At 63.4% G+C, this 230,686-nt stretch carries 193 protein-coding genes and 1 tRNA gene (2 of these 194 cut by a window edge); 101 read left to right on the top strand and 93 right to left on the bottom strand.

Annotated elements, in window-relative coordinates:
• The 3 genes from G4Y73_RS07985 to G4Y73_RS07975 form a co-directional block, all read left to right on the top strand.
• A protein-coding gene (locus tag G4Y73_RS07985; RefSeq protein ID WP_164231021.1) for an NAD kinase crosses the window boundary here: on the top strand, window positions 1-524 show its 3' portion. It extends 235 nt beyond the left edge of the window; 524 of the gene's 759 nt are visible here — the last part of the coding sequence; its start codon lies off the left edge, out of view; its stop codon occupies window positions 522-524.
• A gap of 208 nt (window positions 525-732) precedes the next feature.
• Window positions 733-1,686 (top strand): 5'-nucleotidase, encoded by a 954-nt coding sequence (locus G4Y73_RS07980; RefSeq protein ID WP_205596517.1) that lies wholly within the window; start codon window positions 733-735, stop codon window positions 1,684-1,686.
• A 123-nt stretch (window positions 1,687-1,809) separates the two neighbouring features.
• A complete protein-coding gene (locus G4Y73_RS07975; protein WP_164231019.1) occupies window positions 1,810-5,124 on the top strand; it encodes an amidohydrolase family protein in 3,315 nt (1,104 codons plus the stop codon).
• A gap of 46 nt (window positions 5,125-5,170) precedes the next feature.
• Here G4Y73_RS07975 and G4Y73_RS07970 read toward each other — a convergent pair whose 3' ends face one another.
• The 5 genes from G4Y73_RS07970 to corA form a co-directional block, all read right to left on the bottom strand.
• A complete protein-coding gene (locus G4Y73_RS07970) occupies window positions 5,171-5,656 on the bottom strand; it encodes a hypothetical protein (RefSeq protein ID WP_164231018.1) in 486 nt (161 codons plus the stop codon).
• Between the two features lie 44 nt (window positions 5,657-5,700).
• Window positions 5,701-7,062, bottom strand: coding sequence for a 30S ribosomal protein S12 methylthiotransferase RimO (gene rimO / locus G4Y73_RS07965; protein WP_164231017.1), 1,362 nt, complete (start codon window positions 7,060-7,062; stop codon window positions 5,701-5,703).
• Window positions 7,063-7,590: 528 nt separating this feature from the next.
• Complete coding sequence (locus G4Y73_RS07960) at window positions 7,591-8,361, bottom strand: cobalamin-binding protein (RefSeq protein ID WP_164231016.1); 771 nt, start codon at window positions 8,359-8,361, stop codon at window positions 7,591-7,593.
• A gap of 192 nt (window positions 8,362-8,553) precedes the next feature.
• A complete protein-coding gene (locus G4Y73_RS07955) occupies window positions 8,554-9,849 on the bottom strand; it encodes an MFS transporter (RefSeq protein ID WP_164231253.1) in 1,296 nt (431 codons plus the stop codon).
• 812 nt (window positions 9,850-10,661) lie between these two features.
• Window positions 10,662-11,801, bottom strand: coding sequence for a magnesium/cobalt transporter CorA (gene corA / locus G4Y73_RS07950; RefSeq protein ID WP_164231015.1), 1,140 nt, complete (start codon window positions 11,799-11,801; stop codon window positions 10,662-10,664).
• 53 nt (window positions 11,802-11,854) lie between these two features.
• Between corA and G4Y73_RS07945 the strand changes: the two genes are divergently transcribed.
• Window positions 11,855-12,667, top strand: coding sequence for an SDR family NAD(P)-dependent oxidoreductase (locus G4Y73_RS07945; protein WP_164231014.1), 813 nt, complete (start codon window positions 11,855-11,857; stop codon window positions 12,665-12,667).
• Window position 12,668: 1 nt separating this feature from the next.
• On the opposite strand, the gene G4Y73_RS14270 is transcribed toward G4Y73_RS07945, so the two are convergent.
• The 3 genes from G4Y73_RS14270 to tdh all read right to left on the bottom strand — a co-directional run bounded on the left by G4Y73_RS14270 (window position 12,669) and on the right by tdh (window position 15,519).
• A complete protein-coding gene (locus G4Y73_RS14270) occupies window positions 12,669-13,151 on the bottom strand; it encodes a potassium channel family protein (protein WP_164231013.1) in 483 nt (160 codons plus the stop codon).
• A 5-nt stretch (window positions 13,152-13,156) separates the two neighbouring features.
• Entirely contained in the window at window positions 13,157-14,350 is a 1,194-nt protein-coding gene (gene kbl, locus G4Y73_RS07935; RefSeq protein ID WP_164231012.1) for a glycine C-acetyltransferase, read from the bottom strand.
• 125 nt (window positions 14,351-14,475) lie between these two features.
• Window positions 14,476-15,519 (bottom strand): L-threonine 3-dehydrogenase, encoded by a 1,044-nt coding sequence (tdh, locus tag G4Y73_RS07930; protein ID WP_164231252.1) that lies wholly within the window; start codon window positions 15,517-15,519, stop codon window positions 14,476-14,478.
• 116 nt (window positions 15,520-15,635) lie between these two features.
• Between tdh and G4Y73_RS07925 the strand changes: the two genes are divergently transcribed.
• Window positions 15,636-17,225, top strand: a complete 1,590-nt coding sequence (locus G4Y73_RS07925; protein WP_164231011.1) for a sensor domain-containing diguanylate cyclase — start codon at window positions 15,636-15,638, stop codon at window positions 17,223-17,225.
• Here G4Y73_RS07925 and pspF read toward each other — a convergent pair.
• Window positions 17,222-18,226, bottom strand: coding sequence for a phage shock protein operon transcriptional activator (gene pspF, locus G4Y73_RS07920; protein WP_164231010.1), 1,005 nt, complete (start codon window positions 18,224-18,226; stop codon window positions 17,222-17,224). The genes G4Y73_RS07925 and pspF overlap by 4 nt on opposite strands.
• Window positions 18,227-18,460: 234 nt before the next feature.
• Between pspF and radA the strand changes: the two genes are divergently transcribed.
• The 8 genes from radA to G4Y73_RS07880 all read left to right on the top strand — a co-directional run bounded on the left by radA (window position 18,461) and on the right by G4Y73_RS07880 (window position 26,722).
• The gene (gene radA / locus G4Y73_RS07915) at window positions 18,461-19,834 is read left to right on the top strand and encodes a DNA repair protein RadA (protein WP_164231009.1); all 1,374 of its coding nucleotides are present in this window, start codon (window positions 18,461-18,463) and stop codon (window positions 19,832-19,834) included.
• Window positions 19,835-20,002: 168 nt separating this feature from the next.
• The gene (locus tag G4Y73_RS07910; RefSeq protein ID WP_164231008.1) at window positions 20,003-20,584 is read left to right on the top strand and encodes a YdbL family protein; all 582 of its coding nucleotides are present in this window, start codon (window positions 20,003-20,005) and stop codon (window positions 20,582-20,584) included.
• A 90-nt stretch (window positions 20,585-20,674) separates the two neighbouring features.
• Window positions 20,675-22,000, top strand: coding sequence for a 23S rRNA (uracil(1939)-C(5))-methyltransferase RlmD (gene rlmD, locus G4Y73_RS07905; protein WP_164231007.1), 1,326 nt, complete (start codon window positions 20,675-20,677; stop codon window positions 21,998-22,000).
• Window positions 21,997-23,013: a beta-N-acetylhexosaminidase gene (nagZ, locus tag G4Y73_RS07900; protein WP_205596516.1), complete on the top strand. Its 1,017-nt coding sequence runs from the start codon at window positions 21,997-21,999 to the stop codon at window positions 23,011-23,013. Before rlmD ends, nagZ begins: the two co-directional genes overlap by 4 nt.
• A 27-nt stretch (window positions 23,014-23,040) precedes the next feature.
• Window positions 23,041-24,351, top strand: a complete 1,311-nt coding sequence (locus tag G4Y73_RS07895; RefSeq protein ID WP_164231006.1) for a mechanosensitive ion channel family protein — start codon at window positions 23,041-23,043, stop codon at window positions 24,349-24,351.
• Complete coding sequence (locus G4Y73_RS07890; protein WP_164231005.1) at window positions 24,344-24,898, top strand: phosphoribosyltransferase family protein; 555 nt, start codon at window positions 24,344-24,346, stop codon at window positions 24,896-24,898. Before G4Y73_RS07895 ends, G4Y73_RS07890 begins: the two co-directional genes overlap by 8 nt.
• The gene (locus G4Y73_RS07885; protein WP_164231004.1) at window positions 24,895-25,620 is read left to right on the top strand and encodes an S-methyl-5'-thioinosine phosphorylase; all 726 of its coding nucleotides are present in this window, start codon (window positions 24,895-24,897) and stop codon (window positions 25,618-25,620) included. Before G4Y73_RS07890 ends, G4Y73_RS07885 begins: the two co-directional genes overlap by 4 nt.
• 223 nt (window positions 25,621-25,843) lie before the next feature.
• Window positions 25,844-26,722 (top strand): hypothetical protein, encoded by an 879-nt coding sequence (locus tag G4Y73_RS07880; protein ID WP_164231003.1) that lies wholly within the window; start codon window positions 25,844-25,846, stop codon window positions 26,720-26,722.
• A 16-nt stretch (window positions 26,723-26,738) separates the two neighbouring features.
• Here the strand turns inward: G4Y73_RS07880 and dnaE are convergent, their stop codons facing one another.
• From dnaE to G4Y73_RS07865, 3 genes are read right to left on the bottom strand one after another with little or no spacing between them, the layout of a single operon-like run.
• Entirely contained in the window at window positions 26,739-30,236 is a 3,498-nt protein-coding gene (gene dnaE / locus G4Y73_RS07875; protein ID WP_164231002.1) for a DNA polymerase III subunit alpha, read from the bottom strand.
• Between the two features lie 19 nt (window positions 30,237-30,255).
• Window positions 30,256-31,905 carry a Na+/H+ antiporter NhaC family protein gene (locus tag G4Y73_RS07870; protein ID WP_164231001.1) on the bottom strand — a complete coding sequence of 550 codons (1,650 nt, stop codon included), beginning with the start codon at window positions 31,903-31,905 and terminating at the stop codon, window positions 30,256-30,258.
• Entirely contained in the window at window positions 31,902-34,586 is a 2,685-nt protein-coding gene (locus G4Y73_RS07865; protein WP_164231000.1) for a DUF349 domain-containing protein, read from the bottom strand. Before G4Y73_RS07865 ends, G4Y73_RS07870 begins: the two co-directional genes overlap by 4 nt.
• A gap of 142 nt (window positions 34,587-34,728) precedes the next feature.
• Here G4Y73_RS07865 and G4Y73_RS07860 point away from each other — a divergent pair, with 142 nt between their 5' ends.
• Window positions 34,729-36,507, top strand: coding sequence for an ATP-binding protein (locus G4Y73_RS07860; RefSeq protein WP_164230999.1), 1,779 nt, complete (start codon window positions 34,729-34,731; stop codon window positions 36,505-36,507).
• Here the strand turns inward: G4Y73_RS07860 and G4Y73_RS07855 are convergent.
• The gene (locus G4Y73_RS07855; protein WP_164230998.1) at window positions 36,442-37,647 is read right to left on the bottom strand and encodes a TraB/GumN family protein; all 1,206 of its coding nucleotides are present in this window, start codon (window positions 37,645-37,647) and stop codon (window positions 36,442-36,444) included. The genes G4Y73_RS07860 and G4Y73_RS07855 overlap by 66 nt on opposite strands.
• Before the next feature lie 118 nt (window positions 37,648-37,765).
• On the opposite strand from G4Y73_RS07855, the gene G4Y73_RS07850 reads away from it, so the two are divergent.
• Genes G4Y73_RS07850 through G4Y73_RS07835 form a run of 4 tightly spaced genes read left to right on the top strand, consistent with a single transcriptional unit; the run spans window position 37,766 to window position 41,884 of the window.
• Window positions 37,766-38,476, top strand: a complete 711-nt coding sequence (locus tag G4Y73_RS07850; RefSeq protein WP_164230997.1) for a C39 family peptidase — start codon at window positions 37,766-37,768, stop codon at window positions 38,474-38,476.
• Window positions 38,464-39,930, top strand: coding sequence for a RimK family protein (locus G4Y73_RS07845; RefSeq protein ID WP_164230996.1), 1,467 nt, complete (start codon window positions 38,464-38,466; stop codon window positions 39,928-39,930). Before G4Y73_RS07850 ends, G4Y73_RS07845 begins: the two co-directional genes overlap by 13 nt.
• On the top strand, window positions 39,930-41,171 hold the full coding sequence (locus tag G4Y73_RS07840; protein WP_205596515.1) for a glutamate-cysteine ligase family protein: 1,242 nt from the start codon (window positions 39,930-39,932) through the stop codon (window positions 41,169-41,171). Before G4Y73_RS07845 ends, G4Y73_RS07840 begins: the two co-directional genes overlap by 1 nt.
• Window positions 41,138-41,884, top strand: a complete 747-nt coding sequence (locus tag G4Y73_RS07835; RefSeq protein ID WP_164230995.1) for an N-formylglutamate amidohydrolase — start codon at window positions 41,138-41,140, stop codon at window positions 41,882-41,884. Before G4Y73_RS07840 ends, G4Y73_RS07835 begins: the two co-directional genes overlap by 34 nt.
• A 20-nt stretch (window positions 41,885-41,904) precedes the next feature.
• Here the strand turns inward: G4Y73_RS07835 and G4Y73_RS07830 are convergent, their stop codons facing one another.
• From G4Y73_RS07830 to G4Y73_RS07820, 3 genes are read right to left on the bottom strand one after another with little or no spacing between them, the layout of a single operon-like run.
• Window positions 41,905-42,792, bottom strand: a complete 888-nt coding sequence (locus G4Y73_RS07830) for a carbon-nitrogen hydrolase (RefSeq protein ID WP_164230994.1) — start codon at window positions 42,790-42,792, stop codon at window positions 41,905-41,907.
• Entirely contained in the window at window positions 42,789-43,778 is a 990-nt protein-coding gene (locus tag G4Y73_RS07825; RefSeq protein ID WP_164230993.1) for an agmatine deiminase family protein, read from the bottom strand. Before G4Y73_RS07825 ends, G4Y73_RS07830 begins: the two co-directional genes overlap by 4 nt.
• A gap of 15 nt (window positions 43,779-43,793) precedes the next feature.
• The gene (locus G4Y73_RS07820; RefSeq protein ID WP_164230992.1) at window positions 43,794-44,117 is read right to left on the bottom strand and encodes a hypothetical protein; all 324 of its coding nucleotides are present in this window, start codon (window positions 44,115-44,117) and stop codon (window positions 43,794-43,796) included.
• Window positions 44,118-44,241: 124 nt separating this feature from the next.
• Between G4Y73_RS07820 and G4Y73_RS07815 the strand changes: the two genes are divergently transcribed.
• Complete coding sequence (locus G4Y73_RS07815) at window positions 44,242-44,910, top strand: SDR family oxidoreductase (RefSeq protein ID WP_164230991.1); 669 nt, start codon at window positions 44,242-44,244, stop codon at window positions 44,908-44,910.
• A 195-nt stretch (window positions 44,911-45,105) separates the two neighbouring features.
• Here the strand turns inward: G4Y73_RS07815 and rsgA are convergent, their stop codons facing one another.
• On the bottom strand, window positions 45,106-45,972 hold the full coding sequence (gene rsgA, locus G4Y73_RS07810) for a ribosome small subunit-dependent GTPase A (protein WP_164230990.1): 867 nt from the start codon (window positions 45,970-45,972) through the stop codon (window positions 45,106-45,108).
• 56 nt (window positions 45,973-46,028) lie between these two features.
• On the opposite strand from rsgA, the gene orn reads away from it, so the two are divergent.
• The gene (gene orn / locus G4Y73_RS07805) at window positions 46,029-46,577 is read left to right on the top strand and encodes an oligoribonuclease (RefSeq protein ID WP_164230989.1); all 549 of its coding nucleotides are present in this window, start codon (window positions 46,029-46,031) and stop codon (window positions 46,575-46,577) included.
• Window positions 46,578-46,769: 192 nt separating this feature from the next.
• Here orn and ppsA read toward each other — a convergent pair whose 3' ends face one another.
• Window positions 46,770-49,133: a phosphoenolpyruvate synthase gene (gene ppsA / locus G4Y73_RS07800; protein WP_164230988.1), complete on the bottom strand. Its 2,364-nt coding sequence runs from the start codon at window positions 49,131-49,133 to the stop codon at window positions 46,770-46,772.
• Between the two features lie 57 nt (window positions 49,134-49,190).
• Between ppsA and G4Y73_RS07795 the strand changes: the two genes are divergently transcribed.
• The 11 genes from G4Y73_RS07795 (at window position 49,191) to G4Y73_RS07745 (ending at window position 62,060) form a co-directional block, all read left to right on the top strand.
• A complete protein-coding gene (locus G4Y73_RS07795; RefSeq protein WP_164230987.1) occupies window positions 49,191-50,009 on the top strand; it encodes a pyruvate, water dikinase regulatory protein in 819 nt (272 codons plus the stop codon).
• 73 nt (window positions 50,010-50,082) lie between these two features.
• Entirely contained in the window at window positions 50,083-50,577 is a 495-nt protein-coding gene (locus tag G4Y73_RS07790) for a DUF1249 domain-containing protein (protein ID WP_164230986.1), read from the top strand.
• A 134-nt stretch (window positions 50,578-50,711) separates the two neighbouring features.
• Complete coding sequence (carA, locus tag G4Y73_RS07785) at window positions 50,712-51,842, top strand: glutamine-hydrolyzing carbamoyl-phosphate synthase small subunit (RefSeq protein ID WP_164230985.1); 1,131 nt, start codon at window positions 50,712-50,714, stop codon at window positions 51,840-51,842.
• Complete coding sequence (locus G4Y73_RS07780; RefSeq protein WP_164230984.1) at window positions 51,839-52,213, top strand: GxxExxY protein; 375 nt, start codon at window positions 51,839-51,841, stop codon at window positions 52,211-52,213. The genes carA and G4Y73_RS07780 overlap by 4 nt, the downstream gene beginning before the upstream one ends.
• Window positions 52,214-52,257: 44 nt before the next feature.
• Window positions 52,258-55,479 carry a carbamoyl-phosphate synthase large subunit gene (gene carB, locus G4Y73_RS07775; RefSeq protein ID WP_164230983.1) on the top strand — a complete coding sequence of 1,074 codons (3,222 nt, stop codon included), beginning with the start codon at window positions 52,258-52,260 and terminating at the stop codon, window positions 55,477-55,479.
• Between the two features lie 9 nt (window positions 55,480-55,488).
• Window positions 55,489-55,971: a transcription elongation factor GreA gene (gene greA, locus G4Y73_RS07770; RefSeq protein WP_164230982.1), complete on the top strand. Its 483-nt coding sequence runs from the start codon at window positions 55,489-55,491 to the stop codon at window positions 55,969-55,971.
• Window positions 55,972-56,029: 58 nt separating this feature from the next.
• On the top strand, window positions 56,030-56,866 hold the full coding sequence (locus tag G4Y73_RS07765; RefSeq protein WP_164230981.1) for a hypothetical protein: 837 nt from the start codon (window positions 56,030-56,032) through the stop codon (window positions 56,864-56,866).
• Window positions 56,863-58,578 (top strand): single-stranded-DNA-specific exonuclease RecJ, encoded by a 1,716-nt coding sequence (gene recJ, locus G4Y73_RS07760; RefSeq protein ID WP_164230980.1) that lies wholly within the window; start codon window positions 56,863-56,865, stop codon window positions 58,576-58,578. The genes G4Y73_RS07765 and recJ overlap by 4 nt, the downstream gene beginning before the upstream one ends.
• 60 nt (window positions 58,579-58,638) lie before the next feature.
• Window positions 58,639-59,737 (top strand): peptide chain release factor 2 gene (gene prfB, locus G4Y73_RS07755; RefSeq protein ID WP_164230979.1). Its coding sequence is split into 2 segments (ribosomal slippage): window positions 58,639-58,710 and window positions 58,712-59,737, totalling 1,098 coding nucleotides; the frame shifts between segments, so codons are not numbered across the junction.
• A gap of 166 nt (window positions 59,738-59,903) precedes the next feature.
• Complete coding sequence (gene lysS, locus G4Y73_RS07750; protein WP_164230978.1) at window positions 59,904-61,439, top strand: lysine--tRNA ligase; 1,536 nt, start codon at window positions 59,904-59,906, stop codon at window positions 61,437-61,439.
• Between the two features lie 126 nt (window positions 61,440-61,565).
• The gene (locus tag G4Y73_RS07745) at window positions 61,566-62,060 is read left to right on the top strand and encodes a lipocalin family protein (RefSeq protein ID WP_205596512.1); all 495 of its coding nucleotides are present in this window, start codon (window positions 61,566-61,568) and stop codon (window positions 62,058-62,060) included.
• A gap of 30 nt (window positions 62,061-62,090) precedes the next feature.
• On the opposite strand, the gene G4Y73_RS07740 is transcribed toward G4Y73_RS07745, so the two are convergent.
• The 3 genes from G4Y73_RS07740 to G4Y73_RS07730 all read right to left on the bottom strand — a co-directional run bounded on the left by G4Y73_RS07740 (window position 62,091) and on the right by G4Y73_RS07730 (window position 65,061).
• Window positions 62,091-63,536 carry a B-box zinc finger protein gene (locus G4Y73_RS07740; RefSeq protein ID WP_164230977.1) on the bottom strand — a complete coding sequence of 482 codons (1,446 nt, stop codon included), beginning with the start codon at window positions 63,534-63,536 and terminating at the stop codon, window positions 62,091-62,093.
• 111 nt (window positions 63,537-63,647) lie between these two features.
• Window positions 63,648-64,364, bottom strand: coding sequence for a UDP-2,3-diacylglucosamine diphosphatase (locus G4Y73_RS07735; protein ID WP_240451252.1), 717 nt, complete (start codon window positions 64,362-64,364; stop codon window positions 63,648-63,650).
• A 67-nt stretch (window positions 64,365-64,431) separates the two neighbouring features.
• Complete coding sequence (locus G4Y73_RS07730; RefSeq protein ID WP_346426836.1) at window positions 64,432-65,061, bottom strand: peptidylprolyl isomerase; 630 nt, start codon at window positions 65,059-65,061, stop codon at window positions 64,432-64,434.
• A gap of 38 nt (window positions 65,062-65,099) precedes the next feature.
• Between G4Y73_RS07730 and mtnA the strand changes: the two genes are divergently transcribed.
• From mtnA to G4Y73_RS14265, 3 genes are all read left to right on the top strand, one after another.
• Window positions 65,100-66,131, top strand: coding sequence for an S-methyl-5-thioribose-1-phosphate isomerase (gene mtnA, locus G4Y73_RS07725; RefSeq protein ID WP_164230976.1), 1,032 nt, complete (start codon window positions 65,100-65,102; stop codon window positions 66,129-66,131).
• Window positions 66,132-66,278: 147 nt separating this feature from the next.
• On the top strand, window positions 66,279-68,840 hold the full coding sequence (gene gyrA, locus G4Y73_RS07720) for a DNA gyrase subunit A (RefSeq protein WP_164230975.1): 2,562 nt from the start codon (window positions 66,279-66,281) through the stop codon (window positions 68,838-68,840).
• Window positions 68,841-68,977: 137 nt separating this feature from the next.
• Window positions 68,978-72,265 carry a S41 family peptidase gene (locus tag G4Y73_RS14265; protein WP_164230974.1) on the top strand — a complete coding sequence of 1,096 codons (3,288 nt, stop codon included), beginning with the start codon at window positions 68,978-68,980 and terminating at the stop codon, window positions 72,263-72,265.
• 106 nt (window positions 72,266-72,371) lie between these two features.
• Here G4Y73_RS14265 and gcvP read toward each other — a convergent pair whose 3' ends face one another.
• Genes gcvP through G4Y73_RS07695 form a run of 4 tightly spaced genes read right to left on the bottom strand, consistent with a single transcriptional unit; the run spans window position 72,372 to window position 77,531 of the window.
• Window positions 72,372-75,284, bottom strand: coding sequence for an aminomethyl-transferring glycine dehydrogenase (gcvP, locus tag G4Y73_RS07710; protein ID WP_164230973.1), 2,913 nt, complete (start codon window positions 75,282-75,284; stop codon window positions 72,372-72,374).
• A complete protein-coding gene (cyoE, locus tag G4Y73_RS07705) occupies window positions 75,281-76,195 on the bottom strand; it encodes a heme o synthase (protein ID WP_164230972.1) in 915 nt (304 codons plus the stop codon). The genes gcvP and cyoE overlap by 4 nt, the downstream gene beginning before the upstream one ends.
• Before the next feature lie 32 nt (window positions 76,196-76,227).
• A complete protein-coding gene (locus G4Y73_RS07700; protein WP_164230971.1) occupies window positions 76,228-76,809 on the bottom strand; it encodes a hypothetical protein in 582 nt (193 codons plus the stop codon).
• A complete protein-coding gene (locus G4Y73_RS07695) occupies window positions 76,806-77,531 on the bottom strand; it encodes an SURF1 family protein (protein WP_164230970.1) in 726 nt (241 codons plus the stop codon). The genes G4Y73_RS07700 and G4Y73_RS07695 overlap by 4 nt, the downstream gene beginning before the upstream one ends.
• A 46-nt stretch (window positions 77,532-77,577) precedes the next feature.
• On the opposite strand from G4Y73_RS07695, the gene G4Y73_RS07690 reads away from it, so the two are divergent.
• Window positions 77,578-77,808 (top strand): twin transmembrane helix small protein, encoded by a 231-nt coding sequence (locus tag G4Y73_RS07690; protein WP_205596511.1) that lies wholly within the window; start codon window positions 77,578-77,580, stop codon window positions 77,806-77,808.
• Between the two features lie 3 nt (window positions 77,809-77,811).
• On the opposite strand, the gene G4Y73_RS07685 is transcribed toward G4Y73_RS07690, so the two are convergent.
• The 11 genes from G4Y73_RS07685 to G4Y73_RS07635 all read right to left on the bottom strand — a co-directional run bounded on the left by G4Y73_RS07685 (window position 77,812) and on the right by G4Y73_RS07635 (window position 91,749).
• Entirely contained in the window at window positions 77,812-78,303 is a 492-nt protein-coding gene (locus G4Y73_RS07685) for a peroxiredoxin (protein ID WP_164230968.1), read from the bottom strand.
• A 2-nt stretch (window positions 78,304-78,305) separates the two neighbouring features.
• On the bottom strand, window positions 78,306-78,671 hold the full coding sequence (locus G4Y73_RS07680; protein ID WP_164230967.1) for a response regulator: 366 nt from the start codon (window positions 78,669-78,671) through the stop codon (window positions 78,306-78,308).
• Window positions 78,672-78,746: 75 nt separating this feature from the next.
• Entirely contained in the window at window positions 78,747-79,751 is a 1,005-nt protein-coding gene (locus tag G4Y73_RS07675; RefSeq protein ID WP_164230966.1) for an oxidoreductase, read from the bottom strand.
• Window positions 79,752-79,874: 123 nt separating this feature from the next.
• Entirely contained in the window at window positions 79,875-81,302 is a 1,428-nt protein-coding gene (gene lpdA / locus G4Y73_RS07670; protein ID WP_164230965.1) for a dihydrolipoyl dehydrogenase, read from the bottom strand.
• Window positions 81,303-81,499: 197 nt separating this feature from the next.
• Window positions 81,500-82,741, bottom strand: a complete 1,242-nt coding sequence (odhB, locus tag G4Y73_RS07665; protein ID WP_164230964.1) for a 2-oxoglutarate dehydrogenase complex dihydrolipoyllysine-residue succinyltransferase — start codon at window positions 82,739-82,741, stop codon at window positions 81,500-81,502.
• 7 nt (window positions 82,742-82,748) lie between these two features.
• On the bottom strand, window positions 82,749-85,559 hold the full coding sequence (locus G4Y73_RS07660; RefSeq protein WP_164230963.1) for a 2-oxoglutarate dehydrogenase E1 component: 2,811 nt from the start codon (window positions 85,557-85,559) through the stop codon (window positions 82,749-82,751).
• 88 nt (window positions 85,560-85,647) lie between these two features.
• A complete protein-coding gene (gene purB / locus G4Y73_RS07655) occupies window positions 85,648-87,027 on the bottom strand; it encodes an adenylosuccinate lyase (protein ID WP_164230962.1) in 1,380 nt (459 codons plus the stop codon).
• Between the two features lie 54 nt (window positions 87,028-87,081).
• Window positions 87,082-88,251 carry a homoserine O-acetyltransferase gene (locus G4Y73_RS07650; RefSeq protein WP_164230961.1) on the bottom strand — a complete coding sequence of 390 codons (1,170 nt, stop codon included), beginning with the start codon at window positions 88,249-88,251 and terminating at the stop codon, window positions 87,082-87,084.
• An 83-nt stretch (window positions 88,252-88,334) separates the two neighbouring features.
• Window positions 88,335-89,462, bottom strand: a complete 1,128-nt coding sequence (locus tag G4Y73_RS07645; protein ID WP_164230960.1) for an FAD/NAD(P)-binding oxidoreductase — start codon at window positions 89,460-89,462, stop codon at window positions 88,335-88,337.
• A 1-nt stretch (window position 89,463) separates the two neighbouring features.
• Window positions 89,464-90,774, bottom strand: a complete 1,311-nt coding sequence (locus G4Y73_RS07640; protein ID WP_164230959.1) for an amidohydrolase — start codon at window positions 90,772-90,774, stop codon at window positions 89,464-89,466.
• 69 nt (window positions 90,775-90,843) lie between these two features.
• The gene (locus G4Y73_RS07635; RefSeq protein ID WP_164230958.1) at window positions 90,844-91,749 is read right to left on the bottom strand and encodes an acyltransferase; all 906 of its coding nucleotides are present in this window, start codon (window positions 91,747-91,749) and stop codon (window positions 90,844-90,846) included.
• A 103-nt stretch (window positions 91,750-91,852) separates the two neighbouring features.
• On the opposite strand from G4Y73_RS07635, the gene G4Y73_RS07630 reads away from it, so the two are divergent.
• Window positions 91,853-93,229, top strand: a complete 1,377-nt coding sequence (locus G4Y73_RS07630; RefSeq protein WP_164230957.1) for a class II fumarate hydratase — start codon at window positions 91,853-91,855, stop codon at window positions 93,227-93,229.
• Window positions 93,226-93,723: a transcription elongation factor GreB gene (gene greB / locus G4Y73_RS07625; RefSeq protein WP_346426835.1), complete on the top strand. Its 498-nt coding sequence runs from the start codon at window positions 93,226-93,228 to the stop codon at window positions 93,721-93,723. The genes G4Y73_RS07630 and greB overlap by 4 nt, the downstream gene beginning before the upstream one ends.
• A gap of 58 nt (window positions 93,724-93,781) precedes the next feature.
• Here the strand turns inward: greB and G4Y73_RS07620 are convergent.
• The 3 genes from G4Y73_RS07620 to G4Y73_RS07610 form a co-directional block, all read right to left on the bottom strand.
• Window positions 93,782-93,858: transfer RNA gene (locus G4Y73_RS07620), tRNA-Asn, on the bottom strand.
• A 79-nt stretch (window positions 93,859-93,937) separates the two neighbouring features.
• A complete protein-coding gene (locus G4Y73_RS07615; protein ID WP_164230956.1) occupies window positions 93,938-96,220 on the bottom strand; it encodes a diguanylate cyclase in 2,283 nt (760 codons plus the stop codon).
• 158 nt (window positions 96,221-96,378) lie between these two features.
• Complete coding sequence (locus G4Y73_RS07610) at window positions 96,379-99,282, bottom strand: ligand-binding sensor domain-containing diguanylate cyclase (RefSeq protein ID WP_164230955.1); 2,904 nt, start codon at window positions 99,280-99,282, stop codon at window positions 96,379-96,381.
• Window positions 99,283-99,559: 277 nt separating this feature from the next.
• On the opposite strand from G4Y73_RS07610, the gene ndk reads away from it, so the two are divergent.
• The 9 genes from ndk to moeB all read left to right on the top strand — a co-directional run bounded on the left by ndk (window position 99,560) and on the right by moeB (window position 108,622).
• Window positions 99,560-99,979 (top strand): nucleoside-diphosphate kinase, encoded by a 420-nt coding sequence (gene ndk, locus G4Y73_RS07605; RefSeq protein ID WP_164230954.1) that lies wholly within the window; start codon window positions 99,560-99,562, stop codon window positions 99,977-99,979.
• Window positions 99,980-100,023: 44 nt separating this feature from the next.
• Window positions 100,024-101,118 (top strand): 23S rRNA (adenine(2503)-C(2))-methyltransferase RlmN, encoded by a 1,095-nt coding sequence (gene rlmN, locus G4Y73_RS07600; RefSeq protein WP_346426834.1) that lies wholly within the window; start codon window positions 100,024-100,026, stop codon window positions 101,116-101,118.
• Window positions 101,118-101,912 carry a type IV pilus biogenesis/stability protein PilW gene (pilW, locus tag G4Y73_RS07595; RefSeq protein WP_164230952.1) on the top strand — a complete coding sequence of 265 codons (795 nt, stop codon included), beginning with the start codon at window positions 101,118-101,120 and terminating at the stop codon, window positions 101,910-101,912. The genes rlmN and pilW overlap by 1 nt, the downstream gene beginning before the upstream one ends.
• A gap of 43 nt (window positions 101,913-101,955) precedes the next feature.
• A complete protein-coding gene (locus G4Y73_RS07590) occupies window positions 101,956-102,864 on the top strand; it encodes a RodZ domain-containing protein (RefSeq protein WP_164230951.1) in 909 nt (302 codons plus the stop codon).
• A gap of 76 nt (window positions 102,865-102,940) precedes the next feature.
• Window positions 102,941-104,224, top strand: a complete 1,284-nt coding sequence (gene hisS / locus G4Y73_RS07585; protein WP_164230950.1) for a histidine--tRNA ligase — start codon at window positions 102,941-102,943, stop codon at window positions 104,222-104,224.
• A gap of 57 nt (window positions 104,225-104,281) precedes the next feature.
• A complete protein-coding gene (locus tag G4Y73_RS07580) occupies window positions 104,282-104,932 on the top strand; it encodes a tetratricopeptide repeat protein (protein WP_164230949.1) in 651 nt (216 codons plus the stop codon).
• Window positions 104,929-106,101, top strand: coding sequence for an outer membrane protein assembly factor BamB (gene bamB, locus G4Y73_RS07575; RefSeq protein WP_164230948.1), 1,173 nt, complete (start codon window positions 104,929-104,931; stop codon window positions 106,099-106,101). Before G4Y73_RS07580 ends, bamB begins: the two co-directional genes overlap by 4 nt.
• Window positions 106,102-107,508: a ribosome biogenesis GTPase Der gene (gene der, locus G4Y73_RS07570; protein WP_164230947.1), complete on the top strand. Its 1,407-nt coding sequence runs from the start codon at window positions 106,102-106,104 to the stop codon at window positions 107,506-107,508.
• Window positions 107,480-108,622: a molybdopterin-synthase adenylyltransferase MoeB gene (gene moeB / locus G4Y73_RS07565; RefSeq protein ID WP_205596509.1), complete on the top strand. Its 1,143-nt coding sequence runs from the start codon at window positions 107,480-107,482 to the stop codon at window positions 108,620-108,622. Before der ends, moeB begins: the two co-directional genes overlap by 29 nt.
• On the opposite strand, the gene G4Y73_RS07560 is transcribed toward moeB, so the two are convergent.
• Window positions 108,619-109,098 carry a glutathione peroxidase gene (locus G4Y73_RS07560; protein ID WP_164230946.1) on the bottom strand — a complete coding sequence of 160 codons (480 nt, stop codon included), beginning with the start codon at window positions 109,096-109,098 and terminating at the stop codon, window positions 108,619-108,621. The genes moeB and G4Y73_RS07560 overlap by 4 nt on opposite strands.
• Before the next feature lie 56 nt (window positions 109,099-109,154).
• Between G4Y73_RS07560 and folD the strand changes: the two genes are divergently transcribed.
• Genes folD through G4Y73_RS07530 form a run of 6 tightly spaced genes read left to right on the top strand, consistent with a single transcriptional unit; the run spans window position 109,155 to window position 114,824 of the window.
• The gene (gene folD / locus G4Y73_RS07555; RefSeq protein WP_164230945.1) at window positions 109,155-110,024 is read left to right on the top strand and encodes a bifunctional methylenetetrahydrofolate dehydrogenase/methenyltetrahydrofolate cyclohydrolase FolD; all 870 of its coding nucleotides are present in this window, start codon (window positions 109,155-109,157) and stop codon (window positions 110,022-110,024) included.
• On the top strand, window positions 110,021-110,875 hold the full coding sequence (locus tag G4Y73_RS07550) for a TRAP transporter TatT component family protein (protein ID WP_164230944.1): 855 nt from the start codon (window positions 110,021-110,023) through the stop codon (window positions 110,873-110,875). The genes folD and G4Y73_RS07550 overlap by 4 nt, the downstream gene beginning before the upstream one ends.
• On the top strand, window positions 110,875-111,882 hold the full coding sequence (gene dctP / locus G4Y73_RS07545; RefSeq protein WP_164230943.1) for a TRAP transporter substrate-binding protein DctP: 1,008 nt from the start codon (window positions 110,875-110,877) through the stop codon (window positions 111,880-111,882). Before G4Y73_RS07550 ends, dctP begins: the two co-directional genes overlap by 1 nt.
• The gene (locus G4Y73_RS07540; RefSeq protein ID WP_164230942.1) at window positions 111,872-112,393 is read left to right on the top strand and encodes a TRAP transporter small permease; all 522 of its coding nucleotides are present in this window, start codon (window positions 111,872-111,874) and stop codon (window positions 112,391-112,393) included. Before dctP ends, G4Y73_RS07540 begins: the two co-directional genes overlap by 11 nt.
• Window positions 112,390-113,664: a TRAP transporter large permease subunit gene (locus tag G4Y73_RS07535; RefSeq protein WP_164230941.1), complete on the top strand. Its 1,275-nt coding sequence runs from the start codon at window positions 112,390-112,392 to the stop codon at window positions 113,662-113,664. The genes G4Y73_RS07540 and G4Y73_RS07535 overlap by 4 nt, the downstream gene beginning before the upstream one ends.
• Before the next feature lie 2 nt (window positions 113,665-113,666).
• Entirely contained in the window at window positions 113,667-114,824 is a 1,158-nt protein-coding gene (locus G4Y73_RS07530; protein WP_164230940.1) for a LysM domain-containing protein, read from the top strand.
• A gap of 23 nt (window positions 114,825-114,847) precedes the next feature.
• On the opposite strand, the gene G4Y73_RS07525 is transcribed toward G4Y73_RS07530, so the two are convergent.
• From G4Y73_RS07525 to G4Y73_RS07505, 5 genes are all read right to left on the bottom strand, one after another.
• On the bottom strand, window positions 114,848-116,551 hold the full coding sequence (locus G4Y73_RS07525; protein ID WP_164230939.1) for a serine/threonine-protein kinase: 1,704 nt from the start codon (window positions 116,549-116,551) through the stop codon (window positions 114,848-114,850).
• Between the two features lie 28 nt (window positions 116,552-116,579).
• A complete protein-coding gene (locus G4Y73_RS07520; RefSeq protein WP_240451140.1) occupies window positions 116,580-117,128 on the bottom strand; it encodes a CPBP family intramembrane glutamic endopeptidase in 549 nt (182 codons plus the stop codon).
• A gap of 23 nt (window positions 117,129-117,151) precedes the next feature.
• Entirely contained in the window at window positions 117,152-118,636 is a 1,485-nt protein-coding gene (locus tag G4Y73_RS07515; protein WP_164230938.1) for an acetyl-CoA C-acetyltransferase, read from the bottom strand.
• Complete coding sequence (locus tag G4Y73_RS07510) at window positions 118,633-120,642, bottom strand: 3-hydroxyacyl-CoA dehydrogenase NAD-binding domain-containing protein (protein ID WP_164230937.1); 2,010 nt, start codon at window positions 120,640-120,642, stop codon at window positions 118,633-118,635. The genes G4Y73_RS07515 and G4Y73_RS07510 overlap by 4 nt, the downstream gene beginning before the upstream one ends.
• 81 nt (window positions 120,643-120,723) lie before the next feature.
• Window positions 120,724-121,314 (bottom strand): Maf family nucleotide pyrophosphatase, encoded by a 591-nt coding sequence (locus tag G4Y73_RS07505; RefSeq protein WP_164230936.1) that lies wholly within the window; start codon window positions 121,312-121,314, stop codon window positions 120,724-120,726.
• A 50-nt stretch (window positions 121,315-121,364) separates the two neighbouring features.
• On the opposite strand from G4Y73_RS07505, the gene G4Y73_RS07500 reads away from it, so the two are divergent.
• The 15 genes from G4Y73_RS07500 to G4Y73_RS07430 all read left to right on the top strand — a co-directional run bounded on the left by G4Y73_RS07500 (window position 121,365) and on the right by G4Y73_RS07430 (window position 133,737).
• Entirely contained in the window at window positions 121,365-121,886 is a 522-nt protein-coding gene (locus tag G4Y73_RS07500) for a YceD family protein (RefSeq protein ID WP_164230935.1), read from the top strand.
• 1 nt (window position 121,887) lies between these two features.
• Complete coding sequence (rpmF, locus tag G4Y73_RS07495; RefSeq protein ID WP_164230934.1) at window positions 121,888-122,100, top strand: 50S ribosomal protein L32; 213 nt, start codon at window positions 121,888-121,890, stop codon at window positions 122,098-122,100.
• A 17-nt stretch (window positions 122,101-122,117) separates the two neighbouring features.
• A complete protein-coding gene (gene plsX, locus G4Y73_RS07490) occupies window positions 122,118-123,116 on the top strand; it encodes a phosphate acyltransferase PlsX (protein WP_164230933.1) in 999 nt (332 codons plus the stop codon).
• Between the two features lie 22 nt (window positions 123,117-123,138).
• Entirely contained in the window at window positions 123,139-124,107 is a 969-nt protein-coding gene (locus G4Y73_RS07485; protein WP_346426844.1) for a beta-ketoacyl-ACP synthase III, read from the top strand.
• A 57-nt stretch (window positions 124,108-124,164) separates the two neighbouring features.
• On the top strand, window positions 124,165-125,109 hold the full coding sequence (gene fabD / locus G4Y73_RS07480) for an ACP S-malonyltransferase (protein WP_164230931.1): 945 nt from the start codon (window positions 124,165-124,167) through the stop codon (window positions 125,107-125,109).
• Window positions 125,109-125,858, top strand: coding sequence for a 3-oxoacyl-ACP reductase FabG (gene fabG, locus G4Y73_RS07475; protein ID WP_164230930.1), 750 nt, complete (start codon window positions 125,109-125,111; stop codon window positions 125,856-125,858). The genes fabD and fabG overlap by 1 nt, the downstream gene beginning before the upstream one ends.
• A 165-nt stretch (window positions 125,859-126,023) precedes the next feature.
• Window positions 126,024-126,263: an acyl carrier protein gene (gene acpP, locus G4Y73_RS07470; RefSeq protein WP_116649382.1), complete on the top strand. Its 240-nt coding sequence runs from the start codon at window positions 126,024-126,026 to the stop codon at window positions 126,261-126,263.
• A gap of 47 nt (window positions 126,264-126,310) precedes the next feature.
• Window positions 126,311-127,558 carry a beta-ketoacyl-ACP synthase II gene (gene fabF, locus G4Y73_RS07465; protein WP_164230929.1) on the top strand — a complete coding sequence of 416 codons (1,248 nt, stop codon included), beginning with the start codon at window positions 126,311-126,313 and terminating at the stop codon, window positions 127,556-127,558.
• A complete protein-coding gene (locus tag G4Y73_RS07460) occupies window positions 127,555-128,898 on the top strand; it encodes an aminodeoxychorismate synthase component I (RefSeq protein WP_164230928.1) in 1,344 nt (447 codons plus the stop codon). The genes fabF and G4Y73_RS07460 overlap by 4 nt, the downstream gene beginning before the upstream one ends.
• Window positions 128,891-129,712, top strand: a complete 822-nt coding sequence (pabC, locus tag G4Y73_RS07455; RefSeq protein WP_164230927.1) for an aminodeoxychorismate lyase — start codon at window positions 128,891-128,893, stop codon at window positions 129,710-129,712. Before G4Y73_RS07460 ends, pabC begins: the two co-directional genes overlap by 8 nt.
• Window positions 129,697-130,698, top strand: coding sequence for an endolytic transglycosylase MltG (mltG, locus tag G4Y73_RS07450; RefSeq protein ID WP_164230926.1), 1,002 nt, complete (start codon window positions 129,697-129,699; stop codon window positions 130,696-130,698). The genes pabC and mltG overlap by 16 nt, the downstream gene beginning before the upstream one ends.
• Window positions 130,695-131,318 (top strand): dTMP kinase, encoded by a 624-nt coding sequence (tmk, locus tag G4Y73_RS07445; protein ID WP_346426833.1) that lies wholly within the window; start codon window positions 130,695-130,697, stop codon window positions 131,316-131,318. Before mltG ends, tmk begins: the two co-directional genes overlap by 4 nt.
• Complete coding sequence (gene holB / locus G4Y73_RS07440) at window positions 131,318-132,274, top strand: DNA polymerase III subunit delta' (protein ID WP_164230925.1); 957 nt, start codon at window positions 131,318-131,320, stop codon at window positions 132,272-132,274. Before tmk ends, holB begins: the two co-directional genes overlap by 1 nt.
• 4 nt (window positions 132,275-132,278) lie before the next feature.
• Complete coding sequence (locus tag G4Y73_RS07435) at window positions 132,279-132,617, top strand: PilZ domain-containing protein (protein ID WP_164230924.1); 339 nt, start codon at window positions 132,279-132,281, stop codon at window positions 132,615-132,617.
• Window positions 132,618-132,669: 52 nt separating this feature from the next.
• Window positions 132,670-133,737 carry a DNA polymerase IV gene (locus tag G4Y73_RS07430; protein ID WP_164230923.1) on the top strand — a complete coding sequence of 356 codons (1,068 nt, stop codon included), beginning with the start codon at window positions 132,670-132,672 and terminating at the stop codon, window positions 133,735-133,737.
• Between the two features lie 4 nt (window positions 133,738-133,741).
• On the opposite strand, the gene G4Y73_RS07425 is transcribed toward G4Y73_RS07430, so the two are convergent.
• The gene (locus G4Y73_RS07425) at window positions 133,742-135,430 is read right to left on the bottom strand and encodes an AMP-binding protein (RefSeq protein WP_164230922.1); all 1,689 of its coding nucleotides are present in this window, start codon (window positions 135,428-135,430) and stop codon (window positions 133,742-133,744) included.
• Window positions 135,431-135,580: 150 nt separating this feature from the next.
• Here G4Y73_RS07425 and G4Y73_RS07420 point away from each other — a divergent pair, with 150 nt between their 5' ends.
• Both G4Y73_RS07420 and G4Y73_RS07415 read left to right on the top strand, forming a co-directional pair.
• The gene (locus G4Y73_RS07420) at window positions 135,581-137,503 is read left to right on the top strand and encodes a CBS domain-containing protein (protein WP_164230921.1); all 1,923 of its coding nucleotides are present in this window, start codon (window positions 135,581-135,583) and stop codon (window positions 137,501-137,503) included.
• The gene (locus tag G4Y73_RS07415; protein ID WP_164230920.1) at window positions 137,500-137,940 is read left to right on the top strand and encodes a nuclear transport factor 2 family protein; all 441 of its coding nucleotides are present in this window, start codon (window positions 137,500-137,502) and stop codon (window positions 137,938-137,940) included. The genes G4Y73_RS07420 and G4Y73_RS07415 overlap by 4 nt, the downstream gene beginning before the upstream one ends.
• A gap of 119 nt (window positions 137,941-138,059) precedes the next feature.
• Here G4Y73_RS07415 and G4Y73_RS07410 read toward each other — a convergent pair whose 3' ends face one another.
• The 6 genes from G4Y73_RS07410 to G4Y73_RS07390 are packed head-to-tail and all read right to left on the bottom strand — an operon-like array spanning window position 138,060 to window position 142,690.
• Window positions 138,060-138,920: a cytochrome c oxidase subunit 3 gene (locus G4Y73_RS07410; RefSeq protein WP_164230919.1), complete on the bottom strand. Its 861-nt coding sequence runs from the start codon at window positions 138,918-138,920 to the stop codon at window positions 138,060-138,062.
• 26 nt (window positions 138,921-138,946) lie between these two features.
• The gene (locus G4Y73_RS07405) at window positions 138,947-139,510 is read right to left on the bottom strand and encodes a cytochrome c oxidase assembly protein (RefSeq protein WP_164230918.1); all 564 of its coding nucleotides are present in this window, start codon (window positions 139,508-139,510) and stop codon (window positions 138,947-138,949) included.
• A 5-nt stretch (window positions 139,511-139,515) separates the two neighbouring features.
• Complete coding sequence (locus G4Y73_RS14195) at window positions 139,516-139,644, bottom strand: hypothetical protein (RefSeq protein WP_276207523.1); 129 nt, start codon at window positions 139,642-139,644, stop codon at window positions 139,516-139,518.
• An 8-nt stretch (window positions 139,645-139,652) separates the two neighbouring features.
• Window positions 139,653-141,266 carry a cytochrome c oxidase subunit I gene (gene ctaD, locus G4Y73_RS07400; protein ID WP_164230917.1) on the bottom strand — a complete coding sequence of 538 codons (1,614 nt, stop codon included), beginning with the start codon at window positions 141,264-141,266 and terminating at the stop codon, window positions 139,653-139,655.
• A 31-nt stretch (window positions 141,267-141,297) separates the two neighbouring features.
• Complete coding sequence (gene coxB / locus G4Y73_RS07395; RefSeq protein WP_164230916.1) at window positions 141,298-142,176, bottom strand: cytochrome c oxidase subunit II; 879 nt, start codon at window positions 142,174-142,176, stop codon at window positions 141,298-141,300.
• A 7-nt stretch (window positions 142,177-142,183) separates the two neighbouring features.
• On the bottom strand, window positions 142,184-142,690 hold the full coding sequence (locus tag G4Y73_RS07390; protein ID WP_164230915.1) for a DUF2244 domain-containing protein: 507 nt from the start codon (window positions 142,688-142,690) through the stop codon (window positions 142,184-142,186).
• Between the two features lie 157 nt (window positions 142,691-142,847).
• Between G4Y73_RS07390 and putA the strand changes: the two genes are divergently transcribed.
• The 6 genes from putA (at window position 142,848) to G4Y73_RS07360 (ending at window position 151,295) form a co-directional block, all read left to right on the top strand.
• Window positions 142,848-146,003, top strand: coding sequence for a bifunctional proline dehydrogenase/L-glutamate gamma-semialdehyde dehydrogenase PutA (gene putA, locus G4Y73_RS07385; protein ID WP_164230914.1), 3,156 nt, complete (start codon window positions 142,848-142,850; stop codon window positions 146,001-146,003).
• 28 nt (window positions 146,004-146,031) lie between these two features.
• Window positions 146,032-147,576, top strand: coding sequence for an AAA family ATPase (locus tag G4Y73_RS07380; RefSeq protein ID WP_164230913.1), 1,545 nt, complete (start codon window positions 146,032-146,034; stop codon window positions 147,574-147,576).
• 6 nt (window positions 147,577-147,582) lie between these two features.
• Window positions 147,583-148,557, top strand: a complete 975-nt coding sequence (locus G4Y73_RS07375) for a general secretion pathway protein GspB (RefSeq protein WP_164230912.1) — start codon at window positions 147,583-147,585, stop codon at window positions 148,555-148,557.
• Entirely contained in the window at window positions 148,554-149,255 is a 702-nt protein-coding gene (locus G4Y73_RS07370) for a rhomboid family intramembrane serine protease (protein ID WP_164230911.1), read from the top strand. The genes G4Y73_RS07375 and G4Y73_RS07370 overlap by 4 nt, the downstream gene beginning before the upstream one ends.
• On the top strand, window positions 149,256-149,579 hold the full coding sequence (locus tag G4Y73_RS07365; protein WP_164230910.1) for a DUF1820 family protein: 324 nt from the start codon (window positions 149,256-149,258) through the stop codon (window positions 149,577-149,579).
• A 138-nt stretch (window positions 149,580-149,717) separates the two neighbouring features.
• The gene (locus G4Y73_RS07360; RefSeq protein ID WP_164230909.1) at window positions 149,718-151,295 is read left to right on the top strand and encodes an AbgT family transporter; all 1,578 of its coding nucleotides are present in this window, start codon (window positions 149,718-149,720) and stop codon (window positions 151,293-151,295) included.
• On the opposite strand, the gene G4Y73_RS14260 is transcribed toward G4Y73_RS07360, so the two are convergent.
• Complete coding sequence (locus G4Y73_RS14260; RefSeq protein ID WP_164230908.1) at window positions 151,292-152,446, bottom strand: peptidoglycan DD-metalloendopeptidase family protein; 1,155 nt, start codon at window positions 152,444-152,446, stop codon at window positions 151,292-151,294. The genes G4Y73_RS07360 and G4Y73_RS14260 overlap by 4 nt on opposite strands.
• Before the next feature lie 6 nt (window positions 152,447-152,452).
• A complete protein-coding gene (gene gpmI, locus G4Y73_RS07350; RefSeq protein ID WP_164230907.1) occupies window positions 152,453-153,982 on the bottom strand; it encodes a 2,3-bisphosphoglycerate-independent phosphoglycerate mutase in 1,530 nt (509 codons plus the stop codon).
• Window positions 153,983-154,106: 124 nt separating this feature from the next.
• Here gpmI and G4Y73_RS07345 point away from each other — a divergent pair, with 124 nt between their 5' ends.
• From G4Y73_RS07345 to G4Y73_RS07315, 7 genes are all read left to right on the top strand, one after another.
• Window positions 154,107-154,592, top strand: a complete 486-nt coding sequence (locus G4Y73_RS07345) for a rhodanese-like domain-containing protein (protein ID WP_164230906.1) — start codon at window positions 154,107-154,109, stop codon at window positions 154,590-154,592.
• Window positions 154,593-154,624: 32 nt separating this feature from the next.
• Window positions 154,625-155,164: a protein-export chaperone SecB gene (secB, locus tag G4Y73_RS07340; protein ID WP_164230905.1), complete on the top strand. Its 540-nt coding sequence runs from the start codon at window positions 154,625-154,627 to the stop codon at window positions 155,162-155,164.
• A 12-nt stretch (window positions 155,165-155,176) separates the two neighbouring features.
• Window positions 155,177-156,178: an NAD(P)H-dependent glycerol-3-phosphate dehydrogenase gene (locus G4Y73_RS07335; RefSeq protein ID WP_164230904.1), complete on the top strand. Its 1,002-nt coding sequence runs from the start codon at window positions 155,177-155,179 to the stop codon at window positions 156,176-156,178.
• 290 nt (window positions 156,179-156,468) lie between these two features.
• Window positions 156,469-158,613, top strand: coding sequence for an adenosylcobalamin-dependent ribonucleoside-diphosphate reductase (locus G4Y73_RS07330; protein WP_164230903.1), 2,145 nt, complete (start codon window positions 156,469-156,471; stop codon window positions 158,611-158,613).
• Window positions 158,614-158,637: 24 nt separating this feature from the next.
• Window positions 158,638-159,408, top strand: a complete 771-nt coding sequence (locus G4Y73_RS07325; RefSeq protein ID WP_164230902.1) for an NrdJb — start codon at window positions 158,638-158,640, stop codon at window positions 159,406-159,408.
• Window positions 159,409-159,538: 130 nt separating this feature from the next.
• Window positions 159,539-160,474 (top strand): universal stress protein, encoded by a 936-nt coding sequence (locus G4Y73_RS07320; RefSeq protein WP_164230901.1) that lies wholly within the window; start codon window positions 159,539-159,541, stop codon window positions 160,472-160,474.
• A gap of 10 nt (window positions 160,475-160,484) precedes the next feature.
• Window positions 160,485-168,971, top strand: coding sequence for a glucoamylase family protein (locus tag G4Y73_RS07315; RefSeq protein ID WP_164230900.1), 8,487 nt, complete (start codon window positions 160,485-160,487; stop codon window positions 168,969-168,971).
• A 162-nt stretch (window positions 168,972-169,133) separates the two neighbouring features.
• Here the strand turns inward: G4Y73_RS07315 and G4Y73_RS07310 are convergent, their stop codons facing one another.
• The 3 genes from G4Y73_RS07310 to G4Y73_RS07300 all read right to left on the bottom strand — a co-directional run bounded on the left by G4Y73_RS07310 (window position 169,134) and on the right by G4Y73_RS07300 (window position 175,220).
• A complete protein-coding gene (locus G4Y73_RS07310) occupies window positions 169,134-169,832 on the bottom strand; it encodes a Crp/Fnr family transcriptional regulator (RefSeq protein WP_164230899.1) in 699 nt (232 codons plus the stop codon).
• Between the two features lie 237 nt (window positions 169,833-170,069).
• Window positions 170,070-171,314: an EAL domain-containing protein gene (locus tag G4Y73_RS07305; protein ID WP_164230898.1), complete on the bottom strand. Its 1,245-nt coding sequence runs from the start codon at window positions 171,312-171,314 to the stop codon at window positions 170,070-170,072.
• A 102-nt stretch (window positions 171,315-171,416) separates the two neighbouring features.
• Window positions 171,417-175,220, bottom strand: a complete 3,804-nt coding sequence (locus G4Y73_RS07300) for an EAL domain-containing protein (protein WP_164230897.1) — start codon at window positions 175,218-175,220, stop codon at window positions 171,417-171,419.
• A gap of 306 nt (window positions 175,221-175,526) precedes the next feature.
• On the opposite strand from G4Y73_RS07300, the gene G4Y73_RS07295 reads away from it, so the two are divergent.
• Genes G4Y73_RS07295 through G4Y73_RS07285 form a run of 3 tightly spaced genes read left to right on the top strand, consistent with a single transcriptional unit; the run spans window position 175,527 to window position 176,667 of the window.
• Entirely contained in the window at window positions 175,527-175,973 is a 447-nt protein-coding gene (locus G4Y73_RS07295; protein WP_164230896.1) for an Hsp20/alpha crystallin family protein, read from the top strand.
• Between the two features lie 42 nt (window positions 175,974-176,015).
• Window positions 176,016-176,216 carry a dodecin family protein gene (locus tag G4Y73_RS07290; protein WP_164230895.1) on the top strand — a complete coding sequence of 67 codons (201 nt, stop codon included), beginning with the start codon at window positions 176,016-176,018 and terminating at the stop codon, window positions 176,214-176,216.
• A gap of 16 nt (window positions 176,217-176,232) precedes the next feature.
• Window positions 176,233-176,667, top strand: a complete 435-nt coding sequence (locus G4Y73_RS07285; RefSeq protein WP_164230894.1) for a host attachment protein — start codon at window positions 176,233-176,235, stop codon at window positions 176,665-176,667.
• Between the two features lie 10 nt (window positions 176,668-176,677).
• Here the strand turns inward: G4Y73_RS07285 and G4Y73_RS07280 are convergent, their stop codons facing one another.
• The 9 genes from G4Y73_RS07280 to G4Y73_RS07240 form a co-directional block, all read right to left on the bottom strand.
• A complete protein-coding gene (locus G4Y73_RS07280) occupies window positions 176,678-177,106 on the bottom strand; it encodes a DUF3775 domain-containing protein (protein ID WP_346426832.1) in 429 nt (142 codons plus the stop codon).
• Between the two features lie 223 nt (window positions 177,107-177,329).
• The gene (locus G4Y73_RS07275; protein ID WP_240451139.1) at window positions 177,330-178,034 is read right to left on the bottom strand and encodes a Crp/Fnr family transcriptional regulator; all 705 of its coding nucleotides are present in this window, start codon (window positions 178,032-178,034) and stop codon (window positions 177,330-177,332) included.
• 122 nt (window positions 178,035-178,156) lie between these two features.
• Window positions 178,157-178,546, bottom strand: a complete 390-nt coding sequence (locus tag G4Y73_RS07270) for a response regulator (protein ID WP_164230892.1) — start codon at window positions 178,544-178,546, stop codon at window positions 178,157-178,159.
• A 109-nt stretch (window positions 178,547-178,655) separates the two neighbouring features.
• Window positions 178,656-179,261 (bottom strand): response regulator, encoded by a 606-nt coding sequence (locus G4Y73_RS14255; protein WP_164230891.1) that lies wholly within the window; start codon window positions 179,259-179,261, stop codon window positions 178,656-178,658.
• Between the two features lie 25 nt (window positions 179,262-179,286).
• Window positions 179,287-180,843, bottom strand: a complete 1,557-nt coding sequence (locus G4Y73_RS07260; RefSeq protein WP_164230890.1) for a PAS domain-containing sensor histidine kinase — start codon at window positions 180,841-180,843, stop codon at window positions 179,287-179,289.
• A 118-nt stretch (window positions 180,844-180,961) separates the two neighbouring features.
• Complete coding sequence (locus G4Y73_RS07255; protein ID WP_164230889.1) at window positions 180,962-181,837, bottom strand: hypothetical protein; 876 nt, start codon at window positions 181,835-181,837, stop codon at window positions 180,962-180,964.
• 72 nt (window positions 181,838-181,909) lie between these two features.
• Window positions 181,910-182,725: a DUF3014 domain-containing protein gene (locus tag G4Y73_RS14180; RefSeq protein ID WP_164230888.1), complete on the bottom strand. Its 816-nt coding sequence runs from the start codon at window positions 182,723-182,725 to the stop codon at window positions 181,910-181,912.
• 103 nt (window positions 182,726-182,828) lie between these two features.
• Window positions 182,829-183,491 carry a Crp/Fnr family transcriptional regulator gene (locus G4Y73_RS07245; protein ID WP_164230887.1) on the bottom strand — a complete coding sequence of 221 codons (663 nt, stop codon included), beginning with the start codon at window positions 183,489-183,491 and terminating at the stop codon, window positions 182,829-182,831.
• Window positions 183,492-183,586: 95 nt separating this feature from the next.
• Entirely contained in the window at window positions 183,587-184,384 is a 798-nt protein-coding gene (locus G4Y73_RS07240) for a class I SAM-dependent methyltransferase (protein ID WP_164230886.1), read from the bottom strand.
• 225 nt (window positions 184,385-184,609) lie between these two features.
• Between G4Y73_RS07240 and deoC the strand changes: the two genes are divergently transcribed.
• The 5 genes from deoC to G4Y73_RS07215 all read left to right on the top strand — a co-directional run bounded on the left by deoC (window position 184,610) and on the right by G4Y73_RS07215 (window position 190,641).
• Window positions 184,610-185,383, top strand: coding sequence for a deoxyribose-phosphate aldolase (gene deoC / locus G4Y73_RS07235; RefSeq protein WP_164230885.1), 774 nt, complete (start codon window positions 184,610-184,612; stop codon window positions 185,381-185,383).
• A complete protein-coding gene (gene deoA, locus G4Y73_RS07230; RefSeq protein ID WP_205596507.1) occupies window positions 185,383-186,714 on the top strand; it encodes a thymidine phosphorylase in 1,332 nt (443 codons plus the stop codon). Before deoC ends, deoA begins: the two co-directional genes overlap by 1 nt.
• 1 nt (window position 186,715) lies before the next feature.
• Window positions 186,716-187,954 carry a phosphopentomutase gene (locus tag G4Y73_RS07225; protein WP_164230884.1) on the top strand — a complete coding sequence of 413 codons (1,239 nt, stop codon included), beginning with the start codon at window positions 186,716-186,718 and terminating at the stop codon, window positions 187,952-187,954.
• The gene (locus tag G4Y73_RS07220) at window positions 187,951-188,358 is read left to right on the top strand and encodes a cytidine deaminase (RefSeq protein WP_164230883.1); all 408 of its coding nucleotides are present in this window, start codon (window positions 187,951-187,953) and stop codon (window positions 188,356-188,358) included. Before G4Y73_RS07225 ends, G4Y73_RS07220 begins: the two co-directional genes overlap by 4 nt.
• 141 nt (window positions 188,359-188,499) lie before the next feature.
• A complete protein-coding gene (locus G4Y73_RS07215; RefSeq protein ID WP_164230882.1) occupies window positions 188,500-190,641 on the top strand; it encodes an EAL domain-containing protein in 2,142 nt (713 codons plus the stop codon).
• Window positions 190,642-190,712: 71 nt separating this feature from the next.
• Here G4Y73_RS07215 and G4Y73_RS07210 read toward each other — a convergent pair whose 3' ends face one another.
• The 8 genes from G4Y73_RS07210 to G4Y73_RS07175 all read right to left on the bottom strand — a co-directional run bounded on the left by G4Y73_RS07210 (window position 190,713) and on the right by G4Y73_RS07175 (window position 200,763).
• Window positions 190,713-192,392 (bottom strand): hypothetical protein, encoded by a 1,680-nt coding sequence (locus tag G4Y73_RS07210; RefSeq protein WP_164230881.1) that lies wholly within the window; start codon window positions 192,390-192,392, stop codon window positions 190,713-190,715.
• A 136-nt stretch (window positions 192,393-192,528) separates the two neighbouring features.
• Complete coding sequence (locus tag G4Y73_RS07205; protein WP_164230880.1) at window positions 192,529-195,672, bottom strand: TonB-dependent receptor; 3,144 nt, start codon at window positions 195,670-195,672, stop codon at window positions 192,529-192,531.
• Between the two features lie 25 nt (window positions 195,673-195,697).
• Window positions 195,698-196,870 carry a tetratricopeptide repeat protein gene (locus G4Y73_RS07200; RefSeq protein ID WP_164230878.1) on the bottom strand — a complete coding sequence of 391 codons (1,173 nt, stop codon included), beginning with the start codon at window positions 196,868-196,870 and terminating at the stop codon, window positions 195,698-195,700.
• Window positions 196,871-196,897: 27 nt separating this feature from the next.
• Complete coding sequence (locus tag G4Y73_RS07195; RefSeq protein ID WP_164230876.1) at window positions 196,898-197,530, bottom strand: energy transducer TonB; 633 nt, start codon at window positions 197,528-197,530, stop codon at window positions 196,898-196,900.
• 23 nt (window positions 197,531-197,553) lie between these two features.
• Window positions 197,554-197,964, bottom strand: a complete 411-nt coding sequence (locus G4Y73_RS07190) for a biopolymer transporter ExbD (RefSeq protein ID WP_164230874.1) — start codon at window positions 197,962-197,964, stop codon at window positions 197,554-197,556.
• Window positions 197,961-198,569 (bottom strand): MotA/TolQ/ExbB proton channel family protein, encoded by a 609-nt coding sequence (locus tag G4Y73_RS07185; RefSeq protein WP_164230872.1) that lies wholly within the window; start codon window positions 198,567-198,569, stop codon window positions 197,961-197,963. Before G4Y73_RS07185 ends, G4Y73_RS07190 begins: the two co-directional genes overlap by 4 nt.
• Window positions 198,569-199,978, bottom strand: a complete 1,410-nt coding sequence (locus tag G4Y73_RS07180; RefSeq protein ID WP_164230870.1) for a MotA/TolQ/ExbB proton channel family protein — start codon at window positions 199,976-199,978, stop codon at window positions 198,569-198,571. Before G4Y73_RS07180 ends, G4Y73_RS07185 begins: the two co-directional genes overlap by 1 nt.
• On the bottom strand, window positions 199,975-200,763 hold the full coding sequence (locus G4Y73_RS07175) for a DUF3450 family protein (RefSeq protein WP_164230868.1): 789 nt from the start codon (window positions 200,761-200,763) through the stop codon (window positions 199,975-199,977). Before G4Y73_RS07175 ends, G4Y73_RS07180 begins: the two co-directional genes overlap by 4 nt.
• A gap of 178 nt (window positions 200,764-200,941) precedes the next feature.
• Here G4Y73_RS07175 and G4Y73_RS07170 point away from each other — a divergent pair, with 178 nt between their 5' ends.
• Window positions 200,942-201,589, top strand: a complete 648-nt coding sequence (locus G4Y73_RS07170) for a thiopurine S-methyltransferase (protein WP_164230865.1) — start codon at window positions 200,942-200,944, stop codon at window positions 201,587-201,589.
• On the opposite strand, the gene G4Y73_RS07165 is transcribed toward G4Y73_RS07170, so the two are convergent.
• The 3 genes from G4Y73_RS07165 to G4Y73_RS07155 are packed head-to-tail and all read right to left on the bottom strand — an operon-like array spanning window position 201,586 to window position 205,855.
• Window positions 201,586-203,556 carry an alpha/beta fold hydrolase gene (locus tag G4Y73_RS07165; RefSeq protein ID WP_164230863.1) on the bottom strand — a complete coding sequence of 657 codons (1,971 nt, stop codon included), beginning with the start codon at window positions 203,554-203,556 and terminating at the stop codon, window positions 201,586-201,588. The two genes, G4Y73_RS07170 and G4Y73_RS07165, sit on opposite strands and share 4 nt — an antisense overlap.
• A gap of 33 nt (window positions 203,557-203,589) precedes the next feature.
• On the bottom strand, window positions 203,590-205,071 hold the full coding sequence (locus tag G4Y73_RS07160; protein WP_164230861.1) for a M20/M25/M40 family metallo-hydrolase: 1,482 nt from the start codon (window positions 205,069-205,071) through the stop codon (window positions 203,590-203,592).
• A gap of 34 nt (window positions 205,072-205,105) precedes the next feature.
• Window positions 205,106-205,855 carry a hypothetical protein gene (locus G4Y73_RS07155; RefSeq protein ID WP_164230859.1) on the bottom strand — a complete coding sequence of 250 codons (750 nt, stop codon included), beginning with the start codon at window positions 205,853-205,855 and terminating at the stop codon, window positions 205,106-205,108.
• Between the two features lie 271 nt (window positions 205,856-206,126).
• Between G4Y73_RS07155 and G4Y73_RS07150 the strand changes: the two genes are divergently transcribed.
• Both G4Y73_RS07150 and G4Y73_RS07145 read left to right on the top strand, forming a co-directional pair.
• Window positions 206,127-207,419 carry a DEAD/DEAH box helicase gene (locus G4Y73_RS07150; protein WP_164230857.1) on the top strand — a complete coding sequence of 431 codons (1,293 nt, stop codon included), beginning with the start codon at window positions 206,127-206,129 and terminating at the stop codon, window positions 207,417-207,419.
• Between the two features lie 163 nt (window positions 207,420-207,582).
• The gene (locus G4Y73_RS07145) at window positions 207,583-208,356 is read left to right on the top strand and encodes a ferredoxin--NADP reductase (RefSeq protein WP_164230855.1); all 774 of its coding nucleotides are present in this window, start codon (window positions 207,583-207,585) and stop codon (window positions 208,354-208,356) included.
• Here the strand turns inward: G4Y73_RS07145 and G4Y73_RS07140 are convergent.
• The 4 genes from G4Y73_RS07140 to G4Y73_RS07125 form a co-directional block, all read right to left on the bottom strand.
• Window positions 208,353-211,190: an endonuclease gene (locus G4Y73_RS07140; protein ID WP_164230853.1), complete on the bottom strand. Its 2,838-nt coding sequence runs from the start codon at window positions 211,188-211,190 to the stop codon at window positions 208,353-208,355. The genes G4Y73_RS07145 and G4Y73_RS07140 overlap by 4 nt on opposite strands.
• Window positions 211,191-211,427: 237 nt before the next feature.
• On the bottom strand, window positions 211,428-211,961 hold the full coding sequence (locus G4Y73_RS07135) for an SRPBCC family protein (protein ID WP_164230851.1): 534 nt from the start codon (window positions 211,959-211,961) through the stop codon (window positions 211,428-211,430).
• Complete coding sequence (locus G4Y73_RS07130; RefSeq protein WP_164230849.1) at window positions 211,958-212,323, bottom strand: metalloregulator ArsR/SmtB family transcription factor; 366 nt, start codon at window positions 212,321-212,323, stop codon at window positions 211,958-211,960. Before G4Y73_RS07130 ends, G4Y73_RS07135 begins: the two co-directional genes overlap by 4 nt.
• A gap of 52 nt (window positions 212,324-212,375) precedes the next feature.
• Complete coding sequence (locus tag G4Y73_RS07125) at window positions 212,376-213,005, bottom strand: glutathione S-transferase family protein (protein ID WP_164230847.1); 630 nt, start codon at window positions 213,003-213,005, stop codon at window positions 212,376-212,378.
• 222 nt (window positions 213,006-213,227) lie between these two features.
• Here G4Y73_RS07125 and G4Y73_RS07120 point away from each other — a divergent pair, with 222 nt between their 5' ends.
• From G4Y73_RS07120 to G4Y73_RS07110, 3 genes are all read left to right on the top strand, one after another.
• Window positions 213,228-213,506, top strand: coding sequence for a metal-sensitive transcriptional regulator (locus tag G4Y73_RS07120; RefSeq protein ID WP_164230845.1), 279 nt, complete (start codon window positions 213,228-213,230; stop codon window positions 213,504-213,506).
• Window positions 213,507-213,557: 51 nt separating this feature from the next.
• Complete coding sequence (locus G4Y73_RS07115; protein WP_240451138.1) at window positions 213,558-215,882, top strand: copper-translocating P-type ATPase; 2,325 nt, start codon at window positions 213,558-213,560, stop codon at window positions 215,880-215,882.
• A 127-nt stretch (window positions 215,883-216,009) separates the two neighbouring features.
• The gene (locus G4Y73_RS07110; protein WP_164230843.1) at window positions 216,010-216,774 is read left to right on the top strand and encodes a methyltransferase domain-containing protein; all 765 of its coding nucleotides are present in this window, start codon (window positions 216,010-216,012) and stop codon (window positions 216,772-216,774) included.
• Between the two features lie 86 nt (window positions 216,775-216,860).
• On the opposite strand, the gene G4Y73_RS07105 is transcribed toward G4Y73_RS07110, so the two are convergent.
• A complete protein-coding gene (locus G4Y73_RS07105; protein ID WP_164230841.1) occupies window positions 216,861-217,067 on the bottom strand; it encodes a hypothetical protein in 207 nt (68 codons plus the stop codon).
• A 136-nt stretch (window positions 217,068-217,203) separates the two neighbouring features.
• Between G4Y73_RS07105 and G4Y73_RS07100 the strand changes: the two genes are divergently transcribed.
• The 3 genes from G4Y73_RS07100 (at window position 217,204) to acs (ending at window position 219,894) form a co-directional block, all read left to right on the top strand.
• On the top strand, window positions 217,204-217,368 hold the full coding sequence (locus G4Y73_RS07100; protein WP_164230839.1) for a DUF1328 family protein: 165 nt from the start codon (window positions 217,204-217,206) through the stop codon (window positions 217,366-217,368).
• A gap of 53 nt (window positions 217,369-217,421) precedes the next feature.
• Window positions 217,422-217,853 (top strand): YccF domain-containing protein, encoded by a 432-nt coding sequence (locus G4Y73_RS07095; RefSeq protein ID WP_164230837.1) that lies wholly within the window; start codon window positions 217,422-217,424, stop codon window positions 217,851-217,853.
• Between the two features lie 79 nt (window positions 217,854-217,932).
• Window positions 217,933-219,894: an acetate--CoA ligase gene (acs, locus tag G4Y73_RS07090; RefSeq protein WP_164230835.1), complete on the top strand. Its 1,962-nt coding sequence runs from the start codon at window positions 217,933-217,935 to the stop codon at window positions 219,892-219,894.
• Between the two features lie 55 nt (window positions 219,895-219,949).
• Here the strand turns inward: acs and mtgA are convergent, their stop codons facing one another.
• From mtgA to G4Y73_RS07055, 7 genes are all read right to left on the bottom strand, one after another.
• Window positions 219,950-220,651: a monofunctional biosynthetic peptidoglycan transglycosylase gene (gene mtgA, locus G4Y73_RS07085; RefSeq protein WP_164230833.1), complete on the bottom strand. Its 702-nt coding sequence runs from the start codon at window positions 220,649-220,651 to the stop codon at window positions 219,950-219,952.
• 399 nt (window positions 220,652-221,050) lie between these two features.
• Window positions 221,051-221,311, bottom strand: a complete 261-nt coding sequence (locus tag G4Y73_RS07080) for a succinate dehydrogenase assembly factor 2 (RefSeq protein ID WP_164230831.1) — start codon at window positions 221,309-221,311, stop codon at window positions 221,051-221,053.
• Window positions 221,312-221,327: 16 nt separating this feature from the next.
• The gene (locus G4Y73_RS07075) at window positions 221,328-222,113 is read right to left on the bottom strand and encodes a succinate dehydrogenase iron-sulfur subunit (RefSeq protein ID WP_164230829.1); all 786 of its coding nucleotides are present in this window, start codon (window positions 222,111-222,113) and stop codon (window positions 221,328-221,330) included.
• A 2-nt stretch (window positions 222,114-222,115) separates the two neighbouring features.
• On the bottom strand, window positions 222,116-223,906 hold the full coding sequence (gene sdhA, locus G4Y73_RS07070; RefSeq protein WP_164230827.1) for a succinate dehydrogenase flavoprotein subunit: 1,791 nt from the start codon (window positions 223,904-223,906) through the stop codon (window positions 222,116-222,118).
• A 2-nt stretch (window positions 223,907-223,908) separates the two neighbouring features.
• Window positions 223,909-224,292: a succinate dehydrogenase, hydrophobic membrane anchor protein gene (gene sdhD / locus G4Y73_RS07065; protein WP_164230825.1), complete on the bottom strand. Its 384-nt coding sequence runs from the start codon at window positions 224,290-224,292 to the stop codon at window positions 223,909-223,911.
• Entirely contained in the window at window positions 224,289-224,666 is a 378-nt protein-coding gene (gene sdhC / locus G4Y73_RS07060; RefSeq protein ID WP_164230823.1) for a succinate dehydrogenase, cytochrome b556 subunit, read from the bottom strand. The genes sdhD and sdhC overlap by 4 nt, the downstream gene beginning before the upstream one ends.
• 29 nt (window positions 224,667-224,695) lie before the next feature.
• Entirely contained in the window at window positions 224,696-224,908 is a 213-nt protein-coding gene (locus tag G4Y73_RS07055; protein ID WP_164230821.1) for a DUF1674 domain-containing protein, read from the bottom strand.
• Window positions 224,909-224,934: 26 nt separating this feature from the next.
• Here G4Y73_RS07055 and G4Y73_RS07050 point away from each other — a divergent pair, with 26 nt between their 5' ends.
• Both G4Y73_RS07050 and G4Y73_RS07045 read left to right on the top strand, forming a co-directional pair.
• Window positions 224,935-225,732, top strand: a complete 798-nt coding sequence (locus tag G4Y73_RS07050) for a folate-binding protein YgfZ (protein WP_164230819.1) — start codon at window positions 224,935-224,937, stop codon at window positions 225,730-225,732.
• A gap of 53 nt (window positions 225,733-225,785) precedes the next feature.
• Window positions 225,786-227,057 (top strand): PhnD/SsuA/transferrin family substrate-binding protein, encoded by a 1,272-nt coding sequence (locus G4Y73_RS07045; RefSeq protein ID WP_164230817.1) that lies wholly within the window; start codon window positions 225,786-225,788, stop codon window positions 227,055-227,057.
• A gap of 16 nt (window positions 227,058-227,073) precedes the next feature.
• Here the strand turns inward: G4Y73_RS07045 and G4Y73_RS07040 are convergent, their stop codons facing one another.
• The 4 genes from G4Y73_RS07040 to G4Y73_RS07025 form a co-directional block, all read right to left on the bottom strand.
• Window positions 227,074-227,892, bottom strand: a complete 819-nt coding sequence (locus G4Y73_RS07040; RefSeq protein WP_164230815.1) for a class I SAM-dependent methyltransferase — start codon at window positions 227,890-227,892, stop codon at window positions 227,074-227,076.
• 26 nt (window positions 227,893-227,918) lie between these two features.
• On the bottom strand, window positions 227,919-228,479 hold the full coding sequence (gene pgsA, locus G4Y73_RS07035) for a CDP-diacylglycerol--glycerol-3-phosphate 3-phosphatidyltransferase (RefSeq protein ID WP_164230813.1): 561 nt from the start codon (window positions 228,477-228,479) through the stop codon (window positions 227,919-227,921).
• 61 nt (window positions 228,480-228,540) lie between these two features.
• Window positions 228,541-230,352 carry an excinuclease ABC subunit UvrC gene (gene uvrC, locus G4Y73_RS07030; RefSeq protein WP_164230811.1) on the bottom strand — a complete coding sequence of 604 codons (1,812 nt, stop codon included), beginning with the start codon at window positions 230,350-230,352 and terminating at the stop codon, window positions 228,541-228,543.
• Window positions 230,349-230,686, bottom strand: the 3' portion of a protein-coding gene (locus G4Y73_RS07025; RefSeq protein ID WP_164230809.1) for a low molecular weight protein-tyrosine-phosphatase. The gene runs 130 nt beyond the window's last position; only the last 338 of its 468 coding nucleotides appear in the window; the start codon falls outside the window, past its right edge; its stop codon occupies window positions 230,349-230,351. The genes uvrC and G4Y73_RS07025 overlap by 4 nt, the downstream gene beginning before the upstream one ends.

Below are 230,686 nucleotides of genomic sequence, written 5' to 3'. Positions count from 1 at the left end.
CCGAGCGTATTGCCGGAGCGCGTGAAGTCGTCCTCAATCCGCTCGAGATGGTCGCCACGAACGAGCAGGGCGAGTCACATCGTGCCGTGGCCATCAACGAAGTCGCATTGCTGCGCCAGACCAACCAGGCCGCACATATCCGCATCCTGGTCAACGGCCGCGAACGCGTCGAACGGCTGGTTGCCGACGGCGTGCTGCTGGCCACCGCCGCCGGATCGACCGCCTACAATCTCTCCGCGCACGGCCCGATCCTGCCATTGGGTACCGAAGCCGTGGTGCTCACGCCCATCTCCCCCTTTCGCCCGCGCCGCTGGCAAGGCGCGATCCTGCCCGCCACGGCCGAGGTCCGCCTGGAAGTGCTGCAACCCGAACGCCGCCCGGTCAGCGCCACCGCCGACTACGACGAGTTTCGCCACGTCACCCACGTCGATGTCCGCCAGCAGCGCCATATCACCCACCGGCTCCTGTTCGACCCCGAGCATTCGCTGGAAGAGCGCATCCTCTCCGAGCAGTTTTTCCAGTAAAGCGTTGGCTGGTTTGCTTGCTTAGCCCCGCTTTGTCATCCCGGCCCTGAGCCGGGATCTCGCACGTAGAGGATCAGCACGGCCAGCCTGATTGCAATCTGACAGTTGCGAGATCCCGGATAAGCGCTGCGCGCTTTCCGGGATGACAGAACAACCAGCCAACCAGCCAACCAGCCAACCAAACACCCCGCCCGTTATAATGCCTCCCATGCCCGAGAACGCGAACACGACGCCCGAAGCCAACCAGCCCGGCCCCCTGATCATCGGGATCTCTTCGCGAGCCCTGTTCGACCTTGATGCCTCGCACCGGGTGTTCGAGAAGGAGGGTCTGGCGCGCTACATGGCGTATCAGCGCGAGCACGAGAATGAGATTCTGGGCAAGGGCGTGGCCTTTCACCTGGCCGAAAAGCTGCTGGGGCTCAACGACGACGGCATGGACCACCCCGGCGTGGAGGTGGTGCTGATGTCGCGCAACAGTGCCGACTCCGGTCTCCGCATCTTCAACTCGATCGAACACTACGGGCTGGACATCCAGCGCGCGGTGTTCACCAACGGCGCCAGTCCGGCCGACTATATCGAGCCCTCCGGCGCCCAGCTTTTTCTTTCGGCCAACGACGACGATGTCCGGCGCGTGCTGATGGCCGGCTACGCCGCTGCCACCATCCTGCCGTCGGCGATTCGCGAGAACCGCTCGAGTCAGCTCCGCCTGGCGTTCGACGGCGACGCGGTGATCTTTTCCGACGAGGCCGAGCGGATCTACAAGGAACACGGCCTGGAGGCCTTCTCCGACAGCGAAAAGCGCGCTGCCATGAACCCGCTGGCCGCCGGTCCGTTCAAGCCGGTGCTCGAGGGCATTCAGCGCATCCAGTCGGCCTATCCGATGGAGGAGAATCCGATTCGCACGGCGCTGATTACGGCCCGATCGGCCCCGGCCCACAAGCGTGTGATCATGACCCTGCGCGCCTGGGGCATCCGCGTCGACGAGGCGATGTTCCTGGGCGGGCGCGAAAAGGCGCCGTACCTGCGTTCCTTCGGTGCCGACATCTTCTTCGACGATCAGACGGTACACTGCTCCCTGGCCAGTCGCGAAGTGGCCACCGGCCACGTGCCGCACGGCGTCGCCAACGAGCCGTCATCGGATGTAAGCGAAGGAAAGGAATGAAGGAACCACAGAAGACACTGAAAGCACGGAAGAGAATGTTTTGAGATCGATTCTTCCGTGTATTCGCTGCTTTCCGTGGTTGAATTATTTCTGATTGATCTCTTGAAACCAAGGAAGCCATACATGCTCCAGAAATTGATACTGACACTGCTCCTGTTGACCCTGGCATTGCCGCTTGCGGCGCAGGAAAACGGGGACAGTGACGAAGCCGAGGAAGGTCCTTACGCCGACTGGTCGGTGACCGAACCGCCGGGCGACTGGGAGACGATTACCATCGATACCGACGAGGTGACCTGGTCGGACGTCGACGTCCATCCCGACGGTGAAACGCTGGTTTTCCACATGCTCGGCGACATCTACACCGTCCCCATCGGCGGCGGCGAAGCGAGCGCGCTGACCAGCGACCTGGCCTGGAATTTCCAGCCGCGCTACAGCCCGGACGGGGAAAAGATCGCTTTCATTTCCGACCGTGACGGCGCCGAGAACGTCTGGATCATGGATGCTGACGGCTCCAACCTGTCGCAGGTCACGGACGAAACCGAGCATCTGCTGCACAACCCGGCCTGGTCGCCGGACGGCGACTACATCGCCGCCCGCAAGGGTTATGTCTCGCAGCGGTCCATCCCGGCCGGTTCGATCTGGATGTACCACCGCGGCGGCGGCAAGGGCGTGGTGCTGGTCGATCGCCTGCACGGCGAAGATTCGCAGAAGAACATTGCCGAGCCGGAGTTTTCGAACGACGGACGCTACGTCTACTTCAGCCAGGACATGACGCCCGGCTCGACCTGGGAATACAACAAGGACGCCAACCAGGGCATCTTCGCGATTCGACGCCTGGACCGCGAAACCGGTGAAACCGAAACCGTCGTCTCCGGACCCGGCGGTGCGATCCGGCCGGTACTCTCGCCTGACGGCGAGCAGCTTGCCTTCGTGCGCCGCAATCCCACCGAGCTGACCTCGCGCCTGATGGTCAAGGATCTGGAGTCGGGTATCGAGCGCACCCTGTTCACCCAGCTCGAGCGCGACAAGCAGGAAACCTCCGGCGACATGGGCAACTTCCCGGGCTTTTCCTGGACGCCGGACGGCGAGTCGATCGTGGTCTGGACCGGTGGCAAGTTCCATCGTATCGGTAACGACGGCTCGCACGAGCAGATCGATGTGCGTGTGGTAGCCGAAAAGCAGATTCATCCGGCGCTCAAGCGCTCGGTCGAAGTCTCGCCGGATACCTTCCCGGTGCGCATGGCGCGCTGGACGCAACGCAGCCCGGATGGCCGCTATGCGGTTTACCAGGCCCTGGGCTATCTTTGGCTGCACGATTTCGAGGGCGATACCCGGCGCCGCCTGACCGATCAGGACGAACACTGGGAGTTTTACCCGCGCTTTTCACCCGATAGCCGTTCGGTGGTCTACACCACCTGGCATGACGAGGACCTGGGTACGGTGCGAATCACTCCGGTTGGACGGGGTCGTACCCGCACCCTGACCGACGAGCCGGGTCACTACATCGAGCCGTCGTTTTCCTCCAACGGCGAGCAGGTGGTGTTCGTGCGCACAACCGGCGGCTACCTGACTTCGCCAGCCTGGTCCGAGCGCACCGGTCTTTACGTCGCCGACGCCGACGACGGCGGCATGCGGCGGGTGCACGAAACCGGCAGCAATCCGCAGTTCTCGCCCGACGGCGAGCGCGTGCTGTTTTCGCAGGGCAGCGGCGATGGATTGACGCTCAGCAGTGTCAACCTGGACGGCAACGATCCGCGCGAACATCTGCAGGGCAAGTGGATCACCGAGTACCAGGTTTCACCCGATGGGCGCTGGGTCGCCTTTACCGAGCACTACAACGCCTACGTCGCACCGTTCTTTCCCGCTGGCGGCAAGATCACCCTGGGCGGCGATGCGACGGCGTTCCCCGTCCGCCAGGTCTCGGCGCGGGCCGGCGACCACCTGCATTTCGATGCTGACAGCTCGGCCATCGGCTGGTCGCACGGGGCCACGCTCTACCGGCGCGAATTGAGCGACGCCTTCGCCTTCCTCGAAGGGGCGCCCGAGGAATTGCCCGAACCGGAAACCGAGGGCCTTGAGTTGGGCTTCGAGGTCGAGTCCGATCGTCACGACGGGCGCATCGCCCTGGTCGGTGCGCGCGTCGTGACCATGCGCAATGCGGCCGAAGAGCAGGAAGTGATCGAAGACGGCGTGGTGCTGGTCGAAGGCCATCGCATCCGCGCGGTGGGCGCCCGTGACGAGATCGATATCCCGTCGGGCTTCGAGACCATCAATGTTGCCGGAAAGACCATTCTGCCCGGACTGCTCGATGCCCATGCCCATGGCCCGATGAGCTCGCGCCAGCTCACGCCGCAGCAGAACTGGGCGCAGATGGCCAATCTGGCCTTCGGCGTGACCTCGATTCACGATCCCTCCAACGACAATGCCGCCATCTTTTCGATGGCCGAGTTGCAGCGGGCCGGCAAGGTGCTGGCGCCCCGCATCTGGTCGACCGGCCGGATTCTCTACGGCGCGCTCGCGCCGGGGGCGACTGCCAAGGTCGGTTCTTACGAGGACGCTGAATTCCACGTCCGTCGTCAGAAGGAACTGGGCGCGATCTCGGTCAAGAGCTACAACTATCTCCGACGCGACCAGCGCCAGCAAGTGCTCGAAGCCGGGCGCAATCTCGATGTGATGGTGGTGCCCGAGGGCGGCATGCGACTGGAGCAGAACCTCAACCACATCGTCGACGGTCATACCGGCCTGGAACACAGCCTGTCGATCAAGACCGCCTATGACGACATTCGCCAGCTCTGGAGCCAGACCGAAGTGGTCTATTCACCCACCTTCGTCGTTGCCTACGGCGGCCTGATGGGCGAGGAATACTTCTACGATCGCTATGAGGTCTGGAAGAACGAACGCCTGCTGAATTTCGTGCCGAAGTTCATCGTCTACCCGCGCTCGATCCGCCGCCCGACCGCGCCGGATGAGCACTACAACCACGTTTTCGTGGCCGAACAGGCCAAGGACTTCAACGAACTGGGTATTCCGGTGGTGATCGGCGCACACGGCCAGCTAGCAGGCCTGGGCGCGCACTGGGAGATGTGGGCGATGGTGCAGGGCGGCTTCTCGCCCTGGGAAGCCCTGCGCGGCGCGACCATCGACGGTGCCGAGTACTTCGGCATGGAAAACGACATCGGTTCAATCGAGTCGGGCAAGCTGGCCGACCTGATCGTTGTTGACGGCGATGTGCTCGCCGACATCGAGCAGAGCCAGAACGTGGTCTACACCATGCTCAATGGCCGTCTTTACGAGGCGTCCACGATGAATCAGGTCGCCCCCGAGCAGGTCGAGCGCGATGCGTTGTTCTTCGAGCAGGAAGGTGGCGATGCCTGGATGCCGGAGACGATGGACTACATCGAGAGTCTCGGCCGGCAGCACGGCTGGCATCATCACTGATGCCGGACGACCCCGCCGGCCGCGCGGCCGGCGGGGTATGTAACGGCTACTGGCGGTTGCGGCGTTCCTGCCGCATTTCCTGAGCGCGCTGGATAATTTCCTCGCCGGTCATGCCGTCGAGGGACTTGTACAGCGCCGACATGCCCCCGCCCCAGGCAGACGAGTCGTAGGTGCCAAGGTAACGCAGTGCTGCATCGAGCTGCTGATACTGCGAGGATGTGGTGTCCATGGCAATCAGCTCGAGGCTTTCCTGGAAGGCCTGCGGCGAGGAACCGTCGACCACCATCGTGAGCCCGTAACCTTCCTCTTCCGCTTCCCCTTCCATGCGGGGAATCTTCTTCTCGGGATCGACCTGATCGCGCCGCGGCAGTTCCGCGGGCTCCTCGCGCTCGGCGCTGCGCCGAATCTCGCGGTCGCTGTCGGTCGACTGCTCCTGCGCCGCTTCGGTCTCGGCTTCCACTGCAGGCTCTTCGCTCTGACCGCAGGCAACGGCCAGGACGAGTACGCTGAGTATGCTGAAGGTCTTTTTCACTGCTTTCTCCATGATTGGGTCTGTCAAAAATCGATGCACGGGCTTTAGATGGCCTTGAGCCGGCTCAGTTCCGACTCATCGACCATTTCGCCGTACAGGTCGTGCTGGTCGGCGCGCGTGATGTGGACCATGACGGCATCCCCCGGGCCCACGGACCCGGCATTGGTGATGACCACCTGGCCGTCGATCTCGGGCGCGTCGCCGTAGCTGCGACCGATGGCGGTCGATCCTTCGATCGCGTCGATCAGCACCGGTTCGACGCTGTCGATGCGCCGTCTCAGGCGTTGCGCGCTGATGGCGGACTGATGCTGCATGAAGCGATGCCAGCGTTCTTGGGCCACTTCGGCGGGTACGGCATCGGGCAGTTCGTTGGCCCGCGCGCCGGCCACGGGTGAGTAGGTGAAGCAGCCGACGCGGTCGAGCTGGGCCTCATCGAGCCAGTCGAGCAGTTCCTGGAAGTCATTTTCGGTCTCGCCCGGAAAGCCGACGATGAAGGTCGAGCGGATGACCAGTTCGGGGCATTCCCGTCGCCAGCGGTGGACGCGCTCGAGCGTGTTTTCGGCCGCGGCCGGGCGTTTCATGGCCTTGAGCACACGATGGCTGGCATGCTGGAACGGGATGTCGAGGTAGGGCAGGATGCGCCCGGCGTTCATCAGTCCAATGAGCTTGTCGACGTGCGGGTAGGGGTAGACGTAGTGCAGCCGCACCCAGATGCCGAGCTCGCCCAGTGCGTCGCACAGGTCGTAGATTCGGCTTTCGTATTCGCGCCCGTGCCAGTAGTCGGTCTGGTATTTCAGGTCGACGCCATAGGCGCTGGTGTCCTGGCTGATCACGAGCAGTTCCTGTACGCCCCGGTCGGCCAGTTGCTCGGCCTCGCGCATGATCATTCCCAGGGGCCGGCTGACCAGTCGGCCACGCATCGACGGGATAATGCAAAAACTGCACTTGTGGTTGCAACCCTCTGAAATCTTTAGATATGCGTAGTGCTGTGGCGTGAGTTTCAGGCCGCCGGGGGGCACCAGGTCGAAGCGCGGATCGTGGGGGCGCGGCAGGTGCTGGTTGACCGTGGTCACCACCGCTTCGGCCTGGTGTGGTCCGGTCACGCCGAGCACCTTGGGATGAATCCGGGTGATGTCTTCGGGTTTTGCACCCATGCAACCCGTGACCAATACCTTGCCGTTGGCCTCCAGCGCCTCACCGATGCTCTCCAGTGACTCGGCCTTGGCCGAGTCGATGAAGCCGCAGGTGTTGACCACCACCAGGTCGGCCTGCTGGTAGTCGGCCGCGATATCGTAGCCTTCGCTCTTCAGGCGCGAGACGATCTCCTCGGAATCGACCAGGGCCTTGGGGCAGCCCAGGGAGACCAGGCCCACGCTCGGGCGGTGTTCAGCATCGGGTTGGTTCATGGCGGCGTATTCTACCCGGTTGTTGGGGCGGCACCGGGTGGTGCCGTGCAAAATGCCGCGGGAAGCGCTTGCGGCGCTATGGGCTCGTCTGGCCGTGGGGGCGTTTGGGTGCCAGCGAGATTATGAAGGCTGCACGCTGGTGGCCTGTTGCTTTCAATCCTGGTTTTTTGGAGCGGCAGGCGCGGATAATTGGGAGATTTCCGCCGAGTGCTTCCCGCGGCATTTTGCACGACACCACCCGGTGCTGACATGTTGGAGGAGGCTGATTGGATGGGCAATGCGCTGGCCGAAGCCCGCCATGAAGCCACTCCAAACCTGCCAAGGTGACGAGTGGGGGTGGCAATTCGCGGGAGCGGGGCGCGGATACCGGCACAAACCCCTCCGCACTTTCAGCATGGGCCCACGCTGACCAAGGTCAACTGCGCTTGAATTCGATGGTGCCTGATAAGGTCGGCACGAAAAAGCCCCTGGGCTAGCAGTTGATCGGGCGGCGTTCGCCCCGCTCCCGCGAATTGCCACCGCCGCTCGTCACCCCGCCCCCACACCCTGAACGACACGGCGCAGAAGTTCGATACCGTCGAGCAACCGCGGCCCCGGCCGCCCCAACCACGCTTCACTGATCGCAAAGATCCGGTCATGGGCAATCGCAGGAACCGCCTCCCAGCCTTCACGGCGGCGCACGATATGCGGGCGATATTTCGCCTCGTCCACCCCGCACCAACTCATGACGATGGCTTGGGGAGCGGCGTCCCGAACCATTTCGGTACTCACTTCCAGGCTTTCGGCCGGCTGGTCGGCCCACGGGTTGACCGCACCGGCAAGCGCGAGCATTTCGTTGACCCAGGAATCCCGTCCGGGGACGATCACGGGTTTGGGCCACCATTCGACCAGGATGGGGACCGGACTGCCGGGCGGGGGTTGCCGGTTCAGCGCCTGCTCGAACCGCCCGGCCCATTCTGCGGCCGCGGAATCGGCATTGATGGCCTCGCCGATACGCCGGATATCTTCAGCCACGTCCGCCAGGCGGTGCGGCCGGGTGACCAGCAGGGGCAGCCCGGCTTTTTCCATGCGTTCCAGGCAGCGTTCGTGTCCGGGCACGGTCAGCGAGGTGATGACCAGGTCCGGCTCGAGGGCGAGGATCTTCTCCACGTCCACGTCGAGATCCGGCCCGATCCGCGGCAGGCGCTCGACCACCTCGGGCGGGTAATCGGAATGATCGTCGACCCCCACCAGCCAGTCGACCCGGCCCAGGGTGCAGACGATCTCGGTATTCGAGCAGGTGTGGCTGATAATACGCATTGGTCTACGATCGGGCTTTGCGGGTGGCACGGTCTCACGCAGAGTCGCAGAGACGCAGAGGACGCAGGGAAAAAGAGAAAGACCGGTTGATGGAGGAATGATAAAACAACTTGTTCTGATCTTTTCCAACTTTCGATCTGTTTTTCTCTGCGAACTCCGCGTTCTCTGCGTCTCTGCGTGAGGCCCAATGAATCACGACTTAACCGAAGTCCGCTCTTGCCAAGTATCTGCTGCGCGATGTCCTCTGGCCTCGTTGATCGGCCAGGCCGCCACGATCGCCGCGGCAAATAGCACCAGACAGAATACGATGGCGGTGGCCAGACCCAGCCAGGCCTGGAGCAGCCCCAGGCCCAGGATGCCGAAGATGGCGGCGAGCTTGCCGGCGGTACCCCAGAAGCCGAAGAACTCGGCGGCCTTGCCGCGCGGCGTGAGCGTGCCGACCAGGGTGCGACCGGCCGATTGCGACGAGCCCAGGCTCAGTCCCGCGAGCAGGCCGGCGAACAGGAAAACGTGCTGGGCCTGCCAGTTAAGCTCGAACCACTCCCCGGCCAGCCTGGCGACGGTGGGTGTCTGCCATATGGCGGTAATGGCGATCAGCCACAGGAACAGCGTCAGCAGGTAGGTCAGCCGGGCACCCAGGCGCTGCTGCAGCAGGCCGAAGATGACTGCGCCGAGTGCGGCGGTAACCTGGACGGTGACGAACATGGCGATCCGGATCGACTCGTCCCAGCCGATCACCTGGGCACCGTAGATAAAGGCGAAGCTGATGATGATGTAGATACCGGCCATCTTGAAGAAGATCGAGATCAGCAGCCAGCGCAGGTCGGGGAAGTGCGCCACGTGGGCGAAGGTATTGGCCAGGCGCCGAAAGCCGGCCTTGACCGCGCTGTCGCCGGGTCCGAGTTCCCTTTGCCGGCCCCGATCGCGCACCCACAGGAAGGTTGGAATGGCGGTCAGGAGAAAGAACACGGCGGCGAAGGGTCCGACCCAGCGCACATTGTCGTAGTTGGCGAGGCTGACCTCGCCCAGAAAGAGCAGGGCGAAAGCGGTCGAGACCAGGCCGCCGACATAGCCCAGTGCCCAGCCCAGGCCCGATATCCATCCCAGGTCCTTGCGCGGGCCGAGGCCGGGCAGGAAGCTGGCGATAAAGCCCTCGCCAATGGCGTAGGCGAAGTTCGAGACGATGATCAGGATCATCGCGGTCGTGATCCAGCCCGGTTCGACCAACCACAGCAGCGCGGTTGCCGCTACGGTCAGCAGATAGCTGGTGAAGAGGAAGGCCTTGCGCCGCCGGCCGTGGTCCATGATGGCGCCACAGATTGGATTGGCCACGACTACCAGGGCGTAGGAGATGGCCAGGGCGATGCTCCACAGCAGGTTTCCCAGGCGGTAGTCGGGCGCATCGCCGACGATCACACGCGTAAACAGGTCGCCGAAGACCACCGTGATGATCAACAGCGTGTAGGCCTGGTTGGCGAAGTCGAACATCGCCCAGCCGAAGATTTCCTTCGCTGGTGCGCGTTTTCGGGTGACCACTTGTTTCGGGTTCCTGCGGAACTGGAGTTGAGGGTAACGCAGTGGGGGCTGGCGCGCCTGCCTGCTTCGCAGGGTGGTTCGTCAACTCGCTGCCGCTGGCTTATGCGTTGCTACCGCCGGGTTGGCGGGCCTCGACAAGTCAAAGGCGGTTTCGCCCGGCGCGCTTCGCGCGCACTTGCGGCGAGGTACTTTTTTGTCGCGCCAAAAAAGTACCCAAAAAATGCGCTTAAAAGATGACGGTTACGTCTCTGAAATATCTAAGCGGAGTGGCTTCACAGACTGTGACTGGGGCTTTGCTTGGGACCGGCTGCGGAACATGCTGGCTTGCGATGACGCCTGCTAAGGCCCGCATCTGGCACTCCGACTTCGAGTGGCGTCCTACCCTTGGACTCTGTACCACCCTCAATCGAAGCCGACCCCGATCGAGGTCGTGCTGTGTGGGTGCGGGCTACGCCCAGACTCTATCGAAAACGTCATGTTTCACGACCGAGCCATCGCGAAGGCAAAAGCGGTATCTCCGTTAAGCCCTTGGGCCAACTGGTCCTGCGGACCAACCGCGTCTTTTAAGCGCACTTTTGGGTACTTTTGTTGCAACCGACAAAAGTACCTCGCCCAAAGAGCTTGCGAAGCAAGCCGGGCGAAACGCCTTTGACTTGTCGAGGTTCGCACAGCGACCAGTGGCGTTAGCCAATCGAGCGCCTGTGCAGCAGGCTGGCGAAACCGCCTGTGACTTGTCGAGGCCCCCGGTGGCAGCAACACAACACCTAGAGGAAGCGGCGGCGGAACCAGATATAGAGCCCGAGGCCGATGACGCCCATCAGTCCCAGCAGTCCGAAATAACCCCACTCCCAGTCCAGTTCGGGCATGTACTCGAAGTTCATACCGTATATGCCGGCCATGAAGGTCAGGGGAATGAAAATGCTGGCCATGACCGTCAGGGTCTGCATGGCCTTGTTGCTGCTCTGAGCGCTGAGTGACATGTGCAGCTCGATCAGGCTGGCGGACAGCTCACGGGTGGCGTCGACCATGTCCTGCAGCTGGATCGTCCGATCGTGGACATCCTGCAGGTAGATGCGCAGTTCCTGGCGAAATACCGTTTCCTCACGTAGCAGGCGCGAGAGCAGGTCGCGTTGGCGCCAGCACAAGCGGCCGAGCGCGATCAGGGCGCGGCGCTGGTCGTGGATGGCGGGCAGGATATCCTCGCCGCGGCCGTCGAGGACCTCGTCCTCGGTCTGGTCGATGCGTGCGGCAACGGCTTCCAGCACCGGAAACAGACTGTCGATGGCTACGTCGAGCAGGGCATAGCCCAGGTAGTCGAGCGGGTCGGTGCGCAGTCGGCTTTCGGGGCGCCCGAGTCGATCGTGAATGGGTGCAAACAGCGCGCTCTGTCGCGCCCGAAAGCTCAACAGCCAGCCGTCCCCCAGCGCCAGTCCCAGCGTGTCGAGCCCGGGCTGGCCGCTTTCGGGGTCGAGCTGGGGGACCTGGGTGACGATCAGGTGGGTGCCGTCGGCGCTGTCGGTCTTGGTCTGCGGCTCGCGGTTGACCAGGTCGGCGAGCATCATCGGATGCAGCGCGAATTCCTGGCCGATGGCCTTGAGCAGTTCGTCGCTGCCGAACCCGGTGACATCGACCCAGATGCGTTCACACTGTGTCCGTGCGCGGCGCAGGCTTGCCAGATCGGGGTTGCGCAGGGTTTCGACTTCGCTGCCGCGAAAACAGACCACCGTCATCCGGGTCGGCATGGCGTCGGGATCGATGAACAGGGTGCCGGGTACCGTGCCGGGTGGGCGGCGGGCACCGGCAAGGGTCAGACCCAGCAGGTGGTGGGCCGGCAGCTGGACGAGCTGACGCACGAATCGCTTGCCCAGGTCCTGGAGGTGGTTGAGCTGGTCCGTGAGGCTCATGGCACGATCTCCCTGAACTTGTTTTGGTAAACGTCCTCGCCGAGAATGCCGCCATGGACGAATCGACACAAAAGCATCATACCGCGCTGATCACCGGCGCAGCTTCGGGGCTGGGCGAGGCCATGGCACGGCGATTCGCAGCTGGCGGATGGCAGGTCATCATTGCCGACCGCAATATCGATGTGGCCCGCCGGGTCGCCGAATCACTGGGTGAGGGTAACGAGGCGGTGGCCCTGGACGTAACCGAGCCAGAACAATGGCAGGCGCTGGTCGAGCATGTGCGCGAAACGCGCGGCCGACTCGATTTGCTGGTCAATAACGCCGGGGTAGCGGTCGGCGGTTCGCTCGAGGACACGCCGGCCGAAGACTGGCGCTGGGTAATCGATATCGACCTGATGGGGGTGGTCTGGGGCTGCAAGGCCTTCGCGCCGATGCTGCGCGAACAGGGTCACGGCCATGTCGTCAACGTGTCGTCATTTGCGGGCCTGGCTGGCGCTCCCCAGATCAACGCCTACGGCACGGCCAAGGCCGGGGTGATTGCGATGTCCGAGATGCTGCGAACTGAACTGGCGCCGGCCGGCGTGCATGTTTCCGTTCTGTGTCCGGCGTTCGTGCGGACCAACCTGACCCAAACCATGCGCGCGCCCGACGGCTACCACAAGCGTGTTGAGCGTTGGATGGACACTTCGGGCGTCACTGTGGAGGACGTTGCCGAAACGGTGTTTGGCGCTGTCGGCAAGCGGCGATTCATGCTGTTGACCCACGGCAACACGCGCTGGCTCTGGTGGATCAAGCGCTGGTTCCCCGAGCTGTACCATCGAATGATCATGCGCAGTGTGCGCAAGGCGATGCGGCACCGAGCCTGAATCAAAGTCCGTTGTCTGCTTCACCCCAGGTGCGGGCCATGATCAGGTAGACAAACGACGCCGACCAGGTAATCAGCATGAATCCCACCAGGGCCTCGGTGCCGGCGAGGAAACGCACCGGCCCGACGGCGAACAGGTCGCCCCAGCCCACGGTGGTGTAAGTGGTTGCCGAAAAGTAGACGCAATCGAGAAAACTCAGCGAGTCGTAACCCACGATGGCGCCGAGTTCCGAATACGACAGAAGGCCCCAGTAGGCCAGGCCGAACAGCCAGATTTCGGCGATGTGGGCCAGCAGCAGGGCGAACATGACCAGCAGCAGGGTGGGGCGGTGGTGATGGTGCCTGCCTCCCCGGTTACTCAGGCGTTTGCCTGCTCCCCAGCGATTGAGCGCCGCAATGACTTCGAAGTGAAAGAATATTGCCAGCATGACCACCACGAGCGTGGTCAGGGCGACGGTCCATTCCGCGCTGCCGATCTCACTCACGTCGACTAGCCGATCACACCCAGGCGTTTGCCGACGCGGGTGAAGGCCTCGACGGCCTGCTCGAGATGTTCACGCGTGTGCGCCGCCGAGATCTGCGTGCGAATGCGCGCCTGGCCCTTGGGGACGACCGGGTAGAAGAAACCGATCACGTAGATCCCCTCCTTGAGCAGTTCGTCAGCCATTTTCTGCGCCAGCGGCGCGTCGTGCAGCATCACCGGTACGATCGGGTGTTCGCCCGGCAGCAGTTCGAAGCCGGCATCATGCATGGCCTGGCGGAAAAAGCGTGTGTTCTCGGCCACGCGATCGCGCAACTCGCTCGACCCGGTCAGCATCTCGAATACCTTGATGCTGGCGGCGACCAAATGCGGCGCGAGTGAATTCGAGAACAGGTAGGGCCGCGAGCGCTGCCTGAGCATGTCGACGACTGGCTGGCTGGCCACGGTAAAGCCGCCCATGCCGCCACCCAGGGCCTTGCCCAGGGTCGAGGTAAAGATATCGACCTTGTCCATCACGCCGTGGTGTTCGGCCGAGCCGCGGCCGGTGGGGCCGAAGAAGCCGGTGGCGTGACAGTCATCGACCATTACCAGGGCGTCGTACTTCTCGGCCAGGGCGGTGATCTCGTCGAGCTTTGCGACGTAGCCGTCCATGGAGAACACGCCGTCGGTGGCGATCAGGCGGGTCCGCTTGTCCTGGGTCTCTTTCAGGATGTCTTCGAGCGCATCCATGTCCGAATTGGGGTAGCGATGGCGTTCGGCCTTGCACAGGCGAACGCCGTCGATGATCGAGGCGTGGTTGAGCTGATCGGAGATCAGCGCGTCCTCCGGCCCCAGCAGCGGTTCGAACAGCCCGCCGTTGGCATCGAAGCAGGCCGCATACAGAATGGCATCGTCCTTGCCGAAGAAGTCCGCGATGGTCTTCTCCAGTTGTTTGTGCAGATCCTGCGTGCCGCAGATGAAACGCACCGAAGCCAGGCCAAAGCCGTGATCGTCCAGTGCCGCCTTGGCCGCCGCGATGATCTCGGCGTTGTCGGCCAGGCCGAGATAGTTGTTGGCGCAGAAGTTGAGTACCTTGCCGCCCTCGAGCGTCTCGATCTCGACGCGCTGCGGCGTCGTGATCTGCCGCTCGCGCTTGTACAGCCCGTCGGCTTCGATCTGCGCCAGTTCGTCTCGCAGTCTCTTGAGAGTCGCTTCGTCGCTCATGGTTGTTAGCTCGCTTGAGGTTTTTGGGAACCGCAGATTACGCAGATTAACGCAGATTTATAGAACAATTTTCTCAAGAATCAATCTGCGCAAATCTGCGAAATCTGCGGTTTCAAAAGCTCAGCCTATCGTTCCGCAGCCACCTTGCCGGTCCAGTCGCAGACGACCTTGCCGCACTGGCCCGAGGCCATCAGTTCGAAACCGGTTTCGAAGTCGTCGATGGCAATCTGGTGAGTCAGCACCTTGTGTAGCGGAAAGCCAGTGAGCACCATCTGCGTCATCTTGTACCAGGTTTCGTACATGCGCCGGCCGTAGATGCCGTGCACTTCCAGGCCCTTGAAGATGACCTGGTCCCAGTTGACGCCGGTGTCCTTCGGCAGCAGGCCGAGCAGGGCGACCTTGCCGCCGTTGTACATCAGCGTCAGCAGGTCGCGGAAAGCGTGCGGGTTGCCCGACATTTCCATGCCGATGTCGAAGCCGTCGATATCGAGTTCTTCGCGAATGTCGCGCAGGTTTTCCTGCGTGACGTTGATAGTCCGGGTGGCGCCCATGTCGCGCGCGAGTTGCAGGCGATAGTCGTTGACGTCGCTGACGACGATATGGCGTGCGCCGACATGCTTGGCGATTCCCGCGGCGATGATGCCGATCGGACCGGCACCCGTGATCAGCACGTCTTCGCCGACCAGATCGAACTGCAGCGCGCAGTGCGCGGCGTTGCCGAAGGGGTCGAAGAAGGCGGCCAGCTCCGAGGGAATCTGATCGGGTATCGGCCACAGGTTGGTGGCCGGCACCACGACGTACTCGGCAAAGCCGCCGTCGCGGTTGACGCCGATGCCTTCGGTATGCGGGCAAAGGTGCGGCTTGCCGGCGCGGCAATTTCGGCAGACTCCGCAGACCACATGGCCTTCGGCGGACACGCGCTGGCCTTCTTCATAGCCGCGCACGCTTGAGCCCAGCGCGACGATGCGGCCGACGAACTCGTGGCCCAGGATCAGGGGCGGACGGATGGTGCGTTGCGACCACTCGTCCCACTGATAGATGTGCAGGTCGGTGCCGCAGATCGCGGTCTTCTCGAGCTTGATCAGAACGTCGTTCGGGCCGGGCGAGGGAACTGGAACCTCGCGCAGTTCCAGACCGGGAGCAGGCTCGGGCTTGACCAGCGCGCGCATCGTGCTCGTCATGGGAAACTCCGCGTGAAATGAAGTCGCCCATTATAAGGGACGGGGACTTCCGGTTTTGCGGTGGTGGTTCGCGTGCGGGCGGTCGATCCGCGTATTATTGGGGCATGAGGGATAGTTTGCTGCAACTGGGACTGGGCGGCGTTATCGGGTTACTGATCGGGCTGGTTGTCGCCGCCGCGATCATACGCCGGCAATTTCATCGCCGATTGCGTGAAGCGCTCGAGAGTGCGCGCGATGCCCGCGAGCGCCTGGCCCAGTCGGAATCACGCTATCGCCTGCTGGCCGAGAATGCCACCGATGTGATCTGGACGCTGAAAGTGCCGGAGCTGTCCTACACCTACATCAGCCCGGCCGTCGCGCGCCTGCGCGGAATTTCGGTCGAGCAGGCCATGGGCGAGACCTTTCCACAATCGGTCGTGCCCGAGCAACGCGAGTGGGTTCGCCGCCTGATCGAGAATCGTATTCGTGCCTACAAGGGTGGGCGTTTCGATCCGACCGAGCCTTACCGGGTGGAGCTGCGCCAGCGCACCGCGGCAGGGGAAGAAGTGGTGGTCGAAGTGATGGCGACCCTGGTGATCGACGAGGCTGGCGAGGTCACGGCAATCCAGGGGATTTCGCGCGATGTCACCGCCCGGATACGGGCCGAGCGAGAGCTCAAGTCGCGTGAGGTCATCCTGGCCAGCCTGGCCCGGGGTGCACGCCTGCTTTTCACGGCCCGTGACAAGGACGAAGTGATGGTCCGGGCCCTGGGTGTGCTGGGTGAAGCGGTCAGTGCTGACCGAATCTACGTCTTCGAAAATCGCACCGAGGATGATACCGGCCGGCTTGTCGCCGACATGCGCTTCGAGTGGTGCCGCGCCGGCATCCGGGCCGAGATCGACAACCCCGACATGCAGGGGATGCCCTACGACGAGGCCATACCGGATTGGCAGCCCCTGCTCGAGTCCGGGCAGGTCGTCCACGGTGTGGTCAAGGAACTGCCGCAGGCCGAGCGTGAATTACTGGAAGCCCAGGACATCGTCTCCATCCTGGTTGTGCCGATCTTCATGGACGGCCGTTTCTGGGGCCTGATCGGCTTCGACGACTGCACGACGGCGCGCGCCTGGGGGCAGGCCGAGATCGACGCCCTGCAGGTGGCCGCCGGCGTGATCGGCGGCGCAATCCGGGCGCTGCGTACCGAAGAGGAACTGCGCCGGCTCATCTCGACCGATTCCCTGACCGGGCTGAGTTCCCGCAGGAGTTTTCTGCGGCGGGCGCGCGACCTGTTCCAGGAGGCGAGACGCAGTGGCAGCGGCCTGGCGCTGATGATCATGGACCTCGACCACTTCAAGTCGGTCAACGACACCTGGGGACACCCGGTCGGTGACGAGGCCCTCAAGGTTTTTGCCCGCATCTGCCGAGCAACCCTGCGCGAAGATGACCTGATCGGCCGCACCGGCGGCGAGGAGTTTGCCGTCGTACTGCGCGACATCGATGCGGTCCCGGCGGGTCGGCTGGCAGAGTCCTTGCGACGGCGCGTCGAGCAGACCCCGGTCGAATTGCCCGACGGAAGCATGAATCTCACCGTCAGCATCGGCCTGGTCGGTCTGGAGGAAGAGGTCGACAGTTTCGGTGAATTGCTCAAGCGCGCCGACGACGCACTCTACCGGGCCAAGCGGGGTGGGCGAAATCGGGTGATGTCCGGGCCGGCTTAGTCGGACTTCTTGCCGCTCAGGCCGTGTTTTCTCAGTACGCCCCGGAACTGGTCGTAGCTGAGCTTGAGCCAGCTGGCCGCCTTGCCCTGGTGCCCGCCGTTGACGGTCAGTGCGTGGCGTGCCAGCCGGCGTTCCGTGGCATCGAGAAAGGCGCGCAGGTCGATTGGTTCAGTCGGCAGCCGGAGTTCGCCGTCCTGCGTGTCGCTTCCCGTTTCGCCTGGACGCCAGGGTGACTCGAACGGGTCGAACTGTATCTCGGCGATGGGCTGGTCCGGCTCGGGATGGCGATAGACGCCTCGCTCGACGGCGTTCTTGAGTTCGCGCACGTTGCCCGGCCAGTGCCAGGTCAGCAGCGCCTCGGCGGCTTCGCGACTGAAACCGGGAAACAGCTCCCAGCCGATATCACGTGCCATGCGGATGGCGAAATGCTCGGCCAGGGGCAGGATATCCTCGCGCCGCTCGCGCAGGGGCGGCAGGGTGATCACGTCAAAGGCCAGGCGATCGAGCAGGTCGGCGCGGAAGCGGCCTTGCCGGGCCAGGGTCGGCAGATCGACGTTGCTGGCGCCGACAACGCGCACGTCGACTTCAATGGTCTTGGACGAACCCAGGCGCTCGAACCGGCCGTACTCGATCACGCGCAGGATCTTTTCCTGCACGGCCAGGGAGGTGCTGGCCAGTTCGTCGAGAAAAAGGGTGCCGCCATCGGCCTGCTCGAAGCGGCCGGTGCGTTGCCGGGCCGCATCGGTAAAGGCGCCCGCTTCGTGGCCGAATAGTTCGGATTCGAGCAGGGGCTCGCTGATGGCCGCGCAGTTGAGCCGCACCAGCGGCTGATCCCAGCGTGGAGAAAGAAAGTGCAGGCGCTCGGCGACGACTTCCTTGCCGGTACCGCGTTCGCCCACGATCAGCACCGGCCGGTTCAACTCGGCCGCGCGCGAGACGTCTTCAAGCACGCCGAGAAAGGCGGGCGATTCACCGATAATTGGCTGCTCAGTTCGGTTCATCGGGCTGTCAGCATGCCGGTGTGATTCCCTTGCGCGGGTTGCAGGATGACACCAAAATCCGAAATCCGAAGCACCAAATCCGAAACAGACACCTGAAGCAGCGATTTGCTGAAGTGTTTTGTTTCGTGCTTGGGATTTCGAATTTGTTTCGTATTTTCGAGTTTCGTATTTCGAATTTCTGATTCGAATGTAGGCACGGACTCTCTCGGCTCCGATGTCTGTCAGAATATTGCCATGGCCAAGGCGAAGTCAGTTTATACCTGCCGCGAGTGCGGCGCGAGTTTTCCCAAGTGGTCCGGCCAGTGCCCGGACTGCCAGGCGTGGAATTCCCTCGAGGAGGGGGTCGTCGAGACGGCGGCATCACGCGGACCGAAAGGGCGCGGCAACTGGTCGGGTACGGCCTCGGCGAAGGTGAGCAACCTGGCCGAGGTGCGGGCCGAGGCGGCCAGCGACAGGCTCTCTTCGGGTCTGAGCGAGCTCGATCGCGTGCTCGGCGGCGGGCTCGTTCCGGGCTCGGTCGTGCTGCTCGGCGGTGATCCGGGCATCGGCAAGTCGACCCTGCTGTTGCAGGCGCAGGATGCCCTGTCCGAAGCACGTGGAAGCCTGTATGTCACCGGCGAGGAATCGGCCGCGCAGGTCGCAATGCGGGCGCGTCGACTCGGGCTTGACCCCGGCCGGCTTGACTGCCTGACCGAGACTAGCCTGGAAGTGATCCTGGCCACGGCAGCCGAGCGCAAGCCGGACTTCATGGTGGTCGATTCCATCCAGACCCTCTGGACCGAGTCGCTGCAGTCGGCGCCCGGTGCGGTCGCCCAGGTACGCGAATGTGCTGCCCGGCTGGTGCAGTTCGCCAAACAGACCGGCTGTGCCGTGGTGCTGGTCGGGCACGTCACCAAGGAAGGCGCGCTGGCCGGGCCGCGTGTCCTCGAACACATGGTTGATGCCGTGCTGTACTTCGAGTCCGACTCCGGTAGCCGTTATCGCCTGATTCGCGCGGTCAAGAACCGGTTCGGTGCGGCCAACGAACTGGGTGTGTTCGCCATGACCGACAAGGGCCTGAAAGCCGTCGGCAACCCTTCGGCCATCTTCCTGTCAGGCCAGGAAGAGCCGGCGCCGGGCAGTTGTGTGCTGGTCACGCGCGAGGGGACGCGGCCGCTGATGGTGGAAGTGCAGGCTCTGGTGGCCCCTTCGAGCCTGTCCAACCCGCGGCGTGTGGCCGTAGGCATCGATCCCAATCGCCTGGCCATGTTGCTGGCGGTGATGAACCGCCACGCCGGCATCCAGATTGGCGATCAGGACGTGTTTGTCAACGTGGCCGGCGGCATGCGCATCTCCGAGACCGCCAGCGACCTGGCTATCGCGCTGGCGCTCAAGTCCTCGCTGCGCGAAAAGCCACTACCGAAGGGCCTGGTCGCCTTCGGCGAGGTCGGCCTGGCGGGCGAGCTGAGGCCGGTCTACAACGGCGAAGAGCGCCTGCGCGAAGCGGCCGGGCAGGGCTTTGACCGGGCCCTCGTGCCCGAAGCCAACCTCAAGGGCGTCAAGGTCAAGATCACTGCCCGCGGCTGCCGCAGGCTGGTCGATGCGCTGGCTGCGGCCGATGAGATGTAGGCGGGGCAAACGTGATATTCACCGCTTTCGCGTGTTCTGTTTGACAACCGTCTGTTCCAGGATTGCCGTGCCGCATTTGGGCCGCCGTTCCGCCGGAATGATTCGATTCAGGCATAATTCAGGCTCTGCGTGAGAGATTGTCAGCCATTCCCAGCCGGAGTACAGCTCATGAACCGCTTTGTCTCCCTGACGGCCCTTGCCACGGTATTCACCCTGGCGGCCTGCGTCACCATCAATGTCTACTTTCCCGAGGCGGCGGCGGAGCGTGCGGCCGATCGGTTCATCCGCGATGTGCTGGGCGAGGATGCACCCGCAGCGCCTTCCAACGGCTCCCAGGCAGCACGGAGTTCGCGCTGGCACGCGCTCTCGCCCGTGGCATCGGCGCACGCACAGGCCCCCGATATCGATATCGATACGCCGCAGATCCAGGACATCAAGCAACGCATGAGCGAGCGCCACCGCGAACAGCTGACCACCTGGTACGAAGCCGGTGCCATCGGGTTTTCCAACAATGGTCTGGTCGAGATCCGCGACCGCTCGGCCGTGGGCCTGTCCGAACGGCGTAACCTCGAGCGTGTGGTCGGCGAGGAGAACTCCGACCGCAACGCCGTCTATCGCGAGATTGCCATTGCCAACGGCCACCCCGAGTGGGAACCGGAAATCCGCGATACTTTCGCCCGGCGCTGGATCGCCAATGCAAAGCCCGGCTGGTATTACCAGACCGCCGATGGTGAATGGACGCAAAAATAGAACCGTTCGCTTGTTGGCTGGTTAGCTGGTTTGCTGGTTAACCCGTCAACAAGTCAACCAGCCAACCAGCTAACCAGCCAACGAGTTTTCATGGGTAGAAGACGCCGGCGCTTGCCGACGGAGCCGATCACGATAGAGATCGACGATCTTTCGCACGACGGGCGCGGGGTTGGGCGGCATGAAGACAAGGCCGTGTTCGTGCACGGCGCGCTGCCGGGCGAGCGAGTCTCGGCAAAGATCATCGGGCGCAACCGGCGCTTCGATGAAGCGCTCTGCGAGGAAGTGCTGGAAGGCTCTCCCCAGCGGGTCGAGCCCGACTGTCCCTGGTTCGATCGTTGCGGAGGATGCGCGCTGCAGCATCTCGATCACGCTGCCCAGGTCGAGTGGAAGCACAAGCGCCTGGTCGATAACCTCGAACGCATCGGCGGGGTCAGCCCCGGCGAGTGGTGGGATCCGATTTCGGCCAAGCCCTGGTACTACCGCCGCCGCAGTCGCCTGAGCGCCCGGCTGGTGCGGGGCAAGGGGCGCGTGCTGGTGGGGTTCCGCGAGCCGCAGGGGCGTTTTGTCGCGGACGTGGGCGACTGCCGCGTGCTGCACCCGGATTTCAGTGACCGCCTCCAGAGCCTCTCCGACCTGCTCGGTGAGTTGTCGGTGGCCGACGCGGTACCGCAGATCGAGACCGCCAGTGGCGACGAGGCTTCGGCCATCGTCATTCGCCACCTGCGCGAATTGACCACGGAAGACCTTGTGGCGCTAAAGCGCTGGTCGGATGACAACGGCATTGCGGTCTACCTGCAGCCCAAGGGACCGGATACCGTCCACCGTCTCTGGCCGGAGCAGCACGAACTGACCTATCGCCTGGATGAATTCGACCTCGAGATGGCCTTTCATCCCCAGCATTTCATCCAGGTCAATGCCGCCATCAACCGGGCGCTGGTCAATCGGGCGGTTGATCTGCTGGACCCGGCTTCCGATGAGCGCGTGCTCGACCTGTTCTGCGGCCTGGGCAATTTCACGCTGCCGCTGGCCACGCGCGCCGGGCAGGTTACGGGCATCGAGGGTGCGTCCGAACTGATCGAGGCGGCCCAGGCCAACGCGCGCCGCAACGGCATCGACAATATCGAACTGGAAGTCGCCGACCTGACCGAGGATGTCTCGGCGCGGCCCTGGTATCGGGCCGGTTTCGACAGCGTGCTGATCGATCCGCCGCGCAGCGGCGCCTTCGAAATCCTGCCGATGATCGCCGGTTCGGGTGCAAAACGCGTCGTTTACGTTTCCTGCAATCCCGGCACCCTGGCGCGGGATGCCGGTGAGCTCGTGAGCCATCACGGCTTCCGACTCGCGGGCGCTGGCATCGCCGACATGTTCCCGCACACCGCCCACGTTGAATCCATCGCCCTGTTCGAGCGCGCATGATGGTTGAATTGCCCCTGGGGCCTTTGATCGTAGGTATCGATGGCACTGCACTTGATGCAGCGACGGCCGAGATGCTCAGGCAACCGGCCGTCGGCGGCGTCATTCTGTTCACGCGTAATTATCAATCGCCAGAGCAGCTCCGTGCCCTGAGCGAAGAGATTCGTGCGTTGCGTTCACCGCGCCTGCTGCTGGCGGTCGACCAGGAAGGCGGGCGGGTTCAGCGCTTCCGTGAAGGTTTCACGCCGCTTCCGCCGCTGGCCCTGCTGGGTCGGTGGTACGCCTCGCATCCTGACAGGGCCCGCGATCTGGCCTATCGTCACGGTCGGGTCATGGCCGCCGAAGTGCTCGGTCACGGCCTCGATCTCAGCTTTGCACCGGTGCTCGATCTGGATCGCGGCAGCAGCGTGATCGGCGATCGCAGCATGGCATCGGACCCGGCCGATGTTGCCGACCTGGGCGCCCACTACATCGCGGGCATGAAGGATGCGGGCATGCGATGTTGCGGCAAGCATTTCCCGGGTCACGGGTCGGTCGAGGCGGACTCCCACGACGAAGTGGTCGTCGATGATCGCGACCTCGAGGCACTGGCGGACGATCTCGCGCCATTTGCGGAATTGGCCGGTGAGCTCGACAGCGTTATGATGGCGCACGTTTGTTACCCGGCACGCGATTGTGAGCCCGCAGGCTACTCGCGCGCCTGGGTGATCGAGACCTTGAGGGAACGCCTGGGATTCCGGGGCGTGGTCATTTCCGACGACCTGGACATGGCCGGCGCCAGCCCGGCCGGCAGCCTGGCAGAACGCGTCTCCAGATCGCTGGCTGCCGGCTGTGACGCGGTCCTGGTCTGTCGGCCCGAGTCGGCACGCGGTTTGATCGACAGCGAAAGCGGCTGGACTTCGCCCGAGACCGGTACCCTGGAGCGCCTTTATGGCCGGGCGATGGCCGATCTGGAAGAGCAGGCGCTGGTGCCCGAGTTTCGGGCCTGGCGGGATTCGTTGCGGGCATTGAGCTAGTTGCGGGCTTTTGGCTAAAGGAGAGAAATGCAGGACTTGATCGACAATCTCAGCGGTATGGTCGGCATTCCCGGCTGGGCCATCAAGGCTTTTGCCATCGTCCTGGCGGCGCTGCTGCTGGAGCTGGTCTACCGCATCTTCGTCAATCACCTGGATCGACTGACCGAGAAAAGCACACACCTGTGGGACGACGCGGTGGTCTATGCCGGCAAGCGCCCCGTCTCCTTGCTGATCTGGTGGCAGGGCGTGATCATGGCGGCGCGCGTGATTGCGCCGCATACCGAGGTGATTACCTTCGATGCTTCGCTGCTCAATGCGATCCAGCAGCTCGGCCTGGTGGTGGCGGCCACCTGGTTCTTCTACCGCCTGACGAGCGGTTTCGAGAAGGCCTTCGTCGAGGAGCGGCGCAAGCGCGACGAATACGTCGACCTGACCACGACCACGGTGCTGGGTCGCATCGTCCGTATTGCCTTCGTGATTACCGGCATCCTGACGGGATTGAGCATTCTCAATATTCCGATTTCCGGCTTGCTGGCCGCCGGGGGTGTCGGCGGCATCGCCGTGGGTCTGGCTGCACGCGACCTGCTGGCCAACTTCTTCGGCGGCTTTACGGTTTTCATGGACCGGCCGTTTTCGGTCGGCGATTGGGTGCGTTCCCCCGACCGCGAGATCGAAGGTACGGTCGAGCATATCGACTGGCGCGTTACCCGCATTCGCAAGTTCGACAAGCGCCCGATGTACGTGCCCAATGCCACGTTTACCACGGTGACGCTGGAGAACCCCTCGCGCATGACCCATCGCCGCATTGCCGAGCACATCGGCGTGCGCTACGACGATTTCAGCGTTGTTCGGAAGGTGGTCGAGGCGATCCGCGAGTACATCATGAACCACGATGCGCTCGATACGACGCAGACGACGATGGTGCACTTCGATCGATTCGGGGCAAGCTCGCTCGACATCATGATCTATTGCTTCACCAAGACGGTGGTCTGGACCGAGTATCACCAGGTGCGCGAGGACGTGCTGCTGAGCATCGGTGAGATCATCGAGTCGCACGGGGCCGAAGTCGCCTTCCCGACCCGAACGCTCAAGATCGACATGACCGAGCAACTGGCCGACGAGGTGCGGGAAGCGATCCCGGCCGATTCCGCGGCCCTTCAAGGGTCCGATCCAGAAGCATCGAGTTCGACCAGCGACGCACGCACGGCGTCATCGCGGGCACGCCGGGATAAGAAGACCAGCAAACAGGTCAAGACCGACGCCAGTCGTGACAAGCGTGAACCCCGCGGTGGCGATGTCGGCGGAGACAGCGGAGACGGTGGAGAAGGCAATGCCTGATGCGGTGGACCGCAATCCGAACTGGCCGGCCGGGGCCGAATGCCTGTTCGCGCCCGAAACGGTGGCGCAGGCACTCGATGCCCAGGCCGATCGCATCAAGCACCTGGTCGGGTCCGACAGCGTACTTTCGGTCATCGCCTTGATGAAGGGCGGCATGTATCCGGCGATTGAATTGACGCGTCGGCTTCGTTTCGCCCTGCGCGTTGACTACGTTCACGCCACCCGCTATCGGGAGGCTACAAGCGGCGGGGCAATCCATTGGCAGCACTGGCCCGATGATCTGGTGCCGGACGGCCACGTCGTGCTCGTCGATGACATTTTCGACGAGGGCTATACCATGCAAGCGGTGGTAGAGCGCTTGCGAGCCCAGGGTGTGGGTCGGATCACCACGGCCGTGCTGGCGCGCAAGCAGCACGACCGCGGTCTCGATCGGGACTGGGTGGACGACCATGCCCTGGAAGTGCCCGATCGCTACGTTTTCGGCTGCGGCATGGACTATCAGGGGCTGTGGCGGCAACTGGATGCCATCTGGGCGTTGCCGGCATGAGCCTGGCGATTATTGGTGGCACCGGCGCACTGGACTTGTTCGATGTGCTCGAGCACCGACGCGTTGAATCACCTTATGGAGCCGCTTCGGCAACGCTGGCTCGGATAGATCTCGACAATGGCGGAGCCTGGTTCCTGGCCCGGCACGGCCGGCCGCACCGCATTCCTCCGCACCGGATCAATTATCGCGCCAACATCGATGCGCTGCACCGACTCGGCGTGGCGCAGATCGTCGCCATCAACGCCGTGGGCAGCATGGATCCGGACCACGCCGCTGGCGCGTTGGTCGTTCCCGATCAGCTCATCGACTACACCTGGGGCAGGCGGCATACCTTCAGCGATGACGACATCACTCCGCTGCAACATGTGGAGTTCGCGCAGCCCTTTTCGGAGTCGCTGCGCCGCGCCTTGCTTGAGTCTGCGACCGCCGTGGGACAGTCATGCGTGGACGGCGGCTGCATGGCCGTTACCCAGGGGCCGAGGCTGGAAACGGCCGCCGAGATCCGCCGCCTGGGCCGGGATGGCTGCAATCTGGTGGGCATGACGGCGATGCCCGAGGCCGCTCTGGCGCGCGAGGCGGGTATGGACTACGCCAGCCTGTGCGTGGTCGCCAATGCCGCTGCCGGCCTGGAAGACGAACCCATCTCGGAGGCTGCCATCCACCGGGTGCTGGCCGATGCGATGCAGAACGTCCGCCAGGTACTCCATGCCCTTCACACATAGCACTTAACACTTCACGCTTGATACCTGACGCTCCACATTCAAGGGTTGCTACTTCACATTTATCCCCCCAAAACAGTGAACCACTTCTCCCTGATTTCCCTTGGGTTTATACGGGTGGCGCAGTATCCTGAAGAGCATATCCGTCGCCCACACCAGTCGCTCGTTCATGCCGCAATTTTTCACCTTGTCAGTGCTCGAAGTTGGCCACAGGGAGCGAACCGTGATGCGGTCGCTACTGAACCTGGCTGGAGTCGGTTCGAGTGGCACCGCCTGGCGGGTGATAGAAACGGACGGCGGCGATGTCACGGTCATTGATGTTGATTGCGAAGCGGGCGAGTCGCGCTGGCATGAACTGGCTTCCGACGGTGCCGATGTCGTAGCGCTGAGTGCGCGATCCGATTTTTCAGCCGAGTTCGTCCTGCGCAAGCCGCTCAGGCCAAGAGAGTTCCTGGACTTGCTCGAAAACTGGGTGGCGCGTCGTCGCAGCGTACTTGAGGAAGTTCTCCCGGAACCGCCGGCCGAAGTCGTGCTGGAATCCGAACCGGTCAAATGGCTCGGCATGGAGACGCCCAACGATCCCGATCGGGCCACCCTGGCCGAACATCTGCGCCGACGAACCTGGCGGGAGCCGGTGATACTCCAGGCCGAAGGCTGGCCGAGACTGGTAATCGATCCCGGTTCGGGCAGTTGGTACTACGAGGGATCGATGGCGGATATGGCGCCGGAACGCCTGGCCGAGTCCCTGCCGGCCAGCGCTGGCCGTCCGGTTTCCAGTCGTGAGCTGGCGGAACGATCCGCCCACGTCGGTCGCCGCAGGCTCAGCGAGTTGAAGTGGTTTGCGGGGCTGGGTCAGTCACGCGGACGTCTGCACCCTGATCTTCTGGGTCCGGTGCAGTTCATGCTCACCCAGGCGCCGGCCGAGGCCATGGCCAATGAGCGTTTCGCGGGCCTGGCGCGCATTCTCATTCGCGCGCCGCTGGGCCTGGAAGAACTGCACGCGCGTTCGGGTGAAGCGCAGGAAAGCATTGCCGCTTTCCTCAACGCCTGCTACACGACCGGCCGACTGCTGGTCAACCGGTCGGCGCGAGCCGCCGGCTTCTGAGTCTCCCCGGTACTTCCTAGTAGCGCAATCGAACCTTCCCGATACCGCGTACGCCGTCAATGGCTGCGAGCAGTTCGGTCGAGGGATTCACTTTCCAGTTCGCGCCGAGGTGCAGCACCGCCTGGGCCGAATGATTGCGGTAGCGAATCACCACCGGCGTGCGGCCCTGGCGGTAGGGTTGCAGGGCGGCGGCCAGGTCGTATTCGAGTGATTCCGGCGGCTGACTGATTTCGATCTCGACGCGGCGTGCGAACTGCGAGCGGGCTTCGTCGACGCTCATCACCTCCTCGGCCACCATGCGGTAGCCGCCGCGGAAGCGATCGACTTCCACTCGCCCCTGAACGACCACGATCTCGTCGGCGATCAGGCGATCCGAAACCTGCTGGTAGAGTCGGTCGAACACGGCCACTTCCAGCCGGGCCGAGCCGTCGTCGATGGCCACGAAGGCACCCTTGCCGGGGCGTTTGCGGATGGCCACGATGAGGCCGGCCAGGGTCATCGGCTTGCCCCGTTTGCCGCCATTGCTGGCACCACCATCCGATCCGAGCAACTGGCCGATGCGGTCGAGCGTCGTAGTGGTGGTATCGGCCAGCTCCTCGCGCAGTTCATCCATCGGGTGTCCGGACAGGTACAGGCCCAGGGTTTCCTTTTCGGCGCGCAGGCGCTGGCGACTGGTCCAGTCACGCACGTCCGGCAGTGCGCGCTCGGTAGCCGGCTGATCGGCGTGGGCTTCGGAGGAAGCGCCACCGAACAGGCTGACCTGACCGGCCTCGCGATCGCTCTGGTAGCGTTCGGCCTCGGCGACCAGGTCGGGCAGGGCCTGCATCAGCGCCGCGCGGTTGGCGTGGAGGCTGTCGGTGGCGCCGGAACGGATCAGGGTTTCGAGTGTGCGCCGGTTCAGGCGCGACAGGTCGACCTCGCGGCAGAATTGTGCCGGTGAGTCGAAGCGCCCCAGCCGTTCGCGAACCTCGACCAGGTTTTCCACTGCGGCGCGGCCCACGCCCTTGAGTGCGCCCAGACCGTAGCGAATGGCCCCCTCATCGACTTCGAAGCGATAGGCCGAGCGATTGACGTCCGGCGGCAGGATGTCCAGCCCCATCAGCCGGCAGTCCTCGATCAGGTTGGAGATCTTGTCGGTCTTGTCGAGATCGGCCGACAGGACGGCGGCCATGAATTCTGCCGGGTAATGGGCCTTCAGCCAGGCCGTGTGGTAGGCCACCAGGGCGTAGGCGACCGAGTGCGACTTGTTGAAGCCGTAACGGGCAAAAGTCTCCATCAGGTTGAAGATCGACTCGGCCTGATGCTTGTCGATATCATTGCCGGCCGCGCCCTTGACGAAGATGGCGCGCTGGCGCTCCATCTCCTCGACTTTCTTCTTGCCCATGGCGCGGCGCAGCAGGTCGGCCTCACCCAGGCTGTAGCCGGCCAGGTCCTGGGCGATCTGCATGACCTGCTCCTGGTAAAGGATCACGCCGTAGGTGGGTTTGAGAATGGGTTCGGCCTTCGGATGCGGATAGCGTACCGGCGCCTTGCCGTGCTTGCGGTCGATGTATTCGTCGACCATGCCGGCATCGAGCGGTCCGGGACGGTACAGGGCCACGGCCGCGACGATGTCGTCGAAGCTGTCGGGCCTGAGTTTTCGCAACAGCTCCTTCATGCCGGGCGATTCGAGCTGGAAGACGGCCGTGGTGTGCGCCGCGCGCAACAGTTCGAAGGCCTGTTCGTCGTCGAGTGGCACGTCGTCGAGGTCCAGCGCGGGTTCCCCCGAGTCCGCGCGTGCGGCGTTGACGGCTTTCATGGCCCAGTCGATGATGGTCAGGTTCCTGAGACCCAGGAAGTCGAACTTGACCAATCCGATCGACTCGACATCGTTCTTGTCGAACTGGGTCAGCACCGAATGGCCGTCCGGTTCGGTGTAGAGCGGGGTGTAGTCGGTCAGCGGGCCCGGGGCAATGACCAGTCCACCGGCGTGCTTGCCGGCGTTGCGTGCCAGGCCTTCGAGTGAGCGTGCCAGGTCGAGCACCGAGCGGGTGTCGTCTTCCTTCTCGTAGCGCGCCTTGAGTTCGGGCTCCTCTTCGAGCGCCTTGTCGAGCGTCATCTCGAGCTGGTTGGGAATCAGTTTGGCAATCGAATCGACGAAGCCGTAGTTGTAGCCCAGCACGCGGCCACAGTCACGCACCACGGCCTTGGCGGCCATGGTGCCGTAGGTGATGATCTGCGAGACCCGATCGCGGCCGTAGCGTTCGGCCACGTACTCGATCACGCGGTCGCGGCCCTCGACGCAAAAGTCGATATCGAAGTCGGGCATGGACACCCGCTCCGGGTTGAGAAAACGCTCGAACAAAAGCTCGTAACGCATTGGATCCAGGTCAGTAATACCCAGACTCCAGCCGACGACGGAGCCGGCGCCGGAACCGCGGCCCGGACCGACCGGCACACCGTTGTTGCGCGCCCAGGCGATAAAGTCGGCGACGATCAGGAAGTAGCCGGAAAAGCCCATCGAGGTGATGACCTCGAGTTCGCGTTCAAGCCGCCGGAGGTAATCTTCCCGATCGAGGTCCTCGGCCAGGCCGTGGCGCTCGAGGCGTTTCTCCAGACCCTCGGCGGCCTTGCGCCGGAGAAAATCATCCTCGGTCTCGCCTTCGGGTACCGGGAAGGCCGGCAGGAAATATTCGTCCAGGCCGAGCTCGAGATTGCAGCGCATGGCCAGGTGACGCGCATTGTCCAGGGCCACCGGCAGGTCGGCGAAAGTCGCGGCCATCTCTTCACTGCTCTTCAGGTACTGTTCGTCGACGTATTCGCGCGACCGGCGTTTGTCGTCGAGCAGGCGGCTCTGGTGAATGCACACGCGCGCCTCGTGGGCGAAAAAGTCCTCGCGTCCGAGAAAGCGCACGTCGTTGCTGGCGACAACCGGAACGCTGGTGTCGGTAGCCAGTTCGAGCAGGCCGGATTCGATCGCCTTCTCGTGCTCGTGCCCGAGCCGTTCCAGTGCCAGATAGAGCCGGTCGGGAAACAGGCCGAGCCAGGTTTCGAGGCGATTGCGAGCCAGGTTGCGGCGCCCGTTGGCGAGCGCCTCACCGATTTCGGATTGACGGCCGAGCAGGGCGATCAGCCCCTCGCTATGGCCCTGCAGCCAGGCCGGGTGCACACGCGGCTGCCCGCGGAAACGGCCTTCCAGAAAGCTGCGCGAGAGGATCTTGCAGAGATTGAGGTAGCCGCTTCGATCCTGCACCAGCAGGGTGACGACGCCGAATTGATCGGCATGGGTCGCATCCTGCACCCGGATGTCGGCGCCGACGATCGGCTTGATGCCCCGGGCGATGGCGGCCCGGTAGAACTTGACCAGCCCGAACAGGTTGTGCCAGTCGGTGACCGCCACCGCCGGCATGCCCAACTCGGCCGCCCGATTGACCAGCGCCCCGATACGCACCATGCCGTCCTCGAGCGAGTATTCGGTATGCAGGCGGAGATGGACGAAGGGGGGCGCGGTCGGGTTGGCAACTTCGTCGGGCATGAGGGGGATTATAGCGTTATCAGACCGTCCTCCCGATCATCCGCATCCCCACGATCAGAGCCAGGGCACCTACCGGCAGGCACAGCCACCACGGCACTCCGAAGCCGGCGGGCAGCGTTCCAAGCACGATGGCGATGATGCCGGCGAACAGGGCGTAGGGCAGCTGGGTACGCACGTGCTCGATGTGGTCGCACTGGCTGGCCATCGACGACAGGATGGTGGTGTCGGATATCGGAGAGCAGTGGTCGCCCCAGACTGCGCCGCCGAGCACGGCGGCCACCGAGGCATAGAGAATCGGCATGTGCTCGACGCCGGTCATGCCGTTGGTGCTCATCAGGGCCCAGGTGAGCGGCAGCATCAGCGGCAGGAGAATGCCCATCGTGCCCCAGCTCGACCCCGTCGAGAAAGCAGTTGCCGCCGCCAGCACGAAAACCAGCGTGGGTACCAGGCCCGGGTGCAGTCGATCACCCAGCAGTTCGGACAGGAAACCGGCCGTGCCCAGTTCCTCGGTAATGCCGCCCAGGGCCCAGGCCATGACCAGGATGACCACCGCCAACAACATGCTGCGAAGGCCGGTGAACCAGGCCCCCATGAGCTCCGGGATGGACAGGCTGCGATGCAGCATCGTCATGATGACGGCCGAGACCACGCCCAGCAGCGAGCCCCACAGCAGGGCCTTGTAGGCATCGGCGCTCTCGAGCACTGCCTGGAGGGTCTCGCCTTCTCCGCTGAGGAACAGGCCGGCAACCATCGAGACGACCAGGGTCGCGACCGGCACGATCGCGTTCCGGGCCAGTCGGCGGGTGCCCTCGGCGGGCTGGACCTGCTGCATGTCGTCGTCGACCAGGGCCGTGCTCACTGCCTCCGGCGCCACTCGTCCCTCCACACGGGCGCGGCGTTCGGCTGTGTGCATGGGGCCGAAATCACGGCCCGAGAGCACCACGGCGAAGACCAGGACGAGGGCAAAAAGCGGATAGAAGCTGTAGGCGATCGAATTGAGGAAAACGAAGTAGGCGTTCGCATCCAGGCCGGCGATGCCTTCCATGGAATCGCGAATGAGGCCGACTTCGTAGCCGACCCAGGTGGTCACCAGGGCCACGGAGGCGATGGGCGCAGCGGTGGAATCGACCAGGTAGGCGAGCTTTTCGCGCGAGACCTGCATGCGGTCGGTCACGGGTCGCATCGTGTTGCCCACCACCAGGGTATTGGCGTAATCGTCGAAGAAGATCGCCAGCCCCATGGCTACGGTCGCCAGGCTGGCCCGTCGGGCCGAATCGGCAAAGCCGACGATACGCTCGACCACGCCCTGGAGTCCGCCGTTCTTGGAGATGATGCCGACCATCCCGCCGATCATCATCGAGAATAGCACCACCGACGCATTACCCGAATCGGCCAGGGCGGCGACGACGTGAACTTCGAAGGACTCGAGCAGGCCTGTAAACAGTCCGACCAGCGTGAAGTCATTGAGTGCCCAGGCGCCGACCCAGATTCCGATGAACAGGGCGGGTACCACCTGGCGGATGATCAGCGCCAGGGCAATGGCCAGCGCCGGCGGCAGGATCGAAACCCAGCCGAAATGACTGGATTCGGCGGCAAAGGTTAACGGGCTGGCGAGAAGCGTGCTGCACAGGACCAGGCCGCGCAGCGGGGTGCGATTGTGATTGATCATTCTGTCCCCGACATCGAATCGAGCACATTCTGGCACTTCTCATAGCGCTTTGCCATGGCCTCGTGCCGCTCGACTGGCAGTGGAAAACTTCGATACCAGCGCTCGCGCAGCCCGGTCAGTTCTTCGGCCAGGCCCGGTTGACGGTCGCGTTCTCCCAGACGGCGGGCGAGCCGTTCGACCTGATAGTTCATGCGTGCTTCGCGGTCTTCTGCCGGTGACTCCAGCCCGGCGAGCAATTCCATCTCGATCAGCACCTGGCGCGCCTGCTCGGCGTTGCTTTCGGCCTGGACGGCCAGGTCGGCGGTCGCGACGTCGGGATCGGCGACGCGACGGGCGGTCTCGAGCAAGGCCGTGGTCAACTCGTCGGTGGCTTCGATCCCGGCCAGGGATTCGGTCAGGCGGGTGTTGGTTTCGCCCTGGTTGCGGGCCTGCCAAAGTTGCTGGGTGGTCTCGGCCAGCGTGGCGTACTGGTTCAGCACTTGCCGGGCATGGGCCTGCTCGCGGTCGCGAATACGATGTCGAAGGGTGCGTTCAGCCTGCTCGAAGCGCTTGATCAGATTGCGCGGCTTGCGGCCGATGGCAGCCCATTCCGCCTGCAGGGCGCGCAGCCGCCCTTCGGCACCGTCGAGTGCTTCGTCGTCACATTCGGTCAGGGCTTCGGCTTGTTCGCACAGCGCCTGGAGCTCGTTCAGTTCGGCTTCCTGCTGCTCGCGTTGCTCGGCCGTGTTTTCCCGCACCTTTTCGAACAGCGGATCAATCGGTTCCCGGAACTCCTTCCACAGCTGCTGCTCGACCCGCCGCCGGCCACTGCCGGACTGCTGCCAGCGCGCCTGCAGGGCCTTGGCCTTGTCGATCGCCGTGGCCAGGTCGGATTCGTGCTGCAGCTGTCGGGCTTCGGTCACCAGGCGTCGCTTTTCCAGCTCGATGGCCTCGAAGCCGGCATCGAGACGCGCGGACAGGGCGTCCATCAGCTCCCTCAGCCTGGCCGCTGATCGGCCGCGCGATTTAGGCGGCAAGTCGTCGAGCCGCCGGATGGCCAGGCGAGCGGCGCGCATGAATTGCTTGAGCTTATCGAGGCCGGCGTCCTCGTCATCAACCAGGGCATGGCCCTGTTCGAGAAAGGCTTCGAGCTGCGCCAGGTTTTCGGCCTGAACCTCATGGCGCTTCTCGAAATAGGGTTGGGCCGCTTCGAAGGCCCGCTTGCAGGCAGCCTGGAAACGGCGCCACTGACCGGCCGGGGCCGCGTGCCGGCGCTTGTCGCCGGGCAGGATTTCGAGGGCTTCCAGGCGCTGCCATTGTGCGCGCGCTTCCTTGAGCGCGGCGCTGATGGCGTCGGGATGCTGATCGGAATCGACCAGGGCCTCGACACGCTCGATCAGTTCATCACGGATCTGATTGTCAGACCAGTGCTCCCAGTTGCGCATTTCGCGCAGACGGCCCTCGAGTCGGCCAAGTCGTCCAAGCACTGCATGGGGTCGCTGACGTTTCTCCAGTCGATCAAGCTGGCTGCGCAGTTCGCGGACCGCGGACTGTGCGTCGGCCAGGTGACCGTCCTCGAGCAGGCCGGCGATGCGATCGAGCTTGTCATTGAATTCGGTTTGCGGCGGCCGTTGCGGGCGTTCTTTTTGCTTCTCGTGGACAGCGCTTTGCTGCTGGTGATTCTTCTGTAGCGCTTGCAGGATCGGCAGGGCACGTTCGCGCAGCCCCTGGTCTGCATCGCTGGGTGCGTCAATGGCGTTCCAGCAGCGGTCGAACTCGCCCAGCAGTTCACCGGCGCGATCGCCGAATGCTCGCAGCGGATCGTCGGCGGCTTCGAGTCGCTCCACCAGCGCGAGCAGCGCCGGGTCGGGCTGCGGACCGGGCGGATCAATCGAGTCGTCGGCACCGCCGGGCGCTTCCCTGCGAGGCGTCATTGCGCGTTTCAGAATCGCGATCGCGCCGTTGAATCGGCGGGCCAGATCTTCCCGCGGAGATTCGATGCCGGCCCAGTTCGATTCCAGTTCCCGCAGGGCTTCGGCACGATTACCCTCGAACTGTCCGCGCGCAAGGGTCTCGGCCCGTTCGACCAGTTGCGTGGCCGATGCCGCCGCCGGGTCGTAGTGGCCGCTGGCCGCCTGCAGGTCGTGCAGACGGTCTTCGACCGCTCGCGCCCGGCGCTTGTTCTTTTTCCGCAACGCGCCGGCGATGCGCTGCAGGGTCGAAACCTGGTCGATGCGATCGATCAGTGACAGGGCCAGTTGCTCGTCGGCTTCGTCGACGACCCGATCGCCGAGGAAGCCGGGCGAGTCGACGCGTGCCAGGGCCTCGGCCCGTATACTGCGATCGGGCGCATGGCGGGCGGCCCGCCGGATCAGTTCGGCGTCTTCGATCCGGCGGAACCACTCGACGCGCTCCTTGATCAGGCGCTCATCCGAACGCTGCATGATGGACCGCATCAGATAGGCATCGGCGGCCTCGACAATGCGCGGGTCACTTTCACGCAGCCGGGCGTCGAGCCAGAAGGGCTCGGTATCGATGCGCTTGAGTGCCGCCAGGCGGACACCGGGATCCTCGTCATGCTCGGCAATACGCGGCAGCGCTTCCCGAAGCTCCGGCGTGTCGCCTTCGGCAACGCCGCGGGCGCGGATTTCGGGATCGCGGTGCTGCCAGGGTTGACCGAAGATGCGTGACTTGATGCTCATGCCTGCTTGTTTTCCTTGGACCCTTGCGACGCATTATAGGTGGCGAAGTCGTTGCCGACAGGCCGGATCTCCGGTTCGATGGCGCTGTACTTGGAGCGCGCTCGAAGGTAGGGTTTTCTCCTGTACACGAAAACTGCACACCATGTCGAGTCCGGCAAAGCCAGTTCAAGCACCAACGGTTCGCTGGTCGGAACGGCCGGCAAGGCCGATCCTGCTGGTTGTGGCCGTGCTGGCGCTGATCGGCTCGTTACTGGGACTGACGGTCGGACGGCAAGTCGGTGGCGTGGAGGGCTTTGAAGCGGGTCTGATTGCCGCGGCGGGTGTGTATGCCATCTTCCTGTTCGTCATGCTGGCGAGCCGGCCCTTCCAGAGCCAGACATGGATTGCGCCGCTGACCAGTGCGTTCTTTGTCGCCTACCTGTCGCTGGCCGGACTGATTTCGGTCGGCAACGACAATATTCTCGACAGTTTTTTTGTCTATCTGCTGTGGTTCTTTCCACTTCTAGTCTTCAATCGCTTCGTCAACGTCTCGAATTACAGCCAGGTTTTTTCCTACCTGTTTATCGGCCTGGCTCTGGCGCTGGCAGCGACGCGAATCGTTGTGCACCCCGACGATGCACAGGGCGCGATCATCATGGTGGTCTATGCCCTGAGCCTGGTCAGTTTTGTCCTGCTCCTGGAGTTGTTCGCGCGGTTTCGTGAGGGTTGGATCAAGGAGCAGGAACGCGAACGTGGTCAGCTTCTGGTCGATCAGGCCCTGCGTGAGCGCGAGCAGCGCTTTCGTCGCCTGTTTGCAAATGCCGCTGCCGGCATCGGTTGGTTGTCGCTCGACGGGGAGTGCCTGGACATCAACCGGACGTTCGGTGAAATCGTCGGAATCCCGCACGCTGACATGCGCGGCTGCCGCTTCGGCGAGTTCGTCGATGCTGCCGACTATGATCGCTGGCGGGCGCTGCGCGAAGGCCTGAGTTCGTTGCGCCAGGAGGACGTTACCGTGGAACTGCGGCTGCGTGGTAGCGGTGGACGAGCCGTGGTGGCCGGGCTGAGTTTCTCCCTGGTCCGTGACCCGGATGGCGAGCCGGAGGCGATTGCCTTCGTGTGCCTGGACAATTCCCGGGTGCGCGCCATGGAAGACCGGCTCCATCACTCCCAGCGGCTCGAGGCCGTGGGCCAGCTCACCGGAGGCATCGCCCACGATTTCAACAACCTGCTGACCGTGATTCTCGGGAATACCGAATTGCTCGAGCAAGCTGCCGAGGATGACCCGGAGATGCTCCGCAACGTCGCGATGTGCCGCCGCGCGGCCGAGCGCGGGACGCGACTGGTGCAGCAACTGCTGGCTTTCTCGCGTCAGCAAGAGCTGATCCCGCAGCGTGTGGACGTGGCGCCCGTGCTTGACGGTTTCAGGGACATGCTCGATCGGATTCTCGGGGACGATATCGAAGTCGTCTTCGAGCTTGAGGACGGGCTTTGGCCGGCCAATGTCGATCTGGCGCAACTCGAGAATGCCTTGCTCAACCTGTGCATCAATGCGCGAGACGCAATGCCCGCGGGCGGCCGCTTGCGAGTGTCGGCCCGCAATCATCGGCTCGATGCACCCCGCGTGATTGACGGCGACGGCGTGCCACCGGGTGACTACGTTTGCCTGGGGGTCAGGGATAACGGCACGGGAATCGCCCCGGAGCATTTGAACAGGTTGTTCGAGCCCTTCTTCACCACGAAGCCGGACATGCGCGGCTCCGGCCTGGGGCTGAGCATGGTTTATGGCTTCGTGCGTCAGTCCGATGGTTACGTCGAGGTCGACTCAACGCTGGGGGAGGGGACGGAGATCCGCCTGTTCCTGCCCCGCGATCGCTCAGGTGAGCTGTTGCACCATCCGGAAGCCGGCCACCCAGGTGCCGATGGCCGAACCCAGGTTTGACAGAAAGAACACCAGCAGCACTCGCGAGACACGATTTCGCCACCAGCCGGACAGCTTGACCACGTCGTCCCGCAGCGACTCGAAATCGGCCACCCTTGGTTTGCGCAGCCAGGCCTCGACCGCCCCGGTGACCATGCCCGCGCCGATGGTCGGATTCAGCGAGGTGAGCGGCGCGGCCACCAGCGCGGTGAGCACGGTGAGCGGATGCCCACCGGCAATCAGCGCCCCCAGCGCGGACAGCGTGCCGTTGATGATCACCCAGGTGGCAATCAGGGCCAGGCCCAGTTCGGGCGAGCGTGAGAAGCCGATGGCGAATCCGGTAATCACCAGGGCCGCGATGAGCCAGGGCAGGGCCTTGATGAAGCGCGAGGGCGGTGGCATGTGATTGAGTTCCGAAACGGTCGGCTCCGGATCGTCATCGCTGCCGAGCGCTTCGGCAGTGCCCTCGAGGTGACCGGCACCCAGCACTGCGAGCACCCGGCGCGACTCGCCCGATTCGTTTTCCTGGCGAAGCCGCGCGGCCATGAATCGATCGCGTTCGGTGATCAGGGATTCGTAGAGCTCCGGCGCGGTTTCGGAAAACTCACTGAAAGTCTCGGTCAGCAGGTCCCCCTGTTTGAGGCGCTCGATGTCTTCCTCGCTGATTTCCTGGCGCGAGAACATCGACATCACCAGGCCATTGAGCATCAGCCAGCGCTTCCACCAGGACAGGCGGCGCGAAGCGCGCCGGAGCGTGATGCCGATTTCGCGATCGATGAGCTGTACCGGTATCCCGGCGCGGCCAGCGGCCTCGATGGCCGCTTTCATTTCCGCGCCCGGTTCGATGCCGAACTGTTCGGCGATGCGGCGCTGGTAGGCCGACAGGGTCAGCGAGGCCATCATCATGCCGGCCTTGCCCTCGCGAATGATCCTGAACAGGTCCATGTTGCGCCAGGCATCGCGCTCGGTCAGGGTCTGGTAGCGTGAAGGGCACAGCTCGACGGCCACGGCATCGTAGTGGCCGCTCGCGAGCAGGCGTTCGACCGCTTCGGCGCTGGTGCGCGAAACGTGGGCCGTGCCGAGCAGGGCGTAGTCCACGCCATCGCGCTGGACATGCCGTACCGGCTCGTCACCGAAAAGAGCTTGCTGCTCGGGAGTCATTAAAATCTCGATGCCTGAAGCGGTCGGGCAGTTTAGCCCATCCATCGTGGTATTTTTTACCGCAACAACCGAATCGGCGCGATAATTCGAGCGACAATCCTCCTGCGGAGCGTCCGGCATGATCCACGCACAAAAGGCTGGTCTGGCCATCGAGGCCCAGCCCGATACGACGACGTGCGGCCCGACCTGCCTGCATGCGGTCTACCGCCATTTCGGTGAAGAGATTGGGCTCGGACGGATCATCGACGAGATCGAGCGCCTTGACCACGGCGGCACGCTCGACGTATTCCTGGCCAATCATGCGCTGGCCCGGGGCTACCGGGCGACGATCCATACCTGGAACCTGGAAGTGTTCGACCCGACCTGGTTTTCGCGCCCGGACATCGATCTGGCCAACAAGCTGCGACGGCAGGCGGCGTTCAAGCGGCGCGAGCGGCTGAGCACGGCCACCGTGGGCTACCTGGAATTTCTGGCCGCCGGCGGTCAGCTCAAGTTCGGCGATCTCAACCGGGCCCTGCTGCGCCGTTTGCTGTCGTCGGGCCAGCCGGTGATGACCGGCCTGAGCGCGACCTATCTGTACCAGGCCGCGCGCGAGTGGGGTCCGGACGATGCCGACGACGACATCCGCGGCGAGCCGGTCGGCCACTTCGTCGTACTCAGTGGCTACCGGCGCGAGACGCGCGAAGTGATCGTGGCGGACCCGGCCAGCCCCAATCCGCGTGGCAGCCAGAACTACGCTGTGCACATCGATCGCGTGATCGCGGCCATCCTGCTCGGTGCACTGACCTACGATGCCAACCTGCTGGTGATTCGGCCATGCAGCAGCTGATCGTCGTCAGCCGACCGGAAGACTGGCCGCTGTCGATCGAGGGGGTCGAGCGTGTCCTGGCTCGCGACTACCTGACCGATCCGGCCTGGTCGGAGCGACGGGCCGTGCGCGTCTACAACTTGTGCCGCAGCTATGGCTACCAGGCCAATTGCTACTATGTGTCGTTGCTGGCGGCAGCGCGCGGCCACAAGCCCCTGCCTTCGGTTGCCACACTGCAGGATTTCCGGGTGCCGGCCATCGTGCGCCTGACCGGGGCCGAGCTGGCGCGGCAGATCGAGTCGAGCCTCAAGCCATTGCAGTCGGATGAATTCACCCTGTCGATCTATTTCGGACGTAACCTGGCGCGCCGATACGATCGCCTGTCGCGCGCCCTTTTCAACCTGTTTCCGGCGCCGCTGTTGCGGGCCCGTTTCGAACGCCTGGCCGAAGGCTGGGGGCTCAGGCGCATCGGGCCGATCTCCTTCGAAGACATCCCCGAAACCCATCTCGAGTTCGTCGGCGAAGCGGCCCGGATGTATTTCTCCGGCAAACGGCCGCGGGCCGGGCGGGCGAAGACGGCGCGCTTCGATCTGGCCATGCTGGTCAATCCGGATGAAGCGCACCCGCCCTCGAACGAGCGCGCCCTCAAACGATTCGAGCGCGCCGGCGAGTCGGTTGGATTTCACGTCGAGCGCATCCGTCCGGACGAGATCGGGCGCCTGGCCGAGTTCGACGCGCTGTTCATCCGCGAAACCACCGCCGTCAACCACCACACCTACCGCTTCGCCCGGCGCGCGGCGGCCGAAGGCCTGGTGGTGATCGACGACCCCGATTCGATCCTCAAATGCACCAACAAGGTCTACCTGGCCGAACTGCTGCAGCGCCACGGCATCGCCGCACCAAAGACCCTGCTGGTGCACCGCGACAACACCGGCGAGGTCGAGAATCGTCTGGGACTGCCGGTGGTGCTCAAACAGCCCGACAGTGCGTTCTCACTGGGCGTGGTCAAGGTCGAGACGGCCGAAATGCTCAAGCGCACCCTGCGCGAGATGCTCAGGAACAGTGAGCTGGTGGTGGCGCAGGAATTCCTGCCGACTGCCTTCGACTGGCGCGTCGGCCTGATCGACGGGCGGCCGCTGTATGTGTGCCGCTATCACATGGCCCGCGGGCATTGGCAGATCTACAATCACGATGACGCCGGCGATGACGACGAAGGCCTGGCCGACACCCTGTCGGTGGGCGAAGCGCCGGAGGCCGTGGTCGACATGGCGGTGCGCGCCGCAGGGCTGATCGGCAAGGGGCTATACGGGGTGGATCTGAAGGAGATCGACGGCCGGGTCATGGTCATCGAGGTCAACGACAACCCGTCGATCGATGCCGGCTGCGAGGATTCCGTACTCAAGGATGCGCTGTATCGGGAGATCATGGGCGTGATGCTCAAACGTGTGACGGCTCGCAAGCTGGGGAACGCCTGATGCCGACGATTGACCCGATTACGCCCCAGCCCCACCTGCATGCCTTTGCCGGTTACGGCATCGAGCTGGAATACATGATCGTCGCGCGCGACACGCTGGCGGCCCTGCCCGTGGCGGATCGCCTGCTGACCGGGTCGGACGGGGAACCGGTCAACGAGATCGAGGCCGGTGAGCTGGCCTGGTCGAACGAGCTGGTGCTGCATGTCGTGGAGTTCAAGACCAACGGTCCGGCGCCCTCGCTGGTCCCGCTAGCAGCCCGCTTTGCCGAAGCGGTGGCGACCGTCAACCAAGGGCTGGCGCCGATGGGCGGCATGCTCCTGCCTACCGCCATGCATCCGCTGTTCGATCCGGATTCCGAAACGCGTCTGTGGCCGCACGGCCAGAACGAGATCTATGCCGCCTACGACCGCATTTTTCAGTGCCGGGGGCATGGCTGGTCGAACCTGCAGTCGATGCACATCAATCTGCCGTTCTTCGACGATGCCGAGTTCGTTCGACTGCATGCGGCCATTCGGGCCGTGCTGCCGCTGATTCCGGCCCTGGCGGCAGCCTCGCCGCTGGTTGAAGGCCATGCTTCGGGTTGGATGGACAGCCGCCTGCGCTACTACCGCGACAACCAGCGCCACATACCCGAGATTGCGGGCCGGATCGTGCCGGAGGCCATCGCCTCAATCGAGGATTACGGGCAGCGCATCCTGGAGCCGATGTATCGGGCCGTAGCGGCGCACGATCCTGATGGCATCCTGGCCGAGGACTGGCTCAATTCGCGTGGCGCGATTGCGCGCTTCGAACGCCAGACCATCGAGATTCGCATTATCGACATCCAGGAATGCCCGGCGGCCGACCTCGCGATTGCCGAGGCGGTGGTCGGTCTGGTGCGCTGGATCTACCACGACGATAGACGTCTGGCCGCGGCGCAGACCCTGGGCACCGAGGACCTCGCCGATCAGCTGTTCGCCGCGGCGCGCGAAGGTTCGGCAGTGCGCTTCGATCGGGTTGATTGGCTGGCGCTGTTCGATGTCGACCGTCCGATGGAGGGGGCGACGCTGTGGCGTGAGCTGGTCGGGCGCATCGAGCTTTCCGATGCGGCATCCGGCATCCTGCTCGAAATGATCGATCGCGGCAGTCTGGCCGAAGCGATTCTGGACCGGCTCGGTCGCGCGCCGACCGGCGAGACGGTCACGGCCTGTTATCGGGAACTCGCGACATGCCTGGCCCAGAATCGCCTGTTTCGGTCCTGATTACCTGCGAGCATGCCCGCAACGAAGTGCCGCCCAGGTGGCAGCCGCTATTTGCCGGGCACGAGGCGCTGCTCGACAGCCACCGGGGCTGGGACCCGGGCTCGCTCGATCTTGCCCGGTCATTGTCCACAGCCCTGAGCGCACCCCTGCTGGCCGGGCGGGTGACCCGCCTGCTGATCGATCTCAATCGCTCGGCCGGTCATCCCGCGCGTTTTTCCGAACTGACGCGCCAACTTGCGCCGGCGGATCGCCGGCGCATCGAGGCCGAATACTGGCAGCCGCACTGGCAGGCCTTCGGCGATTTCCTGGCGGCCAGCGCCGCCCCGGTCGTGCACCTGGCCTGTCACAGCTTCGTGCCGGTGCTCGAAGGCGTCGAACGCAGGGCAGATATCGGACTGCTCTACGATCCGCGGCGGCCCAGCGAGCGCGCCTTCGCCGCCGAACTGCGCGCGGCCATCGGCCGGTGCCTGCCAGGGCTTCGCGTCCGTATGAACCAGCCTTATCGCGGGACGGCCAACGGCATCGGCCAGCAACACCGGCGCCGATATGACGGGCGCCGGCTCATCACGCTGGAAATCGAGATCAACCAGGCCCTGGTCGCGGCCCGGGCCTGGTCCGCTCGGGTCGAGGCACTGAGTGGCGCTGTGCGGGAGGTCTTGAACAAGCTTGGCGGAGACGTGCGGGGCTGGCCGTTTGGGACGCCCTCGGGCTGAACCCATGCGCTTACCGTGGGTCAGCTTCGCCAGCGTTTGAGCAGGTCGCCGTAGGCGTCGATGCGGCGGTCTCGCAGGAACGGCCAGAGGCGGCGGACCTGCTCACTGCGGTCCAGGTCGAGGGTGGTGATCAGGACCTCGGCCTCGCTCCCGGCCTCGGCCAGGATTTCGCCCTGCGGGCCGGCGACCAGGCTGTGGCCCCAGAATTCCGCCTCGAGATTGCCGCCGGAGCGGTCCGGTTCGAAGCCGACGCGGTTGCAGGTTGCCATGGGAATGCCGTTGGCCACGGCATGCGCGCGCTGGATGGTGCGCCAGGCGTCGAGTTGGCGGTGCTGCTCTTGTTCGTCGTCATCCGGATCGAGGCCGATGGCCGTCGGATAGAGCAGCAGGTCTGCACCGGCCAGGGCCATCAGGCGGGCGGCCTCGGGATACCACTGGTCCCAGCACACCAGCACGCCCAGGCGGCCGACCGAGGTATCGATCGGCTCGAAACCGAGGTCGCCGGGGGTGAAGTAGAACTTTTCGTTGTAGCCCGGATCATCTGGGATGTGCATCTTGCGGTAGATGCCGGCCCGGCTGCCATCGCGGTCGAAAACCAGGGCCGTGTTGTGGGCCAGCCCCGGCGCACGTTGTTCGAAGATCGAGCCGACCACGACCACTTCGTTCTCCGCTGCCGCAGCTGCGAGCATTTGCGCCGTCGGACCGTCGAGGGGCTCGGCCAGGTCGAACAGTTCAGGGTCCTGGTACTTGCAGAAATACTCGCTGGCATGCAGTTCCGGCATCAGGACCAGGTCGGCGCCCAGTTCGGCTGCCTCGGTGATGCCGGCGGCACTGACGGCACGGTTGTCCTCGGCGTGCGGGCCCATGGCGTGCTGGATCAGGGCAATGACAAGCTGGTGCGCGCTCATGCCAGGGCCGCCGGAATGTGCATGCTGGCGCAGTGCGGTCCGCCCGACTGGGTGATCATGATGCGGGCGGGCACCGATATGGTCTCGCGCTCCGGAAATCGCTCGGCCAGGATGTCGCGGGCGGCCTCGTCGTGGCGACTGCCGTAGGCCGGGACCAGGCAGGCGTCATTGGCCAGCACGAAGTTGGCGTAGCTGGCCGGCAGCCCGGGATCGAGGTCGTCGGGATGGGGCAGGGCGTGGAGCTGGTAGGCTGAGGCATCGCCGGTGCGCAGGGTCTCGAGCTGACCGCGCAGGCGCTCGGTGCGGGCCGTGTCGGCCTGGACCTGGAATACCAGGGTGTCGGTATCGACAAAGCGCACCAGGGTGTCGATGTGGCCGTCGGTGTCGTCGCCGGGCATGGGCTCGAGGTCGATGCCGATCACCTCGTCGAGGTTGAGTACCGCCTGGAGTTGGTGATCGATTTCAGCGTCGCTCATGTGCGAATGCCGGGTGCGCAAGCAGTGGCGATTGATCAATACGCGGCCCTGGCCGTCGCAGTCGATGGCGCCGCCCTCGAATTCGAGCAGGTACTGACGAAACTCCAGGCGGTTGAACAGTTCATGGCGCGCCAGGTGGCTGTTGACCCGATTGTCGAGCGCGGCCGGATACTTGCCGCCCCAGCCGTTGAAGTGGAAATCCAGCGCCATCCGCTGGCCGCCCGAAACCAGCACGATCGGTCCGTAGTCGCGGCACCAGGTGTCGTCGAAGTCGACCGACAGGCAGTGCAGCCGGGGATGGTCGAGCGGCAGACCTGAAGGCTGCTCCTCACCAGGCCGGGTCAGCAGCACCACGGTCTGGAATCGCATGAGGACGGTGATCAGCTCACGGTACTCGTCGCGGATCGCCTCAAGTTGGTCACGCCAGTCGGATTCGGCCGACGGCCAGGCCAGCAGGGTGGCGCTTTGCCGTTCCCATTCGGCCGGGAGTCTGTAGCGGCTGTGGGACACGACCGGCGCCGTTGCTCAGGAACCGCCTTGCGCTTCCGCTTCGCGCACGACCGCGCTGTGGCGAACCACGCTTTCGATCACCAGCTCGTGCTCGAAAAAGACGCTGTAATCGGGATAGATCCAGCGGGTGATCGGCGGATCGCCGACCGCCGGTCGCTTTTCGACCGGGCTGCCGTAGCGGGACTCGACCTCGTTCATGGTCAGGCCGTTGCCCGGCAGGTCGCGGCTCTGCCGTTCCTCGACCTTTTCGATCAGCAGGATGTCGCCGGCGGTCGCGACGCTCAGTACCGCCCAGAAAGCCGTCCCCCAAACCAGCTTGCCCAGTGTTGTTCGCATCATGGTGCAGTCCTCTGGTTGATCCCTCGGCTTGCAGTGATTCTCACGGCAAGATGTCATGGAAGCTCAGTTCCATTCTGCGGAAAAATAGTAGCATAAGGCACTCACTCAAAGCGGATTCTCCACCATGAAGACAGCTGTCATCACGGGCGCCAATCGCGGTATCGGCCTGGAACTTGCGCGTCAACTGGGCGATCGGGGCTACCGGATCGTGGCAGTCTGCCGTCATTCCTCGCCGCAACTCAACGCCCTGGGCGTACAGGTGGAAGAGGGGATCGACGTCACCGACGGTACGAGCCTGGCTGACCTGGCCAATCGCCTGGCCGGTACGCGCATCGAACTGCTGGTCAATAATGCGGGGCTGCTGATCCCCTCCAGCCTGGATACCATCGAGGAGGAGATCGACAATTGGCGGGCCCAGTACGAGGTCAATGCGCTCGCGCCGCTCCGGGTTACCCGGGCGCTGCGCAATCATCTCAATGATGGTGGCAAGGTGGTGATTATCTCGTCGCGTGTCGGCTCGATCGCCGATAACAGTTCGGGCGGGGCCTATGCTTATCGCATGTCCAAGGCAGCGGTGAATATCGCCGGCGTGTCACTGGCGCACGAACTCAAGGTCCGGAAAATCGCCGTCGGCCTGCTCCATCCCGGCTATGTCCGCACCGACATGACCGGCAAGCAGGGCCACGTCGAACCGGCCGAGGCTGCGGCCGGTCTGGTCGAACGCATCGAGGAGCTGAGCATGGAAACGACGGGCAGCTTCCGCCATGCCAATGGCGAGGCCTTGCCTTGGTAGAGCGCGTACAGGCCTGGTTCACGCCAAGGCGCAAAGGCGCCAAGTTCGCCAAGAACGAATACGAAAAAATCCTCGAATCGGCAGTCGGGTTCAATAGCGGCCCTCCGTCGGACATTTTTTACTTCATTCACTTCGCGAACTTGGCGCCTTTGCGCCTTGGCGTGAGGGCTGACGAGATTGCTGAGCACCCGCACGCTAGCGAAAGCGCTCCTGCTCGGCCAGCAGGCGCAGCCAGGCTTCGTGGCGGAAGGCGGGCAGGGTGCCGGACTCGACCGCTTTGCGGACGGCGCAGCCGGGTTCGGAGCGGTGGCGGCAGTCGCGAAACTTGCAGCGGTTCGCGTGTTCGGCCAATTCGGGAAATCCCCGCTGCAGCGTTTCGGCATCCATCTGCCACAGCCCGAACTCCCAGACCCCGGGTGTATCGATCAGCCATGCGTTTTCGCCCCGGCGGTGAACGGTGGCCGTGGTCGTCGTGTGCGTACCCTTGCCCGTGACCCGCGACAGGGCGCCGGTCTGCGCGTCGAGGTCGGGGACGAGTGCGTTGAGCAGCGAGGACTTGCCCACGCCAGACTGTCCGGCCAGCAGGCTCGTTCCGGACTTGATCCGTTCGGCGAGGGCATCGACATCCGGGGTCGGCAGGCAGCGGGTCAGGGTGAGCGGATAGCCGAGAGCCTTGAACCCCTCGAGTTCGGTAAACGGCGCCTGTTGCGGCAGCGGCAGGTCGGCCTTGTTGACCACGATCAGCGGCTCGATGGCATGAATGGCACAGGCGGCCAGGTAGCGGTGCAGCAGGTCGCGGCTGGGCGCCGGCTCGGGTGCGATGACGATGATCGCGCGGTCGAGATTGGCCGCGATCGGGCGGAAACGGCCCCGTCCATCGCCGCGTCCGAAACGGTTTTGGCGATCATGCACTGCCGTCAGGGTGCCGTGGGCGTCGAGCTCGACCCAGTCACCGGGCAGGGGGCGTTCGAAGCGCCGGGGAAAGTGAACGGGTTGCAGTTCGCCGGCGGCGTTCATGGCGACACCGTGATTGGCATGGGCCTGGATCAGGCGGCTGCTCACGAGGCCGGGTCCGGCTGGTATAGTGCTGCCCCTGAACGCAGTCCGGGCCGAGAGCGATGAACGAGAGCAACCTGATCTGGATCGATCTTGAAATGACCGGGCTGGATCCGGCCAGCGACACCATTATCGAAATCGCCACGCTCGTGACCGACGCTCAGCTCATTGAGGTCGCGGTCGGACCGGAACTGGCGATCGCCACGCCGCGCGAAGTGCTCGAGGGCATGGACGAGTGGAACACTCGGACCCACACCGAATCGGGCCTGGTCCGTCGTTGCCTCGAATCGGGTATCGACCTGGCCGAGGCCGAGCGCCGAACGATCGCCTTTCTCGAGCAATACGTACCGGCCGGCAAATCCCCCATGTGCGGCAATTCCATCTGCCAGGATCGGCGTTTCATGGCTCGCCTGATGCCCACTCTCGAAGCCTACTTTCACTACCGCAATCTCGATGTCAGCACAGTCAAGGAACTGGCCCGCCGCTGGGCCCCGAAGGTGGCCGAGGGCCATTCCAAGGATTCCAGCCACCAGGCGTTGGAGGATATCAGGGATTCGATCGAGGAGCTTCGCTACTACCGGCGGTTCATGGGGGAGTTGGCAGGTCACTAATGTTGGCTGGTTAGCTTGTTTGCTGGTTGGCTGGTTCGGTGCAGGCTGGGTTGCCGGGCGGCTTCGCCGCGATTGCAGTGTCGCCACTTCATTATTCGGCGGCCCGTCGGCTTGTCTCCAAGATCTCGCGGTGAAACCGCCCTCCAAATCTTTCGGCTGCCGAACCAGCTAACCAGCCAACCAGCTAACCAATTAACCTTGGTGATTAGCCAACTTGCGCCAGGTATCCACGACCGTATCCGGATTGAGTGACATGCTCTCGATCCCCTGGTCCATCAGCCATTCGGCCAGGTCGGGATAGTCGGACGGGCCCTGTCCGCAGATGCCGATGTACTTGCCCTGCTTGCGACAGGCCTCGATGGCCATGGCGAGCATCGCCTTGACCGCCGGGTCGCGTTCGTCGAAACGGTGGGCGACCAGGCCGGAGTCGCGGTCCAGGCCCAGGGTCAGCTGGGTCATGTCGTTGGAGCCGATCGAGAAGCCGTCGAAGTGTTCCAGGAAGGCCTCGGCGCTGAGCGCATTGGACGGCAGCTCGCACATCATGATGATCTTCAAGCCGTTCTCGCCGCGCTTGAGCCCGAACTTGTCCATGACGGCAACGACGTCGCGGGCTTCGCCGACCGTGCGCACGAACGGCACCATGGCCCAGACATGATCCAGACCCATTTCCTCGCGCACTTTCTTCATCGCCCGGCACTCGAGCTCGAACGCCGGCTGGAAGGTCTCGTCGACGTAGCGTGAGGCGCCGCGCCAGCCGATCATCGGATTTTCTTCGTCCGGTTCGTAGCGCTCGCCGCCGATCAGGTTGGCGTATTCATTGCTCTTGAAATCCGACAGGCGCACGATCACCGGGTGGGGGCCGAAAGGTGCGGCGATGGTGGCGATGCCCTCGGCCAGTTTGTCGATGTAGAAGCTCACCGGGTCGTCGTAGCCGGCGGTGCGCCGATCGATCTCGGCCTTGACCTCGTCGCTCTGGCCCGCGTAGTCGAGCAGGGCGAGCGGGTGGATGCCGATCATGCGGTTGATGATGAACTCCAGGCGCGCCAGGCCGATGCCGTGATTCGGGATCAGGGCGAAGTCGAAGGCCCGGTCCGGGTTGGCGACGTTCATCATGATCTTCAAGGGGGCTTCGGGCATGTCGTCGAGCGAATCCTCGCTGACGCTGAACTCGAGCAGGCCGTCATAAATGCGGCCGGTATCGCCCTCACTGCAGGCAACGGTAACTTCCGCCGCGTGCGGAACGCGATCAGTGGCATCACCGCAGCCGACCACGGCCGGAATGCCGAGCTCGCGCGCGATGATGGCGGCGTGGCAGGTCCGCCCGCCACGGTTGGTGACAATGGCCGCTGCGCGCTTCATTACCGGCTCCCAGTCGGGATCGGTCATGTCGGTGATCAGCACATCACCTTCTTCGACCTCGTGGATTTCATCGAGCGACTCGATCACGCGTGCCTTGCCCTGGCCGATGCGCTGACCGATGGCGCGTCCCTCGGCGAGCACCGAGCCGGTGGATTCGAGGCGGAAGCGTTCCATCGACTGGCCGGATCGACTCTTGACCGTTTCCGGACGCGCCTGGAGGATGAAGAGTTCACCGGTTTCGCCGTCCTTGCCCCATTCGATGTCCATCGGCCGGCCGTAGTGGTCCTCGATGGTCAGCGCCATGTTCGCCAGGTCGGTGGCCTCGGCATCGGAAATCGAGAATTTCTGACGTTCGGCCTCGGGCGTGTCCTCGGTATGAACACCGCCGCCATCGCCGCTGCCGTAAACCATGCGCGACGCCTTGGTGCCAAGCGTGCGGCGGAGCACGGCTGGTTTGCCATCTCGCAGGTTGGGTTTGAACAGGTAGAACTCGTCCGGGTTGACCGCGCCCTGGACGACCGATTCGCCCAGGCCGTAGCTGGAGGTGATGAACACCACGTTGCGGTAGCCGGACTCCGTATCGAGGGTGAACAGCACGCCGGCTGCTCCGGCGCCGGCCCGCACCATCAGCTGGATGCCGGCCGACAGCGCCACATCGGCATGAGCAAAGCCCTGGTGGACGCGGTAGGCAATGGCCCGGTCGTTGTAGAGACTGGCGAAAACGGCACGGATCTTTTCCAGCACCGTGTCGATGCCGCAGACATTGAGAAAGGTTTCCTGCTGGCCGGCAAAGGAGGCGTCGGGCAGGTCTTCGGCGGTGGCCGATGAACGTACCGCTACGGCCAGGTCGGCTCCGTAATGTTCCTGCATCCTGGCATAGGCTTCGCGGATAGCCTGCTCGAGCTTGTCCGGCAGGGGTGTGTCCATGATCCACTGCCGGATCTCACTGCCGGTTTTCGCCAGGGCCCGGGTGTCGTCGGCGTCGAGTGCTTCCAGCGCCTTGTCGATTCGTCCGGCCAGCCCCGACTGCTCGAGAAACTCGCGAAATGCATCAGCCGTGGTCGCGAACCCGCCGGGTACGTTGACCCCGAGATCCTTCAGATGGGCGATCATTTCCCCCAGCGAGGCGTTCTTGCCACCGACCTTTTCCAGGTCGCCCATACCAAGTTCGTCGAGCCAAAGGATATACTCGGACACTGAAACTCCAAACGCAGCAATAATGGAACAGCTGCTCATTGTAACCGGCTAATACTCATGGGAAGAACGGCATTTTTTGTTTCCGACGGCACCGCGATCACTGCCGAGACCTTCGGTCATACTCTGATGACGCAGTTCTCCGGCGTGGAGTTCCGGCAGGTTCGCCTGCCCTTTGTCGATACGCCGAGCAAGGCGCGTGACGCGGTTTCGCTGATCGATCGGGCGGCCGAGGCCGACGAGGGAAAGCAGCCGGTGGTGTTCAGCACCATCGTCGATCCGGACGTCAGTGAGATCCTGGTACAGGCGAACTGCCACCTTTTCGATCTGTTTGGCACCTTCGTGCCGCAACTCGAAGATTCCCTTGGAGTGGAACGCTCGCCGCGGATTGGCCAGGCTCATGGCATGGGCGACACGCAGGGTTACGAGGACCGCATGGAGGCGACCAATTACGCCCTGACCCATGACGACGGTATTTCGAAACGCCTCGACGCCGCCGAGGTCATCCTGGTTGGAGTGTCGCGTTCCGGCAAGACGCCGACCTGTCTCTACATGGCGCTGCATTTCGGCATCAAGGCGGCCAACTACCCGCTGACCGAGGAAGATCTCGAGCAGTCGCGCCTGCCGGCCTTCCTGCGCGAGCACAAGCACAAGCTGTTCGGCCTGAGCATCGACCCCGAGCGTTTGGCGCAGATCCGCGAAAACCGCCGGCCGGGCAGCCGCTATGCCTCGCTCAAGCAGTGCCGCTACGAGGTGGAGGCAGCCGAAGCCATGCTGCGCGTCGAAGGTGTGCCGACGCTCTCGTCCACCGCTTCCTCGATCGAGGAGCTTGCCAGCCGCATCCTGCTCGAGTTGGGCCTGCAGCGTGAAATGCGCTGAAATCAAGGGCATATGAGTGATTGGCGTGCGCAGGGCTGGCGGTTTTGGCCGGCGCCTGATATGCTCGCCCGCCATGCTTACGACGACCCGTCAAATCCAGCCCTCGAGCCGAATTCTGGCACGGCGGCTGCCGGAGCTGCACAGCGCGCTTTATCGCGCGCTCAATGTGTTGCTGCCGGATGCCCTGGCCGAATGCGACCACCTGGTCTCGCGGGTGGGCGACGGCCCGGAGCTGTATCTCGAGGTCATCGAGCGTCACCCGTATACGACTTTCGCGCGCCTGTCCTACATCATCGGCGCGGAGCGTTCCCACAACCCCAATGCGCACGTGCGCATCTACCACGATGCTGCCATGGCCGAGGCGACGGCATTCAGCCCGCAGCAGGGTATACAGCGCTTCGCCGGGCCCGAGCTGGCGATCAACGGCCTGGTTGCGCGTAGCTGGCGGCTCAACCGGGCGTTGCTGAAGTGGGTCGACTACCTGATTGCCCAGGGCCACGGTGCCGATACCATGCGACCGAGCGGCGATTCCACGGCGCCCGCGGCGGCAGTCACTCCCGAGGCCTGAAAACCCTCTTCCGGGCAGATTTTTCTGGTTCGACTGCCGCGCTTGGTTTAGAATAGCCATCCGGAAACCGGACCGCTGGTTCGGTACTCGACAAGCGGGCCATGCAGGCCCGCTTTGTGTACCCGGAGGACCTAATGAAGGCAATTCTGGCGCTGGAAGACGGTACGACGTTTTCCGGGCGGGGCATCGGCGCGCCGGGCACGCGCGTCGGTGAAGTCGTCTTCAACACGGCCATGACCGGATATCAGGAAATCCTGACCGACCCCAGCTATGCCGGTCAGCTGGTCACCCTGACGGCATCGCATGTCGGCAACACCGGCGTCAATCCCCAGGATCTGGAATCGTCGCGCATTCATGCCGCCGGCCTGATCGTTCGTCACTATCCCCGTCGCCACAGCAACTGGCGGTCGTCCCAGGCGCTGTCGGACTGGATGGCCGACCAGGACAGTTCCGGAATCGCCGGCATCGACACCCGCTCCCTGACCATTCGCCTGCGCGATGTCGGCGCCCTCAACGGCTGTTTGATGGTGGGCGATACCGTCGATGCCGACGAGGCCGTGGCGCGGGCACGCGACTGCGAAGCAATGACCGGCCGCGATCTGGCCTCGCAGGTGACCGTGGCGCAGGCCTACGACTGGCGCGAGGGCAGTTGGGATCTCGACGCGGGTGTTTTTCGGCAGGGCGAGGGTCGCTTCCACGTGGTGTGCCTGGACTTCGGCGTCAAGCGCAACATCCTGCGCCTGATGGTCGACGCCGGCTGTCGCGTCACCGTCGTGCCGGCCCGCACCGGCGTGGACGAAGTGCTGGCCCTCGAGCCGGACGGCGTCATGCTCTCCAACGGACCGGGCGATCCCGAGCCCTGCGGCTACGCCATCGAAACCATTCGCGGCCTGCTCGAGAAGAACCTGCCGGTCTTTGGCATCTGCCTGGGTCATCAGCTCCTGGCCCTGGCGGCCGGAGCGAAGACTACCAAGATGAAGTTCGGTCACCACGGCGCCAATCACCCGGTCAAGGATCTCGCCAGCGGCCAGGTAATGATCACCAGCCAGAATCACGGTTTTGCGGTCGACGAGAACAGCCTGCCCGAGCATGTCGTGCCCACGCACCGCTCCCTGTTCGACGGCAGCCTGCAGGGCATCCGCATCGAAGGCAAGCCGGCCATGAGCTTCCAGGGTCATCCGGAAGCCAGTCCGGGGCCGCACGATTTGCGGCTGCTTTTCCTCAGCTTTGTGGAATCAATGGAAACCGCAGATGAACGCAGATGAACGCAGATCTGAACACAATTTCAGAGCGGATCATCGGGTGCGTTTATACGGTGAGCAATGCCTTGGGAAGCGGTTTCCTGGAATCGGTCTACGAGCGTGCTTTGGCGATCGAGCTGGGCCGGCAAAGACTGGATTATCGCCGTCAGGCGAGCGTTTCTGTCCATTACGACGGCCACGTGGTCGGTTCTTTCGTGACCGACTTCATCGTGGAAGATTGCGTAATCGTGGAGCTGAAAGCGGTCAGTGGCATCCTTCCAGAACATCAGGCGCAATTGCTCAACTATTTGCGTTGCGGGAGTTTTCAGTTGGGGTTGCTCGTGAACTTTGGGCGCCCCAAAGTGCAGATAAAGCGAATGGTTCATCAATTGTGATCTTCAATCCGCGTTCATCCGCGTTCATCTGCGGTTAGATATCCATGCCCAAGAGAACCGACATCAAATCCATCCTCATCATCGGCGCCGGGCCGATCGTGATCGGGCAGGCTTGTGAGTTCGACTACTCGGGCGTGCAGGCGGTCAAGGCGTTGCGGGAAGAGGGCTATAAAGTCATCCTGGTCAATTCCAACCCGGCGACCATCATGACCGACCCCGAGATCGCCGATGTGGTCTACATCGAGCCGATCCGCTGGGACGTCGTGCGCGACATCATCGAGAAGGAGCGGCCCGACGCCCTGTTGCCGACCATGGGCGGGCAGACGGCGCTCAACTGCGCGCTCGATCTCGATCGCGAAGGCGTTCTCGAGGAGTTTGGCGTGGAGATGATCGGCGCCTCCAAGAAAGCCATCGACATGGCCGAGGACCGCGAGGAATTCCGCGATGCGATGCGTGATATCGGTCTGGAATCGCCCGAGGCCGAGATCGCGCGTACGCTGGATCAGGCGATCGAGATCCAGAAGCGGCTCGGTTTCCCCATCATCGTCCGGCCCTCGTTCACCATGGGTGGATCGGGTGGCGGCATTGCCTACAACCGCGAAGAGTTCGTACAGATCGTCGAGCACGGCCTGGACCTTTCGCCGACCAACGAAGTGTTGCTCGACGAGTCCCTGCTGGGTTGGAAGGAGTTCGAGCTCGAGGTGGTTCGTGACAAGGCCGACAACTGCATCATTATCTGTTCGATCGAGAACCTCGATCCGATGGGCGTGCATACCGGCGACTCGATAACGGTCGCACCGGCGCTGACCCTGACCGACAAGGAGTACCAGGTACTCAGGAACGCAGCCATCGCCGTGCTGAGAAAAATCGGTGTCGACACCGGTGGTTCGAACGTGCAGTTCGCGGTCGATCCCGAAAGTGGTCGAGTCGTGGTCATCGAGATGAATCCGCGCGTGTCGCGTTCATCGGCATTGGCCTCGAAGGCGACCGGCTTTCCGATTGCCAAGGTCGCGGCCAAGCTGGCAGTCGGCTACACCCTCGATGAACTGGAAAACGAGATTACCGGGGGTGCAACGCCGGCTTCCTTCGAGCCGACCATCGATTATGTGGTCACCAAGATACCGCGCTTCGCCTTCGAGAAATTCCCGGCGGCCAACGATCGTCTGACGACGCAGATGAAATCCGTCGGCGAGGCAATGGCCATCGGGCGGACGTTTCAGGAGTCCCTGCAGAAGGCATTGCGCAGCCTCGAAACCGGCCTGAGCGGGCTCGATCCGATCGAGTTCGAGGGTGAGGATATCGACGAATACACCCTGATTCGGCGCGAACTTCGTGAAGCCGGTCCGCAGCGTTTGTTGTACGTCGCCGAAGCCTTCCGTCGCGGCCTCGAGTTCGACGAAATTCATCGCCTGACCCGCATCGATCCCTGGTTTCTCGATCAGATCGCCGAATTGATAGAAGTCGAGCAAGTGCTGCTCGACGAGGGTGTGGCCGCGCTTGACGCTGAACGCTTGCTCGAGATCAAGCGCTACGGGTTTGCGGATGCCCGCATCGCCGACCTGGCCGGAATGAGCGAGCGCTCGGTGCGCGGGCTGCGCCGCAAGCTCGGGATCGCGCCGGCTTACCACCGTGTTGATACATGCGCGGCGGAGTTCGCCACGACCACCGCCTACATGTATTCCACCTGGGGCGAGCAGTCCGAAGCCCGACCTTCCGACAAGCGCAAGATCATGGTGCTCGGCGGCGGTCCCAATCGCATTGGTCAGGGGATCGAGTTCGATTACTGCTGCGTGCATGCAGCACTGGCCATGCGCGATCTCGGCTACGAGACGATCATGGTCAACTGCAACCCCGAAACGGTCTCGACCGACTACGACACGTCCGACCGACTCTACTTCGAGCCACTAACGCTCGAGGACGTGCTTTCGATCGTCGATGTCGAGCAGCCCGAGGGCATCATCATCCAGTTCGGAGGGCAGACGCCATTGAAGCTGGCGCGCGATCTGGAAGCTGCCGGCGCACCGATCATCGGCACCACGCCCGACTGCATCGACCTGGCCGAGGATCGGCAGCGCTTCCAGGACCTGCTCAATCGCCTCGGCCTGATGCAGCCGCCCAACCGGACTGCGCGCGATCCCGAAGAAGCGCTGGTGCTGGCGCGCGAAGTCGGTTACCCGCTGGTGGTCCGGCCGAGCTATGTGCTCGGCGGACGCGCCATGGATATCGTGCACGGCGAGGACGAACTTCGGCGCTACATGAGTGAAGCGGTCAAGGTTTCCAACGACTCTCCGGTTTTGCTCGATCATTTCCTCGATCACGCCATCGAGGTCGATGTCGACGCCGTCTGTGATGGCGAGCGGGTGATCATCGGCGGGGTGATGGAGCATATCGAGCAGGCCGGCGTGCATTCCGGCGATTCCTCGTGCAGCCTGCCACCGTTCTCGCTGAATGAACGGACGGTCGAGGCGATCCGCGAACAGACGCGGCAGATGGCCCTGGCGCTCAAGGTCGTAGGACTGATGAATGTGCAGTTTGCCGTGCGCGGCGAGGACATCTTCGTGCTCGAGGTCAATCCGCGCGCCTCGCGCACCGTGCCATTCGTTTCGAAGGCCACGGGCGTGGCTCTGGCCCAGGTGGCAGCCCGATGCATGGTCGGTAAAACACTTTTAGAACAAAACATTACGGAGGATCTTTCGAGTCCTTTCTACTCGATCAAGGAGCCGGTGTTTCCGTTCATCAAGTTCCAGGGCGTCGATCCGATTCTCAGCCCGGAGATGCGTTCGACCGGCGAGGCCATGGGCGTGGGCCGTTCCTTCGGATCGGCGGTGGCGCGGGCCCAGCAGGGCGTGGGTATCAACGTCAAGTTTTCAGGCAAGGTCTTCTTGAGCGTGCGTGATGCCGACAAGGACGGACTGTTGCCGGTGGCGCGCGAGTTACTCGAACGCGGATTCGAACTGGTGGCCACCCAGGGCACCTGGAAATACCTGGTTGAAAATGGCATCGACTGTGACTACGTCAACAAGGTGATACAGGGCCGACCGCATATCGTCGACCTGATCAAGAACGACGAGATCGATTACATCGTCAACACTACCGAGGGGCGCCAGGCCATTGCCGATTCGTTCTCGATCCGGCGCGAAGCCTTGCAGCGCAAGGTCAACTACTCGACTACGATTGCCGGTGCACGGGCCACGCTCAGGGCGATGGACCACTGGCACGAGCGTGGAGTCCGCAGCCTCTCGGAGCTGCATCAGACGAATTCCTGAGGAGAGAAGATGAGCCAGACGCCATTGACAAAAGCAGGCGCGGAGCGCCTGCGTGCCGAGCTCGACCGCCTCAAGAAAAAGGACCGGCCAGCGGTGATCGAGGCGATTGCCGAGGCGCGCGCCCACGGCGATCTCAAGGAAAACGCCGAGTACCATGCCGCGCGTGAGCAACAGGGTTTCATCGAGGCTCGTATTCGCGACCTGGAAGCGACCCTGGGCAACTCGCGCATCATCGACGTGGCTTCGCTCAATGCCGGAAGCAAGGTGGTCTTCGGGGCGACCGTCGTGCTGATGGAAGAGCGAGACGAGGCCGAGGAAGTGACCTGGCAGATCGTCGGTGACCTGGAAGCCGATTCCACCCAGGGTCGGCTTGCCATTTCGGCGCCGCTGGCGCGTGCCCTGATCGGAAACGAGGAAGGGGATGTGGTTGAATTCCGGGCGCCCAACGGCATGCGAAGTTATGAAATCGTCGAGGTGCGCTACGACTCCTGAGCGGCTGCTGATCGTATACGTTCCGGAGCTGGCCGCGCTGCTTCGGGAAGCTGGCTCCGTGCCACCCCTGATCCGGGCCTTGGTCTCGAAATCACCTGCGCGGCATCTCGACGAAGCCTCCCTTCCGCTGGCCGAATTGCTGGTCGATCGTCCGGTTGCGGCCGCCGCGCTGACGCGCCGGATCGACTTTCCCGACGATCACACCGGTATCTGGCTTCGGGCCGACCCGGTCGGACTGGTGCCGGACCTGGCGGCGGTCTGGCTTCAGACCGATCATGAATTTCCGCCCGGCGACTGGACCGATCCCCTGATCGAGCTGTTCCGAGACGAAGGCCTGCAATGGGAGCTGAGTGCTTCCGGCCGGGGCTATCTGCGGCTCGAAGCCGTGCCGGACTGTCGATTTCGGCCGCCCTGGCAGCTTGCCGGTGAGAGCCTGGAGCATGTCTATCCCCAAGGCGGCGAGGCGCAGCGCTGGCTGCGATTGCTGACCGAATCCCAGGTGCTGCTGCAGCAATGCCGGCAGCACGCCGACCATCCTGATCAGATTCCCGGGAGCCTGTGGTTCTGGGGTGCGGGTCATCTGCCGCCGTTCGACGAGGTCCGGTCGCGAGTCAATCGCCTGAGCTCCGGCGATCCGGCCGCGCAGGGCCTGGCCGACTGGCTCGCCCTCGAGCACTTGCCGGAGGAATCGCTTGCAACGCCGCAGCCGGGCACAGTGCACCAGTGGTCGGGCGACCTGACCGAGTCGGCCGATACCAATCTGCAGCGGCTGCTGCAGTTCCTGCGCCCGGTCTGGCGACAATTGCGCACCGGTCGCATCCGTTGTCTCGAACTGGCCGACCGCCGTTCGGTGCGTCGATTTCGACCGGTTGATGCCTGGCAGGTGTGGCGATGATCCGACGGGTGCGCATTCGCCGACGTCGCGGTCTTGAGCAGACTCTGCCGGGTGTGCATCCGGTGGTCGGCCGTGTGCTCGCCGCACGCGGCGCCGAGGCGCCACCCGATTACTCCCTCGGACGACTGCTTCCGCCCGCCATGGGCGGCCTGGAAGCGGCCTGCAATTGCCTCGAACAAGCGATTGAACGCCAGGCCCGTATCGTCGTGGTGGGGGATTTCGATGCCGACGGCGCGACCGGCACCGCGCTGGCCGTCAAGGGTCTGCACGCCATGGGTGCCAACGATGTGCATTGGCGTGTGCCCGACCGGTTCCGTCATGGCTACGGTCTGGGTATCGACCTGGTCGATGAGTTGAAACCGCTCGAGCCGGACGTGGTCGTCACCGTCGACCAGGGTGTGAGCTCGATCGCCGGGGTCACCCGGGCGCGCGAGGCAGGCATGCAGGTGATTGTCACCGATCACCACCTGCCCGGCGAGCGCCTGCCGCCGGCCGATGCCATCGTCAATCCCAACCTGCGCGGCGAGACTTTCGGCTCGAAGGCGCTGGCCGGCGTGGGCGTGATGTTCTACCTGCTGATGGCCCTGCGCGCCCGATTGCGTGAACGGGGGCGATTCGGCCCGGGCGGGGAGCCGCGCCTGGATCACTGGCTGGACCTGGTGGCCCTGGGCACCGTGGCCGACCTGGTGCCGCTGGATGAAAACAATCGCTGCCTGGTCCAGCAGGGGCTGTTGCGCATTCGTGCCGGACGCTGCCTGCCGGGTATCCGCGCCTTGCTTGAAGTGGCCGGCCGCAATCTCCGGTATGTCGATGCCGCCGACATGGGGTTTGCCGCAGGCCCCCGGCTCAATGCGGCCGGTCGCCTGGAAGACATGAGCGTCGGCATTCGCTGCCTGCTGGCCGAGAGCGAAGCCGAGGCGACCGGATTGGCCGAGCAGCTCGACGCCCTCAATCGCCAGCGCCAGACCTTGCAGGCCGACATGCAGGAGGCCGCCGAGGAGCAGGCCCGCGCGCTGAGCGAGACCGTCGACGGCGACCTCCCGGGGCTGTGCGTGTTCGATGCCGACTGGCACCAGGGTGTCGTCGGCCTGGTCGCCGGGCGCCTGGTCGAGCGCCTGCAGCGACCGGTAATCGCCTTTGCCCCGGCCGAGGCCGGCGGCAGCGAGCTCAAGGGTTCGGGGCGCAGCCCGGCGGGCGTGCACATGCGCGACCTGCTGGTCGATATCGACGCCGCGCATCCGGGCCTGATCGATCGCTTCGGTGGACATGCGCGGGCCGCCGGTCTGTCGCTGGCCGGCGAGCGTCTCGAAGCCTTTCGCGAGGCCTTTCACGAACAGCTGGCCGGGCGCGTGTTCGAACCGGACATGGTCGAGACCGACGGCAGCCTGGCCGCGGATGAGCTGTCATTGGAGACTGCTGGCGCGCTGGCCGACGCTGGGCCCTGGGGTCAGGCCTGGCCCGAACCCTTGTTCGACGGTCGCTTCCGGGTGCTGGAGCGGCGTGTGGTCGGTACGAGCCATCTCAAGCTCAGGTTGCAGTCCGAAAGCGGCGGCAACGTGCTCGATGCGATTGCATTCGGTGCCGGAAAGCTCTGCCATCAGGAACTGCCCGAACCGCTCGAAGTCGTCTACAGCCTGGAAGTCAACCGCTGGCAGGGGCGGGTGATCCCGCAGATGAGGATCCGCTACCTGGTGGAGTCACTCGAAGGCTGATGCGGCGTTACAATAGCCCGCTTTACTCAATGCGTTTCCAACCTCCAAGGAAAAGGCCACATGGAACTGACTGCGATCAAGCATCTTCGAGACGACCTGGAGCGCCGTGTGCGGGCGCTGAGGGGGTATCTTTGACTACGATGGCAAAGTAGAACGTCTCGAAGAGGTTACCCGCGAACTCGAGGATCCGTCCGTCTGGGACAATCCCGAGCATGCCCAGAAGCTGGGCAAGGAACGCTCCGACCTGGATCGCTCGGTCACTGCTCAAAGCGGCGTGATCGAAGGTGTGCGCGACGCCGGTGAGTTGCTGGAGCTGGCCCAGGAAGAAGATGACGAGGACACGCTCGAGAGCGTGGCCGAGGACCTGCAGCGCCTGGAAAAGCAGGTGGCCGAGCTGGAATTCCAGCGCATGTTTTCAGGCGAGATGGACAACCGCCCCTGTTTCGTCGATATCCAGGCCGGCTCTGGCGGGACCGAGGCGCAGGACTGGGCCGAGATGCTGCTCAGGATGTATCTTCGCTGGGCCGAGAATCGTGGCTGGAAAGCCGAGTTGATCGAAGTCTCTGAGGGCGATGTGGCCGGCATCAAGAGCGCCACGGTGCGCATCGAGGGCGACTATGCTTTCGGTTGGTGCAAGACCGAAACGGGCGTGCATCGCCTGGTGCGCAAGTCACCGTTCGATTCCGGTAATCGGCGTCACACTTCGTTTGCCAGCGTGTTCGTCTCACCCGAGATCGACGAGGATATCGAAATCGACGTCGATCCCTCGGACTTGCGCATCGATGTGTACCGGGCCTCCGGTGCCGGCGGTCAGCACGTCAACACCACCGAATCGGCGGTGCGCATCACCCACGAGCCCACCGGCATCGTGGTGCAATGCCAGAACGACCGCTCGCAACACAAGAACCGCGACCAGGCCATGAAGCAGCTGCGAGCCAAGCTCTATGAGTTCGAGCTGCAAAAGCAGCGTGAGAAGGCGCAAAGCACCGAAGATGAAAAGGCCGACATCGGCTGGGGCAGCCAGATTCGCAACTACGTGCTCGATCAGTCGCGCATCAAGGACCTTCGCACCGGTGTGGAACGCAGCGACACGCAGAAGGTGCTCGACGGCGACCTCGACGAATTCGCCGCTGCACAGTTGCAAGCAGGATTGGAGTGAGTGAAACCGCAGATTTCGCAGATTGACGCAGATTAATTGAAGAAGTGTTTTTCGGAGTGGCGCGTGCTGGATGATTGATGCCGAAGCACGTACTTATGTGAGATCAAGTTGCTTTTTAATCTGCGCTAATCTGCGAAATCTGCGGTTCCAACAAACCGGAAATTAGATGACTGAAGAGAACCAGAACCAGACACCCGAGGTCGACGAGAACCGCCTGATCGCCGAGCGGCGCGAAAAGCTGCATGCCTTGCGTGAGCAGGGTGAGGCCTATCCGAATGACTTCCGGGTGACGATCGAGGCGGCTGATCTGCTCGAGCGTTTCGGTGATGCCGAACGATGGGATCAGGCGGCACTCGAACAGCACGATGAATCCTACAGCCTGGCCGGGCGTATCCTGTCGCGACGGATCATGGGCAAGGCCAGTTTCGTGCATATCCAGGATGGCTCCGGTGCGCGCATCCAGCTCTACCTCAGACGCGACGATCTGCCCGAGGGCGTCTACCAGGCCTTCAAGCAATGGGATATCGGCGACATCGTTGGCGTCACCGGCCGGTTGATGCGCACGCGTACCGGTGAGCTCAGCGTTCATGCCAGCGAGCTGGCGCTGCTGACCAAGTCACTCAGGCCGCTGCCGGAGAAATGGCACGGTTTGAGCGATCAGGAAACGCGCTACCGCCAGCGCTATGTCGACCTGATCGTCAATCCGGAAGTGCGCGATACCTTTGTGCGCCGGACCCTGGTGATCCGTGCCATCCGGCATTTCTTTGACGATCACGGTTTTCTCGAAGTCGAGACGCCGATGATGCATCACATCCCCGGCGGTGCCACGGCCCGGCCCTTCGTGACGCATCACAATGCCCTCGACCTCGATCTCTACCTGCGCGTGGCGCCGGAGCTGCACCTCAAGCGACTGCTGGTCGGCGGCCTGGAGAAGGTCTACGAGATCAATCGCAATTTCCGCAACGAGGGCGTATCGACGCGGCACAATCCCGAGTTCACCATGCTCGAGTTCTACTGGGCGCATGCCGATTACAACGACCTCATCGCCCTGACGCAGGAACTGCTCAACGGCCTGGTGACGGCCTTGCCGGGCATGGCCGACGGCCGGGTCGAATATCAGGGCGAGACGATCGACTTCAGCGGCGAGTTCGATCGCATCACCGTGGCCGAGGCGGTTGTGGCGCATTACGACGAGTTGAGCGCGGCCGATATCAAAAGCGCCGACAAACTGCGGTCAGTGTGCGAGGCCAACGACTTTCACGTCGAGGAAGCCTGGGGCTGGGGCCGGCTGCTGATGGAATTGTTCGAGCATCGCATCGAGCACACCCTTGTCCAGCCGACCTTCGTTACCCAGTACCCGATCGAAGTCTCGCCCTTGTCGCGCCGCAACGACGACGACCCCGACTTCGCCGACCGTTTTGAGCTGATCGTTGCCGGGCGCGAAATCGCCAATGGCTTTTCCGAACTCAACGATCCCGAGGACCAGGCCGAGCGTTTCCAGGCCCAGGTCGAGGCGCGCGACGCCGGCGATGCCGAGGCGATGCACTTTGACCACGACTACATCCGGGCGCTGGAGTACGGCATGCCGCCAGCGGCGGGCGAGGGCATCGGCATCGACCGCCTGGTGATGCTGCTGACCGATTCGCCCTCGATTCGCGACGTCCTGCTCTTTCCCTACCTGCGGCCGGAAAGTGATCTTTGATCGGCCGTCGACGGGGCCGTGGATAATGCGAGCCAGACTCGCAATGGATGTCATGCCATGGTCGCCTTCGGAGACGCAAAACACGTCGGCTTGATTGTCGTCTTGGCCGCAAGCATGCTGTCAGGAATGAGCCGGGCAGAGCAGGCACTGGAATTGGTCGACGAACTCGACCTCGAACGTTACCAGGGCACCTGGTACGAAATCGCACGCTTGCCCAATCGCTTTCAGTCCGACTGTGCCGGGGCGGTCAGCGCGCACTATCAGTTGCGTGCCGACGGCCGGGTCGACGTGACCAATCGCTGCCGCCGCACAGACGGCGGCTGGATCGAAGCACAGGGTGTCGCCCGGCGCGCCGATGACGACGGGTCGCCCGCCGCCCTGGAAGTCCGCTTTGCGCCGCATTGGCTTTCTTTCCTGCCCTTCGTCTGGGGCGACTACCGGGTGATTGCGCTGGGCGAGGACTATGACCACGCCCTGGTCGGCAGCGAGGATCGCGAGTTTCTGTGGGTGCTGGCCCGCGAGCGAGAACTGCCGCAGGCAACCTTCGACCGTCTGATCGAACGCGCCCGCTCGCAGGGTTTCGACACCGATCAACTGGTGCGCACGCAGCAGTCACCTTGATCGAAGCAGCCGTCTTCTCCCGCTCTTACCTCAGGCCTGAAATGCCGGGTTGACCGGCGCCTGATTCGAATCGGCCGCATCCTGCCGGCGTTGCTCGTACCAGTGCTCGGCCCGTTGCGGGTAGCGTTTCAAGACCCAGTCGCGCAGCGTGGTGGCCTGCTCTCGGTCATCGAGATGCTGCTCGAGCATTCGCGCCGCTTCCAGGCAGGCTTCCGGCAAATGGGAATACCTGGGATCGGTTTTCGGCAGTCTCAGCAGCAATTTGATGGCTACTTTCGGGTGGCCGCGTTGCTCCAGCGCCAGCGCCATGTGGTGGCGAGTTTCCGCGATTCTGGGCAGCCAGCCTTCCAGGTTTTTACGGTTGCTCAACCACAAATCGGCGGCAGCCCCCGGCTGGTCCCTGGCAACCAGCCGCCGCAGCCGGCGTTCCATGTGATTGCGGTATTTCTTCTGGTCTTCCGATTCCAGGATCAGGTCGTCGAAATAGCGGTTGAGGTCGTCATTTTCAGAGTGTCGAACCAGGGCTTCCCCGATGGTCAGCCGCGCCTGGCGGACGTCTCCCTCGATTGCCTGGATGCTGGCGTCGGCCAGGGCGCGGGCCGGTTCGTGGACTTCGGCCTGCGGTAGCACATGCCGAGTGACCCGATCGAGGGCGGGGCCGAATTCAAGTTGGCGGCGAAACTGGTGGAGGCAGTGCCCGATCAGGCGTGCGGTCAGCAGACCCAGATAAGACCAGGCCAGCATGGCCAGTCCGGCCAGCAGCCAGCCAGGCAGAACAAAGCCCAGTAACCACAGTCCGATCGTGGTGGCGAGAGCGAGCAGTGCACAAGCGCCGGCCAGCACGCCATACGCGGCGCCAATGGCTCGAACGATGGCGGTGATCCGACGGTAGTCCAGCGCGGCCCGGGCATTGCCGTCGATGACCACGGCCATGAGCATGGCCGGCAACAGTGCGGCAACCGGCACCAGAATCAGCCACATCAGCACGGTTTCGGCGATCCAGCCCAGGCCTACCGGCACGGCTGCAATCAGGATGGTCAGCGCGAACTGGAGGTTGTGAGACAAATTGTCCGGATCGGCAAGTTCGGTCAGACTCGGGGCCCGCACATGGCCCAGGCTGGAACGCTCGATCACCACGAAGCAGACCCGGATCAGAATGGCAGTCGCCGCGACGATGGCCAGCAAACTGAACAGACCCGATGCCAGAACCGCGACCGATGTGGCCAGCACGGCCATCATGATCAGGTGGTTGCGATCAAGCGGATAGACTACAAAGGGCTTGGGGTTGCACCAGAAAGGATCGCCGACGGCGATGTCGTCCATCGGCTGTTGGCACAGCGGACAGGGCACGTCCTGGGGTAGTTGGTCGGCGTACGGCTTGCAGGTCGTGCACAGCGGCAGATCGCAGTCGCGACAGTACCAGCGCGTGGATTGATCGGAGTGATAGCGGCACTGTCCGGCGGCCGTGTTGTTCATTTGCGCTGCTCCCGTCAGCCCCCTTTTTTCAATGATTTCAACAAGTACGCGGCAGATTATCACAGTCGTCACTGTGCCCGCCAGCGGCTGCTATCGGTCGTTGGATGCGGTTTACGCCAGTGGCGCGGCTGTTTCCTGCAGACGGAGTTCGACCGCCTGGTTGTCGTCGCGGGTCACGATCAGCATCGCGACTTCATCGTCGAGCAGACGAACAACACTGCCGGTCTCGTGCCAGTCGCCCAGCACGATGCGCTGGCAATGGCGCTGATCGATCTGGAGATCGTGAATGGCGCGCCGGTGGGTGTGGCCATGAATCATCCGGCGCACATCGTGCGTTCGAAAGGCTTCGGCCACGGCCTGCGGATTGACATCCATGATCGTGGCCTCGGTCGTGCCGGTATGGCGCCGGCTCATCAAGCGAGCCAGGCGTGCCAGCAGGCGACGCCACCAGACCGGGCGTGACAGGATGCGCTGTTGCCAGTCGGGATCGCGGACCTTGCGGCGGAAATTCTGGTAAGAGATGTCATCGGTGCACAGCACGTCGCCGTGCAGCAACAGGATGGGCTCACCGGCCTGTTCCACGATCCGCGGTTCTTCAAGCCAGGTCATGCCCGCCTGCCCACAGAAATCCCGGGACAACAGGAAATCGCGATTGCCGCAGATAAAAAGGATCTGTGTACCGCTCTCGGCCAGGTTCTTCAGGTGTCGTGCCACGAGCCGGCCGAGCCGGCCCGGGGCATCGTCGCCGACCCAGGCTTCGAACAGATCCCCCAGGATGTAGAGGGTGCCGGCCTGACGCGCCGGTCCGTCGAGGAATTCGACGAACAGGCGCGTCGTTTCCGGACGCTCGTCCTGCAGGTGCAGATCGGCGATCAGGTAGGTCGTGGGGGCCGGTTTACTCAGGGATTTCCACCCGCTCCAGAATGACCGGATCGGCCGGCACGTCGGAATGCATGCCGCGGCTGGTGGTTTCGACCGACTTGATCTTGTCGACCACGTCCATGCCGTCGATGACGCGGCCGAATACCGCGTAACCCCAGGTCTGCCCGGAGGACTTGTTGCGGTGATTGAGGAAGGTGTTGTCGACCACGTTGATGAAGAACTGGCTGGTGGCCGAATGGGGATCGTTGGTGCGTGCCATCGCCAGCGTACCGCGCTCGTTCTCGAGGCCGTTGTCGGCTTCGTTCTCGATCGGCTCCTGCGTGGACTTTTCCTTGAATTCAGTATCGAATCCGCCGCCCTGGATCATGAAATTGTTGATCACCCGGTGGAAGAGGGTGCCGTCGTAGTGACCATCGCGTGCGTACTGCAGAAAATTAGCCACCGATTTCGGCGCTTCTTGTTCGAACAGCTCGACGGTGATGGTGCCGAAGTTGGTATGCAGGATCACGTTGGGGTTCTCCGTCTGGTTATTGCCTGATTCACTCGAATCGCTGTCCTGGGCGGCCAGCGGCAGCGAAACGAGGAGGATGAGTGCAAACAGGGTTCGCATGGTGATGAATCCATCGGTTGTGGAATCCGCCATGATAAGGTTTCGGTGATCAGTTGTCAGCGACGGATGTAATGGCGAAAATCGACGAAGCGCGCGGGTTCCAGGTTATCCAATGCGACGGTCATGGTCTGCGACTGCTTGACCAGCGACTGCTGCCCGGCGAGGAGCGCTGGCTGGACCTGGCCGACGTCAATGAAGCCGCGGCCGCGATTCGGGACCTGGTGGTCCGGGGGGCGCCCGCAATCGGTATCACCGCAGCTTATGCGGCCGTGCTGGCCGCACGGCAGCGCGACGGCGACACGGCCGGCTGGCGCGCCGATCTCGAACGCCTGGCCCTGGCGCGGCCGACCGCGGTCAACCTGAGCTGGGCGGTGGCGCGGATGCGCGCCTGTGCCGAGTCCGCAGGCGGGCCGGATGCCGATCAACTCTACCAGGAGGCCTGTCGCATCCACGAAGAAGATATTGCCGCCAACCGGGCCATGGCGGTGGCCGGTGCGGAGCAAATCGAGCCCGGATCCGGGGTGCTGACCCACTGCAATACCGGGTCGCTCGCCACCGGCGGCATCGGCACGGCCCTGGGCGTGATCGCCGAAGCCTGGCGGCAACAGCGCCTGAGTCGCGTCTTCGCCGACGAAACCCGGCCCTGGCTGCAGGGTGCGCGCCTGACGGCCTGGGAGTTGGCGCGGCTGAAAATTCCGTTTCGGGTCATCGTCGAGGGTGCCGCGGCGTCCCTGATGGCCGCCGGCCAGGTCGACTGGGTCGTGGTTGGCGCTGACCGGATCACCGCCCGCGGAGATGTGGCCAACAAGATCGGCACTTACATGCTGGCGGTCCTGGCGCGCCACCACGGCTTGCGTTGCATGGTCGTGGCACCGTCGAGCACGGTCGACGCCAATCTCGACAGCGGCCGGGCGATAACCATCGAGGAGCGCGATCCGGACGAGATCTGGGGCGCGGCCGGACTGGTTTCAGTGCCGGAAGGCTTCGCTGCCTGGAATCCCGTTTTCGACATCACGCCGGCCGAGCTGATCGACTGCATCGTCACCGAGCAAGGTGCTCATTTCCCGCCCTATGACTTCTCCCGCCCGGGCACTGCCTTATAGGCCCCGAAGGGGCCGCGCTGTGGTAAAATTCGTGGTTTGTTGCGCTCGTTCGACAAGCCGCATTCCTGTCCCGCGGCGCATTCCCTGAAAATCATTATTTTCAGATAGTTACAAAAACAATTTAAAGCAAATACGGGGTATCCGTAGATGGCGGAAATGGCACGCGAAGTGCTCCAGGTCAACCTGGAAGACGAAATGCGCCAGTCCTATCTCGATTACGCCATGAGCGTGATCGTCGGACGTGCGCTCCCGGACGTGCGTGACGGCCTCAAGCCGGTTCACCGGCGCGTGCTCTTTGCCATGCACGAGTTGGGCAATGACTTCAACAAGCCCTACAAAAAATCGGCCCGCGTGGTCGGTGACGTCATCGGTAAGTACCATCCCCACGGCGACAGCGCGGTCTACGACACGATCGTACGCCTGGCCCAGCCGTTCTCCATGCGCTACATGCTGGTCGACGGCCAGGGCAACTTCGGCTCGATCGACGGCGATTCGGCAGCGGCCATGCGTTACACCGAGGTGCGCATGGCCAAGATCGCGCATCAGATGCTGGCCGACATCGACAAGGAAACGGTCAACTTCCTTCCCAACTACGACGAGTCGGAACATGAACCGACCGTCCTGCCGGCACGGGTTCCGAACCTGTTGGTCAACGGCGCTTCGGGCATTGCGGTCGGCATGGCCACCAATATCCCGCCGCACAATCTTGGCGAGGTGATCAGTGCTTTGCTGGCGATGATCCGCGATCCCGACATCGGCATCGACGAGATCATGGAGCACCTGCCGGGCCCGGACTTTCCGACCGCCGCCATCATCAACGGTGCGGGGGGCATCGACGAGGCCTATCGCACCGGCCGCGGCAGAATTTATCTGCGCTCACGCACGGAGATCGAGACCGACGAGAACACCGGACGGACCCGGATCGTCGTCACCGAACTGCCCTACATGGTCAACAAGGCCCGGCTGCTGGAAAAGATTGCCGAGTTGGTCAAGGAAAAGCGCCTGGAGGGCATTTCCGAGCTGCGCGACGAGTCCGACAAGGACGGCATGCGCATGGTGATCGAGCTCAAGCGTGGTGAAGTGGCCGAAGTGGTGCTCAACAACCTGTTTCAGCTCACCCAGCTGCAATCGGTCTTCGGTATCAACATGGTCGCCCTGGTCGATGGCCAGCCGAAACTGCTCAATATCCGGCAGATGCTTTCGGCCTTCCTGGCGCACCGGCGCGAAGTGGTCACCCGGCGCAGCCTGTTTGAACTGAGAAAGTCGCGCGAGCGCGCCCATATCCTGGAAGGCCTGACCGTCGCGATCGCCAATCTCGACGAAGTCATCGCCCTGATCAAGGCGTCGAAGACCCCGGCAGACGCCCGCGAGGCCCTGCAGTCGCGACGCTGGAACGCCGAGCTGGTCGAGGCCCTGTTGGGCCAGGCCGGGGCCGAACTGTCGCGGCCGGAAGACCTGCTGCCCGAATACGGGCTGGGCGAGGGCGGTTACCAGCTTTCGCCGCAGCAGGCCCAGGCCATTCTGGACTTGAGGCTTCAGAAGCTCACCGGCCTGGAGCAGGACAAGCTCTCCGAGGAATACAAGGGCATTCTCGACACCATCCGCGAGCTAATGCGGATCTTGTCCGAGCCGGACGCCCTGATGGAGGTCATCCACGATGAGCTGGTGGCGTTACGAGATCAATTCGACGACCCCCGCCGTTCCGAGATCGTTCGCGATCATCTCGACCTGACCATGGAAGACCTGATCACGCCCGAGGACGTGGTCGTCACGCTGTCGCACGCCGGTTACGCCAAGTACCAGCCGCTCGATCGCTATCGCGCGCAGAAGCGTGGTGGCCGCGGACGCTCGGCGGCGAAGACCAAGGACGAGGATTTCGTCGAGCGTTTCTGGGTTACCAACACCCACGACACCCTGTTGGTATTCACGTCCGCCGGCAAGGTCTACAAGACCAAGGTTTACGAACTGCCGCAGGCCGGCCACAACAGCCGCGGCCGGCCGATGGTCAACCTGCTGCCACTCGACGAGGATGAACGCATCAATGCCGTGCTGCCCACACGCGAGTTTCCGGACGACTGGTTCGTGTTCTTCGCGACACGTTCCGGCAGGGTCAAGAAGACCCCGCTGTCGGATTTCGCCAATATCCGTTCCAATGGCATCTGGGCGGTGCTGCTTGAAGAAGGCGACGAGCTGGTCGATGTGGCCTTCACCGAAGGCAATCGCGACATTCTGCTGTTCTCGTCCTCGGGCAAGACCGTGCGCTTCCACGAGACGGACGCCCGGCCGATGGGGCGCCAGACGCGCGGCGTGGTCGGTATCCGTCTCAAGGATGAACAGCAAGTCGTCTCGATGCTGGTCGCCGACGAGGGCGACGTGCTGCTCGGCACGGCCCATGGGTACGGCAAGCGCACGCCGCTGGAGGAGTTCCCGGTCCACAAGCGCGGCGGTCAGGGCGTGATCGGCATTCAGACCCAGGGTCGCAACGGCCCGCTGGTGGCCGCGCTGGCGGTCAGCGAGGACGATGATGTCATGCTCACCTCCAACGCCGGAACACTGGTTCGCACCTCGGCGGCCGAAATCTCGCGCCTGAGCCGTAATACCCAGGGCGTGACGCTGATTCGCCTGGCCGAGGACGAGCAGCTCATCGGCATGGCCCGCATTGCCGCCTCCGAAGAGGAAGAGGGCGAGATCGAAGACGAGACCGAATAGGCTTTGGCCCGGGTCGGGTGGCGTCTCGGCCGCCCGATCAGGCCCGACTCTGGTTCATGACTTTCGACACGCGCGCGGCTCGCTTTGCAGACCGTAGTATCGTTTCCTGAACTCTCATTGCCCGGTGGAGTACACCCGTGATTACAAGCAGACCCTCCTGTTTCAGCCCCTCGCGCATCGCTTTCGGATTGTTGCTGGCGCTTCTGGCCGGACTGGCCGTGGCACAGACCAAGCTGCTGCGTTTTCCCGACATCCACGGCGACCATGTCGTATTCAGCTACGGCGGCGACCTTTGGTCGGCGCCGGCGGCGGGTGGGACGGCCTGGCGCCTGACCGCTCATCCGGGGCTGGAGCTGTTTCCGAAATTTTCGCCGGACGGTCGCTGGATCGCGTTTACCGGGCAGTATGCTGGCGACGAACAGGTCTATGTCATGCCGGCCTCCGGGGGCGAGCCCGAGCAGTTGACCTGGTACCCGGCTTCCGGGCCTCTGCCGCCGCGCTGGGGCTACGATAACCAGGTCTATGGCTGGACACCGGATGGCGAGGCCGTGCTGTTCCGTTCCCAGCGCGATGCCTGGGGCTCTTCGACGGCGCGACTCTACACCGTGGCGCGCGACGGCGGCCCGCCCGAGGTTCTCCCAATGCCGGTCTCCGGTGCCGGCACGTTCAGCGACGACGGATCGAAGATTTTCTATTCCCCGCTGTTCCGTGATTTCCGCACCTGGAAGCGTTACCAGGGCGGTTGGGCCCAGGATCTGTGGCTGTTCGACCTGGAGGCCGGTGATGCCCGCCAGATTACCGATCACGAGCGCACCGAGCGCGACCCGATGTGGATCGACGGCCAGGCCTATTTCGTCTCCGACCGCGACGGCACGCTCAATCTCTACCGCACCGACGCCGAGGGCGGCGAGTCCGAGCAACTGACTGCGCACGAAGACTACGATGTGCGCTGGGCCAGCGCCGATCGCGACGGCCGCATCGTGTATGAACACGGTGGCTTGCTGCGCGTCTTCGATACCGGCAATGGCACGGATGCCGGCATCGATATCTACGTACCCGACGACGGTATCAACCGTCACGTGCGCAGCGTCGACGTGTCGGATCAGATCAATGATGCCCGCCTGAGCCCGACCGGCATGCGGGTCTTGTTCGGGGCGCGCGGCAATCTGTTCAATGCGCCGGTCGACAAGGGCGTGACGCGCGCGATCACGCACCGCTCCTACGCCCACGAGCGCGAGGTCGACTGGTCGCCGGACGGCAAGACGGTGGCATTCGTATCCGATGTCAGCGGCGAGGAAGAGCTCTACACCGCGCCGGCAGACGGCAGCGCCGAACCTGCAGCGCTGACCACGGGCAACCAGACGCGCTTCTACCATCCGCGTTACTCCCCCGACGGTGAACGCATTGCCATATCCGACAAGGACGGCATCATCTACGTCATTGCTGCCGACGGTGGCGGTGGGCTCGAACGGGTCGGCCGCGATCCGGGCTGGCGCAATCGTGACTATGTCTGGTCGCCGGACGGTCAGTGGCTGGCCTTCAGCCTGACGCAGGACAACGGTCTGCGCGCGCTGTACCTGCACGACATCGACGGTGGCGAGACCCATCAGATCACCGAAGGCCTGTTCTCGGAATACGGGCCGGCCTTCTCGCCTGACGGCAAGGCGCTGTATTTCGTCGCCGACCGTGAGTTCTCGCCTCAAATCTCCGGTCGAGAGTGGAACTACGCCACCGACCGCGTGAGTGGCATCTACGCCTTCCTGCTCGACCCGGAAGCCGACAACCCCTTCGCCCCCGAAGATGCCGAAGAAGACGGCATGAACGGCGCTGATGAAAATGGCAATGGCAAGGACAAGGACGAAGACTCGGACGATGAACGCATCGTCGTCGAGCTCGACGACCTGTCCGAACGACTGGTGCGCGTGCCGGTCGACGCTGGTAACTACAGCAACCTTGTGGTGGCCGAAAACGGTGTCCTGTTCGGAGAACGCGATGCGTTCTACTACGGTCGCGGGCCGGAAGCGCCGCCGCGCTTGAAGCTGTTCAAGTTCGACGAGCGCAAGGTGGTTGATTTCGTCTCGGGCGTGCAGGGCGTCGACGCCAGCCTCGACGGCAAGCGGGTGCTGGTACGCAGCGGCGGCGGTTGGAAGGTCTACGACATCGCCAAGGAAGGTAAGGATGGCAAAGACGTCGTCACGAGCGGCCTGACTGCCCAGGTCGATCCGGTGGCCGAGTGGCGCACCATTTTCGACGAGGTGTGGCGACGCTTCCGCGACCACTTCTACGTCGAGAACATGCACGGCTACGATTGGGAGGCCCTGCGCGAGCGCTATCTTCCGCTGCTCGAGCACGTTGCCCACCGCAGCGATCTCAATTACCTGATCGGTGAAATGATTGCCGAGCTCAATGTTTCGCACGCCTACGTCAGCGGCGGTGATGAGCGCCTGCCCGAACGGCCGTCCGTGGCTTTGCTGGGCGCGCGTTTCGAAATCGACGGCGGCCGCTATCGCATTGCCGAGATCCTGGAGGGCCAGAACGACGAGCCGCGCTATCGCTCGCCGCTCACTGCCGCCGGTGTCGACGTGTCCGAAGGCGACTATATCCTGGCCATCAATGGACGCTCGCTCAGTGCCGAAGCAAACATCTACCAGCAACTGACAATACCGTCCGGCCAGGCCCTGTCCCTGACAGTGTCTTCGCGCGCCGATGGACGCGATGCCCGCGAGGTGCTGGTCGAGCCGATCGCCGACGAGACTTCGCTGCATTACCTGGCCTGGGTACTGGCCAATCACCGCCGCGTGACCGAGGCCACCGACGGCCGCGTCGGCTATCTGCATGTCCCTGACATGGGGCCGAACGGCATTCGCGAGTTCATCAAGTGGTTCTACGGCCAGATCCGCAAGGACGGCCTGGTCGTCGACGTGCGTTCTAACGGCGGCGGCAACGTTTCGCAGATGCTGATCGAGCGCCTGTCGCGCAAGCCGCTGTCACTGGGCTACTCACGCACCCAGCCCAACGTGTCGACTTATCCGTACCAGGCCTTCAATGGCCACATGGCGGCGATTCTCGACGAAAACTCGGCTTCCGACGGCGATATCTTCCCCTGGCAGTTCCGCAATGCCGGGCTTGGACCGCTGATCGGCAAACAGAGCTGGGGCGGGGTGGTCGGCATCACCAGCCACGGTCCGGTGATCGACGGCGGTTCGGTCAATGTGCCGGAGTTCGGTTTCCTGAACGTCGACGGTGAGTGGGTGATCGAAGGCGAGGGCGTCGCGCCCGATATCGAGGTCGAGAACGATCCGGCCAGCGTGATCGCCGGTGAGGATCCACAACTCGAGCGTGCCATCGAGGAAGTGATGAAGCAGATCGAGGCCGATCCGCCGCGCTTCCCCGAGCGTCCGGAGCCGCCGGTGAAGGTGAATTAGATTTCAATTTGGAACCGCAGATGAACGCAGATCAACGCAGATAAGAGAAAAGTATTTTTCCATCTGCGTTAATCAGCGTTCATCTGCGGTTTAATTCATACCGGGTTCAACCAGCCTCGAGCCAGTCTTCCATCGGCGGGCAGGAGCAGACCAGGTTGCGGTCACCGTAGACGTTGTCGACGCGGCCGACCGGGGCGAAGTACTTGCCCAATCTGAGTTCCTTGACCGGCCAGCCGGCATCCCGGCGCGTGTACGCATGCGGCCAGTCGTCGGCGCCCAGTTCCTCGATTGTGTGCGGTGCATTCTTGAGCGGGTTGTCCTCGGCATCCCATTCGCCGCTGGCGACGCGCTCGATCTCGCGCCGGATGGCGATCATGGCCTGGATGAAACGATCGATTTCGGCCTTCGATTCGCTTTCGGTCGGCTCGATCATCAGGGTGCCGGGCACCGGCCAGGACATGGTCGGGGCGTGGAAGCCGTAGTCGATCAGGCGTTTGGCGACATCTTCCTCGGTGATCCCGGCGCTGTCCTTGAAGGGCCTGAGGTCGACGATGCACTCGTGGGCGATGCGTCCGTTGCGGCCGGTGTAGAGAATGTCGTAGTGGCCTTCGAGTCGTTTCGCAATGTAGTTGGCGTTGAGAATGGCGACCTCGGTGGCGCGCTTGAGTCCGTCGCTGCCCATCATGCGGATGTAGACCCAGGAGATCGGCAGGATGCCGGCGCTGCCCCAGGGAGCGGCCGCCACCGGCGGGTTGTGGCCGTGCTCGGGGCCGAGCAGGCCGCTGCCGTGGCCCGGCAGGAAGGGAATCAGGTGCTCGCGCACGCCGATCGGCCCGATGCCGGGCCCGCCGCCGCCGTGCGGAATGCAGAAGGTCTTGTGCAGGTTGAGATGGCAGACATCGGCGTATTCGGCGATGCGTGACCAGCCGACCAGGGCGTTGAGGTTGGCGCCGTCGAGATAGACCAGGCCGCCGGCTTCGCGCACCTGATTGCAGATATCGACCACCGATTCCTCGAATACGCCATGGGTGGACGGGTAGGTGATCATCAGGGCGGCGAGGCGCTCACGGTGTTTTTCGATCTTGGCGGCCAGGTCGTCGAGATCGATGTTGCCTTGCTTGTCGCAGGCGACCACGACGATGTCCATGCCGGTCATCTGCGCACTGGCCGGGTTGGTGCCGTGCGCGGAGGAGGGAATCAGACAGACCTTGCGATCGACATTGCCCTTGTGTTCGTGCCAGCCCTTGATCGCCAACAGGCCGGCGTATTCGCCCTGCGAGCCGGCGTTGGGCTGCAGCGAGACGGCAGCGAAGCCGGTGATTTCGCGCAGCATGCGCTCGAGCTCGTCGATCAGCTGGTGGTAGCCGCGCGCCTGCTCCCAGGGACACAAGGGGTGCAGCTCGGCGAACTCCGGCCAGGTCACCGGGATCATTTCGGCGGTGGCATTGAGCTTCATGGTGCACGAGCCGAGCGGAATCATGGCATGCGCCAGACTCAGGTCGCGGTTTTCCAGGCGCTTGAGATAGCGCAGCATCTCGGTCTCGGAGTGATATCGGCCGAAGACCTCGTGTTCGAGCAAGGGCGAGCGGCGCTGCAGGGCTTCCGGGATGGCCTGGAAATCCGCCGCGAGCGCGGCGTCGAGGGTGGCGATATCGTCGGGCTTGTTGCCGCGGAAGATGCCGAGCAGGGCGGCGAGGTGATGGCGATGGGTCTGCTCATTGACGCTGATGCCGATGTAGCCCTCGCGGTCGGCGCGCAGGTTGATGCCGGCCTGGTGGGCGCGGTGGAGCAGGGCCTGGCGGTTGGGTTCGTCGACGCGCACCGACAGGGTGTCGAAGTAGTACTCGCTCTCGAGCTCGTAGCCGGCATCGACCACGCCCCGCGCCAGAATGGCGGTCTGGCGATGAATGCGGTTGGCGATCTTCTTCAATCCGCCGGGCCCGTGCCAGACGGCGTAGAAACCGGCCATGACCGCCAGCAGTGCCTGCGCCGTGCAGATGTTGCTCATCGCCTTTTCGCGGCGGATGTGCTGTTCGCGGGTCTGCAGGGCCATGCGCAGGGCCGGGTTGCCATGACGGTCTTTCGAGACGCCGATGATGCGTCCGGGCACGCTGCGCCGGTAGTCTTCCCGGGTGGCGAAGAAGGCCGCGTGCGGCCCGCCATAGGCCATCGGCACACCGAAGCGCTGGGCGCTGCCGACGACCACGTCCACCCCGGCCTGACCGGGGGATTCGAGCTTGACCAGTGCCATCGGGTCGGCGGCAACAGCCACCAGGGCATTGCGCTCGTGGGCCGCTTCGACGATGCCGGCAAGCGGCAAGACAGCGCCGTTGGCGCCCGGGTACTGGGTCAGTACGCCGAAGCAGTCGGTCTGTTCGATGGCAGTCGCGAGGTCCTCGTGGACCTGGACGTCGATATCCAGGTGTCGGCCGCGATTGGCGACCACGTCGATGGTCTGCGGCAGACAGTTGGCGTCGACCAGGAAGACTTCGCTCTTGTTCTTGCGATTGACCCGCCTGAGCATGGCCATGGCTTCGGCGGCCGCGGTGGCCTCGTCCAGCAGGGAGGCGTTGGCCAGCTCCATGCCGGTCAGGTCCATGATCATCTGCTGAAAGTTGAGCATGCCTTCCAGGCGGCCCTGGGAGATCTCGGCCTGATAAGGCGTGTAGGCGGTGTACCAGCCGGGATTTTCCAGCACGTTGCGCAGGATCACCGGGGGTGTGAGTGTGGGGTGGTAGCCGAGCCCGATCATCGAGTGATTGACCGTGTTGTGACCGGCCATACCGCGAATGTGTTCGAGTACACGCTCCTCGTTGTCGCTCTGCGGCAGGTCGAGCGGCGCGTCGCTGCGGATGCTGCCCGGCATCGTCTCCAGCAGCAGGGATTCGAGCGAGTCGCAGCCGACCGCTTCGAGCATCTCGTGGATATCGCTGCTGCGCGGTCCGATGTGTCGACCGACGAAGTCGTCGTGTGATTCGTGGGCGTGGAGGGGCGTGGCGGTGTTCCGTTGATCGGTCATTGCAGCAACAATCCTTGCGCGGAAGTCTTGAACAGGTAGTGGTCGACCAGCAGGAAGGCGAACAGCGCCATCAGGTAGACCACCGAGTAGTTGAACATGTGCATCGTCAGCTGCTCGTTGTCGGAGCGCATGATGGCGACGGCATAGCCCAGGAAGCCGAGGTTGAGAATCATCGCCCCGGCCAGGTAGGCCAGGCCGCTCATGCCGGTCAGCCAGGGCAGCAGGGTGACCAGCACGAGGATGATGGTGTAGAACAGAATCTGCCAGCGGGTGAAGGCGACGCCGTGGGTGACCGGCAGCATGGGCACATCGGCCGCGGCGTAATCATGCCGGCGGTGAATCGCCAGGGCCCAGAAATGCGGTGGTGTCCAGACAAACACGATCAGGAACAGGATCAGGGCGTGGGCGTGTACCTCGCCGGTCACGGCGACCCAGCCCAGCACAGGCGGGGCCGCCCCGGCGGCGCCGCCGATGACGATGTTCTGTGGCGTGGCCCGCTTGAGCCAGGCGGTGTAGACCACGGCATAGCCGATCAGGCTGGCGAAGGTCAGCACGGCCGTGAGCGGATTGACCAGCAGGCTGAGAATCAGCATGGAGAGCGCGGCCAGTACCAGGGCAAACACCAGGGCCTGGCGGCGGTTGAGCTGGTTGGTCGGCAACGGCCGATTGCGGGTGCGCACCATGATGCGGTCGGCGCGTTCGTCGAGCAGGTGGTTGATGGCCGCCGCCGAAGCCGCTGCCATGCCGATACCGAGCGTGCCCCAGACCAGGGCGTCGAGCGGGATCATGCCGGGTACGGCCAGCGCCATGCCGACGATCGCTGTGAATACGATCAGCGCCACCACTCTGAGCTTGCACAGGCCCAGAAAGAAGCGCGTTCGCTGCCAGATTGATGCAGTCGCTGCGGTCATGCGTAGTGGCCGGGGATATCGATGTGCCGGGCCTATTGGGGCCCGGTCTGGGTCCAGGTGAGCAAGCGCTTGAGATCGCGCCGCATGCCATTGAATTCCGCCTCGGGCGGATATCGCAATATTATATGGCCGTCGGGATCGACGATGTAGCTGATTGCCTCAGAACCGCGGTCGGGCAGGCTTTGCGCAAGCGCCAGACCGGCCTCGGCGTGCACCACCCGGATGTCCGTGGCCAATTCGTCGATCGCCGTCAGCGTGGCCGCATTCAGGCGCGATTCGCTGACCAGCATCAGCCCGATTTCCGGTTGGTGACGGTCTTGCGCCGTGCGAACCTGGCGCATCCAGTACAGGGCGTCGAGACAGTCCTCGCCGCAGTTTCCCGAACGGTAGTGGAGCAATTGCCACTGGCCGGCCAGATCCTCGCGGCTGAAGCGGATTCCCGCTGCAGTCTGGAGCTCGAAGTCATCAAGTCGCGGCGGCGGGGTGATCAGTTCGCCGTGATTTCGGGTCTCGCCCGGGCGCCAGTCCAGCCACTGGCTGTTGAGCAGCACGGCCAGCAGCACCGGCGTGAAAAAGACAAGCAGTACGGCAATGAAAGTCGTTTTTTTGGTCATTTTCGAAGGCTTCCCAGCCAGCGCCAGGTCAGGAAAATCCAGATCAGGAAGACGACCACGGCCATGGTGATCCATTGCCAGGCATACGCCCGGTGCCGGTCAGGGCCGAATACCACAGGCCGCCAGGGGTCGCCGGTGAGATGGGCGGGATGCTCGGGGTCGAGCAGGATAACCCGGTCGCCCAGCCCGTGCCCGAGGGCTTCCGCCACCCGCTCGAGATCGAGGTAGGTGACCAGCTGGGGCCAGTCCTCGGCATCGAGTGCCCGTGCCTCGCCCAGTTGACGGCCCACCCGGGGCGCATCGACCAGGCGGCCGGTGATCGACATCGTGTCGCCCGGTGTTTCGATGGCGGGAAGGCCGGCGCTGCGGTCGGGCAGGGCATGCCAGCCCCGATTGACCAGCCAGGTCTTGTCCTGGCCGCCGGGCATGAAAGGGGTATAGACGTGAACGCCCGCCTGGCCGGCCCGGACCTGGTTGTCGAGCAGGATCAGGCGCTGATTGTCGAAGCGTCCGCGGGCGTCGACCTGTATCGGTCCCTCCTGCGCTTGGCTCGCGGCGGTTTCCAGCGCAAGGGCGGGTGCCTGTTCCCAGCCTTCGACCAGATCGCGCTTGTAGGCTGCGCGGTCAAATTGCCAGTTAGCCAGATGAACACACAGCAGGATGACCCCGGCGGCGGCCAGGTGGGGCAGTAGACGAACCGAGAGGGATCGAAGCGCGCGCATCACAGCGGACCATTATAATGGGGTGGTGTCACTCTGGAGTCACGTCTTGGCCAGCAAGATCCTGATCATCGCTGCATTTCTCGTCATTCTCTACACCCTGGCGTCCAGCTTCTATTTCCTGGTGAAGGATTCCGGCGATGGGGATCGGACCGTGCGCCGGCTGAGCTGGCGGGTCGGCCTGTCGCTGGGACTGGTGATCCTGCTCTGGATTGGATTTCAGCTCGGCTGGATCGAGCCGCAGGGCGTCAACCCCGTCCGTTATCCATCGGAAGGCTGAATGTCACTCCGAGCGCAGTCTATCGAGCGTGGAATCCGCGCTCGAGACCCTGAACTCGCCCGGGGCTTCGACCATGAGGTGCTTGACGACGCCGTCGCGCACGATCATGGCGTAGCGCTGTGAGCGAAGCCCCATGCCAAACGAACTGGCGTCTTTTTCGAGACCGAGCGCGAGGGTGAGCTCGGCGTTGCCGTCGGCTGCCATCACGATGTGCTCGCCGACCCCGGCTGATTGACCCCAGGCGTTCATCACGAAGACATCATTGACGGCGATGCACACGATGCGGTCGGCGCCGGCAGCGAGAATGTCGGTGGCGCGCTCGACAAAGCCGGGCAGATGCCGAGCCGAGCAGGTCGGCGTGAATGCCCCGGGGACCGCGAAAATGACGCTGGTCCCGGTGCCAAAAAGTGTGTTGGTCGACAGTCCGGAAGGTCCTTCCGGTGTCATCACGGTCAGCGTCGCTTCCGGTACCCGCTCACCGACCTCGATCGTCATTCTCAGGCAGACAGGGCGCTGTCGATTGCCTTGAGCAGTTCCTTCTTGTCGACCGGCTTGGTGATATACGCGGCTGCGCCCTGGCGCATGCCCCAGATGCGATCCGTTTCCTGATCTTTCGTGGTCACGAAAATGATCGGGATATTGGCGGTGGATTCGTCCTTGCCGATGCGTCGAGTGGCCTGGAAACCATTGAGCCCGGGCATGACGATGTCCATCAGGATCACGTCAGGCAAGTGCCCCTTGGCCTGCTCGACGCCTTCCTCGCCGCTGGTGGCGGTTATCACTTCGTGGCCGCCGCCCTCGACAATTTTCTGGAGCGAGTACAGATGGGTTTCGGAGTCGTCCACGATCAGAATCTTGGCCATGAGTATCCCTTGTTTATCGATTGTGAGCTCGAAATCGGCAGATGCTCATCATACCCGAATCGACCCGATTCTTCCTCATTCGCCCACGCGCACGACGATCCGGCCACGTCCGTTTCCGGCCAGCAGTTTTTCGAATGCCGAGTCCAGGGATTCCAGGTCGACCGGCTCGGCGGCGATGCGATCGAGGTGCCGGGGTCGCCAGTCGCCAGCCAGGCGCTGCCAGATTTCCTTGCGGATCGGGTAGGGGCAGCCGGCCGAATTGATGCCCAGCAGGCCGATCCCGCGAATGATGAAGGGCATGACCGTGGTGTTGAGGCCGATGCCGCCGGCCATGCCACACGCGGCGATGTTGCCCCAGGGCTTGATCACGCGGGTCAGTCCGGAGAGGGTGTCGCCACCGACACTGTCGAGGGCGCCGGCGAACTGTGCCGAGGCCAGGGGAGATTCCGGCCAGTAGAGCTCGTGGCGGGAAATGCACTGCGATGCGCCCAGCTCATGCAGCCACTCGAACTCGTCTTCCTTGCCGGAAATTGCGCTGACCTCATAGCCGGCCTTCGAGTAGATGTCGACGGCGAGCGATCCCACTCCGCCGGAGGCGCCAGTTACCGCAATCGGACCCATGTCGGGCGTTTGCCCGTTGGCTTCCATTCGCCACAGGCCCAGGGCGGCGGTAAAGCCGGCCGTGCCCAGGATCATCGCCTCGTGCAGGTTGAGGCCTTCCGGAAGCGGCACCAGCCAGTCGGAGGGTGCGCGCAGGTATTCGCTGTAGCCGCCGTCGCGTGTTTCCGACAGGCCGCTGCCGGTGATCAGGACCTCGTCGCCTTCTGAAAAGGCATCGCTCTCGGATGCCACCACCGTACCGGCCGCGTCGATTCCGCCGTTGAGCGGAAACTTTCGCAGGATCTTGCCCTTGCCGCTGGCGGCCAGCGCGTCCTTGTAGTTGACGCTGGAGTAGGCGACCCGGATGACGACATCGCCCTCGGTCTGCGCGTCGATCGATTGCTCGACCAGCTCGGCGCGATAGCCGTCCTCGTCGTCGTCGATGCGGAATGCTCGGAACTTATCGGGAGTACTGCTCACTGATCTTCCTTGCGGCGTTCGATGAAACCGCAGATTTCGCAGATTTGCGCAGATTGGAATATGAAGCTTCCAATCAAATCTGTGTCAATCTGCGTAATCTGCGGTTTCAAGAACTCAACGTCATCAATTAGCCTTGTGAATAGCGCGCTTGTCCACGGCCAGGGCCGCTTCGTGCACGGCCTCCGACAGGGTCGGGTGGGCGTGGATGATGCGGGCCAGATCCTCGCTTGCGCCGGCGAACTCCATCGTCACCACGCATTCGGCGATCAACTCGGAGGCGTTGGGGCCGATGATCTGCACACCGAGCACCCGGTCGCTTTCGGCGTCGGCGATGACTTTCACGGCGCCGGGGGCATCGCCCATGGCCAGGCCGCGGCCGGTGGCGGCAAACGGGAAATTGCCGGCGCGGTATTCGACGCCTTCGTCCTTGAGCTGCCTTTCGGTCTTGCCGACCCATGCGATTTCCGGGTCGGTGTAGATCACCCAGGGCACGGTGTCGTGGCCGAAGTGACCATGGCCGCCGGCGATGGTCTCGACCACCGCGATACCTTCTTCAGAGGCCTTGTGGGCGAGCATCGGGCCGCGCACGAGGTCGCCGACGGCCCACACGTTCTCGGCCGAGCTGCGACAGTGATCGTCGACCTCGACCTGGCCGCGGTCGGTCAGCTTTACGCCACAATCCTCGGCCAGCAGGCCCTCGCTGGCCGCCTTGCGGCCGACGGCCACCAGCAGTTTGTCGAAGGTCTCGCTGTGTTCCCCATCAGAATCCTCGAAGGTGACGGTCACCTTGCCGTCCTTGATCTCGGCGCCGGACACCTTGGCGCCCAGGCGGATGTCGAGCTTTTGCTTCTTGAACTCGCGTGCCGCTAGCCGCGACATGTCCTTGTCGATGGTCGGCAGCAATTCGTCCATGGCCTCGAACAGCATGACTTCACTGCCCAGGCGTGACCACACACTGCCCATTTCCAGGCCGATCACGCCGGCGCCGATCACGCCCAGGCGCTTGGGCACTTCGGAAAATTCCAGTGCGCCGACATTGTCGACAATGGTTTCGCCGTCGATCTCGACATTCGGGATCGAGAAGGACACAGAGCCGGCAGCGAGCAAAACGTGCTTGCCCTTGGCAGTGAAGGCATCGCCCTCATGCGGGGAAAGCTCCACCTCGCGATCGGCCAGCAGCTTGCCACGGCCATTGACGAACTCGACCTTGTTGGCCTTCAGCAGCTGGTTGACGCCGCCGGTGAGCTGCTTGACCACGCCGTCCTTGCGCTTGAGCATTCTCTCGACGTCGATACTGACTTTCTCGACATTGATGCCGTGGTCGGCGTAGTCGTCCTTCACGTGTACGAAATGTTTCGACGAATCCAGCAGGGCCTTGGACGGAATGCAGCCGATATTCAGGCAGGTACCGCCCGGGGCGGGCTTGCCGTCATCGTTTTGCCGATCGTCGACCAGCAGCACCTTCATCTCGAGCTGCGCGGCGCGAATGGCGGCCACGTACCCGCCGGGTCCGCCGCCGATAACGATCAGATCGAATTCCTTGTCAGCCATTTTTCTTTCCTTGAGATTTGGTTTTCTTGGGAACCGCAGATTTCGCAGATTGACGCAGATTCAAGAATGAAAAAGTGAAGCTCTAGAAACGCAGTGGTGTTGTCACGCGTTGGAGCCCATCTTCGCCGAGCTGATGGTAAAAATCTGCGGAAATCAGCGTAATCTGCGGTTTCAAAAACTCCTTAGGTGCTAGTCGCTCAAAGCCCCAGCAGCATACGGGCCGGGTCTTCGAGCGCTTCCTTGATTGCCACCAGGAACTGGACGGCGTCCTTGCCGTCGATGATGCGGTGGTCGTAGGACAGGGCGATGTACATCATCGGCCGGATGACGATTTCACCGTCGATGGCCACCGGACGTTCCTTGATCGTGTGCATGCCCAGGATCGCAGACTGCGGCATGTTCAGAAGCGGCGTCGACAGCAGCGAACCGAATACGCCGCCGTTGGTAATGGTGAAGGTTCCGCCCTGCAGGTCGTCGAGCTGGATCGTGCCCTTCCTGGCTTTCTCGGCGTAGTCGGCGATACTCAACTCGATCTCGGCCAGGCCCATGCGGTGGGCGTCCCTGATCACCGGCACCAGCAGGCCTCGGTCGGTGGATACGGCAATGCCGATGTCCTGGTAGCCGTGGTAGATGATTTCGTTGTCGTCGACCGAGGCGTTGACCACCGGGTGTTTCTGCAGGGCCTCGCAGGCGGCCTTCACGAAGAAGGACATGAAACCGAGCTTGATGCCGTGTCGCTTCTGGAAGTCTTCCTTGTAGCGGCTGCGGATGTCCATCACCGCCTTGAGATCGACTTCGTTGAAGGAGGTCAGGATTGCGGCGGTGTTCTGTGCTTCCTTCATGCGCTCGGCGATGCGTGAACGCAGGCGCGACATCTTTACGCGCTCTTCCGGGCGTGGGCCGGTGGCACCGCCGGCCATGTGGCTGAGCACATCGCCCTTGGTAATGCGCCCGCCGCGGCCGCTGCCCTCGATCTCGCTGGTGTCGAGATCGTTCTCGGCGGCGAGTCGGCGGGCCGAGGGCGGCAGGTCCTTGTCCGAACCCTTCGACTTGCCGGACTTCTTGTCGTCCTTATCCGCTTCGTCCTTCTTGCGCCCGGACTTGTCGCCCTTGTCGGCGTCCTTCTTCTCAGACTTTTCTTCAGACTCCCCGTCGTCGCCGTCGTCGTCGGACGCTTCGTCATCAGACTTGCTCGGCGCCTCGCCTTCCTTCATCTTCCCCAGCAACTGACCTTCGGTGACGGTTTCGCCTTCCTCTGCGCTGATGTCCTCGAGTACGCCGTCGGCCGGCGCGGGTACCTCGAGCACCACCTTGTCGGTTTCCAGGTCGACCAGATTCTCGTCTCGTTCGACCGCGTCGCCGGGCTTCTTGTGCCATTTGGCGACCGTGGCGTCCGAAACGGATTCGGGCAGATTGGGGACTTTGACTTCAACACTCATCAGTGACTTACTCCGTGAATTTGCCTGGTGTCAGCGCCTCGCCGACCAGGCGCTTTTGTTGTTCGAGGTGGACCTGATAGTAGCCGACCGCCGGGGATGCCGAGCCGTGGCGACCGACGTAGCCGAGTTCCTGCCCGTCGCGGACGCAGGCCTGAAGATGGTGCCGGATCTGGAACCAGGCGCCCTGATTCATGGGCTCTTCCTGGCACCAGACCACTTCGGTGGCCTTGTCGTAGCGCGCAATGATTTCCTGCACTTCCTCGCGCGGGAAGGGATAGAGCTGTTCGACGCGGACCAGGGCGACGTTGTCGACCCCGTCCTCTTGGAGCTGCTTGGCCAGATCGAAGTAGACCTTGCCGGCACAGAAAACGACCCGCTTGACCTTTTTCGGATCGGGTCCGGCCGGATCGTCGATCACCAGCTGGAAATGGCCGTTTTCCAGATCGTCCAGCGACGAGGTCGAGTCCTTGTGCCTGAGCAGCGATTTGGGCGTCATGACGATGAGCGGCTTGCGGAAGCGCCTGAGCATCTGGCGCCGCAGCATGTGGAACATCTGCGACGGCAGCGTCGGTACGCAAACCTGGATGTTGGCACCCGAGCACAATTGCATGAAGCGCTCGAGCCGGGCCGAGGAGTGTTCCGGTCCCTGGCCTTCGTAGCCGTGCGGCAGGAACATCACCAGGCCGCACAGCCGCCCCCACTTGGCTTCGCCCGAAGCGATGAACTGGTCGATCACGACCTGGGCGCCGTTGACGAAATCGCCGAACTGCGCTTCCCAGATGGTCAATGTCGAGGGCTCGGCGGTGGCGAAGCCATATTCGAAGCCGAGCACCGCCTCTTCGGACAGCAGGGAGTCGATCACGGTCACGCGTCGGGGATCCTCATGCAACTGTTGCAACGGCAGGATCGAGGCGCCGTCGGCCTGGCTGTGCAGGACGGCGTGGCGGTGGAAGAAGGTGCCGCGGCCGGAATCCTGGCCGACCAGGCGCAGGCCGTGACCGGCGTCGATCAGGCTGGCGTAGGCCATGGTTTCAGCGAAACCCCAGTCCATCGGGCTCTCGCCGGCGGCCATCTGATTGCGCGAATCGATGACGCGCTGCACCTGCTTGTGCAGTTCGAAGCCTTCGGGCAGCGTGTTCATGCGTCCGGACAATTCGCGGATGGTGGCGGCATCGACGCCGGTCTGCACCTGTTCGCGCCAGTCGGCCTCGAGATAGGGTTCCCAGTCCACCGTTTCGATGGCCTCGTCCTCGCTCAACAGGTCGACGACAGGCTCGCCGGCATCGAGCTTGTCGCGATAGGCCTTGTTGGCCGCCTCGATCTGACCCTTATCGATCAGCCCTTCCTGAATCAACTGGTCGGCGTACTGCTTGCGTACCGTGTCGAGCTTGCGGATGACGCTGTACATGTTCGGCTGAGTCGCGGCCGGCTCGTCGGCCTCGTTATGGCCGAGCCGGCGGTAACAGACCAGGTCGAGCACCACGTCCTTCTTGAACTCGCGCCGGAAATCGGCCAGCACCCGGGTGGCGAACAGCACCGCCTCGGGATCGTCGCCGTTGACGTGCAGGATCGGCGCCTGGACCATCTTGGCCACTTCCGTGCAATACAGCGTCGAGCGCGCGTCGAGCGGGTTCGACGTGGTAAAGCCGATCTGGTTGTTGACCACGACATGGAACGTACCGCCGACGGCGAAGCCGCGCGCCTGCGACATGTTGAGCAGTTCCATGTTGACGCCCTGGCCGGCAATGGCGGCATCGCCGTGAATCAGGACCGGCAGCACCTGCTCACGGCGGTCGTCCCTGAGCCGGGCCTGACGGGCGCGGGCCGAACCGGCTACCACCGGATTGACGATCTCGAGGTGCGAAGGATTGAAGGCCAGGGCCAGGTGCATGGGCCCGCCCGGCGTGGGCACATCGGAACTGAAGCCCAGGTGGTATTTCACATCGCCGGTGCGGTTCGGGTCATCGCGCGCGATCTTGCCCTCGAACTCGGCGAACAGTTCGCCCGGGCTCTTGCCGAGAATGTTGACCAGCACGTTGAGCCGGCCGCGGTGCGCCATGCCGATGACCATCTCGCGCACGCCCTGGCTGCCAGTATGGCGAATCAGGGAGTCGAGCAGCGGAATCATGGTCTCGCCGCCCTCGAGCGAAAATCGTTTCTGACCGACGTACTTCGAATGCAGATACTTTTCCATGCCTTCTGCAGCCGAGAGTTTGTCGAGCAGTCGCTTGCGTTCCTCGGATTCGGGCGTGTAGTGGCCGCGTGCGCCCTCGAGACGCTGCTGCAGCCAGCGGCGCTGGTTGGTGTCGGTGATGTGCATGTACTCGACACCGATGCTGCCGCAGTAGGTATGGCGGCAGATCTCGATGATTTCTTTCAGCGCCAGGTGATCCGGGCCGGCTAGCGAGCCGGTGTGAAACTCGGTGTCGAGGTCGGCGTCGCTGAGGCTGTGAAAGCCCAGCTCGAGGTCAGGTACCTTGGGCCGTTTGCTGATGCCGAGCGGATCGAGCTGTGCACGCTGGTGACCGCGAACCCGATAGGCATTGATCAAACGCAGGACGCCCGCCTGTTTGAAGTCCTCGGCGGCGGTGCCGGCACTGTAATGACCATTGGCGGCGAGCGCCTGGAAATGGGCTTCGATCCGGCGATGGCGGGTTTCGGTGTCGACCGAGTCGGCCAATTGGCCGAACAGCTTCTGCCACTGTTCGGGAACCGACTCCGGGTCGTCGAGCCAGTGTTCATAGAAGGCTTCGACGTAATCGGCATTACCCCCGGAAAGATGAGAATTCCGGTACTGCTCCTGAAGGAAGTCGGTCATTACAAGCGCGGCCTGGATCGCGTCCCGGTCAAAGACGGTTGATTATAACGGGGGCACCGGATTGATTGGGCCGAATCTCCCGAATTGATCAGATATAGCGGTCTATTTCGGCGGCCATTTGTGCAGCATTGCCGATGTAGTTCGCCGGTGTGAGTTCAAGCAGTCGGTTGCGGTCGGATGCCGGGATGTCGAGATCCTGGATGAATGCCCGAAGCTTTTCGCGATCGATCCCCTGTCCCCGGGTCAGTGCCTTGAGCTTCTCGTAGGGCTCGGGCACGCCGTGCAGGCGCATCACCGTCTGCACGGCCTCGGCCAGCACTTCCCAGGCACGCTCCAGATCCTCGGCCAGGCGTTGTTCGTTGGGCGCGATGCGATCCAGGCCCTTGAGAACCGACTGCCAGGCCAGCGAACAGTAACCGAAGGCCGAGCCGAGCGAGCGCTGTACGGTCGAGTCGGTGAGATCACGCTGGAAGCGCGAGATCGGCAGCTTGCCGGCCAGGTGACCGAGCAGGGCATTGGCCAGGCCGAGGTTGCCCTCGCCGTTTTCGAAGTCGATCGGGTTGACCTTGTGCGGCATGGTCGAGGAACCGACTTCACCTTCGATCAGGTTCTGGCGGAAATAGCCCAATGATATGTAGCCCCAGGCATCGCGCGCGAAATCGAGCAGCACCGTGTTGATGCGCATCAGCGCATGGGCGACCTCGGCGATCATGTCGTGGGGCTCGATCTGGGTGGTATAGGGATTCCAGACCAGGCCCAGATCCTCGACCAGGGCGCGCGCCAGTGCCGGCCAGTCGACGTCCGGGCAGGCGGCCATATGGGCGTTGAAATTGCCCACCGCACCGTTGATCTTGCCGCTGATCTCGACCTGATCGAGCGCGCGGCGCTGTCGGCGCAGGCGGAAAACGACGTTCGCCAGTTCCTTGCCCAGGGTCGTCGGCGAGGCGGTCTGTCCGTGGGTGCGCGAAAGCATCGGCATTTCGGCCGTGTCCTTCGCCATGCCGGCCAGCCGGCGGTCGAGCTCGGCCAGCAGGGGATCGAGTTCCTGCACCACTGCGTGACGGATGATCAGCGCCCAGGCCAGGTTGTTGATGTCCTCGGAAGTGCAGGCAAAGTGGACGAACTCGGTGAACGGCTTGAGCGATTCGCGTTCGGAAAGCCGCTGCTTGAGCCAGTATTCAACCGCCTTGACGTCGTGGTTGGTGGTCTTTTCGATGGCCTTGATTGCCGCGGCATCCGCATCATCGAACTGCTCGAACAGGCGATCCAGAAACTCGCGGTCCGCGCGCGCGAGCGCGGGCAGGGCGGGGAAAGCGGGTTCGGCCGCCAGGGCCTGGAACCAGGCCACCTCGACGCGAACGCGTTGCCGGATCAGCCCGGCCTCCGAGGCCAGTTTTCGCAGTCCTTCAAGGCGGCCGGCGTAGCGGCCGTCCAGCGGCGAGAGTGCGGTCAGGGCCTGGATGTCCATGAGACTGAAATACCAATTGGGAGCAGGCCGGAATGATACCGCAGTCGGCGGGATTCAATCGGCGAGGAAATCCGCCAGGGTGTCGGAAACGGCGGCGATGCCGGCCACGCCGTTGAGATGACCCATGGGTCCCGGGATGGTCTGCAGCCGGCTGTTCGCACCCGCCGCCTCGAGTTGCCGATGAGCGTCGCGGGCGAGCTGTGGACGCAGCAGCAGGTCGCCTTCGGCGGGCAGGAACAGGGTCCTGGCCTGCACGCGCTCAAGGGCCGAGTCGAGGTCACCGTCGTGGCCGGCGATGAACAGCTGGCTGGCGCGCACCAGGTAGAGAATGTGGTTGGCGTCCGACACGAGGGCGCGCTGGCGGGCCCGTTCTTCCAACCAGTCGGTGACGGCGAAACCGCTGTCGATGCCGGCCAGCGCGCGGTCGGTCAGATTGTCGTGCTGCGGGAACCGGCGGTCGAAGAAATCGGGATGAAGGGCGTTGAGGGTGATCTGCATCAGGCTCGTGGTCAGGCCGTCCAGCGGTCGCTCCTGGCCGTAGTAGCGACCGGCGCGCCAGTTCGGATCGAGCCGGATCGGTCGGGCCCAGCTTTCCAGCAGCGCGACTTCCCACGGTCCCATGCGGGCAGCGCCGATGGCCGAGACCATGCGTTCGACCCGTTCGGGATAGGTCACCGCCCATTCCAGGGCCTGGAACGAGCCCATGGAGGCGCCGATGACCGCGTGCAGGCGCTCGATGCCGAGCGAATCGAGCAGCCGTCGCTGCACCTCGACAAAATCACGGATGGTCACGACCGGAAAATCGCTCCCCCAGGCCTGGCCGGTCTCCGGGTTGATACTGGCCGGGCCGGTGGTGATGACCTGCTCGTCGTGGACGTTGGCATTGACCAGAGTGTCGGCGCTGATGACGTAGAAGCGGTCGGTATCGATCGCCTTGCCCGGTCCGATGATGGCATCCCAGTAGCCCGGTTCCGGGTCGTCCGGGTGGTAGCGACCCGCGGCATGTGAGGTGCCGGAGAAGAAATGCGTGATCAGGATGACGTTGGAGCGATCCTCGTTCAGTTCACCGTAGGCCTCCCAGCCGACACGAACCTCCGGCAGGGTTGTGCCACCGAATGTCGTGAAATCCTCGGTCACGAACTCACGCTTATCAACCAGCAATTGATCGGCATTGGCCGAAAGCGCAAGCAGCAGAAACAGGAGCGGAAGAGATTTTTGCAGCATCGGTCGGGGCAGAGTGGGTATCCGGGCTGGAGTCTGCCATGCCCCGGACCCGAGGGCCATTGTCCCTTGGTTCAGGGCATGGATCAGCGGTACTGCCGCAGGTAGCGCCACTCGAACAGGCGTTTGGCCCAGTGCATGGCCCTGAGTGGAGGCAGGGTGCGGTTGGCCTTCTCGCTGCGCGTGACCAGGATGCCGCGATCGTAAAGGTCGACAATGCACATCAATTCGCTCTTGAAGGTGGCCGCGATCGGACGGCCGCCCAGCTCGGCCAGCAGGTTCCTGGCCGCGGCCTCGGCCTGCAGGTCGGCCATGTGCGCCTGCTTGGGCATCCACCCCGGGCCCGGGAAGGAACCGGCATCTCCGGCAACATAGACCCGCTCGAAGCCGCCGACCCGGCAGTGCTCGTCGGCGCGGATCATGCCGCCGTCGGAACGCGGCAGGGACGTATCGTCGAACCAGTCGTTACCGGTCATGCCGGGCATGAACAGGATCAGGTCGGCGGCGAAACGCTCGGTTTCGGTTTCCACGCCGTCTTCGCTGAAACGCTTGGGTTTGCGACCCAGGTGAGTGCGAATCCCCCGCTTTTGCATTTCCCCGAGCAGGCGGTCGACGGCTTTTCCGCCGAGGCGCTGCCCCGGCTTTTCGGCGGGGCTGAAGAAGTGCAGCGTGAAGCGGTCGCGACATTTTTGCTTGCGCAGCCAGGTGTCGATGCCGAACAGGAATTCGAACACCGGCCCCCCGCGCATGGCCGAAGGTTCTTTCGGGTTGCCGGCAAAGCCGAATGCGATCGAGCCCGATTGCATGGCGTGCAGGCGGTCGCGTGCCCGGGCAATCTCCCGAGGCCCGCCGCAGGGCAGGAAACTGTGTTCGATCCCGGGCAGTTTCTTGAGGAACTGACCGCCGCAGGCGATGATCAACCCGTCGTTGGCAATATCGCCGGCTTCGGTGTGTACCGTCCGCCCGTCGTCTGACAGTCCGTTGGCATGCGTGGCATGGTGCTTTACCCGCATGCGCTCGAAAAAGCGATCCAGCGGCACGATCAGGTCTTCGGGCTGACGCTTTCCGGTGGGAATCCAGATTGTTCCCGGGTAGTAGATCAGTTCGGATCGTGGGGACACGACATCGATCCCGAGCTCGGGATTCGCACGCCGCAGTGTGCGAACCGCAGTCAGGGCGGCGAATCCGGATCCGATGACGGTTACGCGTGACATGTCAATCGCTGTGTTTCAGCATGTAATCCAGCGTCAGGCTCGCCAGCGCGCGCACGCCGGTTTCCATCGCCTTCTCGTTGATGCGGAAGTCGGGCGTGTGGTGCGGCGCGACCTCCTTGAGCGGAACATCCTCGGGCGCGGCACCCAGGAAGAAATACAGGCCCGGTACCTCGCGCTGGAAATAGGAGAAATCCTCGGCCGCGGTCAGGGCGTCGATCTGCACGGCCTTGTCGCCAGCCACGCGCCGCAGGCTGGGGGCCATCGCCTCGGTCAGTTCGGGATCGTTGTAGGTCACCGGGTAGCCGCGCTCGATGTCGACCGTGACTTCCGCGCCCTGGCTGGCGGCGATGTGCTCGGCGGTGCGCCGGATGTCGGCGTGGATTTTCTCCTGCATGTCGGGATCGAGGGTGCGGATGGTGCCGATCAGTTCCGCCTCCTCGGGAATGATGTTGTTGCGCACGCCGGCGCGTACCCGGCCGACCGAGATGACCGCGGCAGCCTTGGTCAGTTCGGTCTGCCGGCTTATGACGGTGTTCAGGCCGAGCACGATCTGCGCGGCGGTGGTGATCGGGTCGACGCCGGTCCAGGGGGTGGAGCCGTGCGTCTGCTTGCCGTGCACGGTGATGGTGAACTGGTCGGAGGCCGCCATGGTGCCGGCCGGGCGGTAACCGATCTGGCCGGCCGGCGACGGCGCCCAGATATGCTGGCCGAAGACCACATCGACGTCCGGGTCGGTGAGGACGCCTTCGGCGACCATCATCTCGGCCCCGCCATCCTCGCCCGGCGGAGTGCCTTCCTCGGCCGGCTGAAAGATGAACTTGACCGTGCCGGGGAGTTCATCGCGACGTTCGGCCAGCATCTGCGCGACTCCCATCAGCATGGCCATATGCGAATCGTGACCGCAGGCGTGCGAGACGGGGACTTCCTCGCCCAGGTACTCGCTGGTGACATCGGGCGAGAAGGGCAGGCCGGCCCGTGCGGGCACCGGCAGGGCATCCATGTCGGCGCGCAGGCCGACCACCGGCCCGGGCCGCCCGCCTTGCAGAACGCCCACGACGCCGGTGTGAGCCACGCCCGTGGTCACCTCCATGTCGAGCGAGTGCAGAAATTCGGCGAGGGTCTCAGCCGTGTCGAATTCGCGGTTGGACAATTCGGGGTTGGCGTGGAAATGCCGTCGCCATTCGACCACCTGTTCCTGCAGCGTGTCGGCACGCTGGTCGATGTAGTCGTGCCAGTCTTGTGATGATTGCTGTGCTTCGGCGCCTGTAGTGAATTGCAGGGCCAGGAGTGAGATCAGAATTGGCCGGTACATGGAAAACCTCGGGTGGGGAGCCTGCCGCCATTCTTGCCGGGTCAGTACATGCAGCGCAAGTTCGAAGGTTCAGTCGGTCGAGGGAACGGCCTGAAGCTTGTCGAGCATGCTGTCCTTCTGGCGCCAGAGCTGGTTGATCCAGTCCTGGATGTCGCGGCGGTACTCAGGGTCGTTGTGGTAGTCGCCGCCGCGCAGGTGTTCCGGTATCGGGAGTTGGCGGACGTGAACCTTGATCTCGCCAACCCGGTTGGCAAGCAGGTCGGCCAGGCTCGGGCGGCCATCCGGGTAGGCGATGGTCACGTCGACCAGGGTGTGCAGGGCATCGCCCATGGCATCCAGGGTGAAGGCCAGACCACCGGCCCTGGGCTTGAGCAGATAGCGATAAGGCGAATTCTGGGTGTCGTGCTTGTCCGGTGTGAAACGGGTGCCCTCGACGAAATTGACGATGGCGACGGGCAGGTCGCGAAACTTGCGGCAGGCGCGGCGGGTGGCGGCGATGTCGCGTCCGGCCAGCTCCGGGCGGCGCTCGATCTGCTCGCGTGTGTAGCGCTTCATGAAGGGAAAATCGAGCGCCCACCAGGCCAGTCCCAGCAGCGGTACCCAGATCAACTGGCTCTTGAGAAAAAAGCGTAGCAGGGGCAGGCGACGGTTGAACAACTTCTGAAGAACAGGGATGTCGACCCAGCTCTGGTGATTGCACACCACCAGCATTTGCCCCGCCATTTCCTTGTCGGGCAGGCCCTCGACCTCGATGCGTGTGGCAGTAAAGTGATCAAGCAGCCAGGAATTGACGCTGATCCAACTCGCCGCCAATGCCATCAACACGCGGTTGCACGCCTGACGCACCGGGGTGAAGGGCAGCACTGCCTTGATCAGTGCGACCAGCAGCAGCGGCAGGATATGAACCACGGAATTGGCCGCCAGAAGAGCCCCGCCGAAGATTATGCGCGCCAAGTCACTCAGCTTGACCATCATGGCCGGCATTGTCGCATGAGCGCGGCCCATTCGGCCGGGACGACGACCCGGGGCGGTTATAATTCCCACCTTGGATTTCTTGTAACCTTCCGGACACAGGATCATGAGCGAATTTCGGACCGAAAAGGACAGCATGGGTGAATTGAAAGTGCCGGCTGACGCACTCTGGGGCGCACAGACGCAGCGCGCCGTCGACAATTTCCCGATCAGCGGGCAGCACATGCCCGCACCCTTCATACGTGCCCTGGGCCTGATCAAGGCCGCCTGCGCCGAGGCCAATCGCGAGCTTGACTTGCTGGATGCCGAGCGTGCCGCAGCCATCATCGAGGCCGCTGGCAAGGTGGCCGCCAACGAAGTCGACGATCAATTTCCGATCGACGTCTACCAGACCGGTTCGGGCACCAGCTCGAACATGAACGCCAATGAAGTGATTGCACACCTGGCCGACCCGGAAGGCGAGCTGGGCGTTCATCCCAACGACCACGTCAACATGGGGCAAAGTTCCAACGACGTCATTCCCACGGCGATTCAGGTCAGTGCTTGCCTGATGGCCGCCGAACATCTGCTGCCCGCGCTACACCATCTGGCCGATGTGCTCGGGAAGCGTTCGCAAGAGCTTGCTGACGTGGCCAAGACCGGCCGCACCCACCTGATGGACGCCATGCCGGTGACCCTCGGCCAGGAACTGGCCACCTGGGGCTGCCAGGTGGAAAGCGCCGACAATCGCATCCGGGACGCCCTGGCGCGTATGCGCTACCTGCCGCAGGGCGGTACCGCCGTGGGTACGGGCATCAACGCTCACGAGGAGTTCGGTCAACGAGTGGCCGCGGCCCTGGCCCGCTCGACGGGCTTCGAATTCGACTCGGCCGACAACAAGTTCGAGGGCATTGCCAGCCAGGATGCGGCCGTGGAGCTATCCGGCCAGCTCAAGACCCTGGCGGTTTCGCTGATGAAGATCGCCAACGATCTGCGCTGGATGAATTCCGGTCCACTGGCCGGATTGGGCGAGATCGAGCTCGAGGCCCTGCAGCCCGGCAGCTCGATCATGCCGGGCAAGGTCAACCCGGTCATTCCCGAGGCGGTGTGCATGGTGGCCGCACGCGTGATCGGCAACGACACCACCATCACCGTTGCCGGGCAGTCGGGTAATTTTCAACTCAATGTCATGTTGCCGGTGATCGCCGCCAGCCTCCTCGACAGCCTGACTATCCTGGGTAATGCCGCGCGCCTGCTCGCCGACCGGGCGATCGCCAGCTTCAAGGTGCGCGAGGACAAGCTCGAGGAAGCGCTGTCGCGCAATCCCATCCTGGTGACCGCGCTCAACCCGGTCATCGGCTACGAAAAAGGGGCGGCAGCGGCCAAGAAGGCCTATGCCGAGGGTCGGCCCATCATCGACGTGGCTGCCGAAATGACCGATCTCTCGCGCGAGGAACTCGAGCGGCTGCTCGACCCTGTCAAGCTCACTCGCGGAGGTCTGTGACCCTGGCTCGCAGTCCCTACATCACCCGCGCCGGGCATCGCAGGCTGCAGGATGAATACAAGGACCTGTGGCAGAAAAAGCGCCCCGAGGTCACCCGGGCGCTGAGCGCAGCGGCGGCGGAGGGCGACCGCTCCGAGAACGCCGAGTACATCTATCGCAAGAAGCAGCTGCGGGAAATCGATCGGCGCGTGCGCTACCTGCAAAAGCGCCTGGACGAGGTCAAGCCGGTCCCCACGCGGGAAGATCGGCCCGACCGGATCTTTTTCGGCGCGACCGTCACCCTGGCGGAAGATAACGGCGGCGAAGTCCGCTACCGCATCGTCGGCGTCGATGAAACCGACGCCGAACGCGGCTGGATTTCTATTGACTCGCCCGTGGCGCTGGCGCTTCTGGGGCGGTCGATCGACGACGAGGTCAAGGTACGCACACCCGCCGGTACGCGCCGCCTGGAAATCATCGACATCGATTACGGTGAGCCGGTCGAATCGGACTGAAGCGGCACCAAAGAAAAAAGGCCTTGCGCAGTTGCCCGCGCAAGGCCTTTTCGTTATCTGGCTCCCCGGGTCGGATTCGAACCAACGACCTAGTGATTAACAGTCACCCGCTCTAACCAGCTGAGCTACCGGGGAATGTGAAGCCGCATATTGTGCGGTTAGCGGTTGTTTTCGTCAAGGCGTAGGCGGAAAAAATCCGACTTCCTCAGTCCCATCAGTCGGCCTCATGGTGAACGACGCGGTCTCGCCCCCCGGTCTTGGCACGAAAGACGGCGGCATCGGCTCTGCCGAGCAGGTCGGCGGCCAGCCGGAGGGCATCTTGCTGGCCGGCTCCGGCCGAGGCTACACCGATCGAGATGGTGACCCGGACTGTGGCGCTGCCGTCCGCCGGTTCGAACTTGAGATCGGCGACCGCCTGGCGCAGTTCCTCGCCCAACTTGAGCGCGCCATCGAGATCGGTTTCGGGCAGGACCAGCAGGAACTCTTCCCCGCCGTAGCGGCCAAGCGCGTCGACGGCGCGAATCCGTTCGCGCATCGCTTCGGCCACCCGGGCGAGAATGCGATCGCCGAAAAGATGGCCGTGGGCATCATTGACTGCCTTGAAATGATCGAGATCGATCATGAACACCGATAGCGGGGTACTCTTGCGCACCGCCCGGGCCGCCTCGGCCTCGAGCTGGCGCAACACGGCTTCGCGCCTCAGCAGCCCGGTCAGTTCCTCGTAAGTGGCATCCTGGAACAGGCGCAGGTTCTCGAGGCTGGTCGCGACCTGGTGGGAGAACAGGTCGAGCAACTCGATTTCCTCGCGCCGGAACAGTTCGCCATTCTGCTTGTTGCCGAGGCAGAGTATGCCGATCATGCGGCGCTGGAAGAACAGCGGGACCAGCACTTCCGCGCCGGCATCGGACAAGGCCTCGGCCGCCGCCGGGTCCCGGCGGTGCAGGCGGTTGACAGTCAACGGACGGCGCAAGTGCTCGAGTTGGGCGAAGGCGCCGGAGCGAAGATCGAGCAGGTCGACCAGGTGTTCACGCGCTTCGCCATCGATACCGTCGCTGAATGTTGAATGCAGGGCTTGTCCGGTACTGTCCACCACAACCACGGCAGCCCACTTCAGATTGAGCGATTCGCGTGTGTTGGCTGCCAGTTGCTGAATCAGCGCATCGAGCTCGCTGTGCACGGATAGCGAGGCAGCGGCGCGGATCAGCCGATGGCGCAGTGCGCGCCGTTTGGGATACAGGCCACGTTCGACCAGGCGCTCGATACCGTGACGGATGGGTCTGAAAAGGATGCCGATCAGAAGCGCGATACCGGTAACGATCCAGTGGCTCGCATCCGGACCCAGCAGGCTTTCGAACCAGGGTAGCGCCATCGTCAGCAGCGCATAAAGCAGGATCATGACCAGCAAGGCGACCGTGCCGTAGACCAGCCCTCTTCGCACCAGCGAATCTGCGTCGAACAGCCCGTAGCGGAAAATCGCCAGGAATACACTGGCGGGGAAGATCAGCAGGACGATGTCCTCGACCAGCTGGGTCAGGGGCGAATCGAGCAGCAGCCAGCCCGGCCAGATCGTCGATACCAGTATGTAAATGGCCCAGGGCAGCAGACCCGTCAGGACCAGCAAGGCCTGATTGGTTTCCCGGCCGGCTGGTGCGCGCCAGACCTGCCAGCCGAGAATGGCCGCGACCGAAACCGCCCAGCTCACCAGCACGATACTTTCGGCGATTCCCAGCAGCGAGGTTTCGGCCTCCCCGGAGCTGAAAAACCACTCCTGTACGGCCAGAGCCGCCAGTCCGAAACCGGCACCGATGCCGACAAGGTAGTAGGCCGGAACGATCCAGCGGTGTCTATGCAGCAGCGGCAGGCGGCGAGGTATCAGGCTGACCAGATGCAGTTCGAGGCTGAGCTGGATGCCCGTGCCCAACAGCCAGAACAGCAGGATCACGGCCCGGGTCGTCCCGCTGAAGGATTGACCTTCCGGCAGGGCCATTTCAACCGCCACCAGCGTGACGAAGATCGTCAACAGGCGTGCGCGCATATCCGCGTGGCGGTAGCGGGCGGCCAGGGCGGCCAGTCCGAGGTAGGCGGCAACCAGGACCAGTTGCGCAAGCAGCCCGCCGAAGTTCATCGGGACACCCGGGGTCAGCGTGATTTCGATGTCCCGACCGTCCCTGTCGACACGCGCTGAAAGGGCCCGGCCGGGTTCGTGGTACCGCTCGAACAATTCGTCGAATTGATCCAGGCTGGCGACTGCCTGACCTTCCACGGTGAGCAACCGATCACCCGCTTGCAGACCAGCCCGATCAGCCGGCAAGTTGGGTTCGACGGCGTCGATCACGATGCCGGCGTCGGTCTCGCTGACATAGACCCCGATTCGATCGTTGCTGAATCGCCACTCGTCGATGGCCGACCACAGCAGCAGGGAGATGATCAGGGTCAGAGCACCGAGCCCGATCAGCTTCGAGGCGGTACCCGAGCTTGGACTCGTATTCCTTTTCACGGGTGGTCCATCAGTCTTCTTTTCGCCATCTTGTCCGGCCACAGTCGGGCAGGTTCAAGAAAGCATTCCCCTTGGTAGTCAGGTCCGGGAGTCTAGCCGAAGCAGGGCGGAAATTCCCCCTTGTGCCGGTATATGGAATCAGCATAGCGCGCACCCCATCACTTTTTGATGTCTGTAATGTGAATGATTACCCTGTTTCTGCCTTCAGCCTTGGCCTGATATAGCGCATGGTCAGCCTGGCGCAGCAGGGACTCATAGTTGTTGGCTGCAGTCGAATCGGAAATGCCGAAGCTGGCCGTGATGCTCAGACCCGGTGCGATGGGATCGAAATTCGTGGATTCGAGCGAGCGTCGGATCCGTTCGCTGATGTGCGCTGCCGCTCTTGCGTCCGTGGCATGAAAGGTCAGGGTGAATTCCTCGCCACCCCAGCGGGCAGCCTGATCGCCGGTACGGATATGTTCGCGCAGCACATCGGCAACTTTCTTCATGACCAGGTCGCCGACCAGGTGGGAATAATCGTCGTTGACGCGCTTGAAGTGATCGAGGTCCATCACGACCAGGCTGAGGATTTCGCCCCGGGTTTTGCTGCGCTCGAACTCAGCCGCCAACCATTCGTCGAAGGCACGACGATTGGCCAGCCCGGTCAGCTGGTCGATCCGGGCCTGACGCTCGAAATTTTCGGCCTGGCGCTTGAGCTCACGCGTCTTCTCCTCGACCTGCCTGCGCAGCTCGGCGGCGCGCTGTTCAAGACGATGAAGGCGCCAGCGTGTCATCAGCAGGATTGCGCCAATCAGGCCAATCGTGGCCACGACCCAGAACCAGGCGCGTTGCCAGGGTAATGGTGCGATCGTGAACCGGATGCTGGTTTCCGACCCGTTCCAGTCGCCGTAGGGGTAGGCAGCTGAAACGTGGAAGACGTATTCCCCCGGACCGAGGTTGGTGTATTCGGCCACACTCTGGGAGCCGCGTGACACCCAGTCGTCATCGAATCCCTCAAGCCGCGTCCGGTAACGGATGCGCTGCGGCATGATGAAGCCCAGCCCGGCAAACTGAATGGCGATGCGGTTTGTGCCCGGCGGCAGTTCGATGGGTGGCATCAACTCGATCGGCCGCCCATCGGCCTCGAACTGTTCGATGCTGACGGGGAGGATCGTTTCCTCATAGCGCGTGAGGTGCAAGGGGTCGACGCTGGCCAGGCCGACGGCGGTGGCGATCCTCACCTGATCGTCATGCCAGACCGCGGCCGGTCCAGCGCCGCCGTTGGCCTGCGCACTGATCATGCCGTCACCCTCGGTGTAGAGTTCCAGGTCGACGGTCTTGCGCTCGCCCTCGGCCACGGCAATTGCCTGATCCTTGCGAACGCGCACAATGCCGCGATTACTGGTCAGCCAGAAGCCGCCCTGACGATCGTCGACGACGTGAAAGAGCTTGTCGACAGGAATACCGGCATCACGCCCGATGAGGTCGGCCCGCCCGGTATCCGGGTGATAGCGAATCAGTCCACGGTCCGTGGCGAGCCATAGCAGGGGTGCTTCACGATCCTCGTGAATGCCATAGACGTACATCGCTTCGTCGAGGTGGCGCAGTGAAATGGGTTCAAAGCGATCGCCCTGCAATCGGGCCAGGCCGAATCCCGTGCCGACCCAGATCCGGCCCTGGCGGTCTTCGTGAACGGCAATGACAAAATCACCCGGGAGGCCGTCCTCGGGCCGGAAAACGCTGATGTCCCCGTCCTCGATCCGTGCCAGCCCGCTCGCCGTTGCGACCCAGATACGTTTCCTGGAGTCGACCTGGATGTAGCGAATATCGTTGGAGGGCATTCCCGTGCTGCGATCATGACGGGCGATGATCTGCCCGTCACGCCAGTGCAGCATTCCGTCGGAGTGAGTGCCGATCAGGACATCGCCACCGGTGGACTCGGCGAGGCTCAGAATCGACAGGTCGATGGGTCCGTCCCGGTCCACGACCGGCTCGATCTCACGCCCCTGAAGCCGGCTCACACCCTCGCTGGTGCCGACCCAGAGGCTGCCGTCGGAATGGGAGAGCAGGGCGCGAACGTAGTTGCCGGCCAGGCCCTGCTCGCGCGTGAGTGTCACGAATGGCGCCGATCGCAAGCGAAACAGGCCGCCGTTGGTGCCGACCCAGATGCTGTCCTCCCGGTCCTGGAAGATCGCCAGGACACGGTTGTTGGGCAGACCGTCTTCGGTACCCAAGTGCTCGATGCGGCCCTGCTGCAAGCGGAACAGTCCGGTGCTGATCGTGCCGATCCATAGCGCTCCGCCATGGTCTTCGAGCAGCGCGCTGACCGCCAGATCATTCAGGTCTTCATGCACCGGGCGAAACTCTGACTCCCCGCGGTTGCGCATGTAGAGACCTTGTTCTGTACCGACCAGCAGTTGGTCATCCTTGCGGCGCAGGAGGGTGAGTACCGGCGCAGCGGGCAGCCCGGACTCGGGTCCAAGGAGTGTTTCGCTGTCTCCGGATGCATGCAGCAGTCCTCGGGATGTGGCAGCCCAGATGCCGGAATCGTCCGGCAGGATGTGTGTTGACGAGTCACCTGGCAGATACGACTGGTCTTCGCCGCCCGACGGCCTGGCCGGCCGTCGGATCACTCCTGCACCCTGGGTGGCCAGCCAGAGCTCGTCGTGCGCGTCAATCACGGCATGCGAGATCATGGTGGGGGCCGGCTCGAACGGCGTCCAGTTGCGACCATCGGTCAGACTGATGCCGCCGCGGGCACCGGCTGCCAGCAAACGCCCATTCGGCGTGAGCGACAGGGACAGAACGCCGGCATCGGGGAGGCCTGTCTGGGGACTGCGTTCGAAAATCCGAAACCGGTGACCGTTGAAACGGGCAATCCCTTCCCAGGTGGCGAACCAGAGGTAGCCGTCGGGCGTCTGGGCGATGGCGTTGATGGTGTTGTGGGGAATCCCCTGCCGCGTCGTCCAGGTCTGCTGATGCAGCTGGTGCAGCGCTTCGTGGCCGGGATCGCTACGCGCGCCCGTCGGCGCCAGCAGCGACGAAATCAGGAGCAGCGATGTCAGCCAGCTCGCGTGAAACATATCCCCTTCCCAGGATTCGGGCGCAGTCGACGGAATTGGCACGCAGCGGCCGGCCGCCGGCTGTGCTGATCGATCGGGCCCGAACACGCATTATGTGCGTCTACGGGCTTGCGGCACAAGCCGGAAAGTGCTGCAAGTGCCGGTTTGGCGTGAATTTGTCGGTATTCGGGTATACAATTCGCGGCTTGCCCTGTCGGGTGCACTTGCGCCCGCACGGCCGGCATGACTTCCGACTTGCAGTCAATCACCCAATATCAGCCCCTTTCAAGGAGTTTGCATGGAGCGCACACTGTCCATCATCAAGCCCGATGCCGTGGCCAAGAACGTCATCGGCGAGATTTACACCCGTTTCGAGCGTGCCGGCCTGAAGATCGTGGCGGCCCGCATGAAGCATCTTACGCGCGAGCAGGCGGAAGGCTTCTATGCCGTTCACCGGGAGCGCCCCTTCTTCAATGATCTGGTCAAGTTCATGACCTCCGGCCCCGTGATGATTCAGGTGCTCGAAGGTGAGGATGCCATTGCGCGCAACCGCGAACTGATGGGCGCAACCGACCCCAGGCAGGCGGCTCCGGGCACCATTCGGGCCGATTTCGCCACCAGCATCGATGCCAACGCGGTGCACGGTTCGGACGGCGAGGAGACCGCGCAGGCGGAAATCGCCTTCTTTTTCGGCGATGATGAGCTATACTCACGCTAATCATCAGCGAACGCATGCAAATGCCCGCAGGGCCTGAAGAAAAAGTGAATCTGCTCGGTCTTGACCGGACCGGGCTCGAACGGTTTTTCGCCGAGCATGGCGAAAAGCCGTTTCGTGCGCGTCAACTTCTCCAATGGATTCACCAGCGCGGCGTGGCGGATTTTGCCGACATGACCGACCTGTCGCTGAAGCTCCGCGAACAGCTGGTCTCGGAAGCAAGCGTGCTGGCACCGGAAGTCCTGCGCGAGCAAATTTCCGGGGATGGCACGATCAAGTGGCTGATGGCGGTTTCCGGCGGCAACGCGGTCGAGACCGTTTACATTCCCGAGGCGGGGCGCGGCACCTTGTGCATCTCCTCGCAGATCGGCTGCATGCTCAATTGCACCTTTTGCTCGACAGCAACACAGGGTTTCAGCCGCAATCTTTCTTCCGACGAGATCGTCGGACAGGTCTGGCGCGCGGCCCGTCGCATCGAGGCCCTGCACGGTGAGGACCGCCGCATCACCAATGTCGTATTCATGGGCATGGGTGAGCCGATGCTCAATCTTGACGCGGTGCGGCCATCGCTTTCCCTGTTGCGCGATGATCTGGCCTATGGGCTGGCCGCCCGGCGCGTAACCATTTCGACTGCCGGCGTGGTGCCGGGCATCGATGGTATGGCCGATGGCGACGAGTTCGCCCTGGCCGTGTCGTTGCACGCGGCCGAGAACGAGCTGCGCAGCCGCCTGGTACCGCTCAATCGCAAGTATCCGGTCGAGGAACTGATCGAGGCCTGCAAACGGTTCGTGCGTGCGCGGGCCCGACGTTCCGTGACTTTCGAATACACCATGATCGACGGTGTCAACGACCGGCCCGAGCATGCCCGCGCCCTGGTTCGGCGCCTGAGTTGTCTGCCGTCGAAGATCAACCTGATTCCGTTCAATCCGTTTCCGGGGACGCCGTTTCACTGTTCCTCCGACGACGCGATTTTCCGTTTTCAGGAGATCACCCGGGCAGCCGGGCTGATCACGACGATTCGCAAGACACGCGGCGATGACATCGACGCGGCCTGTGGCCAATTGGTGGGCAAGCTGCTCAGCCCGAATCAGCGCCGAGTGATCGTGCAGCAGCAACTGGCACGGCAGGCGGTGGCTTCCTGATGCGTTGCCGGCGCATCATCCTGGCGGTGCTCTTGGCAGCCTTGCTGGGTGGATGTGCCACTTCCAATGTTGAGCCGGATTACTCGGGTTCGGGCCGCAGCGGCATGGACCGCGTCAGTCCCGTACGTGCCGCTGATATCAATACCCGCCTGGGTGTGGGCTACTTCGAGCGCGGCGATCTGCAACTCGCCGTCGAAAAACTCGAGCGCGCAATCGAGCTGGATCCCGTGCACGTGCCGGCGCACGTCACCATGGCCCTGGTGCGCGAGCGACTCGGGCAGTCGTCCCGGGCCCGCAGGCATTACCGGGAAGCTGTCGAACTGGCGCCGGGCGATGGTGCGACGCTCAACAGCTATGCAGCCTTCCTGTGCCGTAACGGTGAATACGCCGAGGCTGAAAAGTTATTCGATCGTGCGGTCAACGATCCCTTCTACCGCACGCCGGAGGTCGCCTATACCAATGCTGGCGCCTGCGCGTTGCGTAACGACGAGCATGAGCAGGCGCTGGGCTACTTGCGAGAGGCGCTTGAGCACGATGAGCAGTATGCCGCCGCACTCTATCAGCTGGCCCGGGTTTACGTCGCGCGAGACGAAGCGTTTCGGGGCCGGGCATTTCTGCAGCGCTATGAATCGGTGGCCGGTGCAGATCCGGCGTCGCTCGCCCTGGGATACCGAATCGAGCGGGAACTGGGCAATGAGAGCGAGGCGGCGCGTTACTTCCAGCGCCTTGAGGCGGAGTTTCCCAATTCGAACGAAGCGCGAGAACTCAGACAATTAACCAGTAAAGATGATTGAAGAAACCAGCGAATCTCAATTCCGGGCAGACAACGAAGACAGGATGACGCAGTACCGGCAGGTCGGTGAGCGACTTGCGAGTCGGCGAAAGTCGCTCGGTCTTGAACAGAAGGATGTGGCCCAACGGCTCAGGCTGCCGGGAATGGTCATCAATGACATTGAAAGTGGGCAGATCGATCGGCTTTCGGGGCTCTACCGGCGCGGCTATCTCAGAAACTACGCCCGCCTGCTCGAGCTCGACCCCGACGAATTGCTTGCGGCGATCGGTGAGGACGCGCCGCCGGCGCTCAAGGACGTATTGCCCGCGCCACGGCGGGAGTGGCGGTTCGAGCGATATCTCAAGATAGCGACCTATGTTCTTGTTACAACTGTAATTGTCCCACCCTTGGCCTATTTCTTCATCGCCGGTGGATCGCGCATGCTTGAACGCGATCCTGCAGCGTCGTCTGATCAAGCTCCGGTCCTGGAGTCGGCTGAAACGGTGCAGGCGGCTGATCGCGCAAAGCCACCCGTTGCCGACACGGAACGGTCCATGGCTGAGGCCGCTTCCGGGCGCGAGGCGGGGCACGTCTCGGCCTCGGCCCTGCCGCTTTCGCCGATGCGGCTGGGTCGCGAATCGGAAGCCGAGACACGCGAGCTGCCGTCGGAAGCCGCTGAGGTATTGGACGAGAATTCGGTCGATGTGCTCAGCGAGTTGACGGAGTTGCAGCTCGAGCTGGTTGAAGACAGCTGGATCGAGATACACGATGCCGACGGCGAGCGACTGGAATACGATTTGCTACGCGATGGCCAGGTCCGGAACTATCAGGGCCGGGCGCCGTTCCGGGTCGTTCTGGGACGCTCGAGTGCCGTCGAACTTCAGGTCAATGGGCAGTCCGTTGTGTGGGATGGGCACGATCGAGGCGATATGACCGAGCTCAAGGTTGCAGCCGATGGCGGGGTTGCGCGCTGACCGCCCGCTTACCGGTCGAAACCCAGCTGGTCAGAAGCCCGCCGTCGGCGGGCTTGTCGTTTTTGCAGGACAGGAAATGATGAACAAGATTCAGTCGATTCGTGGCATGCACGATATTCTGCCGGACCGCACGCCCCTGTGGCGGTGGCTTGAGGCGCGCCTGGCCGAAGTATTTGCATCCTATGATTTCCACGAGATCCGCTTGCCGATCGTGGAAAAGGCCGAGGTCTTCACGCGTGCCATTGGCCAGGCCACCGACGTGGTCGAAAAGGAAATGTATGCCTTCGAAGATCGCAACGGCGACCTGCTGGCGCTGCGACCCGAAGGCACGGCCGCGGTCGTGCGATCGGCCATTCAGCACGGACTGCTGAACACGCCCGGCCTCAAGGTCTGGTACCAGGGGCCGATGTTTCGCCACGAGCGACCCCAGAAGGGACGTCAGCGCCAGTTTCACCAGTTCGGTGCCGAGATTTTCGGTCTGGACGCAGCGGCCGTCGACGCGGAACTCATCGCGCTCGGTCAGCGCATCTGGCGTGAGCTTGGTCTGACGGACCGGATTCGGCTCGAAATCAATACCCTGGGCGATCGTGATGATCGAGAGCGTTATCGTCAACGCCTGGTCGACTACTTGCGTCCGCACGCAGATCAGCTCGATGAAGACAGTCGGCGACGTCTCGAGACGAATCCGTTGCGGATCTTCGACAGCAAACATGAGCAGACCCGGGGCATCATGGCCGATGCCCCGCTCCTGGCCGACGAACTGGGTGAGGAAGCGCGGGTGCATTTCGCCGAAGTCCGCGAGTTGCTCGATGGGCTGGGCATCGAGTACACGGTCAATACCGGGCTGGTTCGCGGCCTGGATTATTATTGCCGGACCGTGTTCGAGTGGGTCACTGAAGATCTCGGTGCGCAAGGCACGGTGTGTGCCGGCGGTCGTTACAATGATCTCGTGGCCATGCAGGGGGGTAAGGACACACCCGGCATCGGTTTTGCCCTGGGCGTCGAGCGCCTGCTGGCGTTGCTCGACGCGGCCGGTGTCGAGCGTGATCAAAAGCCGCAGGTCTTCATCGTCAGCCAGGTTGCCGCGACCGACACCTTGAAGATGGCCGAGTTTCTGCGCGATCGCCTGCCAGGCCTTCGTCTGGGCGCTGCACTGGGTGGTGGCAGCATGCGCTCGCAGTTCAAGCGTGCCGACCGCAGCGGCGCACGCTGGTGCCTGGTGCTGGGCGAACGCGAACACGCCGAAGGGCAGGTCGCGCTCAAGGATCTCCGCGCCGAAGGCGGAGAGCAGCAGACGATGCCCATCGATCAATTACCGGATTTCCTGGCGACAGCGCTTGCCGGAGAAGTGGACGACTGATTTATCATAGGCGCCCGGAACAATACCCAAGCGCCTCATCTCAAGGATTCATAAGACATGGCTGTAGAGCTTTACGACGAACACGAACAAAGCGAGCGCGTCCGGAACTGGATCAAGGAATACAGTTCTTCAATCATCATTGCGCTGATACTCGCCTTTGGCAGCATCTTCGGGTTCCGCCAGTGGCAGGACTACCAGGCCAATCAGCAGGCCCTGGCGGCCGATTACTACCGGGTGGTCGCCGACCAGCTCTCGGCCGAGGAATATGATGTGGCCGCAGCGGAGTACGAGGCCATGCGCGAGGCCGTGGGTGGAAGTGCCTATGCCGGATTGGCAGGCATGCGGCTGGCTGCGGCACAGGTCGAAAACGGTCGCCTGGCCCCGGCCGAGTCCATCTATCGCGAGATTCTCGACAATCGCCGTCTGCGCCCGCTGTGGCCCGTGGCCACCCTGCGACTGACACGGGTTCTCGAGGCACAGGGCGAGAGTGAAGCGGCGCTGGCCCTGCTCGACGAACCGGCGCCGACCGGTTTTGAAGCCGCCTGGGCCGAAACCCGCGGCGACCTGATGTTCGAGCGTGGTCGCGTCGAGGAAGCGCGCAGCGCCTGGCAGCAAGCCCGCGAAAGTCGCCTGGCCGATGGTTCCAACACGCGCTTGCTCGACGTCAAGATCGACGCCGCGACCGCGGCCACAGGAGAAACTTCGTGATCCGCTCTCTGCGCACACTAATCGCGCTGTCGCTGCTTGTTTCGCTGGGTGGCTGCCAGACCATTGGCGGTTGGTTCAGTGGTGACGGGGACGAGCTCAAACCGGCCGAACTGGTCGAGATTCAACAGACCGTCCCGGTCAATCGACTGTGGTCGGTGAATACCGGTGACGGCGGCAATCGTAGCCGACCGCAGCTCAGGCCGGTCGCCCATGACGGCCTGATCTGGACGGCCGATCATCGCGGCCGGATTACCGCGGTCGACGCCGACAGTGGCCGGATCGAGCGAGAGATCGAAATCGACCTGCCGGTCTCGTCCGGGCCGACGGTCACCGACGAACTCGTCCTGGTTGGCACCTTCGACGGCGAGGTGGTCTTGATCGAGCGTGCCTCAGGCAATATCCGGTGGCGTGCCGTTCTGTCTTCCGAGGTACTGGCCAGGCCGGTGCTTCACGACGGCGTTGTCGTTGCACGCAGTATCGACGGGCGCGTGTTCGGGCTCGACGACAGCGACGGTACCCGCATGTGGGTGTATGACCGCAGTGTCCCGCTGCTGACCCTGCGCGGCAACAGTGACCCGCTTCCCCGCGCCGGGCAGGTCTACATCGGCTATGACGACGGGCGCGTGGTGGCCCTGCGAGTCGCCGACGGTTCCCTGCTCTGGGATCAGGAAGTCAGCACGCCGGAGGGCCGCACGGAACTGGATCGACTGGCCGATGTGGACGGCCCCATGCTGGCGGTGGGTACCGAGCTGTATGCCGTCACCTATGGCGGGCGCGCGGCCGGACTGGCGCTGGAGTCGGGGCGCATCCTGTGGACCAAAGAGGTCGCCTCGGCCAGCGGGCTGAGCCTGTACCGCACCCAGCTGGCGATGACCGATCGCGATGACAATATCTGGGTGGTCGATCGCCGCAACGGCACGACGCTCTGGCGTGACGACCGCCTTCTGCGCCGGGGCCTGACCCGTCCGGTCTTTTTCGGCGGATTGCTTGCGGTTGCCGATTTCGAGGGCTATCTGCACTTTTTCGACGCTGAAAGCGGCGACATGGTTGCGCGCAGTCGAGGATCGAAGAATGCACCGGCTGGCGCACCGCTCGTGGTCGGCAATACCCTCTACCTGCTGGACGAGGATGGCAATCTCAGCGCCTGGCAGGCTGCCGGTTCGAACTGAATGACCGGGCTGCCGGTCGTCGCCGTGGTCGGCCGCCCGAACGTCGGCAAATCGACCCTGTTCAACGCGCTCACGCGCACCCGTGACGCACTGGTAGCCGATACGCCGGGTGTGACCCGGGACCGGATCTATGGTCGCGCCGAGATCGATGGCCGGCCAGTCCTCCTGGTCGACACCGGTGGCCTCGACAACGCGGGCGATCAGGTGGAACTGGGAGCGCAGGCCCAGACGCGCCTGGCGATCGAAGAGGCCGACGTGATCGTGCTCCTGACGGATGCCCGCGCCGGCATCATCCCGGTCGAGCGAGAGATCGCCAGTGAACTCCGGCAGCTCGGCAAGTCGGTGGTCCACGCCGTCAACAAGACCGACGGGCTTGATCCGGACCTGGCACTGGCCGAGGCCAGCGAACTGGGACTGGGTGAACTCTGCCCGATCTCGGCCAGCCACCGCCGCGGACTCGATCGGCTCGGCAGAGCCGTCGCGGAGCGGTTACCGGCTGCGGTCGACGAAGCGATTCTCCCGGACGATGGTCTGCGACTGGCGCTGATTGGCCGCCCCAACGCCGGCAAGTCGACCCTGCTCAACCGCCTGCTGGGTGAAGAACGGGCGCTTGCCACACCTGTCCCCGGCACCACGCGCGATCCGATTCACGCCACGATCGAGCGCGACGGCGTGCGTTACCACCTGATCGACACGGCCGGGATCCGTCGGCGCCGGGGCAGCCAGCAGGGCGTCGAACGTTTCAGCACGATCAAGGCGCTGCAGTCGATCGAGCAGGCCCGCATCGTCTGCCTGGTCTGCGATGCGGTCGAGGGCATCACCGACCAGGACGCGCGCCTGGCCGGACATGTGATCGAAGCCGGCCGCGGGCTGGTCATCGCCCTGAACAAATGGGATGCCATCGGCAACGAACGACGGCACCAGGTACTGGTCGAAGTCGCCGAACGCCTGGATTTTGCGCGCTTCGCCCCGGTGGTGACGATCTCGGCCCTGCACGGCAGCGGTCTGGGTGAGCTGACCGATGCAGTTGAGCACGTCCACGAATCCGCCAACGGCGACTTGTCCACCTCGGCCCTGACGCGCACGCTGCGACGGGCAGTCGAGGCCCACCCGCCGCCGGCGATACGGCAACGCACACCCAAGCTCAGGTATGCTCACAGTGGCGGCCAGTTTCCGACCCGCATCGTCATTCACGGTACCCGGACCGAGGGCATGCCGGATCAATACCAGCGCTATCTGGTCAATCGATTCAGAGAGGCGTTCGAACTGACGGGCGTTCCGGTCCGGCTGGTGTTCCGGGAAGGCGACAATCCCTACGCCGGCCGACGCAACAAGCTCTCGCCGCGTCAGATTCAAAAGCGCAGGAGGCTCAAGAAGTTTGTCCAGCGAAAGAACAGGAAGCGCTGATCGCCTGAAGGCTTACCTGGACGAGGCTCGTTCACAGGTCCGATCGCTTTCGCCCGAGCAGGCCCGGCGGGCGCAGGACGGCGGCGCGCTATTGATCGATATTCGCGAGTCCTGGGAGACGGCCGGCGGTTCGGCGGCTGGTGCCGCCTTGATCGAACGCGGCCAGCTCGAACTGGAAATCGGCCGGCACGCGCCCGATCCGGATCAGTCGATTGTTCTCATGTGTGAAGCCGGAAATCGCTCCGCGCTGTCGGCACGGTCACTGCAAGCGATGGGCTATCGCAAGGTGGCCAACCTGAGCGGTGGCTGGAACGCGTGGTGCCAGGCCGGACTGCCGACCGAGCGTCCGCGCGGACTCGACGATCGGGCGCGCCAGCGTTACCTGAGACATCTTGCCATCGAGGACATCGGCGAAGCCGGGCAACGGAAACTGCTCGACAGCCGGGTCTTCATTGCCGGCGCCGGCGGCCTGGGATCGCCCGCGGCACTCTATCTTGCGGCCGCCGGGGTCGGGCAGATCAGCCTGGTCGATGACGATCGTGTCGAGCGCAGCAACCTGCAGCGCCAGATCCTGCACAGCGATCACCTGATCGGACACCCCAAGACCGAATCGGCGGCTCAGCGCCTGCATGCGCTCAACCCGGACATCCGGGTCGAGACTTTCAGCGAACGGCTCACCCAGGCCAACGTGGACGCGCTGATTCGCGACCATGACGTGGTCATCGACGGGTCCGACAATTTTCCGACACGCTATCTGCTCAACGACGCCTGTGTGCGACAGCGGCTGCCCCTGGTCTACGGTGCGGTGTTGCGGTTTGCCGGGCAGATTGCGGTGTTTCGCGCCGGTGACGGTCATTCACCGTGTTATCGCTGCCTGTTTCCGCAGCCGCCGGCGCCGGAGGATTCGCCATCCTGTGCCGAGGCCGGTGTGCTCGGCGTGATGCCGGGAGTCATCGGTACGCTGCAAGCGGCCGAGACCCTCAAGTTGCTGCTCGATCTGGGTCAGCCGCTGGTGTCGCGGCTACTGCATTACGATGCGCTGGCTGGTCGATTCCGGGAAACCCGGCTGGTGCGCGATCCGAACTGCAATCACTGCGCTAGCGGGTCGCGCTAGAGACTCCCCAGGTACTGGTTGATGCCGCGGATCAGCATCGGGTCGTCGGGGAGGGTTTCCGGCGACCAGTGCTCGACCAGCTCGCCGCGCCGGTCGAACAAGTACTTGTGGAAGGTCGCGTCGGGCAGCATGGCGTTACCGCGTTCCTGCAGCATTTCGCGAAACAGCGGGTGTGCGTCCGGCCCGGTGACGGCGTAGCGCTGCGTGACGATGAAGCTGACCGGATAGTTCTCGCGCAGAAATTCGTCGATTGCCGCCTCGTCACGGGGTTCCTCGTCCCAGTCGTTGCAGGGAATGCAGAGTACGACCAGGCCGTGACGGGCGAACTGGGTGTTGAGCTGCTGCAAACGGCCGATCTGCGGCGTGAAACGTGCTTCGGTGGCGATGTTGACCAGCAGGAATGGCTGATTACGATAGCGCTCCAGATAGACCGGCGCGCCGGCAAGATCCATGAAATGGTGATTGAAGAGGTTCACGACAGTTCAGTTTCCAGGCTGCGTTTCCGACAGCATCCTACCTTACAATGTCGGCCATGACGAACGCCAGAGCCCGCATTCTTGACGGTCGTGCCGTCGCCGATCGCCTGATCGCCAATGTCGCAGACGCGGTCGACACTCACGTGGCCGAGGGCGGTCGTGCCCCGGGGCTGGCCGTCATTCTGGTCGGCGACGACCCGGCCTCGCAGGTTTACGTCAACAACAAGATCCGCGCCTGTGACCGGGCCGGCATAGTCTCCACAACGCAGCGACTTGCCCACGGTGTCGGTCGGGGAGAGTTGCTGGCCCTGATCGATGCGCTCAACCGGGACGATTCGGTCGACGGCATTCTCGTCCAGTTGCCCCTGCCGGGTCATCTCGACGAGCGTATGGTGACCCGTCGGATCTCTCCGGAAAAGGATGTCGACGGATTCCACCCGGTCAATATGGGGCGACTCGCGGTCAGGGATCCAGGGCTTCGCCCGTGTACGCCGCGCGGCATCATGACCCTGTTGGCGGCACACGGTATCGATGCCAAGGGCATGAACAGCCTGGTCGTCGGTGCCTCGAATATCGTCGGGCGGCCACTTGCCCTTGAGCTGTTACTGGCCGGCGCGACGGTGACGATTGCCCACCGCTTCACCCGGGATCTGGCCGAGCACGTGCGGCGAGCAGAGCTGCTGTGCGTGGCGGTCGGAAAGCCCGGCCTGATCGACCCCGGCTGGGTCGCCGAGGGTGCGGTCGTGGTCGATATCGGCATTACGCGGGGATCCGACGGCAAGCTGCACGGTGACGTCGACTTTGACGCCGTGTCCGGGCGTGCTGACTGGATCACGCCGGTGCCCGGGGGCGTTGGACCCATGACCGTGGCGACCCTGTTGCAGAACACCGCCGAGGCGGCTGGCCTGGTGGTTCGCGCGCCATGATGCTGCGCTGGATTGCCGTGCTGGCCGTGTGCTTGCTCGCTGGCTGTTCGGCCATCATCGAGCGCTCCACCGCGCGCCTGGCCGACGACCTCGAGACGGCCATACGGCAGTATGAGGATCCGGCCACTGTGGCCGATGCACTGCCGGCCTACCTGTTGCTGCTCGAGGCTCGGCTGGAGTCGAATCCCGACAGTGCCGCACTGCGATTGACAACGGCCCGACTGACGGCGACCCACGCTGCCCTGTTCGCCGCCGACGATCGGGCAGGGCAGCGTAGTCTGACCCGTCGCGCCCTGTCGCACGCCCGTTCCGGCGCCTGCCTGACCTCATCGCAATTGTGCGAGTTGCATGACTTGCCCTACGAGGCGTTCGAGGCACGTGTTGCCGAACTGGGCCGGGATGAACTGTCGGCGGTTTACGTACTGGCCACGACCTGGACCGGATGGATCGATGCCCATTCGGATGAATATGGCGCCCTGGCTGATCTGCCCCGGGTCCAGGCGCTGCTCGACTGGGTCGTCAACGAGGCGCCGACCCACGATGATGGCGCGGCCTGGCTTTATCTGGCCGTGCTCCATTCGCAGCGCCCGCCAGCAGCGGGCGGGCAACCCGATCGCGCCCGCCGCTACTTCGAGCGTGCCGGCGAAATTTCCCGGGGTCGGAATCTGCTGGTTGATGTCATGCTTGCCGATCACTATGCCCGCCTGTTGTTCGACCGCGAGCTTTGGGTGAGTTCGCTCGAAGGCGTACTGGCTGCCGAGGTTGACGATCCGGACTACCGACTGGTCAATGCCGTGGCGCGCCACCGCGCCGCCGAACTGCTGGAACAAACTGAAAGGATTTTCGACTGATGCCCTTCATTCAAAGAATCGGACTGACGCTGCTTCTGGCCTGCCTGGTCGGGCCGGCTTCAGCGCAGACGCTCAAGCTGGCGACCATCGCGCCGGACGGTTCAGCCTGGATGGAAGAATTGCGCGCCACGGCCGAACGTATCGAAGCGCAAACCGGGGGTGAGCTCAGTCTGCGCTTCTACCCCGGTGGCGTGATGGGTGATGCCGAGGCCGTGCTGCGTCGCATGCGCCTTGGACAGCTCCACGGCGGTGCCTTCACCTTGGGAGACCTCGCGCGGGTGGCACCGGCCGCCAATTTGTACTCAATGCCCTTCGTTTTCCGGAACCTCGAGGAAGTGCAGGCTGTGCGTGAGACCTTCGACCCACTCATCATCGAAGCACTCGGCGAGGGCGGCATGGTCGTGCCGGGCATCAGCCTGGGCGGATTTGCCTACCTGTTCAGCGATCGTTCCCTGCCGGTTGACGGGCCGGAAGGAATCGACAGAAACCTGAGAGTCTGGGTGCCGGTGGGTGACGAATCCTCGCGCCGCACCCTGGATAGGGCTGGTGCGAGTCCGGTGCCGCTACCCATTTCGGAGGTCTATACCGCCCTCCAGACCGGCGCGGTCAACACCTTTGCGACCACGCCGTCGGCGGCCATCATCCTGCAATGGCACACGCGTGCCCGCAGCATGCTCGACATGCCGCTGCTGATGACCGCCGGCACGATCGGAATCGATCAACGCGCACTCGCTCGTTTGACCGAGGATCACCGGTCGGTTCTGGTTGCGGAGTTGCGGCAGGCGCTCGAGCGACTCGAGCGTTCCAATCTCGCCGACAACGCCGAGGCGCGCGAGGCGCTCGAGGATCAGGATATCGAGTTCCTGCAGCCGGAGCCCGGCCTGGTCGATCACTGGCACGAACTGGCCCATGACACACGTCGGAGCATGCAGTCCGAAGGCGTGCTCGAATTGCCTCACATGGATCGGCTCGAACGGCGATTGGAGAGCCTGCGGGATGAAGGCTGAGGCAGGCGAGGAACGCGAGGAACGGTCGCTTCTGGAGCGGGCCATTGGCCACCTTGAGTCGGGGGTGCTCACCGCGCTGTTTCTGGCGCTGGTCGTGCTGGGCCTGACACAAATCGGCATGCGCAATCTTGCCGACATGGCCCTTCCCTGGGCCGACGGCGCCATGCGCGCGATCGTGCTGTGGCTGGCGATGGTCGGCGGCATGGTTGCCAGCGGACGGCTGCGGCATATCCGCATCGACCTGATCGAGCGCTGGATGTCGCCGCGGCCGCTGGCGATGCTGCGGCGCATCGTGTTTGCCGCGACCGCCCTGGTCTGCCTGGCCCTGACCTGGACCAGCTTGCAGATCGTGGCACTGGAGTTCGAGTTCCGGGCTACGGCCTTTCTGGGCGTGCCCAACTGGGTCGTGCAGTCGATCGTGCCGGTCGGATTCGGCATCATGGCGGCGCGCTTTCTGGCCCACACCCTGGCGCCGCCGGTCGGGCAGGTACGGGAAGAACCGACCGCATGATATTGCTGATCCTCGTCCTGCTCGCCCTGGTGGGCATGCCGTTGTTTGCCGTCATAGCCATCGGTGCATTGAGCGGCTATTGGCAGGCCGGGCTCGACCCGGCCCTGGCCGCCATGGAATTCGCCCGCATCGGCGAAATGCCGGTTCTTGTCGCGCTCCCGCTGTTCACATTCGCCGGTGTGTTGCTTGCCCACAGCGAGGCACCGCGCCGCTTGGTCGAGCTGACCCGGTCGGCGCTGGGCTGGTTGCCCGGCGGGCTGGCCGTCATTGCACTCGTGCTGTGTGCCCTGATGACGGCCTTTACCGGCGCATCGGGGATCACCGTCGTGGCGCTTGGCAGTCTGCTGCTGCCGGCGCTGATGCACGACGGCTATCCGGAGCGATTCAGCCTGGGCATGGTCACCGCCGGTTCGAGTCTGGGTGTGCTGTTCGCGCCCTCGTTGCCGCTGATCCTCTATGCGGTGGTGGCTCAACAGGTCGCGCCGCGTTCCGGCATCGGTGTCGACGACCTGTTTCTGGCCGGTCTGCTCCCCGGATTGCTGATGCTCGCCCTGATGGCCGGCTATGCTGTCTGGGTGCGGCGAGGGGCCGCACCGAGCCAGGCGCGGCGCCGGCCGCTGGGTGCGGTGCTGAGAGACAACCTGTGGGAATTGCCGCTGCCTTTCGTGGTGCTCGGCGGCATCTATTCGGGCTGGCTGCTGGTAGTCGAAGCGGCAGTCGTGACAGCGGCCTGGGTGTTGATCTCGCTGCTGCTCATTCGCCGGGAGATCCCGCTCAGCCGTCTGCCCGGAATCGTGACCGAGGCCATGGTGCTTGTGGCCGCCATCCTGGTGGTGCTGGGCATGTCGATGGCGTCGACCAACGTGATGATCGATGCCGGTGTACCGCAGCGTCTGTTCGAGTGGATCGAGCCGAAGATCGACAGCCGACTTGTCTTTCTGCTGATGGTCAACGTGCTGCTGCTGGTTGCCGGCATGCTGCTCGATATCTTCGCCGCGCTGGTCATCCTGGCACCGCTGATCATTCCGGTTGCGCTGGCCTTTGGTGTTGATCCGGTCCACCTGGGCGTGATCTTTCTGGCCAATTTGCAGATCGGCTACTGCACGCCGCCGGTGGGCATCAACCTGTTTCTGGCCAGTCATCGCTTCGAGCGCGATATCCTGACCGTGTGGCGTGCCACGTTGCCATTCCTGGGGCTGCTGCTGATCGCCTTGCTGGTGATTACCGGCTGGCCGGCGCTGAGTCTCGCCCTGCCGGGGCTGCGGGGATGAGCATGCTGAGATCGCGGCGAAGCAGACTGCCGGACATCATGACCCGTCGATATCGAAATTACCCGGCAATTCGTCCCTATGCGGTGATCCTGGTGCTGTTGCTGGCCGGCTGTCAGTTCATGCCGCAGCGGGAAGATGAACAGGCGCTTCCGGACCAGTCCGGGGTGGTCGAGCCGGTGGCTCCATCGATCGGCGAGGCCATAGCTCATCTCCAGGAGGGGCGGATCGATCAGGCCGAGGCAGCGCTCGACGCCCTGCTGGCACAACAGCCCGAGCATGGCACAGCCAGACTGCTGATGCGCCAGATTCGGGACGTGCCGGAGGCGCTCCTGGGTGAAGACTTTGTCGAGATCGAGGTCGAGTCCGGTGACAGTTTGTCCGTGCTGGCCGATCGTTATGCCGGCAATCCGCTGCTGTTCCATTCGCTGGCCCGACTCAACGATATCGAGCGGCCGCGACTGCTGCGTCCCGGCCAGCGCCTCAAGGTACCGGCTCCCGAAGCGCTTGAACCGGCAGAAGACCCGGTGGAGTCAGCAGCGCCCGATCCGGCTGAGACCGTCACGAGTGCGGGGCCGGTCGAGCGGGTGGCAGAACTTCGAGCCGAAGGTCGCCAGGATCGCGCTTATGACCTGCTGCTGTCGGCCGCACGATCCGGTGGGCTTGATCGAAACGGCCAGACGAGCCTCGCCGAACTGGCCATCGAGCGGTCGGTGGCGGCGCGTCGAAACGATGATCCGGAGCGGGCAATCCAGATTCTCGATCAGGTCGAGCCCTGGCTGAATGAGCAGGCGAGGCCGGATGCGTTCGCTCGTGAGCGCTCGCGGGTCGAGACCCGGCTGGCCGTCCTCGAAGCGCACACTCTGGTCACACGCAACGACTACGACGCGGCATTCGACTTGCTGGGCTCGCACGGAGTGCTCGGCGAAGACGCGACATCCGATTCCGATCTGGAACTGGAGTGGCCGGACGGCTTGATGCAAGCCTTGAGCGATCATTACCATGCCGGCGCGCTGACGGCGTGGCGCGATCAGGAGGTGAGCGAAGCGATCCGCCTGTGGCAGCGGGTGCTCGAGATCGATCCGGATTTCGAACCGGCCGCGGTCTATCTGGAGCGGGCCAGGCGCGTTCAGCGCAGGCTCGAAGCGATGGAGCCCGACTAGCTGCAATCTCCCGGTTGTTTTGGTCAGTCGCCGCCGTGCTTGTTCTTGGGTAGCGGGAGCACATTCGTGCTTTCGTCTTCTGGCGTGTCCATTTCCAGGGTCGCCTCCAGGTCATCGCCCTTGAGCCGGGGCAGCGGGCGGGACAGCGGTTTGTGACGCAAGTAGCCGTGGCGTTCCTCAAGCCGATTGGCCAGGTCATTGAAGTGCTGGTAGACAGGAACGAAGGGGTCGGGGCCGCCCGCTTCGAGACGGGCTTCGTACTGGCCGCGGGCAAGACGCTGCAGGCCACGGCTGAGGCGCTGGAGGGAACGTTGCTGGCGTCGCACCATGATGCTGAAGCCGATCGCGACCACGATCAGGGTGACGACGAACACCATGGCCAGCATCGTCAGAGTGGTGCGCGCTGCGGATTCGAGATCGCTGGCGTCCACGCCCAGCTGCACCTCGCCGAGGCGACTGGCCTGGAAGCGTATGGGCGTGCGAAATTCGAGGTGTCCGTCCTCGCGCGTAAGCAGGCGCACACCCCCTTGTTCGCGTTCGATCACCGCGCGGTTGGGTTCGGGTCGCGGCTCGCCCTGCAGGAAGGGGTCGGTGCTGGCCAGTACGCGGCCGGTGCGGTCAATGACATGCAGGTAGCTGACTCTCGGATTGACCGAGAAGTCCGAGACCAGGTTGGACAGGGCCGTAGCATCCTCGAGCATCATCTCGTAGGCCGTCTCACGGGCGATGACGCTGGCCAGCGCGTCGCCGTAGCCGTACGTTGATTCGGTCATGGCCGCGGTCTGGCTGTGATACACCCAGGTCAATCCGCCGCCCAGAACGAGCATCAGGGCCAGTCCGAGCGCCGCCGGCCAGTGCCAGGCTCCGGATCGGCCGCGGAAGGTGTTAAGCAGGCCGCGCTCCATGTCGGCGCGGATTTCCTGCAGTTCCTCGAGCACCATCGAGCCACTGGTCGGTCGGGCTTCCGGATCCTTGGCCAGCATGCGGTTGACCAGACTGATCAAATCGACCGGTGTGTATTCGTCCCGGGGTTCGAGCGCCGGCGGTGGTCGATGAACGATCTGGTGAATCAGGCTGCCCATCGACTCGGCCTGGAAGGGTGCGCTGCCGGCCAGCATGCGATAGAGCACGACGCCGAGTGAGTAGAGGTCGGCGCGACCGTCGAGCTCATGACCCTGAATCTGTTCCGGCGCCATGTAGCGCGGTGTGCCGACGATATTGTCGCCGGCAGCGCCGCCGCCGGTACTGCGCTCGGCGTCGGTAATCGCGGCGATGCCGAAATCGACCAGCTTGACCAGGCCGGATTGCGGGTCGAAATAGATGTTGGAAGGCTTGACGTCGCGGTGGATCACCCGGCGGTCGTGCGCATACTTGAGGGCCCCGGCCAGTTGAATGGCGATGCCCAGGATCTCGCGGGTCTCGAGCTGGCCGCCATCCTCCAGGTATTCCTCGAGGCTCTGGCCGCGCAGGCGCTCCATCACCAGGTAGGGCAGCCCCTCGTGCTGGCCGACGTCGAATACGGTCACGATGTTGGCGTGGCTCAGCCCACCGGCCGAACGTGCCTCGCGCAGGAAGCGCTGGCGGCTCTTGAGGTCGCGGGCGTAATGTTCGCGCAGCACCTTGACGGCCAGATGGCGGTTGATGTGCGGGTCGAAGGCTTCGTAGACAATCGACATCGAGCCGCGGCCCAGTTCGCGCTCAATCCGATAGCGCCCAATTCGCTCCATCAGTCAGTCCAGTCCGGGATGGGAACCATCATGGTAACCGGTCCCGACGCAAGTAGTATTGGATGGCAATCCAGTCGTAGGCGGCGTGGATGATGATTACCACCAGCAGGTTGCCGCTCCACAGGTGAACTGCCCCGAGATACAGGCCCATCAGGGAGGCGAGCAGCCAGTAGGCGGGCGACACCGCGTGTGCCAGGCCGAACAGGACAGAAGCGATCAATAGCGCCGGCACCGGATGCCAGGCCTGGCTCAGGCCGTCCTGGATCAGGCCCCGGAACAGCATTTCCTCGCCGATTCCGGCCAGCAGGGAGACGAGCGCAATGGCCCCGAACGGGGCACCGTCGAAAAGGGTGTGCAGGAAGCTTCGAATCTGGGCGCTCAGTTGCCTGGCCCAGCGCCATTGTTCCAGCGGAACAAACACGAGCGTCGCCGCCAGCGGCAGCGTGGCCGCCAGGCCGGCTGCCACGGCAGCCAGAGTCCATTGCATCTCCAGCCAGGGTTCGATTCCCAGCAGGCGTCCGAGAATCAGGGCAAGCGCGATGATGCCGCCCTGGAAGAGCAGGGCGGGCCCGAGCAAGCCCTTTCGACTGCTCCGCTCGGTCAGCTTTGTTCGCCCGTGCCTGGTGCCGAGGTATCGGCCGCGGTTTTATCGGCCGACTTCCTGGCGGTCTTTTTCTTTGTCTTTTTCTTCTTCTTTTTGCTGGCGGTCTTCTTGCCGCTCGCTGTGGAAGATTTGGTGGTCTCGGAGCTTGACTGATCGACCGCCTTGGTGCCTCGGCCGCGACCGCTCGAGCCGTTGTTGTCGCGCTCGATGATGGCGGCCACGCCCATGCCGCCGGCCGTACAGACGGAAATCAGGCCGCGGCCGGAACCGGCTTTCTCGAGGATGTGAGCGAGCGTGGCGACGATTCGCGCCCCGGTTGCCGCGAACGGATGGCCGATGGCAACCGAGCCGCCATGCACGTTCATCTTGCTGCGGTCGACACTGCCCAGCGGCTGGTCGCGGCCAAGGCGCTCCCGGCAATACTGCTCGGACTCCCAGGCCTTGAGGGTGCAAAGCACCTGGGCGGCGAAGGCCTCGTGAATCTCGTAGAAATCGAAATCCTGCAGCGCCAGGCCGGCTCGGTCGAGCATTTCCGAGACCGCGACGGTCGGCGCCATCAGCAGGCCTTCATCGCCGGAGACATAATCGACCGCGGCGGTGCGCGAATGGGTCAACCAGGCCAGTACGGGCAGATCGTGTTCGCGCGCCCACTCCTCGGAGGCCAGCAGCACGGCTGCGGCCCCGTCGCTCAGGCTGGTCGAATTGCCGGCCGTGAGCGTGCCGTTGCGCGAACGGTCGAAAACCGGCTTGAGACTGGCAAGCTTCTCCAGCGTCGTGTCCGGTCGCACGATGTTGTCGCGGATGACGCCGTTGTGGGGCTTGACCAGGTCGTCGAAGAAGCCGCTGTCCCAGGCCTCGGCGGCCTTGTGGTGACTGTCCAGCGCCAGCTCGTCCTGTTCCTTCCGGGTCACCTGCCACTCACGCGCCATGCGTTCGCAATGCTCCCCCATGGACAGCCCGGTGCGCGGCTCGGAATTTCGCGGCGGCTGCGGCGCCAACTCCGCAGGACTGAATCCCTTGAAAGCCTTGAGCTTCTGACCGAAGGTCTTCGCCTTGTTGAGCTGCATCAGTCGCTGGGCGAAGCGTCGTTTGAATACGATCGGAACATCCGATGTGGTGTCGGTGCCGCCGACGAGAGCGCATTCGATCTCGCCCGCGGCGATCTGGCTGCCGGCCAGCAGGGCGGCCTGCAGGCTGGTGCCACAGGCCTGCTGCATGGTCACGGCTGGCGTCAGCGGCGACAGGTCGGTCGACAATACCGCCTCCCGCGCCAGGTTCCAGTCCTTGGAGTGGGTTGTCACCGCACCGGCGATGACCTGGTCGAGTTTCCTGCCCGACAGTTTGTAGCGGTCGACGACGCCCTGGAAAGCGGCGGTGAGCATGTCCAGGTTGGTCTGGTCGGCGTAGAGGGAGCCGGAGCGGCAGAACGGAATGCGGCTGCCGCCGATGATGGCGATTCTGCGCGGCTGGTTCTGGCTCATCGGGACTGCTCCTTGTCGGCTGCGTTGGTCGTCTTGTCTTCCTGTCGGGTTTCCAGATAGTGCAGCGGTCCGCCCCGGAAGGGTGCGAAACCGGTGCCGAAGATCATGCCGGCATCGAGCAGGTCGGCATCTTCGACCACCCGGTCGTCGAGACAGGCCCGGCACTCATCGAAGTAGGGCTGCATCAACTGCTCGGCGAGTTTGTCGAGATCGTGTCCCTTGTGCGCTTCGCCGTCGCGTTGGGGCTTGCCGTCCTTCCAGCGATAGAAGCCCTCGCCGGACTTCTTGCCGAGCTTGCCGGCCTCGACCATTTCCTCCAGCACCTTGCGCTCTTCGCCGGCATCGTCACCCATCAGGGTCTTGATCACGCCCAGGCCGACGTCCAGGCCGACGGTATCGGCCAGTTCCACCGGTCCCATGGGCATGCCGAAGCGCTCGGCCGCCTTGTCCAGCGCTTCCTTCGGCGCACCCTCACGGTGCATCTTCATGGCATTGCGCATGTAGGGCGCCAAGACCCGGTTGACCAGGAATCCCGGCGTCGAGGTGACCGGCAGGGCGTACTTGCCGATCTGGGTGGCAAAGCTCGAGCCGTCGTTGACCCGGCCCGTATCGGAAACGCCGGGATCGTGGACGATTTCGACCAGCGGCATTTTGGCCACCGGATTGAAAAAATGCAGGCCGATCAGTCGCGACGGCTTACCCAGGACATCGGCCAGTTCCGACAGCGGGATGGCCGAGGTGTTGGTCGCCAGCAAGGCGTGCCTTGCGGCCTTCTTGTCGACCTCGGCAAACAGTTCGCGCTTGGCGTCGCGGTCCTCGAAAATAGCCTCGATGATGACATCGGCACGCGCGATGCCTTCGCCTTCGACATCGGCGACCAGGCGGCTTTTCGCCGCTGCGACGGCCGTTGGTGCCTTGAGCTTGCGCTTGAACAGCGACGCCGCCCGCTTGAGGGCGGGCTCGATATACTTCATCTCGCGGTCCTGCAACGTGACTTCGAGACCGCGCGAGGCACACCAGGCGGCAATGTCGCCACCCATCACGCCGGCGCCGATGACATGAACGCGGCGCGCCTTGAAATCGCTGCGCTTGCCCTGTGCCTTGAGCATCTCCATCAGCCGGAACACCCGCCTGAGATTGCGCGAGGTGTCGCCTGCCAGCAGCTTCGGCACTTCTTCGGCCTCGATACGGATCATGCCCGCGCAGGAGTCGCCGGATTCCTCGAAGGCATCGATCAGGACGTAGGGTGCCGGATAGTGGTCCTTGCGCGCTTTGCGCCCGGTCTGCTTGCGCATCTGACCGGCCAGGAACCGGCGCACCGGCCCCCAGGTGGTGGCCTGGGCAGTCAGCCCCGGCTTGCGCGATTTGCGTTTCTTCAGGATGGCATTGCGCGCGGCCCAGCGCAGCGAACCGTGCACGTCGACCGTCTGGTCGATCAGGCCCAGGCCCTTTGCGGCGCGGGCGCGCAGCATCTTGCCGGTCAGCATGATCTGCATCGCCTGGAGCCCGCCCATGGCCCGGATGCTGCGACCGGAACCGCCAAAGCCGGGGTAGATGCCGAGATTGACTTCCGGAAAACCGATGCGCGTGTGATCGGCATCCAGCGCGATGCGGTAGTCGAAGCACAGCGCCAGTTCCAGTCCGCCGCCGAGGCAGTATCCCTCGAAGGCCACGGTCGTGGGAAAGGGCAGCGCGTCGATGCGTCCGAACAGTTCGTGGACCTCACGCACGTTGCGGCGCAGTTCGTCGACATCGTCGGTGGCGTCGAACTCACGCACATCGGCGCCGACGATGAACGATTTCGGCTTGGCCGACATCAGCACGAGACCGGTGGGCTTGTCGTCCTCCAATCTCGAAACAATGGACCCAAGTTCGGTCAGGACTTCCGAGCTCAGGCTGTTGACTTTTTCGTCGGCGCGGTCGAGGTAAAGCCAGACGATGCCGTCGAGGTCGGATTCCAGGCGCCAGTGCTTCAGGGAACGGTCGTTCGAGGCGTTCGCGGCCATCCAGATCACTCCATTCAGGTGCGTATGGACTAGCTTATCACCAAGCTCGCTTCACCTGTTTACGAAGCCCGCTTCCGCGTTTCAGAGCAGCTCGATCCCGAACTCGGTCAACAGGTCGACCAGGGCGATCAGGGGCAGACCGATCAGGGCCGTGGGGTCGTCGCTTTCGATGGCGCGTGCCAGGCAGATGCCCAGTGACTCGCTCTTCATGGCCCCGGCGCAGTCCAGCGGCTGATCGCGATCGATGTAACGCTCGATCCGTTCGCGCTCGAGTGATCGCATCTGCACGCGTGTCGGTACGTTGCGAGTGACCCGCCGGGCATCGCGTACCAGCGCCAGGGCACTGTGGAAGACAACCTCGGCACCGCTGCACCATGCCAGCTGCTCGATCGCCTTGCTGCGCGTTCCGGGTTTGCCCAACAGGCGACCCCGGCAGACCGCAACCTGATCGGAGCCGATCACCAGCCGGCCGGGGTGGGTGACAGCCAGCGCCGATGCCTTGGCCAGGGCGAGGCGTTCGGCCAGCCGATCGGCGGCCTCGTCCTCTTGTGGGGACTCGTCAATATCCGCCGGGCGGACCTCGAAGGGTAACTCCAGGCGCTCCAGCAATTCGGCCCGATAGGGCGAGCCGGAGGCCAGAATCAAAGGCTGCTTGGAAGGATCATCTTTCACGCTTGAGAATCGTGTTGTCGAATCGTAAGGAGTGATATAATGGCCGGCTTATGTCGCGAGACTTTCCAGACTGGATTGATCCGGGCAAAGCGGCCGCGGCCGGACGCGAGTTCAGCGGTACGGTGCCTCTGGCCCGGCTGGATCGCCTGGAAGGCATGATAGCCGATCCGGGCGATGCGGAAATCGGATTTCGCGTGGTCTTCGGGCTGGACGAACAGCGTCAGGTACGCGTCGAGGTGAGTGTCAGCGGTCAAGTGCCGTTGCATTGCCAGCGAACGCTGAAGCGATTCGACTACCCGATCAAGAGCTGCTCGACCGTGGGTATCGTGGCTGACGATCGCCAGGCCGAAAGCCTGCCCGAGAATTACGAGCCGTTGCTATGCCCCGACAACAAGGTCGAGCTGGTGCGGCTGATTGGTGAGGAGGTCATGCTCGGCCTGCCGCTGGTGCCGGTCGATCCGGCCTCGGAGCGGATGGGCGAGGAGCGACCGCCGGCCGACACCCACCGGCCTTTTGCCGGGCTGGATGAATTGCGCAAGCGAAGCGATACGGATAACGACACAGGAGACTGAAATGGCTGTTCAAAAAAGTCGCAAGACCCCCTCGAAGCGGGGAATGCGCCGCTCGCACGATAGCCTCAGCGGGCCGACGCTTTCGGAAGAATCGACCACCGGCGAGATCCATCGCCGCCATCACGTATCGGCCGAGGGTTTCTACCGGGGCCGGCAGGTGGTGGAAGTTGCTCCCGAAATTGACGAAGACGAACTCGAGGAAGGCCAGGCCTGAATCCCGGCGAGGGAGTCATGGCGCAGAGCGAACGCCTCCGGGTGGTCGTTGACGCGGCCAGTGGAGATGGCGGCGCCGATACCGCGCTGGCGGCTGCCAGCCTGGCCCTGCGCGACGACCCTTCCCTCGAGCTGACGCTGGTCGGCCGTCGAAACCTTCCCGAACGGCTCGCCCGTTACGGTCTGGGCGGACACGACCGGGTCGAATTGCTCGCCGCCGAACAGGTGCTCGAGATGGATGTCGGTGCTGCCCAGGCGCTCCGACGCGGGCAGGGCAGCAGCATGCAGCTGGGTCTGGAGCAGTTGGCAGCGGGCCGGGCGGCAGCCGTGGTAAGCGCCGGCAGCACGGGCGCCCTGATGGCGCTTTCGAGGCAGGTGCTGGGCATGTTGCCGGGCGTCGAACGACCGGCCCTGATGGCGGCCCTGCCGACCGCTGACCAGGTGGTCTGGATGCTCGATCTTGGGGCCAACGTTGGTGTCAATGCGCAACGCCTGCACGAGTTCGCCCAGATGGGGAGTACGGTCGTTCGCGTCGTGACGGGGCGGCCTCCCCGCATCGGCCTGCTCAACATCGGCAGTGAACCCGGCAAGGGTCCCGACGTCGTGCGAGAGGCGGCGCGGATGATCGAGGCCGATCCGCAACTCGACTACGCTGGGTTTATCGAAGCCGATCGCGTCATCGCCGGCGACGTCGACCTGGTCGTCTGTGACGGCTTTGCCGGCAACGTACTGCTCAAGACCGCGGAGGGCATGGCTCGGCTCATGTTCCACGAAATGCGGCAACAGACCGGGCCCTGGCGCGGCCTGGTACTCAAGCGCCCGCTGCAGCGCCTGTATGACAAGCTCGACCCGGCCCGGCATAATGGGGCCCCGTTGCTGGGCGTGCGCGGCATCGTGATCAAGAGTCACGGCGGCGCCTGCAAGCGCGGTTTCGCCTCCGCCATCCGGCTGGCGGCGCTGGAGGCGCGGCGCAATCTGATTCCCGAGCTCGAGCACGCGCTCTGGACAAGTTACTGACCGAAACGCAGGGAACCAATCGATCATGTATTCGCGCATCATCGGAACCGGCCGCTACCTGCCCGAAAAGATCCTGACCAATCAGGATCTCGAGCGCATGGTCGACACCAGCGACGAGTGGATTCGCGAGCGGACCGGGATTGCCCAGCGGCATGTCGCGGCCGATGACGAAACCACCTGCGACCTGGCCGAGCAGGCCGCCCGGCGGGCCATGGAAGACGCCGGTCTCGAACCCGGCGATATCGATCTTCTGCTGGTCGGTACGACGACGCCGGATGTGGTCTTTCCCTCCACCGCCTGCCTGTTGCAGCATCGTCTGGGCATGGCCGAGTGCGGCGCCTTCGATATCAATGCCGCTTGTTCGGGGTTCATCTACGCGTTGTCGGTGGCCGACCAGTACATTCGCAATGGCACGGCGCGCAATGTGCTTGTCGTCGGCGCTGAAACGCTCACGCGCATGCTCGACTGGACCGACCGGGGTACCTGCGTCCTGTTTGGCGATGGGGCCGGCGCGGCCGTGCTCGCCGCGGATGAGGAGCCGGGCATTCTCTCGACCCATATCCATGCCAACGGTGGTTACGGCGACCTGCTCAAGGTCGACGTCGGCGTATCGCGCGGGTTCACTGCCGAACCGCGGGGCGGCGTGAACGTACGCATGCGCGGCAACGAAGTCTTCAAGGTGGCGGTCAACACGCTCGGGCGGATTGTCGATGAAACCCTGGCCGCCAACCAGCTCGACAAGGAAGATCTCGACTGGCTGATTCCCCACCAGGCCAACCTGCGCATCATCAAGGCCACCGCACGCAAGCTCAAGATGTCGATGGACCAGGTCATCGTGACGGTCGATCGCCACGGCAATACGTCGGCCGCGTCGGTGCCCATGGCCCTGGACGAGGCCCTGAAAAGCGGGCGCATCCAGCGTGGTGACAAGCTTTTGCTGGAGGCGTTCGGAGGCGGGTTCACCTGGGGTGCGGCCCTGATCGTCTACTGATCCTCGCCGAGCGCTTCGCCAGTTTCATTCTCATTCAATGACCTCCAGGAAGAACGCATGAGTGAATTTTCGATGCTGTTTCCGGGACAGGGCTCGCAGTCGGTCGGCATGCTGGCCGATCTGGCTGAACGCCATGGGCGCGTGCGCGAGACCTTCGACCAGGCCGGTCAGGTTCTCGGTATCGACCTGTGGCAGTTGGTCAGCAAGGGCCCCGAGGCCGAGCTCAACCGCACCGAAGTGACCCAGCCGGCCCTGCTCGCCGCGGCCGTCGCCGTCTGGCGCGTCTGGCAGGACCTGGGCGGACCCAGGCCGGCCCGGCTGGCCGGTCACAGCCTGGGCGAATATTCCGCCCTGGTCGCGGCCGAGGCCATCGATTTCGAGACAGCCGTGGGCCTGGTCGCCGAGCGAGGACGCCAGATGCAAGCCGCCGTGGCCGAAGGTGAGGGGGCGATGGCCGCCATCCTCGGACTCGAAGACGAGGTGGTGGCCGCCATCTGCCGTGAAGTGGCCGAAGACCAGGTGGTGGTACCGGCCAATTACAACTCACCGGGGCAGATCGTCATTGCCGGTGACTCGGCCGCCGTGGAACGGGCACTGCACAAGTGTCGGGAAGCGGGCGCCCGCCGGGCCCTGGTGCTGCCGGTGAGCGTGCCGTCACACTGCCCGCTCATGACCCCGGCCGCCGAGGCCATGCGCGAATTGCTGGAGCGGACCGAGATCCGGGCGCCGTCGATTCCGGTGGTACACAACCACGACGTCGCCAGTCACGACGATCCCGCGGCGATCCGGAAGGTGCTGGTGGCGCAATTGACCGGTCCGGTCCGCTGGACTGAATCGGTGCGCGCCATCTGTGACGCAGGTATCATGAATCTGGCCGAGTGTGGGCCCGGCCGCGTGTTGTGTGGCCTGGGGCGGCGCATCGAGCGGGCGGCGAACTGGGCCGGGCTGGAAGATCCCGATACCCTCGACGAAACCATTCGGAACTGGAAGGAGACGAACTGATGACGCCCGATACGGCGAATCGCATCGACGACCAGGTCGTGCTGGTGACCGGCGCCAGCCGGGGCATCGGCCAGGCCACCGCTGCCTGGCTCAAGGCCCTGGGTGGCGATGTGTTCGGCACGGCGACCTCGCAGGGCGGGGCTGACCGTATCAGCCAGGACCTTGGTGACGGCCGCGGACTGGTGCTCGACGTGACCGATGCCGATGCCATTCAGAATACGATTCGCACCATCAATGAACGTGCCGGTGCGGTCACTGTTCTGGTCAACAATGCCGCGATTACCCGCGACCAGTTGCTGATGCGTCTCAAGGACGAAGACTGGGATGCCGTCATGAATACCAACCTGCGCGGTCTGATGCAGGTTACCCGCGCCTGCTTGCGCGGTATGCTCAAGGCCCGCGCGGGACGCGTCGTCAATGTCTCGTCCGTGGTCGGCTACAGTGGCAATCCGGGTCAGAGCAATTACGCGGCGGCCAAGGCCGGCGTCGCAGGGTTCACGCGGTCGCTGGCCCACGAGGTCGGCAGTCGCGGAATTACCGCCAACGTGGTCGCGCCGGGCTTCATCGATACCGACATGACCCGCGAACTTGATGAGGGACAGCGTCAGCGTCTGACAGACGGGATTCCGCTGGGGCGCCTGGGCACCGTCGAGGACGTGGCGGCCGCCATTGGCTTCCTGGCCGGACCGGCCGGGTCCTACCTGACGGGTCAGACGCTGCATGTCAACGGCGGGATGTATATGACCTGATTTGTTGGATATGCCCTCTAACTATCTAAATAGAGTACGTTTTAACCAAATTATGGGCCCGCGTTCCGAAATGGGAATCCGGGTCGATCGAACTGGCAGTGAATGCATTTGTTCACTACAATGTGCCCGCTTTGGGCAACCCTGCATCCAATAGAGGAAATAGCAATGAGCAGCATTGAAGAACGCGTCAAGAAAATCGTGATCGAGCAGTTGGGCGTCAAGGAAGAAGAAGTGACCCCCAGTGCTTCCTTCGTCGACGATCTCGGTGCCGACTCGCTCGATACCGTCGAACTCGTCATGGCCCTGGAAGAAGAGTTCGAGTGCGAGATCCCCGACGAGGAAGCCGAAAAGATCACCAGCGTTCAGCAGGCGATCGACTACATCAAGGCCAACGTCGACAAGTAAGTCGGCGTTGTTTCCGACCCACTTGAAGTCAATGAACGGAGTCGCGCATGCGTGGTGACCGGCGGATCGTGATAACCGGGATGGGTTGCGTCTCGCCGGTTGGTAATGACGTGCCCAGTGCCTGGGAGGCCATTTGCAACGGCCGTAGCGGTATCGGGCCACTCCAGGCTTTCGACCCGGAGCGCTTTTCGGCAAAGATCGCGGGTGAAATCCGCGATTTCGATGTCGACAAGTACCTGTCGCCGAAAGAGGCGCGCAAGTGCGATCCCTTCATTCACTATGGCATGGCGGCAGCCATGCAGGCGATCGAGGATGCTGGCCTCGAGGCCCATCCGGACAATGCAGAGCGTATCGGCGTGGCGATCGGCTCGGGCATCGGGGGTATCTCGACGATCGAGCAGACCTACCAGACCTACCTCGAAAGTGGGCCGCGTCGTATTTCGCCATTCTTCATTCCCGGCGTGATTATCAACATGATCGCGGGAAATCTCTCGATCAAATTCGGCTACAAAGGTCCCAACCTGTCGATCGTGACGGCCTGCACGACGGCCACCCACAATATCGGCGATGCCGCCCGACTGATTGCCTATGGCGATGCAGACGTGATGATTGCCGGGGGCGGAGAGTTCGGCACCACGCCGACTGCCTACGGCGGCTTCACTTCGGCCAAGGCCCTGTCGACTCGCAACGACGAGCCGGAAAAGGCCAGCCGACCCTGGGACGTCGATCGTGATGGTTTCGTGCTCAGCAACGGGGCCGGGGTGGTCGTGCTCGAGGAATTCGAGCATGCACGCAAGCGTGGCGCCACCATTTATGCCGAGGTTGCCGGTTACGGCATGAGCGGCGATGCCTATCACATGACCTCGCCGTCCGAGGGAGGCGAGGGCGCGGCTCGCTGCATGAGTCTGGCGGTGCGAGATGCTGGCCTGGCCCCCGAAGACGTCGAGTACATCAATGCTCACGGCACATCCACGCAGCTGGGTGACCGTGCCGAGTGCGCGGCCGTGCGCCGCTGTTTCGGAGAGCATGCCGGCACGGTGCTGATGAGTTCGACCAAGTCGATGACCGGGCACCTGCTGGGCGCTGCCGGTGGCGTCGAGGCCATCTTTACGGCGCTTGCGCTGCGCGACGGCATCGTCCCGCCGACCATCAACCTCGACGAGATCGACCCGGACTGCCGCGACATCGACCTGGTGCCCCACGAGGCGCGTGAAAAGCCCTTGAGCGTGGCCCTGAGCAATTCCTTCGGCTTCGGCGGCACCAACGGCACCCTGTTACTGAAAAGATTTGAATGAGCCTCGTGGCGCGTGAGCTGGCGACGGCTCCGTCGCTGCTTGCGGTTCATCACACGCACCCTGACACCTGGCCCTACCTGCTTGCCAGTTCGGCTCCGGCCGGTCAACTCGGGCGCTGGTCGCTGCTGCTGCGAGCCGCCGACGAGGCGCCGATCGTCTTGGCGCAATTGCCCGCGTCAGGACCCGACAGCGACGGATTTCTCGAGCGACTCCGGGCCGCCATCGCCGATGTCCCGCCGCAGCAAGCGGACCGGCGCTTTCCGTTTTCCGGCGGCTGGTTTGTCTATCTCGGTTATGAACTGGCGGGTGAGATCGAGCCCCGGCTTGAGCTGCCGGCGGCGGCTGATGGTCTGCCGGTCGCGCTGGCACGGCGCTGTCGTTCGGCCCTGCTGTTCGATCACCGCGACGCAAAGTCCTGGCTGGTGGCCGAGGATGCCGGAGAATTCGATCGAGCGTCAGAGGAACTGAGTCAGGCCGAACATGCCGCGCTGCCCGACGAACCGGCGGTTGCAGCGCTCGATCTCTCGGCCGATGCCGGCGAGCACTTTCGGACAGGCGTCGAACGGATTCGCGAATACATCCGGGCCGGGGATGTCTTCCAGGTCAATCTCTCGAGAGGCTGGGAAGCGCGCGGTGATAGCGCCATCGATCCGGTGGCTCTCTACCGCGCGCTGGCGCGGACCAACCCCGCGCCCTTCGCCGCGCTGGCGAAGCTGCCCGGGGGCACGGTGGTCAGCTCGTCACCGGAGCGCCTGGTCAGCCTGGACGGTCGGCAGGTCCAGACCCGCCCGATTGCGGGTACCCGTCCGCGGGGAAGCTCGCCGGATGACGATAGCCAGCTGTCCGGCGAGCTGATATCGCATCCCAAGGAGCGCGCCGAGCACATCATGCTGATCGACCTGGAGCGCAATGACCTGGGGCGGGTCTGCCGCACCGGCAGCGTCGAGGTCGATGAACTGATGGTGATCGAAAGCTACGCCCACGTGCACCATATCGTGTCGAACGTGCGCGGCATCCTGCGCGAGGACATGACCGCCGCCGATGTCATTCGGGCCGTGTTTCCGGGCGGCACGATCACCGGCTGCCCCAAGGTGCGCTGCATGGAAATCATTGCCGAATTGGAAGGACGGGGTCGCGGTGCCTATACCGGTGCCCTGGGCTACCTGGGCCTCGACGGACGGATGGATCTCAATATCCTGATTCGCTCGATGGTGGTGCGTGATCGATGCATCACCTTCCGCACCGGCGCCGGTATCGTCGCCGATTCGGATCCGGAGGCCGAACTGGCCGAAACCGAAGACAAGGCGCGTGGTCTGCTGGCGGCCATCGGACATGCCTGAGGTGCTCGTCAACGGCCGGCCCGCCGACCGGGTGCCGGCCGACGACCGGGGATTGCTCTACGGCGATCACCTGTTTGAAACCGTGGCTTTCGTCGGCGGGCGCGCGCCGCTGTGGGACTGGCACCTGGCGCGATTGCAGCGTGATGCTGTCCGCTTGTTGATGCCGCCGCCCGATCGCGAGGTGTTGGCCGATGAGTGTCGGCGGCTTCTCGACGACACACCGCGAGCGGTGATACGCATGACGATCACCCGGGGCAGTGGGGGGCGAGCCTACGAGCCGCCGACTCAGCCGCGGCCGCGGCGTATTCTGATGCGCAGGCCCTGGCCCGGGGCGATCGCTCGTCAGCGCCGCATGGGTCTGGCGGTCGGCACCAGCCCGGTCCGCCTGGCCAGCGGCTCGACGCTTGCCGGGATCAAGCACGGCAACCGACTCGAGCAGGTCCTGGCGGCCGAAAGGGCTCACAACGAAGGCCTGGACGAGGCCCTGCTGTTCGATGCCGAGGGCTGCCTGATCGAGGCGATCGCCGGCAACGTCGTCGTCGGGCTGGACGATCGGGCCGTGACACCCGACACCTCGCGTGCCGGTGTCACCGGGGTAGGGCTGGCCTGGCTTCGCGCGCAGCACGGCGTGAACATCGAGACCGCGACGCTGGGTGCCGACGAACTGACACGGTCGAGCTGGGCCGTGGTGATAAACTCGGTAGCCGGCATTCGGCCGATTGCGACCCTCGACGGTCGTCGCCTGGCGATCGCCGATGAATGCCGCCGCTGGCAGAAACTCTGGGACCGACTGTTCGAATGCGCAGATTCCTGACGCTGACGCTGATCGTCATCTTGTTCGCCGTCGTACTGGCCGGTATCCGGCTGTTCGGACAGTGGCAGCATTTCCTGCAGGCACCGATTGCCGAACATTCCGAATCGGTGGTCTGGCTCGCACCGGGCAGTTCGTTCCGCACTCTCGTGCGCCAGCTCGAAGTGCTCGGCCTGGCCCGCTTCGACTGGCGCTGGCGTTTGTACGGGCGACTCGAGCAGCCGGTGCTCCAGGCCGGTGAATACGAGCTCGAGGCCGGCATGAGCGCGGTCGATCTGGTCGACCGGATCAGCCGGGGATCGGTACGCAAGCATCGCCTGACGATTGTCGAGGGCTGGACCTTCCAGCGACTGCGCCGGGTGTTGGCCGACGACCCCAGGGTGCGTTCGACGATTGCCGACCTCGATCCTGCCGAACTGATGCGCCGTCTCGGCTGCGCGGGCTGTTCCCCCGAGGGCCGCTTCCTGCCCGAGACCTACTTTTTCGCCCGCGGAGTCAGCGACTTCGACCTGCTCGAACGCGCTCATACCGCCATGCAGCGCACTCTCGACGAGATCTGGGCCGGACGGGAATCCGATCTGCCACTGGACAATCCCGACGAGCTGCTCGTGCTGGCCTCCCTGATCGAGCGTGAAACCGGGCAGTCGGGTGAACGCGCGCGCATTGCCGGCGTATTCGTCCGACGGCTCGAGAGCGGCATGCGGCTGCAGACCGACCCGACGGTGATGTACGGACTCGGCGAGGACTTCGACGGTCGGCTGCGGCGGGTACACCTGACCACCGATCACCCGTGGAATACCTACACGCGCCACGGCCTGCCGCCCACACCGATTGCCCTGCCGGGCCGCGCCGCGCTCGAGGCGGCGGCACACCCGGCCGAGGGCACGGCCCTGTACTTCGTCTCTCGCGGTGACGGCAGTCACTATTTTTCCGACACCCTGGACGAACACAACGCGGCCGTCGATCGCTATATCCGGGGGCGACCGTGAAGCGCGGCCTGTTCATCACGCTCGAAGGCGGGGAGGGTGCCGGCAAGTCGACCGCCATGCAGGTCGTGGGTGACTGGTTGAGCAAGCGCGGCCATGATGTTGTCGTCACGCGCGAGCCCGGCGGCACGCCGGCGGCCGAACGAATTCGTGAATTGCTGCTCGATCCCGAAACCGGGTCGCTGCATGCGCTGAGCGAACTGCTGTTGATGTTCGCCGCGCGCAACGAGAACCTGGCCACCCTCATCCGTCCGGCCTTGGCACGTGGTCAGGCGGTCATCAGCGATCGCTTTACCGACGCCAGCCACGCCTACCAGGGCGGCGGGCGTGAACTCGGCCCCGAGGTGGTCGAAGCGCTGGCCGAGCTCGTTCACGGCGATCTGCAACCGGACTTGACCCTGCTGCTCGACGTACCGGTGGCGCTCGGGCTCGAGCGCATCGCCGCGCGCGGCGGCGAGCCGGATCGCATGGAGCAGAATCGCCCGGATTTCCTGGAGCGCGTCCGTCAGGCCTACCTCGATCGCGCACGACGCGAACCGGACCGGTTTGCGGTGATCGATGCCACGCAGCCTATCGAAAGGGTGGCCGACGAGATTCGCCGCGTGCTGGAGGCGCGTCTGTAATGCCCTATCCCTGGCTGGAGCAAGCCTGCGCCGATCTCGATGTGCGGATCCGAAACGGACGCCTGGGTCATGCACCGCTCATCCACGGCCCCGCAGGCCTGGGCAAGCGGTCGCTGGCCGGATGGCTGGCGCGTCGGCTGCTGTGCCTGCAAGCCGACGGCGAACAGCCTTGCGGCAACTGCCGCAGCTGCGAACTGATCGCCGGTGGCAGTCACCCCGATCTGTTTCAAATCGAAATCCCCGAGGATCGCCAGGGCATCGGTGTCGATGCCATCCGTGAATTGATCGAGCGCTTGCAGCTGACGGCCTCCGTCGGTCCAAGCCGGGTCGGACTCCTGCCCGAGGCCGATGCCATGAACCGCAATGCCGCCAACGCCCTGCTCAAGACCCTCGAGGAGCCGGCGCCGGGCGCCTGGCTGATCCTGGTCAGCGAACGCCCGGACGCCTTGCCGGCGACCATTCGATCGCGCTGCCAGCAACTGCCGCTGCGCGTACCTCCGGCATCGCTGGCCACCGACTGGTTGGCCACCGAAGCCCCGGAGGAATCGGAAGCCCGGCGCAGCGCGGCGCTGACACTGACCGGGGGTGCGCCGCTGGCCGCTCGCGACATGCTGGCCGACGGCGGGCTCGATACCGGCCTGCAGATGCTCGAGGACCTGGCCGGCCGGGGCGAGTCAGCGACCATCATCGAGCGCTGGCAGGCCGATCCGAAGTCGAGCTGGCAATGGCTGGCGCGCTGGATGGCCGTGCTGATGTCGGACGCCAGCGGAGCGCAGGGCTGGCAGCCGCCCGATGGCATTCGACTGCCGCCGCCGCCACAGCGGCGCACTCTTGTGCGGCTCTGGCAGGAAGCGCTATCGGGGCGGCGCGAGGCCGTGCGCGGCGTGGTGCGGCAGGACCTTCTTTTCGGACGCTGGCTGTTAGAATGGCAGGCAGCCCAACCGTCGCGGAATTGAGTCAATGGCGCAAAAAGGCATTCTCTCCTACAACATCGAAAACAAGCAGGAGCTTTACAGCGCCTACATGCCCTTTCTGATCAATGGCGGCCTGTTCGTTCCGACCCGCAAGCAGTTCCAGCTCGGCGACGAGGTGCTGATCCTGCTCGGCCTGATGGGCGAGGAGCGCATCGCCATTCCCGGCAAGGTTGCGTGGGTAACGCCTTCGGGCGGACGTCAGTCGGCCAACAGCGGAGTCGGCGTGCAGTTCAGCGACAGTGCCGAGGGGCAGCAGGCCCAGAGCACCATCGTGTCGCTGCTTGCCGGCATGCTCGACAGCGATCGGCCGACACGCACGCTCTGATCCGCCCGGGCCGGATGTTCCGGCTCCCCCGGTCTTTTCGACCGTTACCGTCATGACGCATCGCGCCATCATCCATGTCGACATGGATGCCTTCTATGCCAGCGTTGAACAGCGCGACAACCCCGGCTTGCGCGGACGTCCGGTCATGGTCGGTGGCTCGGGCAATCGGGGTGTCGTGGCGGCTGCGAGCTATGAAGCGCGTCAGTTCGGCGTGCGATCGGCGATGCCCTCGGCCCGTGCCCGGCGCCTGTGTCCATCGGGCGTGTTCGTGCCCGCCCGCTTCGAACGTTATCGCGCGGTCTCCCGCCAGGTCTTCGAGATCTTTGGCGACTTCAGCAGCCGCATCGAGGGCTTGAGCCTGGACGAGGCCTTTCTCGACGTCAGTGAGTGGGTTGGGGAGAAGCAAAAATCGCTTCCGGACATAGGTGCCGAACTCAAACGGCGTATCACCGAGGCGACCGGTCTGACCGCCTCGGTGGGGATGGCACACAACAAGCTGCTGGCCAAGATCGCTTCGGACTACGACAAGCCCGATGGCCTCGTCCATATCCCCATCGATCAGGTGCAACGCTTTCTCGATCCCCTGCCGATTCGCCGGCTGTCGGGCATCGGGCCGCGAACGGCCGGGCGCTTGCACGGGATCGGGGTGTTTACGGTCGGCCAGCTTCGGCGCACCAGCCTCGACGTGCTCTCGGGGCTGTTCGGCAAGCACGCCCTCGAACTGGTCGAGCGGGCGGCCGGCATCGACGAACGCGAAGTCACGACCGAGCGCGTGCGCCGTTCGATCAGCCAGGAAACGACGTTTTCCGACGACCGACACGATATCGAGGCGCTCGTGGCCGTCATGGCGGAGCAGGCGGAGAAGGTGGCACAGCGCCTGGCCGATCGCGGCTTCTACGCCCGCACGGTCACCATCAAGCTTCGCTCAAGCGGCTTTTCGACCATCACCCGCAGTCAGTCGCTGGGTGGCCACACCCGCAGCGCCCGGCGAATCCTGGCCGGCGCGCGGGAGCTGCTGGAAGGGTGGGCCGGCTGGCGCCAGCAGTTCGCCGTGCGTCTGATCGGCGTGGGTGTGACGGGGCTGTCGGAGCGGCCGGACGAATCCGACCTGCTCGAATGAATGTTCAGTCTTCGGAACTGCGGGCTTCGCCGTAGAGGTCGCGAAGCTCGCGCCGAAGAATCTTGCCGACGTTGGTCTTGGGCAGTTCATCGACGAACTCGACGTACTTGGGCACCTTGTAGCCGGTCAGTTCCTGGCGGCAGAATTCCCTCAATTCCTTGACCGTGAGTGAATCGTCCTTGCGTACGACGACGACCTTGACCACCTCGCCGGATTTTTCGTCGGGCGCACCGATCGCGCCAACTTCGAGCACCTTGGGGTGATTGGCGACGATGTCCTCGACTTCATTGGGATAGACGTTGAAGCCCGAGACCAGGATCATGTCCTTCTTGCGGTCGACGATATAGAAATAGCCCTGCTCATCCATCTTGGCCATGTCGCCGGTGCGCAGCCAGCCGTCAGCGTCGAGCACTTTGGCGGTTTCCTCAGGGCGTTTCCAGTAGCCCTGCATGACCTGCGGGCCGCGCACGCACAACTCGCCGGTTTCGCCGGTGGGCAGGGGGTTGCCGTCGGCATCGATGACACGGCATTCGGTCGAAGAAATCGGCAGACCGATCGCCCCGTTGTAATCCTCGAGGTCCATCGGGTTGATGCAGGCCGCCGGCGAGGTTTCGGTCAGGCCATAGGCTTCGACCAGCGTCACACCAGTGGTTTTTTTCCAGCGTTCGGCCACAGCGCGCTGCACGGCCATGCCGCCGCCAAGCGTCATGCGCAGTCCAGAGAAGTCGAGTTCCGAGAAACCGGGCGTATTGAGCAGGCCGTTGAACAGGGTGTTGACCCCGGTGATGGCGGTGAACCGGTACTTGCCCAGTTCCTTGACGAAACCGGCCATGTCACGCGGATTGGTAATCAGCAGGTTGCGCCCGCCAAACTTGAGGAACACCAGGCAGTTCGCGGTCAGCGCGAAGATATGGTAGAGGGGCAGGGCAGTCACGATGGTTTCCTCGCCCACGCTGATACGCTTGCCCAGCCAGACCGACGCCTGCTGCATGTTGGCGACCATATTGCCGTGCGTAAGCTCGGCGCCCTTCGAAACACCGGTGGTGCCGCCGGTGTACTGCAGAAAGGCGATGTCGTCGTGGTTGAGTTGCACCGGCTGCAACTGCGCATCGGCACCTTCCCGAAGCACGGTCGTGAACGGTCTGGATGCCGGCAGGTTGTAGGCTGGAACCATCTTCTTGAGATAGCGCACGGCCAGATTCATGAAGGTGCCCTTGACCGGGCCGAGCAGGTCGCCCATGCGCGCGATGATCACGTGTTCGACCGCAGTGTCGTCGATCACGGCCTCGAGCACGCTGGCGAAGTTCTCCATGATGACGATGGCCTTCGCGCCGGAATCATTGAGCTGGTGTTTCAGTTCGCGGGGGGTGTAGAGCGGATTGGTATTGACCGCCACCAGTCCGGCGCGCAGCGTTCCGAATACCGCGACCGGGTACTGCAGAACGTTGGGCATCATGATGGCGACACGATCGCCCTTTTCGAGGCCCATGGCCTGGAGGCTGGCGCCGAATGCGGCACTGTGACGATCGACCTGCCCGTAGGTCAGTTCGGCCCCGAAATTGATGTAGGCGACCCGATCGCGAAACTCGTTGCAGCTCGTGTTGATGACATCCACGACGGAGTCGAACTCGTCCATGTCGATTTCCGCGGGCACGCCGTCGGGGTACTGGTCGAGCCAGGGCTTGTCGCTCATCGGGTTTCCCTTCATCTGCATGTTGACTTGGATCGGAATAAAGCTTGGCACAGGAATCGCGCCGAGACAAGCAGACCGGCCGGAGCGTTTGCGAGGGGCAGTTTGGACGTATATGATCGCCGGAACTTACGACTTGGCTCCGGATCGACCATGGGCGAACAGAACGTAGAGCAGACCAGTGACGAACAGGCGCGACGCGCGTTCATGAAGGCCTTGCTCGACGAGGTGCGAGCACTGGAGGATATGCTCGATACCGGCATGATCGAATCCGGCATCCGCCGCATTGGCGCCGAGCAGGAAATGTTTCTGGTCGACCAGGCGAGCCGGCCGGCGCTGACGGCGATGCAGATTCTCGAGACCATCGATGATCCGCGTTTTACCCATGAGCTCGGCCTGTTCAACCTCGAGGCCAACCTGTCACCGCTGGAACTGGGCGGCGACTGCCTGCGCAGAATGGAGCAGGAGACCAACGAGGTGCTCGAGATCGCCCGCCGCCATGCCGGCGAGCTCGATACACGCATTGCACTGGTTGGCATCCTGCCGACGCTTACCCGCGAGCACCTGTCGCTGGAGTCGATGGTGCCGACCGCTCGTTACTTCGCCCTCAACGAAGCGCTGCTCAGGCTTCGGGGCAGCAACTTCAATTTCACGATCAAGGGCATCGACCAGCTCAACATCAATCACGATAACCTGATGCTGGAAGCCTGCAATACCAGTTTCCAGGTGCACTTCCAGGTCGGTGCCGAGGAGTTTGCCCCGCTCTACAACATCGCCCAGGCGGTCACCGGCCCGCTTCTGGCCAGCTGCGTCAACTCGCCAATCCTGCTGGGCAAGCGCCTGTGGCTCGAGACGCGCATCGCGGTGTTCGAACACTCGATTGACGCCCGTTCCGAGGCCCATGCCGCGCGCGGGCACAAGCCACGGGTGCATTTCGGCGATCAATGGATCGACGAGTCGGTGATCGAGATTTTCAAGGAAGACATCGCGCGCTTTCGCGTCATTCTGACCACCGAATTCGAAGACGATCCGATCGGTATGGTCGCACGCGGGGAAGTTCCGAATCTCAAGGCCCTGTGTCTGCACAACGGCACGGTCTACCGCTGGAATCGGGCTTGCTACGGCATTTCCGACAACGGCAAGCCGCATCTGAGGATCGAGAACCGGGTCATCCCGTCCGGTCCGACCGTCATCGACGAGATCGCCAATGCGGCGTTCTTCTTCGGCATGATGTCGCGCCTGTCGCATACCATCGACGATATACGTGAGCATCTCAATTTCAGCGACGTCAAGAGCAACTTCCTGGCCGCTGCGCGCGAAGGCCTGCGTGCCCAGCAGGTCTGGTTCGGCGGCCGCCAGGTCACCGCGCAGGAGCTGATCATCGACGAGTTGCTGCCGCTGGCACGCGAGGGCCTGGTGGAGGCGAATATCGACGAATGCGATATCGATCGCTATCTGGGCGTGATCCGTGAACGCGTCGACCAGCGTTGTACCGGCGCGCGCTGGCAACTCGAGTCGCTCGAGAACATGAAGGGCGAAGGCAACGAGAACGAACGGCTGCGGGCGCTGACCAACAGCATGGTCGAGCAGTCCGAGCGCGGCGAGCCGGTTGCCCGCTGGGAACTGGCCGGATTCTGTCGCCAGCAGGACTGGCGCGACAGCTACCGTACGGTGGGTCAGTTCATGGCGACCGACCTGTTTACCGTACGACCCGACGATATCGTCGATTTCGCGGCCAGCCTGATGGAATGGCGCTACGTGCGGCACGTGCCGGTGGAAGACGATTCGGGTCAGCTCCTGGGCCTGATCTCGCACCGTCAGCTACTGCGACTGATCGCGCGGGGCAATCGCGGCGACAGCACCATCACCGTGCGTGACGTCATGCGACCCGACCCGATCACCGTCAGCCCGGAAACCACCACGGTGGAGGCCATCCGCCAGATGCGTGAGAATCGGCTGAGCTGCCTGCCCGTGGTCGAGGACGGTAAGCTGGTGGGTCTGGTGACCGAATACGACCTGGTCGTGGTGGCCGGGCGGCTGCTCGAATCCTACCTGGACGAGGATCGAGCGGAATGAATCGTGGCCTGCTTCTGGCCCTGGCAGCGCTCGCCCTTGTGGTGGCCTGTGGACCGGATGCGCCCGATGAAGAGCGCATACGTGCGCAGATTCAGGCCATGCAGACGGCCCTGTCCGAGGGCAACGTGCGGGCTTTCGTGGCGCCCATTGCGGATGACTTCACCGCCTCGACGCGCAATCTCGACCGGCGCGCCGCGCGTCTGTTGTTGCGCCGCGAGATGCTGGTTCATGACCGGCTGAAGGCGAGGCTGGCCGATATTGAGGTCACAATGCAGGGTGAAGACCGCGCCACGGCGACCATGCACGCCGTGACCACCGGCGGCAGCGGCCTGATTCCGGAAACCGGCGGCTGGTATCGCGTCACCACCGGCTGGCGGCTCGACGATGGCGAGTGGATGCTGATCTCGGCAAGCTGGGAGACAGTAGCGGGGAGATGAGGTTGGGCTGAGATCTTGTAACCGCAGATTACACAGATTTTCGCAGATTGGTTAATCGGATTTTTCAATCTAATCTGCGTCAATCTGCGCAATCTGCGGTTTCATAAACTCTGAACAGATCAGAGTACATAAACGAATACGAACAAGCCCAGCCACACGACGTCCACGAAGTGCCAGTACCAGGCCACGGCCTCGAAGCCGAAGTGATTCTTCTTCGAGAAGTGGCCGGCGGCGCAGCGCAGGGTGATGACGATCAGCATGATCGTGCCGAGCGTGACGTGCATGCCGTGGAACCCGGTGAGCATGAAGAAGGTCGAGCCATAGATGCCCGATCCCAGTGTCAGGCCAAGATCCTGGTAGGCGTGCACGTACTCGCTCGCCTGCAGGTACAGGAAGAGGCTACCGAGCACGACCGTGGCGATCATCCAGCCGATCAAGGCGCCGCGCTGGGCCTTTTTCAGGGCCCAGTGGGCCAGCGTGATGGTCAGGCCGGAAGACAGAAGAATCAGGGTGTTGAGCAGCGGCAGGCCGAAGGCGGGAATGGTCTCGAAACCGCCGCCGAGCTGGCCCGGGCCGGCCGTGGGCCAGGCCGCGTCGTAGCCGGGATGGAGCAGTTCGTTGGTCATGGCGCCGGTGCCTTCGCCGCCCAGCCAGGGCACGGCGAACATGCGGGCGTAAAAGAGCGCGCCGAAGAAGGCGGCGAAGAACATCACTTCCGAGAAGATGAACCAGATCATGCCCTGGCGGAAGGAGCCGTCCACGGCCTGGTTGTAAATGCCGCTTTCCGATTCGCCAATGACCTGGGCGAACCAGCCGAAGATCATGACCAGCACCACCACGGCGCCGATCAGCGTCAACCAGGGGCCGGTGCCGACCTGGTTGAGCCAGCTCCCGGCGCCGAGCATCATGATGAACAGGCCGATCGATCCGACGATGGGCCACTTCGCGGTATGCGGTACGTAGTAGTTGCCTTGTGCCATGGTGGTTCCCTGGTATCGTTTCTTGTTCAGTTGGGGCGGGCGGCCAGTTCGGTCGCCGCTTCGTTTTCATAGACGATGTAGGACAGCGTGACCAGATTGACGCGTGCCGGCAGTTGCGGATCGATAATGAACCGGACCGGCATCTCGCGCGTTTCACCCGGTGCCAGTACCTGCTCGGTAAAGCAGAAACACTCGGTCTTGTTGAAGTAGAGCGAAGCCTTTCCCGGCGCGACGCTCGGCACGGCCTGGGCGACGACCGTCCGGTCCGACTCGTTGGTGGCCAGGTAAGTCGTCTCGTAGAGCCGTCCCGGATGGACCTCCTTCATGACCTCCTGCGGTTCGAAGCGCCAGGGCAGTCCGGAATTGACGTTGGCGTCGAAATGCACGGTCACGTTGCGGGACTCGTCGACGCCCTCGACCAACTCGCTCTCGACGACCTGCTCACCCGTGCGGCCACCCAATCCGGTGATCTCGCAGAACTTGTCGTAGAGCGGGACCATGGCATATCCGAATCCGAACATGACGACGGCCAGCAGCCCGAGCCGGGCCACATTGCCGCCGAAGGAACGCCTTGTGTCCTTGTCTTGCATGTCGCTCACCCTGCGCTTATGACGCCGCGGACGATGAAGCCGGCATAGATGGCGGCAACGATGGCCGCCAGCACCAGGGCAGCGCGAACCGCCCGCCGTCGCTTGTTTCGAATGCGTTCGTCATCGCCGCGCATCAAACGCTTCAGCTCAGGTTGTCGGAATGGGCCGTTACGCTGTCATCGATCTTCGGCGGCGTGTCGAAGGTATGCAGCGGCGCCGGAGACGGAACGGTCCACTCGAGGCCGCGCGCGCCATCCCAGATCTGCCCGGTTGCACGTTCGCCCCCGCGAGTGGCCTGCCACACGATGTAGGCAAACAGCAGTTGGGCCAGACCGAAGGCGAAGCCGCCAATCGACGAGATCATGTTGAATTCGGCAAACTGCACTGCGTAGTCGGGAATGCGGCGCGGCATGCCGGCCAGGCCGAGGTAGTGCTGCGGGAAGAACAGCACATTGACCGAGATGGTAGACCACCAGAAGTGGATCTTGCCGAGCTTCTCGTTGTACATGTAGCCCGTCCACTTCGGCAGCCAGTAGTAGACCCCGGCCATGATCGCGAAAATCGAGCCGGTCACGAGCACGTAGTGGAAGTGCGCCACCACGAAATAGGTGTCGTGATACTGGAAGTCGGCCGGCACGATGGCCAGCATCAGGCCGGAAAAGCCGCCGATGGTGAACAGCACGATGAAGCTGAGCGCAAACAGCATGGGCGTCTCGAAGGTCATCGAACCACGCCACATGGTCGCCACCCAGTTGAAGACTTTTACGCCGGTGGGCACGGCAATCACCATCGTGGCATACATGAAGAACAGGTTGCCGCCCAGCGGCATGCCCACGGTAAACATGTGGTGCGCCCAGACGATGAACGACAGGAAGGCGATCGAAGCCGTTGCATAAACCATGGAGACGTAGCCAAACAACGGCTTGCGCGAGAATGTCGGCAGGATCTCCGAGATGATCCCGAAGGCCGGCAGGATCATGATGTAGACCTCCGGATGGCCGAAGAACCAGAAAATATGCTGGAACATCACCGGATCGCCACCGCCGGCCGCGTTGAAGAAGCTGGTGCCGAAGAAGCGGTCAGTCAGCAACATGGTCACCGCCCCGGCCAGGACCGGCATGACCGCGATCAGCAGGAAGCCGGTAATCAGCCAGGTCCAGACGAACAGCGGCATGCGCAGCAGGGTCATGCCCGGTGCGCGCATGTTGAGGATGGTCACGATGATATTGATCGCGCCCATGATCGACGAGATGCCCATCAGGTGAATGGCGAAGATCACGAAGGCAATGTTCGTACCGCCCTGCAACGACAGTGGCGGGTACAGCGTCCAGCCCGATGCCGGTCCGCCCGAGGGCAGGAACAGGGTCATGAGCAGCAGGAAGAAGGCGAACGGCAGAATCCAGAACGACCAGTTGTTCATGCGCGGCAGGGCCATGTCCGGCGCACCGACCATCAGGGGGACCATCCAGTTGGCCAGGCCGACGAATGAGGGCATGACCGCGCCGAAAATCATGACCAGCGCGTGCATGGTGGTCATCTGGTTGAAGAATTCCGGATTCACCAGCTGCAGGCCGGGCACGAATAGTTCCGCGCGGATGATCATCGCCATGGCACCGCCGACCAGGAACATGATCAGCGAAAACACCAGGTAGAGGGTGCCGATCTCCTTGTGATTGGTCGTGAACACCCAGCGCTTGAGGCCAGTGGGGTGCTCGGCGTGATGCTCGTCGTGGGGCAGGGTCGTGTCGTGACTCATGTTTCTGATTCCTCTCTAATCTCGGTCCGCTTCAGCCGCGGTCGTCGGAAACAGGCACCCGGCGCGCTGCCGTTGCCCGTGCCGATTCAGCAGATTCCATTTCACCGGCGGCCGTTTGGGCCTTCCTGTCTTCGACCCACCGCTGGTAGTCCTCGGGGGAGACGGCCTCGACGACGATCGGCATGAAGCCGTGATCCTTGCCGCAGAGTTCGGCGCACTGGCCGCGATAAACACCTTCTTCCTCGATCAGGGCCCAGGCCTCGTTGACCATGCCGGGAACGGCATCGCGCTTCCAACCCAGCGCGGGCACCCACCAGGAGTGGATGACGTCGTCGGAGGTCAGGAGAAAGCGGATCTTGGTGTCGGTCGGCAGCACCAGGCGATTGTCGACTTCGAGCAGGTAGTTTTCGACGCTCCTGACGTCGATCCCGGAGCCGATCTGGCGGGCCTGGTTGCTGGCGCGATCGAGCATCGAGTAGATGCTGACATCATCCTCGATGTAGTCGTACTTCCACAGCCACTGGTAGCCGGTCACCTTGATGTTGATCTCGGCATTGCCAGTGTCTTCCATGTCGATCAGCACCCGCGTGGCCGGAATGGCCATAATCACCAGGATCAGCACGGGGATGGCCGTCCAGGCCACCTCGGCGCCGGTGGAGTGGCTGAACTGCGCCGGCTCCTGACCCTTGGACTTGCGGTGCACGACGATCGACGTGAACATCGCGGTGAACACCAGCACGCCGATGACGGTAACCACCGCCAGAATGACATTGTGCAGCTCGTAGACGTCCTTGCTGAAGGGCGTCACGCCGGCGGGCATGTTGTCACCGACGGCATAGATGCCCCAGGTGACCACGATGATGACGGCCATTACCGCCAGCGCCACGATCAATTCGTTGGTTCTCTTCATCCTCGACTCACCTGTGATTGCTTTTACCAACCCCGGCTTCAATCGGCCCGAGGTTCTTTCTCAGGGCATCAGCCAGTTCCAGTCTTTCGCCGGCCGGCAGAAACCGTCCAACGATCTGTCGCCGGCCGCAGCAGGTCACCACGACCTGTCGTTCGCCCAGACGCTGCTCCTCGACCAGCACTCTGACCCAGGCGGCCGGCCACTCGCTGTGGGTTCGCTGCCTGGCATCGTAGTGATCGATCTCGAGCTTGTCGCGGTCGATGGTCAGACGCTCACGTGCCCAGTTGCCGCGCCAACCGATGCGCAGGCACCAGCCGACAACCAGCAGGTGCACAATGGCTGCCAGCATGATCGGCCAGTACCCCAGTATCAGGGGGCCGAGTGCCACCAACAGCGTGACCGCGCTGAGACCGAGAAACACTAGAGCCAGCCGATCGAGCGTCATTGACAGGTTCGAGCGCGCTTCGATCACCCGGATGGGGTGCGGCTGCGAACTGTGTCGGACTTCGATCACGGGCTGGCTCCCGTGGTTCTTGATCTGCGACAGCTATTCTAGCCCAAGCCGGATCAACGTGACAGGAGAAATTGCCTTTTGCCGAGTCTCTACGCGACAAAATGGTCCGTTCGGTTACACTTGCAATTCGCCTTCACAGCAGCCGATAGAGGCCGTCATGAGTCAGGATTCAAAACGCTTCGTCACCGCCGAACCCATTGCCGGCAGCGAGCTGCGCAGCGCGCTCGACGACGCTTGGCATGCCGACGAGACCGAACATGTCCGCTTTCTCCTCGAGCAGACCGGTCTCGACGCGCAGCAGCGGGGCGCGGTCAATGACGTTGCGCTCGATCTGGTCAAGCGCGTGCGTGAGCGCAGCCGTGACACCGGTGTTATGGATGCCTTCATGCGCGAGTACGACCTGTCCTCCGAGGAGGGCGTCATCCTGATGTGCCTGGCCGAGGCGCTGCTGCGCATTCCCGACAACGACACGGCCGAGCAACTGATTTCCGACAAGCTATCCGAAGCCGACTGGGAGTCGCACCTGGGCAAGAGTTCCTCGGTGCTGGTCAATGCCGGCACCTGGGGCCTGATGCTGACCGGGCGCCTGGTCAGCGTGAAAGGATCGGAAAAGCGCGACATCGGCACCCTCCTGTCGCGCATGGCCAATAGCTCGAGCGAGCCGGTGGTGCGTACCGCCATCCGCCAGGCCATGCGCATCATGGGCCACCAGTACGTGATGGGCCGCAGTATCGAGGACGCCCTGGAGCGCTCCCGCAAGAAGGCCAACCGCCGTTTCCGCTATTCCTTCGACATGCTGGGCGAAGCCGCGCTGACGGCCCGCGATGCAGAGCGCTACTTTAAGTCCTACAGCCAGGCGATCGAGGCTATCGGAAAATCCGTCGAGGGCGACGACATCTTTGCCCTGCCGAGTATCTCGGTGAAGCTCTCCGCACTTCATCCCCGCTACGAACACGCCCAGCGCGAGCGCGTGATGGACGAACTGGTGCCGCGGCTGCTCGAGCTGGCCCGTCGCGCGCGAAAGGCCGGTATCGCCCTGACGGTTGACGCCGAGGAGGCCGATCGTCTGATGATCTCGCTCGACGTGTTCGCGGCGGTGCTCGCCTCGCCCGACCTCGAGGGCTGGGACGGCCTTGGCCTGGCCCTGCAGTCCTACCTGCGGCGCGCCTGGGCGGAGATTGACTGGCTGGCCGACAAGGCACGCAAGAGTGGTCACCGCATTCCCGTGCGCCTGGTCAAGGGCGCCTACTGGGATACCGAGATCAAGCTCGCCCAGGTCGAAGGCGTGGACGACTATCCCGTGTTCACGCGCAAGGCCAATACCGATTTGTCCTATATTGCCTGTGCCCGCAAATTGCTGGAACTGCCGGACTGTTTCTATCCCCAGTTCGCCACCCACAACGCGCACACCATCGCCGTCATTGCCGAGTTGGCCGGTGACAACCGGGAATACGAATACCAGCGTCTGCACGGCATGGGTCAGCAGCTTTATGAGGAAGTGCTCGACAATGATCAGTTCAACGATCAGTGCCGGGTCTATGCGCCGGTCGGCAACCACAAGGATCTGTTGCCTTACCTGGTGCGGCGCCTGCTCGAAAATGGCGCCAACACCTCGTTCGTCAATCGCATCGTCGACGAGAAGCTGCCGCCGGAAGAGGTGATCAACGATCCGGTGGCCGAGGTTCAGTCCCACTCGAGCATGTCGCATCCACGTATTCCCCGGCCGGCCGATATCTACGGCGAAGGGCGGAGAAACAGCCAGGGCATCAACCTGGCGCACGAATCCGAGCTGAACGCACTCAAGTCGAACATGGAAGCCGCGCTCGACCAGGACTGGCTGGCGGCCCCGACCGGTGCGGCCAGCAAAAGCGACAAGACGACCGCGGTAGTCAGCCCGGCCGACACCGGTCTCGAGCTGGGTCGCGTGACCTGGACCAGCCCGGAGTGTGCCGGCGAGGTGGTCGCTGCGGCGGTCGACAGCCAGGTTGGCTGGGATCGACGCGGTGCGGCCGAACGCGCCGATATCCTCGATCGCATTGGTGATCTCTACGAGCGGCATTGCCCGGAGCTGATGGCGATCTGCGCCCGCGAGGGCGGCAAGTCCCTGCTCGACGGTATCGCCGAGGTGCGCGAAGCGGTCGACTTCTGCCGCTACTACGCCAAGCAGGCGCGAGAACACCTGGCCGAGCCGCTGGAGATGCCCGGTCCGACCGGCGAGTCGAATACCCTGCGCACGCATGGCAAGGGTGTCTTCGTCTGTATCAGCCCCTGGAATTTTCCGCTGGCGATCTTCACCGGCCAGGTCGTGGCCGCGCTGGTGGCCGGCAACAGTGTGCTGGCCAAGCCGGCCGAGCAGACACCGCTGATCGCTGCGCGGGCCGTCAGCCTGATGCACGAGGCCGGCGTGCCCGATGACGTGCTCTTTTGCCTGCCGGGCGACGGCAAGGTCGGTGCGGCGCTGACCGCCGACCCGCGCATTGCCGGTGTGGCCTTTACCGGCTCGACCGAAGTGGCCCGCATCATCAACAAGACCCTGGCCGATCGCGACGGCCCGCTGGCCACGCTGATCGCCGAGACTGGCGGCCAGAACGCCATGATCGTCGACTCCTCGGCCCTGCCTGAGCAGGTCGTGGCCGACGTCATCCACTCAGCTTTCCTGAGCGCCGGCCAGCGCTGTTCAGCGCTGCGCATCCTGTGCCTGCAGGCCGACGTGGCCGACCACATGCTCGAAATGCTGACCGGCGCCATGGCCGAGTTGTCGATCGGCGACCCCGGCATGCTCGAGACCGATATCGGCCCGGTCATCGACGAAGGCCAGCTCGAGATGCTGAGCGAGCACGCCGAACGCATGAACCGCGAAGCGAAGCTGATCGCCGAGGCGCCTCTGCCCGAAGACCTGCCGCCCGGGCACTGGTTTGCACCGCGCGTCTACGAGATCGAGCGAATTGATCAGCTTGAACGGGAGGTCTTCGGACCCATCCTGCACGTGGTGCGTTACAAGTCGAACGAACTCGACGACCTGATCGAGAAGATCAACGGCACTGGCTACGGCCTCACACTGGGCATTCACAGCCGGATCGACCGCGTCCAGAATTACATCGCCCACCGGATGAAGGTCGGCAATGCCTACGTCAATCGCAACATGACCGGCGCCGTGGTCGGCGTTCAGCCTTTCGGCGGCGAGGGCCTGTCGGGCACCGGGCCCAAGGCAGGAGGGCCGCATTACCTGTTCCGCTTCGTCAATGAGCGAACGCTGACCATCAACACCGCGGCCGTGGGCGGAAACGCCACGCTTCTGGCGCTGTCGGACTGAATGACGTGACTCCCGGGGCGCCCGACTGATGTACGAATCGTTCTACGGCCTTTCAGAACGTCCGTTCTCGATTACGCCGAATCCGCGTTTCGTGTACCTCAGTCAGCGTCATCGCGATGCCCTGGCGCACCTGCTCTATGGCGTGGGCGAGGGCGGCAGCGGCGGTTTCGTGCAGCTCACCGGCGAGGTCGGAACCGGCAAGACCACCCTGTGCCGGGTTGTGCTCGAGCAGGTGCCCGAAAACACGCAGATCGCGCTGATCCTCAACCCCATGCTTTCGCCCAAGGAATTGCTGCGGGCGATCTGTCACGAGCTTCAGGTTCCGGTCGACGACACCGATGGCAGCCTGCAGCAGCTGCAGGAGCGACTCAACAGCTACCTGCTGGATCGTCACGCCCGCGGCGAGCGGGTCGTGCTGATCATCGACGAGGCCCAGAACATGAGCCGCGAAGCGCTCGAACAGGTGCGTCTGCTGACCAACCTGGAGACGGCCACCGACAAGCTGCTGCAGATCATTCTGATCGGGCAACCGGAGCTGCGCGACCTGCTCGCACGACCCGAGCTCCGACAGCTGGCCCAGCGCATTACGGCGCGCTATCACCTCGACCCGCTCAACGCGGCCGAAACCGAATCCTATGTACGCCACCGGCTGCAGGTGGCCGGCAGTGAACGCTGCCCGTTTGCTCGCGACGGCCTGCGTGCCCTCTACCTGGCCTCCGAAGGCGTGCCGCGCCTGGTCAACATCATCGCCGACCGCGCCCTGATGGCCGGTTACGCACGCGAGGAAGAACGCATCGGCGCCGGGCTGGTGCGCGCCGCAGCCCGCGAGGTGGCTGGTGAGGAGTCCGAGAAAGACGGCGGCTGGCTGCGCGGCCTGGTGGCCGGCTTCGCGTTGCTGGTCGTGCTGGCCGGCGGTGGCGCCCTGTCGTGGGCTTTGCTGAGCGCGCCGAAGGACGAAGAAGCCGCCGGCGGTCTGGCCTGGCAGGCGATGCTGTCGGGTCTGGATGAGCGCTCGGCCTGGATGGAGCTGGCCGCCGTCTGGCCGGTGGTCACGACCGATGACGTGGAACAGGCCTGCAGCGGCGAAGACCATCCCATCCTCGCCTGCCGTGAATTGCGCGGCAACTGGGCCTACATTGCCGAACTCGACTTGCCGGTGGTGCTTCGCCTGTCGCATCCGGCCGGGACGCGCGTATTGCTTGCCGGACTCGAGCGCGACCATGTCATTCTGCGGCACAATGGCCAGGACTGGCGCGTCGCGCGCAATCAGCTGGATCGCCGCTGGCAAGGGGAGTTCGTGGTTGCCTGGCCGGATGACGGCCAGCTGTTGCGGCAGGGCGACAGCGGATCGATGGTGCGACGCATGAAGCGCCTGGCCGCCGAGGTTGACGATTTCCCCTGGGCCGGTCCGGTGGACGAGCGATACTCTGCGGAATTTCGCGACTGGGTAGCGCAGTTTCAGCGGCGCCACGGCATTAACGATGACGGCGTGATCGGCCCGGCAACCCGCCTGTTTCTGGGGGTGCCCCGGCAGGACATGCCGGGCCTGATGACCCAGACCAACGGAGCCTGACAAGACGTGTCCTTCATCCTTGATGCGCTGCGCAAGTCCGACGCTCGCCGAAAGCAGGGCAATGTGCCCGACATCCATACGCCGGAACCGTCGGGTCCGCCGCCGCGACGTCGCGGTCGATTCGTGCTCTGGAGCGCGGTGGCGCTAGTGGTGGGTCTGATCGCCGTCATCGGCCTGGTGCTGATCCTGCGCGGTGGTCTGCCGGATATGCTCTCCGGCCAGGTCGCGGATGATGAGCCGGTGACCGACACAAGTGATGAGCTTGCGCCGTCCGACCCGGTCGAAGCCGTTGCCCCGGATGAAGCGACCGGGACCCGCGATGAAGCGTCCGCGACCGACGAGCGGGCGAGGCGGCCGGGCGACGCCGCCGAGGAAACGCGGGCGGCACGGCGCGCTCGTGCGTTGCTGCGCTCCGAAGACGCCGCCGAGGCGCCGGCGCAGGCCGAGCAAGAATCCGAGGCGAGTGCAGTTGATCCCACGCGCGAGCGGCGTCGTCGTCGCGAACCCCTCGAAGCGGGTCAGGAGTCTTCGGCGTTGCGCGAGGCAAGGCAGCGCGAAACCGAACCGGTCAGCGCCGAGGTCGCGGCCGAGGAGATCGCTCGTCGCCTGGCAGAAGCAGAGCGAAGCGCCAGGGACGATGCCTCGAATGCGCAAGCCGACAACTCGGACACCTCCCGGGAGCGGGCAGCGCCGGCCCGGCAACCGGCGGCAGCGGCCGAACCCGATGGCTCGGACAATCGCGGCGTGGCCGGCTACGTCGAGGCGTGGGATCTGCCGCTGTCGGTACGCCGTAGCCTGCCCGAGTTGGTGCTCAATATTCACGTCTACTCACAACGCCCGAGCGACCGATTCGTGCTGATTAACGGCGAGCGCTACGTCGAGGGCGACGCGGTCGGTGATGGCGTCGACCTGGTCGAGATTCGACGCGAGGGCGCTGTCGTCGATTTCCGCTCACATCGTTTCCTGCTGCGGCGGCAATGATCGAGCACTGGTCCTCAGGGCGCCGGCAGTCGTTGGCCTGGCCCTGGATGCTGACCCTGTGCAGCCTGGTCATGCTGGCGGTTCGAGTCGCCCTCGAAACGGGCATGGGCGGGGTCGAAGGGCAGTCGGCCGGGCAGTGGGGATTCGTTCCTGCCGATGTGATGGCTGCATTGCAGCAACCGCCGGCCGACTGGATTCATGCTGGCATCGCGGGTCTGTTTGCCGCGCTTTTCGTGCATGGCGACTGGTTGCACCTGGCTGGCAACCTGGCCTATCTGTGGGTCTTCGGGGTGACCGTCGAACGTGCCCTCGGGCCCTGGGGCCTGGCCGCCAGTTTCCTGTTTCTGGGTGCGCTGGCCAACCTGGTGCTCGCCTGGCAAACCGGCGCCAGCACTACGCCGGTCATTGGTGCCAGCGGCGGTGTTTCGGCTCTTATCGGCATCTATCTCGGCTTGTTTCCGGTCAGCCGGATGGGCTTGTGGTTGCCGCTCGGGCTGTATCTCCAGTTCGCCCGGGTTCCGGCGCTGCTGGTCATCGGCTCCTGGTTTACACTGCAACTCATGTATACCGTATTCGGTCCCGAAAGCGGCGCCGTGGCCTGGTGGGCCCATGTTGCCGGCTTCGTCGCCGGCGTAATGCTCGCCATCGTATTGCGGCTGTTCCTGGGCCGAGCGGCTCTCCAGATCCAGGATGATTGAATGACGACCTTGTACAAGATCAGCTTTCACAACCAGGGCAAGGTCTACGAGATCTTCTGCCGCAGGGTTGCGGGGAGTGACCTGGCCTATGGCTTCGTGGAGGTCTCCGACCTGGTCTTTGAAACCGATGATTCGGTGGTCATTGACCCCACCGAGGAGCAATTGCGCGCGGAATTCGAGGATGTCGAAGTGCTGCATCTGCCGATGCATTCGATCATCCGGGTCGAGCAGGTCAAAAAGCGCGGCGTGGCCGTGATCCGCGACAGCAAGAGTGGCGAAAAGGTGACGCAGCTGCCCGTCGACAATCCTCGTCGCAAACGTTGAAGTGGCCGGATCGGGCCGACTGTGGTACGGTTTTCGGCGTTTTGCGCCGGGCCGATCTGCCGCAGCGGGGAGCGAGTTGCCGCAGCATGATCGGATGACAACACGCATCAATCACTGATCAGAGGGACGGAAAACCGGATGAACGCTTCAGACCACCAGCAAACGCCACCGGTGGACGACCAGCGCAACAGCGGCTGGCTCGACCGGGCTCTCAATTTCATCGAGGTCGTGGGCAACAAGTTGCCTGATCCGGCCATGCTCTTCCTGCTGCTCATGATCGTGGTCTGGATTTTGTCCTGGCTGCTGTCGGGCATGCAGTTCGGCGCCCAGCATCCGTCCACGGGCGAGGCCATCACGATCACCAACCTGCTCACCGGTGAACAGCTGGTCAGTTTCCTGACCACGATGGTGACGACCTTCACCAGTTTTGCGCCCCTCGGGGTCGTGCTGGTGGCCATGCTGGGCGTGGGTGTGGCCGAGCAGAGCGGCTATATCAATGCCCTGCTGAAAAAGCTGCTGGCATTCACGCCGAAGATGTTGCTGACCCCGATGCTGATCCTGATCGCCATCGTCAGCCACACGGCGGTCGATGCCGGCTACGTCGTGGTGATTCCGCTTGGCGGCATCATCTTCTACGCCGCCGAGCGCCATCCCCTGGCCGGCATCGCCGCGGCATTCGCCGGGGTCTCGGGCGGGTTTTCAGCCAACTTCGTCCCCTCCGCGCTCGATCCGCTGCTGATGGGCTTCACCCAGCCGGCCGCACAGATCGTCGACGCGAGCCTGAATCTGCATCCGCTCATCAACTGGTATTTCACCTCGGCCTCCTGCCTGGTCATCGTTGCTCTCGGCTGGTGGCTGACCGACCGGGTGATCGAGCCGCGCCTGGCCGACACACCGCTCGACGGCGACGATGAGGACATGCCCGAAATGCACCCCATCGATGCGCGGGAGCAGCGCGCCATGTATGTGGCGACCACCGTCATGATCGTCGGGGTGGCACTGCTCGTCTGGTCGCTGATTCCCGAGAACTCGCCCTTCCGGGACGCCGAAAGCGGCACCCTGACGTCCTTCAGTGCACCGATCATGCAGTCGATCGTGCCGCTGATCTTCCTGGTGTTCGTGCTGCCGGGGGTGATTTACGGTTTCATGGCCGGCAAGTTCAAGAAGAGCAAGGATGTGGTCGATGCCATGTCCGACACCATGGGCTCGATGGCCTACTACATCGTCATGGCGTTTTTCTGTGCTCTGTTCGTGGCCGAGTTCGGGCGTTCGGGCCTGGGCATTCTGCTGGCCGTCGAGGGGGGCAACTTCCTCGCCGGGCTGAACATGCCCGGCGGCGCCACGCTGTTCGGCATCATCCTGCTGGTCGGCTTCGTCAACCTGTTCGTCGGCTCGGCCTCGGCCAAGTGGGCGCTGCTGGCGCCGATCTTCGTGCCCATGCTGATGCAGGTGGGTTTCTCGCCCGAACTGACCCAGGCAGCCTACCGCGTGGGCGATTCATCAACCAACATCATCACGCCGCTGATGCCGTATTTCCCGCTGGTGGTCGTCTACTGCCAGCGCTACGTCAAGGGCACCGGCATCGGTACCCTGGTGTCGATGATGCTGCCGTACTCGGTGGTCTTCCTGCTGGCCTGGTCGGTCTTCCTGATCGGTTACTGGATGCTCGGTATTCCGCTTGGTCCGGGCACCAGCTACGTCTATCCGGCGGGCTAACGATCGATCCACTGGGCGGGATCGATCGGCTCCCCCTCCCGGCGCAGTTCGAAGTAGAGGGCCGGTTCGGCGATACCGCCGGACCGGCCGCTGACCGCGATCGTCTCCCCCGGGGCGACCCAGTCGCCGACATCGCGCATCAGCGCCTCGTTGTGGGCGTAGAGGCTCATGAAACCGTCGCCGTGCTCGAGAATCAGTAACAGACCGTAGCCGCGCAGCCAGTCGGCATAGGCCACGCGACCGTGGGCGATGCTGTGGACTTCCTGCCCCGAATCGATGCCGATCAGCCAGCCGCTCCACTCGAGGTCACCGCTGCGGCGATCGCCGAAAGCCGCGCGCACCGGTCCATCGACGGGCATGGGCAGCCTGCCGCGGAGTTCGGCGAAGGGCGGCACGGCCACATCGGGGGGCACGTCGGCCAGCATCTGACCCAGCCGGTCGAGCAGGTCGCTCAGTTCGGCCGCATCGCGCTCGAGCTGGCCCAGGCGATCGCGCTGGCCCGCCAGCCGCTCATCGAGCGCCGCCAGGGCCTGCTCCCGTTGCCCAAGCGCCGCCTCCAGTCGCCGGGTTTCGACCTCACTGGCAGCCCGCAGGGTCTCGAGTGTGCTGGCTTCTTCCTGGAGCGCGCGCCGGGTTTCGGCCAGCCGGTCGAGCGTGCCATTGAGCTCGTCGATGGCGCGGATCCGTTCGCGCGAAAGATAGCCGTGGTAGGCCAGCCGTCGCGAAAACCGGCGCGGATCGTCCTGGTTGAGCAGCATTTTCAGACGCGATTGCCCGCCCAGGCGGTAGGCGGCGGCCAGTTGCTGGGCCAGATCGGTGGCATGCCGGCCCGCCTCTTCCTCGAGTCGGCCGCGGCGCTGTTCGAGGCGGTCGATGTCGGCGCGCACGCGTTTGAGTTCGCGGTTGGTTTCAATCCGGGCGCGACGGGACTGGCCGACGGCCCGCTCGGCCTGCGCCAGGTCGTCCTGGAGTTCGTCGCGCTGATCGAGATCGCGGTCGATGCGCTGCTGGATTTCGGCGATCTCGGCGCGCACGGTCTCCAGCTGGGCCTCGACCGCTTCGCGGTCCTGCTGCGCCGTGGTTTCGGCCATCAGCCCGATGCTCAGAAGCAGAACCGCCAGGCTGATGCGGGGGGCCGGAGAGGCGATCACCGCGTCTCAGTCTTTGTGAATCAGCGAGCGGCCGCTCATCGGCTTCGGTTGCGGCAGGCCCAGCAGCTCGAGCATGGTGGGCGCGATATCGCGAAGGCTGCCGCCGTCATCCAGTGCGAGCGTGCGCGGGCCGGCATACACCAGCGGGACCGGGTTGGTCGTGTGCGAGGTGTGCGGCTGACCGGTTTCGGGATCGTTCATCTGTTCGACATTGCCGTGGTCGGCCGTGATCAGTGCTTCGCCGCCGGCGCGTTCGAGCGCCGGCAGGACTTCGCCCAGCAGCCGGTCCACGGCCTCGACGGCTGCCACGGCGGCTTCGAGGTGGCCGCTGTGCCCGACCATGTCGGGATTGGCCACGTTGCAGACGATGACATCGTAGTGATCGCCTTCGATCGCGGCGACCAGTTCGCCCGACAGTTCCGGTGCACTCATCTCCGGCTGCAGGTCATAGGTGGCCACGTCCGGGGACTGGATCAGTTTGCGATCTTCGCCGTCGAAGACCCGTTCCTTGCCGCCATTGAAGAAGTAGGTCACGTGCGCATATTTTTCGGTCTCGGCGATGCGCAGCTGACGCAGGCCGGCGGCCTCGAGTTCGGCGCCCAACAGGTGCTCGAAAGTTTCCGGCTCGAAGGCGACCTCGACCGGCAGGCCGTCGAGATAATGGGTCATGGTGACCATGGCCGACAGGGCAGGGCGCGGGACGCTGAAGCCGTCGAAGTCGGGCTCGACGAAGGCCCGGGTGAGCTGGCGCGCCCGGTCGGCCCGGAAATTGATGAAGATCACCGCATCACCGTCGACCACGCGATGCCCCTCGCCGATCACCGTGGGAGCAACGAACTCGTCATCCTCACCGCGGGCATAGGCGGCTTCGAGCGCGGCCGAGGCCGTGTCGGCGCGGTGCTCGGAGCGGGCTTCGACGATCGCCTGCCAGGCGCGTTCGGTGCGCTCCCAGCGGCGGTCGCGGTCCATCGCGTAGTAGCGACCGCTGACCGAAGCGATGCGGGCACGATCGGATTCGTTCACGGCCGCTTCCAGGCGGCGGATGGAGTCAGCAGCGCTGCGTGGCGGTACATCGCGGCCGTCGAGGAAGACGTGCAGGGCCACTTCCGGCGCGCCACGGTCGAGCGCCAGCTCGAGCGTGGCCAGAAGTTGGTCCTCGTGACTGTGTACGCCACCGGGCGAGAGCAGGCCCAGGATGTGTACGCAGCCGCCCGAGTCGCGCGCCATGGCGATACCGTGATTGAGGGCCGGGTTGTCCCGGAAGCTGCCATCGGCGATGGCTTTGCCAATACGCGTCAGTTCCTGGTAGACGATGCGGCCGGCACCCAGGTTCATATGACCGACTTCGGAATTACCCATCTGTCCGGCCGGCAGGCCAACCGACTCGCCGGAGGTGTCCAGCAGGGTATGGGGATGCCCGGCCCAGAGCCGGTCCCAGTTGGGCGTATCGCCGACCGTGATGGCATTGTCGGGCGCGGCATCGCGGTGCCCCCAGCCATCGAGAATGAGGAGCATGAGCGGCCTGGGTCGTGCCATGAAGCGTGATTCCGGAGTGTTGAAAACCGGAAACGATTATCCCACAGCGTGGCCCACCATGCTGGCAACGAGAGCCTTAATCTAGGATAATGGGCGGCTTTGACCCAAGCTGCTTCGAGCATTCATGGAACAGATATTCGAGTTCATCGGCAACCATCCCTTGCTGACCGGCGCGCTGGGCGTTGCGGTCGGCGCCCTGGTTGTCTACGAAATCAGCCGGCTGACGCGCAAGTGGCGCGAGCTGGGCACGCTCGATGCAGTGCAGCTGCTCAACCGCGAGGATCCGGTGGTCCTGGATGTTTCCAACAGTGCCGACTACGCCAAGGGGCATATCCAGGGCGCGCTGCACATGCCGCCCTCGCGGATCGAGTCGGGCAACCAGCAACTGCTCAAGTACCGTGACCGCCCGATCCTGGTCTACTGCCGTAACAGCCAGGTGTCGCCCCAGATGGCCGGACGCCTGGTCAAGCTCGGTTTCAGCAATGTCAACGTGCTGGCCGGCGGGCTGACGCAGTGGATCAGCGATCAGCAACCGGTCACCCGTCAGAAGGGCGCCGCCAAGAGCGGTGAGGGCAAGCAGCAGCGCAAGAAATCGAAAGCGGACAAGTAAAACCCACTTACCAACAAGGATTCATACAGATCATGGCAGAAGAGAATCAGCAAGGCGCGGCAGGCGCCAACCAGGAAGGCACCCAGGAAGCCCGGATGGTCGTCCAGCACGTCTATCTCAAGGATGCGTCTTTCGAGGCACCCAACGTGATGGAACTCGATCAGAGCGGCAGCGAGCCCGAGATCAACCTCAACCTGTCGCAGCGGACCGATCCGGTCAGCGACGATCGCTACCATGTGGTGCTGACGGTCACCGTGACGGCCAAGCAGGGCGAGAAGACAGCGTTTCTGTGTGAAGTGCACTACGCCGGCTTCTTCCAGTTGGTCGGGTTCAGCGAGCAGCAGGTGTCCTACGTGCTCAACGTGCTTTGTCCGAACACCCTGTTTCCCTACTGCCGGTCGCAGATCGGCAACATGGTCTCCGCCGGCGGATTCTTCCTGCCGCCGCTGCAGGCGGTCAACTTCGAAGCGGTGTTTCGCCAGCGCATGGAAGAGGCCCGCCAGCAGCAGGAAGGCCAGCAGGAAGAAGCGTCCGCTGGCAACGGCCAGAATCCGCCCGAAACCGAACAGTAAGCGGCCGCAGCCATGGCCACGGTGATCGCGGTGTTCGGCGCCGGCTCCTGGGGGACGGCGCTGGGCATGCAACTGGCTCGCATGGGCCATGACGTGCGCCTGTGGGCGCGCGATGCCGATCGCGCCGAGGCCATGGAGCGCGATCGCGTCAACCAGCGCTACCTCCCCGACAGCCCGTTCCCCGAGTCGCTGCACGTCAGCAGCGACTTTGCGGCGGTGTGCGAGGGCGCGCAGCACCTGCTGGTGGCCACCCCCAGTCACGCCTTCAGTGAAACCGTCGATCGGCTGGCACCTTACGTCACGGCCGAGACGGGCCTGGTCTGGGCCAGCAAGGGCTTCGAGCCGGGCACCGGCCGCCTGCTACACGAGGTCGCGCGCGAGCGCCTCGGCGCCGACATCCCGCTGGCGCTGATCACCGGCCCTTCGTTCGCTCGCGAGGTGGCCGAGGCCTTGCCCACGGCGGTGACGGTGGCGGCCACGCAACCGGCATTCGGTCACGCCTGGGCAGCCTTGCTGCACGGCCACAATTTCCGCGCCTACTACACGGCCGACCTGGTCGGTGCCGAACTCGGCGGCGCCATCAAGAACGTGCTGGCAGTGGCTTGCGGGATGGCCGATGGTCTGGGCCTGGGCGAAAATGCGCGCGCCGCACTGATCACGCGCGGGCTGGCCGAGATGATGCGCCTGGGCCGCGACCTGGGTGCCGACGATCGGACGCTGATGGGCCTGGCCGGCATCGGTGACCTGGTGCTGACCTGCACCGGCAATCAGTCGCGCAACCGTCGGCTGGGTCTGGCGCTGGGGCAGGGGCGTTCGGTCGACGAAGCGGTAGCCGAGATCGGCCAGGTCGTCGAAGGCATCAAGACGGCCGAGGAAGTCATGCGCCTGGCCGAACGCGCGGGCGTGGAAATGCCCATTGCCGAGCAGGTCCACGGCATCCTGTTCCGCGGCTGGAACGCCCGCAAGGGTGTGCAAGTGCTGATGGAGCGCGACCTCAAACGCGAAACCGAGTAGCCCCGCTCACGGTCGAAATCGCGACCCGTTTTACCCCTGTATTTTTTCATTTTCGAAGGCCGACGGCCGCAGGTCCCTGACCCCAGGGGCTCAAGGTCTTTCGGCCTCTTTTTGGCACGATTTCGAGGCCGACATGATGCTTGAATCGCTCCGGGGAAAGGCGTAAGGTATTCGCACTGGGCACAATATCTTGTGTCCGGCAGCACGGTTTGGCACAACAGGTTGTGGATAGAGTGGTTGACAGCCTGTGCATAAGTAACGGTATTACACAATAATCAAGAGGTTGCGGCATGAGCGTTTCGGCAGAAGCTTTGACCGCTGCGCTTCCGGATATCGCCTTTCAGGAAGCGTCGCTGGACATCTGGGACAAGAAATATCGTCTCAAGGCTAAAACGGGGGAAATCATCGACCAGGAGATCGACGACACTTACAAGCGTGTCGCCCGGGCCCTGGCCGAAGTGGAGAAAGGCAAGGACAAGCAGGATCACTGGTATCGCGAATTCCTCTGGGCGCTCAGGCGCGGAGCGATTCCGGCCGGGCGCATCACATCCAACGCAGGCGCACTGGCGCACAAGCCGGCCACCTCGACCATCAACTGCACCGTGTCGGGCACCATCCGCGACTCGATGAACGACATTCTCGGCAAGGTGCACGAAGCCGGGCTGACGCTCAAGGCCGGTTGCGGCATTGGCTATGAGTTTTCCACGCTCAGGCCCAAGGGGGCCTATGTGTCGGGGGCGGGCGCCTATACCTCCGGCCCGATGTCGTTCATGGATATCTACGACAAGATGTGCTTCACCGTTTCCTCGGCCGGCGGCCGTCGCGGTGCGCAGATGGCCACCTTCGACGTCTCGCACCCGGACGTCATGGATTTCATCCGCGCCAAGCGCGAGAACGGCGTACTGCGACAGTTCAACTGTTCGCTGCTGATCACCGACGACTTCGTCCAGGCCGTCATCGACGATACCGATTGGCCGCTGGTCTTCCCGGTACTCGACAGCGAGACCGAGGAGATCGATGTCAACGACCCCGAGCAGGTGATCTGGCGAGAATGGCCGACCACCGAGGGTTACGTCAGCAACGACGAGGGCCTGGTGGCCTGCAAGATCTATCGCAAGGTGCCGGCCAAGCGCCTGTGGAACATGATCATGAGCAGCACTTACGACTATGCCGAACCGGGCTTCGTGCTGGTCGATCGCATCAACGAACAGAACAACAACTGGTGGTGCGAAACCATCCGCGCCACCAACCCGTGCGGCGAACAGCCGTTGCCGCCCTATGGCGCCTGCCTGCTCGGTTCGGTCAACCTGACGCGCTTTGTCGAAGAACCATTCACCGAGAACGCACGCTTCAACTGGGACGAGTACCGCCGCACCGTACAGATTTTCACGCGCATGCTCGACAACGTGGTCGAGATCAATGGCCTGCCACTGGAGAAGCAGCGCAAGGAAATCATGTACAAGCGCCGCCACGGCATGGGCTTCCTGGGCCTGGGCTCGACGCTGACCATGTTGCGCAAGCAGTACGGCCACCCCGAGTCGCTCGAGTTTACCGAGCGTGTCTCGCGCGAGATGGCCGTTGCGGGCTGGGAAACCGCCGCCGAACTGGCCGAGGAAAAGGGCCCGGCGCCGATCATGAGCGACGAGTTCGAAGTCACGCCCGAGATGCTGCGCAAGCGCCCCGAGATGAAGCGCGACGGCTACAAGCCCGGCGACAAGGTACCCGGCCGCATCCTGCATGCGCGCTACAGCCGCTACATGCAGAAGGTGGCCGAGGTTGCGCCCGAGCTGGTCGACAAGCTGGCCGAAACCGGTGCGCGCTTCACGCACCACACCTCGATCGCGCCGACCGGCACCATCTCGCTGTCGCTGGCCAACAATGCCTCGAACGGTATCGAGCCGAGCTTCGCCCATCACTACAACCGCAACGTGATCCGCGAAGGCCGCAAGAGCAAGGAGAAGGTCAGCGTCTATTCCTACGAGCTGCTGGCCTATCGCACCCTGGTCAATGCGGCCGCCATGCCGTATTCCGAAGAGGCCGACGAGCAGCTGCCGGACTATTTCGTCACGGCCGAATCGATCACGCCAAAGGAACATGTCGGCATCCAGGCCGCCGCGCAGAAGTGGATCGACTCGTCGATCTCCAAGACGGCCAATGTCCCGACCGACTATCCGTACGAGGACTTCAAGGACATCTACCTGTTCGCCTGGGAGCAGGGCCTGAAGGGCTGCACGACCTTCCGCTTCAATCCGCAGGCTTTCCAGGGGGTGCTGGTCACCGACAAGGACCTGGAGTCGACCACTTACGTGTTCGAACTCGAAGACGGCTCCAAGGTCGAGCTCCAGGGTAACGAGGAAGTCGAATACGACGGCGAATTGCACACAGCCGCGAACCTCTTCGATGCCTTGAAAGAAGGCTACTACGGAAAATTTTAATCAAGGCAGTTCGGGAGCATTGAAATGACCATCAGAATCGACAAGAAGATCGTGGACTATCAAGTCCAGGACAAGGAAAAGGAAGACTTGAAGGCGGCCGCCAAGAAGGAGGGCGGTCGCGAGAAGGCCGACATCATCCGGATGCACGAGAAGCTCGAGCGTCCGGAGGGCATGGAGTGCCTGGAAGGCGCGACCTACAAGATCCGCACGCCGCTCGATGACCACGCCCTGTACGTGACCATCAACGACATCATTCTCAACCAGGGCACCGAGCATGAGCAGCGCCGGCCCTTCGAGATCTTCATCAACTCGAAGAACATGGACCACTTTCAGTGGATCGTGGCGCTGACGCGCGTGATGTCGGCCGTGTTCCGCAAGGGCGGCGATGTCGTCTTCCTGGCCGAAGAACTGCAGGCCGTGTTCGACCCCAAGGGCGGCTACTTCAAGCCCGGAGGCCGCTTCGTGCCGTCGATCGTGGCCGACATCGGCGCGGTGGTCGAAAACCACCTCAAGCGCATCGGCATGATCGAGCCCGACGAGTTGTCCGAGCAGCAGCAGCTCATCCTCGAACAAAAGCGCGCGGAGGCCGAAGCCCGCGAACAGCAGCAGGCCGAAGCGGAAGGATTACCCCTGGCGGCACCAGGCAGCACGACGACGCCGACAGACGCGGGGCAGGGCGCCGAAGCCTCCTACCCGGCCTCGGCCACCCTGTGTCACAAGTGCTACACCAAGGCGATGGTCCTGCTCGACGGCTGCCAGACCTGCCTGGCCTGCGGCTATTCAAAGTGCGGCTAAGCCGCCCTCGCTGACCCTCTGCTGATCAAGCGGTATGGGTGATGACCATACCGTTGACCTGAATCAACGCTTGCAGAAGGGGCGGTGGTTAGCATGAAAGCATCTCTCATGAGGTGCTTGCAGCCACGTCATGCCCTTTTCCCGCATCCTGGTTCCACTCGACGGTTCGGATTATGCCGAGCAGGCGCTGGTGCATGCCGGACGGATGGCGCGAGCGTTTTCCAGTCGGGTGTTCCTCTTGCGGGTGCTGCAAGAGCGGCCTGATACGGACGGGGAGCACTGTGCGGGCAGTGTCGACTGGCGGCTGCGCAAGGCCGAGGCGCAGCGATACCTGCAGAAGTTGATCGGCGATGAGCGCCTGGCCGGGGCACCGACCGAGATCGAAGTGCTGGACGGGCGTCCGGCCGATGCGATTGCACAGTTCATCGAACATCATGAGATCCGCCTGGTGGTGTTGTCTGCCTGGGGCGCCGGGGGTGCTTTCGGTCTGCCTTACGGTGGCACCGTGCACAAGGTGCTGGCCAGTACGCGCATTCCCTACCTGATCGTTCGCGGCCAGGCCGACGAGGCGAAACCCGGCGAGCCCTATCGTCATGTCATGGTGTCGCTGGATGGCTCCCAACCGGCGGAGGTGGCCTTGCACGTGGCCAGCGCGTTGGATGCCGGTGGCGGCACGACGATCGAGCTTCTGCACCTGGTCAGCGAACCCCTGATGCCACGGCGCCGACCGCTGACGGCCCACGAGCATTCACTCAAGTCAGAACTGCTCGAGTGTAATCGACGTGTTGCCGCCGGCTATCTCGAGGAGTTGCGTGATCGCCTGGGATCCCATCACGAAATCCGAACCCGTCTCGAGGCCTCTACACGGCCGGTGGAGACCATTGCCGAGGTCTGCCAGCAGGATCATCCCGACTTGCTGGTGCTGGCCGTACACCACGGCGAGGGCAGTAGCGGCTGGAGCAGCGAGGCCGTGCGCCAGGTATTGCTGACTCGCATTACCACGCCCGTTCTCGCGCTGCAGGACGGCATGCGGGTGGGGCAGGAATTGCTGCAGGGCGGCGACTGAGAGGCCGGTCGTGTCGAGCTCCCAGCCGACCGGCAGCCCGGAGATTGACCATCAGTCGCTGCAACATGCCCTGTATACGCTGGCGCGAAACGGACGTTTAAGAAAGTCCGATGGCCGGCGGTTCCGTCGGCAGCTGGATCGACAGCGCAAGCGGCTGAGCGGACTTTACACGAATCTCGATGTCCTCCTGGCCGGCCGTCGCTATGCCTCGCGCGGCGAGGAATGGCTGCTCGACAACCGGCATGTGATCGAGGATGCGCTCGCCGGAGTCAAGCGTGACCTCCCCAAAGCCTATGTACAAAGCCTGCCCGGGGTCGAAGACAAGGGCGAGCCCTCCGTTCCCGCGGTCGAGGCCCTGGCCGCCATCCTGGTGCAGCAGGGCGGCCAGCCTGTCGACCCGGCCTGGATGGAGCACGCCATCGATCTCTATCAGTCGGAGCGATCCCTGAGCATCGGCGAGCTCTGGGCCCTGCCGGCTTTCGTGATCCTGGCCGAAACCCGCCAGCTGATCGAAGCCGGTGAGGTTCTGGTCGAGCAGGTGCGGGCCGGGCGCGAGGAGGAGAGCGGCCTGGTCGAACGAATTGCCAGCGGCGTCATCAGCCTGCGAACGCTGTCGGCGCATGACTGGCGCCTGAGCTTCGAACGGTTGAGTGCGGTCGAGCGCCTGCTTCGTGACGATCCTTCCGGTGCCTATCCGCAAATGGATTTCGAGTCCCGTGACCGCTACCGGCGCGTGGTGGAAGAACTCGCGCGCAGCAGCCGACTCGACGAGGTGACTATTGCCGATCACTGCCTGTCCCTGGCACGCGCCTCGCCGCAAGATGCCCGTCATGGTCATGTTGGCTACTGGCTGGTCGGCGGTGGACGGCGGCAGACCGAACAGAAGATCGGCTATCGGCCACGTCCGGGACGGCGCTTCCTGGACTTCGCCCGGCGCCGGCCCGGGTCGGTCTACTTCATGCTGGTATTTGCACTGGCCGGCGCGGCTCTTGCGCTTCCGACCGTCTATCTCAGTCATCATCAGGCCTCTGTAGCGCTGTCGGCCGCATTCCTTGTGTTGCTGCTTGTGCCAGCCCTCGGCCTGGCCGTGACTCTCGCCAACGGGCTATTGACCCGCCTGGTGCCGCCGCGCACGCTGGCGCGCCTGGACTTCGAGTCAGGCATTCCGGCCCCATACCGCAGCGCGGTCGCTGTACCGGTGATATTTTCCGGCCCCGAGGATGTCGCCCCTGTCTTCGAGCACCTGGAAGTCAATTTCCTCGCCAATGATGATCCGGAGCTGGTGTGGGTCGTACTGGGCGACCTGCACGATGCCGACGAGGCCACGCTGGACTCGGACCGGACCATCCTGCGAAGGGCCCGGCTGCAGATCGAGCGCCTGGCGAAGCAATACCCCCAAGCCGATTTTCTGTTCCTGTGCCGCTCGCGAGAATTCAACGAGCGGGAAGGCTGCTGGATGGGGCGCGAGCGCAAGCGCGGCAAGCTGATGGCCTTCAATCGGCTGCTGGCCGGTCACGAAGATTCAGGTTTTGTCGAGGCCTTCGGCGAGCGCGAACGACTCGACGACGTGCGTTACGTGATCACGCTGGACGCCGACACCCGCCTGCCGCCGGGGGGCGCCAGACGGCTGGTGGGCACGCTGGCCCATCCACTCAGCCGCGCTGTCTACAGTGGCGACGGCCGCTCACTGAAGGCCGGCTACGGCATCATCCAGCCACGTGTCGAGATCGATCCGGACACCACGCGCAACAACGCCTTCACGCGCGCCTTTTCCGGCGACACGACTGTTGATCTCTACACCCACGCCAGCTCGGATGTCTACCAGGATCTATTCGGCGAAGGCATCTTCGCCGGCAAGGGCATCTACGATTGGCGTGCTATCGAGGCGACGCTGGAAGGGCGCATCCCCGACAACAGTTTGCTCAGTCACGACCTGCTCGAGGGCATCTTTGCCCGCGTCGGCCTGGCTACCGACATCGTGCTCATGGAGCAGTTCCCGCCCAGTGTGACCGCCTGGACACGCCGGCAGCATCGCTGGGTACGCGGCGATTGGCAGCTCCTGCCCTGGCTCGGCCACAGCCCGCGGGGCACTGACGGCGAGCGGCATCGCAACCGGCTCTCTCTCGTCCACCGGTGGATGATTGTCGACAACCTGCGCCGCAGCTTGCAGCCGCCGGTCTCGCTGCTGCTGATCCTGATCGGTTTCAGCGGCATCCTGCCTGGCAATGACCTGCTGTGGTCGCTGGTCTTTCTCCTCCTGCTGGCCGCGGGTTTGTTGAGCGAACTGCTTGGTTCGGCCAGCCACCTGCTGGCCGCACCGCGAGCGGCCGTCCTGAGACTGCGACCCACGCTGCACGGATTGCGATTGCAGGCCCAGCACTGGCTGTTAAGCCTGGTTCTGCTGCCGTACCAGAGCCTGGTGATCGGCGATGCCGTCGTCCGCACACTGGTCCGACTATTTATCACCCACCGACACCTGCTCGAATGGACCACGGCTGCCCATGTCCACCGGAGCCTCGGCCAGGCCCGCAAGAGCCTGTGGCGTGAGCTGTGGCCCTGTCCACTATTGGGCGCGGCCGTGCTCGCGGGCGTGAGCCTGTCACAGCCCGTATTGTTGCTCGTGGCCGCGCCATTGGCGTCCGCCTGGCTGGCCGCACCCGCAATCGTTCAGCGCGTGGAGAGAGAACGCCGGCGCAAGTTCGAGCGCCCGCATCCCGACGCCGAGCGACTGCTGCGGCGCATCGCCCGGCGCACCTGGTTGTTCTTCGATCACTTTGTCGGGCCCGATACTCACTGGCTGCCGCCCGACAACTATCAGGACGATCCCAGGGTCGCGCTGGCGGCGCGCACCTCGCCGACCAATATGGGCATGGCACTGAATTCAGCCCTGGTCGCCCACGACTTCGGCTGGATCGACCCACACACGCTTACCGCCTGGCTGCGCAACAGCATGGAAGGCATGGCGCAACTGGAGCGCTATCGGGGTCACTGGTTCAACTGGTACGAGATTGACGATCTCGAACGGCTTCCGCCGGCCTACGTCTCCACCGTCGACAGCGGCAACCTGGCGGTCGCCCTGGTCACGCTGGCGCGTTCACTCGACGAAATCAGAAGCAAGCCGCTGGCCCTGACGCAACTGGCGCGTGGCCTGGCCGACACTCTCGACTTGATCGAACGAACTGCGCGCCCGCTGGCCAAACAGTCGCCGCGAGATCACGCGTTGGCGAAATGGCTCGATCGTATCGATGGGCAGTACCGCCAGGCGCTGGCAGCCAGTCCCGGCAAATGTTGCGAGCTCCTCGACAAGTGGCACGAATACCAGCTCGACGAACTGGCCGAGGCCATCATCGAATTGGCCGAGGACCAGACCCTCGACGTCAGCGCCGACCTCATCGCCGAACTGCGAACCTGGCTGACACAATTGATCGGGCAGGTACGCCAGGCCCGACGTGCGATCAAGTCCCTGCAGCCCTGGCTACCCGAGCTGCCTGCGCTCAAGAAACATGCCGAAGACAGCGGCAGCCGGCCGCTGGCGCAACTGGCCAGGTTGATGGAGACCGGATGGTGTCCGCAAGCGCATGTGACCCAGTGCCGACGCGCCGAACGTCTGATGAATGCCGCACGATGTGATGGGGCAGGGCTTCCGGCACCCCTGGCCAAGCGTATGCAACACCACCTCGAGCAGGCCCGCGAGGCCAATCAGCATCTGGCCGAAGACTGTGCGGACCTGGCCCGGCTGGCCGAGTGCTGGGTGACCGAAATGGACTTCGGGTTTCTCTACGACGCCGAGCGGCATCAGTTTCGCATCGGCTTCGACGTCGACAACGCGGCACTCGACTCCGGCTGCTACGACCTGCTGGCCTCCGAGGCCCGCCTGACCAGCCTGTTGGCCATATCGCGCGGCCAGGTCCCGATGCGCCACTGGTTGCACCTGGGTCGACCCTTTCGACGCTACGGCGGACGCCGCCTGTTGATGTCCTGGGGCGCGACCCTGTTCGAATACCTGATGCCCCGACTCTACTGTCCGACGCCGGTGACCGGGCTGCTGGAGACGGCCAGCGTCAATGCCATCGATCTGCACCGGGATTTCGCCGACGCGCATGGCGGCATTCCATGGGGTGTTTCGGAGTCGGCCTACTACCAGCTCAATGAAGAACGCCACTATGCCTATCGCAGCTTCGGCGTACCCGGCCTGGGTTTCCGCCGCGACCTGGGTGAGCGACTGGTGGTGGCACCGTATGCCAGCGTGATGGCATTGCCTTACCGCCCGGCTGCTGTAATCGATAACCTCGAAAAGCTAGCCGGAATGCACGCCATCGGTCTGTTCGGCTGTTACGAGGCCGTCGACTTCGGGCGCCGCACCAGTGACAAGCCGCGCCGAGCCCGGGTGGTCAGGGCCTGGATGAGTCATCACCAGGGCATGATCCTTGCCGCCATCGACAACTACCTCAACAATGACATCATGGCGCGGCGCTTCATGGCTGACCGGCATATTGCCGGCGTCTCGATGCTGCTGCACGAACGCCTGCCTCGGACCAGTCCCGAGCTGGCAATCCGCATGCGCCTTCAGCCCGAACGCACCCTGGCTGTTGCCGCTAGCCCGGTGGAATGGACGGTCGCACCCCGGGACTCGACAGCAGCGCGCTATTGCCTGTTGTCGAATGGCACTCTCAGCACCACCCTTGACGCTTGCGGCGGCGGTGGCAGCTGGTGGCAGGGCATTGCCATCAACCGCTGGCAGGCAGATATCACGACCCGGCGAGACGTGTCGCGGGTCTATATCGCCGAACCCGACGAAGACCGACTGTTCACGGTTGCGGCCGATCCAGCCTCGTGGGACGAAGTCGGCGAGACCCAGATCGTACAGGCGCCTCACCGGGTCGAATTCCGGCGCCGGCGTCATGCGCTGCTCTGCCGGCTGGACGTCGCCATTGCCGGCCAACACGACGTCGAGGCGCGTCGGCTGGTCATCAACAACGAGTCGGGAACGCCCCGGCGCCTGGTCATCGCCAGTTTTTCCGAGCTGGCCATGGCGCCGGCGCGGGATTTCGAGCGGCATCCGGCCTTTGCCCGCCTGTTCGTCGAAAGCGAATGCCTGCCAAACGACCGGACCCTGGTGTTCCGGCGTCGGCCACGAAGCGACGAGGAGATGTCGCTCTACGTCGGCCATGCACTCATTCCACCGCCGGGTTTGACCGCCCGTTTCGGCTGGGAGACCGACCGCGATCGCTTTGTCGGTCGCGGCGGAAACCTGCGGCGGCCGGCAGGCTTGGCAGACGGTCTCGAGAGCTTGAGCGGAACGACCGGCGCGGTGATCAATCCCTCCAGCACGATGGCGCTGGAGATCACGATCGAGCCCTACGGTCGCATCGAGATCGGCCTGCTGACGGCTGCGGCCCGCTCGCAGGCGGAACTGATCAGCGCCATGGGCCATTATGGTTCGCCAAGCCGGATCAACTGGTTGTTCGAACAGGCTCGCATGCAGACCGCGCTCGAACTGCATCACTTGCAGATGCCGCCCGGCGAGGTGCAGTTCGCCATGCTGTTGATGTCGGCCATGCTCGAACCGCAGCCGGAATGGCGGTGGATGGGCGAGCGGCCCGACGAGGCGCTGCAGTCGTTGCTGTGGTCGCGCGGCATCTCCGGGGACTGGCCCATCATCGCCGGGCTGGTGAACAACCGCGGCAACCTCGAACAGATCGAACGACTGGTCCGGGCGCACACCCTGATTTCCGGGCGGCAGTTGCGATCGGACCTGCTGCTGATCGACGAAACGGCCGGCGGCTACGAGCAGACCGGCCGGGACCGGCTGCAGGAATTGGTCGAGTCCGTGCGCTCCCGGACCCAGCGGGTGCTGCTCGGCCAGGTCACGGTGATCCCCGGGCGCGAACTCTCCGCCGACCAGCGCCGTGCGTTGCTGGCTGCGGCCAGCGTGGTCCTGGATCTCGACCGGCCCGATTTGCACAGCCAGCTGCTGGCGCCCAGGCCCGCCCGGCTGCCACCGCTGGTACCGTCACGCGACGCCCAGGAGGTCGATCAGACGCTCCAGCCGCTGGCGCGACCCGATGACCTGGTCCACGACAACGGCATCGGCAGTTTCAGCGCCGACGGTCGTGAGTACGTCATTCACCTCGAGCCGGGACAGTTCACGCCGGCACCCTGGTCCAACGTGTTGGCCAACCCCGATTTCGGCACGCTGGTGACCGAATCCGGCAGCAGCTTCACCTGGGCGGGCAACAGCAGCGAGTACCGCCTGACCGCCTGGCCCGACGATCCGGTCACCGATCCTTCCGGTGAGGTCATCTACCTGCGCGACGAAGAGACCGGACGCGTCTGGACGCCCACGCCGGGTCCCCGACCTGGGCCGGGCGCCTGCCAGGTCTACCACGGGATCGGCTACAGCCGTTTCCTGCGCCATGACAGTGGCCTCGAACAGGAACTGGCTCTCCACGTCGATAAAACCGATGCAGTCAAGATCTGTCGGCTGGCCCTGACGAACCACTGCGACTGGACGCGCCGGATTACCGCTACGTGCTACCTCGAATGGGTACTGGGTAACCGCCGCGGCGACACCGCGCTGCATCTCGACTGCGAGCTGGATCTCGAGCATCATGCGCTGCTGGCGAGCAATGGCTATGAGCGCTTCGCCGGACGGGGCCATGCCTTCGTCGCCAGCGATCAACCGGTGCATGGGTTCACCACCGACCGCAGGGAGTTCCTGGGGCAGGGCGGCAGTATTGATCAGCCCGCCGCCCTCTGGCGCATCGGCCTGAGTGGTTCACTGGCGGCGGGCTGCGATCCCTGCGCTGCGCTTCAGGTCCACCTCGATTTGCCGCCCGGCGAGACGCGTGTCGTGCACTTCGTGATCGGACACGGCGCCACGCGTGAGGCGGCCCTGGCCCTGGCCGAGCAATACATCAGTGAGGGGCAGGGCGAGCGTAGCCGAAAGCAAAGTCGCCAGCACTGGGATCAGCTGCTTTCGGGCGTCGAGTTCGAAACGCCGGACGAGTCATTCAACATTCTCTATAACCACTGGCTGCCGTACCAGGCGATTACCTCCAGGCTTTGGGGGCGCACTGGCTACTACCAGTCCAGCGGCGGCTTCGGATTTCGCGATCAGCTACAGGACGTCATGGCCATGACCTGGCTGGCGCCCGAAGCAACCCGGCAACACATCCTGCACGCGGCGTCGCGACAGTTTCGGGAAGGCGACGTTCTGCACTGGTGGCACGAGTCGCCGTTGCGCGGAGTCAGAACGCGCTGCTCCGACGACTTGCTGTGGCTGCCCTTCGTGACGGCGCATTATGTCGAGGCCACGGGCGACCACGGCATCCTGGACGAGGAATTGGCCTGGCTCGATGGCGCGCCGCTGGCCTCGGGTGAGGCCGAACGCTATGCCGAGTTCGCCCAGAGCGGGCACCGGGCCAGCCTGTTCGAACATTGCTGCCGGGCCATCGACCGGGCCAGCACGGTCGGCCCGCACGGGCTGCCGGTGATCGGCAGCGGCGACTGGAACGACGGTCTCAACCGTGTCAGTACCACCGGGCGTGGCGAAAGCGTCTGGTTGGCCTGGTTCCTGGTGCGGGTGCTCAGGGAGTTCGCCCCGATCTGCGAATCCCGCGGCGAGACCGAAAGTGCCGCGCAATATCGGCAACTGGCCGAACTGCTTGTCGGGCGGGTGGCGATCCATGCCTGGGACGGAGACTGGTACCTGCGCGCCTGGTTCGACGATGGCCTGGCACTGGGCTCGAAAGACAGCGAGGAATGCCGTATCGACCTGATCGCTCAGGCCTGGTCGGTTCTCGGGCCCGAACAGCCGCCCGAGCAAGCCGCCGGTGCCATGATGGCCGCCCTGGAGCAACTGGTCGACGACGACGCCCGCCTGATCCTGTTGCTGAGGCCGCCATTCAATCGCATCCAGCATGATCCGGGCTACATCCGCGGCTACCCGCCCGGCATTCGTGAAAATGGCGCGCAGTACACGCACGCCGCCACCTGGGCGCTGTGGGCGGCGGCCCGCCTGGGATGGCCGGATCAGGTCGAACGGCTGTTGGGAATTCTCGACCCGGTCAAGCAAAGTTCGACCGAGGCCGATTGCCGACATTACCGCCTGGAGCCTTATGTCCTGTCGGGCGATATCTACAGTCAGGGCGAGAACCGTGGCCGGGGCGGGTGGAGCTGGTATACCGGAGCGGCGGCATGGGCCTGGCGAGGGGCCGTGGAAGCCGTATTCGGACTGCGCCGGCTGGGCGATCAGTTGCGTATCGACCCCTGCCTGCCGCCCGCCTGGGATCGCTGCCGCGTCACGCTCAGGACCGGCGCTTCAACCTATGTCGTGGAGTACCGGCAGTTTTCTTCAGCGCCTGAGCAAGCACAAACAGGCATTGAAATGGACGGGCGGTCCATCGAGGGCAATATGATCGACTTCGTCGACGACGGCGACGCCCATCACGTTGTCGTGGTCATCAAGCGCTTTCAGCAGCCGAGGCCTGTATGAAACGAGAAAAGGCCGAAGGAAAGTGATGTAACGTATTGAAAAGCCAATATTCAGTGGAAGATAGGATCTAAGGCTTCCGGATCTGCTTGATTTGGGCTCTGGGCGATAACTTTACATAATATACATTATGCGAACTAAAGGATTGCTACCTGGGGGGTGCATTCAAGCCACCAGGCGATCCGTCTCCTTCTTGACTACGCCGTAGCACTCGCAGCTGAGTTGTTCCAGCTTCCAACGGTCAAGTACGGTGATCCGCCTGCGCTGGTATTTGATGACACCCAGACTTGCCAATTTGCGGGCCGATTCGGTTACCCCTTCCCGGCGCACGCCCAGCATGTTCGAGATCTGTTCCTGCGTCATGGTCAGTTCGTTGGTCGGCAGTCGGTCCAGGCAAAGCAGCAGCCAGCGGGCCAGTTGTTGGTCGACGCGGTGATGCCGGTTACACGCCGCCGTCTGGCCCATCTGGGTGATCAGGGCCTGGGTGTAGCGCAGCATCAGCATGCGCAAGATGGCATCGTTGCGGAATTCGCGCTTGAGGTCGGCGGCGTTCATTCGGTAGGCCGTGCCGGCAACCTGCACAACGGCCTGACTGTTTGTGCTTTCTCCGCCCATGAGCGCCGCGACGCCCAGAATGCCGTCGCGGCCCACGACCGAAATTTCGGTGGAATGGCCGTCGTAAATGACGTAGAGCAGAGAAATAATGCAATCAGCCGGGAAATAGACGTACTCCTCTACTTGACCAGCGGCGTAGATTTCACTGCCCGCCGGCAGCTCGATCGCGCGCAACAGCGGGAAAATCCGATCTTTTGTCCGTTGAGGAAAAAGAGTGAGTAAGTGATTTCGTTCCGGGCCGGTCTGCATAGCCCTTCTCCTGATCCGGATCAATGATACGGAGAGATCGGCCCCCATTTGCCAATCACCCACTTCATGCTAGTTAGCAGGATCGCTTGAGTCCTTGATCAAGGTCAAGAACTCGTTCGAATTATGAACCGCTTGTTGCAACTTCGTCGGCGCCAACCACCGCCCTGGTCGGATACGTGAGCAGATAAAGCAACTTAGAGTCGAGCCCACGATGTATACCGGGCTTGCATGGCGAAGTCATGGATGACGATCTCGTCCTGGATTCGCCGCGTTGCTGGCCGGCGTTCCGGGCGCGAGCATGAGGGCGGGAATATCTTCGCCGGCCTGCGGGCGCTCGAAGTGATAGCCCTGGACCAGGTCGAAGCCGATCTGGCGACCGATTTCGAGTTGTTCGGCGGTTTCGATGCCTTCAGCGATGGTGGTCAATTCCATTGCATTGGCCAGGCCGACAATGGCGCGGGTCAGGCGCTGGCTCGATTCTTCGGGCCCGAGCTTGGCGACGAGCGTCTGGTCGATCTTCAGGATGTCGACCGGGAAGCGATCCAGGTAGGACAGTGACGAGTAGCCTGTGCCGAAGTCGTCAACGGCGAGCCTGATTCCGAGCTTCCGCAGCTGGTAGAGCTGGAAACTGGAGCCGTCCAACGCCAGCGCGGATTCGGTCAGTTCCAGAATCAGCAGCTCGGGTGGCAGCTCATGGCGCGCCAGCACCTCTTCGATCACCCGAGCGAGTTCCGGGCGATCCATGTCGCGTGCAGACAGGTTGACGGCAATCTGCCAGGGTTCACAGCCTTTGGAGTGGGCGAGCCGTCGCCACTCGGCGGCCTGTCGGCAGGCTTCCTCGAGCACGAAATCGCTGATGGCGTGAATCAGGTCGGTCTCTTCGGCCACACTCATGAACTCATCCGGCGCAATCATGCCCAGTGTGGGGTGAATCCAGCGGATCAGCGCCTCGACGCCGACATGCCGCCCCTGCGCAATCGAGTGGATGGGCTGGTAGACCAGGTGGAATTCGCGTTGATGAATGGCCGAACGGATGCGATGTTCGATGCTCAGGCGCCGCACTTCCTCGGCCAGCGGGTGCCGAATCAGTGGCGAGAGCAGCCATCCGGAGACCTGTCCGATCAGGATGAAGAAACCGGCCCGGGACAACCACTGCACCAACTCCTGGGGTCGGCCGGTTTCGACATCGGCCGGCGTGAGCGGCCCGGCGATCACGCCGGCCATGCAGGCAACGATCAGGGCCGCCAGCGGCCCGAACCGGGTCGCCGCGAACAGAATCGGCAGGTAGTACCAATGCGGTGCGAGAACTTCGGCACCGCCGGTGACATAGCTCAGCAGCCACGAGACAAGCAGGCCGATGAAGATCAGGCTCAGGGACGCTCGGCGCGACAGGCCGACGGAAGCTCTAAGCGCGCGGTAAGCGAGGATCTCCTCGCGCATTCTGCCAATGTCTGCGCGCGATGCATGATCGTGCTTGGTCACGATCACCCTCCTTTTTCTTATTGTCAGTCGATCCGGCCTGCCCCTTCCCAAGAATTCAGCCGGATCAAAGTCACATTAGCACATCATCTTGCCGGGAGTCTTTCAGGATGTCTGCCTGACTCGTTTCCTGGCTTTTGCTACCGGCGTTAACCAGCCCTGGCCGACAAGCTCACCGGCGGTCAGTGGCCGTGCAAAGTAATAGCCCTGGGCGTAGTCGCATCCGACCTGGCCCAGCCATTCCAGTGAGTCGGAATCTTCTACGCCTTCTGCAACGACACGGAGATTCAATTCGTGACCGAGCCGCACGATGGATTGAACGATTGTCCGGCTCTGTTCGGAACTCATCACATCGATCACGAATGCGCGGTCGATCTTGAGTTCGCTGACCGGAAGCAGCTTGAGATGACTGAGTGATGAAAAGCCTGTGCCGAAATCGTCGACGGAGATCTCCACGCCCAGGCGTGCGATTTCCTCGAGTTGATCGGCGGTATCCTCCACGTGTTCCATCATCATGCTTTCGGTGATTTCGACCTTGAGCATGGAGGGCGGTACGTCGAATTCCTTTGTGGCTTCCTGCAACACGCTGGCAAAGCCACCGCCGCGTAGCTGACGCATCGAGACGTTGACGGCAACGCGAAAGTCGGCTGGGTGGCCGGCTCGAAGCCACTCGGAGATCTGGCGGCAGCATGCACGGATGGTCCAGGCGCCGATATCCACGATCAGACCGCTCTGTTCGGCGATCGGAATGAATCGGTCCGGGGGAATGAATTCGCCCTCCCCCGTCTGCCATCGTAAAAGAACCTCGAGGGCTCGCACCCGGCCGCTTTCAATCGCAATCAACGGCTGGAAGCGAAGACTGAATTCATCCTGCTCCAGCGCTGACTTCAGACGTGCTTCGATTGCCAGATGTTGCCGTGCCGCTTCGTCCATGCCGCGCTGGTAAAGCTGCGAGCGCGGTGGTTCGCTCCTTTTCTTCGCCTGATGAAGCGCAATATCGGCGCAGCTCAAGAGATCCGTAGCAGACAATGATGAGGTTTCGGTGTCGTGGATCGCGGCTCCGACACTCGCGGTCATGACGACACCGGGCTGCAGGTATTCCATGCGTTCCCCGACAATGCGGTTGATCAGCAGGCAACGATCCTTCAGCCATTGTTCTGGCTCTACGCCCTCCTCCAGGTTGGTCAGCCAGACGAATTCGTCCGAGCCGGTTCGGGCCAGAAAATCGCCCTCCTCGAGTGCATCCTCGAAACGGCGTGCGAGCAACTGCAGTACGCGATCGCCGATCGCATGTCCGAATGAATCGTTGATCCTCTGGAACCGATCCAGGTTGATCTGCAGTACCGCCAGCGGCTTCTCCGGCCGGGCCTTGCGCATGTGTCTGGCCAGCGCTTCGAGCAGCGCCCCGCGGTTGGGCAGTTGCGTGAGTTGATCGGACTGGGCATGGCGCAGGGCCATCTGGTGATTCGCTTCGGCCAATGAATGGGCCTGCTGCAACTCGTCACTGATGCGCCGTTCTTCGGCCAAACGTCGCTGCTGGCGCAGATGGTAAGCCAGCAACAAGGCAAGCCCGATGATGAGGTAGCCCGTATAGGCCAGGTTGGTGCGCCACCAGGGGGGCAAGATGCTCAGATCGAGGGTTGCGGGTGATTCACTCCAGACACCGTCGTTATTGGCGCCACGCACTTCGAAGCGATATTGCCCCGGGCTCAGGCGGTGGAAGCTGATTCTCCGCAGGCTGCTTGGCGTCCAGGCCTTGCTTCCGCCGACGAGGCGGTATTCGAAGCGATTCTTCTCGGGCTGATGAAAGTCCATGACCGCAAACTCGACGGTGAGATCATTCTCCGCGTAGGGAATCGAGAGAGGCGTGTTCGATCCGAAGTCCTCACGTGCAACACGCTCTCCGCGAACTTCGACGCCGGTGATGGCCACGGTCGGCACATGGTCGTTTCGCCACAATGCTTCCGGCCTGACGATGGCGACGCCGGCCACGCCGCCGAAGTAGAGTTGGCCGTCCCGGGTGACGAGCTCCGCGCCGCCATTGAATTCATTCGAGGGCAGACCATCGGATACGTCGAAAGCCTCGAAAGTCTCCCGGCTCCGATCAAAGCGGGCCAGGCCCTGGGGTGTCGACAGCCAGAGCGCTCCATCGACCCCGGGGAGAATGCCATAGATGGTATTGCTGGGCAGGCCGTCGCTCGTCGTGAATAGCCTGAATTGCTCACGCTCGAGGCGACGGCTTTCGGGCGAGAGGTAGTTCAAACCGTTGAGTGTGCCCACCCAGATTCCGCCGGACTCGTCCACGTGAATGGCGCGCACCATGGAGTGGCTGAGCGAGTCGGGCTGATCGAGCCGGTGCGTCCAGGATTCAACGATGCCCTGCCCTGGCACGTAGCGCATCAGTCCCAGGCCGCCGCCACCCAGCCAGAAGCCCTCCGGCTTTGCCGGCAGCATGACGCGAAAGGGTGTTCCGCCCATCGGCAGACGTTCGCCAGCAGGCAACGCCTCGACAAGTACATGCGAGTGTCGATCGAGACCGTACAGCCCGGATGGCGTCGTGACCCAGATGAGATCGCCGTCGGCCAGGAGATTCCAGATCCGACCGGGCCCCAGGCCCTGCCCGTCCCTGAGGTCTTGCCCAACCGCGGAGAACGCTTCCCGTGCGGGATCGAAACGATAGAGCGTGCCATCCACGCCCCCCAGCCAGATGTAGCCGTCCGCATCCGCCGTGACCGACTGCATCTGGACCGAGGCGATCGAATCGACGGCGGGCTGGAAATGGCTGTAGCGTTGTGTCCGCGGGGAATACGACTCCAGTCCGGCGAGCGTCGCCATCCAGATGCGGCCATCCGCGGTCTGCGTCAGATCCCACACGAATTGGCTGCTCAAGCTGTTGTCGTTGAATGGAATATGCCGCAAGACATCGAAGCGGTTGCGCGCGGGGTTGATCTGGCTGACGCCGCTTCCTGCAGTCCCGATCCAGAGCAGCCCCGAACGATCCTCGTAAAGACTCCAGACATCGTTGGCGGGAATCGATTCGGGGTTGTCGGGGTCGTTTCTATAGACCTCGAACCCTCCGGATTCCGACAAGAACCGGCTCAGCCCGCCTGACTGGTTGGCGACCCAGACCTGGCCTTCGCTATCCTGGAGAATGTCCGTGACCTGATTGCTCGCGAGTGAATCGGAGCGATCGGGGTCAGCGCTAAATCGCACGATATCGCCGCTCGCGGGATCGAGCCGGGCCAAGCCGTCGACCGGCGTTCCGATCCATAATCGCCCCGATGAGTCGACCAGCAGGCTCAGGATCGAACTGGAAGGCAGAGAATCGGATCGCTCGGCCTCATGACGCCAGTGTTCACGCTCGCCGCTTGCGGGGTTCAGGCGGAACAGCCCCTGATTGGTCCCGAGCCAGATTCGCCCTTGGCTGGCCGCGGCCATGCTGCGGACCGCGCCCACCGGGTCGGAATTCGGCCCGACATCGACATTGCGCACAAAGCGATTGTTTTCCGCGTCGTAGCGATGCAGCCCCGTGACCGTCCCGAGGTAGAGCGTACCGTCGGCCGTTTCGAGAAACGCCGACGGTCCCGAGATCAGGCCATCCTGCCCGCCATACAGCTCCGGCGAATAGTGGTCAATTCGTCCGGAATCGGGAGCGATGCGATTGAGCCAACCCTGAAAGCCCGCGACCCAGATATTTCCCTGGCGATCCTCGTACAGCCGGCTGACGTGAACGCCGGTCAGGCTGTCTGCGCGACGCGGGTCGCTGGGGATCGTGCGGAACTCATAGCCGTCGTAAACATCCAGCCCGCCCAGCGTGGCAAACCACATCAGGCCGCGCTGATCCTGGACCATGTCGACGACCGTATTCTGGCTCAGCGCATTGTCCAGCGGCAGCGAGTGGAATTTCACCTCCGCTGACTGTGCGATGCCCGCCTGCAGCCAAAGGAGGCAGCAGAGCCCATGGAACATCGAACGTTTCGATCGTGCCGAGCAGCTCATACCGTCCTTGCACCTCCCTCTTCGACAAGCCTACCGGAATTCCCCCAGATGTAAATAGATTCAAGCACATGCGGGGCGCCAGACACGCGTGCCAGAGGTCACGGGCCGTTTACCCCCGGAAAAGCCTGCGGCTTCATTGACCCGTATCAATGCGCTGTGGCTTGAGCCGGCGTATTCTCAGGATGTGGTGTGGAATCCAGGCAAGGAGGATTCATCATGGCACTTCCCCGCAAACACACACGCAGTAACCCATCCACGACAGGCAACGCCCTGCGCCGCCTGATGTCCATGGCCGACTGGCCGTTCGAGGAGTTCCCGGACGAGGCACTCTTCAGCGAATCCTGGGCCCCGGCCGTTGATCTCAAGGAAAACAAGAAGGGCTACGTCGTCCATGCCGATATCCCCGGCGTCGAGCCCAAGGATATCGATGTCACCCTGGACAAGGGGATTCTGACGATCCGGGGCAGCCGCACGGAGGAAAGTCGCGATGAAGGTGACAATTTTCACCGGATCGAGCGATTCTCCGGGAGCTTTTCCCGTCAGTTCTCGCTGCCCGACGCAGCCGATGACGGCGTTGAAGCAAAAATGAAGGACGGCGTGCTGGAGATTCACATTCCAAAGTCCGAGAAAGCTGTAGCCCGCAAGATTGAAATCAAGGGCTGAGGTAAACGGCAAGGACCGGGCTCAATTCGAGGAGATAGATCCATGAGTGTCGCAAAGGTCGTAGAAATCACGTCCAGCTCCACCGAGAGTTTCGAAGACGCCATCCGTCGTGGTATCGAGCGCGCCGAAAAATCGCTCAAGAATGTGCGTGGCGCGTGGATCGCCGAGCAGAAGGTTATGGTCGAAGACGGCAACATCATCCGTTACCGGGTGAACATGCGCGTCAGCTTCGTTCTCGAATAGGCAGAGTACAGCGCCTGTGAGCGATTGCTGGGTGGTCGTTGCCGACAGTTCGCGCGTGCGGCTATTTCGCAAGGGTGCCGGGGAGACACTCGAGGAATTCGATGTAATGCTCAATCCGGACTCGCGCCTGCGCGAACAGGATCTCGTGTCCGATAGGCCCGGCCGGGGCTTGAATCGTTCCCGTGCCGGACGTTTTTCGATGTCCGAATCGGAAAGCCAGCGCGAGCATTCCGAGAAGGCAATGGCAGCGAAACTGGCCGGGCGCTTGCGCCAGGCTCGTTTGGACGGCAGCCTGGACCGGCTGCACGTGCTGGCCGCGCCGCATTTCATGGGTGAGCTTCGCAATCACCTGGATGACGAAACCCAGGAATTGATCCGCAGCGAGACAGCCAAGAACCTTTCGAGACTGGATCCCGCAGCCATTCGCAACCAGTTGCCCGAGTACCTATAGCGGTTAGCCGTTACTCGCAGTGATAACCCAGCATTTCCAGCCCGTCACCGAGGTAGTCGGCGAGTAGTGGATGGGCCAACAGGTAATCGGCGGTGTAGTCGGTCCATTGATCGTCCGCGTCGCTGACCGCCTCCTGCCACTCGGACAGGTCGTAGTCGCCTCGCCCCACCCAAAGCAGGCTAACGACCTGCACCTGCTGCTCGCGATCGAGATCGGCAATGATGTTTCTGAACTCGGCCACAATGGGATCCTCGCCATGAGACTCGAGTGCATCGAAAACCAGATCGTCGGTCAGGCTCTCGGGCTCGTCTTCTAAAACGACGGAGTCCTGAGCGTGGAAGTCGCGCGCCAGCTGGATCAACTGGCAGACATCGTCAGGATTGACCTGGAGTGTTGCCGCAGTTTCGATCCCTTTGGCGGGTTGCTCGCTGTCGTCCACGGGCGGCCTCCTCGCATCGGTGTGATGTTGCGTAGCTGTCTGAGATAGTAGCCACTTCCCGCCTTAGCCGGTTTGACCTCGATCACTTAAACCGCGCGTTCTTCGCGTGACCGGGCACGGCTGTTTTAGGGTGGGCTCGGCTTGGGAGCGCGCGGTTTCGGGGAGCGTGTCGGGAATCGTCGGCGTGCTCGGACTTGTGCTCGGCAGCCAGGTCGGCAGATCGCTATGAAGGGACTGAATCTGGTTGCTCGCCGGCGGTGAGTAAGAGGGCTTCGTATTCGAGAATGTGAATTTCCCGATTGTCGACCGAAAGAATGCCCTGCTCCTGAAACCGGCTGAATGTCCTGGACAGGGTTTCGGGCGCCAGGCCCAGGAAGCATGCCAGGTCGCGACGGTTGAAGGGAAGCATCAGGTCAATACGGCTCCTGCCCCGCTCGCCTTCCTCGCGCGAAAAATCGAGGAGAAATTCGGCCAGTCGGCGTTCGGCCGGGTGGCGGTCCATATACAGCAATCTACTGAACCGCTGCAACTCGCGGTACATGCCTTCCACGACGTTCATGTAGCCGGCGCTATCCCCTTCCCCGATTCCATCCCGACCCAGGGGGATGCGTTCGAGGCTGGCAATCTCCAATGCCACGACGCTGTAGCTGGCGGGCCGCCCGGTCAGGGCATCGAAGCCCAACACGTCGCCCGGACCGAGCATGCCCAGGATCTGCTCCTCGCCATCTCGATGAACGCGATAACTTTTGAGGTGACCGCAACGGACGATATAAGCTTCGCTCTGTGCGTCGCCCGTCTCGAACACATGATCCCCGGCCTGGAGTATCCGGCGCGGCGCGCGTCCGTTCCGGGTTCCTCCAGTCCAGGATGCCGGCTGCGCCGAGGCGTATTGCGCGTCCCCCCGCAAATTTCCTAGCCCGTGTGTCATCTCCGCTCCCAAACGGGATCAATCGGATTGTGCCAACAACATTCGGCATTGAGTGCCTGTGTAACAATCTAGCGGGATCCGGGGGATTAGCCAATAAGGGAACTCCCTTACTCGAGACCGGATTAGTTGGCGGGGGATAGAGATTCTTCGACGGCGCGTAGCCATGCACCGGGCACGAAGGGTTTTGGAATGATCTGGCTGGCACCGGCAGCCAGGGCACGCCGGGCGAGCTCGCTATCGGGCCAGGCTGTCAGGACGATGGTGGCAGGCTGTCGATCCGATGCCCGCAGCATCTCCAGCAGCTGCGTGCCGTTCATGCCGGGCAACTGCAGGTCCAGAACCAGGCATTCCAGCCGGCCCTGCGGTGATGGCGGCTCGGCCAGGTAGTCGTGAGCGCTGGCATAAGTTTTTATCTGCCAGCCCCGGGCCTCTCCGAGCAGCCTCAGGCTGCTTCGGACGGCCTCGTCGTCATCGACGACGTGAACCAAGGCCTGCTCCAGTTGAATATCCATACTTATTCCCGGTTGGTGGACCACACCAGCAGGAACGGGATTCAATTGGAGCACGAAAACTGGCAGGACATGGTGATACGGATCAACGATTCGATGGAGCGTATTGAGGTTACTCCGTCGAAGCAAGCCTGTCGAAGATCGGTTTCAGGCGAGCCAGCTCGGCAACCGTGCGCAAGCCCAGCTTCTTCATGGCACGCCCGCGGTGAATCTCGACCGTGCGCTCACTAATGCCGAGTTCCAGACCGATCGCCTTGTTGGTCATGCCCGAGGACGCCAGGCTTGCCACTTCAAACTCCCGCTCGGTCAGGTGATCGAACCGCTGTTTCTGACGCTCCCGTGCTTGTCGTTCCATCAGTCGGCGACGATGGTCGGCCACACACTGTTCGATCATTTCCAGAAGCTCCGACGGCTGCATCTCGCTCTTCTGCAGGAAATCGACGGCGCCGCCCTTGAGAGCCTTGACCGCAGCCGGGACGTCCCCATGACCCGTCAGGAATACGATCGGAATATTCCAGCCCGCATCGGCCAACCTTCTCTGCACCTCGGTGCCGTTCATGCCGGGCATTTCAAGATCCAGCAACAAGCAGGCCGGGCCGGGCGGCGGCCCGTAATCGAGCAACTCCTCGCCGCCGCGATGGCAACGCGTACCGAACCCGGCGGCATCGAGCAGCAGTGCCAGCGATTCGCGCACCGGGCCGTCGTCGTCGACGATCACGACAGTACCGCTTTTGCTCGGTGTTTCAGTTGTCACAGTTGTTGCACAGGGGAAGCGTAAAGCTGAAGACTGCGCCGCCGTCCGGACTGTTGGCGGCCTCGAGCTCGCCGCCGTGGCGGTCGATGATCGAGCGGCAGATCGACAGGCCCTGCCCCAACCCCTCGGTCTTGGTGGTGTAGAAGGGATGGAATAGCTTGGGGATGGCCGCCTCGTCAAGCCCGGGACCCGAGTCCGAGACTTCGATGCGGTATCGGCCCTGCTCCGGCACACAACGACTGCGGATGACGACTCGGCGGTCGCCTTCAGTGATGGAGAGTACCTCGATGGCGTTGCGAAGCAGGTTGAACAGCACTTGCTCGACCTGGACGCGGTTGACCCGAAGCCGGCACAGCTCCGGGTCGAGATCACGCTCCATGACGATATCTTCCGCAACGAGCTCCGTCTTCAGTAGCAGCAAAACATCGTCGATCAGTTCGCGGATATCACAGTCACTGCGACTGTCCTCCTGCTCCTTGTGCAGGAAGCTGCGCAGCTGCTGAATGATCTGCCGTGCACGTTGCCCCTGCTTCGCAATCTCGTCAATGGCCGGTCGCAGCCGCTCGGCCGATTCGGGGGTTCTGGAGAGCTGCATCAGGCAGGCTTCGGCCGATGCGGCAATGGCCGTCAGGGGCTGGCTGATCTCGTGCGCCAGGCCGGCGGCTACCTCGCTCAGGGCTGCCACGCGGGTAACGTGTGACAGTTCCAGTAGGTGCGCCTGCGCCTCGCGCTGCGCGTTGAGCCGTTCCTGTACCAGCGTCTCGCGCAGGTGATGCTGCTCGCTGAGATCCACGACCACGATATAGAAACCGTCAATGCGCGTTGCTTCGTCAAAGGCCGGAATGTAGGTGCCGTGGATGAAACGTTTCGGCCCGTGCAGGTATTCCATCTCGCCGTGGTAAATGGATCGGCGCCCGCCCAACGCTGTGCGGAAGTGCGGTTCAAGCGTTGCGAAGGCCGCGTCTCCGATTACATCGACAATGGGCTTTCCGGCCAGGTCGTCGGCATCCAGCCCGAACCAATGGCGATAGCCGTTGTTGGCAAAACGAATACGAAAATCTTCATCGACATGCGCGATCAGAATGGGAAGGGCGTCGAGCAGGTAGTGGCGTTCAGCTTCCCAGTGCCGGCGCACCCGAAGTGCACGCTCCTGCTCGGTCATGTCGATTCCGGTGCCGACCAAGCCGCACAGCCTGCCTTCGTCATCACGCAATGAGACATTGCGCCACTGGATCAGCCGTTTGTTGCCGTCCTTCGTCAGCCAGTGGTTGACATGGATATTACTCGTCTCGTCTCTCTGGAGCCGTCCATGAACGTCCTTCACGTCCGTGAGTTCGTCTTCTGGAATCAGGCAGGACCAGATGGGGTGCCCGATCACATCTGTGGCGGAAAAGCCGGTCAATTCCTCGCAGGCCCGATTGAACAGCTGAATTCGTCCCACCTCGTCGAGCATGACGACGAGCAGTCCGGAAACATCGAGCAAGGCTTGCAGCAGATCCTTGTCAAGGGCCTGCGGAACTGTCGTTTCCCCGGTTGCCACGCTCATTGGTCCACCTGTAGTGGCGTATGCGCTCAATCCCTACTTTACACGCATATGCACGCTCCGGGCGCGGTGAGACGCCCGGAGCAAATTGGACCGAGACTATCCGCGCGCTGCGCGGGTCTCAATGCGTGATGCGTTCGACCTCGCCTTCAACCGTCCCGTCGATCTTCAGCTCGACACGGTGGTCGATGCGCAGGTTGCCCGTCACGCGCGCGTCGGCAGCAATTTCGAGGGTCGGGATTTCGCCATCGAAGTCGGCCGGCAGCAACAGCATCACGTCGCCGTCCACTTCGCTCGAATCGAGCACGCGAATATCTCCAGCTTCGCGCGAAGATTTACCGATGAACCCGAACAGGCCACCGCCATTGCTGTTCTCTTCGATCTCGATCACGAGGTCACCGCCCGAATGGCTGGCGCCGCGCAGCACGATGTCGCCAGCGACGGTACTGATGCCCTGCCCCACCCGCGCATCGTTGAGTTCGACGGCGCCGTTGCGGGTCGTGATCAGGCCCTTGACGTGGCTCTCGGCCGCCAGATCGATGCTGCCATTGCGTGTTTCGGCATGGCCCTCGATGACGGCGGCTTCGGCGATATGGACACTGCCGTTGCGCGAATGCACATCAGCGGCCTGGGCATTGGCACCGATCCTGATCGCCCCGTTTCGGGTTTCAATGCGGCCGGCCTGACCGTCTTCCTCGAGCGTGATTGCGCCGTTTCTGGACTCCACATTGCCAACCCGGCTCTCAGGGCCGAGGCGGATGGGGCCATTGCGCGCGCCAACGTTGGCGGCCGTCACGCCGCGGCCAATGTCGATCAGGCCGTTGCGGCTTTCAATATCACCCTTGACCGTCGCGTCGTCACCGATCCGGATGGCGCCGTTTCGGGTCGTCACCGACCCTTCGTGCACACTCCCGGCCTCGAGCTCGAAGCCTTCATTGCCGGCAACGGCGACACCGCTGAGCAGCACGACAACCCACAAGGCAGATTTCAATTTCATGTCCGTATTCTCCGTTCCCGAAAAGGGAGCTTTATTGGAGCACACCGCCGGGTCCGCGGCATCTGCCATAGGTCACGAGTCTTCGGTTGCGGTCACCGCCTCCCGGAATTCGCGTAACCATTCCCGGATGCGCCGGGCGTTGTCCGGACCGGTGCGGATCAATGCCTTCTGGCCCCAGGATTGTTCTTCCAGGGTCTCGTCGGCAAACCGGTAATGGCCCTCATAGGGCTCTACAGGCACCGGCAGCTCGACTTCGGGCGTATCGATCAGGCGGTCCAGAACTTCGACCAGGCGGTCGTTGAAGTAGGGCTCGTTCTCGCCCAGGGCCGACCAGGCTTCCTGGAACAGTGGGTAGTGGCGCTGGTACAGTTCCGCGGCCCTGTCGGGTTCGATCGACAACAGTGCATCGACCTGGGGGGTGTAGCGATCTGCATTGGCCGGCGACCAGGCAAGCTGCTCATCACCCGATTCATCGACGATCGGTTCCTCGTCCGTTGGTCGCAGCGGACGCAATCTCAGCGGAATGGCCGAGCCGTCCAGGCTGTTGACCAGCACCACCGCGCGTTCGACGACGCGGTCGGCCACCAGCCAGCGCTCGACCAGATTCTCGCCCAGGTTTTCGGTCAGGGCCTCGACAACGGCCGGATCGCTTTCGTCCAGCGGCGGTAGTTCGGGCGCTTGGTCCCCCTCATCGTCGGATTGGGGCCGTGATTCGACCGATTCGGTCCGCTCGGGAACCGGGTAGCGCGGGGGTTCGGCCTGCTCTTGTTCCTCGAAGGCCGGCACTTCCGCCTGCTCTGGGGGTGTCCTTTCGGGCGACCGTGGCCACAGCAGGAATCCCAGCAAGACGGCGACGGCAATGCAGATGACGACAATGCGTGTAGACACGAGCAGACTCCCCGTTTGGGCTATTGTTTGAGACCGCACAATTTCCGCTCGGTTCGAAGGGTCATCCCGAGACTGGCCGAAAGAGCGCCGGCAGCTTCTGCCATCATTCAGGCAGGAGACGCGCGGTCTCGCGCTTGACCACCTCGTAGCATTCGCAACACGCGCGCTCGAGGCCCAGCCGATCGACCAGGCTGATGTGCCCGCGCCGGTAGTCGATCAGCCCGGCTTTCTGCAGCCGGCCGGCAGCCTCGGTGACACCTTCCCGTCGCACGCCCAGGCTGTGTGCAATCTGCTCCTGGGTCAACTCGAGTTGGTTGTGCGGCAGATGGTCCGCGGCAATCAGGAGCCAGCGCGCCAACTGCTGGTAAATCGTGTGATAGCGATTACAGCTTACCGACTGTCCGATCTGCGTCAGAAACGTCTGGGCATATCGAAGCAGAAGTGCGCGGAAGGATTCACTCCGGCTGAAGCGTTCCCGCAAAACCGATGCTTTCAGCCGGTATGCCCTGCCGGCGACCTGTACGATCGAGTAGCCGGGCATTGATTCCGTCTGGGTGAAGATCGACATTCCCAGAAGACCGTCATTGCCGACGATCGCGACCTCACAGCTGTGCCCGTCCTCGAGGAATAACACGATCGATGCGAGGGCATCCACCGGGAAGTATGCGTATCTTTGCGGGGTGCTGGTTTCGTGGATGACTTGCCCGCGTTCCCAATCGACAAGGTCCAGATGAGGAAGAATGCAGGCGAGATCAACCGGGTGCATGCCACGAAGAATCCGGTTGCTCTCCAACTCAATGGATCCTGTGTCGGAGCGTCGAAACTCCTGCTCATGTGCTGAAATCCGGGCTGAAGACGTTTTCATGCTGCCAACTCCTCAGTTGCTTGGGGTGCCCCTTGAAGGTCTTTCCTGCGAACCAGGCGACAGCGCACGATGCTGGAGCCGAACTCGCGCAGGGGCTTCGAGCGCAGGAAAGAGAGATTTCGAATCGGCACACTTTCGAGCCAGTCGACGGCCAGCGAGCTGTCCGCGACCAGTCGCTCGAATTCGGCGATGCGAATCTGATTGAGCCCCCCTTCCACTTCGGAAAAGTGGATGGCGCCATCGTGGCGGAAGCCGGCGCGCCAGCGGATCAGCGCGGCTTCGGTGAAGATCAGGTGGGCCCAGGGAAAAACCGAAAAGAGATGTCCCCCGTAGGGATGCAGCCAGGTCGGGCCGAAGGACGCCATGACTTCGCCGCCGGGCTTGAGCAGCTCGCTCATGGTCTCGAGAATGCTGCCCGGATCGCTGAAGTGCTCGAAGGCATCGATACTCATGATGACGTCGGCCCGCTCGGTGGTGGTTTCCGCGAAATGGCAGCGATCGGCGACTCCGCATCGGGCAGCACGGGCCCGGGCTTCTGCCAGGAAGCGGGGCTGGATGTCGAGTCCGATCACTCGGCAGTCCGGCACCTGCGTGGCGATCATGACTGCCTGAACACCGTCGCCACAGCCGAAATCAATGACCGTCTTACCTTGCAGACGGTGCGGGAATTCAGGCCCGAAGTAGCGCTCCAGCTTCTGGTCCTGGCCTGACTCGGCGTCGCCTCCCCTTTCCGGAGGGGCCGGCGCGATTGTCCTGAGAAGAACGCTCCCCAGTTTGCCGCCGATAAATCCCATGAATAGCCTGCCTCGTGGGGGCGCTCATGCCAATGCGGGGCCCCTGTCGTTTTTGAACGGACAAATAGATTAAATGAGCCAAATCTAATGCCTCTGTACGTTATCGCACACTATGTGCTGGTCGCACTGGCTTCTTGTCTGAATCACACATCGCGGTCAGATTCGGGCATGGCAAACCCCGGCATCCGTTATCCTTTCGTTAACCTGATCAATGGCAGACCCTGAATGACTGAAGCGGCATCAGCAGCCCGACTCGCCCTGGGACTGGTGGACCTCACACGCCTGGAAGTGGACGACGACGAATCGGCGGTCCGGGCCCTGTGTGATCGCGCCCGAACACCATTCGGGTCGGTGGCAGCGGTCTGCGTCTACCCCCGCTTCATTGGCGCTGCGCGCGAGGTGCTGGACGAGCAGCAACAGGCCAGGCGGGTGCGGATTGCCACCGTCGTCAATTTTCCAGGCGGCAACGAGACGCCCGATCAAGTCGTTTCGGAGGTGCGCGAAGCACTCGCAGCCGGGGCCGATGAAATCGACCTGGTCTTTCCCTGGCGCGCGTTTCTCGAGGGCGATGCGGAAGCCGGCCGCAGCCTGGTTATGGCTGCCCGGGAAACTTGTGGGAAGCATTTACTCAAGGTCATCCTCGAAACCGGTGAGCTGGCCGACCCTCAACTGATTAAAACCGCTGCCGAGATCGCAATCGAGGGTGGTGCCGATTTTCTCAAGACCTCGACCGGCAAGGTGGCGGTCAACGCCACGCCGGAAGCTGTGCGAACCTTGCTCGAGACCATCCGCGACAGCGGCCGGGACGTGGGCTGCAAGGTCTCTGGCGGCGTCCGGACCACCGAACAGGCTCGGCAATACCTGAATCTTGCGGCGGAAATCATGGGAGCGGCCTGGATCACGCCGCGGCACTTCCGTTTCGGTGCCTCGGGGCTGCTCGACGATCTGCTGGCCACGCTTGAGGACAGCAGCCACACTGAACCGGGCCAGGATGCTTGATGATGTCGATCCGGAAGATCCTGCAGCACAAACGCGACGGACAGGCGCTTGATGCCGCGGCCATCCAGGCGCTGGTTTCCGGCATCACCGATGGCTCGGTCGGCGACGAGCAGCTCGGCGCCTTTGTCATGGCCGTGTTTCTCAACGGCATGGATGATGACGAGTGCGTGGCCCTGACGCAGGCCATGCGCGATTCCGGCCGGGTGCTGCGCTGGGACGATCCCGCCCTGCCCGGTCCCGTGCTCGACAAGCATTCGACGGGCGGGATCGGCGACGTCACGTCCTTGATCCTCGCACCGATCGTTGCCGCCTGCGGCGGTTTCGTTCCGATGATCGCCGGTCGCGGTCTGGGTCATACGGGCGGCACGGTCGACAAGCTCGCAGCCATTCCGGGCTACGAGGTTTCGCCGGCCGCCGAGCGCTTTCAGGCCATCGTGCGGAAAACGGGCTGCGCCATCATCGGCCAGACGGACGAGCTGGCCCCGGCCGACCGCCGCCTCTATGCCGTGCGCGATGTCACGGCCACGGTGGAATCCATTCCGCTGATTGTTGCCTCGATCCTGTCGAAGAAGCTGGCCGAAGGCCTCGACGGCCTGGTGCTCGACGTCAAGACCGGCAACGGTGCGGTCATGACCGATTCCGGGCAGGCGCGACAACTGGCCCGAAGCTTGAGCGAAGTCGGCACCCTGGCCGGGGTCCGGACCCATGCGCTCCTGACCGACATGAGTCAACCCCTGGCCGATTGTGCCGGCAACGCCCTGGAAATCTCGGAAGTGATCGACTGTCTGCAGGACCGGCCGCGGCGGGATTCGCTGATGGCACTCAGCCGGGAACTGGCGGTCGAAACGCTCGTGGCCGGCGGCCTGGCCGACGATCGGGATACGGCCCGGCGAAAAGTTGACGAGGCCGTCTCCAGCGGCCGTGCTGCTGAACGCTTCGCCGCCATGGTGAGCGCCCTGGGTGGGCCGTCGGATCTGCTTGATCATCCCGACCAGTACCTGCCGGAAGCGCCGGTGATCCGGGATGTCGAAGCCGGACAAAGCGGTTACGTCACTGACATAGACGTCCGCGCCATCGGTCTGGCCGTGGTCGATCTGGGCGGCGGTCGCCGCCGCGCCGGGGATCGAATCGATCCGGCCGTGGGTCTGTCGGGACTGATCCAGATCGGCGAGGATGCCGGTCCGGATCGACCCCTGGCACGGGTGCATGCCCGTACGGCCGATGAAGCCGAGCGTGCCGCCGAAACTATCCGGCGTGCCTGCCGCATCGGTCCACAGCGCCCGGCGCCGCCGGTGCTGATCGGCGAACGTCTGACAAGCGGAGACGACTGACATGCCCAAAGCCCTGCTGATCGAGCTGGATTCCTTCGGTATCGGCGCGGCCGCCGACGCCGATCGCTTTGGCGACACCGGTGCCGATACGCTGGGCCATATCGCCGAACACCGGCTGCGCGCCGGCCGGCCGCTGGAGCTGCCCAATCTGGCTGGCCTGGGCCTGTTCCACGCCCATCGGGCCAGCACCGGCCAGGTCGCTGCCGGCATCACCCTGCCCGATCAGGTCGAGGGTGCCTGGGGTTACGCGCGGGAAATCTCCAGCGGCAAGGACACGCCCTCCGGGCACTGGGAAATGGCCGGCGTGCCGGTGCGCTTCGAATGGGGTTACTTCCGCGACAAGGAGAACAGCTTCCCGCCGGAACTGCTTACCGCACTGATCGAGCGCGCCGACCTGCCGGGTGTGCTCGGCAACTGCCATGCCTCGGGCACCGAGATCATCGCTCGCCTGGGTGTCGAGCACATCGAGTCGGGCAAGCCCATCGTCTACACCTCGGCCGATTCGGTCTTACAGATCGCCGTCCACGAGCAGTTCTTCGGGCTCGAGCGACTGGACCGCGTGTGCCGGATCGCACGTGAGCTGGTCGACGACTATTGCGATGACCATCCCATCGGCCGCGTCATCTCCCGGCCTTTCGTTGGCAATCATGCCGGCGATTTCAAGCGCACGGGCAATCGTCGCGACTACAGCGTGCCGCCCCCCGCTCCGACGCTGCTCGAGCGCCTGGTCGACGATGGCGGCGAGGTCATCGCCATTGGCAAGATTGCCGACATCTTCGCCCAGCGCGGCATCAGCAGCACGATCAAGGCCGACGGCAATGCCGCGCTGATCGAGGCCACGCTGGCCGCGCTGGAGACCGCCGAAGAGCGCAGCCTGGTGATCACCAACCTGGTCGATTTTGACATGATCCACGGCCATCGCCGCGACCCGGACGGCTATGCCGAGGCGCTCATGTATTTTGATCAAAAGCTACCACAACTTATTGAAAAACTGTCGAATGATGACCTGATGATTCTGACGGCCGATCATGGTTGCGATCCCACATTCTCCGGCAGTGACCACACCCGCGAACACGTGCCGGTGCTCGCCCTGGGCGGCGGTCTGCCGCCGGGAAGCATCGGTGAGCGGGCAACCTTTGCCGATATCGGCCAGACCCTGGCGACATTCTTCAGGCTCGATCCCCTGCCGGAAGGCCGGGCATTTCTTTCCACTCAAGCAACGGCGAAGACGCAGGCATGACCAGGACCATCGATACTGAATTGCTCGAACGACTCAAGACGCTCCGTTCCCGCGCCTACGCGCCCTACTCTGACCACCCCGTGGCCGTCATCGTCGAAGCGGCCTCAGGCGAGCGCTTCGGCGGCACCAACGTCGAGGTTGCGCACTTCAAGAGCCAGTGCGCCGAAGCCTCGGCCATTTCGGCCATGATCGGCGCCGGTGATCACGACATCAAACATGTCTGGATCCTCGGTCCCAGGGCAATACCCTGCGCACCCTGCGGTGATTGCCGCCAACGCCTGCGCGAGTTCGGGGAGGACGCCACGCTTGTATACGCCGTCGACGACAGTGGCAATATCCTGCTCGAGCGGACGCTCTCACAGCTTCTTCCCGATTCATTCGGCCCCGATAATTTAAGCGATTGATCCCCCGCCATCTCTGGCGATAGCTGCGCGTACAAGGTAGGCTGGTGCCATAGGAACAGGGGAGCGCTGGGTTTGCTGAACCGGGGAAGTCATTTCGTGCGAAATCCGGCGCTGGCCGGAATCCTTCTCGTCACGAGTTTCATGGCATACGCCGAAGTGATCGTCGTCGGGGGCGAAGATGGCTACCAGCCTTATGAAACGCTGAATGCCTCCGGTGACCCGGTCGGCTTCAACGTCGACCTGATGCGCGCCATCGGCCGCGCATCGGGCCATGAAGTCCGCTTTCGACTGGGTTCCTGGGACACCATCCGTGAGGCATTGCAGGCGGGTGAGATCGATGTGCTGGGCATGTTTGTTTCCAAAGACCGTCGAGATACGGTCGATTTCGCCCGTCCGCACATCATCGTTCATCACCGGATTTTCATTCCGGCCGGCGGCGAGCCGATTACACGGATCGATGAACTTGCCGGAAAAACGGTGATCGTCCAGCGGGAAGCCTGGAGCCACGAATTTCTGCTCGACGCTGATCTGGACGTGGAACTGATTCTCGTCGATTCCGACTCCGAAGGACTTCGTTTGCTGGCCCAGAACCACCACGATGCCGCGCTGCTGACCGAGCATCGCAGTCGCCACACAATGCGCCAGACCGGGCTGGACAATCTCACGGTTTCCGGACCACCGGTGCTGCCGGTCGAATACGCATTTGCCGTGCGCGAGGGCAACGAGGAAATGCTGGCAGTACTCAACGATGGCCTCGACGAAGTCTTGGCGTCAGGCGAATTCGACCAGATTTATGAACGCTGGCTGCAGCCACTCGACAAGGATGGCGCGGTTCGTTTCGGACCGGGACAGATCGCCCTGCTCGTGGCAGGCGGCTTGCTTTTGATCGGCGCCTTTACCTGGCTGGTGTGGAAGCTGCTGCGCTATCGGCGCACCATGCATCAAGCCCGCGTCGAGCTTGCCTACCTGAGGGAACATGATGCGCTGACGGGATTGATGTCGCGTACCGCTCTGGAGAACCGTTTGGCTTTTCTGTGCGGGCCCCAGGGATCCGGAAAACACAGTCTGCTCAATATCAATGTCGATCAGTTTCGGCTCATCAACGAAACGCTCGGTCACTCAACCGCCGATCGTCTGCTCAAGGCGATAGGTCATCGACTGCGAGAGTTGCTGCCTGCCGATGCCGCGGTTGCAAGGCTCGGCGCCGATGAATTTGCAGTGCTTCTCCACGACACTGGCGAAGAAACCGCACTGGCTGCGGGACGCATGGTGCTGGCCAGTCTGGAAAACGAACCCCTGGATATTGCCGGCAAGAACCGCGTGCCCACGCTGAGTATCGGGGTGGTGACATTCGATCAGCCGAGCGATGGTATCGAAACCATCCTCAGACGCGCCGATTGTGCCTGCCTGGCGGCCAAGGAGGACGGCGGCAATCAGGTTCATGCCTGGCACCCAGACGATCTGCGGCTGGCCGAAAAATTCGGTGAACTGGGCTGGGTGGCGAGAATCCAGTCGGCACTCCAGCAGGACCGCCTGGCGATGCACTGGCAGTCGATCGTTCCGCTCCAGGGGCCTCCCTTCCGCACGGTGGCCATCGAGATCCTGGTTCGAATGCTCCCGGAAGATCCCGGGGATGAACCGATTGCGGCCGGTCGGTTCATGCCGGCCGCCGAACGCTACTTCATGACTTCGCAGATCGATCGCTGGATGCTCACCAGCGTACTGGACTGGATGCGTGCGCATGCCCGGGTGATCGATCAACTGGATCGGATCAACGTCAATCTGTCGGGAAGAAGTCTGGGCGATCAGCATTTTCTGTCATTCTTGAAACACAGCCTGGATCGGCATCGAAGTCTCCTGCCAAAGCTTTGCCTGGAGGTGACGGAAACCGCCCTGATCTCCAACCTGGAGCAGGCCAGGCAGGTACTCGAGCACGCGCATTCACGAGGTTGCCGAATTGCGCTGGACGATTTCGGGACGGGCGTTTCCTCGATGAATTACCTGCGCCAGTTGCCAGTCGACTACCTCAAGATCGATGGCAGCTTTGTCAATGACATCGACCGTGACAGCGAGGCATTCGAGTTCATCAGCGAAATCAACCGTCTCGGCCAGGCCATGGACAAGATTACGATTGCCGAATGCGTTGAAACCGAAGCCGTGCGAGCACAACTGCTGCGGGTTGGTGTCGACCTGATGCAGGGCTATCTCGTGGATAAGCCAAGTCCGCTGGAGTCCCTGCCAGAAATTCTGATGCAACGTTCGCAGGCAGGCAGCAGCGCATAAAAAGAAAGCCCCGCCGAAGCGGGGCCGAAAGATGCTGCAATGAGTTTGTCTGAAAAACTTGACGCTTGTGCTTACTGTCCCAGGGGCGCGGTGCGGTCGAGCCCGACCGTCCAGCCCTTGGTCCAGTCGGCACCCGTGCCCGAAATCGCGCCAGCATAGTCGACGTTATCGAAGAAGCCGTCTTCGAACGGGATGTTGCCGATACCGAGTGCCGGTGAACTGGCGTTCGGGGCGTAGTTGGACAGGTTCGGGTTTGCTTCGACGTTGCCCGGGAAGCTGAAGAACCAGTCCGACACGGCAAACAGGTCTCCGCCGTCTTCGCTGAAGGTTTCGCCGCAGCCGCCGACAACACTGTTGACGATGGTCAGATTCTCTTCGTTCTGGAAGGTCGACTCGTTGTCGATGTCGAGACAGAACTCGCCGAACCCGGTCACGACGCTGTTGGCGATGTTGGCACCGGTGCCTTCACGCAGCAGAATGCCGATGTCGGTGTTGGACTGGCCGATGTAGGTCATGTTGGCCAGCATCGGCTTGGCGCGCGGCAGGGAGTCGTTGGCATCGCCGTTGTTATCGGCCTCGATGCCCTGGTCGCCGTTGTCGGTGTACTGCTTGGCGAGCACGTACTGCACCTTGCCCTGCCAGCCTTGCGTCCAGTCGAGGCTGTCATCGCCGATGCCGGTCAGAACCAGATACTTGGCGTTGACCGTGCCGCCGAAGAACTCGACACCATCGTCTTCATTCAGATGAACCTGGATGTACTCGACGACGGTGCCGTCACCCACGCCCTGGAAGGCGATGCCGTTAAGTTCGTTTTCTTCGCTGAACTGACGGCCGGCGTTGGAAACGACCACGTATCGCATCACGCCACTGCTGTCGTGCGGATCGTTGCCGCCGTAAGTACCGGAGTTGCCTTCGCCCTGCGCGGTGCAAGGGTCGGTGCCTTCCGAGCAACCGTTGATAGGGGCGAAACCGTTGATCACCACCCCGCCCCACTCGGCCCGGGTTTCAGCATCCGGACCACGCATGATGATGGGATTGCTGGCCGTGCCTTCGGCGAAGACCTTGCCGCCCTGCTTGACCACCAGCGTGTCGGTGTCGCCGAGGGTGCCGCCGACCAATTCGGTGTTGGGTTCGATCGTGAGAGAGGCACCGTCATTGACGATCAACTGACCCTGGATCAGCCAGGTAATTTCATTGCTCAGTGCGATGTCGGAATTGACTTCGCCGCCGACGATGCACGAGCCCTCGAGCGGTCCGGCGCTGGCAAACTCGGGACAGCCGTCGAATTCACGTTTGACGATGCATTCAGCACCCTGGGAAACGGGCGAGAGATCCAGCGTGCCGGTTCCATCGTCTCCGTTGTAGTCCAGGGTCAACTGTTCGCAGCTGTCGAAGCTCAGCGTGCCGGTGCCCCAGATCGACTGGCTGGCATCAGCTTCGGTGAATTCCGGGCCAAATACGCCACCTTCGAGTTCGTAGAAGTCGAGCTCGGCGATATTGGTATTCTGATCGATCGAGCCGAAGCCCGTCAGCCACAGCGGGACTCCATCACGGAAGGTAAACCACTGGGCAATCACGGCATTTCCAAATTCCTGGTTGTTGGAGGGAACGATATCAACGATCACCCCACGGCCGCTCTTGCCCTGTTCAAAGTAGTTGCCGGTGAATTGCTCATTCACCACGAAGGCGTTTGCCGAGCCGATCACCAGGGATCCGGCCGCAAGCGCCAGCAAATTGCGCTTCATATTCATGAGCATGTTTGTTTCCTCTGCTTCCATTTAGCGAGTTAAGGACGATGAACTACCGTCATCATGCTCATCCTATTGAGCCCTGGTTTCAGTCGCGTGACTTCGACATGACCAATTCCTTACAAGCCTCTGCCGGATCTCAGTACTCCCAGCTCACACCCAGGCTGAATTCCCGGCCACGCGTGTAGCGTTGTGTGATCTCCTTGCCCTGGCGAACCTCGAATGCAGAATCCAGCAGGTTGCTGAACTCGGCCTTGAAATCGAGCAGATCGAACCAGCGCCACTGGATCACCAGGTCAAGGTCGGGCGCAGGCTGTTCCTTCTTGTCGGGTGCGCCCAGCACCCCGACTTCGACAATGCGCTCACCCACGGCATTGAGCAGCAGGGTGGCGGAAAAGTCCCGCTCCTCGTCGTCATAGCCGATCTGGACGTTGGCCACATAGGGCGATTGCCCCTGCAAGGGACGGAATTCATTGGTCAGGATGCCCAGGTCTTCGATGAAGATTTCTGATTCGACCCAGGAGTAGTTGCCTGCGAGGTAGAGCCGGTTCCAGACGGGGCCGATTTCGAGGAATTCACCCAGGAATCCGAGACTCTTTCGCCACTCGAGTTCGGCGCCGTAGTTCTCGGCTTCGTCGGCATTGGCGTAAGTCAGCCGTTGCTCGACCCCGGCTTCAACAGTTACCTCGATCGGGTTGATGATCGACTTGTGGAAGATCCCGAGCGAAATCAACTCGGACGGCTCGGGATAGTATTCCCAGCGCAGGTCCATGTGCTCGATCTGGGATGGCACGAGTTCCGCGTTGCCAATCACCTCACGATTGAGAACCGGGTCGGTAAAAGGCGCTGGCGAAAGTTCCTTGAAGTCCGGGCGCACGAGTGTTTCGGCGTAGCTGGCACGAATCTGCTGGTTCTCGGTCATGTACCAGGTGGCAGAAAAGGCCGGAAGCCGATCTTCATCGGCGAGTTCGGCGACAACCGGTGTGGCGCCTGGGTTGAGCAGTTGAAAAGTCGTAACGTTCTGCTCCCAGTCCTCGATCCGAATGCCGCCGGTCACCCGCAGACGCTCGAAGAAGGTCATGTCGAGGTTGGCGTAGCGGGCGTCCACTTCAAGCAATGCGGTGTAGTTGTCCGTCTCGCGCGTGGACTCCTTGATCACCACAGCGCCCGGTCCGATGAAGTCCGGGTTAAAGAAGGTCTCGGGATTCTCGTTCCGACGCAGGTCGAATGGGAGTCGGTTTACACCATCGAACTGGAAACGGCGGATGCTCGAGTCGCGTGACTTGTCCAGACGCCGTCCACCGAAGCTGACATTGCCGGTGAACCCGTCGACACCGAAAGGCACAGCCAGGTCGATGCCGTAATCAGTGGCATCGTCCTCCAGTTTGGAGAAGCGCCGGACGAGATTGTCGGAGCGGCGCGAGAAAATGAAATCGGAGACGTTGTCAGGATCGTATCGATAGCGGCGCTGGTCGGGCACGTCGCGCCGGGCGCGCGAGTCCGCGTAGTCCCACTCCAGCGTGGTGTCGCCAAGAAATCCGAACGTGTGTTCGCCGCGAAGCTGTTGGGAAAGGAGCTCGCGTTCCTCCCATTCCAGTTCGGTAAAGCGGACGATTCCGTCCTCGTCGAGGTTGAAGCCCTCCTGGATGAAGGTCTCGTCCTGGGTCTGCCGCAAAAGCATCGAAGTCAGGTCGATACGGTGATTCTCGGAGTACTGCAGGCCGGCGGTGAGGAAACCACTGAGCTCGATATCGCGCGTGGAGCGCTCTATTTCGTAGTCGTCGTTGGGTCGAAGACTGCCGTCTCCCAGGGGGATAAAACTCCGGCGCTCCTCGATCCGGGTTTGATAGGCATCAGACCACATCACCGCCGTGGTGATACCGGCCGTCCAGTCATCGCTGAATTCGAACAGCTTGCCCCCTTCGACCGACAGTCCCAGGTCCGGCCCGACTTGCCTGCGATCCACTTCGTAGATGGCGGGAAAGGACTCTCCCAGCATCTCGAGCTCTTCAGGCGACAAGCCGTCGGGATTGAACGGCCCTGCGGCCGTCAGCGTTCCACCATCCTCGACGGCTTCGGCGATCGCGGTCGGCAGCTCACGGGTTCCGTCGTCCATGCCCAGGAAATCCCGATCGCCACCTTCATAGGTCAGGCCATCGCTGAACGTCGTTCCCTCGCGGCCACCGACGGACACGCTCATCTCTAGGAAGTCTTCCTCCGGGATGCCACGGGTGCGGATTTCGACGACACCGCCGCCGAAATCTCCCGGCAGGTCCGGCGAATAACTCTTCTGGACGCGAATCGACTCGATCACGCCGGTCGGGAACAGATCAAGCGGCACGACCTTGCGCGTCGGGTCGGGGCTGGGCACGTTGGCGCCATTGAGCAGCGTGCTCGAATAGCGTTCGCCGAGACCGCGAATGAAGATGAACTCGCCGCCGACCAGGGTCAGCCCGGTTACCCGGGCCAGCGCGCTACCGGCATCACCATCACCCGAACGCGAGAACTGCTCGGTGCCGATGATATTGGCAACCCCCGATGAATCGCGCTGCTCGGCGATTACCGAGGTCACGCTGCCCTCGATATAGGGCTCGACCACGACGTACTCGGCCAGCTCCAGGCCCGCCGGCGGCAACTCGAAGTCCCGTCGGGTTTCGCTGTCTTCCCGGATCGCGACGGCGTCGACGGTCCGCGTAGCGAACTCGCTGTGCAGAACGGACACGGCGTAGTCACCGGTCGGCACCTCGACGCTGAACTGACCGTCCTCGTCGGTACGCGCCTCGACCGGGGTGCCGCTGACGAACACGCGCGCGCCGCTCACCGGCGAGCCATCCTCGGTCGAAACGACCCGCCCGACGAGCAGGCCGCTGCCTTCTTCGCCTGTCGGTACTTCGGGGGTTCCCCGCAGCGCGGGCTGCTGTTCGCCTTCGTGGGAGCTCTCGATGCTGACCTGGGCCCGCCGCTGGGGTCCGGCGAGGGTGATGATGTAGCGGGCAACCTCGCCTTGGTGCACTTCCAGCGGCAGGGCCGCCAGCCCCAGGGCGTGTTCATAGACGGCCAGGCGCGTGCGGCCGGGTTCGACGCGGCCACGCCAGGCGCCGTCTGCATCGGTCAGCCCGAATTGCTTGCCGATCTCGATGCGAAGGCCGGGCACCGGACGGCCGCTTTCGAAGACCAGCACGGTGATATCGCCTGACTGGTCATTCTGGGCCCTGGCCTGCTCCGCAATGAACAGAAGGAGTCCCGTCGCCAGACAGAATGCCAGGGTGCGCCAGCTGGTCATCGAATACCTCGGAAACATGGGCGGATCAGGTGCAGAACCACGGCTCATCGCGGCACTGCTCCATGGCACGTCTGAGTTCGTTGGCCTTGCGGAACAGGTCGTCTCGCGTCAAGCGGGTCAGGTGAGACTCGGCCTGCTCGTAACGGCCCGTCTTGAATAATGCGTAGGCCAACGCATAGCGGATGTCTTCTTCGTTGAGCAGGCCGGTTCGAACCAGGTCCGACTCCATGCCGGCCGCCTGGTCGAAGCGCCCCAGCTCGATGAAGACGGCCAGGCGCTGCTTGAGCTTCTTTGGCTGGTCGATAACGCGGGCGTTGAGCGTGAGCGCCTGCATCAGCCAACCTGCCCGGCGATAGAGTTCGGCCGCTTCGGCCATCAGCGAGGGATCCAGCCGTGCGGCATCGTGAAGAATGTCGGCGGCCGGCAGGATCTTGTCGAGATCCAGCCAGGTCTGGGCCAGCACCCGCGCCAGGCGGATGTTGTCGCTGTCCTCGAGCCTGGCCGCTTCGAGAATTCTCAGGGCCTGGTCGTATTCACCGGCCTCGCGCAGCGCGTTGCCGATGGCCAGGGCATCATTCGCCGTGGCCTTGCCCCGCAGCATGAATGCCTGACCCAGTGCGGCCGCCTCCTGGTAGAGCCCCTGCTCGACCAGAAGGTAGACCTGCTGACGCGTGAAATCCCCGGCGCGATCCGGAAAGCGCCCGGCCGCATTCGAAAGCACCCGCCAGGCAGACTCCAGTTCCCCCATCTGCCAGTGCGACTGGGCGCGCATGAGATGGACCGAAGGCAGGTCGGTGGTCTCGGGGTCGGCGCCGTCGAGTGCTGCCAGGGTGCCGGCATAATCCTCCTGGCCGAAACGGGCCTGGGCCAGGTATAGCCAGATGACGTCGGCGGGCGGCTCCGCCTGCTCGCGACCCGCCTCCAGCGCACGCACAAAGGCGGCTTCGGCCCGGGCCAACTCGTCGAGGTTGAGCGCCACCAGCCCGTCGAGGCTGTGGTAGCGGACCCGGTCGAGATCGGGATCGTCCAGGTCGATCGCCGCCAGCACGGCGCGCGCTCGTTCGTAGTTGCCGTCACCGATCAAGAGCGCTGCCAGGGACAGGCGCTCGACTCCGTCTTCCGGCAGCGACGCCGGTTGTTCCTGGGCACCGGCGGTTGCGCTCAGCGCCAGGATCAACAGAAGCCAGAAGATGCGCATGATGGCGGGAAGCTCCTTGACCAGCGCTCAGCTGAGATCGAAGCGAATGCGCTGCTTGGCCCACACGCGCACGTTGCGGCCCTGGTACTGGGCGGGCTCGAAGCGCCAGTTTCGGACGCCCTGTACAGCCGAATCCTCGAAGCGGCCGGCCGGGCTGGATTCCAGCACCTGGACTTTCTCGATCTCGCCGGCGGCGCTGATCAGCAGTGACAGCAACACGTAGCCTTCGACGCCCTCCTTGCGCGCCGAAGACGGATACGGCAGCGGCGTCTGGCGGGTCGGTCGCGGCGGGTGGTCGACGGAATCGTCGGTCATGACCACGTCCCGGGTGTCACCCAGCAGTTCATCGCGCATGCTGCCCAGGTCATCGGCCGTCACACCGGGGATACCCATGTCGATGCCCGACAGCGAGGTGTCGAGATCGACCATCGGTGGATTGATATCGCGCGAGCGCCTGGGCTCGGGCTGTTCACGCTTGACCACCTTTTTCGGCGGGGGCTCGGGTTTGCGCTCGACCTGGAAGCTGGTCTGCCGGGCCAGTTCCTGCGCTTCGGGACCCTTGGCCAGGCGGTTGATCATCAGCAGGGTGCCGATGATCAGGACCGACCCGGCCAGCATGAATGCCAGCCCGTACGTCCATTTCCTGATTTCTGAAGTCATGCGTTGTCCTCCTAATATTCGATTCAGCCGCGGCCGGCTTCTTCGACCGTGGCCACACCGACGTCGGCGGCACCGGAACGGCGCGCCTGGTCGACGACCTCGACCAGCTTGCTGGCCGGTACATTGCTGTCGGTGACGACCAGCACGGATTGCGAAGCGGCGCCCTGGAGCATGTCCCTGAGCTTGCTCTGGATCACCCAGGTGCGGATTGGCTGGCCGTCGAGCCAGGTCTCGCCGCTGTTGTCTATATAAAGACGAATGGCCTTGGTCGAGGCCTGCTCCGAAGTCGTGGCGCTGGGACGCTCGAGATCGAGCTTCATGTCCTTGACGAAGGTCGTCGAAACCATGAAGAAGATCAGCAGGATGAACACCATGTCGATCAGGGGCGATATGTCGACGGCCTGTTCGGTATTGGAGCGCTCGCGGAATCTCATGCCGGGCTACCTTTGTGCACGCGTGCGCAGAGAATGTCCTTGACCTGGGCCAGCTCGATCCGGATCACCGCGGCGCGCTTTTCGAGCACCCCGCCGACGATCAGGCCGGGAATGGCCACGGCCAGGCCCATCTGGGTCGTGAAAAGCGCCTGGGAAATGCCGCCGGCAATACCGCCGGACTGGGCGAACAGCGACATGTCCCCAAGCGAGTCGAAGGTTTCGATCATCCCCACAACCGTGCCGAGCAGGCCCATCAGGGGGGCGACGGCAACGATGGTCATGATCAGCTTGTGGAAGCGCTTGACGTCGCGCTCGATTGGCCAGAAGGCGTCGTCGAGCAGGCGCCTCAAGTCGCCGTGATGCGAGCGCGCAATCTTCAAACCCTGCTCGATGGCCTTCTCGATCACGCCGCGAGGCGGGTAGTCGAGGCCTTCGGGATGCTTCTGGATGATCCGGCGGACCGAGCGCAGGTTGCCCCGCTTGAGCGCGGCGAAGCGGTAGCCGATCGCAAACCACAGCACCACCGTGGCCAGCACCAGCGGCGGCATGACGTAGCCGCCCACGTCGAAGTAGAACCGGAAGTCATTGACCAGTTCGTCGAACATCAGCCGCCGACCTGCTCCGTTTCGCCCCGGGCTTCGAGATACTGGTTGGTCACGCGCAGCGTGGCCTTCTCCATGTCGTCCTTGATGCGCTCTGCCCAGCTCGAGAGCAGGTTGCCGAACAACAATGTCGGAATGGCAACGATCAGGCCCAGTTCGGTGGTGACCAGGGCGATCGAGATACCACCCGAGAGCAGCTTGGGATCGCCGGTGCCGAATTCGGTAATGACATCAAAGGTCGAGATCATGCCGGTGACCGTGCCGAGCAGGCCCAGCAGCGGCGAGACCGCGGCAATCACCATGATGAAGGCGCCGAAGCGGTTGAGATGCCCGGATTCGTGCAGAATCGACTCGGAGACGATGTCCTCGAGATGCTCGCGATCGCGATCGAGGTTGCGGATGGCCGAGGCCACCACGCGAGCGGTTGCGCCCTGGCGCTTCTTGAGCATCGACAGTGCGGCATCCCGGTCGCCGCGGCGTACCGGTGCGGACACATCATCGAGGATCCGTCCGGTCGAGGTTCCGGCGCGCCACAGGAACATGGCGCGCAGCGCAACAAGCGTTGCAGCCAGCAGGCCCAGGAAGAAGATGATCCAGCCGATCACGCCGCCGCTGGAAATGGTTTCGAAAACCCCCTTGGCGCCCCGCTCTTCCACTTCCGAGCTGAGCGTCTCGTAGATGAAGATCGGCAGGGGCGAGACCATCGTCCCGGCCACCAGGGCGCGGGCAGCTTCGGCTGACTCTTCGTTCCAGAGCTTGAGTTCGCCCTCACCGGCCGGAGCCAGGGCGCCGGCGCCACGCTCGCTGATACCGAAACTGGCGATGCGGCCGACGTGAATGATCTCGCCATCGACGCGCGTGCCGTTGGCCAGGAAAAACTCACCGCTGTCGCGACGGACTTCACCGCGTCGGTCCAGCTCTTCCCGGACGGTTTCGAACATGGCGGTCACGTCCCCGGCCTGCGGTACCTCGTCGCCTTCCAGCGCGGGTGCTTCCCAGCCCTCGAGGGTCGCTTCGGCCTGGAGGAAGGTATTGGCCAGCAGGTTGACGTTGTCGCGGGCCGACTCGACCGAGCGCTCGGATTCGAACACCTGTTCGTCGAGTCGATCGCCGCGGCTGGTCCGATCGACCACGCGGCGTTCGAGCGAGCGAATATCCGACTCAAGCTGTTGCCGATCGGCTTGGCTGGTTTCCTCGAATTCTGCGAGGCGACGTTCGAGGTCTCGCTTCTGTCCCTGAAGAAAGGCGAACTCCCGCTGGTAGGCCTGTTCCAGCGACGGGGTCTGGGCGGCTACGGGCGGGGATTCGGGTTCAGCTTCGGGCTGCGCCGACTCGGACTCCTGCGCGGTCGCCGGCGCCGCCAGCCAGGCGGCGGCGAGCAGGATCAGAATGTGAGGAATGCGGATGCTCATTGTTCGGACTCCAGCCGGATGGCGCCGTTGGGCAATTCGAAGTAGCCGGTGCGGATCTGCTTCTTGAGCGACTCGAACAGCTTGTCGATGCGCTGGATGGCCGCGCGCTCGTCCAGGCGGACAAAGCGCCAGTCCTCACCGCTGCGCTGGGCCTGCCCGTACTCGCCGTCGCGGGTCTGGAAGTACATCGCGACCGTGCCCAGGCGTGCCACGTCGGCCAGGACCTGTTCGTCGTCGAGCTCGATGACCTGGCTGTAGAGGCCGTTCTCTCTCGTAAGCCTAAGTTCGTCTTCGTAGAAGCCCCAGAGACGATTGACGGCCCGCGGTGGCGCCAGCGAACCGGTCTCGAGCTGCGTCTGGATTTCGTCAAGCGCGGCCATGCGCTCCTGCGGCTTGAACGGCAGGGAGGTTTCGATGTGGCGCCGCAGCGCGTCGATCGCTTCCTGGGCGACAGGAACCAGCGACTCACCGGCGATGCCGGCCTGTTCGGCCCGTTCGCGATTGCTTGTGAGCTCCTCTTCGAGCTGGTCCACGCGCAACTGCTCGCGTCGTAACGTGGCTTCCAGCTCGCCCTTCTGGGCGGCCAGCGAGCTCATTTCATTGCGGTGCTGGTCCTGCTTGCGATTGAGTTCGGCATTCAGCGACTCGACTTCTCCGCGAATGCGCACCAGCTCCTCGGCCAGTGCCTCGAGATTGTCACCCTCTGCCGACGACTGGGCCGCCAGGATCAGGGGAAACAGCAGCAACCCGATCAACAGTCCGGGCTGATAGACTCGCCTGTACATGAAAGCTCCACCCGCGATGTGTGTGGCGTTGAACGATGCTGGTTACATTAGCGATGCTTCATTGCATGTCGGTGACGCAAATGTGACGAGCCTGTTTCAAGCGCCGTCATTGAACTGAAATGCTTCGCACGATCTTGGCGCCACAATTCATCGAGAATCGGAAGGGTTCAAGTGAGTCATGGACAGGAACTTCTGGAATGAACGCTGGAAGCGGCAGGAGATCGGATTTCATCAATCCGAAATCCACTGGGCACTCAAGCGTCACTGGGCTGCAGTAGCGGATGGCCATGCCGGCCGCGTTCTGGTACCCCTTTGTGGCAAGAGCCTTGATCTGCACTGGTTGGCGCGGCAGGGTCATGGCGTGGTGGGGATCGAACTCAGCGCCCAAGCGGTGAGCGAGTTCTACAAGGAATGGGGACAGACACCAACGCGTATGCCAGCGGGTCCGCTAATCCATTGGCAGGCCGAGAACATCGAACTGTTCGAGGGCGAGTTCTTCGATTTCAAATCAGGCGAAGCATTCGAACTGCTCTACGATCGCGCAGCCTTGGCCGCCCTGCCCCGGGAGATGCGCCCGGGTTATCTCGATCATTTACGATCCTTGCTGGGCGACCACGCCCGCGGCTTACTGGTCACTTTCGAGTACGACCAGACGGAAATGGACGGCCCGCCCTTCGCCGTCCTCGAGGATGAACTGGTGGACTACGCCGGCCTCCAGTTCCAGTTACTCGAACGCCGCGACGTATTGGCCGAGCATGCGCGTTTTGCCGAACGTGGACTGACCGCCCTGCACGAATGCGCGTGGCTCGTCAGGCAGAATCCTTAAAACAGACCCAGCCATGCGGTGATGGCCACAAACACCACGCACGAAGCGGCTACAAGGCTGTAGTGGATTCGTTGCCCAGTGTTCCACCACTGCTGTCGCCACGAATGGATTGCGGCGAAGACGCTCACCACGGTCAATGCCGCGATGAGCCATGGCAGGTAGAAGATCCACCTGAAGTCGCCCGACACCCCGAAAGCTAGCAGGAACGGATTGATCGAGGCCGCGCCCCGGATTGCGAACAGGAGTCCCGCGGCAAAAATCGCTGCCAACAGTGCGGCCAGCGCCGCGGTCGGGCGCGCAATCCGCTGCACTCCGGGCTCCGGCAAGTCGTGGGCATTACGCAACCGGCGAACGGATGCGCCTACAGGCCAGGCGACAATGCCGGATAGAAGGACGAGCCCGATAAGCCCCGCGCCCGCAAGTGCTGGACTGGCCGGACCCTGCTGAATGCTTCGTGCAATCGGATAGACGCCTCGACTCACATGGACGTCGGTCACGAAGGATACTGACGGAATTTCCGACACGCAGCTCGTGTCCTGCGCCCTGTCAGGATCCTCAAGAAAACGCAACGCCAACTCACGGGTACACGTGGTGCTCGCAATCACCCCGTGGCCGTGAGCCGGAACCTCGACAAACGTACTGTTCGGCAGTGTCTCGGCGGCGAGTCGTCCGAACTCGGGCGGCGTGGTGGGATCGAACTCACCACCGAGAATCAAGGTCGGTAAGCCGCTGCGAACCGGTTCAATGTACGAGGAATCCGCCCTTTCACCATGCCAGGCTGCGCATTCCGCATGGCGGTCTCCCTCGTCCACGATTTCATCGAGGCGTGGGTACGCCATACGGGCGGAATCAAGCAAGTCCGGCGGGTTGAAAGGTGCAATCTCGTAGCAGTTCACCGACAGGTTTAGACCCCGACTGATCTGCTCAGGCGGTCGGACCAGGCGGTCAGCCAGAACCCGCCATACATGCTCGTTTTCCGGCCCGCCTTCTTGGATCAGAAGCGGCAAAATCGAAGGGAAGCGACGATTGTAAAGGCCCTGAAATACGCCCGAGATGGCCAGCGCTCGGTCGACCACGAGCCGGCCGCCGGGGAAGCGGTTCGTGTCCTGCATTTCGAGTTCTACGGGGTCCCGCTCCAGGCGATCGAGCCAGGTGTAGAACTTCGACTCCAGGTCGGGATAGGCGCGACGGCAAGCCTCGTCCGCCGCACATTGCGTAAACACGCGCTCAAGCGATCGGGCAAATACTGCGGGTCTCTCCACCCACAGTCGGGCGTTGGGGGGAGACGTCGAGTCAAGGATGACGCTCCGGATTCCCGCAGGCGTCTCCCGCATCGCTGTCAGCGCGAGTCTCGTTCCATAGGAGATGCCATACAGGTTCCATTGCTCGTAGCCCAGGGCCCGGCGGAGATCGTCCAGGTCTCGCGCGCTGGTCTCGCTGTTGTAGGCGGAAAAATCGATGCCTTTCTCCAGCATTTTCTCCCGACATTCCCGTGTGGCATCAACGCGACGGGCCTTGGCTTCTTCGGGCGAAAGGCCGAGGAAACGCGTTGTATAGAGAACCTGGTCCAGCTCTTCGCAGAAGTTGGGATCGGAGTATCCGGTCCCGCGCTGGTCGTAGTAGACGAGATCACGCTTTTCGCGTAACCGGTTCGAGAAATTGCCACCTACAAGAGACGGGATGTGATGCACGGAACGACCACCGGGTCCGCCGGATAGATAGACGAGAGGATCCGGTTCGGGCTCATCGGCCGTGCTGCGGAGAATCGCCACCGCCAGCCGAAGCGTGCCCTCCTTGTGGTCTTGCCGGTTCTCCCACACCACCAGCTCGCCGCAGTCGACACCTTCCAGCGGCTTTTCGCTTTCGAAATGACAGTCCGTGCGTTCGAAGCGCGGAACCTCCTCCTGGGCCAATGCATCGGCCAGTCCGGCAACTCCAATCAGCGCAAGAATGATTCGTGTTGTCATATCTGCCTCCTCAAGCATCCCCAAGTGAGCCCTTCATTCCTGACGCTCGATCAGTCGCTGATAGAACACGACCCCGCGGGCGAGCGAATCGATCGGCAGGCGTTCATTCGTGTCATGCGGGTTGAGCGCATCGCCCTCCCTGATAACGACCGGCTCGAATTTCAGCAGTGCATCCGCAATGGGTGCGTAATGCCTGGCATCGGAGGCCGCCAGTCCGAAGCCGGGAATCAGTGGATCGATCGGCCCATAAACCGCTCCGATCACTTCTTTGAAACGTGTAACTTGCGGTGCGGACGAATCGGTCGCCGGGGGTGCCTCAAATGCACGCTCCTGGTATACGGAAACCTTGATGGAATCATCATCGATAGTTTCCCGGACCCAGCGTCGGACAAACTCGATGTCGTCGCGCGGATGCACTCTGAAATTGACAAGAGCGCGTGCCGTCTTCGGAAGCACATTATCTTTCTTGCCACCCTCGATCACGGTCGGTGAATGCGTGGTGCGGAGAATCGCGGCGCCTCCCGGCATCGACTCGATAATCCATTCGACAACTGGTTTTGTGATCCACGTGTTTGCCACGAGCAATCGCTCCAGGTAGGACCGACGCTGAACCCTGGCCTTGACCATTTCCAGCGCCAGGCCTTCCAGGCCGCCCGGCATACTTGAATTCGATAGCCGCATGAGCGCCCGCGAGAGACCCAGGATGGCATTCGGTCTGAGCGGCACAGCGGAATGTCCTCCGACACCGGTTGCCGTCAATTCGAAGGTCACATAGCCGCGTTGGGACAATGTAATCTGCGCCCATTTGCTCGATCCGTCGGTATGGATCGAACCGCCTCCTGATTCGTCAAGGACCCAATCAAAGTGGATGCCCTGCTCCGTGAGGATTCGAGACATAGCGCCAGCTCCCTCCGAGCCGCCCGTTTCCTCGTCATGGCCGAAAAGCAGATAGACATCGCAGGACGGTGTAAAACCGTCATCGGCCAGCCGCTCCACCGCTTCCATGGTCATGACGAGATTCGACTTGGTGTCGACGGACCCACGTCCCCACACATAGCCATCGGCAACGGCGCCGGCAAAGGGTGGATGCGTCCAGTCCTCAATGCTCTCCTCTTCCACGGGAACCACATCAAGATGGCTGATAAAGCCGATGGGCTTGCAATCGGACCTGCCGGGCCAGCGATAAAGAAGCGATAGTTCGTTGACACGCTCGCGCTCCATCACGGCATGGGCATCCGGATAGGTCGATTCGAGCCAGTCATGAAAGGCCGGGAAAGATTCGGCTTTGTTCGGCAGCTGAGTGTCGCTGGATATGGTGCGAAACCGCACCGCCTCGGCGAGATGGGTGGCAACCTCGGTGCCATCAATGCTACTAACCCGCTTCTCAATCTCCTCATCGGGCAGTTCCGCATCGATTCGCGTCGACGGCATTCGTGCCGTATTCCAGATCATGACGGCAATCAGTCCAAAGAAGGCAATCGTGATTGCCGCCAGGATTCCTTTCCAGGACATCATTCCCTCCCGTACTCGTCTCTGGGTACTCCGGCAATCACGTATCCGGTGAAGCGCCTCTGCTGCCTTCGCCCTCGGGCAAGGCGGTCTCATCGCGGTAATGGTTTTCAAGCTTGTTTCGGACGTTCCTTGCGCCGACTTTGGTCAAGTGCCCCAGCTCATCACGAAACTGGTCGCAGCTTTTCACTTTCGGCTCGGGCCCGGCTTCCACCATGCTCCGCTCGGCAACACGACGGATACCTTCGGCAATATCGGGATGGTTGCGGGCCGCAAGAACTTCCTGGCACTCTCCCACGGCTGCCCCAACCACAGGCTGCATCACGATCTGCCGAACGGCCGGGAAGTGATTCCGAATCAAATCCGCGACAGTCTCAATCGCAGTGGCCCATTCATCCGCTGGCCGGGCCGCGCCGGAGACGTTGAATACCACCCGATCGACCTGCTCACGGTCGCAGTGCGCGGCCTTTTCGTGTGTCGTGCCATGATTTTCCGACCAGGCCGGAAATTCGGGATCAGCCCACTTTTCGACGCTCGCGCCCACGTAGAAACTACCCTGCCAGGTAGGTAGGAACACCCCGGCTTCCAGCGATGGAGATCGCGGCGGCCCGTCACCTGTCATGAAATCAGCAAGCGACAGCCCTCCGTACCACTCGAGTGATTGGGAGAAGCCGAGCACCTGGGTGCAAGAGAAACTATTTGGAGTCAAATCTTTAACGGGCGAAGCGAGACCAGAGCAGCCCAGGCCCAGCAAGAGCAGGACAGTCAGGTGCTGGCGGTTTTTCGGCATGGCAACGCCTCCATTCCAAGCCGCCATCTGAGGGTAGCGCCCATGACCGGCCGGGTTCAAGCGCCGTCCGGTGCATGTCCCGTAGGTATCGGATTTTCCCCTTTACACAAGATTCGTGCTATTGTTCGCCCCGCATTGGGCTGCTGCGCTTACCTGCAGTGGAAAAACCGATGCCCTCTCGCGGATAGTATGTAGACCAAGGCCTCTCCCCGATTTGTAGCTCGCCCGATTGACGGGCTTTTCTTCGCCTTGGTTTACACAAGGAAACACCATGAATTTCGATTCCCTCGGCCTCAAGGCCGAATTGCTGCGTGCTGTCAGCGAACAGGGCTACACAAAGCCCACGCCCGTTCAGATCAAGGCCATTCCGGTCATTCTTGAGGGCCGTGACATCATGGCCAGCGCCCAGACCGGCACCGGCAAAACCGCCGCCTTTACCCTGCCGCTGCTGCATCGCCTCAGCGAACGCGGCGGTCACCAGAAGCAGCCGCGTGCGCTGATTCTGGCACCGACGCGCGAACTGGCTGCCCAGGTCAATGAAAACCTGCGCGCCTACGGTCGTCATGTCCAGTTGCGATCGCTCGAGATCTTCGGCGGTGTCAACATCAACCCGCAGATCACCAAGCTGCAGCGCGGCATCGACGTACTCGTCGCCACCCCGGGCCGCTTGATCGATCATATGCAGCGCGGCACCGTCGATCTGTCCAGGATCGAGTTCCTGGTGCTCGACGAAGCCGACCGCATGCTTGACATGGGCTTCCGTCCGGCCATCGATCGCATCGTCAAGGTCCTGCCGAAGCAGCGCCAGACCCTGTTGTTTTCCGCCACGTTCTCGAAAGAGATTACCCAGATGGCGCACAACTTCCTCAAGAACCCCGAGCGTGTCGAGACCGCGCCGCCGAACTCGACGGTCGACGCGATTGCCCAGCAGGCCTTCCGGGTCGATCAGAAGCAGAAACGCGAAGTCCTGTCATTCCTGATCGGCTCGAACAACTGGCAGCAGGTGCTGGTATTTACCCGCACCAAGCATGGCGCCAACCGCCTGGCCAAGCAGCTCGAAACCGACGGTCTGCCAAGCGCGGCCATCCACGGTAACAAGAGCCAGGGTGCGCGCACCAAGGCCCTGAGCGAGTTCAAGAAGAACAAGATCCGTGTCCTGGTTGCCACCGATATCGCCGCTCGCGGTCTGGATATCGACCAGTTGCCGCACGTGGTCAACTACGATATCCCCAACGTGCCGGAAGACTACGTCCACCGCATCGGCCGCACCGGACGCGCCGGACGCGACGGCCTGGCCGTCTCGCTGGTGGCCGGTTCCGAGCATGGGCTGTTCGAAGATATCCGCAAGCTGGTCAAGACCGAGATTCCGACCTACGGGGTCGACGGTTACGAACCCACCGAACCACTGTCCAGGGAAGCCGGCAAGACACCTGCTCGCCGCGGGCGCGGCAATGGTGGCGGTAACCGTGGCAACAATAGCGGCAATCGCGGCCAGAAATCGGCCCGAGGCAATAATCAGAGTCGCAATCGCGGTCGGCGTGGGCAGCAAGCCAAAGCTGCGTAGTCAATCCGACCGCCCTGTCCACGGGCGGATCGAGAAGTGTAATGCGTCTGCGGCGGACCCCTGGTCCGTCGCGGATGTCACTGCGTTTGATTTGGGACAAGGACTTTCCTGGCTGCTTCGTTAGCATGCACCGCTTAGCCAGGTACAGGATCCACCCCAGATCATGGATAAATTCCGCCGCGAGCGCGTCCTCAGCGTGCACCACTGGAACGACGGCCTGTTCAGCTTTCGGACCACGCGCGACCCCGGCCTTCGTTTTGATAGCGGCCAGTTCATCATGCTTGGGCTGCCCGTTGGCGACAAGCCCTTGATGCGCGCCTACTCCTTCGCCAGTGCCTCCTGGGAGGAAGAACTGGAGTTCTTCTCCATCAAGGTTCCGGATGGCCCGCTGACCTCGCGCCTGCAGCATCTGAAAATCGGCGACGAGATCCTGCTATCGAAGAAGCCCACGGGCACCCTGCTGATCAGCGATCTGCACCCCGGCAAGCGCCTCTACCTGTTATCAACCGGCACCGGCCTGGCGCCGTTCCTGTCCATCATCAAGGACCCCGAAACCTACGAGCGCTTCGACACCGTCGTCGTCGCCCATGGTGTGCGTCTCATCGAGGACCTGGCCTACCGCGAAACCATCTGCGATGAACTGCCCCATCACGAGCTCCTCGGAGAGGTGATCCGGGATCGTCTGCTGTACTATCCGGCCGTCTCCCGCGAACCCTTCAAGCACAGCGGCCGACTGACGCACCTGCTCGAGTCCGGCCAGCTCACCGACGATCTGAACCTGCCACCGCTGGACCCGGAAAACGACCGCGTCATGCTTTGCGGCAGCATCGCCATGCTGAAGGACTTCCGCGACCTGCTTGATCAGCGCGGATTCAAGGCCAGTCCCTCAATCGGCCACGCGGGCGATTACGTGTTCGAGCGGGCGTTTGTCAGTTAAGGCTTGCCGTTTCCACCACCCTTGCTGCCCTTGGCAGGCACAGCGCTGACCTCTGAGCTGGCCGTACTCTCAAGACCACCCGAATCCACGGCCGTCAGCACGTAGTAGTAGGTCTGGTCGTTTTGCAGTCCCGTATCACTGTAGGCCGTATCGGCCGCGTCCAGCGATGCAATGAGCTGGTAGCTGCCTCCGGACTGCTGGGACCGATAAAGACGATACCCGGCCAGATCCGACTCGCCATTGGCATCCCAGGTCAGTTCGACACGCTTGTGGTCCGCCGTGGCGGTGAGCCCGGTCGGTGCCGCAGGCGGATCGTTGACCGGCGTCGAGTCCGAACCGAATGACTGACCGGCGTTAACCGAGCCGTAGGTATCCGCTTGTGGGTCGGCCCAGGAGAACTCCGCGGCCGTCTGGCCCGTGCCGGTTCTCTGTAGTGACCAGCCGATCGGTGTCGAAGACGTTTCGGAAACCAGGATGTCGACGCTGCTCATGCCGTTCGCGGCACCGTCAACGGCCGTAAAGGATCCTTCGTAACTCAGAAACTCGACAACATCACCGAGGCCGTCGACCAGCGCGATTCCGTCGGGCGAGCCATTCTGCAGGCCGGGCAGGTCGAAGGCCAGGACACCGAAACCGTTGTCGAGGTCGGGAACCGTTCCAGACAGATTCAGCGTGTCGTAGACCGCCCCGCCGTTGCCGTTGTAGGCCACCAGCTGCCATCCGTTCAGATCCAGACCGGCCTCCGCGGCAATTTCGACGAACTCGCCCACATCGGTGCTCTCGTTGTCGTAGTGCAGTTCATTGATCCAGGCCACGCCACCGGTACCCACCGCTTGCGGAGTCGCCGAGGCCTCGTTGCTGTTGGACGAAACATTTCCACTGTCGTCGACGGCCGTCACCACGTAATAGTAGGTGGTGCCGTTGCTGGCAGAGGTATCGGTGAACTCCGAAAGGGTCACCAGGCTGCCGTTGATCTGGTCATATGGCCCTCCCGACGAGGTCGCACGGTAGACGTCGAAGCCAGCCAGGTCGGCATCGGCAGGTGCTGTCCAGTCCAGCAGCACCTGCTGATCCAGGCCGGAAGCCGACAGGTCGGAAACGGCCGACGGCGGTGTCGTATCCGAAGCGCAACCGTCGAACTGCTGACCCGCGTTAACCTGACCGTAGGTATCGGCCTGTTCGGGCTGCCAGTGGAAATCAACTGCCCCAGATCCGGTGCCCCCCAGCTGCAGGGAGTAGCCGACCGGGGTGCTTGCCGATTCGCTCACACCCACATCCTGCGAGGACATGCCCGCAGCGGGGCCGTCCGCGGCGGTCATGGTGCCTTCGTAGCTGATGAACTCGACGACCGCTCCGCCATTGTCGATCAGTGCAATGCCGTCCGGCGCCCCGTTCTGCAGGCCGGTAAAGTCGACTGCCAGTGTTCCGGTGCAGCCGCCCTGATCGGCAATCGTCCCCGACAGGGAAATGCTGTTGTAGGCCGTACCACCGTTGCCGTTGTACCCGACGACGCTCCAGCCGGTCAGGTCGAGACCGGCGGGACCGGCCACCTCGACGAACTCGCCAGAATCGGTGCCGTCGTTGTCGTAGTGGAACTCGTTGATCCAGGCGCTTCCGGCGACGCCTTCCTGGGCAACCGCCGAAGCCTCGTTGCTGGACGAGGATTCATTGCTGCTGAAATCGACTGCCGTGACGACATAGAAGTAGGTCGTACCTGCGGTCACGTCCTTGTCCTGGTACGCGGAGTCCGCAACCAGCCCGCTGCCGATCAAGGTGTAAGATCCTCCGGACGTAGCGGACCTGTAGACGTTGTAGCCGGCCAGGTCGCTCTCGGTGTTGTCGGCCCAGTCAAGGTTGATGTGGCCCGGACCACCGGTTGCCGTCAGGCTGCCGGGAACCGCCGGTGGCGTAGTATCCGCGGTTCCGTCGCACTGGTTTCGAAACACGCAGTCCACCCACTCGGGGTGATCGATGAAGGGGTTACGATTGCCCTGGAAGGAGGCGATGGCCTCATTGCGCTGAAATTCGATGAGGTCGACCGGATCTTCATCGTGCCACTGCAGCAGTACGCTCAGCAGCCCCATATAGGCGACCAACTCGTTGCTTCCGGTATTGGACGCGTCCATCAACGCCCGATCATCGGTCAGGACGAGATCGGGCTCGACCACACCGGTGATGCCGTGCGTGCCGCCCTCATAGCGCACATCCATGTACATCATGGCTCTGGCGATGTCGCCTCGCCGGCCGGCCCAGACCTCCCATGTTCCGGCCGTGTAGGACCCGGTCGTCCAGTTCGAGTCTCCCGGATAACCGCCACCCTCGCCACCGCGACCGTTATTGTTCTCCGTGGTCTTCTCGCTACAGCTGCTCGAGCAAGTATCGAAAGGTTTGTTACTGCGCGAAGAGTTGTAGCCAGAGTCGGCGATGAAAAGATGGTGCGTGTCGGTGTACGGGTAATTCGAAGAGCCGTCATTCGGGAAGCCGTAGGACTTGGGCCATGAATGCTCCCGGTTGTAGAAGGTGTTGCCACCGCCCTGCTTGGCGTAGCTGGCATTGCGATAGACCGTAATCACGTTGCCTGTATTGTCCTGATCCTCGTCGGCGATCTCGAGAATGTCCCAGGTGTCGATCGAGCTCGAGGTGTACGGGTAGCGAGTGTGGTCATCGATGATGGCATGCAGGCTGGCACGCATGGCCGACGGCGAAGATGTATCCACCGTCTCATAGTAGGACGACTCCTCCTGAGCCCATGCGAACGAAGCGAAGGATACGGCAAGCACGAATAGCGCGGTCACGCGGACACGCGCCACCAATCGGGTGGTATTCGGAATCATGATTTCCCTCGTGCGGCGTGGCCCTCTTCCGCGCCTCTTTCATTGGTGGGTTGCTGGTTGCTGGTACACACCGCAGGCCGCCGTTTGCGACCGCGCCGGGAAACCGTCCGATCAGAGGGGCTCGGCTACGGCCTCCTCCCGGGTGCAGTAGGGATTATGCCTCGGTTTTGCGACGGTTTCATAACAATCGAACCCGGCCCACATGGAGGGGCGCCGGATCCATCTCCGGGGTACGAATCAGGCAGGCAATCGCCGCTCGTACTCGCTTCTGACACGATTGACGTTATCCCAGAACGGATCCGGATCCTGACCGGATAGTCTGGCGACCAGAACATCGAGATGCGCATGCCAGCCGCTACTCACACTCAGCAGAGTCGAACGATCGCTCACGCGGTGATGGGTCACGGTCAGCAGCACTTCATCGCCCTTGGGCTCGAGCTCAAAGGTGACGCCGCCGGTACTGCCCCACTCGATGCTGAGCTTGAATGGCGGCTCCAGCTCGGTGATCCGGCTTTCCATCCGATGCTCACCGGAATGCTCAGCCGGTCCCTGTCCGGGCGGGTCAGTGAGTTCATCGTTGCGCCAGACAAACTCGAAGGTCTCGCCGGCTCCCAGGTTCATTTTGCCTGCCGCCAGCCATTGCCGGCGCAGATCGCTTTCGGTGAGGTACGCCCAGACGCGCTCGATCGGTCCGGGCAACAGGCGCTGAATCTGCAGGGTATCGGGCCGAAGCAGTTCACCGTAGTCGGCGGGATTGGCAAGTTCGGTCATGATTTGTCTCCTTTCGGTGGCGTGGGGTTGGAAGCGCCCTCAGCACGTAGAAGGCCTTCGAGTGCATCCAGGCGCTCGTTCCAGAAGCGTTCGTAGAAGCTCAGCCACTCGTGCGCGCTCGCCAGCGTCGTGGGCTCGAGGCGGCACACGTGCGTACGCCACTGCACCTCGCGCCGGATCAGCCCGGCCCGCTCGAGGGTCTTGACGTGCTTGGAGGCGGCCGCCAGCGACATGTCGAAGGGCTCGGCAAGTTGGCCAACCGTGCGCTCTCCATCGGCGAGGTCGCGCAGCATGCGCCGGCGCGTCGCATCGCCAAGGGCATGGAAGATGGCGTTCAGTTGCTCAGCTTGTAATTCAACCATAAGGTTGAATGTACTACCAAGCGAATAGTCTGTCAACCATACGGTTTAATGATCACGAAAAGTGAGCTACCTGGTCTGCATGCGCCTTGACGAATCCCGGACGTGCGATGGCGCGGTCAACATACTCACGGCAGGCAGGGAAGTCCGCCAGGCCCTCGAAGCGATCGACAAGGCGCAGAACATCCGCCATTGCGATGTCTGCGATGGAGAACGAATCGGATAACCACGCTCGTTGCGCCAGAACCGTCTCCATGTGCTGAAGGCGGGCATCGAGGAAGGCATCCAGCTGTTTGCGTCCAGGCGTTTCAGCCGTATCACCACAGAACTTGAAGATGGACCAGGGCAGACTGGCCATCTCGACTGAGTTCAGCGCGGCGAATAACCATTCCTGGACTCTACTGCGGCCTTGTAGATCGGTTGGCAGCAGCGCTCTGCTGCGCTCTCCAAGATAGAGCAGGATTGCGCCACTCTCGAACAGCGAGACTTCACCATCGGTCAACCATGGCACCTGACCGAAGGGTTGATGCGAAAAATGTTCGGCGGTTCGCTCACGAAACGGCACGCTCTCGACACGGTACTGCAATCCCGCTTCTTCCAGGGCCCACCGTATGCGCAGGTCGCGCACATAGCCTCGGGGCACTTCTGGAACCCAATCAAAGGTCGTGAGGATCAGGTCGGTCATCTGGAAATTCCTTTGGTTACCTGTGCGTCCGTACAGGCTGATATTGACGTTGTTGGGATCTGAAAATCAAACCCTTCGCGCTTGGATACCCCTGCACACGCCGTGGAACATTCAAGAATGGATCTCATATTAATGCCATATCCGTTTGAATAGACAGCTTTAAACAGATTCTCAAGTTCGTTCGATTTGCACTATATACCCCCTAGGGGTATACTGATTCTCATGGCACAACACCCTTCCCACCACGATCAACTTCGGCGACTGAACCGCGCCCGCGGACAGCTCGAGGGCGTGGTGAAAATGATCAACGAGGGGCGCTATTGCGTCGACATCCTGACCCAACTCCGGGCCGCACGATCCGCCTTGCGGGCGGTGGAGGACGGCGTGTTGCGCACGCACGTTCAACACTGCATTCAGGATGAACTGGCGAAAGGTCGAACTTCCGGACCGAACGAGCGTATCGATGAGCTGATCGATGTACTCACCCGTTACGGGCGCTGAAGCGCCCTGCCCCGCCTTCTCTTTCTTTCCAATCAATCTGCGAGCTTTGCAATGAGCGAACACGAGCATTCCCACGACAAATCCGGCGAGGAGCATCACTGCTGCCATTCGGATGACGGGCATCATCACTCCGGCGGCAATCAGCCCTCGGGCGACAAGGCCTACTACTGTCCGATGTGTCCGGGCGTGGAGTCCGACGAACCGGGCAACTGCCCCAAGTGCGGGATGGCGCTGGAAAAGGCGCAGTCCGGTCCATCGACGAAGACCGAGTACGTCTGTCCCATGCATCCGGAGATCGTGCGCGACGAGCCCGGCGACTGCCCGATCTGCGGCATGGCACTGGAGCCGCGTACCGTCACGCTGGAAGAAGAAGAAAATCCCGAGCTGGTCGACATGAGTCGCCGCTTCTGGGTGAGTGTACCGCTCTCGGCCATCGTGCTGTTCCTGGCCATGGGCAAGATGTTCATTCCCGGGCTGGACGCGCTGATTCCGCATCAGCTCGGCATCTGGCTTGAGCTGGCATTCGCCACGCCGGTGGTGCTGTGGGCCGGCTGGCCGTTTTTTGTGCGCGGCTGGATGTCCGTTCGCACCATGAACCTGAACATGTTCACGCTGATCGCTCTGGGCGTGGGCGTGTCCTATGTCTACAGCGTGGTCGCGGCGGCGGTGCCGGGCATCTTCCCGCCCAGCATGGTCAGCGAGCACGGCACGGTGGGCGTGTATTTCGAGGCGGCGGCCGTGATCGTGACCCTGGTGCTGCTCGGGCAGGTGCTGGAGCTGAAGGCGCGTTCGAGAACCAGCCAGGCGATCCGCGCCCTGCTCGGCCTGGCGCCGAAGACCGCGCGGCGCATCGACTCGGACGGCAACGAGGAAGACGTACCGCTCGAAGACGTGCAGATCGGCGACCGGCTGCGTGTGCGTCCCGGCGAAAAGATCCCTGTGGACGGCGAGGTGGTCGAAGGTCGCTCCAACGTGGACGAGTCGATGATTACCGGCGAGCCGGTCAAGGTCGAGAAATCATCCGGTGAGAAGGTCATTGGAGCGACCGTCAATGACTCGGGCACGCTGGTGATCGAGGCGAAGCAAGTGGGCAACGATACCGTGCTGTCGCAGATCGTTCAGATGGTGGCCGAGGCGCAGCGCTCGCGGGCGCCGATCCAGAACCTGGCCGACGTAGTGGCGAAGTATTTCGTGCCCGCGGTCGTGGCATCGGCCGTGCTCGCATTTGTCGTGTGGCTGACCGTCGGTCCCGAGCCGCGCCTGGCCTACGCCACGGTCAACGCCGTGGCCGTGCTGATCATCGCCTGCCCCTGCGCGCTGGGCCTGGCCACACCGATGTCGATCATGGTCGCCACCGGTCGCGGTGCGGGCATGGGCGTGCTGTTCCGCAACGCCGAGGCGATCGAAATATTCCGCAAAGTCGATACCCTGATCGTCGACAAGACCGGGACACTGACAGAAGGCCAACCCAAGCTTGCATCCATCGAGGTCGCCGAGGGCGTGGACGAGAACGAGCTGCTCGCCGCCGTCGCCTCACTAGAGCGTGCCAGCGAGCATCCGCTGGCCGAATCGATCGTGGAAGGCGCCAAGGAGCGCGATCTCGAGTTGACCGAGGTGTCGGATTTCGAGTCCGTCACCGGCCAGGGCGTGCACGGAAAGATCGGCGGGCGGCAGGTCGCCCTGGGCAATCGCAAGCTGATGGATACGCTGGACGTTGATGTCGAGTCCCTGCTCGATACGGCCGAAACACTTCGCGGCAAGGGCCAGACGGCGATGTTTGCCGCGATCGACGGCCAGGCCGCCGGCCTGATCGGCGTAGCCGACCCGATCAAGGACAGCACCGCAGACGCGATCAAGGCCCTGCACGCCGAAGGTCTGGAGATCGTGATGGTCACCGGCGACAGCGAGACGACGGCCAGGGCCGTGGCGAAGGAACTGGGTATCGACCAGGTCTTTGCCGATGTCGCGCCGAAGGACAAGGCCGAAAAGGTCAAGGAATTGCAGGAGGCCGGCCGCATCGTGGCCATGGCCGGCGACGGCATCAACGATGCCCCGGCCCTGGCCCAGGCGCAGGTGGGTATTGCCATGGGCACCGGCACCGATGTGGCCATGGAATCGGCCGGCGTCACCCTGGTCAAGGGCGACTTGAACGGCATCGTCCGCGCCCGTCGACTGTCGCGAGCGACGCTGGCCAACATCAAGCAGAACCTGTTCTTTGCCTTTATCTACAACAGCCTGGGCGTGCCGGTCGCCGCGGGCGTGTTATACCCCTTCTTTGGCCTGTTGCTGAGCCCGATGATCGCTGCTGCGGCCATGAGCTTCAGTTCGGTGTCGGTGATCGGCAATGCGCTGCGGCTAAACAAGGTATCTGTGTGAGCGGGGCTGGAAGCCCCGCCGCAATTGCCGGCCAGCCCGTATTTGAGGCCCGCGGTTCAGCCAAGCGAGCAATGAACGTTATGATGCGTGCTGATTCCGAAACCGCCGCGTTGAACTCGTCCCCAGCATGTATTCGACTGACAGCTATCAGGATATCTTCGATCAGCGCGGCGAGCGGTATCATGCCGCCATGCGGCGTTGCCCGCACGCTCGCCTGGAAGAACTGGCCTTGTTGCCGGGCGCCATCGAAATACGCCCCGGCGAAACGCTGATCGATGCGCCGGCCGGTGGGGGCTATCTGGCCGGCGCCCTCGATCCGGATGTCGAATACATCGCCGTCGAACCGGTCCGCTCGTTCTTCGCGCGCTGTCCGCGGGGCGAAATGCGGCGCAGGGTGCGGGGTGAGCTCAAGAGCATTCCCCTGCCCGACCATTGTGCCGATGCGGTCGTGAGCCTCGCCGGCTTGCACCACGAACCCGATGTGCCGGCCGTCTTTTCCGAGTTGTTCAGGGTCTTGCGACCCGGCGGTCGCTTCGCGATGGCGGACGTTGCGATCGGCAGCCCGCCCGACACCTTTCTCAATGGTTTCGTGGACCGGCACAGCAGTGCCGGCCATCGGGGCTCGTTCTTCGACGAGTCCGTGGCCGATATGCTGGGCCGGGCCGGCCTCGAGTCGATTAGCGTAGAACGTTGCTACATCGGTTGGCGGTTCGACAGCGAGGCAGAGATGCTCGGTTTCGTTCGCGATCTGTTCGGCATCGACTGCGCCGACGACACAACCCTGCGTGATGCGGTGGACGAGATACTTGGCGTTCGCAATGATCTTTCTTCGGGGGTCATCATGAACTGGCAACTGCTGGTGGCCAAAGGGATCCGGCCGCAGTGCCTCTGAATTCCTTTGCCGCGGTCGAGTCTGCCGCCGAAAAAACAATCCCGGCTCGCGGCCGGGATTGCTGATAAAGCGCTAATCAATCGAGATCAACCGTTGTTGTCGTCAATCTCTTCCTCAACTTCGTCAGCGGCATCTTCCATTTCATCAGCGGCATCTTCCATAGCCTCGTCGATGTTCTCGCCCGCCTCTTCGGCCGGACCCTGATCCTCGCAACCGGCGAGCACACCGACCGAGAGGGCCAGCAACAGTGCGAAAAGGGCATTAAGAATCTTGTTGTTGGTCAGCTTTTGCATGACTTCCTCCACTCCTTCATCTGCAAAACCCATACTCTACGGGCGGAAAGTTCAGAAGTCCACTAACCGACTCAATGCAATGATGCCCCGACAAATGTATGATTAGTATCCCCTTGCACGCATGAGGAACTTCAATATGCTTTCCTGGGCACTGATATTCCTGATCATTGCAATCATCGCCGGCGCGCTGGGCCTGAGCGGCATAGCCGGGACCGCAACCAATATCGCCTGGATCCTGTTCGTCATCGGCTTGGTCGTGGCTCTGATATTCTTCATTGGTGGCCGTAGACCGCCGGTATGACGTCATTGCAAGGGGGCTGGCGCGTTCCGACATCCCAACGGAGCGATTGAACCATGCTCAGGCTGGTCGGCAATATCATCTGGTTCGTACTGGGTGGCTTCTTCATGGGGCTGGCTTGGTGGTTCTACGGCCTGCTTTGCTTCATCAGCATCATCGGCATTCCGTGGGGCCGCGCCTGCTTCGTGATCGGCAAGTTCATGTTCTGGCCATTTGGCCGAGTGGCAGTCGATCGGCGAATGCTGACCGGCAAGGAAGACATCGGCACCGGCTGCCTGGGCGTGGTCGGCAACGTCATCTGGTTCGTGGTCGCCGGTATCTGGCTGGCCATCGGTCACCTGTTCTGGGCGCTGGCACTTTTCATCAGCATTATCGGCATTCCGTTCGGTATCCAGCACGTCAAACTCGCTGGTATTGCGTTGTTCCCGATCGGCAAGTCCGTGGTGCTCTCCGAAGTGGCCGACGCCACCCGACGGGTGCACGGCTGAGGCCAACTTTACAAGCATCGGTCCTTCAGAGACACTGGGAGAGGCATTAGAAGCAGACATTCGAAGAGGTAGCCGAACCATGTCCGAGCATCACTCGCAACCGTCCGTTCACCCGGTTTCCGAGCCCATCGCCGCTTCGGCGCACGTCGATCGCGAAAAGTTCGAAGCCCTCGCCCAGGAAGCCCGGGATGACGAAAACACCTTCTGGGACCGGATCGGCAAACGACTCGACTGGATCGACCCCTATTCGCGCATAAAGGATGTCAGCTTCGACCTCGACGACCTGCACATACGCTGGTTCGACGACGGCACCCTCAATGTCTGTGCCAACTGCGTCGACCGCCACCTCGAATCGCGTGGCGACCAGGTCGCCATCCTGTGGGAGGGCGACGATCCCGAACGCGACGAGCAGATCACCTACCGCCAGCTGCATGAACGCGTCTGCCGATTCGCCAATGTGCTCAAGCGCCTGAACGTAGAAAAGGGTGACCGCGTCACCCTGTACATGCCGATGATCCCGGAGGCGGCCATCGCCATGTTGGCCTGCGCGCGCATCGGTGCCGTGCACTCGGTCGTATTCGGAGGCTTCTCGCCCGACGCCCTGGCCGGGCGCATTATCGACTGCGATTCGAAGCTGGTCATCACCGCCGACGAGGGCGTTCGCGGCGGCAAGGCCACACCGCTGAAGCGTAATGTTGATCGTGCCCTGAACAACGACGATGCCGGAGAACGTGTCGAATCAGTGCTGGTGATTCGAAACACCGGCAACGACATCGACTGGGATGACCGTCGAGATCACTGGATGCACGAAGAGCTCGAGCATGTCGGTGCGGATTGCGAACCCGAGGAGATGCAAGCCGAAGATCCGCTGTTCATTCTGTATACCTCGGGGTCGACCGGCAAGCCCAAGGGCGTACTGCATACCTCCGGCGGCTACCTCGCCTGGGCGAGCTGGACACATGAGATCGTTTTCGACTATCACGATGGTGACATCTACTGGTGCACAGCTGACGTCGGCTGGGTAACCGGTCACAGCTACATCGTCTACGGACCGCTGGCCAACGGCGCGACCACGTTGATGTTCGAGGGCGTCCCCAACTATCCCGACAACAGCCGCTTCTGGCAGGTTGTCGACAAGCACCAGGTCAACATCTTCTACACCGCGCCGACGGCTATTCGCGCGCTGATGCGCGCCGGCGACGATCCGGTCAATCAGACCAGCCGCAAGTCGCTGCGCATTCTCGGTACGGTCGGAGAACCGATCAATCCGGAGGCCTGGGAGTGGTACTACAACGTGGTCGGGGACGGGCGCTGCCCGGTTGCCGATACCTGGTGGCAGACCGAGACCGGAGGCATCCTGATCAGCCCCCTGCCCGGCGCGACCGATCTCAAGCCCGGTTCAGCCACCCTGCCCCTGCCGGGCATCCGGCCCGCCCTGCTCGATGCGGAGGGCAAGGAGCTCGAAGGAGCGGCCTCGGGCAACCTGGTACTGACCCGCAGTTGGCCGGGCCAGATGCGCACCGTCTACGGCGATCACAAGCGTTTCGGTGAAACCTACTTTGCGACCTACAAGGGCTATTACTTCACCGGCGACGGTGCGCGCCGCGACGAGGACGGCTACTACTGGATCACCGGCCGCGTCGATGATGTCATCAACGTATCCGGGCACCGCCTGGGCACGGCCGAAGTCGAATCGGCCCTGGTGGCGCACAAGGCAGTGGCCGAAGCTGCCGTAGTCGGCTTTCCGCACGACATCAAGGGCCAGGGCGTGTATGCCTACGTGACCCTTATGGCCGGGCGCGAGGGTGACGACGATCTGGCTGAGGAACTGGTCCAGTGGGTGCGCAAGGAAATCGGACCGATTGCCACCATCGATCACTTGCAGTGGGCGCCGGGCCTGCCCAAGACACGCTCGGGCAAGATCATGCGCCGTATCCTGAGAAAGATCGCGGCCGACGAACATGATCAGCTCGGCGATACGTCCACGCTGGCGGACCCGGAGGTGGTCGAGCACCTGATTGAAAACCGGCGCAAGACCTGACGGATTGATCGGGTCGGCGACGTCACAGCGTGGCGTTGGCGGGCGCCGGGATCGGTCAATTCGAGTCCTTCGGCTGCGGCTGTGGAACCCAGGCCCGGCCGAGGTTTTCCATTTGATCGATGATCCATAGCTGACGATCGCGCAGAAACTCGCTCGGCCGGTCGGCTTCAAGCCGCCCGGGCGCAGGCAACACGGCCGCCAGCAGCGCCGCTTCATCGCGGGTGATAAGTGATGCCGGCTTGCCAAAGTAATGGCGGGCGGCGGCCTCGGCGCCATAGATGCCATCATCGAACTCGGCAATATTGAGATAGATCTCGAGCAGCCGGTGCTTGGGCACGAACAACTCCAGCGGCACGGCGAGTGCCGCCTCGAACCCCTTCCGCAGCCAGTTTTGACCCGGCCAGAGGTAGAGATTGCGCGCCAGTTGCTGGGTAATCGTGCTGGCACCGCGCAGGCGTCCGCCGTCGAGATGGGTATCGATCGCCTGGCGAATCTGTTCAAGATCGAAGCCGAAATGATGCGGAAACTTCTGGTCTTCGGCCGCGATGACGGCCAGCTTCAGAGTGTCGGAAATGTGATCGTAGGGCACCCATTCCTGGCGCACGACCCGATCAGTCCGCCACTCGTCGAGCGTCATATAGGCCGACGTGGACGGATCGATCCATCGAAGTGGCAAGGTCAGGCCGACGAGCAGCAAAAGAACCAGCAGCGCAAAACGCCAGGTCCATTTCAGGCACCACCGCAAGAATCGCCTCATCGTCCTTCCCGCTGTCGCAGTAGCGCACTCAGCCGACGAAAGTCGGACCCGGCCATCTGCCCTCGAAAGATCCCGACCGAGTGCGGCAGGCGCTTCTCTGCAGGGCGCCAGCGAAAGCCGACATAGAGCGGCGAGACAAAGGGCGATCCGATCAACTTGCCGCTCGAGCGCGATCCGGATCGATCACGGACATGAATTTGCGCCTCATCTATCTTCAGGCTCCGGAAATCGGGATTGACAAGCCGCATGATGGCATGACCGCCCACGGCAAGCGCCACAAGGGCGGCGGGCAGTTGTATGAGGAGTGAGAGCCCGGTTGCGAAGGGCGCCGCCACCCCGGCCAGCGTCAGCCCGGCCACGACCAGGGCCGCCCGCAAGGACGGGCCCACCGGCCACCAGTCACTTCGCCGAGGCGCTGAAGTGCCGTGCACGGATGGCATCGACAATATCGTGGAATTCGGCGGCTGGAAGTGAACGACCTGCAAGCCAGTCCCACAACCGGTCGTCCTCGACCTCGAGCAGTCGATCGAAGGCCAGCCGGCAGTCTTCGTTGGCCTCGGACCAGCAGTGCTCGAGCCAGTCGCCAAGCATGACGTCGAGCTCCTGCATGCCCCGCCGGCAACGCCAGCGCAATTTCGATGGAGGCTGCTCCGGATACATTTTCCTGTTGGAGTCTCTAGAGACCCCGGCGGGCCAACATCATCTTCTTGATCTCGGCAATGGCCTTGGCCGGGTTGAGGCCCTTGGGGCAGGTCTTCGTGCAGTTCATGATGGTGTGACAGCGATACAGGCGGAACGGATCCTCGAGGTCATCGAGGCGCTCGCCGGTCGCTTCGTCGCGCGAATCCACCAGCCAGCGATAGGCCTGCAGCAGGATGGCCGGGCCAAGGTAACGCTCGCCATTCCACCAGTAACTGGGGCAGGCGGTGGAACAACAGGCGCAGAGAATGCATTCGTACAGGCCGTCGATGTGCTTGCGGTCTTCGGGTGACTGCAGTCGTTCCTTGTCCGGTGGTGCCGGGCTTTGCGTGCGAAGCCAGGGGCGGATCGAGGCGTACTGGGCGTAAAAGTGCGTCAGATCCGGCACCAGATCCTTGACCACCGGCATGTGCGGAAGCGGATAGATCTTCACATCGCCGGAAATTTCGTCAATACCCTGGGTGCAGGCCAGTGTATTGATACCGTCGATATTGAAGGCGCAGGAACCGCAGATGCCCTCGCGGCAGGAGCGGCGGAAAGTCAGCGTCGGATCGATCTCGTTCTTGATCTTGATAACGGCGTCGAGCACCATCGGCCCGCAATCATCGAGGTCGATCTCGTAGGAGTCGATGCGCGGGTTCTCACCGCTGTCGGGATCCCAGCGGTAGATGCGAAAGGTCTTGACCTTCCTGGCGCCTTCCGGCGCATCGAAGTGCCGGCCTTTCTTGATTCGCGAGTTCTTCGGGAGTCTGAATTCAGCCATCTTCAGTAAGTCCGTGCCTTGGGCGGAATGACTTCGGCTTCGTCGGTCAGGGTATGCATGTGCACCGGCCGGTAATCGATCCTGGTCTTGCCCGCATCGTCCATCCAGATCAGGGTGTGCTTCATCCAGTTGTCATCGTCGCGGTCACCATAGTCCTCGCGTGCATGCGCGCCGCGGCTCTCGGTACGGTTCTCGGCCGCCACCATGGTCGTGACCGCGTTGCCGAGCAGATTCCTGAGCTCGAGCGTCTCGACCAGATCGGAGTTCCACACCAGGGAGCGGTCACTGACCTTGACCTGCTCGAACTTGCCGGCTACTTCGGCAATGCTCTCGCAGCCTTCCTGGAGGGTTTCGCCGGTTCGAAAAACCGCCGCGTTGTTCTGCATGACCTGCTGCATCTCGCCGCGAATCTCGGCTGTCGGCAGTTCGCCGTCGGCATGGCGCAGCCGGTCGAATTCGTCCAGCAACTTGTCCAGCGTACCCTCGGGCAACGGCTTGTGCGACTGCCCCGGTTCGATGTGCTCACCGCAGTGAATCGCCACCGCACGACCGAAAACAATCAGGTCGAGCAGCGAGTTCGAGCCCAGGCGGTTGGCGCCGTGTACCGATACACAGGCCGCCTCGCCGATGGCGTACAGTCCCGGCACGACGCTGTCGGGATCACCATCCTTGAGGGTCACCACTTCGCCGTGGTGATTGGTCGGAATGCCGCCCATGTTGTAGTGGACGGTGGGCAGCACCGGGATCGGATCGCGGGTGACATCGACGCCGGCAAAGATGCGCGCCGATTCGGCAATGCCCGGCAGGCGCTGATTAATCACCTCGGCACCGAGATGCTGCAGATTGAGATGAATGTGGTCGTTGTTCGGACCCACGCCGCGGCCCTCGCGAATCTCGATGGTCATCGATCGCGAGACCACGTCGCGCGAGGCCAGATCCTTGGCATTGGGAGCGTAGCGTTCCATGAAACGCTCACCCTCGGAGTTGGTCAGATAACCGCCCTCCCCGCGCACGCCTTCGGTGATCAGGCAGCCGGCGCCATAGATCCCCGTGGGATGGAACTGCACAAACTCCATATCCTGCAACGGCAGACCCGCACGCAGGACCATGCCGTTACCGTCGCCGGTGCAGGTGTGCGCCGAGGTGCAGGAAAAGTAAGACCGACCATAGCCACCGGTGGCCAGAATAACCGCATGGGCGCGGAACTCATGCAAGGTGCCGGTACCCAGGTCCCAGGCCAGCACACCGCGACAGGCGCCGTCGTCGTCCATCAGCAGGTCGATGGCGAAGTATTCGATGAAAAACTGCGCGTCGTGCTTGAGCGATTGCTGGTAGAGCGTATGCAGGATGGCATGGCCGGTGCGGTCGGCTGCGGCGGCCGTCCGCTGCGCCGTGCCTTCACCATAGTGGGTAGTCATGCCGCCGAAGGGCCGCTGGTAGATCTTGCCCTCCTCGGTACGCGAGAACGGCACGCCGAAGTGCTCGAGTTCGATCACCGCCTGCATGGCGTTCTTGCACATGTACTCGATGGCATCCTGGTCGCCGAGCCAGTCCGAGCCCTTGACGGTGTCGTACATATGCCAGCGCCAGTCGTCGTCGCCCATGTTGCCGAGCGCGGCGCTCATGCCGCCCTGGGCTGCAACCGTGTGCGAACGGGTCGGAAAGACCTTGCTGATGCACGCGGTCTTGAGCCCGGTGGCGGCCAGACCCATGGTGGCGCGCAGGCCGGCGCCGCCCGCGCCGATGACCAGCACGTCGTACTCGTGCCGGGTGATGTCGTAGCTGTTACTCAAGTTCAGACTCCCAGAGCCAGTTTGAGAATGGCAAGAATGGCGAGCAGGCCACCGAACAGGGACAGCACCTTGATGATCACCATCAGGAAGACCGCCATGGCGCGCATGTGCACGTAATCTTCGATGACCACCTGGACTCCGAGCTGACCGTGGTAGAAACTGGTCGCCACGAACAGGATGCCCATGGTGGCGTGGAACGGGTGTGCCAGGAAGGCTGCGGCCGCTGCGTGGTCAGCACCGACCAGGCTGACCAGGGCCCAGACCAGCCAGGCCGTGAGAAAGATCAGCATGATGGCCGAGAAGCGCTGTGCCCACCAGTGCCCTACCCCATCACCTGCCGCACCGTGGTTGTGGGCATTTGCCAGCGGATTGCGAAGACCATTCATAGCAGGCCACCCCAGACAATGGCGGAAAGCACAACGGTCAAGACCAGCACGGTCCAGCCGGAAGCATAGGCGCCCTTGAGTTCGAGCAGCCAGCCAGCGTCCCACAACAGATGACGAATACCGTTGAGCAGATGGTAGAACAGGGCCACGGTCCAGACGACCAGCAGGATGAGCCCGAGCGGACTCGCCAGCCAGGCGTTGACCGATTCAAAGGCCTGCGCGCCGTTCGCCAGTGCAAGCAGCCAGACCACGACCATGACCATGCCCAGGCTGAGAAGCAGACCGGAAAAGCGATGGAGTATGGATGTGACCGACGTCAGTTGCGGTCGATACACCTGCAGGTGGGGTGAGAGGGGTCGGTTGTCCGTCACCATGTATTCAGCGCTCCCGTAATGGATCGGAATCAGAAATCGATGCAGCGACCGTCTTTTTCCCAGTCACCATAGCGGGTCGGCTCCAGGCCTTTCCTGCGACCGCCGAATTCCTTTGACGGACGCTCGCCGCATTCGGCTGCCCGGTTTCGCTCCTGACCCGTTTTGTCGGCGGGCCGCGCGGATTCGGCCGAGGGTGCACGATCCGGGTTGCCGCCTGACGATGTAGAATTGTACCCGTTCATGACTCTCCATTTTACCCGGCATACCGATGCAGTTTCGGCTTGATGATTTCCGCTGCCTGACGATGGCGGGGCCCGATGCCCGCGCCTTCGCCCAGGCTCAGTTTACCGTCTCGGTCGACGATCTGGTGCCCGAGCGCTGGTCGCCACTGGCCTGGTGCGATCCCAAAGGTCGCGTTCTGGCCTTCATGATGGCCCGCAGCGGTGAAGACAGTGTCGAGTTGGTATTGCCCGCAGTTCAGGCAGAGGACATCCGCAAGCGGTTGACGATGTATACCATCGGCCGCCAGGTCACGCTGGCAGAATCGCAACCGGTGGCCGGAAGTTTCGATGCGGACGATTCGCTGCCGGCTTTCGACAACGATCCGCCCCGATATCTCGGACTGAACCCCGATGCGCCTGCGGCGGCCGATTCGGTGGCGCGCTGGCGACAGCTTGATCTCTGCCGCGGCCTGCCCTGGCTCGATGCCGGCACCAGCGGTCGGCACCTGCCGCAGTGGCTCGGCCTTGAGACACTGGGCGGCCTCAGTTACTCAAAAGGCTGCTATCCAGGCCAGGAAGTCGTCGCCCGAGTGCATTACCGCGGCAGCGTCAAGTACGGCCTTTGTGGACTGCAGTTGACGGGTGAAGCTGCGCGGGTTGAGCCGCATGCCGATATCCGGGACGAAACCGGTGAAAGAATCGGTCACTGGCTGCGCGGCCCGGATACGAACGCAACGACTATTGGCCTGGGGGTGATTCGCACCGGCCTGATCGAGGATGCCGTGGTCTTCGTCGGTGAGGATGGCCTCCCCGCCCGAGTGACGGCGCCGAAATCGCTGTGCTAACATCCGAAGCCGGAAAGAAAACCACAAATCATGAGTTTAGAGGGGTCAGTTGAATGAACACTTCAAAAAGGTTGATCGCTTGCATTCTGATTCTGTTGCTGGCCACGGTGGCCTGCGCGCAGGACGATTCGAACTCGCAAGACGAAGACGCGCCCGAAGAAGTGGTCGAAATGCTCTCCCAATCCGAGCCTGAAGCGCCCGATGAGAGCGACGCAGATGCCCGGGACGAGGTAGCCGACGAAGCGCAGTCGGGCTCCGAAGACGGCAGCACCGAGACGCAGCAGCCTACCGATGAGCAGGACGCAGTAGCCGAAGATGGCGATACGGATGCGCAACTGCCAACCGAGGAGCAGCAGGTCGCGACCGAAGAAGCCGATACCGAAGCACAGCAGCCGGCCGATGAACTACAGGCCGCTGCCGAAGAGGGCGAGACCGAAGCACAGCAGCCGGCCGATGATCAGCAGGTCACTGCCGAAGATGGCGAGACCGAAGTGCAGCAGCCGGCTGATGAACAGGCTGCTGATGAACAGCAGGCCGCCGCCGAGCCGGCCGAAACCACCGATGCACCGGCCGCGACCGAATCCGCAGCAGAAACATTCGTCTTCCAGGGCCACCCCATCTTCACTCCGGATCAGGCCGAGCTGGTTTACCAACCACTGGTGGACTACCTCAACGATGTCCTGCCGTATCGCTTCGAACTCGACACACCGCCGGACTATCATCGCTACTGGCTGAGCGCCCGACGCGGCGAGAACCCGCACCTGGTCCTGGAGGAGCCGCACCTGGTGTCCTACCGAATGGCGCGGCATGATTACACGCCGCTGGTTCGGGCCGAAGAACCCATCACCTACTCACTGCTGACATCTGTCGGTAACGAAGACTCGAGCGTGCAGGACTTTATCGGCCAACGTGTCTCGAGCATGCCCGCCCCGAGTCTTGGCTACCTGATCCTCGCCAACTGGTTCGACAACCCGATGCAGCAGCCGATGATCCAGTCCAACGCCAGTTCCTGGCTGGACGCCGTTGAGATCGTGTTCTCGATGGAAGCCGACGCCGCCATCGTTCCGCACAACCTGGTCTCACGCTACGTCAACATGCAGAACGTACTGACTTCGCAGGAATTTCCCGGCGTGACGATCGCGGCCAGTGCCGCGGTGCCCGAGGACATTCAGGAAGAGATTCGCGACGTCCTGCTCGATTTGCACGAAAACGAAGAACATTTCGCGGCGCTCAATGAGCTCGATATCGACCAGTTCATCAGTGCCGATCCCTCGAACTACGAAGGTCTGGACGAGTGGCTGTCCCTGGTCTATTCGATTTTCTGAGCTTGGCAGGCTCGCCTTAGCCGCGGGCCACGATATAGCAGATCCAGCCGGCATCGGCATCGCCGCTGTCGGCCGGTTCGTAGATTCCATTTCCCTCTTCGGTATCCTCGTCCGTGCCCTCCCAGTAGACGGTCACTTCGGCAAATCCGGCCTCGCGTAGCAGCTCCTGGATTTCCGGAAGCGTCCACAACCGCCAGTGGTATTCGAAAGCCCGCCGAATTTCCGAACCATCCGGAAATTCGAAGTGGATCTGGCAGGTCATGGCATGGGTGATCGGATCGAAGCTGGCCTGATCCCAGACGTAGGTGAAATCGTCGTACTCGGTGCGCTCCTCGAGCTCGCGATGTGCCTCGTAACCGCCGAAAGAATCGAGAAAAAGCACGCCGTCTTCGGCCAACGAAGCCCGTGCCCGCTCGAAATAGCGGCGCAGCTTTTCGCGGGTGGTAAAGAGGTAATAACTGAAGTTCATCGCGAGCAGCGCGTCGACCGGCTCTGACGTGGTCGTCATCACGTCACCCTCGATCAGCTCGATGCGCGATTTCGCATCGGCCGACAGCGCGGCGAAGTGATGCGCCCTGCCCCAGTCGAGGACCTCGGGATCGAGGTCAATCGCAATGGCACGATGCGCCGGCCCGGCCGCAACCCAGTGACAGGCTGTATTGGCCGTGCCGCAGAAGTCTTCCCGGATCAGTTCGGGCGGCCGGCCGGTCAAGGCCTCGAAGGTTTCGGCGACGAACTCGAGTTCGCTGTCCGGATCCTGCACGCTGGCCTCGTAGAGTTCGTGCCGATCGGCCCGATCGGCCATGGATGATTTCTTGCCGGGTGCACGCGACATGGATCACTCCCCTGCGTAGATGACTTTCAGGATTGCTGGCGAACGGCCGGCCAGGCCGAACGAAGATAGATGAACATCGACCAGATGGTGAGCACGGCAGCGATGATCAGCAGCCAGCGCCCGATCTCGAGCACCGGGATGATCCACAGCGGCTCGCCATAGAGCAAAAAGCCGATCGCCACCATCTGCAAAATGGTCTTGAGCTTGCCGACCCGCGCGACCTTGACCCGTCCGGCCTCGCCCAGCGCCGCCATCCATTCACGCAGTGCCGAGATGGTGATTTCGCGCCCGATGATGATCGCCGCCGACAGGGCGATGCCGATCTCGGGGTGCCGCTGGACGATCAGCAGCAACGCCACCGTCACCATCAGCTTGTCGGCTACCGGGTCGAGAAAGGCACCGAAACTGCTGGTCATGCCGAAACGCCGCGCCACCCAGCCGTCCAGCCAGTCGGTCGCGGCCGCCAGGATGAACAACGCCACCGCCACCTGGTTGGACGCCTCGAACGGCAGGTAGAACACCAGCACCAGGACCGGGATGAGCACGATCCGCAGCAGCGTCAGCAGTGTCGGGATGGTCAGCTGCAAAGCGTGACTCCAGGTTCAATCAGCGGGTCATTATCACGCAACAGGCGCGTCAGCGGAACCGTCACGAACGTTTCAATTGATCGACGACCGCCTCGGCCAGCTTGCGATTGATGCCGCCGACGCGCATCAGCTCGTCGATACCGGCATCACGAATGCCCTGCAGTCCACCGAAGGCCTTGAGCAGGGCCTGCCGGCGTTTGGGGCCGATACCCCGAACCTGCTCCAGCGGCGAAGCCTGCGCGCGTTTCTGCCGCCGCTGGCGATGTCCCTTGATGGCAAAGCGGTGCGCTTCGTCACGGATCTGCTGGACCAGGTGCGAGGCGGCGTGGTGCGGGCCCGGAACCACTTCCCGATCGCCCATGACGAAGGTTTCGTATCCGGCTCGGCGAGCCGGCCCCTTGGCGATGCCGAGCAGCGGAATCGCGTCGAGACCGAGTTCCTCGAACACCGCCCGGGCGCGCCCGAGCTGACCCTTGCCACCGTCGATCAGGACCAGGTCGGGCAGTTCATCGGACTGTTCCAGCGCCCGCGTATAGCGCCGGCGAAGTACCTGTTCCATTGCCGCGTAATCGTCCCCGGGAATGACATCTCGGATGTTGAAGTGCCGGTACTGCTTCTTGTCGGCACCCCGCGGGCCGAACACCACGCAGGAAGCCACCGTTTCGGTCCCCGAGATATGCGAGATATCGAAGCACTCCAGGCGCTCCGGCGGTGAGCCCAGGTCGAGCAACTCGGCCAGGGCCGCCAGGCCGCGGCCGATCTGATCACGCTCGGCCAGGCGCCGACGCAGCGCGTCTTCGGCATTGGCCGCGGCCATCCGGACCCATTCGGCGCGCTCGCCACGCACCCGCCAGCTCAGCGTTACCCTGGCCTCGCGCCTGGAGCCGAGTGCTTCGGCCCACAGCGCGGAATCGGCCGGCTCGTCGGAGAGCAGGATTTCCGACGGCGGCGTCCGATCGGCATAGTACTGACCGAGGAAGGCAGCGAGCACTTCAGCGACGGACAGTTCCTTGTGCACGTTGCCGGGAAAGTGGCTGCGGCCACCGACGTTACGGCCATGACGAAACTCGACCACATGCACCGCCGCCTTGCCGGACTGGGCATGAATGCCGATGACGTCCAGATCGGTGGTGCCGCCGGTCACGAACTGGCTACCGCGTACCTGCTGCACGGCCCGTATACGGTCACGGTAGGCCGCCGCCTGTTCGAACTCCAGCGCCTGGCTGGCCTGCTCCATGCGCTCGGCCAGGTGCTCGATGACCGCCTCGTTGCGGCCTTCCAGGAACTGGACCGCCGCACGGACGTCGGCGGCGTAGTCATCCCGGCTGATGTGGCCCACGCAGGGGGCGCTGCAGCGGTTGATCTGGTATTGCAGGCAGGGTCGCGTGCGGTTGGCGAAAACCGTGTCGCGGCACTGGCGCAGACCGAACAGGCGGTAGATCTGGTTGAGCGCCTCGCGTACGGCCCCGGCACTGGAAAACGGTCCGAAGTAGCGATGCGGCGGCTTGCGGTTGCCGCGGTAGAAGCCGATACGCGGATAGTCATGCCCCAGTTCGAGCCGAATCCAGGGATAGCTCTTGTCGTCTCGCAGGTTGACGTTGAAGCGCGGCAGGTGGGCCTTGATCCACTCGTTCTCCAGCAGCAGGGCCTCGGCCTCGGTACGGGTCAGGCTGACTTCCATGCTGGCGACCTTGCGCACCAGCAGATTGATACGCGGGCCGAGATCGCGCCGACTGAAATAGCTCGCCACGCGCCGACGCAGATTGCGCGCCTTGCCGACATACAGCACCTTGCCGTCGGCGTCGCGCATCAGGTAAACGCCGGGGCCGGTCGACAGGGACCGGGCAAAGGCGCGGCCGTCGAAATCGCTCATGCCGACCGGCGGGAAAGCTCCCGAACCAACCGGTCCGCAGCCGCCTCGAGCATATCGATCACTTGCCGGAATCCGTCTTCGGCACCGTAGTAAGGATCCGGAACCTCTTCCAGGCCGTAGTCGGGCGCCAAACTCATGACCAGATCGACGCGCGCGCGCGTCCCGGCCGGCTGCAACTGCCTGAGCTGGTCCAGGTTGGATCGGTCCATCGCGTAGATGAGGTCGAAGCGGGTAAAGTCCTCGGGAGTCACGATCCGGGCTCGTTCACCGCTGATGTCCAATCCCCAGGCGCGCGCGATTTCCTGGGCGCGTGCGTCAGGCGGACTGCCCGCGT

It is taken from the genome of Wenzhouxiangella sp. XN201 (genome assembly GCF_011008905.1).
Taxonomy (GTDB): domain Bacteria; phylum Pseudomonadota; class Gammaproteobacteria; order Xanthomonadales; family Wenzhouxiangellaceae; genus Wenzhouxiangella.
This window is presented reverse-complemented; position numbering and strand designations above follow the sequence as displayed.

What these genes read in the sequence shown, in the direction of transcription:
- G4Y73_RS07590 (WP_164230951.1), top strand. Translation starts at nt 101,956, where the DNA reads ATGACGCAGTACCGGCAGGTCGGTGAGCGACTTGCGAGTCGGCGAAAG.
- G4Y73_RS07700 (WP_164230971.1), bottom strand. Translation starts at nt 76,809, where the DNA reads ATGACCAAAAAAACGACTTTCATTGCCGTACTGCTTGTCTTTTTCACG.
- coxB (WP_164230916.1), bottom strand. Translation starts at nt 142,176, where the DNA reads ATGAAGAGAACCAACGAATTGATCGTGGCGCTGGCGGTAATGGCCGTC.
- G4Y73_RS07840 (WP_205596515.1), top strand. Translation starts at nt 39,930, where the DNA reads ATGCCGACGATTGACCCGATTACGCCCCAGCCCCACCTGCATGCCTTT.
- G4Y73_RS07540 (WP_164230942.1), top strand. Translation starts at nt 111,872, where the DNA reads ATGAAGGCTGAGGCAGGCGAGGAACGCGAGGAACGGTCGCTTCTGGAG.
- G4Y73_RS07680 (WP_164230967.1), bottom strand. Translation starts at nt 78,671, where the DNA reads ATGGCCAAGATTCTGATCGTGGACGACTCCGAAACCCATCTGTACTCG.
- mltG (WP_164230926.1), top strand. Translation starts at nt 129,697, where the DNA reads ATGCGCAGATTCCTGACGCTGACGCTGATCGTCATCTTGTTCGCCGTC.
- G4Y73_RS07860 (WP_164230999.1), top strand. Translation starts at nt 34,729, where the DNA reads ATGTCGAGTCCGGCAAAGCCAGTTCAAGCACCAACGGTTCGCTGGTCG.
- holB (WP_164230925.1), top strand. Translation starts at nt 131,318, where the DNA reads ATGCCCTATCCCTGGCTGGAGCAAGCCTGCGCCGATCTCGATGTGCGG.
- G4Y73_RS07890 (WP_164231005.1), top strand. Translation starts at nt 24,344, where the DNA reads ATGCCTGATGCGGTGGACCGCAATCCGAACTGGCCGGCCGGGGCCGAA.
- G4Y73_RS07645 (WP_164230960.1), bottom strand. Translation starts at nt 89,462, where the DNA reads ATGTCACGCGTAACCGTCATCGGATCCGGATTCGCCGCCCTGACTGCG.
- sdhD (WP_164230825.1), bottom strand. Translation starts at nt 224,292, where the DNA reads ATGAATGGTCTTCGCAATCCGCTGGCAAATGCCCACAACCACGGTGCG.
- G4Y73_RS07850 (WP_164230997.1), top strand. Translation starts at nt 37,766, where the DNA reads ATGATCCACGCACAAAAGGCTGGTCTGGCCATCGAGGCCCAGCCCGAT.
- G4Y73_RS07525 (WP_164230939.1), bottom strand. Translation starts at nt 116,551, where the DNA reads ATGGAGCGAATTGGGCGCTATCGGATTGAGCGCGAACTGGGCCGCGGC.
- G4Y73_RS07405 (WP_164230918.1), bottom strand. Translation starts at nt 139,510, where the DNA reads ATGCAAGACAAGGACACAAGGCGTTCCTTCGGCGGCAATGTGGCCCGG.
- G4Y73_RS07180 (WP_164230870.1), bottom strand. Translation starts at nt 199,978, where the DNA reads ATGAGCATCCGCATTCCTCACATTCTGATCCTGCTCGCCGCCGCCTGG.
- kbl (WP_164231012.1), bottom strand. Translation starts at nt 14,350, where the DNA reads ATGAGCGACGAAGCGACTCTCAAGAGACTGCGAGACGAACTGGCGCAG.
- G4Y73_RS07415 (WP_164230920.1), top strand. Translation starts at nt 137,500, where the DNA reads ATGAATCGTGGCCTGCTTCTGGCCCTGGCAGCGCTCGCCCTTGTGGTG.
- rpmF (WP_164230934.1), top strand. Translation starts at nt 121,888, where the DNA reads ATGGCTGTTCAAAAAAGTCGCAAGACCCCCTCGAAGCGGGGAATGCGC.
- G4Y73_RS07740 (WP_164230977.1), bottom strand. Translation starts at nt 63,536, where the DNA reads ATGAACAACACGGCCGCCGGACAGTGCCGCTATCACTCCGATCAATCC.
- G4Y73_RS07275 (WP_240451139.1), bottom strand. Translation starts at nt 178,034, where the DNA reads ATGACACACGGGCTAGGAAATTTGCGGGGGGACGCGCAATACGCCTCG.
- rlmD (WP_164231007.1), top strand. Translation starts at nt 20,675, where the DNA reads ATGGGTAGAAGACGCCGGCGCTTGCCGACGGAGCCGATCACGATAGAG.
- cyoE (WP_164230972.1), bottom strand. Translation starts at nt 76,195, where the DNA reads ATGACCGCAGCGACTGCATCAATCTGGCAGCGAACGCGCTTCTTTCTG.
- G4Y73_RS07040 (WP_164230815.1), bottom strand. Translation starts at nt 227,892, where the DNA reads ATGTCGCGTGCACCCGGCAAGAAATCATCCATGGCCGATCGGGCCGAT.
- mtnA (WP_164230976.1), top strand. Translation starts at nt 65,100, where the DNA reads ATGGCGAAAATCGACGAAGCGCGCGGGTTCCAGGTTATCCAATGCGAC.
- dctP (WP_164230943.1), top strand. Translation starts at nt 110,875, where the DNA reads ATGCCCTTCATTCAAAGAATCGGACTGACGCTGCTTCTGGCCTGCCTG.
- G4Y73_RS07240 (WP_164230886.1), bottom strand. Translation starts at nt 184,384, where the DNA reads ATGGGATTTATCGGCGGCAAACTGGGGAGCGTTCTTCTCAGGACAATC.
- G4Y73_RS07550 (WP_164230944.1), top strand. Translation starts at nt 110,021, where the DNA reads ATGATGCTGCGCTGGATTGCCGTGCTGGCCGTGTGCTTGCTCGCTGGC.
- G4Y73_RS07130 (WP_164230849.1), bottom strand. Translation starts at nt 212,323, where the DNA reads ATGGTTGAATTACAAGCTGAGCAACTGAACGCCATCTTCCATGCCCTT.
- G4Y73_RS07105 (WP_164230841.1), bottom strand. Translation starts at nt 217,067, where the DNA reads ATGCAAAAGCTGACCAACAACAAGATTCTTAATGCCCTTTTCGCACTG.
- G4Y73_RS07295 (WP_164230896.1), top strand. Translation starts at nt 175,527, where the DNA reads ATGGCACTTCCCCGCAAACACACACGCAGTAACCCATCCACGACAGGC.
- lpdA (WP_164230965.1), bottom strand. Translation starts at nt 81,302, where the DNA reads ATGGCTGACAAGGAATTCGATCTGATCGTTATCGGCGGCGGACCCGGC.
- G4Y73_RS07135 (WP_164230851.1), bottom strand. Translation starts at nt 211,961, where the DNA reads ATGACCGAACTTGCCAATCCCGCCGACTACGGTGAACTGCTTCGGCCC.
- G4Y73_RS07660 (WP_164230963.1), bottom strand. Translation starts at nt 85,559, where the DNA reads ATGACCGACTTCCTTCAGGAGCAGTACCGGAATTCTCATCTTTCCGGG.
- G4Y73_RS07175 (WP_164230868.1), bottom strand. Translation starts at nt 200,763, where the DNA reads ATGTACAGGCGAGTCTATCAGCCCGGACTGTTGATCGGGTTGCTGCTG.
- purB (WP_164230962.1), bottom strand. Translation starts at nt 87,027, where the DNA reads ATGGACATCCAGGCCCTGACCGCACTCTCGCCGCTGGACGGCCGCTAC.
- acs (WP_164230835.1), top strand. Translation starts at nt 217,933, where the DNA reads ATGTCCGAGCATCACTCGCAACCGTCCGTTCACCCGGTTTCCGAGCCC.
- G4Y73_RS07075 (WP_164230829.1), bottom strand. Translation starts at nt 222,113, where the DNA reads ATGGCTGAATTCAGACTCCCGAAGAACTCGCGAATCAAGAAAGGCCGG.
- hisS (WP_164230950.1), top strand. Translation starts at nt 102,941, where the DNA reads ATGATGAACAAGATTCAGTCGATTCGTGGCATGCACGATATTCTGCCG.
- pabC (WP_164230927.1), top strand. Translation starts at nt 128,891, where the DNA reads ATGCCTGAGGTGCTCGTCAACGGCCGGCCCGCCGACCGGGTGCCGGCC.
- G4Y73_RS07160 (WP_164230861.1), bottom strand. Translation starts at nt 205,071, where the DNA reads ATGATGTCCTGGAAAGGAATCCTGGCGGCAATCACGATTGCCTTCTTT.
- recJ (WP_164230980.1), top strand. Translation starts at nt 56,863, where the DNA reads ATGATCCGACGGGTGCGCATTCGCCGACGTCGCGGTCTTGAGCAGACT.
- G4Y73_RS07885 (WP_164231004.1), top strand. Translation starts at nt 24,895, where the DNA reads ATGAGCCTGGCGATTATTGGTGGCACCGGCGCACTGGACTTGTTCGAT.
- G4Y73_RS07500 (WP_164230935.1), top strand. Translation starts at nt 121,365, where the DNA reads ATGTCGCGAGACTTTCCAGACTGGATTGATCCGGGCAAAGCGGCCGCG.
- G4Y73_RS07270 (WP_164230892.1), bottom strand. Translation starts at nt 178,546, where the DNA reads ATGGATATTCAACTGGAGCAGGCCTTGGTTCACGTCGTCGATGACGAC.
- uvrC (WP_164230811.1), bottom strand. Translation starts at nt 230,352, where the DNA reads ATGAGCGATTTCGACGGCCGCGCCTTTGCCCGGTCCCTGTCGACCGGC.
- G4Y73_RS07425 (WP_164230922.1), bottom strand. Translation starts at nt 135,430, where the DNA reads ATGAGCGACAAGCCCTGGCTCGACCAGTACCCCGACGGCGTGCCCGCG.
- G4Y73_RS07200 (WP_164230878.1), bottom strand. Translation starts at nt 196,870, where the DNA reads ATGCGCATCTTCTGGCTTCTGTTGATCCTGGCGCTGAGCGCAACCGCC.
- G4Y73_RS07370 (WP_164230911.1), top strand. Translation starts at nt 148,554, where the DNA reads ATGATCGAGCACTGGTCCTCAGGGCGCCGGCAGTCGTTGGCCTGGCCC.
- G4Y73_RS07435 (WP_164230924.1), top strand. Translation starts at nt 132,279, where the DNA reads ATGGCGCAAAAAGGCATTCTCTCCTACAACATCGAAAACAAGCAGGAG.
- mtgA (WP_164230833.1), bottom strand. Translation starts at nt 220,651, where the DNA reads ATGAGGCGATTCTTGCGGTGGTGCCTGAAATGGACCTGGCGTTTTGCG.
- G4Y73_RS07170 (WP_164230865.1), top strand. Translation starts at nt 200,942, where the DNA reads ATGGACAGGAACTTCTGGAATGAACGCTGGAAGCGGCAGGAGATCGGA.
- G4Y73_RS07255 (WP_164230889.1), bottom strand. Translation starts at nt 181,837, where the DNA reads ATGAAATTGAAATCTGCCTTGTGGGTTGTCGTGCTGCTCAGCGGTGTC.
- G4Y73_RS07830 (WP_164230994.1), bottom strand. Translation starts at nt 42,792, where the DNA reads ATGAGCGCGCACCAGCTTGTCATTGCCCTGATCCAGCACGCCATGGGC.
- G4Y73_RS07140 (WP_164230853.1), bottom strand. Translation starts at nt 211,190, where the DNA reads ATGATTCCGAATACCACCCGATTGGTGGCGCGTGTCCGCGTGACCGCG.
- G4Y73_RS07980 (WP_205596517.1), top strand. Translation starts at nt 733, where the DNA reads ATGCCCGAGAACGCGAACACGACGCCCGAAGCCAACCAGCCCGGCCCC.
- G4Y73_RS07080 (WP_164230831.1), bottom strand. Translation starts at nt 221,311, where the DNA reads ATGTATCCGGAGCAGCCTCCATCGAAATTGCGCTGGCGTTGCCGGCGG.
- G4Y73_RS07945 (WP_164231014.1), top strand. Translation starts at nt 11,855, where the DNA reads ATGGACGAATCGACACAAAAGCATCATACCGCGCTGATCACCGGCGCA.
- G4Y73_RS07820 (WP_164230992.1), bottom strand. Translation starts at nt 44,117, where the DNA reads ATGATGCGAACAACACTGGGCAAGCTGGTTTGGGGGACGGCTTTCTGG.
- G4Y73_RS07880 (WP_164231003.1), top strand. Translation starts at nt 25,844, where the DNA reads ATGCGGTCGCTACTGAACCTGGCTGGAGTCGGTTCGAGTGGCACCGCC.
- G4Y73_RS07925 (WP_164231011.1), top strand. Translation starts at nt 15,636, where the DNA reads ATGAGGGATAGTTTGCTGCAACTGGGACTGGGCGGCGTTATCGGGTTA.
- pspF (WP_164231010.1), bottom strand. Translation starts at nt 18,226, where the DNA reads ATGAACCGAACTGAGCAGCCAATTATCGGTGAATCGCCCGCCTTTCTC.
- G4Y73_RS07845 (WP_164230996.1), top strand. Translation starts at nt 38,464, where the DNA reads ATGCAGCAGCTGATCGTCGTCAGCCGACCGGAAGACTGGCCGCTGTCG.
- folD (WP_164230945.1), top strand. Translation starts at nt 109,155, where the DNA reads ATGACGAACGCCAGAGCCCGCATTCTTGACGGTCGTGCCGTCGCCGAT.
- G4Y73_RS07205 (WP_164230880.1), bottom strand. Translation starts at nt 195,672, where the DNA reads ATGACCAGCTGGCGCACCCTGGCATTCTGTCTGGCGACGGGACTCCTT.
- gcvP (WP_164230973.1), bottom strand. Translation starts at nt 75,284, where the DNA reads ATGACCGATCAACGGAACACCGCCACGCCCCTCCACGCCCACGAATCA.
- gpmI (WP_164230907.1), bottom strand. Translation starts at nt 153,982, where the DNA reads ATGGCACGACCCAGGCCGCTCATGCTCCTCATTCTCGATGGCTGGGGG.
- G4Y73_RS07195 (WP_164230876.1), bottom strand. Translation starts at nt 197,530, where the DNA reads ATGACTTCAGAAATCAGGAAATGGACGTACGGGCTGGCATTCATGCTG.
- G4Y73_RS07780 (WP_164230984.1), top strand. Translation starts at nt 51,839, where the DNA reads ATGAACGCAGATCTGAACACAATTTCAGAGCGGATCATCGGGTGCGTT.
- G4Y73_RS07895 (WP_164231006.1), top strand. Translation starts at nt 23,041, where the DNA reads ATGCAGGACTTGATCGACAATCTCAGCGGTATGGTCGGCATTCCCGGC.
- G4Y73_RS07360 (WP_164230909.1), top strand. Translation starts at nt 149,718, where the DNA reads ATGAACGCTTCAGACCACCAGCAAACGCCACCGGTGGACGACCAGCGC.
- G4Y73_RS07815 (WP_164230991.1), top strand. Translation starts at nt 44,242, where the DNA reads ATGAAGACAGCTGTCATCACGGGCGCCAATCGCGGTATCGGCCTGGAA.
- G4Y73_RS07150 (WP_164230857.1), top strand. Translation starts at nt 206,127, where the DNA reads ATGAATTTCGATTCCCTCGGCCTCAAGGCCGAATTGCTGCGTGCTGTC.
- sdhC (WP_164230823.1), bottom strand. Translation starts at nt 224,666, where the DNA reads ATGGTGACGGACAACCGACCCCTCTCACCCCACCTGCAGGTGTATCGA.
- secB (WP_164230905.1), top strand. Translation starts at nt 154,625, where the DNA reads ATGGCAGAAGAGAATCAGCAAGGCGCGGCAGGCGCCAACCAGGAAGGC.
- G4Y73_RS07955 (WP_164231253.1), bottom strand. Translation starts at nt 9,849, where the DNA reads ATGTTCGACTTCGCCAACCAGGCCTACACGCTGTTGATCATCACGGTG.
- deoC (WP_164230885.1), top strand. Translation starts at nt 184,610, where the DNA reads ATGACTGAAGCGGCATCAGCAGCCCGACTCGCCCTGGGACTGGTGGAC.
- G4Y73_RS07910 (WP_164231008.1), top strand. Translation starts at nt 20,003, where the DNA reads ATGAACCGCTTTGTCTCCCTGACGGCCCTTGCCACGGTATTCACCCTG.
- tdh (WP_164231252.1), bottom strand. Translation starts at nt 15,519, where the DNA reads ATGCGCGCGCTGGTCAAGCCCGAGCCTGCTCCCGGTCTGGAACTGCGC.
- G4Y73_RS07635 (WP_164230958.1), bottom strand. Translation starts at nt 91,749, where the DNA reads ATGATGGTCAAGCTGAGTGACTTGGCGCGCATAATCTTCGGCGGGGCT.
- G4Y73_RS07410 (WP_164230919.1), bottom strand. Translation starts at nt 138,920, where the DNA reads ATGGCACAAGGCAACTACTACGTACCGCATACCGCGAAGTGGCCCATC.
- G4Y73_RS07695 (WP_164230970.1), bottom strand. Translation starts at nt 77,531, where the DNA reads ATGCGCGCGCTTCGATCCCTCTCGGTTCGTCTACTGCCCCACCTGGCC.
- G4Y73_RS07835 (WP_164230995.1), top strand. Translation starts at nt 41,138, where the DNA reads ATGCCTGGCCCAGAATCGCCTGTTTCGGTCCTGATTACCTGCGAGCAT.
- G4Y73_RS07515 (WP_164230938.1), bottom strand. Translation starts at nt 118,636, where the DNA reads ATGAGCCAGAACCAGCCGCGCAGAATCGCCATCATCGGCGGCAGCCGC.
- G4Y73_RS07210 (WP_164230881.1), bottom strand. Translation starts at nt 192,392, where the DNA reads ATGAATATGAAGCGCAATTTGCTGGCGCTTGCGGCCGGATCCCTGGTG.
- plsX (WP_164230933.1), top strand. Translation starts at nt 122,118, where the DNA reads ATGGCGCAGAGCGAACGCCTCCGGGTGGTCGTTGACGCGGCCAGTGGA.
- G4Y73_RS07220 (WP_164230883.1), top strand. Translation starts at nt 187,951, where the DNA reads ATGACCAGGACCATCGATACTGAATTGCTCGAACGACTCAAGACGCTC.
- ctaD (WP_164230917.1), bottom strand. Translation starts at nt 141,266, where the DNA reads ATGAGTCACGACACGACCCTGCCCCACGACGAGCATCACGCCGAGCAC.
- G4Y73_RS07610 (WP_164230955.1), bottom strand. Translation starts at nt 99,282, where the DNA reads ATGTTTCACGCGAGCTGGCTGACATCGCTGCTCCTGATTTCGTCGCTG.
- fabD (WP_164230931.1), top strand. Translation starts at nt 124,165, where the DNA reads ATGAGTGAATTTTCGATGCTGTTTCCGGGACAGGGCTCGCAGTCGGTC.
- G4Y73_RS07120 (WP_164230845.1), top strand. Translation starts at nt 213,228, where the DNA reads ATGGCACAACACCCTTCCCACCACGATCAACTTCGGCGACTGAACCGC.
- G4Y73_RS07630 (WP_164230957.1), top strand. Translation starts at nt 91,853, where the DNA reads ATGAGCGAATTTCGGACCGAAAAGGACAGCATGGGTGAATTGAAAGTG.
- gyrA (WP_164230975.1), top strand. Translation starts at nt 66,279, where the DNA reads ATGGCGGAAATGGCACGCGAAGTGCTCCAGGTCAACCTGGAAGACGAA.
- G4Y73_RS07245 (WP_164230887.1), bottom strand. Translation starts at nt 183,491, where the DNA reads ATGCACCCGGTTGATCTCGCCTGCATTCTTCCTCATCTGGACCTTGTC.
- fabG (WP_164230930.1), top strand. Translation starts at nt 125,109, where the DNA reads ATGACGCCCGATACGGCGAATCGCATCGACGACCAGGTCGTGCTGGTG.
- ndk (WP_164230954.1), top strand. Translation starts at nt 99,560, where the DNA reads ATGGAGCGCACACTGTCCATCATCAAGCCCGATGCCGTGGCCAAGAAC.
- G4Y73_RS07640 (WP_164230959.1), bottom strand. Translation starts at nt 90,774, where the DNA reads ATGTACCGGCCAATTCTGATCTCACTCCTGGCCCTGCAATTCACTACA.
- G4Y73_RS07530 (WP_164230940.1), top strand. Translation starts at nt 113,667, where the DNA reads ATGCTGAGATCGCGGCGAAGCAGACTGCCGGACATCATGACCCGTCGA.
- G4Y73_RS07685 (WP_164230968.1), bottom strand. Translation starts at nt 78,303, where the DNA reads ATGACGATCGAGGTCGGTGAGCGGGTACCGGAAGCGACGCTGACCGTG.
- putA (WP_164230914.1), top strand. Translation starts at nt 142,848, where the DNA reads ATGAGTCAGGATTCAAAACGCTTCGTCACCGCCGAACCCATTGCCGGC.
- G4Y73_RS07325 (WP_164230902.1), top strand. Translation starts at nt 158,638, where the DNA reads ATGACCATCAGAATCGACAAGAAGATCGTGGACTATCAAGTCCAGGAC.
- G4Y73_RS07865 (WP_164231000.1), bottom strand. Translation starts at nt 34,586, where the DNA reads ATGAGCATCAAGTCACGCATCTTCGGTCAACCCTGGCAGCACCGCGAT.
- pilW (WP_164230952.1), top strand. Translation starts at nt 101,118, where the DNA reads ATGCGTTGCCGGCGCATCATCCTGGCGGTGCTCTTGGCAGCCTTGCTG.
- G4Y73_RS07310 (WP_164230899.1), bottom strand. Translation starts at nt 169,832, where the DNA reads ATGCAGACCGGCCCGGAACGAAATCACTTACTCACTCTTTTTCCTCAA.
- G4Y73_RS07430 (WP_164230923.1), top strand. Translation starts at nt 132,670, where the DNA reads ATGACGCATCGCGCCATCATCCATGTCGACATGGATGCCTTCTATGCC.
- G4Y73_RS07330 (WP_164230903.1), top strand. Translation starts at nt 156,469, where the DNA reads ATGAGCGTTTCGGCAGAAGCTTTGACCGCTGCGCTTCCGGATATCGCC.
- lysS (WP_164230978.1), top strand. Translation starts at nt 59,904, where the DNA reads ATGACTGAAGAGAACCAGAACCAGACACCCGAGGTCGACGAGAACCGC.
- G4Y73_RS07730 (WP_346426836.1), bottom strand. Translation starts at nt 65,061, where the DNA reads ATGGCGGATTCCACAACCGATGGATTCATCACCATGCGAACCCTGTTT.
- greA (WP_164230982.1), top strand. Translation starts at nt 55,489, where the DNA reads ATGAGCCAGACGCCATTGACAAAAGCAGGCGCGGAGCGCCTGCGTGCC.
- fabF (WP_164230929.1), top strand. Translation starts at nt 126,311, where the DNA reads ATGCGTGGTGACCGGCGGATCGTGATAACCGGGATGGGTTGCGTCTCG.
- orn (WP_164230989.1), top strand. Translation starts at nt 46,029, where the DNA reads ATGAACGAGAGCAACCTGATCTGGATCGATCTTGAAATGACCGGGCTG.
- G4Y73_RS07125 (WP_164230847.1), bottom strand. Translation starts at nt 213,005, where the DNA reads ATGACCGACCTGATCCTCACGACCTTTGATTGGGTTCCAGAAGTGCCC.
- G4Y73_RS07790 (WP_164230986.1), top strand. Translation starts at nt 50,083, where the DNA reads ATGCTTACGACGACCCGTCAAATCCAGCCCTCGAGCCGAATTCTGGCA.
- dnaE (WP_164231002.1), bottom strand. Translation starts at nt 30,236, where the DNA reads ATGCCCGACGAAGTTGCCAACCCGACCGCGCCCCCCTTCGTCCATCTC.
- G4Y73_RS07100 (WP_164230839.1), top strand. Translation starts at nt 217,204, where the DNA reads ATGCTTTCCTGGGCACTGATATTCCTGATCATTGCAATCATCGCCGGC.
- G4Y73_RS07460 (WP_164230928.1), top strand. Translation starts at nt 127,555, where the DNA reads ATGAGCCTCGTGGCGCGTGAGCTGGCGACGGCTCCGTCGCTGCTTGCG.
- G4Y73_RS07580 (WP_164230949.1), top strand. Translation starts at nt 104,282, where the DNA reads ATGGCTGTAGAGCTTTACGACGAACACGAACAAAGCGAGCGCGTCCGG.
- G4Y73_RS07975 (WP_164231019.1), top strand. Translation starts at nt 1,810, where the DNA reads ATGCTCCAGAAATTGATACTGACACTGCTCCTGTTGACCCTGGCATTG.
- G4Y73_RS07535 (WP_164230941.1), top strand. Translation starts at nt 112,390, where the DNA reads ATGATATTGCTGATCCTCGTCCTGCTCGCCCTGGTGGGCATGCCGTTG.
- corA (WP_164231015.1), bottom strand. Translation starts at nt 11,801, where the DNA reads ATGAGCCTCACGGACCAGCTCAACCACCTCCAGGACCTGGGCAAGCGA.
- G4Y73_RS07855 (WP_164230998.1), bottom strand. Translation starts at nt 37,647, where the DNA reads ATGACTCCCGAGCAGCAAGCTCTTTTCGGTGACGAGCCGGTACGGCAT.
- nagZ (WP_205596516.1), top strand. Translation starts at nt 21,997, where the DNA reads ATGATGGTTGAATTGCCCCTGGGGCCTTTGATCGTAGGTATCGATGGC.
- G4Y73_RS07795 (WP_164230987.1), top strand. Translation starts at nt 49,191, where the DNA reads ATGGGAAGAACGGCATTTTTTGTTTCCGACGGCACCGCGATCACTGCC.
- G4Y73_RS07745 (WP_205596512.1), top strand. Translation starts at nt 61,566, where the DNA reads ATGAGCCGGGCAGAGCAGGCACTGGAATTGGTCGACGAACTCGACCTC.
- G4Y73_RS07190 (WP_164230874.1), bottom strand. Translation starts at nt 197,964, where the DNA reads ATGAGATTCCGCGAGCGCTCCAATACCGAACAGGCCGTCGACATATCG.
- G4Y73_RS07115 (WP_240451138.1), top strand. Translation starts at nt 213,558, where the DNA reads ATGAGCGAACACGAGCATTCCCACGACAAATCCGGCGAGGAGCATCAC.
- G4Y73_RS07260 (WP_164230890.1), bottom strand. Translation starts at nt 180,843, where the DNA reads ATGAGCGTGGCAACCGGGGAAACGACAGTTCCGCAGGCCCTTGACAAG.
- G4Y73_RS14195 (WP_276207523.1), bottom strand. Translation starts at nt 139,644, where the DNA reads ATGCGCGGCGATGACGAACGCATTCGAAACAAGCGACGGCGGGCGGTT.
- rimO (WP_164231017.1), bottom strand. Translation starts at nt 7,062, where the DNA reads ATGAACCAACCCGATGCTGAACACCGCCCGAGCGTGGGCCTGGTCTCC.
- G4Y73_RS07365 (WP_164230910.1), top strand. Translation starts at nt 149,256, where the DNA reads ATGACGACCTTGTACAAGATCAGCTTTCACAACCAGGGCAAGGTCTAC.
- G4Y73_RS07335 (WP_164230904.1), top strand. Translation starts at nt 155,177, where the DNA reads ATGGCCACGGTGATCGCGGTGTTCGGCGCCGGCTCCTGGGGGACGGCG.
- G4Y73_RS07050 (WP_164230819.1), top strand. Translation starts at nt 224,935, where the DNA reads ATGCAGTTTCGGCTTGATGATTTCCGCTGCCTGACGATGGCGGGGCCC.
- G4Y73_RS07055 (WP_164230821.1), bottom strand. Translation starts at nt 224,908, where the DNA reads ATGAACGGGTACAATTCTACATCGTCAGGCGGCAACCCGGATCGTGCA.
- G4Y73_RS07225 (WP_164230884.1), top strand. Translation starts at nt 186,716, where the DNA reads ATGCCCAAAGCCCTGCTGATCGAGCTGGATTCCTTCGGTATCGGCGCG.
- G4Y73_RS07960 (WP_164231016.1), bottom strand. Translation starts at nt 8,361, where the DNA reads ATGCGTATTATCAGCCACACCTGCTCGAATACCGAGATCGTCTGCACC.
- G4Y73_RS07215 (WP_164230882.1), top strand. Translation starts at nt 188,500, where the DNA reads ATGGCATACGCCGAAGTGATCGTCGTCGGGGGCGAAGATGGCTACCAG.
- G4Y73_RS07510 (WP_164230937.1), bottom strand. Translation starts at nt 120,642, where the DNA reads ATGGCCGCGAACGCCTCGAACGACCGTTCCCTGAAGCACTGGCGCCTG.
- G4Y73_RS07045 (WP_164230817.1), top strand. Translation starts at nt 225,786, where the DNA reads ATGAACACTTCAAAAAGGTTGATCGCTTGCATTCTGATTCTGTTGCTG.
- G4Y73_RS07380 (WP_164230913.1), top strand. Translation starts at nt 146,032, where the DNA reads ATGTACGAATCGTTCTACGGCCTTTCAGAACGTCCGTTCTCGATTACG.
- G4Y73_RS07185 (WP_164230872.1), bottom strand. Translation starts at nt 198,569, where the DNA reads ATGTTCGACGAACTGGTCAATGACTTCCGGTTCTACTTCGACGTGGGC.
- G4Y73_RS07145 (WP_164230855.1), top strand. Translation starts at nt 207,583, where the DNA reads ATGGATAAATTCCGCCGCGAGCGCGTCCTCAGCGTGCACCACTGGAAC.
- G4Y73_RS07095 (WP_164230837.1), top strand. Translation starts at nt 217,422, where the DNA reads ATGCTCAGGCTGGTCGGCAATATCATCTGGTTCGTACTGGGTGGCTTC.
- odhB (WP_164230964.1), bottom strand. Translation starts at nt 82,741, where the DNA reads ATGAGTGTTGAAGTCAAAGTCCCCAATCTGCCCGAATCCGTTTCGGAC.
- G4Y73_RS07345 (WP_164230906.1), top strand. Translation starts at nt 154,107, where the DNA reads ATGGAACAGATATTCGAGTTCATCGGCAACCATCCCTTGCTGACCGGC.
- G4Y73_RS07110 (WP_164230843.1), top strand. Translation starts at nt 216,010, where the DNA reads ATGTATTCGACTGACAGCTATCAGGATATCTTCGATCAGCGCGGCGAG.
- G4Y73_RS07420 (WP_164230921.1), top strand. Translation starts at nt 135,581, where the DNA reads ATGGGCGAACAGAACGTAGAGCAGACCAGTGACGAACAGGCGCGACGC.
- radA (WP_164231009.1), top strand. Translation starts at nt 18,461, where the DNA reads ATGGCCAAGGCGAAGTCAGTTTATACCTGCCGCGAGTGCGGCGCGAGT.
- der (WP_164230947.1), top strand. Translation starts at nt 106,102, where the DNA reads ATGACCGGGCTGCCGGTCGTCGCCGTGGTCGGCCGCCCGAACGTCGGC.
- deoA (WP_205596507.1), top strand. Translation starts at nt 185,383, where the DNA reads ATGATGTCGATCCGGAAGATCCTGCAGCACAAACGCGACGGACAGGCG.
- carB (WP_164230983.1), top strand. Translation starts at nt 52,258, where the DNA reads ATGCCCAAGAGAACCGACATCAAATCCATCCTCATCATCGGCGCCGGG.
- G4Y73_RS07290 (WP_164230895.1), top strand. Translation starts at nt 176,016, where the DNA reads ATGAGTGTCGCAAAGGTCGTAGAAATCACGTCCAGCTCCACCGAGAGT.
- carA (WP_164230985.1), top strand. Translation starts at nt 50,712, where the DNA reads ATGAAGGCAATTCTGGCGCTGGAAGACGGTACGACGTTTTCCGGGCGG.
- G4Y73_RS07155 (WP_164230859.1), bottom strand. Translation starts at nt 205,855, where the DNA reads ATGCCGAAAAACCGCCAGCACCTGACTGTCCTGCTCTTGCTGGGCCTG.
- G4Y73_RS07320 (WP_164230901.1), top strand. Translation starts at nt 159,539, where the DNA reads ATGCCCTTTTCCCGCATCCTGGTTCCACTCGACGGTTCGGATTATGCC.
- G4Y73_RS07870 (WP_164231001.1), bottom strand. Translation starts at nt 31,905, where the DNA reads ATGATCAATCACAATCGCACCCCGCTGCGCGGCCTGGTCCTGTGCAGC.
- G4Y73_RS07650 (WP_164230961.1), bottom strand. Translation starts at nt 88,251, where the DNA reads ATGCTGCAAAAATCTCTTCCGCTCCTGTTTCTGCTGCTTGCGCTTTCG.
- G4Y73_RS07165 (WP_164230863.1), bottom strand. Translation starts at nt 203,556, where the DNA reads ATGACAACACGAATCATTCTTGCGCTGATTGGAGTTGCCGGACTGGCC.
- acpP (WP_116649382.1), top strand. Translation starts at nt 126,024, where the DNA reads ATGAGCAGCATTGAAGAACGCGTCAAGAAAATCGTGATCGAGCAGTTG.